Genomic DNA, 230,686 nt, shown 5'->3' on the forward strand with positions numbered 1-230,686 from the left:
ATCAATCGTCGAACAGGCGGCGCACATCGTCGTCGATGAAGACATGGCCGACCACATCGACCTCAACTTCGGGTGCCCGGTGCCGAAGGTCACACGCCGTGGCGGCGGTTCGGCGCTACCATGGAAGACCGACCTGTATCAGGAGATCATCAGGCGCGTCGTGCGGGTGTGCGAACCGGCCGGCATCCCGGTCACGGCGAAGTTCCGCGTCGGCATCGACGACGCGCATGTGACCTTCCATGAGGCGGGGCGCATCGCGCAGGAGGAAGGCTGTGCGGCCGTCACGCTCCATGCACGCACGACCGCCGAATACTATGGCGGTCACTCCGACTGGTCGAGGATCGGCGAGCTCGTCGGCGAACTCGATATCCCGGTCTTCGGCAACGGCGACATCTGGGGTGCCGATGATGCGGTGCGGATGGTCAACGAGACAGGGTGTGCGGGTGTCGCGATCGGCAGGGGCTGCCAAGGACGCCCATGGATCTTCGCCGACATCGGCGAGGCGTTTGCCGGAAGCGACGTGCGTGTCGATCCGACACTCGGTGAGGTCGGCGCGGTCATTATACGGCATGCGCAGCTGCTTACGCGGTTCTATGACGGTGACGAGCGCATGGCCGTGCACGACCTGCGCAAACACGTCGCGTGGTACCTCAAAGGATTCCCCGTCGGCGGCCATATGCGCCGCGCGTTCATGGAATGCGAATGCCTCGACGATGTCGCCCGACTCGTCGCGACGCTCGACCCGGACGCGAGGCTTCCCGGGCGCGTCATCGACAAGCCACGCGGCCGTGTTCGCTTTGCGAAAAAGGTCCATCTGCCTTACGGATGGCTCGATTCGCGGACGACGACGCGCGAGGAGCGCGAACGGCTCTTTGGCGACGATCCGATGGATGCCGGATATTGAGCGCGCAGCCGACGGGAAAAACGGGCATCAATGCCCGAATCAGCAAAGACGTGGCGCAATCCGCCCGCCGGTCCATGAACCGTTTCACATGGCGACGTGCAATGGCCGGAATATCGGGCGGTTTGCGATACAGTAGAGTTCAGCATCGTGAGTGACAGGAGAACATCGTGAGCGAGATTGCCCAGAATGACAATTTCAATGACAAAACGAACATCAAAGTCGTCGGCGTGGGCGGGGCCGGCGGCAATGCCGTCAACCGCATGATCGCGGAAGGTCTGCAGAACGTCGAGTTCGTCGCGATCAACACCGACGCGAAGGATCTGCTGCGTTCGGACGCGGACGTCAAGATCTCGCTTTCCGACGCGTCGAGCCGTGGCCTCGGCGCCGGAGCCGACCCGGAGAAGGGCGCGAAGGCCGCACAGGACCACCAGTCGGACATCGAAGAGGCCGTCAAGGGCGCGGACATGGTCTTCGTCACGGCGGGCGAAGGCGGCGGCACCGGCACCGGCGCGAGCCCACTCGTCGCACGCGCGGCGCGCCAGCAGGGCGCGCTCACGATCGCCGTCGTGACACGTCCGTTCTCGTTCGAAGGCCCGCAGCGCGCCGCGTCGGCCGCGCTTGGCATCGACAACCTGCGCAAGGAAGTGGACGCGCTCATCGTCATCCCGAACGACCGTCTGCTTGAGCTCGCCGACCGTTCGATCGGCATCGTCGACGCGTTCAAGACCGCCGACACGGCGCTCCTCGCGGGCGTGCAGGGCATCACCGACCTCATCACGATGAATTCGTACATCCACGTCGACTTCTCCGACGTCACCTCGATCCTGCGCGATTCGGGCACCGCGATGTTCGGCATCGGCTCGGCACGGGGCGAAGACCGCGCGACGCAGGCCGCGGAGATCGCGATCAGCTCGCCGCTGCTCGAGGAAAGCATCGACGGTGCGAACGGCGTGCTCATCAACATCGCCGCCTCGACCGACCTCAAACTGCAAGAGGCGTATGCCGCGACCGAGCTCGTGCGCCGTTCGGCGCATCCGGAGGCGCAGATCATCTGGGGCCTCGCGCTCGACGACGCCTACGGCGACGAGATCCGCGTGACCGTCATCGCCGCCGGCTTCGACGCGAAGCATGAGAACACCGGCAAGACCACGATCGCCCCCCCGGACATCAATGTCCCCGCGCAGCAGCCGCAGCCGCGCCGCGAGGACACGACCAAGAAGACCGAGCATACGACGAACGGCCTGCCGACGATCATGACGTCACCCGCACCGAACGCGACGCCGATCTTCCAGACGAACGTCGAGGTCGAGCAGCCGACGACGCCCGTCGTCCCGCAGACTCCGTCGGCGCCGATCTTCGATCCGAGCGTCGAACCGGCCCGCTATTCGCCGAATGATCCGGATGACATCGACATCCCGGATTTCCTGCGCTGATTGAACCATAGGACGAGAAAGGAACACGAATGCCCGGGTTTCTCAAGCAGACGATGTCGTACCTCGGCATGGCCGATGTCGCTGAAGACGACGACGCCGATTTCGAAGAGGAGGAGGACGAGTCCGCCTCGTCATTCGACTCCGACCGGTCGGTGACCCCGATGCCGGCGGCGACGACGCAGCCGGCCGCTGCGCGCAAACCCGCGGCGCCGTTCCAGGGCCGTGTCAGCCGGATCACGACGATTCACCCGCACTCATATGAGGACGCGCAGCTCGTCGGCCGCGCACTGCGCGACGGCGTGCCTGTCGTGCTCAACCTCACCGGCGTATCGGAAGCGGTCGCCTACCGCATCGTCGATTTCTCTTCGGGCGTAGTCTTCGGTGTGTCCGGTTCGATCGAACGCGTCACGCCCCGTGTGTTCCTGCTGAGCCCCGCGCGCGTCGACATCGTCGCCGAAGACGCGGAGTCAAACGCGACGCACGACCTGTTCGCCGAGTGAGCCGCCGGACGATGATGGATACCGCGACGAGCATGCCCACGGCAGGAAAGTAGGCCGTGGACATGCTTGCTTTGTTGTTGGCGATGTTCTTCCGCCTCGTCGATTGGCTCATCGACGCCTATCTGATCGTGCTGTTCGCCCGTATGATCCTCGACTGGGTCTTTGTGCTCGCGCGCGGCTGGCACCCACACGGATTCGTCGCGACACTTGTCTCAATCGTCTACGCGCTCACCGATCCGCCGTTGCGGTGGCTGCGGCGGTACATCAAGCCGATTCCGCTTGGGCCTGTCTCGTTCGATACCAGCTTCCTCGTCCTGTATTTCGCGCTCATCGTGCTGCAGGTGCTCATCTGAGCGGCGTCGAATGGCGCGTCGACGATGGGGAAATGCGCCGAAAAGCGATTGTTTGCACGCAATCCGTGCTAGCATCAACACATAAGTCCAACTAAGCCGGGTGGTAACCCAAAGCGAGGTGCAAGATATATGGCTCTTTTGACGCCTAAGGATATTAGGGAGCACACCTTCCAGACGGTGCGCTTCAAAGAAGGGTATGACGTTGACGAGGTCGACGACTTCCTCGACCAGGTCACCGAGACCGTCGAAGCTTTGGGCAAGCAGGCCGTCGCCGGCGGCCAGTCGACCCAGGCACTCGGCCCGGACGTTTCCGAACTCAACACGAAGATTTCCGATCTGACGAACCAGGTCCAGCAGCTGCAGGGCGAGAACCAGTCGCTGCGCGCGGCCGCCGCCCAAGGCGCGGGGGAGCAGGCGCAGGCACAGATCGCACAGGCCAACCAGGCCGTGCAGGCGGCGCAGGGCAAGCTCGCCGAAGCCGAGGACACGAACCGCACGCTCGCCTCGCAGAACGAACAGCTCAAGGCGCAGGTCGAACGCCTGAGCGCGCAGATCGACCAGCTCACGGCACAGGCGGCGCGGAACTCCGACCAGCCGGACCTCGCGGCCCAGCTCGCCGAAGTCACGAAGCAGCGTGACCAGTTCCGTGCGGACAGCGAGAACCTGCGTCATGAACTGTCGACGGCGCACCAGCAGACGGTTCGTGCACAGCAGCAGGAAGCCCAGATTCAGGACCTCACGAAGCAGCTCGAGGAATCGAAGCAGCGCGAAGAGCAGCTGCGCGACCAGGTCGCGAAGGTCGAGCCGAACACCGAGACCGGCAGCCTCCAGAAGATCAAGAGCGCCGCCGCCCAGGCCAACAGCGAGCCCGAACGCGCGACCGCGATGCTTACGCTCGCGATGCAGTTGCACGACCAGTACGTCGACAAGGGCAAGGCGACCGCGAAGGAGATCACCGAGCAGAGCCAGCGCAAGTACGAAGAGCTCATCGGCAAGGCCAACGACTATTCGAACCGCACACGCACCGAGGCCGACGATTACAACAAGCGCGTCCATGACGAGGCTGACGCCTACAGCAAGCGCACACGCGACGACGCCGACGCGTACAACAAGAGCATGCACGAGCAGGCGGAGGCGTTCGCGCAGAAGACGCGCACCGAGGCCGACGACTACAGCGAGAAGACGCGCACCGAGGCCGACGAGTACAGCGCGAAGACGCGCCAGGACGCCGATACCTACATGCAGAACAAGCACGCCGAAGCCGACCAGTACGTCACCGACAAGACCGCGGAAGCCAACAACTACGCGGAGACGAGGACGAACGAGGCGAACACCTACGCCGACGCGAAGGCGCACGAGGCCGACGAATACGCCCAGAAGAAGCAGGACGAAGGCAACTCCTACGCCCAGCAGAAGAAGAGCGAAGCCGACCAGTACGTCGTCGACCGCCATGCCGAGCTCGACGAATACGAGAGCGAAGTGCAGCAGCGCGCGAAGGACTACGACGAGAAGACGCGCGCCGCGGCCGATGATTACGCGACGCAGGTCCGCACGAACCTTGAGACGCAGTCGAAGGTCATCGAAGGCAACATCCAGGGCCTCAAGCAGTTCGAAACCGAATACCGCGCACGCCTGACCGAGTTCCTCGGACAGCTGCAGGCGCAGGTCTCGGACACGAACAACTACAACAGCATGGACAAGAACGACTGAGAGACCTTCAGTGACGCATCAGTCAACCAGCGAGCAAAGACGGCCGCGTATCCGCGTGGCCGTCTTTGCGTGTATCGTCATCATCGCGATCGTCATCGACCAATTGACGAAGGCGGTTGCGCAGGCGCGCCTCGCCGGCGGAGCATCGGTTCCCGTCATCCCGGGGCTGCTGCGGTTCACGCTCGTGCACAACCCAGGCGCCTCGCTCGGCATGGGATCGAACATGACATGGCTCATCGCGCTCATGTCGGCCGTCGCGTGCGCCGTGCTCCTCGTCCTCGCCCTGCGTACGCAGTCGATGGCGTGGACCGTGTTCCTCGCGCTCGCGTTCGCGGGCGCGTTCGGCAACCTCATCGACCGCGTCATCCATGCGGACGGGTTCCTCAACGGCAAAGTCGTCGATTTCCTCGATTACGGATGGTCGGTAGGCAACGTCGCGGACATCTTCCTGATGGTCGCCGGCATCGGCATCGTCGTCCTCATCCTATGCAACGTGCCGTTCCGCACAAGGACCATGGAGGATGCGGCGGCAACGACGGGGGAGGATGCACAGCGATGATCAAAGTGGTCCCTGCGCCCGATATGCTCATCGGACGGCGGTTCGACATCGCCGTCGCGAAGATGCTCGGCGTGTCACGCGCGAAAGCCGCCGTGTTCATCGAAACGAACCAGGCGCGCATCGTCGGCCGTGAGCACGAGCGCGACAAATCGGCGGTGCTGCAGGCGGGCGACGTCGTCGAATTCGAACTCGTCGACGAACAGCGCCCCGCGGAACCGATCGCACGGAACATGCCGATCGTCTACGAGGACGAGGACATCGTCGTCGTCGACAAACCGGTCGGTGTCGCCGCGCACGCGTCGGTCGGCTGGACGGGGCCGACCGTGCTCGGTTCGCTCCTCAAACGCGGCGTCGAGATCACGGCACTCGGCGCACCAGGGCGTCAAGGCATCGTTTCGCGCCTCGACGTCGGCACATCAGGGCTCATGCTCGTGTGCAAGACCGATCTCGCGTACAAGGAGATGCGCCGGCAGTTCTCCGAGCATGAGGTCATCAAGACCTACCATGCGCTCGCGCAAGGCAACCTCAAGGAGGACAAGGCGACGATCGAGGCACCGATCGGGCGCGCGAAGGTCTCCGACTTCCGCTTCTGCGTGACACCGGGCGGCAAGGAGGCGGTCACGCATTGGGACGTGCTCGAACGCTTCGGTGAGGCGACGCTCGCGAAGATCAACCTTGAGACGGGACGCACGCATCAGATCCGCGTGCACTTCTCGTCGATCGGGCATCCGCTCGTCGGCGACGCGATGTACGGGGCGAATCCGAAGCTGTCGGCCGAACTCGGGCTCGAACGGCAGTGGCTGCATGCGATGCAGCTCGAATTCCGGCATCCGCGCACGCATGTGCGCACCGTCGTCACATCGCAGTATCCGGCCGATCTCAAGCATGCGCTCGATGCGATGCGCGCACGCCACACGGACGGCGAGGATGGCGCCGACGGCATGTGAGCCCCGTCGCATCCGCGCGGCCGGCGGTGCATGCACCGGACGTGCGGAGTGTCGCTTGGCGGGGTTTGTGAAATGCGTGACAACCCCTTGAAGGGCGTCAGCGAAATCCGCTAGATTGATGGCATGGCTCAATCCGCGAACTTCGTTCATCTGCACAACCACACGCATTATTCGCTCCTCGACGGCGCATCGAAGATTCCCGGGCTTGTCGCGCGTGCGAAGGAACTCGGCATGCCGGCGGTCGGCATAACCGACCATGGCAATATGCACGGCGCGTACGAGATGTGGAGCACGGCCGTCGCGCAGGGCGTCAAGCCGATTCTCGGCATCGAGGCGTATGTGACGCCGGAGACGGCGCGTGGCGACAAGTCCCGTGTGCATTGGGGCACCGAGGACCAGCGGCGCGACGACGTGTCGGGCGGTGGCCTCATCACGCATCTGACGTTGTGGGCGGAAAACGACGAGGGTCTCGTCAATCTGACGAAGGCCTCGTCGGTCGCGAACCTCGAGGGCCGCGTGATGCGCTACCCGCGTATGGACAAGGACGTGCTCGCGACGTACAACAAGGGCGTCATCTGCGGTTCGGGGTGCCCTTCGGGCATCATCCAGACGCGTCTGCGCCTGGGCCAGTTCGACGAGGCGCTGCGCGCGGCCGGCGAGCTGCAGGACATCTACGGCAAGGACAACTTCTTCATCGAGCTGATGGACCACAACATCGAGATCGAGCGGAAGGTCACCGGGGACCTGCTCGAGATCGCGAAGCGCCTCGGTGCGCCGCTGCTCGCTACGAACGACTCGCATTATGTGCTTGAGGCGGACGCAGCGACGCAGGACGCGATGCTGTGCATCAATTCGGGTTCGAAGCTCGACGACCCGGACCGGTTCAAGTTCGATGGCAAGGGGTATTACCTGCGTACGGAGCAGGAGATGCGTGAGTTGTTCCGAGACCTGCCGGAGGCGTGCGACAACACGTTGGAGGTCGCGGAGCGGTGTAATGTGATGTTCGACGACCATGAGGACGGCGCGTTCATGCCGAAGTTCCCGTGTCCCGAGGGCTGGGACGAGACATCGCTGTTCCTGAAGAAGGTCGAGGAAGGCCTCGAGAAGCGCTATGAGGGCAGCGTGCCCGACCATGTGCTCGCGCAGGCCGATTACGAGTGCGGTGTGATCTGCCAGATGCAGTTCCCAGGCTACTTCCTCGTCGTCGCGGATTACATCCAGTGGGCGAAGGACCATGGGATCATGGTCGGCCCGGGCCGTGGCTCGGCGGCGGGTTCGATGGTCGCGTACGCGATGGGCATCACCGAGCTCGACCCGTTGGAGCATGGCCTGATCTTCGAACGGTTCCTCAACCCCGAGCGTGTGAGCCTGCCGGATATCGACGTGGATTTCGACCCGGACGGGCGCCTCAAGGTCATCGAGTACTGCGGTGAGAAGTACGGGCATGACAAGGTCGCGCAGTGCGTGATCTACGGCACGATCAAGACGAAGCAGGCGCTCAAGGATTCGGCGCGCATCATGGGCTACGAGTTCGCGATGGGCGAGAAGGTCACGAAGGCGCTGCCGCCGGCCGCGACGGGCGGCAAGGACATCTCGGTGCATGACATTTTCGACCCGAAGTCGAAGCGTTACGCCGAGGCGCGCGAATACCGCGAGCTCTATGAGTCCGATCCGGACGCGAAGGCGATCACCGACAAGGCGATGGGACTGGAGGGCCTCATCCGCCAGACCGGTGTGCACGCGTGCGCGACGATCATGGGTTCGGAGCCGATCACGGACACGTCGCCGCTTTTGGAGCGCACCGACGGGACGGTCACGACGACCTTCGAGTACCATACGTGCGAGACGCTGGGCCTCGTGAAGATGGACTTCCTCGGGCTTTCCAACTTGACGGTCATCAGTGACACGCTCAGGAACATCGCCGCCAACGGCAAGGAGGCGATCGACTACACGAAGATCCCGCTCGACGACAAGGAGACGTACGAGCTGCTCTCGCGTGGCGACACGCTTGGCGTGTTCCAGCTGGATTCGGACGGCATGCGCGCCCTGCTCAAGCAGCTCAAGCCGGACAACTTCAACGACATCTCGGCGTTGATCGCCCTGTACCGTCCGGGCCCGATGGATATGAACTCGCATACGAACTACGCGAAGCGCAAGAACGGGTTGCAGAAAATCGAGCCAATCCATCCCGAGCTCGCCGAGCCGCTCAAGGAGGTGCTCGACGAGACCTACGGCCTGATCGTCTATCAGGAGCAGGTGCAGTCGGCCGCGCGCATCCTCGCGGGCTATTCGCTCGGCAAGGCGGATGTGCTGCGCCGTGCGATGGGCAAGAAGAAGCCCGAGGTGCTCGCCAAGGAGAAGGTGCCGTTCTTCGCGGGAATGAAGGAGCACGGCTATTCCGAGGAGGCGGCGCAGGCGGTGTGGGACGTGCTCGTGCCGTTCTCGGGCTACGCGTTCAACAAGGCGCATTCGGCCGCGTACGGGCTGATCTCGTATTGGACCGCGTATCTCAAGACGCATTACCCGGTCGAGTTCATGGCCGCCCTGCTGCAGGGCGCGGTGAGCAACAAGGACAAGACCGCCCTGTACCTGGGCGAGGCGCGGCGCATGGGCATCAAGGTCCTGCTGCCGGACATCAACGAATCCGTCTACGCATACTCCGCCGTCGGCGACGTCGTGCGCTTCGGCCTCGGCGCGATCAGGAACGTCGGCGAAACGGCCGTCAAGGAGATCATCGAGGAACGCAACGGGCAGCGCGGCAAATACATCGATTTCATGGACTATATCCGCCGCGCGCCGCTCACCGCGCTCAACAAGCGTCTCGTCGAATCGCTCATCAAAGGCGGCGCGTTCGATTCGGTCAACCCCAACAGACGTGCGTTGTGCGCGGTCCACGAGGCGGCGATCGACTCGGTCGTCGACATCAAACGCCGGCAGGCGAACGGCCAGTTCGACCTCTTCGCCGACCTCGACGGCGGCGAGGACAGCGACCCGTCGCTTCTCGGCGACGCGGCGATCACGATCCCCGACATCGAGGAATGGGACAAGAAGACGAAGCTGCAGTATGAGCGCGACATGCTCGGCCTGTACGTCTCCGACCATCCGTTGAGCGGCATGCAGAGCGTCCTCGCGGCGTTGCGCGAGATGTCGATCGCGCATCTCATCGACCGCGCGCCGACGATGCCCGAACGCACACAGGTCACGATCGCGGGCCTCATCACGAACGTCGACCGACGCATGTCGAAGAAAGGCAATCCGTGGGCGATCGTGACGATCGAGGACATGGAAAGCTCGATCCAATGCATGCTCTTCGGCAAAGTGTACGAATCGGCCGCCGCCGACCTCGCCGTCGACACCGTCGTGCAGATGCGCGGCATGGTCGAGGTGCGCGACGAGACGGTGAGCCTGCGCGCGACCGAGATGCAGCTGCCTTCGCTCGAAGCGGAGGACGCGCGGCCCGTGCTCATCACGCTCCCCACAGGCGCGCTCCAACGCGACCGTCTCGAACAGCTTGGCACCGTGCTCGCGAACCATCCGGGCTACTGCGAGGTCAAACTCGCCGTGTTCAACGAACGCGGCGACGCGCAAGTCCTGACGATGGGCGACCGCTTCCGCGTCACGCGCGACACGAGCCTGTTCGCCGACATCAAGATCATCTTCGGACCTGCCGCGCTCATGTCCTCGTGAGCGCCGACGCCCCATACGTGTGTGGCCGCATCGTGAGATGCGGCCACACACGAATCACGCTCGTGACAGGCCGTTGTTACGATAGTGGCTTATGAGCGAAGAACACTACATGCGCACCATCGATCTGCGCGGAAAAGAACTCACCCGCGCCCAGATGCTCGAGGCGATGCCTCGCGCCGACATGGGCACCGACGAAGCGACCGGGCTCGTCCAGCCGATCCTCGACGACGTGAAGGCGCACGGGGCGAAGGCGCTCCGCGCATACGCCGAGAAATTCGACCACGTCGTGCCGAAGTCGCTACGTGTGCCCACCGACGTCATGGACGCGGCCGTCGCCGGACTCGACCCCGAAGTGCGCGCCGCGATCGAGGAATCGATCCGCCGTGCCCGCGCCGTCGCGAAGAACCAGGTGCCTGAGGACTTCCACACCGACCTCGCCGAAGGCGCACGCGTCTCGGAACGTTGGATCCCGGTGCAGCGCGTCGGCCTGTATGTGCCCGGCGGCAAGGCCGTCTATCCGAGCTCGGTCATCATGAACGCCGTGCCGGCGCAGGCCGCCGGCGTCGAATCGCTTGCGGTCGCGACGCCGCCGAACCGCAACGACCCGGACGGCTGGCCGAACAAGACGATCCTCGCGACATGCGCGATGCTCGGCGTCGACGAGGTCTACGCCGTCGGCGGCGCGCAGGCGATCGCGATGTTCGCGTACGGCGCGACCGACGTCGATGACCCGCAGTCGCCCGTCCTGTGCGAACCGGTCGACAAGATCACCGGCCCGGGCAACATCTTCGTCGCGACGGCGAAGCGCCTCGTCTCCGGCATCGTCGGCATCGACGCCGTCGCCGGTCCGACCGAGATCGCGATCATCGCCGACAAGGACGCGAACCCCGCATGGGTCGCCGCCGACCTCATCGGTCAGGCGGAACACGACGAGCTCGCCGGTTCCGTGCTCATCACCGACAGCGCTGACCTCGCCGACGCCGTGCAGGCCGAGCTCCTCAAGCGCGTACCGCGCACCGAGCACGCCGACCGCGTCAAGACATCGCTTTCAGGCCGCCAGTCCGGCATCATCCTGACCGATTCGCTCGCGCAGTCGATCGACGCCGCGAACGCCTACGCGGCCGAGCACCTCGAAGTGCAGACGGCCGACCCGGACGCCGTCATCGCGAAGATCCGCAACGCCGGCGCGATCTTCCGCGGCCCGTATTCGCCAGTCCCGCTCGGCGACTACATGTCCGGTTCGAACCATGTGCTGCCGACGTCCGGCACGGCGCGCTTCGCCGCGGGCCTTGGCGTACACACGTTCATGAAGCCGGTCGAAGTGATCGAATACGACGAGCAGGGCCTCAAGGAGCTCGCCGCGCGCGTCAATGCGTTCGCCGTCTCCGAGGACCTTCCGGCGCACGGCGAAAGCGTGCTGAGCCGCTTCGTCACCGACCCCTATGACAAGGCGACGCTTGAGGACCAGGAACAGGAGGCGGGCCTTCGATGAGCGAAGGGACGATTCCGGCAAGCCTGCCGCTGCGCAACGACCTCATCGGCGAGGAGCCCTACGGCGCCCCGCAGCTTGACGTCCCGGTATGCCTCAACGTCAACGAGAACCCGTATCCGCCGAGCCATGCCGTCATCCGCAGCATCGAAAAACGCGTGCGTGAGGCGGCGGCGACGCTCAACCGCTACCCCGACCGCGAACACATCGAGTTGCGTCAAGCCTTCGTCGACTACCTCGCGAAGGAATCGCACGCCGAACTGACGACTGACGAGGTGTGGGGCGCGAACGGCTCGAACGAAATCATGTTGCAGCTGTTCGAGGCCTTCGGAGGCCCCGGACGCAACGCGCTCGGATGCGACCCGACGTATTCGATGTACCCCGAATACGCACGTGATACGTTCACGACATGGAACACGGCGCCGCGCCACGCCGACTTCACGCTCGACGTCGACGAGACGATCCGCCAGATTGACGCGCTCGAACCGTCGCTCGTCATCCTGACGAGCCCGAACAACCCGACCGGTACACCGTTGCCGATGCCCGACCTCGAACGCATCCTCGACCACTGCCAGAACGCGACCGTCGCCGGCGCCGCCGACGGCGTGCATCCGGTCGTCGTCGTCGACGAGGCCTACATCGAATTCCGCGACCCGGGCACCCCATCCGCGACGACGCTTGTCGGCACCTACGCGAACCTCGCCGTGAGCCGCACGATGAGCAAGGCGTTCGCGTTCGCCGGCGCCCGCGTCGGCTACGTCGCCGCGAGCGCCGGCATCATCGACTGCCTGCGCATCGTGCGCATGCCGTACCATCTGTCCGCTGTGACGCAGGCGGCCGCGCTCGCCGGATTCGACCACACCGACGAACAGCTGTCGCAGGTCGACCATCTGCGCCGCACACGCGAGGAGACCGCCGCATGGCTCAAGGAGCAGACCTACGACGGCACGCCGCTTGAGGTAGCGCCGTCGCAGTCGAACTTCCTGATGTTCGGCGGTCATTTCGATGACCGGGGCGCGATCTTCGACGAAATGCTCACGCGTGGCGTCCTCATCCGCGTCGTCGGCCCCGAAGGATGGCTGCGCGTGTGTATGGGCACCGATGAGGAGATGAAGGCGTTCCGCGACGCGCTCACCGCGTCGATGCGCGCCGTCGAGCAACGCCGGACGGCGTAGCGGCGCGTCCCGCACACCGCGCGGCACAGGCAACATAGGCATAGGACGCAACAAGCAGTCAGGAGGAACACGAGATGGCACGCACCGCTTCGATCGTTCGGCAGACGAGCGAATCCACGGTCGAACTCAGCCTTGACCTCGACGGCACCGGCAAGACCGAGATCAACACGACCGTGCCGTTCTACAACCATATGATGACGGCGCTCGGCAAGCACTCGCTCATCGACCTGAAGATCAACGCGTACGGCGATACCGACATCGACGCACACCACACCGTCGAGGACACGGCGATCGTGTTCGGCGAGGCGCTCAAGCAGGCGCTCGGCGACAAACGCGGCATCCGCAGGTTCGCGGATGCGACGGTCCCGCTCGACGAGGCGCTCGCGAAGGCGGTCGTCGATGTCTCCGGGCGTCCGTACTGCGTGTGCACGGGGGAACCGGAAGGTTTCCAGTATGCGATGATCGGCGGCCATTTCACCGGTTCGCTCGTGCGTCACGTCATGGAATCGATTGCGTTCCACGCGGATATCTGCCTGCATTTGCAGCTCATCGCCGGACGTGACCCGCATCATATCGCCGAAGCCGAATTCAAGGCGTTTGCGCGCGCGTTGCGGTTCGCGGTCGAACCGGATCCGCGCGTCGACGGCATCCCGAGCACGAAAGGCGCGCTGTGATGGCGGGACACGACGATACGAACGGCGATTTCGGCATGAATGATGGATTCGATGACGCCGATGTGCATTTCGACGACGCCGACCTTGAAGCCGCGCTCGAAGGGTTCGAACAGGAATTCGCAGACACGCACCGCGACGATGTGCACGACGGTGGCGACGCGCATGACGCGCCGTCCGATGGCGGCGACGCACCGCTTGATTTCGAGGACGAGCTGCAAGGCATCCTCGGCAACAAGGCGAAATGCGCCGTCATATGCTCGCATCTCGCGAGCGCGGAGCTGTTCGCCGCGATATGCCGCCTCGCCGATGTGCCCGCGTTGTGCGTCGGGCACCCCTATGGCTGTGTCGCGATCCTGCGCGACCTCGAAGGCAATGCGCCCGAGACGGCCGCGCATGACCTGACGACGGTCATATCCGGCATGGGCGTGCTCCTCGTCGTCAACCGTGCGGACAAGATTGAGGCGGAGATCTACGAGAACGGCGTGGGTGTCGACAAGATCCCTCCGCCGTTCGCGTTCCCGACGCTCGCGCCGTTCGTCGAGGACTACATGATCGGGCTCGTCGACGTCCACGGCATCGAGTCGGAATCGGATGAGACGGTCGACACGGCGTCGATCGCGACGCACAAGGACGCCGAGGCGCGCATCCGCGCGTTCATGCGCAGCCATCCGATACCGCCCGAGGCGCTCGGGGATGACGACGACAATACATTGTGACAACCACTGACACGCGCACGCGGCATATGGATGCGGCGTGGGCGCCGGGCAGACGGGACAGGACATCGCTTGAAAGGCGGCAAGGACAACATGAAGACGGTCGTTGTGTTCGACTACGGCTTCGGCAACGTGCGCTCGATGGTGCGTGCGCTCGCCGATCAGGGACTCGACGTGACACTCACGTCGAACTACCGGCAGGCACTTGAGGCGGACGGGCTCGTCGTGCCCGGCGTCGGTGCATACGGCGCGTGCATGGAAGGCCTGCGCAAGGTCTCCGGCGACCGCGTCATCTACGACCGCCTGCGCGCGGAACGCCCTGTGCTTGGCGTGTGCGTTGGCGAACAGATCATGTTCGAGGAAGGCGAGGAGCACGGTGAGGAGGCCGAGGGCCTCGGCCTCATCGGCGGCACCGTCACGAAGCTCGACGCGGACGTTGTGCCGCATATGGGATGGGACACCGTCGAAGCGCCGGAAGGTTCGATCCTGTTCGCAGGCATCGAACATGAGCGGTTCTACTATGTCCATTCGTACGCGGCGATGGCCGTGCGCCCCGTCGACACAAGCGAATACAGCATCGATTTCGGCGACAGCGCGGAACGTGTCGCATGGTGCGACTACGGGCGCAGCCGTTTCGTCGCCGCCTACGAGCACGGCCCGCTTTTCGCGACGCAGTTCCATCCCGAGAAGTCCGCCGAAGCCGGCGCGCAGCTGCTGCGCAACTGGGCCGCCGTGCTGTGATCGCCCATAACGGGCCCATCATCCGTTTCCCAGCAAACACAAAGGAAAACAACCATGTCATTGACCCTTCTTCCCGCAGTCGACGTGCGTGACGGCAAAGCCGTGCGCCTGCGCCAAGGCGAATCCGGATCCGAGACCGACTACGGCTCGCCGCTCGAGGCGGCCCGCACCTGGGTCGAGGCCGGCGCGCAGTGGATCCACCTCGTCGATCTCGATGCCGCGTTCGGCACAGGCGACAACCGCGCGCAGCTGCGCGACATCGTCCATGAACTCGGCGACCGCGTGCACATCGAGATGTCCGGCGGCATACGCGACGACGATTCGCTGCGCGCCGCGCTCGACGCGGGTGCCGCACGGGTCAACATCGGCACCGCCGCACTCGAGGACCCCGAATGGACAGCGCGTGTCATCGGCGAATTCGGCGACCGCGTCGCCGTCGGCCTCGACGTGCGCGGCCATACGCTCGCCGCACGCGGCTGGGTCAAGGAAGGCGGCGACCTGTTCGAGACGATGAAGTTCCTCGACGACGCCGGCTGCTCGCGCTACGTCGTGACCGATGTGACGCGTGACGGCATGATGAGCGGACCGAACATCGAACTGCTGCGCGAAGTCGGCATGCGCACCGACGCGAAGGTCACCGCGTCGGGCGGCATCGCGAAACTCGACGACCTGCGCGCGATCGCGTCGCTCGCCGAATTCGGCGTCGATTCCGCGATCCTCGGCAAATCCCTCTACGCGGGCGCATTCACGCTCGGCGAGGCGCTCGTCGTCGCGAACGGCGAGTGACCCTGTGCGCCGCGCATCCATCGCGGCGCACATGCAGTTGTCCGCTCAATCCTTCGCGCAGGGCAGTTCGCCGTCCTTGATCATCTTCTTGAAGACGCGGTAGTCCTCCTCGTTCTGGTCGGCGTACGAATCGGCGAAGCTCGCCATCGCGACGTCGAACGCGTCGGTGCCGCCGAGGTAGTTCGCGATCGCGATGCTGTCGCCGCTGCGCGCATGCGCGTGCGCGAGACACCACGCGCACATCCTGCCGAGGTCGTCGAGTGAGACGTCGGTCAGATGGTCGATGTCGATCGACCCTTTCCCGTTCCACAACTGACGTACGTAATAGTCGCGCGGATTGCCATCGTTCGCGACGAACTTCGTCCATCCGAGCATGATGTCGGCGGTCGTCTGGATCAGTTTCTGGCCCTGCACGACGCGTTCGCCATGCGACGCGTATTTCGAACGTCCGACGAAGCGTTCGAGGACGGAATCGGTCGCCTCCTTCATCTGCAACATGAGCGGATCGTTGATGTCGCGCCCCGTGAGCACCGACACCCACGCGCGCGTGCCGACGGAGCCGACACCGACGACCTTGCGCGCCGTGTCCTGGTAGTGGTACTGGCTGAGCACATGACGGCGGTCCTCGTAGAGCGAATCATGGTACGACGTGAACAGCTGGTCGAGGCGCTGTTCAAGCGCGTGGATGTCCTTGTACCCCTCAAGGTCCTCGATCGGCACCAGTTCGGGCGGCATCGAACGGAAACGCAGATGGTCGCCGTCAAGATACGTCAGTTTCGCGGCCGCGCTACGTGAATCCTTCGATTTCGCCTTCATGACCGCCGCGCGCAACGTGCGGTTGCGTTTGCCGTGCGCCGACGATTCGAATTGGTCGAGCGTGTTCTCGACGTCGAGATGGTCGTACCACATATCCAGATAATCCATTTGAGAGAACTGGTTGATGTAGTCACGGTATGTCTTGACACAGTCGCGCACCGCCGTGTGCCGGTCCTTCGAATACACGCCGTTCGCGCGTCCGCATATCTCGACCGACGCGGCGAGGCGTTTGATGTCCCACTCCCACGGTCCCGTCGTCGTCTCGTCGAAATCGTTGATGTCGAACACGAGATGCATCGTCGGCGAATAGAAGATGCCGAAATTGCCGATGTGCGCGTCGCCGACGGCCTGCACGGGGATGCCGGTGACGGGCGTTTGCGCGAGGTCGTTCGCCATGATGAGCGCCGTGCCACGGTAGAACGTGAACGCCGAATCGCTCATCCGGTAATAGCGCAGCGGGATGAGGCTCTGCAGGCGTGTACGTGACTGCTCCTCGAGCAGTCCGATGACGTCGCGCCTGTCCTTGACGACCTTCCATACGGCGTGGGATTCCAGGGGCGCCTTCTTGCGTGCCTCGATGCCGGCGCGCGCACGCGAGCGCGGCGTCGGCGACTGCCGCCATGTGTGGATGTCGACGACAGGGTCGTCGGGGGTCGATACGACGATGTTTCCGTTCATGTGCACCATACCCGCCACGATAGCGCACATGCCGCCGCGACGCCGCCGTGTTCACGACGGGGCGGCCGTGTCCACGGACGGCCATTGTTAACATCTGCCGTAACATCGGCATGGAACGATGGGCCGCATGGATAAACAGCAAGAGTTCGCGCTTCGGACAGTCGAGGAGCGCGACGTACGTTTCATTCGTCTGTGGTTCACGGATGTGTTGGGAACGCTCAAGTCGGTCGCGATCGCGCCTGCGGAGTTGGAGGCGGCGTTCGAGGAGGGCATCGGCTTCGACGGTTCGGCGATCGAAGGCATGACGCGCGTCTCCGAGGACGACATGATTGTCAAGCCCGATCCGAGCACGTTCCAGATCCTGCCGTGGCGCGGCGGTCCGCAAGGCACCGCGCGCATGTTCTGCGACATCCTGTCGCCCGAAGGCGAGGCGTCGCTCGCCGATCCGCGCCACGTGCTCAAGCGCGCGCTGTCGAAGGCGAAGGAGAAGGGGTTCACGTTCTATGTGCACCCGGAGATCGAGTTCTACCTGTTCGAGAAGCAGGACGATTGGTCGCGAACGCCCGTCCCGATCGACGAGGGCGGCTATTTCGACCATGTGCCGCGCAGCCCGGGCATGGATTTCCGCCGCGCGACCGTCAACATGCTCGAGCAGATGGGCATTTCCGTCGAATACTCGCACCATGAGGCTGGTCCGGGGCAGAACGAGATCGATCTGCGCTACGCCGACGCGCTCACGATCGCCGACAACATCATGACGTTCCGTACGGTCGTCAAGGAGATCTCACTCGAACGCGGCATCCATGCGAGCTTCATGCCGAAGCCGCTCGCCGACGCGCCCGGTTCGGGCATGCATACGCATCTGAGCCTGTTCGAAGGCGACACGAACGCGTTCTACGAGGCGGGCCAGGAGTTCAACATGTCGATCACGGCACGCCAGTTCGCCGCCGGCATCCTGCACCATGCGGCGGAGATCTGCGCGGTGACCGACCAGTTCGTCAACTCGTACAAGCGCCTGTGGGGCGGCAACGAGGCGCCGAGCTACATCTGCTGGGGACACAACAACCGTTCCGCGCTGCTGCGCATCCCGCAGTACAAGCCGGGCAAGGGCAATTCGGCGCGCATCGAGTTCCGTGCGCTCGACCCGGGCGCGAACCCGTACCTCGCGTATTCGGTCCTCCTCGCGGCGGGTCTTGACGGCATCGAGAAGAAGATGCAGCTTGGCGAGCCGACGAGCGACGATGTCTGGGAGCTCACCGACGCCGAACGTCAGGCGATGGGCATCCAGCCGCTTCCCGAGTCGCTTGACGAGGCGCTGCGCATCATGGAGAAGTCCGATTTCGTCGCCGACGTGCTCGGCGAACATGTCTTCGAGTACTTCATCCGCAACAAGCGCAAGGAGTGGGAGGAGTACCGCAGTCAGGTCACGCCGTTCGAGCTGCGCAAGTACCTCGCGAAACTGTGACCGGCGCTGTGTGACGCCGTATGGATATCGTTGGCCCCGGCCGTGTCGACCACGGCCGGGGCCAACGATATCCATATACGACCAAACTGTAGGGGAGTTATGGGGGCGAACCGTCGCTCATAGGCGCGGGTCGCCGAACCATCCCGAATAGATGATCGAGAAGTTCCTGTTGCCGTACGTCGAACAGGCGTCGCCTTCGCCGGCGCCCGCTGCGAGCGCCGCGTCGTTCGGCTGGTACGGTGTGTAGATGTACAGCAGCGCCGTCGCCTTGTTCTCGATGTACACGTTCGCGCCGCCGCATGAGACGTCGGGGTTGAAGCGGATGAAGTTGAGCTGCTTCGCATGGAAGCCGTACTCGTCCTCATGGTGCACATAGTACTGGTAGCGTTCCGCCGACCCGAACACCTGGTTGAAGAAGCCGGCGTATGCGGGGTCGCAGTGGTCGTCGTCGGGGCAGCTCAGACCCATCGCCGACTTGAACTGGAAGTCCTTCGGATTCGTCGCGCTCACGAGCTGCTGTTCCTTCTGCAGCATCGTCAGCAGCACTTTCGGCGAGACGTCACACGCCGTCGCCGCGGCCGTGATGATCGCGGCCGCCGACTGTGGTTCCTTCGCTCCTGGGTATTCGCGGCAGTAGTCGTTCGCCGCGCGGCGCTCGACGTTGAACTTCCGTGTGCGCAGGCACGAGTCCTTCGTGCATTGGGCGCCCTGTTCGTCGAGGAACGCCTGCACCTGTGCCTCGTTCATCGCGGCGCCGTTGAAGAACTGCCCATCCGAGATGATGTCGCCGGGGTTGAAATCGTAGGTCTCCGTAAGCGAGACCTGTCGTGCCTTCGCATCGGCGAGTTCGACGCGCTCCGTCACGAAACGCACGACGGTGATGATGAGGGCGACGGCGACGATCGCCGCGAGCACGCCGACCGTCGCGATCCTCGTCCGTGTCGCGGCCGACCCGTGGTTCCATTGCGCGCGAAGACGCGCGAACCGGTGCGTCGCGCGTGAACGCTGCCGTCCGTTGACGATTCTCGACGCGAACGTGCCGTGGCCGCCGCGTGTGCGTTGCGTGGATGTCTTCGCCGCCGGTTTCGTCTGCTGCCGGGTCTGTTTCGTCTGTTTCGTCTGCTGTTTCGTCGATTTCGCCGACGGTTTCGACGCATTTTGGTGTGTGCGCGCCGCGGGCCGCGTTGATGTGCGTTGCGATGACGCGCGTTTCGACGATGTGCCCGCATGTGGCGACGATGTGCCCGCCGGTTTGCGCGCGCCGCGTTTCGGTGCGCCGTTCGATGCTGCCATGGTTGCTGCTCCTCCCTTGCGCCCGTCAGCGCAGCGCCTTCGCGATGCGCTGCACGCTCACCGGCTGGTTCGTGCCGAGCTCCTGCGCCCACAGTGAGATGCGGTATTCCTCAAGGAGCCAACGTGCGCGCGTCGCCTTCGCGACCGCCTCGTCACGCGCGGCGCCCGCCGGCATCGCCTCGGCCTTTGTACGCGCGTCGTCGACGAGCTGTTTCGCCTCGTCGGCCTGCCATGCCCAGCGCACGTCGCGGTTCTTGTCCGCCTTCGCCTTGTCGAGCCGGATGAGGTCTGCGCGCAGGTAGACGTTGATCCTCGGCAGCACGAGCGGCGGCGTCTCGCCGATGAACCCCGGATGCACGAGCGTCGCGATGTGTTCGCGCACCGATTGGAGCACCGAGAGCATCGGCAGGTCCGCGGGGCCGCTCACCGCCTTGTCGACCTTCGCGTACTGTTCGAGGACCGTGACGACGTCCTTCGCGACGGCGTAGACGGTGTCCTCATAGACCTGCTCGACGCCGGCGACGGCCTGTGCGAGCGCGTCGTCGTCGGCGAGCGCGCCGATGTCCGGCAGCAGTCGTTTGACGGCGGCGCGCTGGAGGTCCTCGACGAGCTGCTTCATGTTGTCATACGGCGCCGAGGCGAGGCGCAGCGCCTCGCCGCCAAGCCAACGCGACGAGATGCGCTCGGCCGGCAGGCGCAGACGGTCGAGCGCGCCGTCCCACAGCATCTGCTCACGTGAGCGCGTCGTCGCGCCGGCGTTGCGCAGCAGGTCCGCCTGCCTGACGACGGCGCCGGCGTCGGCGGCCTGCTGCGCCTCGCGTTTGACGACCTGACGCGCCGAGACCTGCGCCTCGCTCGCGAAACGGCGTTGCAGCTCGGCGAGCGATTTGCCGCTCGCGACGACCTTCGGCATGACGCGTTCGCGTCTGCGGCCGTGCCTCGAACGGGGCATCGGCTGTTCGATGACGAACGTCATGCGCAGATACGGCGGCAGTTTCGCGGCGAGGCCGTCGAGGACCTCCGGATGGATCTGCGCGCCGACGACATCGATCGCGGCCTTCGTGAACACATGGAGGATGTCCGGCCAGCCCTCACCGTCCGGTGCTGAGGCCGGCTCCTCACGCGTGCCCGAACCGGGCGCGTACGGATAATGCGCGTCGATCCAGTCCTCGATCCTCGCGGCCGTGTCCGGGGCGGGCACGAACTGCACACGCAGCGTCTTCGGAAGCGCTTTGATCAGTGCGACGATGAGCTCGTGGCGCAGTCCCGGCACATTCCAGCTGAACTCGTCGGGTGAGACGCGCGAAAGCGCCGTCATCGGGATATGCACGCTCACGCCGTCGGCATCGTCGTTCGTGTCGTAGATGTAGCTCAACCGCAATTCGATCGCGCGGCCGTCGGAACCGACCGTGACCCAATGGTCGGGGAAATCGCCCGGATCATAGGTGCCGGCGTCGAGCAGACGGTCGACGTTCGCCGGATCGAAATCGAGGAGCCCCGGGTGCGCGTCGTGCTCCTTCTTCCACCATGCGCCGAGTTCGGCGACGTTCGTCACATCCTGCGGGATGACGGCGTTGTAGAAGTCGAAAAGATCCTCGTCGTTGACGCTTTGCGCGATCTGGCGTGTGCGGTTCGCGTCGTCGAGCGCGTCGGCGACGACCTCGCGGTTGCGTTCGACGAAACCGTCGTATGGGAACCGCTGCTGGATCTCGCCTTCGACAAGCCCTTGGCGGATGAGGAAGTCACGCGCCTCAAGCGGATTGATGCGACCCCATTGCACATGGCGACCTTGAACGATCGGCAGCCCGTAGAGCAGGACCGTCGCGTCGGCGACGGCGCTGCCGCGCGACGCCGACCAATGCGGCTGCGCGTACGTCGTGCGCGTCAGGCCCTTCGCGAGCGGCTCCGCCCACGTGGGGTCGATCTGCGCGCAATAGCGCGACCACAGACGGCTCGTCTCGACGAGTTCGGTGCTCATGACCCACGGCGGCGTCGACTTCGCGACCGCCGACGCGGGGAAGAGCGCGAAATGCGTGCCACGCGCGCCCTGATAGTCGTTCTTCGCCATCTTCTGCGCGCGTTTGAGCGCACGTGCGCGTGCGGCGCCCTTGAGGTTCGCGTAATCGGACGCCTTCGGCTCGCGCACGACCTGCATGCCGATCATCGACAGCAACCCCGCGAGCATCGACGTGTGGATGCCCTGCGCATCCCACGAACAGCACAACGAGTGGGCGGCCTGCTGGTTGATCGGCAGCGCGCGCACCGCCTCGTCGGGACGCGAGACGGGGATCGGCCCACCGACCTTGAACTTGAGGCCCTCGCACAGTTCACGCAACTGCGCGACGAGGTCGCGCCACTGGCGCATGCGCAGATGGTGGAGGAATTCGGCCTTGCACAGGCGGCGCAGCGCGTTGCCGCCGCGTTCGCCGTCCGCGCCGAACGCGCGGTCCCAGATGTTGAGGGCCGTGAGGAAATCGCTCGTCGGATCGGCGTAGCGGTTGTGGATGCGGTCGGCCTCCTCGCGCGCCTCCTCGGGACGTTCGCGCGGGTCCTGCAAACTGAGGAACGCGACGATGACGATGAGCGCGGCGAGTGTGTTCGGCGTCGTCGAACGCGCCGCCTCGATGAGCATGCGGCCAAGCCGCACATCGATCGGGATACGTGCAAGCTGGCGACCGGTATGCGTCAGACGGATGTCGCCACGTGTGCGCGAAATCGCCTGCAGTTCGGTCAGCTCGTTGATGCCATCGGAGACCGCCTTGACGTCCGGAGGGTCGATGAAGCCGAAATCGGTGATGTCCTGCGCCGTGTGCGCGACACCGACGGACAGCATATGGAGCACGACCGCGCCGAGCGACGTGCGCAGGATCTCCGGTTCGGTGAACCGCGGGCGGCTTTCGTAGTCCTCGGCGGAATACAGGCGGATCGCGATGCCGTCGGCGATGCGGCCGCAGCGGCCCGAACGCTGGTCGGCGCTCGCCTGCGAGATCGGCTCGATCGGCAGACGCTGCACCTTCGCGCTCTTCGAATACCGCGAGATGCGCGCAAGGCCCGGGTCGACGACGTAGCGGATGCCGGGCACGGTGAGCGACGTCTCGGCGACGTTCGTCGCGATGACGATGCGCTGGTGCGCGTGCGATTCGAACACGCGGTGCTGGTCCTTCGCGCTCAGGCGCGCGAAGAGCGGCATGACCTCGATCGCGTCGGCGCGGCGCATGTCGGCGCAGCGGGGCCCGAACGCGTGGCGGATCGCCTGTTCATAGTCGCGGATGTCGCGTTCGCCGGCCGCGAAGACAAGGATGTCGCGGGGCCCCCGGTCATGCGCTGAGACGGTCACGAGCTCGACGCACGCGCGCGCGACGGCCGTCGGCACGTCGGCGTCCACGTCGCGCGCCCCGCCCTCCTCGTCGGCGCGCACATCGGCGAACCCGGGCACATGCGCCATGAGCGACGGTGCGCCGCCGAGGGGCTCGTAGCATATCGTGACCGGATACGTACGCCCCGAGACCTCGATGACGGGGACCGGCTTCTTCAACGCGTCCTCGAAATGCTTCTGGAATTTGACCGAATCAATCGTCGCGGACGTGATGATGAGCTTGAGGTCGGGGCGTTCGGGCAGGAGCGCCGTCAGATAGCCGAGCAGGAAATCGATGTTGAGCGTGCGCTCGTGCGCCTCGTCGATGACGATCGTGTCATAGCGCGTGAGCTTCGGGTCACGTTGGATCTGCGCGAGCAGAATGCCGTCGGTCACGACGCGCAGCCGCGTCTTCGGTGACGACTCGTCGGTGAAACGCACCTGGTAGCCGACCTCGTCGCCGAGGCGCACGCCGAGTTCGCTCGCGATGCGTTCGGCGACCGTGCGCGCCGCGAGGCGCCTCGGCTGCGTATGCACGATCTGGTGCCCGTGCGTGCCGCGGCCGAGTTCGAGGAGGATCTTCGGCAGCTGCGTCGTCTTTCCCGAACCGGTCTGGCCCGAGACGATGACGACCTGCGCATGGCGCACGGCTTCGGCGATCGCGTCGCGCGCGCCGCTGACCGGCAGTTCTTGGGGATAGTCGAATTTCATATGGTCGTGATCAACACTTTCCACTGGCGATCGGATGCAATCAAAACGAATCGGAGAGGGGAGGGACAATCAGCGCGCATGATGCACTTCGATGACGCGGTACCCTTTCGAACTCGCGTATTTCGACACGTCATACGTGTCACCGAGCGCCTCGTCGAGCCAACGGATGAGCGAATCGGAACCAAGGTTCCTCTGCACGACGAGATACGCGTATCCGTCGTGCGCGAGACGCGGCAGCCACGTCATCAGGAGCGTGTGCAGCTCCTGTTTGCCGATGCGGATCGGCGGATTCGACCAGATGAGCTCGAACTCAAGCCCTTCGGGCACGTCGTCTGCCGTGCCCACGTGGATGTTCGCGCAGCCGTTGCGTTCGGCGTTGTGTTCGGTCAGTTCGATCGCGCGTTCGTTGACGTCGATCGCGTAGACGTCCGCGTCGGGGGATTCGAACGCGAGCGCGAGGCTCAGCGCGCCCCATCCGCAACCGATGTCGAGGAAATCGCCGCGTGCGGGCGGCATAGGCGCGTGGCGCAGCAGCACGGCCGTGCCAAGGTCGACGCGGTGCGCGGAGAAGACACCGTTCGACGTCTCGACGTCCGCCTCATGCCCGCGCAACGTCACATGCATCTCGTGACGCACGTCCTTCGATGACGGCGACGCCGCGAAATACTGTTCGTTCGGTTGTGTGGATTCGTTGTGCGCCATCGTGCTCCGCCTCGCTGTACTGTATACTGATATGTCTGTTTATCCGATGATAATCAGGACTCGGTAAGTTTTCCAAGCAATGCATGCACTCCAGGCAAAGGTGAGGGTTATTTGACCACAATCAACACATTCGACGACGATACGCGCGATGGCATGTCCGATGATGATACGTTCGATGAAGACACGTTCGAAGGCGGCACGCGCCGCGGTGTGCTCGCGGACCGTTCCGATGTGCTGCTCGAAGACGGCGGCGCGGACGGCGCGGGCGATGAGATCTGGCGCGAACGCGCGTCGCGCAACGAACTCAAACACGTCGCGGGCCTCGGCGAACTCGAGGACGTCACCGAAGTCGAATACAGGAAGGTGCGCCTCGAACGCGTCGTGCTCGTAGGCGTATGGTCGTCGCGCACCGGCACGTTGCGCGACGCGGAGGAATCGATGCGCGAGCTCGCGGCGCTCGCGCAGACGGCGGGCGCCGAGGTGTGCGACGCCGTGCTCCAGCAGCGCTCGCGGCCCGATCCGGCGACGTACGTCGGCGCGGGCAAGGCGAAGGAGGTCGCGGACATCGTCGCGGTCAACGAAGCCGACACGATCATCGTCGACGACGACCTGCCGCCGAGCCAACGACGCGCGCTTGAGGATGCGACGAAAGTCAAGGTCGTCGACAGGACCGCCGTCATCCTCGACATCTTCGCGCAGCACGCGACGTCGCGCGAAGGCAAGGCGCAGGTCGAGCTCGCGCAGCTGCAGTACATGCTGCCGCGCCTGCGCGGCTGGGGCGCGGCGCTCTCGAGGCAGGCGGGCGGCCGTGCGGCGGGCGCCGACGGCGGCATCGGCTCGCGTGGGCCGGGTGAGACGAAGATCGAGCTCGACCGCCGCGTCATCCGCACGAGGATCGCGCATCTGCGCAGGCAGATCGCGCAGATGGCACCGTCGCGCGAGGTCAAGCGCGGCTCGCGGCGCAAATACGGACTGCCGACGATCGCCGTCGTCGGCTACACGAACGCGGGCAAATCGTCGCTCACGAACCGGCTCACCGGTTCCGCCGAACTCGTCGAGAACGCGTTGTTCGCGACGCTCGACACCGCCGTGCGCCGCGCGCGTGCGAAGGACGGCCGTCTCTACGCGTACGTCGACACGGTCGGTTTCGTGCGCAGGCTGCCGACGCAGCTCGTCGAGGCGTTCAAATCGACACTTGAGGAGATCGCCGACGCAGACCTCATCCTGCACGTCGTCGACGCGTCCCATCCCGACCCGTTCGGACAGATCGACGCCGTCAACGACGTGCTGCGCACAATCGACGGCGTCGACCGCCTCCCCGTCGTCACCGTGTTCAACAAAACCGACCTCATCGACGATGTGACACGTGAACGCCTCAGCCAACTCGCGCCCGACGCGTTCCTCGTGTCGTCGGCGAGCGGTGAGGGCGTCGATGCGCTGCGCGCGCACGTCGAGGGGATGCTGCCGAAGCCGAACGTGCACGTCGAGGCGCTCCTGCCGTACACATCCGGTTCGCTGCTGTCGAAGATCCGCGAATACGGCAACGTCGAATCGGTCGAATACCGCGACGACGGCGTCATGCTCGAAGCGGACGTCGACGAGCACCTCGCCGCGCAGGTCATCGAACAGTCGATCGCCGACGCGCACGATGCGCACGATGGCGGTGCTGACGATGCAGGGGAGCGGGACTTCGACCGCGCCGCGCGCGCGATGCTCAAACGAGACGAACGACACGCGTAATCGCCGCATATAGACGTATTGCGTACGTTTGCGCATATGCGCGCGTCCGCACACGTTCACCTGTGTGGTGCAGCGTTGGGAATCGGTCGCGCACCCGTTGTCTCACAACGGGTGCGCGACTTTCATGTGAAGTTGATGACATCGATATCACCTTTCGGCGAACAGATATCGGCACCGTAATCATTGCGCCGTTTTTTCGAAACGTGAACAAAGACGTGTCTGATACAGTGAACAACGAATGAATATGCATCCGCCACAAGCGGATCGTTTGGTGATTATTGAGAGGTTATCATGGTGGATTCACCCATTAAGCCCACAAAGCTCGCAATCGTAGGCGCCGGCGCAGTCGGCTCCACCCTCGCCTTCGCGGCCGCCGAACGCGGCGTCGCCCGCGAGATCGTCCTCGAGGACATCGCGAAGGAACGCGTCGAAGCGGAAGTGCTCGACATGCAGCATGGTTCGAGCTTCTTCCCGACCGTGTCGATCGACGGATCCGACGATCCGGAGATCTGCCGCGACGCGGACATGGTCGTCATCACCGCAGGCGCGCGCCAGAAGCCGGGACAGTCGCGTCTCGACCTTGCGGGCGCGACGATCAACATCATGAAGTCGATCATCCCGAACCTGATCAAGGTCGCCCCGAACGCGATCTACATGCTCATCACGAACCCGGTCGACGTCGTCACGCACGTGTCGATGAAGCTCTCCGGACTGCCATCGAACCAGATGTTCGGCTCGGGCACGAACCTCGATTCGGCGCGTCTGCGTTTCCTCATCGCGCAGCAGACCGGCGTCAACGTCAAGAACGTGCACGCCTACATCGCGGGCGAACACGGCGACTCCGAAGTGCCGCTGTGGGCGTCGGCGACGATCGGCGGCGTCCCGATGTGCGACTGGCAGCCGCTGCCGGGCCACGAACCGCTCGACGCGGCGATGCGCGAGCAGATCCACCAGGAGGTCAAGAACGCCGCGTACAAGATCATCAACGGCAAGGGCGCCACGAACTACGCGATCGCGATGTCCGGCGTCGACATCATCGAGGCCATCCTCAAGGATTCGAACCGCATCCTGCCGGTGTCCTCGCTGCTGAGCGACTTCCACGGCATTTCGGACGTGTGCATGTCGGTGCCGACGCTGCTCAACCGCAACGGCGTCAACTCGCGCATCAACACGCCGGTCTCCGACCATGAGCTCGCCGAGCTCAAGCGCTCCGCGGAGACGCTCAAGGAAACGGCCGCGCAGTTCGGCTTCTGATTCCTGGACCCGTTCCCGCACCGGTGTGGCCGGTGCATGAAGGCCGGGAGACGACCCGATCGGTTGCCTCCCGGCCTTCGCTGTATCGGCGGGCTGGTGGTGTGCATCCCGATTGGTTGGTCTGGTCTGCGGGTTGGGACGCAAAGGGGCTGGTTTGCGGGTGGTTTGGTAGGTGGTGCCTGCGGTTCGGGTTGGAGTGGCCGGGTTGGTTGGTCCGGTCTGCGGGTTGGGACGCAAAGGGACCGTTTTGCGTCCGGTTTGGTAGGTGGTGCCTGCGGATTGGGTCGGAGTGTCCGGGTTGGTTGGCCGGGTCTGCGGGTTGGGGCGCTAGGGGGTTGGTTTGCGGGTGGTTTGGTAGGTGGTGCCTGTGGTTCGGGTCGGAGTGTCCGGGTTGGTTGGTCCGGTCTGCGGATTGGGACGCAAAGAGGCTGGTTTGCGTCCCGTTTGGCAGGTTACGCCTGCGGATTGGGGCGCGATGGCGCGCGATGGTCTACTATGGGCACGGACGAACCGTCGGCAACAAGGAGCGGATATGGCGCATACACATGGGCATGGGGGACACGGCGGCATGGAGCACACCGGCCGGTTGATGACGACGCTCATCCTGACGGGGACGATCTTCGTTGCCGAGGTCGTCGGCGCCGTCGTGACCGGTTCGCTTGCGCTCCTCGTCGACGCGGGCCATATGATGACCGACGTCTCCGTGCTCGCCGCGTCGACGGCGACCGCGTTCCTGATGAAACGCAAACCGGACAACGCACGCACATGGGGTTGGGCGCGCCTCGAGGTCATCACGGCCGCGGGTGGTGGCATCCTGCTGCTGTTCGTCGGGCTCTATGCGCTCATCGAAGCGGGCATGCGTCTGTTCGGGGCCGAATCCGACACGATCCATGATGTGCGTCTGCTGCTGTTCTTCGGCATCCTCGGCCTTGCCGCGAACATCGGATCGATCCTCGTGCTGCGCGCGCAGGCGGGCGACAACATGAACATGCGCGCCGCGTTCCTCGAGGTGTGTAACGACGCGCTCGGTTCGGTCGCCGTCATCGTGTCCGCGGTCGTCATGATGACGACGGGATGGGATGGGTTCGATGCGATCGCCGGTGCGTTCATCGCGTTGTTGATGATTCCGCGTGCCTATGTGCTTGTGCGTGACGCGATGCGTGTCCTGCTTGAGGAGACGCCGGAGGGACTCGACCTTGACGAGGTGCGCAGGCATCTGCAGGGTGTACCGCATGTCATCGCCGTACATGACCTGCATGCGAGCGTCGTCGCGACCGGCATGCCGATCCTCACCGCGCACATCGTCGTCGATGGGCGGATGACGATGGAACAGGAGGGGCAAGTGCTCCACCAGTTGCAGGATTGCCTCCGTGAGCATTTCCCGGTCTCGATCCCGCATACGACGTTCCAACTTGAACCGCAAGGGTATACGAGCGACAGCTCGTCGCAGTTCCATGCATGACGACGATGGGGTCGCATCAGCGCTGATGCGACCCCATCGGCCTATGGGTTCGTATTGTCAGATCTTGCGCAGGACAGTGACGACCTTGCCCATGATCTGGGCGTGTGTGCCGTCGATTGGCGAATAGTTCGGGTTGTGGGGGATGAGCCATGTGTGGCCGTGTTCCCGGCGGAAGGTCTTGACGGTCGCCTCGTCTCCGAGGAGCGCGGCGACGATGTCGCCGTTCTCGGCGTCCTGCTGTTCGCGCACGACGACGAAGTCGCCGTCGCATATCGCGGCGTCGACCATCGAATCGCCGTGCACTTCGAGCATGAACAGATGGCCGGTGCCTGTGAGCCGCACCGGTAGACGCATGACATCCTCGACATGCTGTTCGGCGGTGATCGGCGCGCCGGCGGCGATCGCGCCGACGAGCGGGACGTCCTGCGAGGCCATGTACGCCTCGTCCGAACCCTGCGCATAGGTGTCGACGATGACAGGCAGGCTCTGCAAGCCGATGACCTCGATCGCGCGTCCCTTGTTCGCGTCGCGCCGGATATAGCCTTTCGTCTCAAGCACATGGAGTTGGTGCTGGACCGATGACGTGCTCTTGAGGCCTGCGGCCTGGCCGATCTCGCGCAGCGACGGCGCGAACCCCTGCTGCGAGGTCAGGGCGCGGATCGCGTCGAGCACGCGCTGTTGGCGCTCGGTGAGCGGCTCATCTGGGTCGTCCGTGACAGGCTCGTCCTGCCGGGATTCGGTGCTGTGCATGGCGTGTCCTTTCGTTGGTAGCCACGATACCGCGAAACGCCGATGAAATCAAACAGATGTTCGAATTGCGCTTGACGTTTTCGAACAAATGTGCGAACATCGATCATATCGTTAGAACAGATGTTCGAAAGGTGGTCTCGCATGGAGATTCGTGGCATGAGGGAAACGCTCGCCGGCGCCCGCGCGCATCGCGGTCATATGCTCATCGATGTGCCATGTGCGGACAGGTCGGACGGCGTGCATCTTCGTACGGGCGAACGTGCCGTCACCGTGCCGATGCGCGGTTGGTTCGTGCGGCATATGCGGGCGTTCGTCGTCACGGTGCTCGCATGCGCCGTCATCCTCGTCATGTGGGGTACGCAGGGCGCGTTTGCGCAATCGTCCGCGCAGGGGCATGCTGTCGAAAGCGATGCCGCGACCGAAGCGCTGCGGCGAGATGTGCTTCATTACACGGTGCGTTCGGGGGACACGTTGTGGTCGATCTCCCGATGGTGCGGCTATGCGAACGCACAGGACGGCGTCGACGCGCTCATGGCGATGAATGGCCTCGAGACGGCCGAACTCAAGCCGGGCCAGCACCTTGTCCTGCCGATGGGCATATGACGATGGCCGTCGCGGCGATGCCATACGACGGCCATCGGGTTAGCCGCTTGGGAATGTGGGGATTGCTCAGGAACTTGAGGAGGAGTTGTCAAAAGTCGGATTTTTGCGTATGGGCGGATTGCCGTAGTATGTCGGATAATCGAAAGGTACTCGGTAGCCTTCGGCATATAAGGACCAGCTGACGTTTGCGCCTATCTCCTTTATGCTGGAAACAAGATTGCCCGGCAAGTTAATCATTCCTGCATCGACTTTTTCGTCTTCAGTGGCGACTGAATTCCAGACAAGTGACGCGAATGTCGAACAATTATTATTGACTAATCCCCATGATGTATGTGTTGTGATGTTCTGATTCACTACGGCAAGATCTTGTTGTCTTAGAGGTCGTTGAATAGACACGGAATCTCCCCAATAGACACCGGTGCTCTGTGCGTACCCTTCTGCGTTGTACCAAAGTCCTTTCGGGTCTGTGTTTCCCCATGTGCCAACGGTGATGGATTTGCCGTCGTCTACGGTCAATCCTCCGATTTTTAAAGAAGAACCGTTGTAGTTGGTGATGGAGATCCAGGCATGACCGGCATTGTTTAATGATGAGAAGCCGCCGTCGCCCAACGCGTAAATCCGCATTACTGCAACGCTCATAGCTGCGCGTGAAGTTGAGAGCTCTTCAATTGTGCTTTTCTGGCTCTCTGGCAGCTCGATTATTGGTGCGGGGGATGGTTCGAAGCTACCTGGTGTGATAGTGATGTCACTTGGGAAGCTCGTGGGGGATTTCAGCGTATTCTCAGATATTGGGGCGCCTACGCTGGACGCGTTGGCAACTACGGGAGCGAACAAACTTGTGAGAATGGTCAGAATTACACTTATGCAAGCAGTTATTCTCTTATTCATATTCATTTCCATAGTCCTTTCATGAGTTGAAGCACAACGGCAACAATCAGGGCGAAGACCGGGTAGAGGACGAATCGAATCCATACCATGGCGAGCCCCGAACTCTGTTCGATGTGCGAACTGAAGAATCGATAGGACATGTAGGTTTCCATTATGCCGAAGCCGAGAATGCCTAGGATGGTAATGATTTGTGCAATGGTGAGTATTAATCCATAATCGGCGTATAGTTGCTCATGCGAAATGGGATTATACAATTTTCCCTCCTTTTTGCTTCCTTGCTTCTTGATTATATCTTGATTAAGATAATTTCTATGTCGCGTGTCGTGTGAGGGGATGTGTGGACGTGAAACATCCAGAATCTGGTGTGGCGTAATCCAATCATCTTCTCGACATGAATAGTATGGATTTCGCAATAGATGCGTAGATGTGGCACCGCAGCCCCGGTGAGATGTATCGTGTGTGAGACGATCCTGGCCAGTGCGTGAAGAAGGAAGGGTGACCCCCCTATAGCTTGTAACGCGTGCAGGAGTCGGGGGGCGTATGACGGCACGTGGTTCGAAAAAGGACGCGCTTGCCGCTATTGTTGCAGATATGTATTGTCCTTTCTGCCAGAACCCCGATACGAAGGTGATCGACACGCGCATAAGCGATGACGGCCACTCGATCCGACGCCGCCGCGAATGCCCGAAATGCGGGCGCCGCTTCAGCACCGTCGAGACGGCGATGCTGCTCGTGCGCAAGCGGTCGGGCAACGTCGAGCAATTCGACCGCAACAAGGTCGTCGCCGGCGTGCGCAAGGCGTGCCAAGGTCGCCCGATCAATGAGGACGACCTCAAACTGCTCGGGCAGAAGGTCGAGGAGAGCCTGCGCGCGAAAGGCATCGCCGAAGTGCCGTCCGAGGAGGTCGGCAAGGCGATCCTCAAACCGTTGCGTGACCTCGACGAGGTCGCGTACCTGCGGTTCGCGAGCGTCTACCAGAACTTCGAGGACCTCAACGACTTCCAGCACGCGATCGATGATCTGCGCGACACGGACTGACCTATGACGGCCCGCATATGACAAGGGCGGGGCGCATCCCGAACGGGAAGCGCCCCGCCCTTGTGTGAAACGGGGGGATGGCGTCAGTTCTCTATGACACGCATGCGGATCGTGCCCGGGATCGCGGCGAGCGCATCAAGCGTCTGCTCGTCGGGGATTGTCGCGACATCGGTCACGACGTAGCCGATCTCGCCTTCCGTGCCGAGTGCCTGTGCGGCGATGTTGATGTCCTGTTCGCCGAGCACGCGGTTGACGGCCGCGAGGATGCCCGGCAGGTTGTCGTGCAGATGCGCGATGCGCGCGACGCCCTTGCAAGGACCCGTCGTGATCTGCGGCAGGTTGACCGACAGCATCGTCGACGCCTTCGACCAATAGTCGTCGAAACGCTGGGAGACGAACTGTCCGATTGACTCCTGCGCTTCAAGCGTCGAACCACCGATGTGCGGTGTGAGGATCATGTTGTCCTCGTCGGCGAGCGGTGTCGAGAACGCGTCGCCGCTCTTCTTCGGCTCGACCTGGAACACGTCGATCGCCGCGCCCGACAGGTGCCCGCAATCGAGGTGGCGTTTGAGCGCGTCGAGGTCGACGACGAAACCACGTGAGCAGTTGATGAAGATCGCATCCTGCTTCATATGCGCGAAATCATCCTCGCCGAAGAAGCCGACGTTCGACTTCCTGCCGTCGACATGGATCGTGACGGCGTCGGAACGTTCGAGCAGCTCGTCGAGCGTGTCGCAGCGTTCGGCGTTGCCGAGCGCAAGCTTCTCCTCGATGTCATAGAACAGCACACGCATGCCGAGCGCCTCGGCGAGCACCGACAGCTGTGAGCCGATGTTGCCATAGCCGATGATGCCGAGCGTCTTGCCGCGCACCTCATGCGAACCGGCGGCGGACTTGTCCCACAGGCCGTGCTTCATATGGTGCGTGTGCGCGGGGATGCGACGCATGAGGCAGATGATGTCGCAGATGACCAGTTCGACGACGGAACGCGTGTTCGAATACGGCGCGTTGAAGACGGCGACGCCCGCGTGCGCCGCGGCCTGCAGGTCGACCTGGTTCGTGCCGATGCAGAAGCATCCGATCGCCGTGAGCGTCGGACGTGCGTCGAGCACGGCCTTCGTCACGGTCGTCTTCGAACGGATGCCGAGCATATCGACGCCGTCGAGCGCGTCGATGAGCTCACCCTCGGACAGGGCGCCCTTCATCGTCTCGACTTCGAAGCCATGGTCGCGTAACGTCTGCGCGGCGAGCGGATGGATGTTTTCCAGTAACAGTGCTTTCGGCATGGAATCCACCTTAGAGGTTGAGCAGTGTTTCATCTTCGTTTGTCCGTAGTATAAGCAGACGCTGCGTCGGGCGCGTGAGCGCGACGTACAGGTCGGCTGCCGCGCTCACGCGCGATGGCGCCTCTTCGGCGATCAGTCCGGGTTCGACGACGACGACGGCGTCGTATTCGAGTCCTTTGACCGCGCGCGTGCCGCATATGACGACCTGGTCGCCGAGCACGCCGCGCCGTGTGCCGCCGAACGCGTCCGCGAGCGCGTCGCGCACGGCGTCGGCGATCGCGTCGGGGACGATGACGGCGACGCGTCCCGTGCCGTCATCGACGACGAATTCGTCGGCGAGTGCGAGTGTGCGGTCGGCGACGGCGCGGTAGAGCGCCGCGCGGTCGCCGACGGAGACACGTTCGACCGATTCGGGCACCGAGCGGATCGCCTTGACGGTCGAGATGTACAGGCCTTCGCCTTGGGCGAAATCAGCGGCGAGGTCGGATACCTCACGCGGATTGCGGTAGTTGATCGTCAATTCGTTGAGGTCCCAGTTGTGCGCGCCGAACAGGGCGTTCATCGATGTCGCCCAGTCGTGTGTGCCACCGAGCGCCGACGTCTGCGCGACGTCGCCGACGATCGTGAACGAACGTGACGGGCAGCGGCGGATGAGCATGCGCCAATCCATCGGCGTGAGTTCCTGCGCTTCGTCGACGACGATGTGCCCATAGGTCCATTCACGGTCGGCCGCGGCGCGTGTCGCGACGAGTTCCACGTCGTCGCCGCTCATCTCCTCGGCGAGGCGCGCCGACGAGACGATGCCCGATCCGATGCCCGCCTGCGCGAGCGTGTCGCGCGCGTACTGCTCCTCCTCGGCGCGTCTCGCGTCGCGTGCCGCGCGCTTCGCCTGCTCGTGCGGGTCGGGGCCGAGCAGTTCGAGTGCCTCGTCGAGCAGCGGGATGTCGGAACGGGTGAGCGGCGCGCCCGGCTCGCGCGTGAGCATGCGCACCTGTTCGTCGGTGAGCCACGGCGCGAACCGCTTGAGCTGCGCGGGTTTTGAGAACATCTGGTCGATGAGCCACGCGCCGTTCATCGGTAGCCATGCGAGGTTGAGCGTGACGCGCAGACGGTCGTTCATGCGCAGTTGCGCGAGGATGTCCGACATTTCGGCGGCGTCGGGCGTGTAGTCGAGCTGCTCGACGATGCGTGTGCGCATCGCGTCGAGCATCGTCGTCACGAAGGTTTCGCGCGCCTTGTTGTGTGGCTGCCGTGTGCGGTGCGCGTCGGCGATCGCCTGTTCGATGTCCGCGGCGCGCATCGGTGCGGACATGCCGTTGACGGTGATGACGGGCAGTTTCGAGGGGACGCGTTCGCGTGCGGCGACGGCGTTCGCGATCGCGTGCGCCATGCGGCGCTGGCCTTTGAGCCGCGCGACGTGCGGATCGTCCTCACGATCGGCGATGACACCGGGGATGAGTTCGCCGATCGTACGGCTCACGACGCCGGTTTCGCCGAGCGAGGGGAGCACCTGGTCGATGTAATGCAGGAAATCCTCGCTTGGGCCGACGATGAGCACACCCGAGCGTTCGAGCCTGCGGCGGTGCGTGTAGAGCAGATAGGCGGCGCGGTGGAGCGCGACGGCCGTCTTGCCGGTGCCGGGGCCACCCTGCACGACGAGCGCGCCGCGCAGGTCGGCGCGGATGATGCGGTCCTGTTCGGCCTGGATCGTCGCGACGATGTCGGTCATCTTGCCGGTGCGCCGCGAGCCGAGCGACGCGAGGAGCGCACCTTCGCCGGTGAGCGTGCCGCGTTCGGAAGCGGCGTTGACATGCTCGGAATGCACGTCGAGCACTTCGTCCTCGATGCCGACGACGTCGCGGAAATGCAATGTGATGTGGCGGCGCATGACGATGTCGCCGTGGTGCGACGGCGTCGCCTCATAGAACGGGCGTGCGGCCTCCGCGCGCCAATCGGTCAGGATCGGTTCATGGTCGGCGTCCGACAAGCCGATGCGGCCGATATAGCGCCGGGTTCCGGCCGTGTCGTCGAGCCGGCCGAAGACGAGACGGTCCTCGACGGCGCGCAGCTGTGCGAGACGGTCCTCGTACATCGTCGCGAACGAATCGCGTTCGGTGCGTTGCGTCGGTGACCCATGCGACCCGGCCGCACGCACGTCGTCCAAGCGCTTGCGCACTTGCGCACGAAGGTCATCGAGGCGCCCATAGGCGCGGTCGACGGCGTGCTGTTCCTCGTCAAGCTGCGATGAATATTGTGACATGCTGTCTGCATCCCCTCGGTGGAAGTTTGGCCGTCCAAGTGTAGCAAACACGCCCAACAGGGCGGTGCCGCGATGCACGTCCACGCCGTCGCGCCCCCGCCGCGACGTGCGCGCACCGCGGGGAAATGTGCCGAAGGTGTGCACGATGTGGGATGTGTGTTCACGCTCACGGCGTGTTTACCCGCCGAGTGGGGGATTTAGGTGAGTAGTGGGGTAAAGTGGTTCCCTGAGCAAGTGGTCGCAGACAGGAATCAAGTGTGTGTGGAGGTGAGCGATGGCGGATCACACCGACGCACCATCCACGCACGCGGCGCCCGGGACGCCTTCGCAGTCCCTTCCGGACGATGCCTATGATGCGGCGCCTCTGCTACTGGGAACCTATACACCGAAGATCGATGCCAAAGGAAGGGTCGCGTTGCCTGCGAAAATGCGTACGCAATTGGGGGAGGGCATGGTGCTCGCGCGCGGTCAGGAACGCTGCGTCACGATCCTGCCGCGGCAGGAGTTCCGCCGCATCGCCGCGCGCATCCAGCACACGTCGATGGGCGATAAGGCGGCACGCCAATACCTGCGCATCTTCCTTTCGGGCGCCGTCGACACCGAGATCGACCGGCAAGGCCGTGTGAGCGTGCCGCAGATGCTGCGTGACTATGCCGGCCTCGGCGACGACATCGTCATCATCGGCGTCGGCACACGCGCCGAGATCTGGAACGCGGGGGCGTGGGCGGATTACCTCGCGCAGAACGAACAGGGATACGCGGACATCACCGATGACGTGTTCCCGGATATGGGGTTCTGATGACCGATTACGCACATATCCACGAACCAGTCCTGTTGCGCGACTGTGTCGACCTCGTCGCGCCGGCGCTCGCCGCGCCCGGCGCGCTCGCCGTCGACTGCACGCTCGGTCTTGCAGGGCATACGATCGCATTCCTCAAGGCATGCCCCGGCGCGCGCGTCATCGGCATCGACCGCGACGCCGAGGCGCTCGCGATGGCGACCGACCGTGTCGCGTCGGAAGGGCTGTCCGACCGTTTCACGCCCGTGCATGCGGCATTCGACGAGTTCTCCGATGTCCTCGCGTCCGAAGGTGTCGACGCCGTCGACGCCGTCTTCATGGACCTGGGGTTGTCGAGCCTGCAGATCGACGAACGCGAACGAGGGTTCTCCTACTCCCATGACGCGCCGCTTGACATGCGCATGGACGTGACGCAGCCGCTTACGGCGCGCGACGTGCTCGCTACCTACGACGAACGTGCGCTTGCGCGCATCTTCAAGGAATACGGCGAGGAGCGCTTCGCCCGCCAGATCGCGCGCGAGGTCGTCGCCGTGCGCGCGCATGCGCCGCTCACGACGAGCGCCGAGCTCAACGCGCTCGTCGACCGTGTCGTCCCACAGGCGCACCGCGCGAGCGGCAATCCCGCGAAGCGCGTCTTCCAGGCGTTGCGCATCGAAGTCAACGGCGAGCTCGAGAAACTCGCGCGCACGTTGCCGCAGGCCGCGAACCAGCTCAGAGTCGGCGGCCGCATCGTCGTCGAGTCGTACCATTCGCTCGAGGACCGCACCGTCAAGACGTTCATGAACCAGGGGCTGCGCGCGGACGTGCCCGCGGGGATGCCGGTCATCCCCGACGACATGCAGCCGTTCTTCAAGGCGGTCACGAAAGGGGCGGTCATGGCCGACGATGAGGAGAAGGCGCACAACCCGCGCGCGGCCTCGGTGCGGCTGCGGGGCGTCGAACTCATCCGCCCGGTGCCGCGGCGTTGGCGCACGCGCTTCGACGAACAGGCGCAGGGGGAGCGCACGGCATCGCGCGGCGCGCGGCGCAGGCAAGGGCATCGCGGAAAGGCAAGGCACTGATCATGGCATCGTCAATGCGTTCATCGCGTTCCTCGGCGGCCCCGGCAGGGCGGCAGGACCAGGAGGCAGGGAGCGGCCATGCCCACAAACGCCCACAATTGCATGTCGTCGAGAACCGCAGGACGTCGTCCTCGAAGGTCGGCCGCGGCATGGAACGGCTGCTGGACTGGACGCGTACGCGCCGCTCGCCGGTCGTCCACATCGTCATAGCCGTGCTCTTCCTCGGCGTGTGCCTGCTCGGCGCGCTCCTGCTGCGCACGCAGATGAGTTCGAACTCGTTCGAGGCCGCGACGATCGAGCAGCACATCACGATGCTCCAGCAGGACGTCGAGGAGGACCAGACGAAGCTCTCGCAGCTTGAGGCCACATTGCCCGAACGCGCGCAGAAGATGAAGATGGTCCCCGCCCAGAACTCGCTTTCGATAGACCTCAATGGCTACGCCCCGTCACAGGAAGGCAACCGCTGACCATGATGCATCCCATCCGTTCGTTCAAAGCGCTCACACAGCAGGCGCAACGCGCCGTCGCGCTCGGCGTCGTGCTCGCGATGATCGCATCGGTGTGCCTCGTGCGCCTTGGTGTGATCCAGCTCGTCGAAGGCGCCCACACCGCGCAGGCGGCGACGCAGAGCCGCACCGTCAAAGTCACGCTCGATGCGAAACGCGGCAGGATCCTCGACACGAACGGCGTCGTGCTCGCGCAGAGCGTCGAACGCTACACGATCATCGGCAACCCCGAAGCGGCGCAGGACTTCACGCCGCTCGATTGCACGCCACGGACGAAGGACTACTGCCAGCAGCTCGACGGCAAACCGCTCAAGACGACGGGCGTCGCCGCCGTCGCGCAGTTGCTTGCGCCGTTGCTCGGCATGAGCGCGGCCGAGATCGGCGGCAAACTCGCCGGGACCGGCCAGTATGCCGTCCTCAAGAAAGACGTGACCCCGGAGGTCAAACGCAAGATCAGCGCGTTGCATCTGGGAGGCATCGTCTACGGCGAGCTCAGCGACGAACGCGTCTATTCGAACGGCACGTTGATGGGTGTCTTCCTCGGCGGCGTCAATGACGAAGGCAAAGGCGTCGCAGGCGTCGAGCAGCTTGAGGACCGCACGCTCACCGGCACGGACGGCTATGAGATCTACCAGCAGGGCAATGGCGGCGAGCAGATACCCGGCACGATGACCGAATCGAAGAACGCCGTCAACGGTTCCGATGTCCAGCTGACGATCGACCGCGACGTGCAGTGGCGCGTCGAACAGATCCTCAAGCAGAGCCAGGACACCTACAAGGCCGGATGGGGCATCGCCGTCGTGCAGAACGTCAAGACGGGGCAGATCGTCGCGCTCGCCGACACGGACACCGTCGAAGCGGGAAGCGACGACGCGAAGCTCAACGTCGCGCGTGCGGTCAACCAGACCTTCGAACCCGGTTCGATCGGCAAGGTCTTCACGATGTCGGGCGTCATCCAGGAGGGTCTGCACACGATGGGCGACAAGTTCACGGTCCCGGGGACGATCACGATCGACGGGCAGAAATACAAGGACTCGTTCGACCACGGTGACGAGCATTGGACGATGGCGGGCATCCTCGAACAATCGTCGAACGTCGGCACGATCCTCGCCGCGGAGAACCTGAGCGACGACAAACGCTACGAATACCTCACGAAATTCGGCCTCGGCCAACCGACCGGCCTCGGCCTGCCGGGCGAATCGCAGGGCCTGCTCGCGCAGGCCGCGCAGTGGGACGGCCGTACGCGCAACACCATCCTGTTCGGCCAGGGCTATACGGTCAACGCGTTGCAGTTGACGAACGCCGTGTCCGTCATCGCGAACAACGGTGTGAGGAAACCGCAGACGATCATCAAATCGGTCACCGGCGCGGATGGCAAGGTCCATGAGACCGAAGTCGGCGAATCGACGCGCGTCATCGACGAATCGGTCTCGAAACAACTGCTCAACGCGATGGAATCGGTTTCGGAACACTATGCGTCGAAAGGGTTCGCCGGCGTGGACGGCTACCGTGTCGCGGCGAAGTCCGGCACCGCGGAAGTGGCGGGCGACGACGGCAAGCTGTCCTCGCTCATCAGCGACTATTCGGCGATCATCCCCGCCGACAACCCGCAGTTCGTCGTCACCGTCGTCCTCAAGGACCCCGAAGGCAATTACGGCGGTCTGACGGCGGGGCCGGTCTTCGCGGAGATCGGCAAGTTCCTGATGCAGAAATACGAAGTGCCGAATTCGCAGCCGCGCAAGGATGCGATTCCGGTCGAATGGTGAACGGCGACGAGGGAGGAGCCAACAATGAGCGCAATCAGTGAAACGGTATCGCAGCGCATGACGCTCGGCATGCTCGCGGACCGTTATGGATACGAGCTTGTACCGGATTTCGCGCGCGATGTGACGATCACGTCACTCGCGAACGATGTCGAATCGGTCACGCCGGGCGCGCTGTTCATGCCCGGCACCCGCATCGACAAAGGCCGGATCGCGCTTGCCGTGCGGCGTGGCGCGTATGCGGTCCTGCTGCCGACGTCGATGCGCAATGCGGTCGACGACCCGCAGGTGCCGGTCGTGTTCGCCGACCCGACACCCCGCCAGATCGGCGAACTCGCGTCCTCGATCGCGGGACGCCCCGCCGAATCGATCGCCGTGTTCGCCGTCGCCGGGAGCGATGTCGACGCCGTGCGCAAGGACGTCGATGTCCTCGCGCAGTTCCTGCATATGCTCGGCAATCCCGTCGGCACCGTGTGCGAAGGCGACTCGCAGTCACTTGAGCGGTTCCTCGACCTCTCCTATCCCGTTGACGCGTTCGCGATGCAGCGCGTGTTCTCGGTGTGTGTCGAGGACGGTGCAGCCGCGATCATCATCGCGCTCAACAACCGTTCCGTCGCTTCGGGTGCGCTCGAAGCGGTCGGCGTCGACGTGCTCGGCTATGACGATGCGGCCGGCGACGAGCACATCGACGAGATGCTCGCCCACGTGAGCGAACAATACGGTTGCGTACTCGACGCGAACACACATCTCGCCCAGCGGGGCGAGGAGACCGACGCGATGGCGGAACAGGCCGATTTCGGCGAAGGCGAGACGCGTCCGCTTTCGCTCGCGATCGCGATGGTGCTCGCCGCGGGCGTGCGCAAGGCGAACATCCGCAACGCGCTGCGTGTGTCGAGGGAGATGCGCTGAGCGCACGGTTCACGGACGACGATATGGGCTTTCGGACAAGGAGACAACGATGATGAGGATGATGCTGGCCGACGTGGCCAAGGCGGTCGAAGGCCGCATGATCAATGCGGACGACATGTCCGCGCAACGGTTCGTAACCGACGTCGTCACCGATTCGCGCGCCGCGCATGACGGATCGCTGTTCGTCGCGATCAAAGGCGAGCACACCGACGGGCACGACTATGTGCGTGGCATCGCCGCGCAGGGCGCCGTGGCCGCGATCGTCGACCATGAGATCGACGACGCGCCCATCGCGCAGATCATCGTGGGTGACACCGTCACCGCGCTCGGACTGCTCGCGAAAGCCAACCTCGAACGTCGTCGTACGGAACGCGAACCGTTCACGGTCGTCGGCATCACCGGGTCGGTCGGCAAGACGACGACGAAGGACCTGCTCAACGCGCTGCTGTCGACGCTCGGCAAGACGATCGCGCCCGTCGGATCGTTCAACAACGAGATCGGACTGCCGCTCACGGCGCTCGAAGTGGATGGCGGCACACGCTACCTCATCGCGGAGATGGGCGCGAACCATCTCGGTGAGATCGCGCATCTGACGACGATCGCGCCGCCGGACGTCGCCGTCGTGCTCAAAGTCGGCGTCGCGCATCTCGGCGAGTTCGGATCGGTCGAACACATCGCGCAGGCGAAAAGCGAAATCGTGCGCGGCCTGCTCAACGATGGCACGACCGTGCTCAACGCCGACGATCCGCGCGTCGCGAAGATGCGTGAGATCGCGCCCGGCAACGTCGTGTGGTTCGGCGTCGAGCATGCGCAGATGCATGACGGGGACGGCTACGTCGCCGCCGATGACATCACGCTCGACGATCTGGGACGCCCCGTCTTCGCACTCGTCGACGACGCGGGCGTCGAGCAGCGCGTCACGCTCGGCATCGCGGGCGCGCACAACGTCATGAACGCGCTCGCCGCGGCGAGCGTCGCACGTCTCGAAGGCATGCCGCTCGAACGGATCGCGGCAGTATTGTCGGACGTCACGGCCGTGAGCCCGCACCGCATGGCCGTGAGCGACGTCGAACGCGACGGCGAACGGTTCACGCTCATCGACGACTCGTTCAACGCGAACCCCGATTCGATGCGCGCGGGCATCGACGGACTCGTCGCATGGCGCGCACAGGAGGACGTGCAGCCGTTCCGTGTCGCCGTGCTCGGGGCGATGCTCGAGCTCGGCGACGGTGAGGCGCGCGCACACCGCGGCATCGGCGCCTACGCCGTCGAAGCGGGCGCCGACGCCGTCATCGCGGTCGGCGCGGACGGTGATGACCACCTCAACGCGCTCGCGGAGGACATCGCGGACGGCGCGCGCGGCGCGCTCGGCGCCGACGATGCACCCGCCGTCGTATATGTGACGAACACGGCCGACGCGGACACGGCGGTCGAGGACATCAACCGCGAACACAAGGACATGGTCGTGCTGCTCAAAGGATCGCACGCCTCCGGCCTGAGCGCGCTCGCGTCGCGCTGGACCGGCGACGCGCACTGAACGGACTAACCCACTGCAATCACGCAACCGAATGGAGAACCCCAGGTGATCGCACTCATCATTGGCATCTTGGTCTCATTGCTTGTGACGATGATCGGCACACCGCTGCTCATCCGCATCGTGCACAAGCTCAACTACGGGCAGTACATCCGCCAGGACGGCCCGCAGTCGCACCTCGTCAAACGAGGCACGCCGACGCTCGGCGGCGTCGTCATCGTGCTCGCCGTGCTCCTCGGATGGGGCGCAAGTGCACTGTACCGGTACTGCCTGCATGGCGCCGTGCCGTCATGGTCGGCCGTCCTCGCGCTCTTCGCGATGGCGTCGATGGGGCTGCTCGGCTTCATCGATGATTTCGCGAAGGTCCGCAAGAAACAGAACGAAGGCCTCACGGTCGGCGGCAAGTTCTTCGGGCAGATCGTCTTCGCGACGCTCTTCGCGGTCCTCGCGCTCGTCCTGCCGACGAAATCCGGGTTCCCGAGCGCACAGCCGGGCATGAGCTTCATCGAGAAACCATTCGTGAGCTTCGACTTTGCGGGGCGTGCGCTCGCGATCATCCTGTTCGTCGTCTGGGTCAACTTCCTCATGGCCGCATGGACGAACGCCGTCAACCTGTCGGATGGCCTCGACGGCCTGTGTGCGGGCTCGTCGATGGTCGCGTTCGTCGGCTACGCGATCATCGCGATCTGGGAAAGCTACCATCTCGCCGGTTCGCACCGTTCTGGCTTCACGTACGCGGTCTCCGACCCGCTCGATTTGGCGATCATCGCGTGCTGCGCGGCGATGGCATGCCTCGGCTTCCTGTGGTACAACTGCAATCCGGCGTCGATCTTCATGGGCGACACCGGTTCGCTCGCGCTCGGCGGCCTGTTCGCGGCGCTTTCGATCGAGACGCACACCGAGTTCCTTGCGATCATCATCGGCGGCCTGTTCGTCATCGAGGCGATGAGCGACGTCATCCAGGTCGGCTATTTCAAGGCGACAGGCAAACGCGTGTTCAAGATGGCGCCGATCCACCATCATTTCGAGCTCGAAGGATGGACCGAAGGCAAGGTCGTCGTGCGCTTCTGGATGATCGAGCTCATGTTCGTGATGACCGGCCTTGTCATCTTCTACGGCGATTGGGTCGCGCGTTCGGGACTGTGGCACATATGACATACGGCGCCGGGCACATGGCGGATGCCGGCACAAGCGGCAGGGATACAGCAATGATGGAAGGATGGAACGATATGGAACTCGACCTTGGGCATATGACGGTCGTTGTGGCGGGGCTCGGCGTCTCGGGACGCAGCCTCGTGGAGATCCTGCGTCCGCGCGCACATGAGGTCATCGCGGTCGACGAACGCAAACCGGACGCCGACCTCACCTCATTCGACGACATTCCGTGGGACCGCGTCGACCTCGTCTGCACATCGCCCGTGTTCAATCCGCGCACACCGTTCATCCTCGAGGCGGGCCGCCGTGGCATCCCGGTCATCAGCGAGGTCGAACTCGCATGGCTCATGCGCGTCGACAACACGAGGACGGGAAAGCCCGCGCCGTGGATCGGCATCACCGGCACGAACGGCAAGACGAGCACGACCGAGATGACGTCGGCGATGCTCACCGCATGCGGCCTCAACGCACCGGCCGTCGGCAACATCGGCAAGGCCGTCTCCCACGCCGCACTGAACGCGGACAACGACGTGCTGTGCGTCGAACTGAGCTCGTTCCAGCTGCATTTCACGTATTCGCTCGAGCTTGACGGCGCCGCGATCACGAACATCGCCGCCGACCACCTCGACTGGCATGGCGGCATCGAACAGTACGCCGAAGACAAATCGAAGGTTTTCGACGGCGCGCGCCGTGTCATCGCCTACAACGCGCAGGACGAACGCGTCACCGAACTCGCCCGCGAGGCGAAGACGGCCGAAGGCTGCGTCGATGTCGGCTTCACGCTCGCCGAACCCGTCGCGGGCCAGATCGGCGTCAAGGACGGATGGATCGTCGACATGGCGGGCGTGACCGGCATGCCGGTCGGCGTCGAACACCGGCTCGCGGCGCTCGCCGACTTCCCGTATCTCATGGAGCCTGACGGCACGCTCTACCCGCATCTCGTCGCCGACGCGCTCACCGCGATCGTCCTCGTGACGGCGCTCGACGTGGACCTTGACACGGCGCTCGCCGCGCTCAAACGGTTCAAGCCCGGCGGCCACCGCATCGAGGAGGTCGCCGCGCTCACGGACGAAGACGGTTCCGCGATACGGTTCATCGACGATTCGAAGGCGACGAACGCGCACGCCGCGCGCGCGTCCCTGTCAAGCTTCGCGCCGGGAAGCGTCGTATGGGTCGCCGGCGGCCTCGCGAAAGGCGGCCGTTTCGAACAGCTCGTCGCCGAGGAACGCGACCGGCTCAAGGCGGCCGTCGTCATCGGCGTCGACCAAGAGCCGATGCTCGACGCGTTGCGCACAAGCGCACCCGATCTTCCTGTGGCCGTCATCGACCCGTCCGATGCCGCGACCGTCATGGCTCGCGCCGTCGACGCGGCAGCCGCGTTCGCGTCCCCCGGCGACGTCGTGCTGCTCGCTCCGGCATGCGCATCGATGGACCAGTTCACGTCCTATGCCGACCGCGGCGACCGCTTCGCGGCCGAGGCGCAGCGTTGGGTGAATGCGCATGGCCGAGACTGAACGCAAGCCACGCAAGCCACGTACGGCGTCGTCAAACGGCGCCGTCGGGGCGCCGCGCCGGCAATACACGGTCCGCAGGCGCTCGCTCGCCGATACGGACGGTGCAGCCGTGCAACCGTCCGCATCGAAGGCACGGCCGGCGGCGCGTGACGCGCTCGATTTCTCGCAATACCGCGGATGGCGCATGTTCCTCAACCCACTATGGTGCTACCACGGCTTCTTCGCATGCGTGCTCGCGTTGACGCTCTTCGGCCTCGTCATGGTGTTCTCGAGCTCATCGGTCTCGATGGTCGCCGCCGGCGCCGCGCCGTGGACGCAGTTCATCAGCCAGATGGGGTTCGCGGTGCTCGGCTTCCTGCTGATGGCCGCCGCCGCGATGATGCCGTTGCGTGTCTACACGATGCACCACCTCATGTACATCATCTATGGGGTCAGCCTTGTGCTGCAGGGCATCACGCTCACGCCGCTTGGCATCGAGGTGTACGGCAACCGCGGCTGGATCCCGATCGGACCGGTCACGCTGCAGCCCGCGGAGATCCTCAAACTCATGCTGTGCATCGTGTTGCCGCTCTCGCTGCGCCGCGTGCATGCCAAGCACCTCGAATCGCGCACGGCGAAGCCGCGGTTGCGTGATTATATGCTGCCGCTCGGGATGCTCGCGTTGGCGGTCGGGCTCGTCATCCTCGGCAAGGACCTCGGCACATGCATGATCCTCGTGTTCATCGGCCTCATCGCGTTCTGGACGAGCGATTTCCCGAAACGGTGGCTCGGCGTCGCCGGCGTCATCGCGGTCGTGTTCGTCGCATTGTTCGTGCTCACGAGCTCGAACCGCATGAGCCGTATCCTCGCGACCTACCAGGGATGCGAGGACGGCGCGCAGACCGTGTGCTACCAGTCGATGCATGCGCGCTATGCAATCGCGTCGGGCGGTCTGCTCGGCGTCGGCATCGGCAACTCACGTGAGAAATGGAACTATCTGCCGGCCGCGCACAATGATTTCATCTATGCGATCATCTGCGAGGAGCTCGGCTTCGTCGGCGGCCTGCTCGTGCTGCTGCTGTTCGTCGTGCTCGGATGGTGCATGATCGTCGTCGCGATGAGGACACCGAACAAGTTCGCCTCGTCGGTCCTGCTGTGCCTGACGATATGGATCGTCGGGCAGGCGCTCATCAACATCGCCGTCGTGCTCGGCATCCTGCCGGTCATGGGACTGCCGATGCCGTTCGTCTCGGCGGGCGGCACATCGCTCATCATGTGTCTCACGGCGGCGGGGGTATGTCTGAGCGTCATGCGCAGCCAGCCGCAGATACGTGCGGAACGCACGAAGGCATGACCTCAACCGCGTCGACTACAGTGAAGGCATGATGAGTACAGGAACGCAGCACCGAATCATTCTCGCCGGCGGCGGCACCGCCGGCCACGTCAATCCGCTTCTCGCGGTCGCCGACGCGATCCGCGCACGGGATGAGGACGCCGACATCATCGCGCTCGGCACGGCCGTCGGCCTTGAGGCCGACCTTGTCCCGGCCGCCGGATACCGGCTCGAAACGATCGAGAAAGTGCCGTTCCCGCGCCGACCGAACGCGTACATGTTCACGTTCCCTGCGAAATGGCGCCGCGAGACGGCGAAGGTCCGGGAACTCATCGGCGCGCAGGGCTCGAATGTCGTCGTCGGCTTCGGCGGCTACGCGTCGGCTCCGGCATACGCGGCCGCGCACAAACTCGGCGTCCCGATCGTCATCCATGAGCAGAACGCGCGCGCCGGCATGGCGAACAAACTCGGTGCGCATTGGGCGCGCTTCATCGGCACCGCCTATGACGGCACAGGCCTTGAACCCGCGAAAGGCGGCACGATCGAGCGTGTCGGCCTGCCGCTGCGCCCCGCGATCGCGGCGCTCGCCGAACAGCTGCAGACCGACCGTGCAGGCGCGCGTGAACGCAACGCGCGTGAGCTCGGCCTCGACCCGTCACGTCCGATCATCGTCGTCACCGGTGGTTCGCTCGGCGCGGCGAGCCTCAACCGTGCAATCGCCGGCACCGCGGGCACACTCGTGCGCCATGCGCAGGTCGTGCATCTGACCGGCAAAGGCAAGATCGACGAAGTGCGCGACCGCGTCGTGCAATCGGCGGGCTCACAGGTCCTCACCGGTCTCGGCGACGACGCGCAGCCGGGACGTGACTACCATGTCGCGCAATACCTCGAACGCATCGACAAGGCCTTCGCATGCGCCGACCTTGTCATATGCCGTTCCGGAGCGGGCACCGTGAGCGAACTGACGGCGCTCGGGCTTCCGGCCGTCTACGTGCCGTTGCCGATCGGCAACGGCGAACAGCGCTTCAACGCACAACCCGTCATCGACGCCGGCGGCGGCCTGCTCGTCGATGACAAGGACTTCACGACGACATGGGTCGAGGAACACATCCCCGCAATCCTCTCGAACCCGGCGACACTGCGCACCTATGGCGAGCGCGCGTGGACATACGGCATCCGCGACGCCACCGACCGCATGGCGGCGCATATCCTCGACATCGCCGACGCGCAGGCGTGAGCGGGACACCACAAAAACGCATCGACAGACAGACACGGACATCGCAGACAACGAACAGGAGCGTTTTCCAGTGAACGAACAGACACCGCAAGCCATCGACCTCGACCCGGCAACCGCGCGTTTCGCGCCGACGGCGCGTGTGCAGGACCTCGGACGCACGCATTTCATCGGCATCGGCGGCGCGGGCATGAGCGTCCTCGCGGAGATGCTGCACGAGCAGGGCGTCGACGTCGACGGTTCGGACGCGCACGAAAGCGCGAAAACCGAACGCCTCGCCGCAATCGGCGTCCCGGTGCGCATCGGGCAGCGTGAAGACAACGTACGTGACGCGGACATCGTCGTCTATTCGAGCGCGATCAAAGCGGACAATCCGGAAATCGTTGCGGCGTCCGCGAACGGCGCGCGCATCGTGCACCGCAGCGACATCCTCGCGCTCCTGATGCACGGCAAACGCGCCGTGACCGTCGCCGGCGCACACGGCAAGACGACGACGAGCTCAATGCTCGCCCACATCCTGCTGCATGGAGGCGAAGGCGACCTCGCCGACCCAAGCTACGCGATCGGCGGATCGATCCAGGGCGTCGACGGCACGACACTCGACGGCGGCCACGCCGGAACAGGCGACGTCCTCGTCGCCGAAGCCGACGAATCCGACGGCAGCTTCGAAAAATACACGCCACACATCGCGATCGTGACGAACGCCGAAGCCGACCACCTCGACCACTACGGCGATGCAGACACCTACCACCGCGCGTTCGTCGACCATCTCGGCCACGCGCGCGGCGCGATCATCGTATGCGCCGACGACGCGAGCGCACTCGCAGTCCTGCGCCAACTCGACAGCCGCACCGCGGCGCGCGCGATCGCGTACGGCACGACGTCGCGCGACGACATCGGCGAACTCAACGGTGCACGCTACGTGCACATCGCGGCCGAACAGGAACGCGCGGGCAGCGGCAAGGAGACCTTCACACTCGAAATGCCCGTATCGGTCGCCGAAGGACGACTCAGAGCGGGCGACGACGGCGCAGCAGACAACGACGGTGCGGAAGACAACAGCGGCGCGCTCGTGCGTGTGCCCGTCGCGCTCGCGGTGCCGGGACTGCACAACGCGCGCAACGCGACCGCCGCGATCATCGCGGCGATGCTCCTCGGCATGGATCCGCACCGCGCGGCCGACGCCATCGCGACATTCCTCGGCGCGTCGCGCAGGTTCGAAATCCGCGCGCACGTCGGTGGTGTGACCGTCGTCGACGACTACGCGCACCATCCGACCGAGATCGCGGCACTCCTCGACGCCGCACGCCGACGCTACCCCCAATCGACGATCCATGTGCTCTTCCAGCCGCATCTGTTCTCCCGTACGAAGTTCTTCGCGGACGAGTTCGCGCACGCGCTCGCGAAAGCCGACGACGTCATCGTCACCGGTGTGTTCCCCGCGCGCGAACGGCAGCAGGACTTCCCGGACGTGTCCGCGTCGACGATCGCGGACGCGGCCGGCGACGGTGCGCACATCGACGTCGAGGAGCATATGGAGACGGCGGCGCAGATGATCGCGATGCGCGCGAAGCCCGGCGACGTCGTCTTCACCGTCGGCGCGGGCGACATCACGAAGATGGCGCCCGTCATCGCGCATGTGCTTGAGGCGCACGTCGGCAAGGACGACTGATGGCAGGGCGCACTGTCAGATCATCGTCATCGGGGGCGTCGTCCTCCGGTGACGGCACGCCGAAGCCGCGTTCCGCGCGCGGACGCGCCGCATCTTCGGATGCCGCGCGTACGACGGATGCGGGTGCGGGCACGAACGGACGTTCGTCGGTGGAAAGTGACGCACCGCGCGCGCGGCGGCGCAGCGTTTCCTCACGCGCGACCGCGGATGCTGCGGCATCAGCGAAGACGTCATCGAAGAAAAAGACAACGTCGACGAAGAAGACAACGTCGGCAAAGACGTCATCGACATCGGCATCGACGAAACGCACGTCGCGCAGCGTGCGCTCCGCGTCGTCGACCGCGGACACGTCCGCGTCGCACGGTCGCGTCGCGCGTTCGGCGTCGTCACACGCATCGTCGGCGACGGGGGAGCACCGTTTTCCGATCGACGCGAAGGATGCGCGCGTCGTGACGCCGCGCGTCGCCAGAAGCGACGGCGCGACGCACAGCGCGGCGAATGACACGTCGACAGACACGTCGGCGGTGAACGGTGCGGCGGCGCGCGCGGGTGACGGCGCACGTCGCGAGCCGCGACGTCCGTCTCTCCTCACCCGTGTGCGCGCGATGCTCCCCGGCCGCGCGAAGTCGACACAGACACCGACGGTGCGGCGTACGCGCATCGTCGAGGAACCGGTCGGCGCGAGCGCGCCCGGAGCATTCGTCGACGCGAACAACATGCGCAGCGAGGACATCGTCGCGAAGACGCTGCGGCAGACGGCGGGCGGCGTCGGCGTCGCGACGCGCCCGAAAATCGTCGATTTCACGAAACGGCAGAAGGAACGCAAACGCGCGAACATCCGGCAGGTCGCGACGCGTGTGGGCATCGTGGTCGCCTCGTTCGCGGTCGTCATCGCGCTCGTCTGGCTGCTGTTCTTCTCGCCTGTGCTGCGGCTCAATCCGGACAAGATCTCGGTCTCCGGCGCGAACCAATGGGTCAGCCGTGAGCAGATCATGACGATCGCACGTGGACAGGCCGGCAAATCGCTCCTGCTCGTCTCGGACGGCGACGTCGAACAGCAACTGTCGCAGATACCGGGTGTGTCCTCGGCGCAGGCGACGAAGAAGTTCCCGAACGGTTTCGATGTGCACGTCGAAGCGCAACGGCCGGCTGCGATGCTGCGTGTCAAAGGCGGCGACATCCTCACCGCGGTCGATGCGAAGGCGCGCGTGCTCAACGCGGTCGATGCGAAGGCGGCGTCCGGGATACCGGTCATCGATGTGCAGTCGGTCGATGGTGCGGTGGGCAGTCGTGCGATCAAGACGGCCGTCGTCATCCTCGACGCGTTCCCCGAAGCGTGGAGGAAGGACGTCACCGGCGTGAACGCGCCGACGCAGGATTCGATCACGACGACGTTCGCGAACGGCATAACCGTGGTATGGGGTGACGATGCGGACCTCAAGCTCAAAATGGCAATCGTCGACAAGATCATGAACGATCCGAACGTCATCGGCGACAAAAAACAGATCAACGTCTCCGCACCGAACCGACCGATCATCAAATAGCGCGCGTGGGCGGCTGTTGTTGGCGGCGGTGCCGCAATGTGTAGCCGTCTACGGCGTACATAGGGGCGCAGGTGGCGGCGGTGCCGCAATGTGCAGCCGTCTACAGTGCACGTATGGCTGTTGTTGGCGGCGGTGCAACGATGAGCGACCGTCTACAGAGACGCTGCAGCCATCGTCGCGATAGGCGATCGCGAAGACGTAACGAAGAAGCGCCACGTTCCTAGGAACGTGGCGCTTCTTGTACTGTGAGTGGAGCCGCGGGGAATTGAACCCCGGTCCGGTGACCGTACCCTCGTACTTCTACGTGCGTAGTCTGCTGACCATTCGGCAGTTTTTCGGCCCCCATCAATGTCGCAGACGACTGATGGCGAGCCTAGCCACAGTTAGAGTCCCTGCGTCACCCTGCGGTTCAATGACGCAGGCAAGTCTTCTAACGACGCCCGACATCTCCCCGAAGACACGGAAGAGCGGACGGAGCGGCGCTCGCTGGATTAGATCTGATTACGTTGAAAATCAGGCAGCGAGAGCGAACTCAGTGCGGTTAGATTTAGCACTTAATTTAATGTGCAGAGCACATCACGAGCGGACTCTACATTCTCGGCACGCTTCTCCGAAGCGAACAGATCACCGTCGAAACCAAATCGGCCCCTTTTGAATTATCAAACCCCGGTAACGACATACGCCGTGTAAGCCGGACTTCTCAATATAACACGAACAGTGACGATAGGCAACCGCGACGTCGAGTGCGCCGCGGTTGACGCACGTCATTTCGCGTTGATGCGTTCGCGGTTCGCGATCGCGAGCTCACCCAGATACCGGTAGATTGGTGCGATGTCGAATTTACGGGGGAATTCGAGCGTAATCTCGTCGAGTGTCTCCGTTCCGGTCTTGCGTTGGTAGACGTCCTTGAGATACGTGATGTTGAGTTCGCTGTCGTCGCCGATCGCGCCCGCCGTCTCCACTTCGACGTCGACGACCGCGTCGAGGTGGATCGTCTTGTAGCGCGCCTTCGCGCCGGTCGCGCCCTGTTTGTCGATGAAGATGATGCGGATGTTCGTGAAGATGACGGCGTCGCGGACGAGTTGGTACCCGTTCGTGATCTGCTCGCCGTTGAACAGGAACGGCCCGTATTCGCGCATGAGTTCGTCGTTGCTGACCTGTTGCAGATTGCCTGCGAATGCGTTCAGGATGCCCATCGTGTCCTCGTTTCTCGTTTTCCGCCATTGTAGTCGATGACGGGTCCTGTATGGGGCTGATATGGGGCATGATATCGAAAACGGTTCGTGTGCCGCAGCGGGGAGGCTGCGGCACACGAACCGTGGGGAAAGGGAGCAGGAATAGGCGTCCTTGAGCTCGTCGATCTGCGGCGGCGCTGTCGTCAGATCTGGTATCCGTTCGTCTCGTAGTATTGCGGCGAATAGCCGAACGCCGCGTAGAGCAGGCCCGGGAGCGTGACCGCGGCCGCGCGCTGCACCGCCTCATCCTTGATGTCGCCGTCGCCGCCGGCGACGTCCCAACGGTAGACGGACGGTTCGCTCGCGTAGCGTGTGCGCACATATGCCTTGAGCCACGGCTTCGAGACGAACATGACGAGGTAGGGGACCTCACGTTCGAGCAGCGCGTGCACGTCGCCGTCCTCGAGTTCGTCGCCCTTCTGCGTGAACACGATCGTGCCGCCGCCGTCGTACGCCTTGAGTGAGACGTTGAGTTTGACGAGGTCGTGCGCACGGGCGCCCGCGTAGGCGAGCGGCGTCAGGCAGTCGTTCTTCTTGAATTCCTCGAGCATATCCGTCAGATGCGTCATGAGCGGTCCTTTCGTCGGCGACGGCCGGCGTGTGCGTACGCCGTGCCCCGCGCTCCACGATACACCGTTTGCGCTGTGCCGTACCGCGTTCGCGCACGCCGTACGCGCACCTTCCGGCATCCAACGTTCGTATGAACGTATCTTTGGGTGTCTACCGCACCCAAAGATGCCGAAATAGGGTGCCAGAACGGTGCTGTGGGGCGATTTCGTGCCGATTCTGCACCCAAGGATGTCGAGATACGCGATTTCCGCGATATTGCGATATGATGGTTGTTCGCACTGGTGGGAATGTGGGAATGGCGGAGGAGATGTCATGAAGTTCTGTTCGCAGTGTGGCAAGCCGCTCGGCGCGGATGCGAAGGTTTGCGGATATTGCGGCACGCCCGTGCATGGGGTTCCTGTGGCGCGACCGTCGGCGCCTGTTGCGGCGCCGACGACGCAAACGCCGGTGGATGCCGTGTCCGCAACGTCGAAATCGACGAAAGTGTTGCGCGCGGCAATCGCCGCGGTGGTCGCAGTCATCCTCGTATTCGGGGGATTGCTCGTCTACAACACGTGGTTCGCTGGGGCCGAAGTACCGTCCGCCGGGGCGCAGGACAGACCCAAGGCGGATGACGTCGTGGCACGGCTCAAAGGGGAGGGCATCGATGCCACAAAACGGCAGCGGTACGCGAAGGAGCCCGCGGGACAGTATCTCGGTGTGGATGGCGTGCCGGCTGGCGGGCGTGTGAAGAAGGGGACGAGTGCGGTCGTTGTCGAATCGCTCGGGCCTGGCGTACCTGAAGGCACGGTCGGCAAGGAACGCGGCGATGCGGTCGAACAGGTTAAGGACATGGGCGTTCCCGTCACGACGTACGGGATGGTGTCGAACAACCCCGGCGCAATCGTCGCTTCGTATCCGGAGGATGGCCATGCGCTGACTGAGGATGGTGAGCGCATGAAGGGCGATGACCTCGTGATGCCGAAAGCCGCCGAAGGCCAAGCGGATGGCATTCTGCTCGCCGTCGGTGTGGAAGGCAGGGGCGTGCCCGCGGAAACGTACGGTATGAATGGGGACAAAGCGACCGATATGCTCGAAAAGGACGGCTTTGCGGTGACGACGCAGCTTGTGCCGGCGGACAAGGACATGATCGGCAAGGTCGTGCGCACCGATCCGGCGATCGGGCACGAATCGGACGAGACCGACGTGACCGTGTATGTGGGCGCTGATGCGAAGGACCTGCGTGAGGCGATGATGACGACCGCATATGACCAGGAGGGGTACCATGGCCGCGTCGTCGCCGATTTCACGCCGTTGCTTGGCACGTGGTGCCGTGATGACGGCTCATGTGTCACGCTTGCGCAGCAGAAGGACGACGTCAGCGGGGATGGTGCGGTGCGCAACATCACGGTGACGCGCGATGGCAAGACACAGCCGGACAGGGTGTCGAATTCCGGATTGAAATCGCATCCGGGCGATACGATGGCCGCTACCGACTGGGACCTTGACAATCCGTTTGGCGGCCTCGAGAACCTGCTGTCCGCAGGGGACACAGGCGTCATCGATATCTACGACGGCAATCCGCTGCCATATTGCGGAACGGAGCCGGTTGCGCTCATGGCTTCCCGCAAATGCGTGAACGGTACGCTTGTGGACAGTGGCTCATCCGATGGCGGATTCGAAGGGACGACGTTCCCGATGAACGAGTTCCTGCTCATCGCTCCCGTCGGGGCGGATATGGACGCCGTCAAGCGGTCGGGGTATTTCGCAAAGGACAATGAGCTGAAACGGACGAAGGGTGCGCAGCAAGGCAAGGCGGATGCCGGCGTCGACGAGAACCGTCCGTATCTGCTGCTGCGCGATCCGAATCTGTACGACAAGGACGATATCGAAGTGGGCTACGACATACGCGACCTCGAACAGAGTCCATTCATTCCCACTGAGCACGGCGGTCCCGATGTGAAGTTCGCACCTGCGCCGAGCGCGTCGTCCGCTTACTACTTCGTCAATGATGGATTCAATTGGGCGACGTTCGACAATGGTGTGCAGGTGTGCGACGCCGATGGTTGCACGGCGCATGACGATGCCGATAAGGCGCAACAGGCGGATGCGAAGAAGACGACGCCCGATGCGGCCAAGAGGAAGACTGATGCGACGAAGCGGCCGAGTCCGCAATCCTCGCCGACGCAGATGAAGAAGCGGACCGCCGAGGACATGACGGCCTCCGAGATCCGCGATACGCTGAACAGTGGCGATTTCTCGATCATCGCGGGCAGGTATTGCTCACATGACGACGGTTGCCTCATTGTGGATGATGAGGGCGACGTCCGCGCCGAGGGCGCGAGCAGAAAGCTCACCCGTGAAGGGTCGGGCACAACGCTGCATGTGAATGAGGAACAAATGTTTGCGGATCCCGCATTCGAACAGGAGTTAGTCCCGTTGGGCGCTCCGGATGACGACTACCGTTGCGTTGGTGTGGATGGGGACGTCGAGTTGACGGGCACGTCATGTTTGAACAGTAGTGGTTATTCTGCTGCCGACACGTTCTTCCCCGCGCAGATGCTGTATTACCCGAAGGGCATCGATCTGAACGGCGAAGGCGTGACAGGGCGCTATGCGACCATCTACGCTTCCTATACGTCGCCCGACACGAGCAGACCGTTCATCCAATGGTTGCAAAGGATCGAGAACCCACCTGTCGCCGACGAGATCGTCTACTATCTCGTCGACTGAGCGTTGTTCGGTATCTTTGGGTGTCTACCGCACCCAAGGATGCCGAAATAGGCCGCGGATTGGGTGATGCGGGGCGATTTCGTGCCGATTCTGCACCCAAGGATGCCGAGATACGCGATTTTCGCGTACGCTTGGGCGATATGGGACATGACACACCGGTCGAAGGGACGACACCCGAACCCGCCGGTGCCGCGCGATGGGCCACGTGGACGTTGCACAGATTGTCCGGTTCGCCGTTCCGTGCGAAATTCCGGCTGTCCGCGCTCGTCGTCGCGTGGATCTCGTGTGACCTGCACGCGCATCCCGTCGCCCAAGGTACGCTGCCAATCGACACACAGCCGCCGACGCGGGCCCGCGCGCAATCGAAGTCTGCGCCGAAGACGCCGGACGCGACGATGGAACCGTTGTTCTGACCTTCCGTCCGACCCGAACGGTCCATCCGCGCACGCGCTGCTACGATGGCCGTGTGCGCAACGTTTCCGATTCCCCTCCGTCCGCCGTCGTCCTTGACTATGCCGATGTCCTCGTCGATTGGCGCCCCGAACGCGTCGTCGGCTTGTTCTATCCGCCGGGTGTGACCGCGATGTTCTTCGACGCGGCCGATCCGCATGGATACGACCACTACCGCCGCCGCGCCGCCGAAGGCTGGGATGACGGGCGCATCCTCGACGCGTACACGGCCGAACACGGTCCCGCGGTCGGCTGGATCATGCATCTGCTGCTCGAGCACCGTGCGCTCGGCCTCTATGACATGCCCGATGGCATGCCGTCGCTGCTGCGTGAGCTCGCGCACTCCGGCATCGACATGCACGGGTTTGCGAATTGCTCACGTCGTGCCGTCGCGCTCATGCACGCGAAGTATCCGTGGCTGGACCTGCTCGGTGATGCGGTCGCGTATGCGCCGACGACCGGGGTAGAAGGGCCGCGCGCTCTCATCCCATCGGCCGACGCGCTCGCACGCCACGGTCTCGATCCCGCGACGACATTGTATGTGACACATGATGATGACGCCGCGCGGACGGCCACACGCCAAGGGCTGCGTGCCATCCGTTTCGACACCGCCGACGGATTGCGTACGGTGGCATCCGGCTGACCTTTTGCAGTGTCCGCCGCGAGTGCGCCCGCGCCGTTGCGCTGCACATGGTGACGATGTTATGAAGAATGGCGCATATCCCTGCCGCGCGTTGGGCGGATACCGTATCATCGGTAATCGGACTTCAGCGGAGGGAACGCGATATGGACACACCACCTTCATCGGAACCACGCACAATCGCACGCATGCTCGCGGTGCTTGGGGAGCAGCAGCTTGCGGACGCCGTCGACTCCCTCATCTGGAACGGCGAGCAGAATGCGGCGACACCGTTCGAACGGTATGCCGCGCGCGAACTTGAAGCGGCCGCCGCGTCGCAGCTTCGGTACATCGACGAGCTCGCGCAACTCAAGGTCTCCCGTTTCGAAGACGGCTCGGCGCTCGTCGTACCGTCGATCGAACTCGCACAACCCGAACGTGAGACGGTCTACGCGGTCGAAAGCGCGCTGTCGCGCATCGGCGTCTACGAGCATGTCGCGCATCGGATGGATGGTGGCGAAGGACTGGTCGGAACATTGTCCGACACCGACATCGCCGACGCGCACGCGCATCTGTTCCCCGCATGGTCGACGCTCGTCGAACGGATGCGGTCGCGGCCGGACCTTGGCGAATCCGATGATGATGGCGTATGGCATACGATGCTCGCGTTCTGCACGCTCGTCGAATCGTTGCACCTGCCGTTGCGTTTCGACGCGCGCTGTGATTTCGACCCATCGAGTGGCGTCTTCGGCATCGCGTTCGAAGCGCCGACGCCCGCACAATTGCCGCTGTACGACTTCATTGGCGGCACTGATGTGGACGGTGCGCCGTCGTGGGCCGCGAACACACCGCACACGCTCGCACAGCGCGCGTCCGCGATGACGCTCGCGCTCGCGGCGTTGCTCGCGCTCGCGGCGTTCACGTCCGGCCGTGCGGTGACGACGGTGCTCGTCCACGCCTACGACGACGAATTGACGATGATGGAACGTCCCGTCGCATCCGCGCGTTTCGCACGCGCATCGTTGACGGACGACGTGATGAGGGCGATTGGCGAGGCTGTCGGCGACCATATCGACACAGCCGATCCACAACAACTGCTGCGGCTGCTCGCACCGGTCGCGGATGTGCAGGCCGGACTCGGCGAGGCTGGGCGCCTCGTGCTCCGTGACGCGTTCGAAGTCCCCGAGGCCCTCATGCAACACCGCATCCCGGTGTGGAAGGACAACCGCACACTCCCCGAGAACCTGCAACGCAGGCTGCATGCGCTCAACGTACGTTCGCTTGACGTCGACCATGACGACGGCATCATCACCGCGCAACAGCTCGACCACACAGTCGAGGAGAACCCCGGGAACCCGTTCATCGCGGAAATGGAACTCGAGAACGCGATCACGCGCATCGAACAGACCAGACCGAAGGGGCGCAAGCCGCTCTATTGCGGCGAGGGGAGGTCGCGCGCGGCCGTCGGCATGCTCGTCGACGATCCGGACGTCATCTACTGGCGTGCGCCGCTTTCGCTGTTCCGTGCGCATATGGCGCTCGCGTACAGCTTCATGCAGGGCGAGCAGCCGCAAAGCGCGCTCGAACATGCGCGCCGGTGCGTTGAACTCGCGCCCCTGACCGCGGATGCATACACGACGCTTGCGCTCGTCACGAGCAACATCGACGTGACGCATCAGGAGAAGGCGCTTGAGATCCTGTGCGAGGGATTGCGGCACGCGACGACGCTGCACGACTACAGCAAGCTGTACCTGCACCTCGCGCTTTGGCATGATGCCGTCGGCAGGGCCGAAACCGCGCTCGCATGCGTGCAGCGTGCGCTCGCGGGAAGGTTGTATCCGGCCGAGACGGCGGAGGCGACGCAATTGTTCATCCGGCTGCCGATGATGCTCAAGATGTCCGGGCCGATGGACCAGGACGCCGCGCGGCGCACGCTTGAGGCGGCCGGCCTTGACATCGACTCGTACCTCGAGACGGCGATGTTCGTCGACCCGGTCGTCCGCGGGCTCGCCGATGCGGGCATGCCGTGCGCTGCTGCGATGTGCATGGAGGCGTACGACGATGTGATGGTCCTCATGCAGCGCAGCCTGCGTGACGGCATCGCGAAGCCGGCCGCGAACGGTTGATCCGCGTCTCGCACAGCCTACTGTGCGCCGCCGAGACGCTCCTCAAGGTAGTCGCGCAGCACGCGCGCATGGTTGACGTCGGGGTCGCGCGCGCCGTAGACGAGCGTGACCTTCGGATGCTCGCGGATGATCTGTTCGAGTTCCTCGACCGCCGGATTCGCGTCGAGTTCGCGCCGGTAGCTCGCCGCGAACTCGAGCATCGTGTCCGGATTGTGGTTCCACGCCTTACGCAGCTCGGTGCTTGGTGCGATGTTCTTTATCCACAGGTCGAGGTGTTCACGTGCCTTCGACATGCCACGTGGCCACAGCCTGTCCACGAGCACACGGAATCCGTCATCCTCCTGTGCGGGCGCATACGCGCGCTTGATCGTCAGTTCCGTCATAGGTGCCAGTGTAGGCGCTGCCGGCTGTGGATTGCGCCGTGTTCGCCGACGTGGAAGACGCTTGACGTCCCACCGTTTCCCGCTCGCGACGCCTACGCCGTTCCGCTACAATGGAAGGCAGTGTGCCCACTGACCCAAGTATCAAGAAAGGCGGCCGATGGCGGATGTGAGGACCGAGCTCGCACAGCTGCGGCCGGTATACGAGACGGGCGTGCTGCGTATGCTGCTGCACAAATACGCGGACGTCTACATCGCGATGCTGCGGTCGTGTTTCAATCCGTTGACCGCCGAAGTACCGCAGGAACGCCTGTTGGCGCATATGCGCGAAGCGGTCGGTGAGCTCGCCGCGATCGGTGCCTATACGCCGCGCGAAGGCGAGGACGGCATGATGGCCGCACGCCGCATCCTCAAGGAACTCAAATCCGAGGACGCCGGCGACTACGCGTGGATCGCCGATTCGATGGACAAGCGCGCGCACCGCGTCATGTGCCGCCTCACGCAGCGCGCGCACCGCGCGATCGAGGCGCTCGCGACGCTCCAGCAGCGCACCGTCTCGCTTTCGGGCGCGCAGGTCAATTCGATCATCATGGAGATCGAGCACGCGCGCAAACAGCTCACCGTGAACGTCGGGGAACGCATCGAACTGCTCGAACGTGAGATCGCGCAACGCGAACGGCAGATCGACGAGCTCAAGGCGCACGGCATCGAGGAACGCCCGACGAAGGAACAGGTCTCCGACATCATCAACGTCGTCTACAACACGTTGCGCGGCGTCCCCGTCGACCTGCGCGAACTCGTCATCGCCGAACGCGACAACGGCGACGCGTTGCGCAGACGCATCGACGACGGCACGATGAGCGGCGACGAGATGCTCGCGTTCTACCATGAGGCGTTCGACCGCACGTACAACGAAAGCGACGAAGGACGTCGTTTCAATGACGCGTTCCAGGTGATGTACGCGCCCGAGAGCCGCGCCGAACTCAACGAAGCGTTGCAGGACATCTCGGACAGCGAATGGCTGCACGGCGAGGCCGATGACCTGATGAGCGTCGTCAACCGCGAATTCGAGGACATCTACAGCGGCATCGACGACGTCCGTCGACAGATCCGTGTGACCGACGACAGCATCCGCTTGATCGTGCGCCAACAGACGGATATGCAGTTCCGTACGATGTCGCGCAGCCTCGCGCGCCTGTTCGCACGTCTGTCCGATGACGCGCGCGCGAAGTCGAAACGGCGGTTCGACGCGGGGCTCGCCGACGCGTCGCTGCCGGCATTGCGCACGCGCATGCGGCAGACGCCGGCGCGCGCCATCGCGCCGCGCCTCGCCGGCGCCACGGCCGTGTGCACCGAGGACCTGTCCGCGATCGTCGCCGCGGGAGGTCCGCGCATCCACCATATGGTCGAACTTGTCGCGGCGCATCCGGTGATGCACAACGGCGACGTCGACATCGTGCAAAGCTTCAACGCGCTGCCCGCCGACGAACGCAGGGAAAGCGAGATCGTCGGATTCCTCAGTTACCTTGGCGGCGCGCACGGTGATGACGGTGCGCACGATGGTGATGATGGACGCGGTGGTGATGGGGAATGCGTGTGGCGCTGCGTCGGCGCCGACGGGTGTGAACGGCGTTGGCGCACGCGCGCGCTGCTTGTGCCGAGCGCGGCGCTCGACGCGTTCCTCGCCGACGCGCGCGTGGAGGATGTGCGGATGCGGCGGGGATAGCCGGCCCGCGCACACAGATATGACGACGGACGATGGAAAGGACGAGACGATGGCGATGGATGCGGCGGACGCGCGCGACGCGGATGCGAACGACGGCGTCGTGAGCGCGGCGAGCGCACACGAGTGGGATGAAGGAATCGACGACGGTGCGGGCGTCGCCGACCTCGCGAACCCGGACGCGCTGTTCGACGGCGACACCGGCGACATGCCCGCACCCGCACGCGAGGCGGCGATCGCGCTCAAGCGCAACCGCGCGATATCGGGCGACCTGTACCAGCAGGCGGTCGACTACATCGACGACGTGCGCCGTTCGCTCAACAACGACATGCTCGTGCCGGTCATCGATGAATATTACGGCGTCATGTATGCCGAGCCGATGCGCGCCGACGACTACGACATCCGTTCGCTCAAGACGCGTGTGACACTCAGCGCCGAGGAGGCCGTCGCGCTCGCGATGCTGCGGCGCAAAGTCCTCGAATACGAGAACGTCGGCGTCGACGCGGACCAATGGGTCATCTCGCGCGAGGAAATCATCCAGACACTCAGCACCGGTGCGGGTCCGCTCGCGGGGCGCAACAGCGAGGAGGCCGTCGTGCAGCGCGCGGACCGTCTCATCACGGCGATGGGGACGTACGGGTTCCTCATGGACGGCGACGATGGCGGCGACATGTACGTCATCACGAAACTCGTGCCCGTCGTGCTCAATGCCGACCGCATCAACCGTTGGCTCGGCATCGACGATGACGACACCGTCGGCACCGATGGCACCGATGATGGCGGTACCGACGATGCCGCTGACGTGGATGACGTGGATGATATGGACGACGATACGGAGGTGCTGTTTTGAGTAGGGAACACGACCTGTACGCGCCGATCGAGCTGCTGCCAAGACATTGGATGCTCAAGTCGCGTCAACTCGTCAACTGGGGGTCGTACGACGGCTACCACGTCTTCGAGCCGTCGATGGCCGAGGACGGCACGGTCACGTTGCTCACCGGGCAGAGCGAATCTGGCAAGTCGACGCTCGTGGACGCGCAGGTCTCGCTGCTGTACCCGGCGAACGCGGCGTTCAACAAGGCGTCGAACGCGGGACGTTCCGACCGTTCCGACTATTCGTATCTGCTTGGCCTGCGCGGCATCCGCAACAACAACGGCCATGACGAGCCGGTCTATCTGCGAGGCCGCACCGCGCACGGAGACCCGTACGCCGTATGGTGCGCGATCGTCGACGCCTACGAGGACACGGCGAACAGCGGCTCATTGTGGATCGCGAAGTTCATGTGGCTGCCCGCGGACGGCACGGCGGAATCGGTCACGAAACTGTACGCCGTATCCGAAACGCCGATCGACCCGAGGCTCATGGACGCGCACCGTGAGGAGAAGTTCACGATCCCGATGCTCAAACGCACCTATGCGGGCATCACCGCCTACAATTCCGCGAAACAGTTCCATGAGGACGTCTGGAAACGCTTCGGGCTGACCGAGGCCGCATGCCGCCTGCTGCACCGGATGCAGGCGTCCGACGCGCCGTCGCAGCTCGACGACATCTTCCGCAAAGGTGTGCTCGACGAACCGCGCGCGATCGAATGCGGACATGACGCGGTCCACGACTACGACGAATACACGAAGAACTTCTCGAGCATGGAACGCAACCGGGCACGCGTGCGCGAACTCGAAGCGATCATCGAAGCCTATGACGGGTACGCCGACGCCGACGCCGACGTGCGCGGATTGCGCGCGATCGACGCGGACAACGACGACGGCGCGCTCACACGCGCGCGTTGGCTCGACGCACGTGTGACACAGGACGTCGCCGGCGTGCTGCCGACCTATGAGGAGTTCGCGACGCGCAGCGCGGCGGCCGCCGCCGACGCGCGCGCACACGCCGACCGTCTCGACGACGACGTCGAATCGCTCAACCGCCAGCTCGGCGGATCGGGCGGCGACGAGATCGAAGGGCTCGAACGTGACCTCGCACAGGCGAAACGCGACCTCGGACGCGTCTGCCAACGCGCCGAGCGGCTTGCGCCGTATTTCACGGCCGCGGGCGAACAACTGCCCGAGGGCCGTGACATGTGGGAGGCGCTCGCGCAACGGTACGAAGAGCTCGACGAGACGTACGACGATGCGCGCGACGCGCTCAAGGGCCGCCAATACGACGCGTTCACCGCCCACAAGGCCGCGCAGACGCATCTCGACAACCTCACGAAGGACTACGCACGCAAGGAACGGTCGCGTACACGCATCACGAAGGACATGGACGAGGCGCGTACGATGATCGCGCGCGCGGCGGGGCTTGACCCCGCCGAACTGCCGTATGTCGCCGAACTGATGGACGTCGCCGACGACGCCGAGGAATGGCGCACCGCGATGAACGTCGTCTACGGTTCGATCGCCCCCGTCCTGCTCGTCGACCGCCGCCATGAGGACGGCTTCGCCGCGAAGGTCTCGACGGTCCCACGTGACGCGATCTCGCGCAAACGCTGGCAGTTCGTCGACGTCGACGCGGATGTGGACGTCGACGTGCGCGACGGTTGGCTTTCCGGGGTCCTCACGTTCAACGACGAATCGCCGTTCGCGCCATGGGTGCGTGCGCGCGTCGCCGACGCACGCTCCGACGCGCGCCTCGTCGACGCGATCGACGACCTTGACGAAGACGAGCGCCAAGTGCAGCGCGACGGCCAGATCAAGGACGGGCGGCGCGGCAGCCACGGCACGAAAGGCGTCGCATCGGTCATCGGTTTCGTCACCGCGCGGTACCTCGACGAACTGCGTAAGGAAATCGACGCGGCGGCCGCGGCGGTCGCGTCGAGCGACGAACGCGTCCGCGAACTCGACGTCGAGATGCGCAGGCTCGAACACGCCCATGCGCTCGCCGAACGCCTGCGCGACAACACGTGGGAGGACGTCGACGCGAACGGCGTCGAGGAACGGATGACACGGCTGCGCGCGCGTATCGACGAACTCAAACAGGACCCGCGGATCGCCGAACTCAGCGCGGCGCTCGACGCGGCGAGGAAGGACCTCGCGGCCGCGCGCGCCGCCTCCTACCGCGCCGACGACGAACACCGGCAGGCGCAGGCGGCGCTCGAGACGTCGCGCGCATGGATCGCCGAACGCGAACGGCAGGATCGCGCGCATGCGCCGATCGTCGACGACACATGCGCGGCGCTCCTCGAACGCTGCTATCTCGCGTATTTCGGCGACGGCACGAAACACGTGGGCGAACGCGTCGGCAGATTGCTCGGCCTTGCGCAACAGGCGTCGGGATCCCCTGGTGGCCACACGCGCACGAACACGACGTCCGCGCAGCGCTTCGTCGAACTCAAGGCGTCGGTCACCGACGGCGTACGCGCGCGGATCGGCGAACTCACGACGCTGCGCGACGGCAGGAAACGCGCATGCGAATCGGGCATGCTCGCCTACCTCAACCAGTACGCGCCCGGCGACGACCGCATAAGCGCCGACGTCGAGAACGCGAAATATTTCATGCACAATCTCGAGGAGCTGCGTCCGAACGTCATCGGCGACGCGGCCGTGCACACCGAATACTTCAACTCGCTCGGCAAAATATACCAGGACCTCGCCGAACTGCAGCAGATGCTCAAAGTCGACACGCAACGCATCCGAGAACAGATCGACAAGATCAACCATCTGCTCGCGCGCTACCCCTTCGGCGCGAAACGCGGCACGCTCTCGATCGGCGTGCAGGTGCACAACCCGGACGCGGCGTTCATGTCCGCGCTGAGCCGGCAGGTCGAACGTATGAGCGCGTTCCGCGAAAGCGGCAGCCGTGACGTCGAACGCTGCAAGACGCTCTTCGCGCAATGCGCGCCGTTCATCGCGCAGCTCAAGGAAAGCTTCGACGACTACGCGGCCAACGGACACGGCAACGCGAACCTCGACCCGCGGCGGCGCTCACGGTTCTACGGGTCGGTCGCGCATGCGGACGGGCTGACCGAACACATCAACTCGACAGGTGGCGGATCGGGCGGCTATCTGCAGGAGCTCACATCGTTCGCCTACGGCGCGGCGCTCATGTACCTGCTCGCGAACGACAACGCGACCGTGCCGTCCTATGCGACCGTGTTCCTCGACGAAGCGCTCATCAAAGCGGACGGCCAATACACGCGGCGCGCATTGAGCGTGCTGCCGGGACTTGGGTTCCAAGTGGTCGTGTCCGCACCGGAATCGAAGACGACGGAAATCATGGGATCGGCGTCGGCGATCGTCGTCGCGCGGAAGGACCCGGACGACGGACGCACGACGCTGCGCGCCGGATACGTCGAAGCGGGCGGGAATGCGATCATATCGCGTGACGGACGTATCTGATGCCGGTTGTGAAACGGACGGTGCGCGATAGCCGCCGGTCTTCTAGGATGGAGGACATGGCAAACGAGAACGGTTATACGCCGATGGACGGTTCCAATGGCGATGCGCAGGTCCCATACGGCGGCGCGGCGAACGGTGCGAATGGTGTGGATGCGCCGCGCACCGCGGATGTGCACAACGCGGACGGCGGCGCTGCGGGCGACCGTCCGGAATACGGTGCGTACGCGCACGAGTACAACGACCGGCTCGCGTACGGCGCGTACGCCGATCCACGGATGAGTGACGACGAACGCTATCCGTTCGGCAAACCGGAGGAGCCTCGGCAGACGCCTGCGCCGGGCGCGCAGTATCCGGCGGTGCAGGGCAATCCGAACGCGCAGCCCAATCCGTATGCGCAGTACAACCCCTATGCCGACCCGACGAACCGGCAGCGGTACCAGAACTATGAGCAACGGTACGGCACGCCGGAAGGCAACGGCTATGACGGCATGTGCATCGCCGGATTCGTGATGTCGCTGATCATCCCGTTGTTCGGACTCATCTTCTCGATCGTCGGCCTTGTCAACGTGCGTAGGACGGGCAAACGCGGCAAAGGGCTTGCGATCGCCGGCATCATCATCAGCGCGTTGTCGATGCTGCTGTCGTATTACATGCTCGCGACCGGCATGATGCAGCACATCCTGCCGATGCTCGCGTGAACACCTGCTTCCGCAGTGCGGTACGTTGGTGTGCGTCGTAGCGTACCGGAGTGCGATAGGGGTGTTCAGATGCCGAGTTCGTCGGTGTCGAACAGGATCGTGACGGGACCGTCGTTCGTCAACGCGACGTCCATATGCGCGCCGAAGCGCCCTTCACGCACGTCGAGGCCCTGCGCGCGCAATGCGTCGTTGAACGCGGACCACACCTTGTTCGCGTGTTCGGGCGCGCCCGCGGCGACGAAGCTCGGGCGGTTGCCTTTGCGCACGTTGCCATAGAGCGTGAACTGCGATATCGAGAGGACCGCGCCGCCGACGTCGCTGATCGAACGGTTCATTCTGCCGTCGTCGTCCTCGAAGACGCGCAGATTGGCGATCTTATGCGTGAGCCAACCGATCTGACGTGTCCCGTCCGTATCGGACACGCCGACGAGGAGGACATAGCCGACGCCGATGCGCGCCTCGCCGAACGTCGGATCGATCGATCCCGTCGTATCGTCGATGACGGTGACGGACGCGGAGCTGACTTTCTGTAGGACAATGCGCATGTCTGCACTGTAGCGCGCGCATCGCACAATACAATCCACGATCGCGCGATTGTGTGATATCGCGGCATATACGGACGTGTCCGCGTTGTGCACAGCGCGGTGTGCACAACGCGGACACGTCCTACCGAACATCGTTTGTCCGATCGTTCCCCATCGGACACGACAATGGTCACTCGCCGAGGATGTCCTTGAGATAGTCGGGCATCGTCTCGGGATACGTCGGCCATGCGCCCTCCTGGGTGCAGACGAACGCGGCCGTGTTGACGGCGGTGCGGTGCGCGAGGCCGAGCGAATCGCCCGAGAGGATGCGGCCGGTGAAGGTTCCCGAGAAGGAGTCGCCCGCGCCGACGGTGTCGACGACGGTCACGCGCGGGGTGTTGAGCGTCGAGACCTCGCCGTCGTTCGACATGATCGTCGAGAACGTCGCACCGCCGGTGAGGATGAGGTAGCGCAGGTCGTACTGTTCGATGAACCACTTGCACGCCTCTTCGTCGCTCGTGTCCTCGATGCCGAACATGCCGCGCAGCAGCAGCAGTTCCTCGTCGTTGATCTTGAACACGTTCGCGTATCCGAGCATCTCCTCGATGAGTTCCTTCGAATACATGTCGCCGCGCAGATTGATGTCGAAGAACTTGAGCGCGCCGTCCTTCGTGTGCTTGAGCAGTTCGATGATCGTGCCATGCGATTCGGGGGAGCGCAGCGCGAGCGTGCCGAAGCACACGGCGTCGGCCTGTTCGACGATGTCGATGAGCTGACGCGTGTACGAGATGTGGTCCCACGCGACGTTCTCGACGATCGTGTATTCGGGGATGCCGTTCTTGAGCGCGACCTCGACGGTGCCGGTCGGCCATGCGTTGCGCTGGAGGACGGCGTGGATGCCGGACTTCTCGGCCGCGATCGCGAGCTCGTCGCCGAGGTCGTCCTCGCCGACGGCGCTTATCGAATACGCTTCGGCGCCGTTCATCATCGCGTGGTACGCGAAGTTGACGGGTGCGCCGCCCGCGCGCTTGCCGGTCGGGAGCATGTCCCACAGCAGTTCACCGAGGGAGACGACGATTGGCTTGGCCATGATGACCTTCTTTCTTCTTCTTGTTTTGGTTTGGTTGGTCGGTTGGTTTTGGTTTTGGGTGGTCTGTGTCCGTCCGGTCACGTGGACGCGGAGGGTGTCTGTCGTCGGATCAGGTCGACGAAGCGCGACGGTTGTTCGAGGAACGCGGTGATCGCCACGGCCGCGGCGCCTGTGACGGCCGCGTCGGTCGGCATATCGGAGAGGGTTATATGCGTCGTGCGCGCGAGGTCGTCGAGTACGCGTTCGTCGACGACGCGTTGTGCGGCGTCGAGGAGCGTTTCGCCGCCGTGAGCGACGATGTCGCCGATGATGATGCGTGGGGGATTGAACGCGTTGATGATTGTGACGAGTCCGTATCCGACGACCGTGCCGATGTCGCGCACAAGTGCGAGCGCGCGTTCGTCGCCGCGTTCGGCGAGCGCGAAGAGCGCTTCGCACGCTTCGATGTGCGACAGTTCGTCCGATCCTTCGACGATCGCGTCGCCTTCGGCGAGCGCCTCGTCGAGCGTTTCGTGGATCGCGACGGCCGAGCAGTAGCGTTCGAGGCAGCCGTGGTTGCCGCAGTCGCATGCTTTGCCGTTGACGTCGATGCTCACGTGGCCGATCTCGGTCGCCGTGCCGCGTGCGCCGTCGATCGTGCGTCCGTGTTCGATGACGCCGAGGCCGACGCCTTCACCGATGAGGTAGTACGCGAGGTCGCGTTGCTGTGCGCTATTTTGTGCGCCCTGTGCACTGTGTGCGTCCGTTTGCTGCGTGTCTGCGCCGAACAGCTGCTGGGCGAGCGCGCCCGCGCGCGCGTCCTGTTCGATGACGACGGGGACGTCGAACGCGTCGGCGAAGGTGTCGGGGAAGTTGACGTCGCGCCATTCCTGCATCGACGAGACGACGGCCGTGCGTCCGCGGTCCTTGAGATACGGTCCGGGGACGGCCATGCCGATCGCGATGACGTCGCCGAAGCGCGCGATGATGTCGTTGATGAGGCGCTTGAGCGCGGCGACCGCGTCGGCGATCGACGGATGGTCCGCCGTCGTGTCGACCCAGATCTGCGCCGCGTTGCCGCCGAGGTCGAACAGGCCGACCTGGATGAGGCTGCGCGCGAATTTGACGCCGATGACGTGGAACCGTTCCGTGTCGAGCGCCAGTCCGATCGAGCGGCGGTTGCGCGCGCCTTCGATTTCGCCGGTTTCGCTGATGAGGTCGTCTTCGATGAGTTTCGCGGTGATCTTCGTGATCGCGGCCGGTGTCAGGTCGAGTGCCTTCGCGATCTGCGCGCGTGACGCGACGCCGTTGTTGTAGAGGAAGCGCATGACACGGGCGCGGTTGTATTCCGACTGGCTCGGTTGTTCGGTCCGCATCGTACCTCCCTGTGTCCGTCGTCGCATCCGTTTGCTCAACGGCTGCCGTAGTCGCTGAGCGAACTCTTTGATTAACTACGTTAAATATTAACGACGTTAACTTAAGCGCGCAAGTCGACACGCCGAACCACAATCGCACATCGGTCGCCCCCTCCATCGCACTGTGGTACGCCTAGAACCCCCGTCGCCGTACCGTCCTGCGGAATATGTCGCACAACGGTACGCTTACACCCCTCTCACCGTACCGTTGTGCGACATACACCGCGCTCCGGTACGCTCACACCTCCGTCAGCGTACCGCACTGCGGAATGGGTATCGTTTATTCGGACAGATGTTCGGTCGAGTTCGACAGCATCCATTCGGGCTTGTCACCATCGGTGCCAGGCTTGTCAAGGCCGAGCGACGCGCGCACGTGCTCCTCCGGGTTGAGCAGCAGTTCGACGACTTCGCTCGCGACGGACTTGCGCGAGACTTCGGTGCCGCGGAACAGTTCGCCCTTCTCGGTGATCTCGAAGTCGACCTCGTCCTTGTCGGTGAGCCATGCCGGACGGATGATCGTGTACCTGAGGTCGCTCGCCTCGATGACGTCGGCGGCCTTGCGGTAGTCCGTCAGATAGTCGCCGAGGACCTTCGCGTTCCATGCGCCGAACTCGCCGGGGACTTCGCCGTAGATGCCGAGCGACGAGATCCACACGAGACGTGTGATGCCTGCCCTGTCCATCATGTCGACGACGGCCTTCGCCATCGGGATGATGTCCGCGGTGTGGCCACGTCCGCTCGCGAGGTTTGCGTACACTTCGTCGGCGCCGTCGATCGCGGCGAATACGTCGTCCGGGTTCTTCGCGTCACCTTTCACCACAGTCACGTGTGGGTTGTTCTTGATGTCCGCGCCGAGTTCGTCCTCGGTGTGGATGAAGAGTGTCAGATCGATGTCGTCGTGGGCGAGCAGCATGTGTTCGGCGATGCGCGCGATGCGTCCGTTGGCTCCTAGAATCGCGATCTTCATAAGATGAATCACCTCTGTTTCGGTCACGCATACGATGCGTGCGGCGGTGTCTCCGCCGATTCCACCGCCCATCCTAAGCGTGTGCGATATGCGGCGGGCGAACTAGCTGTCGGCGGAACAACGTCGTACGAACCATACTGTCGTGCGTCATCCGCCGCACTGCGGTACGCTCAGGTGTCCGTGAGCGTACCACAGTGCGGAGAGGTGGCTGTTGTCAGTAATGTTCGATGACGCCGTCGAACGCGAACTGCGCGTATGCGCTGCCGGCTTCGCGGTTGCGCAGGTAGCGCTGCACATACGCGATACGCTCACGCGAGCTGTCCGCGAGCGGCTCGGGGAGCGCATCGAGCGAGAACCATCCGACGTCCTTGCTCTCGTCATCGCCGATGATTGGTTCGCTGTTGCCGTCGGGAGCGACTTCACACAGGAACAGGTGGTCGAGATACCACGTCTGGTCACCGTTGATGTTTGTCTTGACTTCGTGTCCGGATTTGACGTTCACGAGGTCGGTGACGATGACGTCGACACCCGTTTCCTCCTTCGCTTCGCGCGCGACCGTGTCCGCGGGCTCCTCGCCGGGTTCGTTGATGCCGGTGACGAGCGTCCATTTGCCGTTGTCGGAGCGCTGCTCAAGCAGGATCAGGCCGTCGTCGCGGCGCACATAGCCGGTCACGCCGATGAGCCACAACGGCATATGGCCGATGCGCTCACGCAGTTCGAGGATGAATCGCGGCGTGCTCATCGCGCGGTCCTCTCGCCTTCGACCGCCATCTGCGCCATCCACGCCTCGACGTCGTCGATCTGCTTCGGGATGCCGGCGGAGATCCATTCGGGGCCGTCCTCGGTCATCAGCACGTCGTCTTCGATGCGGATGCCGATGCCGCGGTACTCCGGCGGGATCATCAGGTCGTCCTCGCGGAAGTAGAGGCCCGGTTCGATCGTGAACACCATGCCCGGCGTGATCTTCGCGCCTTGGTACGACTCGTAGCGCGCCTGCGCGCAATCGTGCACGTCGAGGCCGAGATGGTGCGCGACGCCGCATGCGAGCCAACGGCGGTGCTGCTGGCCTTCAGGGGAGAGGCTCTCCTCGACGTCGACCGGAAGGATGCCCCAGTCGTGCAGGCGTTCGGCGATCACACGCATGCACGCATGATGGATGTCGGAATACGTCGCGCCCGGCTTCGCCGCTTCGAAGCCTGCCTGCTGCGAGTCGAGGACCGCCTGGTAGAGCTTCTTCTGGAAATCGGTGAACTTCCCGTTCGTCGGGAACGTGCGCGTGATGTCTGCCGTGTAGAGCGAGTCGACTTCGACGCCCGCGTCGATGAGCAGCAGTTCGCCGTCGTTCACGGTGCCGGTGTTGCGGATCCAGTGCAGGATCGGCGCGTGCGCACCGGACGCGATGATCGTGTCATAGCCGACCTCGTTGCCTTCCTCGCGTGAGATCGCGTTGAACGCGCCTTCGAGGATGCGTTCGGAACGCGGTTTGCCGATCGCGCCCGGCAGCGCGCGCAGGATGTTGTCGAAGCCGTGCTTCGTCGCGTCGACGGCGCGGCGGATTTCGCGCACCTCGTACTCGTCCTTCTCCATGCGCGCCTCGGACGCGAATTCGTGCAGCTTGTCGTCGCGCACACCGCTGTCCGCGTCGTCCGGCATGCCGTGCTCCTCGCGCAGTTCGTCCACGACCGCCGTGACCTCGGGGTCGGTTCCGCGGATGACGCGCAGCTGCACGGCGCCGTTCTCAGCGCCGACGTCCTTGCCGAGCATATCGGACAGTTGCGCGATGTCGTGCGTTTCGATGCCCGTCATCGCCTCGAGTTCGTTGAGTCCCGCACGTGGGCCAACCCAGTATTCGCCGTAGTGCGGGTCCTTGAAGAAGTCCTGCGTGTAGTGGTCGGCGCGGGGAGCCACGAACAGCATCGGCGTATGCGTGCCGTCATCGTTCGGGTCGAGGACGAGCACCGCGCCCGCCTCGAAATCCTGGCCGAGACCGGTGTAATACGAGAACGCCGAATCGGGACGGAACGCATAATCGCAGTCGTTGTTGCGCACTTTCGGCTGCCCCGCGGGAATCACGAGACGTTCACCGGGGAACGCCTCGCTGAGCGCCTGCAGACGCGCCGGGATATACACGGCCGATTCGAGACGTTCGATCTTGGGCTCGTTGTCATCCCAACCGCTGCTCATGAATTCGACGAACGCGTCGGAGCGCGGACGCAGCGAACGGTTGTTGACACGGTCGCCCATCGGCTGGTCGTCGCCGGGTGCCGCCGCCTCTTCGCGCGCCTCGTATGCCTTGTCCTGTGCGGTGATCACTTCGCTCATGCCTGCCCTTTCGTTGTCTCTTGGGGAACGCGGTACCTGTCGCCCAACATCGTAGTCACCAGAGCGAACGTGTTCGCGGAAAGTGTGGAAGTGAACAAATCCCCGGTTCTGAGCATCCTTCCATGCACTTGCTCGCGCCTATATCATGCTCGCGATGATAAAATAAGGGCAGTATGTGCGGAAGGAGGCGGAATGGAACATCTCACACCACGTAAGATTGCGGCCATTGCGGTTCCCATCGCACACGAATATGGCATCAAGGAACTGTATTTGTTCGGTTCGATGGCGCAGGGCACGCAAACAGAACAATCCGATGTCGATTTCATCTACGATTTTCCATGTGCTCCAGAAGAGTATCGAACGGTCATTGATTTTCGGAAAAAACTGAGTGAATCATTGGGTAGACCTGTGGATCTGATTCGCAAGGAATATCTCGACGAACCCAAGAAAGACAGGGATTCGGAGCGCATCCGCCGAGCGTTCATGCATAATCTGCAACAGCATCCCGTCTATAGGATTCTATGAGGAGAAGGGGTGTCTCATGATTCTGGGCGAAAAAGATGCCATGCACTTGGCTGCCATGCTGCGATATTTGAACCTTGCATCCTCATTCATAGGAGAGATGACTTTCGGTGAATTCTCTGATGAGTCGCATGTGCAAACTCAGTTCGCAGTGGCGATGGCCATTGCCCAAGTTGGAGAACACGTGAAAGGACTCTCTCGGGAATTCAGGTCAGATGAGAGTTCTGTTGATTGGCGTGCGATAGCAGGTACCCGAGATTGGCTGGTACATAAATACGACGAGGTGGACCTTCGTGTTCTGTACGGTTCGGTTATGAACGACACTCCCGCGTTGGTTGAGTTGCTCGAGTCCCTTCTCGAAGATGATTCTGTGGATTTTGGACCTGTTGCCATGCTGGATGACATCACGACTCCTTTGCCTCCAGAGGAAGACTAGTCGTTGCCAACGAAGAGAAAGCGTGGGACACCTTTGCGCGTCTCCGGTGCGCGAAAGCTAGGATTGAAATATGGATATCTATGACAACTGCCCGGAATTGTGCGACGACGCCTACCGTATCCGCCTGATCGAACCCGGTGACGCCGAAGACCTGCTCACCGTATATGGCGACAGGCTCGCGCTGCCGTTCTTCAACTCCGACAACTGCCACGGCGCGAATTTCTACTGCCGCACGTTGCACGACGTCGAGGAAAGCATCAAGTACTGGCTCGTCGAATACCACGAGAACCGTGGTTTTGTGCGCTTCGCCGTCGAATCATTGGAAACGGAGAAGACAATCGGCACATTGGAGATGTTCCGCCGCGAAGCCGACGATTACTACGATGATTGCGGCATCCTCCGCATCGATCTCGCGGTCGCGTACGAACGCGAGGATGTCATCCACGGCATCCTCGATCTTGTGTCCGTTCCATTCATGACATTGTTCGGTTGCGCAAAAATCGCGACGAAAGCGCCGATCTACGCGGTCGAACGACGCGCAGCGCTCGCGGGTGCGGGATACGTCGCGAAAAGGCAGCCGCTCATCGGGCACGACGGTACGCACTACTACGACTATTGGCAGATGCCGCGCGCCTGAGGAACGTGTATCGCGACAATGTGAACGGTACCGTGTGTCGACATTGCGGCATGCGTATACGAGAGAGATAATGGGGATAAATAATTGAAGAGATAATAATTATCAATATCAATCATGAGAAGGTGATTGTGATGGGGAGATATCGTATCATCAGCGCCGCCGCGCTATCGATCGCGATGATCGGCGCATGTGGTGCATGTGGGGGCACACATGACGCGGCGAACCCTCCGGCAACGTCCTCGCCGACGTCGAGCAGTGCGGAAACAACAACCCCGAATGCGGATGATGGATACCATGTCCTGCCCGACTATCAGGTCAAGCGGCTGCAGGACGAGCTGCGGAACTTCCCTGTGGGTGGGACGATGATTGAATCCGCGGGGCCTGCGCCCAGTTATCTGGACGTGAACGGCGCACATGTGATGCAGACGATGCAGAACGAGACGAAGCTCGATTTCCGCGCGGACAAGTCGTACACGCTCATCGCGATGTGCACGGGGGAGGGTGGCGCGAACGTCGAATGGCGGTTTGGTGTGCAATTGAGCAGGCGGCATCTCGATTGCCGACCGTACAGTGACACGCGGTACATGAACGCGGGCATCGCGGACATGGGCGTGACCGGCATCGGAGCCGACACGAGTGTCGTCACGATCACACCGGAAAACGGTACCAAGGCGGAGATCGCATACCGCATCGACGAGTCGGATGCGCCCGCGCCGATTGTGGCCGACGGCATCACGGTGCGTGATCAGTGAGGGTAGTTGATTGATGGAATCGCATAGCGCACATTCGTGGAAGCGGTTGACAAGGGCAATCGTCGCAGTGGTCGTAGTAGCAGCGGTTGCGGTGGGCGTGTGGTGGCTGTGGCCGAAACCACTTGACACGTCGCATACGAAGGTCGAGATTTCCGCGTCCTCGAAATTCACGGATGCGCAACTGGACGATCTGGTGCAGGCGTCATACAGAGTGAACGCGGGTATGAAGAACTGTAGCGTCGACAAGGTGACGTATGACGAACGGCAGAGCGAGGATATTGTCGATATGGAGATCGACTCCTATGACGAAGGCCACGGTTCCGCACTCGGAAGAGCGGTGAGGGAACGCGGGCGCGGTGGCGCGGCTGTACTGTTCGTCGACATGACCTGCCAAGAGCATGTGGACGACGAGGACCACGTGGAGTCCTACATGCTGCTGCCGCAAGATGATGGCACGAAGGTGTGGGAGCTGCAGGACCGCGGCAACGGGTGAATGGCGTATCCAATGGTTGAGCGGTGAACGTCTCACATCCGTGGTTGATCGATAATGCAATAGTATTACTATTGATATATAGATGCAATACTATTGTGAAGGAAGAGTCATGGTCACTTCGACATATCGCGTGGATGCGGATCTTAAGGCACAGGCTGCCGCACTATATGAATCGATGGGGATGAGTCTGAACACTGCCATCAATGTGTTCCTGCGTCAATCTGTCAAGGAACAGCGAATGCCGTTTACTCCAAGTGCCGCACCTGCATTGCCGGCGGCGGATGCGAGGTCATCGAACGGTGTAGTGTACAGGGGCACGGATGACCGCGGTTATCCCATCATCGAAATCCCTGATTCCATGGTGCTTATACCAAAGACGGATGAGGATGGAACGCCTATCCTTCCTCAAATCTGGAAGCAGTGAGATGGCTGCCGTTCGGATTCTTCAGGCCATCCAACAAGTGCCTCCAGAACTTTTGAGGTTGCTTATGCTCGATATGAACCGTTCGTGCATTGCAAGCAAATGCAGCTGATGATGCGCCCAAAGTGGACGGGGAGGTGGGCGCATAGAATGGACAGCTGAATCGAATCGGCAGCGCACACAGTGGGCACACAGCGGGAAGGTCAGCGCGAATGGCAGACAAGAGCAGCATCCACGACGTCGAACGGGACATCATGGGTCGTCCGAGCGAACGGAACACGACGAACCTCGATCTCAAACGCATGAAGATGATCCTCGATCTGCTCGGCGATCCGCAGGATTCGTTCCGCATCATCCACATCACCGGCACGAACGGCAAAGGCTCGACGGCGCGCATGGCCGAAGCGATCTGCCGCGCGTGCGGCATGCGTACGGGACTGTACACATCACCGCATCTCGAACACGTCAACGAACGCATCGCGATCGACGGACAACGTCTGTCCGACGACGATTTCGTCGAACTGTGGGAACAGATGAAGGACTTCGTCGCGCTCGTCGACGCGAAAATGGACGCGGAAGGCGCGCCGCGCATGAGCTTCTTCGAAGTGCTCACGGCGATGGCGATATGGAAGTTCGCGGACGCCCCCGTCGACGTCGCGATCGTCGAGGTCGGCATGGGCGGACGTTGGGATGCGACGAACGTGCTCGACGCGGACGCGGCCGTCATCGGACCAATCGACATGGACCATATGGCGTGGCTCGGCGACACGGTCGAACAGATCGCACAGGAGAAGGTCGGCATCATCAAACCCGGCTGCACGGCGGTCATCGGGCGGCAGCCGCACGAGGACGAGGTCATGTCGATCATCGAGGAAGCGGCCGCCGAGAACCATGCGACGCTCGTACGCGACGGCTACGAGGCGGAAGTCGTCTCCCGTATGCCCGCGGTCGGCGGACAGATGGTCACGTTGCACACGCCGAACGGGACATATGCGGATGTGCCGATCGACAAATTCGGCGAACATCAGGCGCACAACGCGCTCGCGGCGCTATGCGCGGCCGAGGTCGTCGTCCCGGTCACCGGTGCGCTCGACGGCGACCTCGTTGGCGAGGCGTTGAGTTCGGTCAAGATCCCGGGACGCATCGAACAGGTGAGGAACTCGCCGACGATCATCATCGACGGCGGCCACAACGTCAACGCGGCCGAGGCGTTGCGCGCGGCAATCGAGGAGAACTACGACTTCACGCAGCTCGTCGCCGTCGTCGCGATGATGGAGGACAAGCAGGTCGAGGAATATCTCGGCGTGCTCGAACCGATCGTGAACGAGGTTATCGTCACCGAGAACTCGTGGAAGGACCGCGTGATGCCTGCACAGGAGCTTGAGAAGATCGCGGACGACGTGTTCGGCGCGGAGCGCGTCACGTGCATCCCGTCGCTGCCGGACGCGATCCAGGAAGCAGTCAACCGCGTCGACGCCGACGACGAACTCGGTGTCGGCTACGGGCACGGTGTGCTCATCTGCGGCAGCTTCGTCACGGCGGGCGACGCGCGCATGCTGCTCAAGGAATCGATTCACCCCGACCTCACGCTGACGAAATCCGAACGCGTGCACCAGCCGGTCGTGACGCCCGAGGCGCGCGCGGACGCCGAGATGGACGAAGCGGAACGCGAATACGAATCGGATCAGGACACCGATTTCGATGTCTTCGATGTGTGCGGCATCGTCGGCGCGGACGATACGGATGATGCGGAAGACGCGGACGGAGGTGCCGCGGAACACTGATACGGCTGATGTGGGCGGCTGTACGAGGTGGCGGTGCCGCGACGTGCGGCCGTCTGTGGCGTACGTTTGGTTGTTGTTGGCGGCGGTGCCGCGACGTGCGGCCTTTTGCAGCGTACGTGGAGACGTCAGTGGCGGCGGTGCCGCAACGTACAGCCACGTGGGAAGTTCGTATATGACGACATGGGCGGCCCGGCTTGTGCGGACCGCCCATGTCGTATCGCTGATGACTACTTCGTCGGGTTCTGTGGTTGCGTCATCGACTGCTGCGGCGCCGTCGACTGCTGTGTCGTCGCCGCAGATGCCTTCTTCGCAGCACCATCCTTCGGTTTCTCTCCGCCGTCCTTCGGCTTCGCGGCTGCGCCCTTCGAGGCTTTTGCCGCTTCGTGCGCCTTGCGGTCGAGTTCCTTCTTCTTCGCCGCCTTCTCGGCGTTGCCCTGCGGCTTCGGCCGCAACGCGCGCCTGATCTTCTGCATGAGCCGCAGCGCGTTGTAGAACGTCTTCTTGATCGGGATATCGTATCCGGCGGCGATCATCGTCGTCTCTTCGGTGAACTTCGTCTTGAATTCGTTGAGCGACGTGAGCGACGGTGCGAAATCGTTGCCAATGCCCATGAGGTCGAGCTTCTCGTATCCCATCTGCCCGAGCGTGCACGCGACCGTGTACAGCAGTTTGTCGGGCACATGTTCGCGCCTGACGGACGTGAGCATCGACGCGTAGTAGTACACGCCGGTTTTCCCTTGCAAGGTGACGATCGACCATGCGACGACCTTGCCGTCGATGCGTGCGCCGAACACACGGCAATGCTCGGGGCCAAGCGCCTTGATCATATCCACGTAGTCGCTCATCGGCGCGGGGGAGAAGCCGTCGCGTTTCGCTGTTTCGACCATGACCGCGTAGTATTCCGAGAAGTCCTTCGTTGCGATGTCCGTCTCATCCGCGCACGACGCCGGCGATTCACGCAACGCCTTGCGCACGTCGCGTCTGCCGCGCCGCTTCATGCGTGCGAGGATCGCGTCGTCGCCGCCCGTCACGTCAAGGATGACCGTTTCGTTGTACGGCACCGTCGAAAGGACCGGATACGTCCCCTTGTCCGACCAGGTGTCGATGCGCAGGAACGCGATATGCTTGTCGTGCGTCTTGACGAAGTCGACGAGTTCGGCGATGACGGCCTGTTCGAGCCGCTCATCCGGCTTGCTTTTCCATACTGGGCCGTGCACGGAGCGCAGATAGTGGTAGCCGTGCGTCTCCATGTCGATGAGCGAGACGACCGCCACAAGTGCGTTGTCCTGCCTGATGATGAGGCAACCCCAGGGGGTGCGTCCCGCGACGCCCGTCTGGAAGTCCGCCCATACCGACGTCTGTTCGATCGGCAGTTCGATGCCGTTGGCGGCTGCTTCGCGTTCCATCGTCTGCGGACTGACGCGTTCGATCGTGATCATGATGTCCTTTCGTTCCTTGGCATCCCTATTCTATGTATGCGGTGCGCGTTCAGCTGAACATCCGTGTGAGGATGTACGAGTCGCCTTCGTAGGGTACGTGCCTGTTGCGTACCTTCATCCATTGTTCGTCGCCTTTGCCGATGACGAGCAGCACGTCGAAACCGTCATGGTCGCGCGCTTCGGCGACGATGTCTTCGACCGCGGCGGCGCGGTCGATGATGATCGACGCGTCGACGTCCGGATTCGTCACATAGCCGAGCATCTCCTCGGCGACCGCCATCGGATCTTCCTTGTCCGTGTCCTCGGCCGTCAGCACGATGCGCTGCACACGGTCCTGCGCGGCTTCGACGATCTCATGGCGGCGGTCGATCGCCTTGTCTCCCGTCGAGCCGGTGAGGAGTGTGATCCGTGGATGACGGTCGCCGAACCTGCGTTCGATGAAGTCGAGCAATGCGCTCACCGACGCATAATTGTGCGCATAGTCGACGATCGCGACCGTGTCCGAACGCGGATCCTCCATCTCCTCCATACGTCCCGAGATACGCACATCGGCGAGCGATTGCAGCGCGCGCGGATCTTCGATGTCGATGCCGACAGTGTGCGCGAGCGCGAGCGCCGCGCACGCGTTCGCATAGTTGAAGTCGCCTTCGAGTGCGAGATGGAGTTCCCCGAGCGGCTGCCCCGCGGTGAACGCGAACGTCGTATGTGCGTCGTCGACCGGACGTGCGTTGACGTCGGCGTTCATGTCCTCGATCGAACATGTCGTGACGGGGACGTTCATGACGGTTGCGTCCTCGGCGATGAGGTCCGTGTAATCCCCGGGAATGTTGAGCACAAGTGCGCGCGTGTTGCGTACGATCTGCCGTTTGCAATACAGATAGTCCTCGAATGTGGGGTGTTCGATCGGACTGATGTGGTCGGGGGAGATGTTGAGGAACGCGGCCGCGTCGAACGTCAGGCCGTGGACGCGGTCGACCTTGTACGCCTGCGACGATACCTCCATGACGAGGTAACGCATGCCATTGGCGACCGCTTCGCGCATCATACGTGCCGCGTCGAGCGATTCGGGCGTCGTCAGGTCGGATGCGACGTAGTGCTTGCCATCGACGCAGTTGTCGACCGATGAGAACAACGCGCACGTGCCGCCGCACATCGTGTTGATGACCGCGTGCGTGAAGTACGCCGTCGTCGTCTTGCCTTTCGTGCCGGTGACGCCGATGAGCGTGAGCTCACGTTCGGGATAGTCGTAGAACGCCTGTGCGAGGAGGCTGAGCGCCTTCGTCGCGCTGCTGACGATGAGGCCGGGCGCGCGCGTGGCGCTGCTGTAGTCGTGTTCGGCGACGTATGCGGCGATGCCCGCGTCGTCGGCGCCATCAAGGTATGCGGCTTTGAAGTTGCCTTTGCAGCACATGAGCGTGCGCGGACGGATTTGCTTCGTGTCGTAGGTGATGTGGGCGAACGGGACGTCGGCGCCGGGAAGCACGCCCGCGAAATCGGTCCAACGATCCGGGGTGATGATCTCACGCAGCAGACCGTGTTCACTCAGCAGGTCGGCGGCGGATTGCAATGTCAACGTCATGGCTTGTCTATGCTCCTTGGGGGTACCGTTGTTCCGTCCAAGCATTCTACCGCGCGGCTTGCATCGTGTACGCGCATGGACGCGTAACGCCGCGGGCTTGAGCGGGGGAGTTGCGTACAATGGGGAGCGTGACCGAACAAGAGACGAAAGCCGAGACGATGGAGGCCAAGCGCGCGCGCTTCGAGAAACTCGCGATGCCCGCCGTCAACGCGCTCTATCGTCAGGCGATGAAATTCACGAACAATCCGGAGGACGCCCAGGACCTCGTCCAGGACACGTTCGAACGCGGCTTCAAGGCCTTCGACTCGTTCAAACCGGGCTCGAACTTCGAAGCGTGGATGACGACGATCGAACGCAACGCCTTCTTCAACCAGTATGCGAAAGCGAAGCGTCGTCCGCAGCGCGCGAACGACGCGACGGGCGAATACGACGACTGGGACATCTACGCGGCGTCCGAACACGCGTCGCAAGGGCTGCGATCGGCCGAACAGGAGTATCTCGAGGCGTTTGCGCCGGAGGAGATCATGGCCGCGCTCAACAAGCTGCCCGAGGAACGCAGGCAGGTGTTCATCGATGCCGCGATCGACGGCAAATCGTACCAGCAGGTCGCCGATGAGCAGGGCATCAAGATCGGCACCGTCATGAGCCGCCTCAACCGTGCGCGCACCCAGCTGCGCAAGGAACTCGCCGAATACGCGGCGGCGCGCGGCTACAGCACACAGCCCACGAAGGCGTCCGGCAGACGCGGACGCAAACCGAAGACCGACGTCGTCGCTGTCGTGAGCGGAAATAAATCGACGTCGAAACCCATTGAATCTGATGGCGACCACGAACTCGTGGACAATACGGCGAAGGGCGGTGCGCGATGAACGCGGACGAGCGGCCCGAACAGGAACAATTGGGAAACGACGAGATGAACGAACCGAACAACGAGGCGGCGGAAGGCGCCGAAGACGCGCACAGCGCGGACTGCTTCGATCCGGATACATGCTGCGACCACTACGAACAGATGATGATCCGCGCGATGCGCGCGGTGCTGCGGCCGGACGAGGCCCCCGAATGCCTCTATGAGAAACTCAGGATGACGCTCGACGCGTGCTGCGGCGGCAAGCACCATGTGACGCATACCGTCATCACCCATACGGTCATCCACCACAACGCGGACGGGCGGTGACGTCGGCGCGGACGATGGCCGTGCAGTCGTCCGGAACAAACGAAGAACCCTTGGAACCATGAGGATTCCAAGGGTTCTTGTCGTATACCGGGCCTTGGTCAGGCCGTGGCCGGCGAATCAGGCGTTTGGCCTTTTGCCGTGGTTCGCTGCCTTTTTACGACGAGCCTTACGCTTACGTCCGCGCATTCCCATGATGGACTCCTTTGGATAGAAACAATCAATGCTAGCCTTGATTAGCCTACAGGATTATCGCATGCCGCCGAGACGTGGCGCTGATGGACGAATCGGTGCGGCGGCATGCATGCACCGGACGCTCAGTCGAGCACGCCGATGAACATATGCGTTTCGCTCGTGCTCCCGGGTTCGAGGCGGATGAGGTCGACGCCGGTCGCGAACGCGTTCGCGTACGCTGTCTGCGGTTCGACCGCGACACCCGCCGGATGCTGGTCCGGTGGGAAGCCGGTGCCGGTGCAGACCTGGAACGACGTGATCGTGCCGTCGCCGCCGACGCGCACACGCATGCCGTCGGGACGCGTCAGCACCGCAGCCGTATTGCCTGATGCATCATGGTGGACGTCGGTGAGCGCGTCGTCGTACGGCTGTTCGGTGAGCGCGCGCGGCGTGCGGAAATCGAACTTCGTCCCGTCGACGGGTTCGGTCCCGGTCGGGATCAGGTTGTCGTTGACGCACACGTGCGTGTCCGCGGCGATCTCGAGCGTGCACCGCGCGTTGTCGGCGTCGATCTCGTCACCATATCCGCTGAAACCGTTCGCGATCCACGGATGCATCGCGAGCGCCCACGGCGCGGCGGTCGCACCGAGGTTGTGCGCGCGCACGCGCACGTGCAGACCGTCGTCGTCGAGCGTATAGGTCGCGGTCACGTATATATCGAACGGGTAGTAGGAGACGGGCGGCATGCGCCACGCCAACGTCACGTCGCGCTCGGTGAGGCGTACGAGTGTCCAATATTGGTCCCTTGCGAAACCGTGGATCGCGTTGTCGCGCGCGGGTTCGTTGATCGGCAGTTGGTAGGTCGTGCCGTCGAACGTGTAGGTGCCGTGCGCGATGCGGTTCGGGAACGGGATGAGCAGCTGTCCGTGGCAGCAGCTGACAATGTCGTCCGCGCCGAGCGGAACGGTCACGTCCACACCGTCGCATGTGAGGATGCGCAGCGTCGCGCCGACCTCGGTGATGACGGCGCGGTAGCGCCCGTGGGAGATCGTGTATTGGTCGCCGGTGCGCGGCGGCAGCGGCGTCGTTGCCGCCGTTGTCGATGGTGTCGAAGTTCGTGTTGGTTGTGTCGATGTCGGTGTCGATGTCGATGTCGTCGTCGAAGACATGTGGCTGCTCCATTGGTCGCCTGAAGCGTGTGCGGACGTCGTGCGGCGCGTGCGCTTCGGAAAGTGCGGATGATTGCTCAACCATCATAATACGAACACACGCGGATGTGAGCGCGCACATGGCGGCGGTGCCGCGATGTGCAGCCATCTGCCGCGTACGCACGGACGGTGTTGGTGGCGGTGCCGCGATGTGCAGCCGTCTACCGCGTACACACGGACGTTGTTGGCGGCGGTGCCGCAGAAGACAGCTATCTGCAGCAGACACATGGACGTCAGTGGCGGCGGTGCCGCAGTGTGCGGCCGTCTATAGTGTGCACGAACAGTGGTGTTTGGTATCGTAGGGAGTCGATTGGATACAGGAGGGACGACGACGATGGCACGACGCATCATTCTGGCGAATCCGCGCGGGTTCTGCGCGGGAGTGGACCGCGCGATCCAGACGGTCGATACGATTCTCAAGACCGCGCGTCCGCACAGCGCGGCGGCGCAGGCGCACGCAAACACAAATGCGGATGCGGACGGGGCGCCGCACGCGCTGCCGCCGGTGTATGTGCGTCGGCAGATCGTGCACAACCGCCACGTCGTCGAGCAGCTCGCCGCGCGTGGCGCCGTGTTCGTCGAGGAACTCGATGAGATTCCCGATGAAGCGGCCGCCGCGGGTGTCCCGGTCGTGTTTTCGGCGCACGGCGTATCCCCGGACGTGCAGCGTGAAGCGGACCGCCGTGGATTGACGATCATCGACGCGACGTGCCCGCTCGTCGGCAAAGTGCACCGCGAAGTGCTGCGTTTTGTGCGCGAGGGGTACGAGATCGTCTATATCGGGCACAACGGCCACGATGAGGCGGTCGGTGTCGTCGGCGAGGCGCCCGATCATGTCCATCTCATCGAACACGCCGCCGATGTCGACGGTCTCGATTTCGCACCGGGCACGAAACTCGTATTGCTCACGCAGACGACGCTGAGCGTCGACGAGACTGCCGATGTCATCGACGCGTTGCAGAAGCGTTTCCCTTGGATCGAGCTGCCGCCGAGTTCGGACATCTGCTATGCGACGTCGAATAGGCAGGAAGCCGTCAAACTCGTCGCGCAACAGGCGGATGCGATGGTCATCGTCGGCTCCGCGAACTCATCGAATTCGGTGCGGCTGATGGAGGTCGCGGACGAGGCGCTCGGCGCGCGCGGCACGGCGCACCGCGTCGACGACGCCGCCGAAATGGATCCCTCATGGTTCGATGGTGTCGATACGATCGGTGTCTCGTCGGGTGCGTCCGTTCCCGACGAACTCGTCACGGGCGTCGTCGAACGTCTGCGGACGCTTGGATTCGACGAAGTGGACACCGTCGAGACGATCCAGGAGAACATGCACTTCGTATTGCCGAAGGCGTTGCGCTCAGTATGATTTGTTCGTCGTGCCGATCGGTGCGACGACCGCGTCGAGGACCCGCACGAGGTCATGTGGGTTGACACCGAGGCTCAGGCCGCGTTTACCGCCTGAGACGAGGATGACATCGAAATCCATCGCCGACGAGTCGAGCACGGTCCTATGCCGCGTCTTCTGACCGAGTGGGGAGATGCCGCCGACGACGTAGCCGCTTTCGCGCATCGCGACCTTCGGATCGGCCATGTCCGCCTTCTTCACGCCGACGGTGTGCGCGAGCTCCTTGAGACTCATATGGCCGTTGACTGGCACGACGCCGATGACGCGTTCGTCACCGGCGTCCGCCATCAGCGTCTTGAACACCTGCCGTTCGTCGTAGCCGAGCTTGCGCGCCGCTTCGAGGCCGTACCCCTCCGTGTCATCGTTGCTGTGTTCGTATTCGTGGATCGTGAACGTGACGCCCGCGTCCTCAAGCTGTTTGATTGCCGGCGTCGCGGCCGCCTTCTGCTTCTTGTTGCCCATATGCTCAGTGTAGGACCGACGAACGGCAACAAAAACAGGGCTTCCGCATGAGCGAAAGCCCTGATGGGTTAGTGATGGCGCGCGCTAGGCGCGGTTGCTCACTCGGAGATCTCGGCGAAGTACTCGAGCGTGCGCACCATGTTCGACGTGAAGCCGTACTCGTTGTCGTAGAAGGCAACGGTGCGGGCCATCGTCACGCCGTCGACGGTGTTGACGTCGGTCTGCGTCGGATCGAAGACGCCACCGTGGGTGTCGCCGACGATGTCGCCGGAGACGATCTCGTCATCGTTGTAGCCGTAGTACGCGCAATCCTCGAACGCGTCCTTGAACGCGGCGTTGATCTCGTCGACGGTCGCGTCCTTGTCGAGGACGGTGAAGAGCTCGGTGATCGATCCGTCCGGGACCTGCACGCGCTGGGCGTGGCCCTGCAGCTTGCCGTTGACTTCCGGGACGACCTTGCCGATCGCCTTCGCGGCGCCCGTCGAATGCGGGATCGTGTTGACCGCGGCGGCGCGCAGCGCACGGCCGCTCTTGTTGCCGCGCGGGCCGTCGAGGATCATCTGGGTGCCGGTGTAGGCGTGGATCGTCGTCATGAAGCCGGCCTTGATGCCCCACTTGTCGTTGAGGAGCTTGACCATCGCGGCCATCGAGTTGGTCGTGCAGGAGCCGGCGGAGACGATGTTGTCGTCCTTCTTGAGGATGTCGTGGTTGACGCCGAAGACGACGGTCGGGGTCGTCTCGTCCTTCGCCGGGGCGGAGATGAGGACCTTCTTCGCGCCGGCGTCCAGATGGGCTTGGGACTTCTCGGCGGAGGTGTAGAAGCCGGTGCACTCGAGCACGAACTCGACGCCGTCGTTCGCGACCCACTTGAGGTCGCGCGCGTCGCGCTCGGCGTAGACCGGGTATTCCTTGCCATCGACGACGATGGCGGTGTCGGTGGCCTTGACGTCGACCGGGGTGCCGTCGACGTGCTTGAAGACGCCGTGGGTGCTGTCGTACTTGAGCAGGTAGGCGAGGGCGGCCGGCGAGGTCAGATCGTTGATCGCGGTGACCTCGATGTCGGCGGCTTCGCCACCCTTCTCCTGCAGCTCGAAGATGCGGCGGAACGCGAGGCGACCGATACGGCCGAAGCCGTTGATACCAATCTTAACTGTCATGTAGTTTCTCCCTTGGGGACAGCTTCGGGGCGTTCGCACGCCCCTCGGCTTGGTTAACCAACGTCTCCACTCTAGTTGCTTTGCTTGACTTCAGCCACGTTCGCGCGCGCCGAAATCGTTGAAAAATACGTGAGAACGTATGCACCATCGACCGTCCGCACGAAGCGCCGCGCGTTCAGCGCACGACGAGCGCATCGGTGACCTTCGCCGAGACCGCACCGAGGTCGCCGCGCACGTCGGCGCCGACGAGCGCCGGCAGCGGCGCGCGGTCGTCGAACACGACGATGAGGATGCCGTCGCGCACCGCGACGCGCGCGTCGAGCCGGTCGACGAATTCGTTGCTCAGGCCGTTGACTTCGAGATTCGTCAACACCGCGTCGTCAAGGCCGTACTTGAGCCCCGTCTCCGATACGCCCGACGAGGAATCGGTATGGGAGAAGACGGACACATATTGGGTGTCGTGCACGTCGTGCGCCGGGAACTCGAGCGCGGCGCCACACACGGCCGTGACGACGCGGCCGTCGCCGTGCAGATACGCGATGCCGCCGTGCGCGGCGACGAGCGCCGTCTGCTGGATGTTCGATATCGTATGGTCGACGCGGCCGCCGAGCGCACCGTAGACATGGAATTCGCGCGCGCCGCGCCGCCAACCGATCTTCAATGCGCTCAGCAGGTCGGGGTCGTCCTTCTCGCTCGGCAATGCGACCGTGCGCGCGTCGACGTCGGCGCGCGGCACCGACGTCGAATCGAAATCGCCGACGACGACGTCGACATGGCATCCCCGTGCGCGCGCATGGTCGTAGCCGCCGTCCGCGGCGACGACGAACGCGTCGGACGGCGGCGGATATGGCGAATCGTAGTAGTCGCCCGCGGCGAAGACGACGCAACGTAAGGTATCGGCGGATTGCATGGTTGCTCCTCGGTTCGTTCGTGTCCGCTCCGATGATAGCGTGCTGTGCGGCAAGCGCGCCGATGCGGCCGTACATGGTCGCCGATGGGGAGGGCGCCGCGGTCCGCGGCGCCCTCCCCGCACAACGCAAGCCTCCGTGTGTCGCGAAAGTCCGGGGGTGTGGTAGTATCGTTCAGGCTTGAGAAATCAAGAAAGTGGGAAACCCACCTGGAAGTTCGTCATGACTTCGGGTCATAGGCATCGCCTTCGCGCACATATGCGGCGCAGGCACCGCCCAGCCGCGCACATGGTGCTGCGGCGGAACCGGCACGTCCATGAAACGGACGGTCGACGATGCCGATGAACGAAGCATGATGGCGGCACAGTGGATGACCACGGCACGAAACCATAGGAATGGAGTCATCATTAGCGACGAACCACGCATTAACGACGAGATTCGCGTCTCACAGGTGCGCCTTATCGGACCGAACGGCGAGCAGGTGGGAGTCATCGCGACTTCCGTCGCACTGAACCTGGCGAAGGAAGCGAACCTCGATCTCGTCGAGGTGGCGCCGAACGCGAAGCCCCCGGTTGCCAAGCTGATCGACTACGGCAAGTTCAAGTACAACGAGAAGATCAAGCAGCGCGAAGCGCGCCGCAACCAGAGCACCGCGGAAATCAAGGAAATCCGTTTCCGCCTGAAGATCGACGAACACGACTTCGAGGTCAAGAAAGGCCACGTCGAGCGCTTCCTCAACGGAGGTGACAAAGTCAAGGTCACGATCATGCTGCGCGGACGCGAACAGTCCCGTCCGATCGGCGGTGTGGAACTGCTCCAGCGGCTCGCCGACGAGGTCGCGGAATCGGGGACCATTGAATCCGCACCGAAGCAGGAGGGACGCAACATCATCATGACGTTGGCTCCCAAGGGCAAGAAAGTGCACACGCAGTCCGAACAGCGCCGCCGCGGTGCCGAATCGCGCGCGGAACGCCAGGCGCGGCAGGCGGCACGTCTTGCAGCCAAGCAGGAAGCCAAAGCCCAGGAGGCGAAGGAAGCACAAGCCGTCGTCGCCGAAGCAACCGAGACTTCAGCAACGAAGTAACAACAAGGAGGGCAGCAATGCCGAAGATGAAGACAAAGACCGCGGCCGCCAAGCGCGTTCGTGTGACCGGTTCCGGTAAGCTCATGCACGCTGGCTGCGGCATGCGCCACAACCTCGAGCACAAGTCCGCTCACAAGCGCCGCGACCTCAAGCGCGACTCCGCTCTGCCGACGTCGCAGGCCAAGAAGATGAAGGGCCTGCTGGGCTGAGACCGGCAAGTCGATACCGTTTGAAGATTTTTTAGAAAGCTGAGGAACAACAATGGCACGTGTCAAGCGCGCAGTGAACGCCCACAAGAAGCGTCGTACAGTACTCGATAGGGCCTCGGGATACCGTGGCCAGCGTTCGCGCCTGTACCGCAAGGCGAAGGAACAGCTGCTGCACTCCTTCAACTACAACTACCGTGACCGCAAGGCGCGCAAGGGCGACTTCCGCAAGCTGTGGATCCAGCGCATCAACATCGCGGTCCGCAACGAAGGCATCACCTACAACCGTTTCATCCAGGGCCTGCGCCTCGCCGGCATCGAACTCGACCGCCGTGCGCTCGCCGAGCTCGCTGTCTCCGATCCGGACACGTTCCAGGCGATTGTCGAGCAGGCGAAGGCCGCGCTGCCTGAGGACGTCAACGCTCCGGTCGCTGCCTGAGCGAACCGCAGCGCGCGCCGTCCGCGTATCGTATGAGCCGAACCCAGCCTCCGTGCGGGTTCGGCTCTTTCTGTGCGGTGTATGTGGCGGCGGGGCGCCGCAGTGTGCGGCCGTCTGCGGCGTGTGAGTGGCCGTTGTCGGCGGCGGTGCCGTACCGTGCGGCCGTCTGCGGTGTACATAGAGACATAGTCGGCGGCAGCGCCGCACTGTGTGTCCGTTTGCATAGTTGGAGTCGAAGAAGTCAGGGGCGATGGGGATGGCGAATGAACTGCAGATGGTCAAATCGAGGTTCCTCGCGTACATCGACGTCGAACGCGGTCTCGCGAAGGCGACCATCGAAGCGTACGAACGCGACCTCGACCGCTATATCCTGTGGCTCGCCGACCGCGGGATCGATGGACCCCGGCAGATCACGACACTGCACGTCGAAGCGTTCCTGCAATCGCTCGCAATCGACGGACAGAGCGGCACAAGTCGCGCTCGGCATCTCGCGAGCGTCCATATGTTCCACCGCTTCATGTTTGGCGAACATATCGTCGACGATGACGTGTCGCAATCGGTCAAGGCACCGAAATCCGGTTCGCGGTTGCCGGATGTGCTCGACGTCGATGAGGTCGCCGCGCTGCTCAAGGCGGCCGCGACCGACGACACCGACGACGCGGCCGGACTGCGCGACAGCGCGCTCCTCGAGTTCATGTACGCGACGGGCTGCCGCGTGAGCGAAGCGGTCGCGACGAACCTCGACGATTTCGACTTCGACGAACAAGTCGTCCGCCTGACGGGAAAAGGCAGCAAGCAGCGCCTCGTGCCGTTCGGCGACTACGCGCGCGACGCACTCCTCACGTACCTCAAATATGGGCGCACCGTGCTGCAGGAGAAGGCGAAACGTTCATCTGAGCTGCGCGCCGTGTTCCTCAACCTACGTGGACGCCGCCTGTCGCGCCAGTCGGTGTGGGAGATCATCCGCCGCGCCGGCGAGCGCGCGCACATTACACGGCCGCTGCATCCGCACACGTTGCGGCATTCGTTCGCGACGCACCTGCTGCAGGGCGGCGCCGACGTGCGCACGGTGCAGGAGCTGCTCGGGCACGCGTCGGTCAAGACGACGCAGATCTACACCCATGTCAGCCCCGACGTGCTCATCGAAACGTACATCACCGCTCACCCACGCGCCAAATAGCCGTTTTCGGTGGTGGTGAAGCGGTACACTAGAACTTTAGTGAAGACAGGACGTTCCCGGCCCGGCCGGAACGTCGGGAAATGCATGACCTGATAAAGTGAGCGGTATGCCTACGGATTTGCTTGGACGAGAATACGAGACCTTCCCGGTGCCCGAGCCGTTGCGGCAGCACGGTCCGGCGCGCGTCATCGCGATGTGCAACCAGAAGGGCGGCGTAGGCAAGACGACGAGCTCGATCAACATCGCGGGCGCGCTCGCGCAGTACGACAGGCGTGTGCTCATCGTCGATTTCGATCCGCAGGGTGCGGCGACGGTCGGCCTCGGCATCAATGCGAACGTTCTCGACAATACGATCTACACGGCGTTGTTCAATCCGAAGATCGACGTCCACGACATCATCCAACCGACGAAATTCGCGGGACTCGATATCATCCCCGCGAACATCGACCTGTCCGCCGCGGAAGTGCAACTCGTGACCGAAGTGGGCCGCGAGCAGATTCTCGCGAGCGTGTTGCGCCCGATTATCAAGGAATACGACGCGATCATCATCGACTGCCAACCGTCGCTCGGTCTGCTCACCGTGAACGCGCTCACGGCCGCCGACGGCGTCATCATCCCGGTCGCCGCGGAATTCTTCGCGTTGCGCGGCGTCGCACTGCTGATGCAATCGATTGAAAAAGTACAGGCGCGCATCAACCCCGGACTCGAAGTGTTCGGCGTACTCGTGACGATGTACACGCACACGCTGCATTGCGACGAAGTCGTGCAGCGCATCTATGAAGCCTTCGGCGACAAGGTGTTCCATTCCGTCATCTCACGGTCGATCAAACTGCCCGACGCGAACGTAGCGGCGGCGCCGATCACCTATTACGCCCACAACCACAAAACCGCGCGTGAATACCGCGAGGTCGCGCGCGAACTCATCGCGAAGGGCGTCGTCGCGTAAATTGTGTACGCGGCAGGCGATGGCGGCGGTGCCGCACTGTGCGGCTATGTGCGGCAGATATATAGAAGTAGTTGGTGGCGGTGCCGCACTGTGCAGCCGTCTGTGGCGTACATATGGCTGTCAGTGGCGGCAGTGCCGCAGTGAGCGACCGTCTGCGACAGATATATAGCAGGGAGTCTGCGGCGTATAACGGCATATGCCAAAAGGGACGTACGTGTGCGTCCGTGGGGGATGACCACTATCCGAGCATCACTTATAGTCATCGTGACTATAAGTGATACGCTGACGTTGTTCTCGATGATGCCTGATGCGCGACCGCATCGGTGCGCAGGGATGCGGAAAGGAGCGGCGATGGGCGTTGGCAATGTCAGCGAACGGCGGAACGAAGCGCCCCAAGTGGGTGTGACGTCGGTCATTCTCGCGCTCGGTCCCGCGGACGATGGTGAGCGCAGACGTCTGTGGATGCCGCTTGTGCGCCGCATACGCGAACCGTATCTCGGTGCATGGGCGCTTCCGGGAGGTCCGCTCAAAGCCGGCCGTTCATTGGAACGTTCGGCATATGAGACGCTCGCGTCGACGACCGATCTCCATCCGAAATACCTCGAGCAGTTGTACACGTTCGGCGACCCCGAGCGGTCGCGTGGGGGAGTGCCGATGGTGTCGATCTGCTACTGGGCGCTCGTCGGGCAGGTCGATGTCGCGTCGCTCGAGACGAAACACAATGTCGCCTGGTTCGCCGACGACGCATTGCCCGAGCTTGCGTTCGACCACCGGCGCATCGTCGACTACGCGACCTGGAGGCTGCGGCATCGCCTTGACATGCCGCAGGTCGTCCGTGAACTCGTCGGCGACGAGTTTACGCTGCGCGAATTGCATGCCGTGAGCGAAGCGATCGAAGGCCATTCGATCGACCTCGCGAATTTCCGCAGGCGTACGCTCGCGTCGGGCATGATCGAAGAGACGGGTGCGCGCAGGCGCGTCGGCAGACAACGCCCCGCCGCGCTCTACCGGTTCCGCTCTGACGCGGATGGCATCGCCGGTGACGCGGGCAGTGTCGCGGACGCAGCGCTGCCGCAAGGCTTCGGTGTGAGCGAACTGTCGCGATTCGCGAACGTCGACGCGCACATGGATGCAGACGACGCGCATATGAGCGCGCTTTCCGCGCTCACGACCGACACACGCGTGTGAACGAACATCGGTACATGTCCGCGATATGCATCGTGCGTATGTCACGACATCGCCGACATTGACATCGTCACATCGTCGCATCGTCGATGCGGCGGTGCGGCGGTGCGGCGGTGGCATGACGTGGCGCGTACCGGAGGACGGGTGCATACGCCCCCAAAGTTCCTTGGAATTCGACACATCACCAGTCCACCAGTCCATATGTTCATCTTTTCCATATTGCAGACCACAGCAGCATATCGGAGGTAACCATGACCGCTGCAGAAAGCACATTGGGCGTATCCGCGCGAGGCGCGGGCGCATCGAAGGCACCTGAGCCGCTCGCGGACGCGGACGCCACGACGCTCACGCGCAACGAGCGCCTCGACCGTCTGCCGTTCAACCGCGCGCACCGCAAACTGCTCGTCGCGTCGGGCATCGGCTGGGCGTTCGATGCGATGGACGTCGGCCTCGTGTCGTTCGTCGTCGCCGCGATCGCCGCGGACCCCCACTTCAACCTCGGCGCCGTGCAGAAGTCGTGGGTTCTGTCGATCGGCTTCATCGGCATGGCGGTCGGCGCCGCGCTCGGCGGTTGGTTCGCCGACCGTTGGGGACGCAAGACCGTGTTCACGGCGACGATGGTCGTCTTCGGTGTCGCGAACGGTGCGATGGCGTTCTCGTGGACGCTCGCGATGCTCCTCGCCGCACGTTTCGTCATCGGTCTCGGCCTTGGCGCGGAACTGCCCGTCGCCTCGACGCTCGTCTCCGAATTCTCGCCGACGAAGCAGCGCGGACGTATGACGGTGCTCCTCGAATCATTCTGGGCCGTCGGTTGGATCGTCGCGGCCGCGATCGGCTATTTCGTCATTCCGAACACCGGTGATTGGGGGTGGCGTTGGGCGCTCCTCATCGGCGCGCTGCCGCTGCTGTACGCGATCGTCGCGCGTCGTCAGCTGCCCGAATCGGTGCGGTTCCTCGAAGCGCAGGGGCGCGATGAGGAGGCCGAACGCTCGGTGCGCTATTTCGAGGCCGCGAGCGGCGTCAAGCCCGTCGCGAGCGCGAAGGCCGTCAAACTGCCGAAGATCCGCACACGTGAACTGTTCGGCCGCAAGTACATCGGTGTGACGGTCGCGATCTGGGCGACGTGGTTCTTCGTCAACTTCTCGTATTATGGCGCATTCACCTGGATGCCGAGCCTGCTCGCCGACCAGTTCGGTTCGCTCACGAAGTCCTTCGGCTATACGCTTGCGATTTCGCTCGCGCAGCTGCCGGGGTACTTCCTTGCCGCGTGGCTCGTCGAGCGTTGGGGGCGCCGCCGTACGCTGAGTGTGTTCCTCGCCGTGTCCGCCGTTGCCGCGTTCCTGTTCTCGCAGTCCGTGAACGTGCCACAGGTGCTTGGCTTCGGCATGCTGCTGTCCGCTTCGAACCTCGGCGCATGGGGCGTCCTCTACGCGGTCACGCCGGAGATCTATCCGACGCGTCTGCGTGGCGCCGCGTCCGGTGCCGCCGCCGCGTGCGGCCGTGTCGCCGCGATCATCGCGCCGCTGCTTGTGCCGTGGTTCCTGACGATGTCGGGCGGCAACAAGTCGGTCGCGTTCATCGTGTTCGCGGTCGCGTTCGTGCTCGCGTGCATCGCCGCGCTCTTCCTTCCCGAGAAGACAGGTGCGACGCTCGACGACTGACGTCCGCTTCTCTCCTTTTTCTTCGCCCGGCGTCGCGCGTTCCCGCAATCTGTGGCAACGCGCGACGCCGGGCGTCCTTTTTGCGTCGTGCGTTCCTGCAGATTGTGGTGTCGCGCGACGCTGGGAGTGTGATTCCGTCGTGCGTTCCCGCAATCTGTGTTATCGTGCGACGCTGAGGTCGCGTTGGCGTCCGGGGTTCCCGCAGGTCGTGGTGTCGCGCGACGCTGGGAGTGTGATTCCGACGTGCGTTCCCGCAGTCTATGTCATCGCGCGACGCCCGTGCCGTGTCAGCATGTGCGCGTACGATTGCGATGGTTTGTGTGCGAATGGTGAACGCCGGTTCCGCGTCCATCAGGGTCACACAGGAAATCAATGGTCTTTGAGGAGAAAACATTCATGGCGGTTCGCGGCGATATTCGTAATGTGGCAATTGTGGCTCACGTCGACCACGGCAAGACCACGCTCGTCAACGCAATGCTTCAGCAGTCCCACGTCTTCAACGAGCGCGAGGAAGTCCCCGATCGTGTGATGGATTCGAACGACCTCGAGCGCGAGAAGGGCATCACGATCCTCGCGAAGAACACGGCTGTCCAGTACACCGGTCCGCTCGCCGAGAAATACGGCCATCCCGAAGGCATCACGATCAACGTCATCGATACGCCAGGCCACGCCGATTTCGGTGGTGAGGTCGAACGCGGCATCTCGATGGTCGACGGTGTCGTCCTGCTCGTCGACGCGTCCGAGGGGCCGCTTCCGCAGACGCGTTTCGTGCTGCGCAAGGCGCTTGAGGCGAAACTGCCGGTCATCCTGTGTGTGAACAAGGTCGACCGTCCCGACGCACGCATCTCGGAGGTCGTCGGCGAGGCGTCCGACCTGCTGCTCGGCCTCGCGCAGGACGTCATCGAGGAAGGCGTCGACCTCGACCTCGATGCGCTCCTCGACCTTCCCGTCATCTACTGCGCCGCGAAGGCCGGCTACGCGTCGACCGACGAACCGGCGAACGGTGCGCTTCCGGACAATGACAACCTCGAACCGCTCTTCGAGTCGATCATCACGAACATCCCCGCCCCCGAATACGATCCCGACGCGCCGCTTCAGGCGCATGTCGCGAACATCGATTCATCCGACTTCCTCGGCCGTCTCGGCCTCGTGCGCATCTACAACGGCAATCTGGAGAAGGGCAAGACCTACGGCCTGTCGCGCGTCGACGGATCGATCGAGAACTTCCGCGTCTCCGAGCTTCTGCGCACGCAGGGCCTTGAGCGCACGCCCGTCGAATCCGCCGGCCCCGGTGACATCGTCGCCGTCGCGGGCGTCAACGACATCATGATCGGTGAGACGATCGTCGACCCGAACGATCCACGTCCGCTCCCGCTCATCCACGTCGACGACCCGGCGATCTCGATGACGTTCGGCACGAACGATTCCCCGCTCGCCGGCACGGAGGGCAAGGACCACAAGCTCACCGCGCGCATGATCAAGGACCGTCTCGACCGTGAGCTCATCGGCAACGTCTCGATCAAGGTCCTGCCGACCGAACGTCCGGACGCGTGGGAGGTGCAGGGCCGTGGCGAGCTCGCGCTCGCCGTCCTCGCCGAGCAGATGCGCCGCGAAGGCTACGAGCTGACCGTCGGCCGTCCGCAGGTCGTCACGAAGACGATCGACGGTGTCCTGAGCGAACCGATGGAATCGACGACGATCGACGTGCCCGAGGAGTACATGGGCACCGTCACGCAGCTCATGGCCGACCGCAAGGGCCGCATGGAATCGATGTCGAACCACGGTTCCGGCTGGATTCGCCTGCAGTTCACCGTGCCGTCGCGTGGCCTCATCGGCTTCCGCACCGCACTGCTGAGCGCGACGCGCGGCACCGGCATCGCCTCGTCGCTTTCCGCCGGGTATGCGCCGTGGGCCGGCCAGATCGTCACGCGCCAGAACGGCTCGATGGTCTCCGACCGTCAGGGTGTCGCGACGCCGTACGCGATGCAGCGTCTGCAGGCGCGTGGCAACTTCTTCGTCGAACCGCAGTCGCCCGTGTATGAAGGCCAGGTCGTCGGCGTCAACAACAAGCCCGACGAGCTCGACGTCAACATCACGCTCGCGAAGCATATGACGAACATGCGTTCGGCGACCGCGGACGTCCTTGAGACGCTCACGCCGCCGATCAAGATGAGCCTTGAGGAGTCGCTTGATTTCGCGAACGAGGACGAGTGTGTCGAGGTGACGCCGGAGTCGATCCGCATCCGCAAGATCATCCTCAACCGTGAGGATTGGTACAAGTGGCGCGCGAAGCAGCGCCGCGCGAACAACAACGCGCAGAACGCGAAGTGACACCATTCGTCACGGTATGAGACACGGGCGTCGGCGCAATCGTGCGCCGACGCCCGTGTCTCATACCGTGACCGATGGTGTACCGCACGATGACGGCCGTCTTCGCGCGGTACGCCTACACTGTGGGGGTATGAGCACGACCGATCCGCGACCCGAAGCCGACCCCGTGATGCAATCAGTGCCATCGCCATCTGTGCCATCACGAGCAGTGGCGATGCGGCGCTCGCCGTGGAGCCACCGACAGAACGCCGTCGTCCGCACGCTCGTCACGATTGCGAGCGCGGCCGCCGCGGGCGCGTGTGGCACGCTCGCACACCGCATGGGCGCGTCGATGAACATTCCATATGGTCTTGTGCTCGCGTTCCTCATCATCGGCATGTCCGCATGGTGCGCCCGCGCGCGCGGCGGCGTCATCGGACTCGCGTTCCATCTGATCGTCTCGTATCTGACGATATGGACGCTCGCGATGCCGGGCCCTGGTGGCGACCTCATGTTGCCGATCGGGTTCCGTTCGGCGACGATTCCCTGGTGGTCGCAGCACGTGGGATATATATGGCTCTACGGGTCGCTCATCGTCCAACTGTTGTTGCTTGTATGCCCGAAACGGTGGTTCCGCACGATGTCCGCACCAGTGGACGACACCGCGGACGGTAGTGTGGCGCAGGGGGAGGGGCGATGAGCGCGAGACGGTTGCATTATCTGGGCCCCGAGGGCACGTTCACACATGAGGCGGCGATTGCGGCGGCCGCGATGTTTCCGTGTCATGACGACATCGACCTCATGCCGTGCGGCGACGCCGCGTCGATCGTGCGCGCGGTCGCGCATGGCGACGGTTGGGGTGTCATCGCATGGGAGAACAACGTCGAAGGTTACGTCGTGCCGAATCTCGATATGCTCATCGACGCCGAGGATGTCGCCGGGTTCGTGCGCGTCGGCGTCGATGTGACGTTTTCCGCGTTTGTCACCGAAGAGACCTATGTGACGGCGCTCGCACAGCGAGGTGCGGGCGAATCCGAATTCGATGCCGTATGCCGCGTGTGCACGACGGTGTCGGCGCATCCGCACGGCCTTGCGCAGTGCCGGAGGTTCATCCGCGCCCACCAGCTGCGGGAGATGCCGGCCGCGTCGAACGGGGCCGCGTGCCGCGACCTCGCGTACGGGTGCGTCGCGCTCGGACCCGACATCTGCGGACGGTTGTACGGATTGCACCGCATCACCGCACACGTCGAGGACTTCCAAGGCGCGCGCACCGAGTTCCTCGTCATCGCACGTCGTGACGACGTGCGCACCGAGCTTGCGTCCGCGCGCGCGCAGGGCGCCGAGGCCTTCGAGTCGATTCTCACGTTCATTCCGCTCGCGACTGGTCCCGGCGTCCTCGCCGACGCGCTCGACGCGATCCGCGATGCGGGCCTCAACATGACGAGTTTCATCTCACGGCCGATCAAAGGCCATGACGGCACCTACAGCTTCATCGCGACGCTCGACGCGGCGCCATGGGAGCCGCGGTTCCGCGCGCTCCTCACCGAGGTCTTCGAACATGGCGACTGGCTTAAGACGCTCGCCGTCTATCCACGCCGCGAACGGCCACATCCGCCCGTCGACGAATGGATGCTTCCGCAAGGTGGGGTACGATGCAATATGGAGACCAACGAGACATTGTCCGCTTCCCGGAGCGATGATGCGACGATGCGAAAGGAACTGCTGTGGTAGAAGAGGTATCCCGCTCCCTGGGGGAGGCACCGGACACGATCGAGGAGACGGCGACAATGCCGGCGATCGGCCCGGAAGGCATTGAATGCCCGCGCCATATCGCAATCGTCGGCCTCGGCCTCATCGGCGGTTCACTCGCATTGCGCCTGCGTGCAGCGGGCGTGCGGGTAAGCGCATGGAACCATCGTCCGCACCCGTATGCGGCCGCGCGCGCCGCGGGCATCGATTGCAAGGACAGCCTCGAGGAGCTCGTCTCGGATAACCCCGACGTCATCGTGCTGTGCAATCCGCTTGTCGCGATGCCGAAACTGCTCAAGACCTTGAAACCGATCATCGACCCGTCGCGTACGACGCTCACCGATGTCGGCAGCGTCAAGGGGCTTGTCCGCGAACAGGTGCACGCCGCGGGTATCACCGACTGCTATGTCGGCGCGCATCCGATGACCGGCAACGAGCATTCCGGATGGTCGGCCGCCGACCCCGACATATTCGACAACGCGCTGTGGGCGCTCACCTACGACCACCACACCGAATACGCGCGCATCGTGCAGGTCGCCGGTATGATCACACGCGGCCTGCGCAACACGCTGATCGTCATCGACGACGAGACGCATGACCGCGCCGCGTCGCTCATCTCACACATGCCGCACGTCGTGTCGACGGCGCTCATCAACGAACTGACCGACAACCCGTACCGCAACATCGCGGCGGCGTTGTCAGCCGGCTCATGGCGTGACATGACGCGCGTCGCGCTCACTGACCCGGACCGTACGGCGGCGATGGTCGTCGAGAACGCCGCGAACGTCGAGGAACTGCTGCGCAACATGGCGAAGCGTCTCGAATCGTTCGCCGACGCGTTGCATGACGATGATTCCGCGGCGATTCACCGTTTCTTCACGGAAGGGCAGCCGTACCGCGACTACAAGGCGAAACAGCGTACGGCGTTCGACACGGGTGAGACGCAGACGGTGTTCACGACGCTCAAGATCAGCGCCGACGACTGGCGCCGCGACCTGCTTGATTCGGCAATGCGTGGCGAGCATATCGTGAGGTTCACGTCGGGCCACCATGCGCTCGCCGAACGCCAGTTCACGATCTGACGGGCCGTTCCGGCACCGGTTTGAGGATCGCGATGTCGGCGGCGCGGATATCCACGTCCTGCGCGGGGCGTGACCCGTTTGCTGCGGCGTCGCGCGTCATTGCGAGCGTCGTGCCGTCCCATGCGCGCACGTGGCCGACGACGTCGCGGTATTGCATGCGTCCCGTGCGTTCGTCGACGCCCGCATAGAGGCGCACGACGACGCGTGCGCCCGCGGGAATCGTCTGGGGGAGTTTCATCGCATCTCCTTCGTCGATGTGCGCGTCCAGCGGACGCGTATGTGGATATCGCTATGTGATTGTACTGCGTGCGGCATGATGGATGAATGTCCGCTCGATGCAGGAGGGATGGGTCATGAGAATCGTCATCGCGCCGGATTCGTTCAAAGGATGCATGACTGCGGCCGAAGCGGCCGCGGCGATCGAGGAGGGCATGCGCAGGGCGTTGCCGGACGCCGACTATGTGGCCGTGCCGATGGCCGATGGTGGCGAAGGCACCGTGCAGGCGCTCGTCGACGCGACAGGGGGACGTCTCGCCCCGGCCGTCGTGACTGGTCCGCTCGGCACGCCGGTCGCCGCCGTCTACGGCATGCTTGGCGATCGCGATGGCGGGAGGACGGCCGTCATCGAAATGGCGTCCGCTGCTGGTCTCGGCCTCGTCGATGTGGCATCGCGCGACGCGCGTGTCACGACGACATTCGGCGTCGGTGAGCTCATCCGCGACGCGCTTGACCACGGTGCGACGTCGTTCATCATAGGGCTCGGCGGTTCGGCGACGAACGACGGTGGCGCCGGCATGATGCAGGCGCTCGGCGTGCATCTGCGTGATGCCCATGGCAATGAGCTTGGTTATGGTGGGGCCGCGCTCGCACAGCTCGCGTCGATCGACGTGTCCGGGCTCGACCCACGGGTCAAGGCGGCGACGTTCATACTCGCGTCCGATGTGACGAATCCGCTGACGGGACCATGCGGCGCGTCCTCCGTGTTCGGCCCGCAGAAAGGCGCCGATGCAATGGCCGTCGCCGAACTCGACACCGCATTGCGCCGTTGGGCCGCCGTCATCCGCGACACGCTTGGCCGCGATGTAGAACATGTGCCCGGTGCGGGCGCGGCCGGCGGACTTGGGGCCGGGTTCCTCGCATGCACCGATGCGCGGATGCGTCCCGGCGTCTCAATCGTCGCCGAAGCGACGGGACTCTCCGCACGTGCATATGGCGCGGATCTATGCGTCACGGGTGAGGGCTGCATCGATGGCCAGACACGGTACGGCAAAACACCCGTTGGCGTCGCGCGCATCGTCAAGGACGCGGCACCGGGCTGCACCGTCGTCGCGCTCGCCGGCTGCGTCGGGCATGGGGCCGATACGCTCCAGGACCATGGCATCGATGCCGTGTTCGGCATCATGTCCGGTCCGGTAAGCCTCACACAGGCGATTGGCGAAGGGCGCGCGAATCTCGTGCGCACCGCCGAGAACGTCGCGCGCCTCGTTGCGGCGATACGCATACCGCATCGTCATGCGCCACGACCCTCGATATCTGCATGAGCCATGTGCATAGGGGTGGCAACGGGAAGGCCCCGTGTGGCCGTTCGATCGAACGGCCACACGGGGCCTTCGTGCGTTGGGACGCTGTGGTGTGGTATGGCCTCACTCGCTCGCGACGGCGTCAAGCACCGGCTGCTTGAGCGCACGGCGCGCCGGCGAGATGCTCGCGACGAGGCCGACGAGGACCGCGACGACGAGGAACAGCACGAGCTGGTCCCATGGGATCGTCAACGTCGTCATGCCCTGTGATTCATAGGCGGCGCGGATGACGACACCGGCCGCGACACCGACGACGATGCCGACGATCGTGCCGAACACCGAGAGGATGACCGCCTCGATCGCGAGCATGCCGCGCACCTGGCCGTTCGATGTGCCGATCGCGCGCAGCAGGCCGATCTCCTTCGTACGTTCCGACACATTGAGCGCCAACGTGTTGACGATGCCGAAGATCGCGATGATGATCGACAATGCGAGCAGCGCGTAGATGATCGCGAGCATCGAGTTGATCATCGAGCTCATCGACGACTTGAACTCGTCGCGCGTGAGGACCGAGACCGTGTAGAACGGCTTCACGGTCTCCTTGAGGTCCTTGCCGAGATGTTCGACGTCCGCGCCGGGCTCCGCCTGCACGTACATCTGCGTGACCATCATCATGTCCTTGCTTGTGAGCTTCTCCGCCGTCGGCAGCGAGATCATGACACCGTCGGCGTAGAGGGAGTCATCGATGATCGCGCCGATCCTGACCTGCTCCTTCTTCGTCTCGGTCTTCATCTTGACGAACTGCTTCGGATCGACGTCCTGCGCCTGCTTGACGACGTCTTCGGCCTCCTTCGCCTTGGCTTGTGCACCGGAGACGTCACCAGAGGCCGCAAGTTGCTGTGCCTCCTGCTGCAGCGCGGTCGCCTGCTGCTCGACTTGCTTCTGGTAGGCTTCGGACGCCTGCTTCGTGGCCTCTTCGTCGACCGACGTGTTTTCCGATTCGAGGTCGATCACATCGCCGATCTTCCAATGCTCGTCGTCGGCGATCGTGCGTCCGACCGCCGCTTCGCCATCTTCGACTGCCTTCGCGGCGTCGCCGTCCTGTTGAGCAATCGGTGCGATTTTGGTGAACAGATCGATATTGCCCGTGTTCGGCATGATGTCCTCCGTGGCGTTGGCCACTTTCACTGTTGGCAACATGTAGATCGGCGACGATGCACCGACGCCGTCGGTATCTTCGATTGCGTCGACGGCCTTCGTCGAGATCGGCTGTGACATGCTTGCCGTCATCGCGACATAGTCGGCGTTCACGTTGTTGTCGACGAGGTTGCTCACCGATGTCTTCATCGACGTCGCGACGACGCCGAGGCAGCTGACGATTGCAACGCCGATGAACAATGCGGCGGCCGTGTTCGCGGTGCGGCGCTTCGCACGGCCGATGTTGCGCGTCGCGAGCTTGCCGGTGACCGGGAACATCTTCGATGGAACCCAGCCAAGCACCTTCGCGGCGGGCGCGACGAACGCCGGTGCACAGACGATCGCGCCGATGACGACGAATCCGGCGCCAAGGCCGAGCGTCCAGCCGGACCCGAGGTCGTTGAGCCACTGCCAGTCGACCGTCTTCGCAGCGTCGAGATAGCACAGCACCCAGAAGGCCGCGCCGATGACGACCATCGCGATGCCGAGCCAGCCGCGCGCCTTGACCGGCTTCTCCGGGTTGACCGTCTCGTTCATCGCCTGGATCGGGGGAGCGGTCGCTGCGGTCTTCGCCGGCAATGTCGCACCGATGATCGTCACGACGACACCGACGATGACACCGATGATGACGTCGGTCGCCGATGGCGCAGGCGAGCCGGACAGCGGCATGCCGCCGCTTGTCATGCCCTTCGCGATCGCTTCGAGCAGACCCCAGCCGAGCAGCACGCCGATGCCGGAGCCGACCAGGCCGAGGATGACGGCCTGGATGAGCACGCTCGCGAACACCTGCAGCGGCGAGGCGCCGACCGAGCGCAGCAACGCATAGCCGCGCATCGATTCGCGCACAATCATCGTGAACGTGTTCGCGATGATGAACGCGCCGACGAACAACGCAATCGCCGCGAAGATCAGAATCAACGGCTGGATGAAGCCGAGCTGGTCCTGGATGCTCTTCGTCGATTCGTCGCGCACCGAAGCGCCGGTCACGGCGTGCGCGTCCGCGCTCTTCGGCAGCATCTCGTTGATGCGGTCGGCGAGCTGTTGCTGCGCCGCTTCGTCGAGTGGTGTCGTCTTGTCGCCGTACACGCCGATGTACTGGACGCTCGAGGTGTCCTCACCCTCCTCCTGCAGCTGATGTTCGACGAAGCTCGGACGGGCGAGGATCAGAATCGCGCCGAGCTGTGTGGACGGTGATGTGAAGACGCCCGAGACCGTCATCTCATGCACCTCGCCGTCGATGACGATCTTCGCCGTGTCGCCGGTCCTGAGACCGGCCTTGTCGGCCGTGTCCTCGAGCAGTGCGACCGCGTCGTCCGTCCGCGGGTAGCCCCCGGAGACGAAATGGGTGGAACGCCACGGATCGTGCTCGTCGAATCCGATGACGAGCGTCGGGGCGCCGACCGTCGTCATCGCGTCGCCGTTGCGGTCGAGCAGCACGGCGTTGCCCAGCTGATGCGTCGCGTCGGCGCTTGCGACGCCGTCGACCTTCTCGATATCGGGGATGACGTCAGTGCTGATCTCGTTGTAGGTGTGGCTGTTGACGCCGCCTTCTCCGTCCTCTTTCTGCTCGGTCGCGCCGCGCACATAGACGTCGGCGTCCGAGTTGGAGCCCATCATCTGCGCGACCTGGTCGTTGAGCATCTCACGGAAGCAGAACGAGCCGACGACGAACGCGACGCCGAGCGCGATCGCGATGATCGACATGACGAAGCGGCGGAAATGGGCCTTGGTATCTCGTAAACCTATGCGGAACATCAGTGGCTCAGGCCTCCTTGCCGGCGGTGGGTTCGACCTCGACCGGGCCGTTGTCCGGATCGTCGTGCTCGGCGAAGACGGCAAGGATGTCGTCATAGGTCGGGTGGTCCATGTCCTGCGTGATCGAGCCGTCCGACAGCACGAGCACACGGTCGGCGAAGCTCGCCGCGCGCGGGTCGTGCGTCACCATGACGATCGACTGTCCATACTCCTGCACGCACTGGCGCAGGAAGCCGAGCACCTCGCGGCTCGAACGCGAATCGAGGTTGCCGGTCGGCTCGTCGGCGAAGATGACGCTCGGGCGCTCCATCATCGCGCGGGCGCATGCGACGCGCTGCTGCTGGCCGCCCGACAGCTGGCTCGGACGGTGGTCGAGCCGGTTCTCCAGGCCGACGACGCCGACGACCTTCCTGAACCAGTCACGGTCGATCGGGCGGTGCGCGATCTGCAGCGGCAGCAGGATGTTCTCTTCGGCCGTCAATGTCGGCACGAGGTTGAACGACTGGAAGATGAAGCCGATCTCCTTGCGGCGCAATTGCGTGAGCTGCTTCTGGTTCATCGACGAGACCTCGAGGTCCTCGACGAACACCTTGCCGCTCGTCGGTACGTCGAGGCCCGCCATGCAGTGCATCAGCGTCGATTTGCCGGAACCGGACGGCCCCATGATCGCGGTGAGTTCGCCGCGGCGGAAGTCGACGCTCACATGGTTGAGCGCCGTCACCTGGCTGTCGGTGTCTCCATAGGTCTTGTACAGATCGACCGCCTTCGCGACGACCGGATCGTTGCTCGGCGCGGGTGCGCCTGTGGTTTTCCTGCTCATATGAACCTTTCCCAGTGGTCTGGTGGTAGTGATGATTCGATGCACGACGAGACTCAGACGCCTGCCGTGTGCCTTTCCGTTACCCATTGTCCGCGAAACCGTCTCGACGCAACGGTGACTGCCGTCACCTTCGCACGATGTTCCCGAATGGGACCGTGACTGCCGTCACTGTCGCATCATGTCCGGAACTTCGACGGGCGGACCGCCCATGACCGCATCGTACCGTATCGGGACGCACGGTATGCCACAATGTCCACATTCGTGCGGCCGTACCGGGACCGCCCATCAAGGACGATTCCAGCTATACCCGAGGGCATACATCCGCCGCGGCAACGTCGCGTTGCACATGGTCCAAGACGCCGCAACCGCCGGTTGCATCCGCGTCATTGCAACGATTGCGGAAACCTTCCCGATCCTCGTCCGCGACGACGTCCGTCTCACGATGTGGGAAGTGGAGACATGCGCAACCGGTTGCGCGGTGTCGATGAAACAGTGCCGATGAAGGTGCACACGGTGGATATGGATGGATATGTGCGGATGGATATGGATGGATATAGTGGAAGGCGGCAACGGCATCGTCGACAGAACAGGGGAGCGCATGGACGCACGGTATACGGTCGAACGGTTCGTCGACTATCTGCGCGCGGCGAAGGGATTGAGCGAACACACCGTCGCCGCCTACCGCTCCGATGTGCTCCAATGCCTCGACGCGCTCGCGGCGTCGGGGAAGACGGAACTCGACAACGTGACCTTGGGCGACCTGCGGATGTGGATGGCGGGGGAGTCGCGCCACGTCGCGAAAAGCAGCCTCGCACGCAAGACGATCGCGGTACGCCGCTTCTTCGCATGGGCGCTCGACCACAATGTGCTCACGCATGACCCGGCGGCCGCGCTCAAAACACCGAAACTGCCGAAGACCCTGCCCGCCGTGCTCAACGAGACACAGGCCGGGGCGCTTATGGACGAAGCCGACACCGAAGCCGCGCAACAGGGCGACGACCCGCATGCGCGCGCAATTGCATTGCGTGACTGCGCGATGCTCGAAGTGCTGTATGCGACGGGCATCCGCGTCGCCGAGCTCGTCTCGATGGACCTCAACAGCGTGCGCTACGGCAACCGCACGATCACCGTCACCGGCAAAGGTGACAAACAGCGCGTCGTGCCGTTCGGCGCGCCCGCGCAGCGTGCGCTCGAACAATGGACCGAACAGGGTAGGCCTCTGCTCGTGACGCCGCGTTCCGGGCAGGCGCTGTTCCTCGGCGCGCGCGGCGCCAGGATCGACCAGCGCATCGTACGCGGTGTCGTGCACCGCGAGGCGGCGCGCGCCGGCGTTCCGGACATCTCGCCGCACGCGTTGCGCCACAGCGCGGCGACGCATATGCTCGACGGCGGCGCCGACCTGCGCGAAGTGCAGGAGATGCTCGGGCACTCGTCGCTCCAGACGACACAGCGCTACACGCATGTCTCGATCGAGCAGCTCAAAGCGCGCTACGCGCAGGCGTTCCCACGCGCGTGAGCGTGGCCCCGATGGGCGCTATACCGGTGTGCCGTCGGTCGATTGTTTCTCAAATCGAGAACACCGGTTGCAAGGGTGTGGCACAATAAGGTGTTAATCGGCGATGGGGCTGGAACCCGCAAGTGGTTTCGGCCCCGTCGTGTATCGGCGGGCATGACCCGCCGGCCGATCAAGGAAAAGGAGTAACCACATGAAGAAGAAGGCTATCGCCGTCGTCGCAGGTGCCTGCGCGCTCGGCATGCTTCTCAGCGGCTGCGGCGGATCCGGTGACGCATCCAGCAACGCCAGCGGCAACATCATCACCGCCTACAACTCGGAGCCGCAGAACGCGCTCATCCCGGGCGACACGAACGAGACCGGCGGCGGCAAGGTCGGCCAGCTGCTCTTCGCGAACCTCGTGCGCTACGACTCGAAGGGCGACACGAAGATGGAAGTCGCCGATTCGATCGAGCCGAACAAGGACGCGACGCAGTACACGATCAAGCTCAAGGACGGTTGGAAGTTCACCGACGGCACGCCGGTGACCGCCGAATCGTTCACGAAGTCGTGGAGCTACACGGCGAACGCGAAGAACGCGCAGAAGTGCGCGTCGTTCTTCAGCTCGATCAAGGGCTATGACGACCTGCAGAAGGACGGCCTCAAGGGCGACGAACAGCTCTCGGGCCTCAAGGTCGTCGACGACAAGACCTTCACCGTCGACCTGAACGCCCCGGATTCGGTCTTCCCGATCAAGATCGGCTACCTCGCGTTCGCGCCGCTTCCGGAATCCTTCTACAAGGACCCGAAGGCCTTCGGCGAGAAGCCGGTCGGCAACGGCATGTACAAGCTCGACAAGTGGGACCACAACTCGCAGATCGTGCTGACGAAGAACGCCGACTACAAGGGTGAGGAGCAGCCGAAGAACGACGGCGTCACCTTCAAGATCTACACGTCCCCGGATTCCGCGTACGCCGATGTGCAGGCGGGCAACCTCGACGTCATGGACACCGTCCCGGCCGCGAACACGAAGACCTTCGAGAAGGATTCGTCCGTCGAGGCCTACAACAAGGCCGGCTCCGTCATCCAGACCTTCACGATCCCCGCGGGCATGAAGCACTGGGAGACGAGCACGAAGGAAGGCCAGCTGCGCCGCCAGGCGCTTTCGATGGCGATCGACCGCGAGCAGATCGTCAGCAAGGTCCTCAACGGCGTCGGCACGCCGGCGACCGATTTCACGGCACCGGTCATCCCGGGCTATTCGAAGGACCTCAAGAACGCGAAGTACCTCAAGGCCAACCCGGACGAAGCCAAGAAGCTGTGGGCCGAGGCCGAGGCGATCTCGAAGTGGGACGGCACGCTCACGTTCTCGTTCAACGCCGATGGCGGCGCGCAGCCGATCTACGAGGCGATCGTCAACCAGGTGAAGAACAATCTCGGCATCAAGGCCGCGACGAACCCGATGCCGACGTTCCAGGAGTTCCGCAACGCGATCTCCGACCGCAAGATCGAAGGCGCGTTCCGCACCGGTTGGCAGCCTGACTACCCGTCGGCCGAGAACTACCTGTACCAGCTGTACGATTCGGACGCGGCCGACGGCCACGGCTCGAACGACGGCGACTACAAGAACACCGAAGTCGACGAGCTGCTCGCGAAGGCGGCCTCGGCGACGAACGACGACGAGCAGATCGACCTCTACCACCAGACCGAGGAGATCCTGCTCGAGCAGCTCCCGGCGGTCCCGCTGTACTACTCGAACGCCGACGGCGTCGCCGCGAAGGGCGTCAAGGGCTTCGAGATGGATTGGCAGAACCAGCCGATCTACGAGAACATGACGAAGTGATTCGTCGGTTCAGCCATCCATGGGCGCGTTAATCGAACGCGCCACATGATATGGATATGACGAAGGCTCCGCATGACCCGGACGGGTCATGCGGAGCCTTCGTCATATCCTCTGTATCCTTACGAATCGTCGGTCGCGTCCTCAGTCGCGCGGCTCCTCGTCGGATGGTTCGGGCACGTCCTCGAGGAACTCGATGCGGACGGTCACCGTCGGTTGGTCATGCATAGATCCCCATTTCCAGTCAATATATGAATAATCGTATAGTTTACCAAAGTGAATGCATAATCCTGACATAAGTTCACAGTATGGGACGCCGCACCACACAACGAATCGGCGGCAATGCGCGAATATCGTCGATGTTCGCTCAGAACGTGGGCAATCCCACTATATATCGGTCAAAAGGATGCAGAATCAGGGGTGGAAGTCAAGTCATGCGGTAGACTTGCTGGATACCGCGACCGCGACCGTGGCATGATCAGCCATGCCCTGAACGCGGTCAGTAAGACAACAAGGAGCAACCAATGGGCAAATATCTTCTGCGCCGCATCCTGCAGATGATCCCCGTGGTTCTCGGTACGACACTGTTGGTGTATGCGCTCGTCTTCGCGTTGCCGGGTGACCCGGTCAAGGCGATGTTCGGAGACAAGCCCGTCAATGAAGCCGTCGCTGCCCAGATCCGCGCCGAATACAATCTGGACAAGCCGTTCATCGTGCAGTACTTCCTGTTCCTGAAGAACGCGCTGAGCCTCAACTTCGGTGAGACCTTCGCCGGTCAGCCCGTCATCTCGGAAATCGGACGCGCGTTCCCGGTCACGATCAAGCTCGCGCTCATGGCGTTCTGCTTCGAAGCGATCTTCGGATGCGTGTTCGGCGTCATCTCCGGCCTCAAGAAGGGCAAATGGTACGATTCGGTCATCCTGATCGTCTCGCTCCTGCTCATCTCGGTGCCGACGTTCGTGACCGGCTTCCTCGGCCAGTACCTCCTCGGCGTCAAATGGCGCATCCTGCCGGTCACGGCCGGATCGAACCCCGGATTCCTCGACCTGCTGATGCCGGCAATGGTGCTTGGCTCGGTGTCGATGGCCTACATCATCCGGCTCGCGCGCTCCGAGGTCTCGTCGAACATCGCCCAGGACTATGTGCGCACGGCGCGCGCGAAGGGCATGACGAACACGTCGGTCACGTTCCGCCACATCCTGCGCAACTCGATGATCCCGGTCGTCACGTACCTCGGGCAGGACCTCGGCGCACTGATGGGCGGCGCGATGATCACCGAACAGATCTTCAACATCCACGGCGTCGGCTTCCTCACCTACCAGAGCATCCTCAAGGGTGAGGCGAACATGGTCGTCTCCGTCGTCACGCTGCTCACGCTCGTGTTCGTCGTGTGCAACCTGTTGGTCGATATGCTGTACGCGGCGCTTGATCCGCGCATCCGTTACGCGTGAGGGAGGCAGGAGCAATGACAGACATCACGAAACCGTTGCCGGGACAGGAGCGCTATGTCGCGCCGCTCGACGAGACGCCGCTGCAGACCGTCGACACGGTCGACGAATCGGCACCCGCGTCGAGCATGTGGGCGGACGCGTGGCGCACGCTGCGCAAGAACCCGCTCTTCATCATCTCGGGCATCCTCATCCTCTTCATCATCTTCGTCGCGCTCTTCCCGGGCGTCTTCACGAAGAACGACCCGAACTACTGCAACCTCGACAATTCGCTTGAGCCGGCTGCGGCGGGCCATCCGTTCGGATTCGACCTGCAGGGCTGCGACGTCTACGCGCGCGTCGTCTACGGCACGCGCACGTCGCTCAGCGTCGGCATCCTGACGACGCTCATCGTCGTCGCGGTCGGCACCCTCGTCGGCGCGATCGCAGGCTTCTTCGGCGGATGGGTCGATGCGGTCCTCAGCCGCATCGTCGACATCTTCATGGCGATCCCGATGCTGCTCGGCGCGATCGTCGTGCTGCAGATGTTCCGCACGATCACTTCGATCTGGAAGGTCGTGCTTGTGCTCGCGCTCTTCGGCTGGGTCTCGACGGCGCGCATCGCGCGCGGCGCCGTGCTCTCGTCGAAGAACCTCGAATTCAACACGGCGTCGACGGCACTCGGCTCGACGCCGACGCGCAACCTGTTCCGCCACATCCTGCCGAACTCGGTCTCGCCGATCATCGTCATCGCTACGACCTCGCTCGGCTCGTACATCGTCTCCGAGGCGACGCTGAGCTTCCTCGGCATCGGCCTGCCGACGACGACGGTCAGCTGGGGCGGCGACATCTCGAAGGCGCAGTCGATCCTGCGCACCGACCCGATGGTGCTGTTCTACCCGTCCGTCGCGCTTGCGATCACCGTGCTCGCGTTCATCATGATGGGCGACGCCGTCAAGGACGCGCTCGACCCGAAGAGCCGCACGGCCTGACAATTGCGGAGGAATGAAACACATGACACAGGAAACGACACAGGAAACGAAGATCGAGGACAAACTCGAGGACCTGCAGCACCAGGAGGGTCCGCTGCTTGAAGTCAAGGACCTGCAGGTCGATTTCACGACCGACGAAGGCCACGCCGTGCATGCCGTCCGCGATTCGTCGTTCAGCGTCTATCCGGGGCAGTGGGTCGCGATCGTCGGCGAGTCCGGCTCCGGCAAGTCGACGTCCGCGATGGCGTGCCTCGGCCTGCTGCCGGGCACCGGCAAGGTCGTCGGCGGCTCGATCAAGCTCAACGGCACCGAGATCTCGCACTACACGCAGAAGCAGTTCGTCTCCGTGCGCGGCTCGAAGATGGGCCTCGTCCCTCAGGACCCGATGAGCAACCTCAACCCGGTGTGGCGCATCGGCACGCAGGTCAAGGAGTCGCTCGTCGCGAACAACATGGACGTCTCGCATGAGAAGCGCTCCGACCTCGCGAAGGCGCTCGCGAACGCCGACATCGAGATCAAAAGCGAAGGCGACGAGACGTTCCTCGGTTCGAAGGAACTGCCCGAGCTCATCGAAGCGGCCGAACAGGCGCTCGTCACAATCGGCGTGACCGGTGACGACCTCGACAAGCACATGGCGTATTTCCGCGGCGAATGGGTCCCCGGATCCGAAACCCGTTGGCGTGTCGCCGACGACCTCATCAAGGCTGGCGTCAAGGACGATGACGCATGGTACATCGCGAAGAAGTACGTCACCGGTTCGACGATGGAGGACCGCATCGCGGGCCTGCTCGACGAGGCGGGCCTGCCGGACGCGGCGACGCGTGCACGCCAGTACCCGCACGAGTTCTCTGGTGGCATGCGCCAGCGCGCGCTCATCGCGATCGGCCTCGCGTGCCGTCCCGAACTGCTCATCGCCGACGAACCGACGTCCGCGCTCGACGTGACCGTCCAGAAGAAGATCCTCGACCATCTGCAGGACCTCACGAACTCGCTCGGCACGGCCGTGCTCTTCATCACGCACGACCTCGGCCTCGCCGCCGAACGCGCGCAGCACATCGTCGTCATGTACAAAGGGCAGGTCGTCGAATCCGGCCCGTCACTCGAAGTGCTCCAGCATCCGCAGCATCCGTACACGAAGCGTCTCGTCGCCGCGGCACCGTCGCTCGCGTCGCAGCGCATCGTCTCGGTCGAGGAACGCGGCGCGGACGCGACGGCGCTCATGGAACACAAAGTCAATGAGGATTCCCTCGAACATGCCGACACCGTCATCGACGTCGAACATCTGACGAAGGAATTCAAACTCCCACGCCGCAAGGAACTGTTCAAGGCGGTCGACGACGTCAGTTTCCAGGTCAAGCGCGGCACGACGCTCGCGATCGTCGGCGAATCCGGCTCCGGAAAATCGACGGTCGCGAACATGGTGCTCAAGCTCCTCGAACCGACATCGGGCACCGTCACCTACAACGGGCAGGACATCAGCGCGTTCAAAGGCAAGACGCTCCTCGACTTCCGCAGGCACGTGCAGCCGGTGTTCCAGAACCCCTACGGTTCGCTCGATCCGATGTATTCGATCTACCGTTCGATCGAGGAACCGCTGCGCATCCACGGCATCGGCGACAAGAAGAGCCGCGCGGCGCGCGTCCGTGAGCTGCTCGACATGGTCGAACTGCCCGAGACCGTCATGCAGCGGTATCCGAACGAACTGTCCGGCGGCCAGCGCCAGCGCATCGCGATCGCGCGCGCGATGGCGCTCAATCCGGACGTCATCGTCTGCGACGAGGCCGTCTCGGCACTCGACGTGCTCGTGCAGGACCAGGTGCTCCATCTGCTCAACGACCTACAGGCGAAGAACGGGCTGAGCTATCTGTTCATCACCCACGATCTCGCGGTCGTGCGGCAGATCGCGGACGACGTCGTCGTCATGCAGCACGGCAGGCTCGTCGAACACGGCACGACGGACGAGGTCTTCCTGCATCCGCAGCAGCAGTACACGAAGGACCTCCTCGACGCGATCCCGGGCGGCAAGCTCGAACTCGGCCTCGACCTGTAACCGGGGCCGGCCGCCGGTCGTATGATGCGCGGCGGTACGCCCCACCCCGATGGGGGGCGTACCGCCGCGCGTGCATGTCCGCGGCCTGGTACGCGCAGAGGTCCGTGAGCGTACCGTTGTGCGGAAAAAGTTGCGCGACGGTACTTGGATCAGGATTCCACGGGATTGCGGACTTCGTCATCCACATCATCCACAGCTGCATCGTCCATATCGTTCGTATCTGTGTCGTCGACGCCATCGTCGTCCTCATCGCCATCGTTTGTGGCGTCCGCATCATCGTCGCCGTCCTCGACGTGGGCGCCGTCCTCCTGCGCGAACGTGTACGCGGCCATATGGTACGCCTTGCCGATCCTGTGGATCGTGTCGAGCAGATCGAAGGCCTGCGCGAAGATGATGAGCGAGAAGATTTCGTGCGAGACCTCCGCGGTGAGCAGGTCGCCGCCAGGCAGATGGCCGAGCAGGACGAACGCGAAGAACATCGTCGGGTAGATGAGCTGGCGTTGGTAGCCGTAGAAGAACGCGCGTCTGCCGAGATGGAAGACACATATCGGCACGAGGTTGATGGCCGAGAAGATGATCTGGATGAGCACGAGGACGCCGAAGCCCTCGTTGAAATTGTCGAAGAAGACCTTCCCGAAGATCGACAGGAACACGATGATGTACACGTTCGCGCCGATGAGGTACGCGAATTGCAGACGCCGCGAATTCGTGAAGAACCCGGCGACGAACACGATGAACACCGAGACCTCGACGAAGACGTCGGCATAGAATTCGCGGTCGTCGAACAACGATACGCCCGCGCCGACGAGTGCGACGACGACGAGCGCGATGCAGACGAGGAACAACCGCGGGATGCGTGGAGTCGATGTGTCATGGGGAGTCCGTGCGCGCGTCTGTTGTACGTTCGTCTGTCGTGTGTTCTTCTGTGGTTCGGTTGTCCGTTGCATGCCCATGGTGCTCGATTCGTTCGTGTCGTGACGCTTCCCACGGTAGTGCGGCGCGCGCGTGGGGCGCCGACTTCGCCGATGCCGAAACATGGGCGCGCATCGCGCGCGTCGTGAACCGGCGTGGCGTTCGGGCGGGCGCACAGGTAGGCTCGTGACCTATGACGATGACGATCACGACTTCGAACCTCAACGGCATCCGCGCCGCGAAACGCAAAGGCATGGAAAAATGGCTCCTCAGGCACACGCCCGACGTATGGTGCATGCAGGAGACGCGCGCGCCGCAGGAGGTCCTCGATGAGATCTTCGAGGAGATCGGCGCGGACTACGCACAGGCGGGGAAGGTCGAACGTGCCGGGGACATCCATACGATCGACGACGTGTGCAGGATCAAAGGACGCGCGGGCGTCGGCCTCGTGAGCGTGCTGCCGTTCGAGGGCACGCGCATCGGCCTTCCCGGACTCGACGAGGATGTCGACACCGGACGTTGGATCGAGACGGACGTGAGGACCGAACAGGGGTACACGGTGACCGTCGTATGCGTGTACGTGCACGCGGGCGCCGACGGTGACGACATCAAGGAAGTGCAGAAATACCGCTTCCTCGACGCGATGACGGCACGCATGGAGGAACTGCGCGAGGAGGCGGCGCGCGGCGGCAAACAGGCGGTCATCTGCGGCGACTTCAACATCGCGCATACGCCGATCGATCTGAAGAACCCGAAATCGAACCTGACGACGCATGGGTTCCTGCCCGCCGAACGCGCGTACATCGACCGGTGGGTCGGCGAGATGGAATACGTCGACGTCATGCGCGACCTCGCGGGCGACATCCAAGGGCCATATACATGGTGGAGCCAGCGCGGCCGCGCGTTCGACAACGACGCCGGCTGGCGCCTCGACTACCAGTTCGCGACGCCTGAACTCGCCGCCGCGGCGCGCGGCTTCACCGTCGACCGCGCCGAGGAATGGTACAAGCGTTGGTCCGACCATGCGCCGTTGAGCATCACGTACGGCGTGTGAGCCGCGCGGCGGGCCGAATGTGCGGCATGTGTGGCGAACGCGGTACACCACGCCCATGTCCGGGCGGCGCGTGCTAGGCTTGTGGCGGTAAGCGATTGGCGTGCGCGCCCGTGGCGGCGGCGTCACGGGCGCGCACGTGAGCGAAGGAAACGAGGAACCCATGGGACTGTTCGGATTCGGCAGGAAGAAGAAAGAACGCGAGGCGCGTCTCGCCGAAGCGGTCGCTTCGCAGACACAGGATGTCGCGAAGGAGGCCACCGAGGACATCGACGTGACGAAGGCCGAAGACACCGGACGGGACGAACGCATCGCGCGCGAGGAGCATGACGCCGAGGAGGCGGCCGTGCGCACGGACGAGGGGGAGGGCATCGCCGAGGCCGCCGACGCCGAGGACGCGGATGGCGATGACGAGGCGCTCGCCGTTCCGACCGAGGCGGTCATGGACTACGAAGGGCGCGGCGACATGTACGGCCCGTGGGACATCAACGAGGACAACGGCCCCGATTACGACGAGTACCTGTCGCTCGGCTCGTTCTACATCCCGTTCGTGCAGGGCATCCAGCTGCGCATCAAGGCGAGCAAGGCCGACAACACGCTCCTCGGCGCGACGGTGACGATCGGGCGCTCAAGCCTTGAGCTCGAAGCCTTCGCCGCGCCGAAGACGATGGGGCTGTGGGACGATGTGCGTGAGGACCTCGTCGAGGCGAACCCGGCCGCCAAGGTTGTGCCGGGCATCTTCGGCGCCGAGATCAGGCTGCCGATCACCTTGCCGAACGGCAAGACGCACGTCACGCGCATCGTCGGCGTCGACGGCCCGCGTTGGATGCTGCGCGGCATCTTCTCCGGACCTGCCGCGGACAACCCGGACAGCCCTGAGGCGAAGGTCCTCGACCGCTTCTTCTCGTACATCGTCGTCGACCGCGGCGAGGAGCCGCTTGCGCCGCGCGACCTCATCCCGATGGCGCAGCCGCTCACGCCGGGCGAGCGCCGCGCGATGGCCCAATCGGCCGAGGACGGTGACGGCGACGGCAATGGCCCATCAACAATCGATGGCAAGCCGACAGGCCCGATGAACTCCGACCACGAGGTCGAGCAGAAGACGACGCTCTCGCGCGGCCCGATGTTCTCCGAACTGCGCTGAGCGCCCGGACGCGGAAAGCGGAAGACCAGACGATGAACGAACCCAGGAAACGCACCGGCCTCGGCGCGCTCGCCTCAAGCGACGGCGGCGATTTCTCCGTCATCCAGGCGATAGGGGGCCCCCGCGGCGTCGTCGAATCGATGCTGCCGGGCGTCGTGTTCGTCGTGATGTTCATCATCACGAGCGACCTCAAACTGACGGTCATCGTCTCGGCTGCGCTCGCGGCGCTCCAGGTCGTCGTGCGCCTATGCCAGCGGCAGTCCGCCATGGGCGCGCTCTCGGGCCTCGTCGCCGTCGCGATATGCCTCGTATGGGCGTGGAGGAGCGGCGAGGCGCGCAACTACTACATGTACGGGTTCATCACGAACGCCGTCTACATCGTCGTCCTGCTTGTCTCGCTGCTCATCAAGGTGCCGGGGCTCGGGTTCATGATCGAGTTCATCCGCTCATTGCCGACCGAACGGTTCCGCGCATGGCTCGACGGCTGGCGTTCCGATAAGGCCCTCATGCGCGCGTACAACACGATCACATGGCTGTGGATTGGCGTGTTCGCGTTGCGCCTCGCCGTGCAGGTGCCGCTCTATCTGACGAACCGTGTCGGATGGCTCGGCACGGCGCGCCTGTTGATGGGCATTCCGTTCTGGGCGCTCGCGATATGGGTGTCCTATCTCATCGTCGCCGACCCGATGCACCGCCATAGGCAGCTGGAACTCCAACGCGCCGAGGAGATGGGCGAGCATGGGGTCCAAGGCGGCGCCGGCGGCGAACGACACTGATTGACAAGTGACGGGAATGGGGCGGATATGGGCAATGGCATCATCCTCAAAGTGGCTGTGGGCGTATGTTGCGCGTTCGCGGTGTTCGCATTGGCCTCGTGCGCGCCGCGGCACGCGGCCGTCGGCGACACGGGCGCCGCGCAGGACGCTCCAGCCCATGTCGATTCGCCGGGGGAAGCGAGGACCGTCGCGCTCATCGGCGACACGCACGGCGCCGAAGAGCTCGTCGAATCCGCATTGGACGCGGACGGCTATGCCGTCATCCTGATGGCCCGCGGCGATGCGGACGATGCGCCGGCCGCGCGCATTCAGGCGGTGCGTGACGCCGTCGCGCGCAATGTGGGCGTCATCATCGTCAGCGGAATCGATGCCTCGAAGGACGAAGGACAGTGGCGCGTCGCGTTGCGGCTCGCACGTGACGCGGGCATTCCGGTCGTATTGCTCAACCCGGTCGAGGTGCCGGACGATGAGGAACTGTACGCCGCCGTGTTCACGGTCAACGACCGCATGATGGACGCGCAACCGGTCGGCGAGGCGCTCGGCAAGGTCCTTGACGACGAACCGCATGACAAGGACATCCTCGTCACGACGCTCCACTGAGCGCGGACGATGCGATCATCCACGGACAACGCACAGCGAAGGAAACGGGTATGGAAGCCATAGTGGACATCGAACGGTATGCGGACCAGGGACGGTGCGTCGCGCACATCGACGGGCGCGTCGTCTTCGTCCGGTTCGCGTTGCCGGGGGAGCGCGTCAGGATTGCGCTTGACGAACCGACGGACAGGAACGACCGCTTCTGGACGGGCGAGGTCATCGAGGTCCTCGAAGCGAGCCCCGACCGTGTCGAGCCGAGCTGGCCGCTTGCTGGTCCGCTCGCGATGGGTGGCGGCGTCGGCGGCGCCGACCTCATCCATGTCTCGCTCGAAGGCCAGGAACGCTGGAAGGAAGCGGCCATCAAGGACGTCATGGCGCGGCTTGGACATGTCGACCTCGACGATATCCCCGTCTACGCGATGCCCGGGGACGAGGAAGCGCAGGGCCTCCATTGGCGCACGCGCATCGAGATGATCACCGACGACGAGGGCAGGCCGTCGATGCACCGCCGCGGCAGCCACGACCGGGTACCGATCGACACGATGCCGCTCGCGACACGCGCCGTGCTCGAAGCGGCCGCGATGCACGACGTATGGGAAGGCGGCGCGCTCCCGGCAAACGCGCAGGTGCGCATCGCCGTGCCCGAACCGCGCGTCGACGCCGCGGACATCGCGGATACGGACGCGCTGCGTCGCGCGATCGGCAGGAACCACGCGGTCATCGTCGACGGCAAGGTGCGCCACGGCAGCCGCAACCTCACCGAACGTATCGAAGTCGACGGCCGCGCGTTCACCTACACGGTCGACGCCGGCGGCTTCTGGCAGATGCACCGCGAAGCGCCACAAGTGCTCCCGCAATACGTCATCGACGAGATCCGCGGGGCGCTTGGCGGCCGCACGCCGCGCAACGGCCGCAACCTCGTCATATGGGACCTGTATTCGGGCTCCGGACTCTTCACATTGCCGCTCGCGACGCTCATCGACGACCATGCGAAACTCGTGAGCGTCGAAGGCGCGAAGACGGCCGTCGCGAACGCCCGCAGGAACCTCAAGGCGGCGGGCATCCACACGGTGCAGGCGTTGTGCGGCGACGTCCTGAGGACCCTCAAACACGACATCGATCCACAGCGCGCGCATCCCGACATCGTCGTCCTCGACCCGCCGCGCGCGGGCGCGAAGGCGAACGTATGCGACCTCATCGCGGACTCCGGCGCCCCGATCGTCGTCTACATCGCATGCGACCCCGCGTCGCTCGCACGTGACACGGCGACGCTCACGAAGCGCGGGTATGCGCTCCATTCAATCGCCGCGTTCGACATCTACCCGATGACACATCATGTGGAGACGGTCGCCGTCTTCACGAAATGAGCGAACATGGGCCGGGTGCACACGGTCGGGTAGACTGTCGCGCATGAGCGAAACGACGAATGCGGCGGCGTCCGCACAACCGAAGATGCCGGACGTGGACGAACGGGGACTCACCGACGCGCAAGTGGAGGACCGTGCCGAACGGGGGCAGACGAACGCCGTCGCATCGTCGACGTCGCGTTCGCTCGCAGACATCGTACGAGCGAACGTGTTCACGTTGTTCAACGGCATCATCCTCACGGCGATGGTCATGGTCCTCATCGCCGGATCGTGGAAGGACGCGGTCTTCGGATTCGTCATCATCATCAACACCGGCATCGGCATCGTCACCGAGCTGCGCGCGAAGCACACGCTCGACAAACTGTCGATCCTCGTCGCATCCGACTACCTCGTGCGGCGCGATGGCAAGGATGTCGACGTCCCGCACAACGACATCGTCCTCGGTGACTACATGTGGCTGCGTTCGGGCGAACAAGTGCCCGCGGACGCGACGATCGTGCAAACGTGGGGGCTTGAGCTCGATGAGTCGATGATCACCGGCGAATCGCGCACGGTGCGCAAAAAGGAAGGGGACACCGTCTATTCGGGGTCGACGGCCGTCTCGGGCATCGCGCTCGTGCACGTGACCGCCGTCGGCGCGCACAGCTACGCCGCGACGCTCACCGCGCAGGCGAAGGTGTACAAGAAGAACGTCTCCGACCTCAACAAAGGCATCAACACGATCCTCAAGTTCATGACGTTCCTCGTCGTGCCACTGTGCATCCTGCTCATCCTCACGCAGATGAAGACCGTCGGCGGCTGGTCGGCCGCGATCGCGACGGGCGCATGGAGGCGCGCCGTCGTCTCGTCGGTCGCGGGCGTCGTCGGCATGGTCCCGGAAGGGCTCGTGCTGCTCACATCGCTCAACTTCGCACTTGCGGCGATCAGGCTCGCACGCAAGAACACGCTCGTCCAGGACCTCGATTCCGTCGAGACGCTCGCGCGCGTCGACTGCCTCAACCTCGACAAGACCGGCACGATCACCGACGGCGGCATTGTCTACGACGACTTCATCGCGCTTCCCGGCTGCGCCGACAAGCATGAGGCGATGCAGGCGCTCTACGACCTCGCGAACGAGGAAAGCCCGAACGGCACCGGCCGCGCCGTGCTCGCGGGGCTCGGCGAACAGGGCTTCACCGGCAGCGCGCAACTCGAACGCGTGCCGTTCTCAAGCGCGCGCAAATGGAGCGCCGTCGCGTTCCACGACGCACCGCACGAAGGGCGGGGCGGCGTGTGGTACATGGGCGCGCCGGAAGTGCTGCTCTCCGGCTTCGCGCACAAGTACCCGGACGTGCTCGACCAAGTCAACGACTATGCGAACAACGGCATGCGCGTGCTGCTCATCGCGCATATGGCAGGCGACGTGCCGGCGGATTTCGCGACCAATCCGCGGCTTGAGGCCACGGCGCGTCCGGCCGCGATCGTGCTGTGCTCCGAGCATATCCGTGACGACGCGGAACCGACACTCGCATGGTTCCGCGAGCAGGGCGTGCGCTGCCGCGTCATCTCGGGCGACAATCCGGTCACGGTCGGCGCGATCGCCGGCAAGGTCAAACTCACCGGCGACCGCAAACCGGTCGCGATGGACGCGCGCGCACTGCCTCAGGACGTCGACGAACTCGCGCGCGTGCTCGAGAACGTCGACGTGCTCGGCCGCGTGCTGCCCGAACAGAAGAAACAAATCGTGCAGGCGCTGCACACGCAGAAGCACGTCGTCGCGATGACCGGCGACGGCGTCAACGACGCGCTCGCGATCAAGGAAGCGGACCTCGGCATCGCGATGGGCAACGCGGCGCCCGCGACGAAAGCGGTCGCCGAAGTCGTCCTCGTCGATTCGAAGTTCTCGCATCTGCCGGACGTCGTCGCACGCGGACGGCAGGTCATGGCGAACATGGAACGCGTCGCGAGTCTGTTCCTGACGAAGACCGTCTATTCGGCGCTCATCTCGTTCGGCGTCGTGCTCAGCATGATCCCGTTCCCGTACCTGCCGAGGCACATCAGCTACATCGGCGCGCTCACGATCGGCGCCCCCGCGTTCCTGCTCGCGCTCGCGCCGAACACGCGCCGGTACATCCCCGGGTTCCTGCGCCGCGTCTTCGCGTTCTCGGTGCCGTGCGGCGTCGCGACGGCGCTTTCGGTGCTGCTGTCCGCCTGGTTCGTGCCGAAGCTCATGGGCTGGGACGGCGTCGCGACGGCGCATGACCAGCTGCTGTGGCGTTCGATGTGCGCGACGGTGCTGTTCGTCATGGGCATCTATGTGCTCGCGCGCGTCGCGACACCGCTCAATTCGTGGCGCGGCTGGCTCGTCGCGGCGTTCGCGGCCGCGGGCGTCATCGGCATGTGCATCCCGTTCATCGCGCGCTTCTTCGCGTTCGAACTCCCCGGCGGCAAGGGTCTGCTCACCCTCGGCGCGCAGATCGTCATCGCGACGCTGCTCTTCGCGCTGAGTGTGTGGCTGTTCCCCAAGTTCCTGCCCAAGACGATGCGTTCGGTCATCTCACAATACAAGCGCATCTCGAAGCGCTGAAACATCCACACGGTATCGTGTGAGCCAATCATCAATTCGACAACCATCGGAGGAGACCTTATGTCCATGCGCGACGACCAGCTGGACGTCCTCAGCGTCGGGGAGCAGTCGTACGACTACTACCGCATCGCCGACCTTGAAGGCATCGACTACCTTCCCTACTCGCTCAAGGTGCTCGTCGAGAACCTCGTGCGCAACGAGGACGGCGCCAACATCACCGACGGGCACGTCAAGGCGTTGCTCGATTGGGATCCCGCGGCCGATCCGAGCCACGAGATCCAGTTCACGCCGTCACGCGTCGTCATGCAGGACTTCACCGGTGTGCCGTGTGTCGTCGACCTTGCGACGATGCGCGACGCCGTCAAGGAGCTTGGCGGCGACCCCGAGGTGATCAACCCCCAGGTCCAGTCGGACATGATCATCGACCACTCCGTGCAGATCGACGCGTATGGCGTCGACGACGCCGTGCAGATCAACATGGACATCGAATACGAGCGCAACGGCGAACGCTACCAGTTCCTGCGCTGGGGGCAGCAGGCGTTCGAGAACTTCCGCGTCGTGCCGCCGGGGACCGGCATCATCCACCAGGTCAACATCGAATACCTCGCCCAGGTCGTCATGCGCAAGGCTGCCGCGGACGGCAGGACGCTCGCGTACCTCGACTCGTGCGTCGGCACCGATTCGCACACGACGACCGTCAACGGCCTCGGCGTGCTCGGCTGGGGCGTCGGCGGCATCGAAGCCGAGGCGGCGATGCTCGGCCAGCCGATCTCGATGCTCGTGCCACGCGTCGTCGGCTTCAAGCTCAAAGGGTCGATCCCCGAAGGCGTCACGGCGACCGACGTCGTGCTCACAATCACCGACATGCTGCGCCGGCACGGCGTCGTCGGCAAGTTCGTCGAATTCTACGGCGAGGGCATCGCGTCCGTCCCGCTCGCGAACCGCGCGACGATCGGCAACATGAGCCCGGAGTTCGGTTCGACGTGCGGCATATTCCCGATCGACGACGTCACGCTCGACTACCTGCGCCTGACGGGCCGCCCCGAGGAGCAGGTCGCGCTTGTCGAGGCGTATGCGAAAGCGAACAAGCTGTGGCATGACGTCAACGACCCGGCATACGTCGAGCCGCAGTACTCCGAATACCTCGAACTCGACCTGTCGACGGTCGTCCCGTCGATCGCCGGCCCGAAGCGCCCGCAGGACCGCATCGAACTGACGCATGCGAAGACGACGTTCGAGGAGACGCTGCCCGGCTATGTGACCGAGAAGACGAACGGCAATCCCGTGCACGTCTCGACTGATTTCCGCGGCGACTTCGACATCCAGAACGGCGACGTCGCGATTGCGTCGATCACATCGTGCACGAACACGTCGAACCCGTCCGTCATGATCGCGGCCGGCCTCATCGCGCGCAATGCCGTCGCCAAGGGCCTCAAGCCCAAACCGTGGGTCAAGACCTCGCTCGCGCCGGGCTCGCAGGTCGTCGCCGACTACCTGAAGCAGGCGGGGCTGCAGGACGATCTCGACCGGCTCGGCTACCAGCTCGTCGGCTTCGGCTGCGCGACGTGCATCGGCAATTCCGGCCCGCTGCTGCCGGAGATCTCCGAGGCGATCAACGCGAACGACCTCACGGTGACCGCGGTGCTGTCCGGCAACCGCAATTTCGAAGGCCGCATCAGCCCGGACGTCAAGATGAACTACCTCGCGTCGCCGCCGCTTGTCATCGCCTACGCGCTCGCTGGCACGATGGACTTCGACTTCGAGACGGAGCCGCTTGGCGCCGATCCGGAGGGCAAGCCGGTGTTCCTCAAGGACATCTGGCCGACGAACGAAGAGGTCGAGCAGGTCGTGAACGGCAATGTGAGCCGTGAGATGTTCCTCAACGACTATGCATCCGTGTTCGAAGGCGATACGCGCTGGAAGGGCCTCGATGTCCCCGAAGGCGAGCTGTTCGCCTGGGACCCGGAGTCGACGTACGTGCGCAAGCAGACCTTCTTCGATGGCATGACGGCCACGCCGGCGCCGGTCGAGGACATCCGCGACGCCCGTGTGCTCGCGTTCCTCGGCGACTCGGTCACGACCGACCACATCTCGCCGGCCGGCGCCTTCAAGGCGACGAGCCCCGCGGGCGAGTACCTCATCGAGCATGGCGTCGAGCCGAAGAACTTCAACTCGTACGGTTCGCGCCGTGGCAACCATGAGGTCATGGTGCGCGGCACGTTCGGCAACATCCGCCTGCGCAACATGCTGCTCGCGTCGGTCGGCGAAGAGGTCAAGCCGGGCGGCTACACCTATGACTTCCTCGCGATGAAGCCGACGACGATCTATGAGGCGTCGCGCGACTACATCGCGAACGGCACGCCGCTCGTCGTCATCGGAGGCAAGGAGTACGGCACCGGTTCGTCGCGCGATTGGGCGGCGAAGGGTACCGCGATGCTCGGCGTCAAGGCCGTCATCGTCGAAAGCTTCGAACGCATCCACCGTTCGAACCTCATTGGCATGGGCGTGCTGCCGCTGCAGTTCCCCGAGGGCGAATCCGCCGGATCGCTCGGCCTCGACGGCACCGAGACCTATTCGATCACCGGCATCGACACGCTCAATGATGGCGAGACACCGAAGACCGCGCACGTCGAGGCGACGCACAAGGACGGTTCGAAGACCGAATTCGAAGCGGTCGTGCGCATCGACACGCCGGGTGAGGCCGATTATTACCGCAACGGCGGCATCCTGCAGTATGTGCTGCGCAACCTGATGAGCGAGTGACGCACCGCGCACCAGAGCGCCAACGCAAGAGGGAGGGCCCGTCCACAGTTGTGTGGACGGGCCCTCCCTCTTGGTATGTCTTGTGAGTTGGTATGTCTTGTGAGATTTGAGCTTACTTGCCCTGCTCCTTGGCGGCCTTCGCCGCCTGCTTGCGCTGCTCGTCGGCGACGATCGCACGCACGCGTTCCTCCTGGAGCGCCTCGCGCTGCGCTTGAAGTTTGTCGTCCTTCGTGACGGGCGCCTTCGTCTTGCCCATCTCCTCGTACGCGTCGATGATCGCGGCGCGCACGGCGGCGCGAATCACGTAGTACAGCACCCAGATGCTCAGTGCGGCGATGATGATCGTGAACAGGATCGTATAGATGGTTCCGGCCATGGCGATGCTCCTTAGTCGCTCTTTCCTCATATGATGCCATCGTTGGCAAACACTGACGCCATTATAGGCAGCCGCCCCATGCGCCGCCGTACGCTCGCCGCTCAGCGCAACGACGTAGAATCCTGTCCTATGGACGACACGACGAATGACACCGCGAACACGACTTCCGATACGCGCGAATACGAGCGTATGCGTTCCGGCGCGTTGTACATCGCCGACGACGCATACCTCCACGAACTCGGCGCACGCCGTCGCCGCCTCCAACAAGCGATCAACACGAGCGCCTGGGACGCGTTCGACGAACGCGAACGGCTGTTCCGTGAACTGTTCGCTACGTACGGCGCAGGCTCGCACATCGAACCGCCGTTCCGCTGCGACTACGGGTGCAACATCACAATCGGCCGCGATTTCTACGCGAACACCGACTGCATCATCCTCGACGTCGCGCCGGTCACGATCGGCGACAGCGTGTTCTTCGGCCCGCGCGTCGGCCTGTATACGCCGTACCACCCGATCGATGCGCGGACGCGCAACGCGCAGCTCGAAGGCGGCCTGCCGATCCGCATCGGCAACGACGTGTGGTTCGGCGCGAACGTGACCGTCTGCCCGGGCGTGACGATCGGCGACGACGTCGTCATCGGCGCCGGGGCGGTCGTCACGAAGGACATCCCCGCGCACAGCGTGGCCGTGGGTAACCCGGCCCGCGTCATCCGCGCCATCGACGACGCCGAACGTGATCGGTGGCGTGCGAAAGCCGCGGAATACCGTGCTTGGAAAAGCATGTGACGCGAGTTCGGCACGCACGGGGCATGCTTTGCGTCGCGTGCTATAGAATGTGCACGTGGGCACAAACAACACAGCACTGATCATCGTTGATGTACAACCGACGTTCATGGAGGGCGGCGAACTCGCCGTGGTGGGCGGCAATGCGGTCGCCGAACGCATCCGTGGTTTTGTCGAGCGGAACCGCGGCCGGTACGCGCTCATCGCGACGACGCAGGACTGGCATATCGAACCCGGCAGCCACTGGTCGGACAATCCCGATTTCGTGGACACATGGCCGGTGCACGGCGCAGCCGGCACGCCGAACGCGCTCCTGCACCCGGCGATTGAGTCGCTCCATGTGCCGCACCACATCAAGAAGGGGCAGTACAGTGCCGCATACTCCGGGTTTGAAGGAGTCGAAGACAACGGCAGCGCCATCCCCACGCGCGACGATATGGCCGAGGCGCTCGCCGCGGGCCGCACACTTGATGCGCTGCTCGCCGCCGAGGGCGTGTCGCGCGTGGACATCGTGGGCATCGCGCTGTCGCATTGTGTGCGTGACACCGCGCTCGATGCGGCGGCGCGCGGCTACGAGGTGCGCGTGTACGAAGACCTGAGCGTGCCGGTGAGCGAGGAGTTGGGCAAGGCGGCCGTCGAACAGATGCGGCAGGCTGGGATCACGATCATCGAGGGGGACGAGTATGTCGATTAGTGCGAGCGAAAAGCCGCTGTCCAGGGTATTCACTTCCGACTACCGTTTTGCGATCCCGGCATTCCAACGCTCGTACAGTTGGCATGACGCGCAGATGAAGCAGCTCCTCGAAGACGTCATGGACGCATGCGCCGTGCACGACGGGCCGTATTTCCTGGGTTCGCTCATCCTCGTGCACGACGAGCACGGTTTGCACCAGGTGATCGACGGGCAGCAGCGGCTTGTGTCGCTGTCGATCATCTTCGCGGTGCTGCTCACGCTCGAAGAGGATCCGCAGCTGGGCGCGAGCCTCGCCGGCCTGCTCACCGAAGCAGGTGACAAACTGCGCGGCATCGAGACCGAGCCGCGCCTGAGGCTACGTGAGCAGGATGAGGAGTTCTTCCGCGAATACGTGCAGCACGGCGACCTCGAGGCGTTGTTCGACCTGCGCGACACGGACATCGCGACGCAGGCGCAACGCAACATCCAGATGAACACGAAATGCGCGTACGACATGCTCGCGTCGATGGCCGACGACGAGCGACGGCAGTTCGCGGCGTATCTGGTCAACGACGTCATGTTCGTCATCGTCGCGACGGACGACATTTCGGGCGCCTACCGCATATTCGACGTCATGAATATGCGCGGCATGCCGCTCACACCGTCCGACGTGTTCAAAGCGAAGGTCGTCTCGGGCATTTCGAGCGCCGCGCGCACGGTCTATGCGCGGTACTGGGACGACATCATGGAGCCGATGGGCGATGACAACGCGCGCATCGAACGGTTCTTCGCCGACCTCGACCTCATCTTCACGCGTACGCCCCTATGCGAGTCGCTCATCGCCGATTTCACGGACCATGTGCTCGACGGGTACATCCGCAAAGGGCAGTGCATCGAATTCATCGATGACGTGCTGCGCCCATACGCGATCTGCGACGAGATCCTGCACCGGCCGAGCGAAAGCCTGCTGCCGCGCAAAGTCACCGACCTGCTTTCCGGATTCGACGACTACCCGTACGACGATTGGAAGCCGGTCGCGTTGTGGGCGCTCGTGCATTCGCTCAACAACCTCAACGATCCGGACACCGTCGTGTTCTCACGCAGCGGCCATGCAGGCGCCCACGTGACGGTGCACGACGGCGACCGTCTCGTGCAGGTCCTCGAGATGCTCGACCGCGTGACCGGCATCGATTGCCTCAACGGCAAGTCGGAGCTCGACCGGCGCACGCGCGCCGCGACAATCGTGCGCGACCTGAAGAAGGGACTGCCGCTACAGCGCATCGCCGGGTTCAGTGTCGGCGCCGACGAGCAGCGGATGGCAATGTTGCATTTGCGCGGCGAGCTTGCGATTGACGCCAACATGAGGCGGTTGCTGCTCATCCGCGCGAACGAACAACTCGCCGGTGGGCGCATCACGCGTCCGCGCAGTCTCAACGCCGTGCCGATCATCCCCGAACGGGTGCCGCCGGGCTCGCAGTTCGCCACGTGGCCGGCGGGCGCATGCGACTACTGGGCGCAACGGATCGGCAACTTCGTGCTTACGCAGAAGGCGCCGCGGAATTTCAACGGCGTGGACGACTTCGGCGCACGGCGCGACCTGATGGTGCGCGACGCCAGTTCGCGGCGGTTCCCGTTGACACGCGCGCTGCGCGATCTGGAGATGATCACCCCGCAATATCTGGAGTTGCGGCAGCGGCAGATCATCGACCTCATCGCGCAGGCCTGGCGCATCGATCGCGGTGATGTGGTGATCGCCGAACAGCAGGCCGCGGCCGCGGCGCACACGTCGGGCATCGCGCACCGGTCCAAGCGCACGTCGAAGCGCGTGGCGGTGGCCGAAGTGGTGCGCGCGGGGCTGCTCAAGCCGGGGGACCGGTTCGTGTGGAACCGGCCGCGCAAGCATGAGGCGTGGATTATCACCGTCACTGAAACCGGGTTCCAGGGAGAGGACGGCACCGAATACGCGACGCCGACGGCCGCGGCACGGCAGATCGGCGGGTCGACGGCGAGCCTCAACGTCTGGAAGCGGGAATCCGATGGGCGTGCGTTGAGCGACATCTGGAAGGCGTACCGCGCGATGATGTAGCGCCTGCCAATCCAAGGAGGGCGGCCACCGTGCACGGTGGCCGCCCTCCTTGGATTGGCAGGATTGCGGACAGCGCCTTACGCCTCGGCGAGTTGGGTCGTGCCCGGGGCCGCCAGCTCGGGGCGCGAACGGCGTAGCTTCGAGAACGCGAGCCCAAGGCAGATGAACGCCACGCCGAAGAGCAGCACAATCGCGTTGTTGGCGAGCCACAGCCCCGCATCGATATGGCCATCCATGCCGTTGACCGCGTCGATCGACTGGCAGAACCACCAGCCGGGCAGCAGTTTGCCGATGATGATCATCACATGCGGCATCATGTCGATCGGGAAGGCCATGCCTGAGGTGAACATGACGAGCAGGCCGAACACGTTCGCGATTGCGTTGACGGCGACGGAGTTCGCCGACAGCATGCTGATCATGAAGCCGCTCGCCACGCCGACGAGCGCGTAGAGCACGAGCGAGGCGCCGGAGTAGAGGAGCGTCGGCATGGGTATGCCGTTGATCGGCAGTCCGGCGAGCGCGGGCAGCGCCATGGATATGCCCCAATACAGCAGGCTGACGATTGCGCCGAAGAGTGCGCATGCGGCGAATTCCTGCATGACCATGGCACCGGTGTGCTGTGGCGAGGCATACAGCCTGCGGCGCACATTCACCGCGGAGAACGCGTTCATCGCGAGCGCCGTGCACACGAGCATCGCCGCGAGCAGCGGATAGACACCCATTTTGACGGTCATCACATAGGCGGTGCGCGCCGACTCCTGCTTGTCGCTCGCGGCGCCTGGATCGTCGGCCACGCTGATCTGTGGGTAGGCGCTCGCGTCGTCGGCGAGCGTGTCGATGACAGCGTCAGCCGCCGTGTTGAGCGCCGTGGGCGTCACAACCGCCCCTGTCTGCGTCTGCTGCGAGAGTGCTTCGATGCGCGTCAGGCGCAGGAAGTCGTCCACCTGGAGTTTCGCGAGCGAGCCGTAGGCGCCGGTGAAGCTGACGACCACGTCGAGTTTCGGCTCGTCGCCGTTGGTCGCGAGCGCATCGGCGAGGCGCTGCGTGTAGCCATCGGGGACGATCACGATCAGGTCCGCGTAGTTCGAGGCGGCGGCCGTCTGCAGGTCCTCGCCCGTCGTGCCGACGTCGACGAGATTGCAGTCTTTCGCGAGGAACTCGCGCATCGCACCGACCAGTTCGCCGCCGTGCGGGTCGCGGTTGACGACGGCCACGTCCGCTTTGGCGGATTCGTAGTGGACCGAGCTGTCGGATGCGGAGAGGTCGGTGATCAGTGTCCAACTCAGGCCGAACATCATCAGGCACAACCACACCACATAGATGAGGATCATGAGTTTCTGGGCCAGCAGGACCTTCAGCGTCGTCTTAAAGGTGTGCATAGCGTTGCCTCCTGAGGAACACGGTCGCCAATGCGAGGGCGAGTACGGCCATCGTCAGCAGGATGCCGACGGTGCGGAAGAATGGGGCATATGAGTCGTAGTAGAGGATGTCGTAGAACAGGTTCGTCACCTGCTGCGTGGGGTTGATCGTCGCGACAATCGGCGCGTTGCGCTGGATCCAGTCGCTCAGCGCCATCGCGCCGGAGCCGTACAGACCGCTCAGGAGCGAGAGTGCGCATGAGAGGGCGGTCGTCAGGCCGATTTTCGTGCCGGCGGACAGCCTTGGCAATGAGCCGAGCAGTGTGCCGAGTGCGTTCGCCGCAAACGAGGCGACGACGATCGCGAGCATGGTGGCCGCCCAACGGCCGCCGAACGATATGCGGCACACGAAGTGGATGTACAGCAGCGCCACGAGCAGCGAGCAGAACGTGCACAGCCAGCTGGCGAGAAACCCGCCCATGAGCTGGCGGAACCTCGAGAGCGGCGCGAGCGAACGGCGCATGCCGAGCGCGGAGAGGTTCGCCTGCGTCGAGCACACGGTCGTCACGGCGAACGTCATCGCCATCAGGGCGGTCATCGCGAGGAGCGCATAGTAGTACCGTGCGGATTCGTCCGGTTTGAAGTTCGTCAGACGCACCTGACGCGTGAAGTCCGGCGTCTCCTGCATGGCAGCCGCGAATCCGGCGTCGCGCAGCACGGCGGGGTCGGTGTCCGCGATCTGCGCCACGGTGAGCGCCTGCCGGTTGAACATGCCGATCGCGCCGTCGAGGATGCTCAACGAGATTGGCAGTCCGGGGGTGCTCATCGTGTCGTTCACGCTCGAGACGGTCGCGCGGCTGATCGTCATATGCAGCAGGCCGTCGCCGTCCACCGTCAGGAACCCACGCACATCGGTGTCGGTGTTGATCAGGTCGGTCGCCTCGGTGGCGCTGTCCACCGCCGTCACATCGAGTAGGTCGCGCAGGTCGGTGCCGCCCGAATCCACGTTCATCGCGGCGGGTGCCGTGCCGCATGCCTGCAGGGCGACCGGCGTGCGCTGCATCGCGGCGACTAGTTGCTGCGCGCCTTCGGACTTGCAGTAGTCGCCATTCGCCACCACGGCGAACCGCATCGTCGTGATCTCATAGGTCGCGCCGAGGTTGCCGAACATGCCCAGGAACATCGTCGAGAGCAGGATCGGAAAGCAGAACAGCCAGAACAGTGACGATTTTTCGCGCAGATTGATGCGCAATGTGGTCAGGAACGTGCTCCACATCGTGGTCTCTCCTTTCGTATGCGCATGCGGTCAGTCGCGCAGGTCGGTGCCAGTCAGGGCAAGGAACACGTCGTTGAGCGTCGGCGTATGCGAGCTCACGTGGCCGACAGGCACATCCGCCTGCCGCAACGCCTGCAGCACGTCGATCAGATTGTGCGCGCCCTGTGCGCACGAGATCGTGAGCGTGTCCTGCTCGAACGCCACGTCGTGCACCGCGGGCAGGGCGCGCAGGGCGGCGATGGTGCGTTCGCGCGCGTTCGCGTCCGCCGCGAGCGTCGGCGCTTCGATGCTGATGCGCTCACCCACGTCGATCATGCGCTTGAGTTCGTCGGCGGTGCCGAGGGCGATCTGCCGGCCGTGGTCGATGATCTGGATGCGGTCGCAGATCTGCTCGACCTCTTCCATGTAGTGGCTCGTGTACACGATGGTGGAGCCCTGCGCGTTGAGCTGCTCGATGCCTTCGAGGATCGCGTTGCGGCTCTGCGGGTCGACGGCCACGGTCGGCTCGTCGAAGAAGATGAGCTCCGGCTTGTGCACGATGCCGCACGCGATGTTCAGTCGGCGCAGCAGGCCGCCGGAGAGTTTGCGCGGGCGGTATGTGCGGTAGTCGTTGAGCCCCACGAACGCGATCGCCTCGTCGACGAGCCCCTTGCGGCGCGCGCGGCCCGCCACGTACAGCGAGCAGAAGTACGAGATGTTCTCCTCGACCGTCAGCTCGTTGAACACGGCTATGTCCTGCGGGATGATGCCGATGCGGCGTTTGAGGTCATAGCTCGTCGGGCCCATCGGCTTGCCGAAGATGCGGATCTCGCCCGAATCATAGGTGAGCAAGCCGAGGATGCAGTTGATCGCGGTCGTCTTGCCCGAGCCGTTCGGTCCGAGCAGGCCGTAGATCTCACCTCGGCGCACCTCCATGCTCAGGTAGTCGAGGGCCAGGTTGTCTCCATAATGCTTGACCAGTTCGGTCACCCGGATGGCCGGGGTGGGCTGCGCAATGCGTTGTGCGGCGCTCGCCGGGGTCGGTGCTGTAGTGTTCATGCCAACCATTGTTCCAAGCGGGCGTGCGCCGACACCGTGCCTGCCATCACCAATTTCGTGAAACAGTGGTGACAAATGTCACGATACGCATTGCGGCAGGCACGGTGTGCCCGATAATGGAACCGGTACCACGCACACGGCACGGAAAGGAGCGCAGCATGGCGGACATCGCAGTCCATGTGCTCATGGCCGTCATCTGCACGCTGCTCGCCCTGCTGGCCGGCTCCGACATCACCGTGGCCACCGTGGTGGGCCTGCTCGTGGCGGTCTGCCTGGCGGCGCTCGCCGCGCTCGTCGAGACGAAGGCATGGCTCGCCTTGAGCATGGCATTCTGCGTGGCGGCGGTCGCCATTCCCACATGGGCCATGTTCCTGCCGCTCGTGGCGTGCGATCTGGCCTATCAACTCGTGTTCTGCGCCACGCCACGCACACGCCATGCCAAATATGCACTCACGGCGGCACCATGTACGGCGGCTTGCGTGGTGACGGGCATGGCGCTGATGCGCATCGGCGGCGTGTGGCCGCACGACGCGCGTGCGCTCGCCTGCATGCTGTTGGTGCCGCTCACCGTGCTGACCGCCGTGGCGGGTTGGCTGCGTGCCGATGGCCTGCGCTCGCAGATGCGCTACCGTGCGCTCGCCGATGCACGGCGTGAACGGCTGCGCCTGTCGCATGCGCGCATCGCCGATGTCGAGGCGCAGCGCACCGCCGACATGCGGCAGGCCCGGCTCAACGAACGCACGCGCATCGCCCGTGAGATCCACGACAACGTGGGCCACGTCCTCACACGCGCGATCATGATGACGCAGGCCGACCACGTGGTGGCCATAACGGTGGGCGACGCCGAGCACGCCGCGCAGTTCGGCCAGATCGGCGCCACGCTCGACGAGGCGATGACGCTGATCCGCGCGTCGGTGCACGACCTGAAAGACGAGGGCACCGATTTCCACAGCATGGTCGAAGACGCCGCAATGGTCGACGAGGGTGTTCCGCTGACGGTGCATCTGGCCGACGGCATCGGGTACGCCCCGGCCGCGGTCGCGCGCTGTTTCGCTGCGGTCATCCGCGAGGCGCTCACCAATGCGGTGCGGCATGGCACGGCGAACGAGGCCACGGTGAAGCTCATCGACCTGCCGGGCCTGTGGCAGCTCATCGTGCAGGACAACGGCGGCAAGCCCGCGCGCACGGCAGGTGCTTGGCAGGCGGGCATCGGACTTGCCGACATCGAGGAGCGCGCGCGTGCGCTCGGCGGCAACGCGACGTGCGGGCCATACGGCACCGGATGGCGTGTGTTCGTCTCGGTGCCGAAACCTGCGGACGGTCGGGACGGGCGCGCGGACGGCAGCGGGAGGAAGGTGGCGTGATGATCGCGTATGCATATGACGAAGGAAACCAAACATGGAGCACGCGGATGACGGGAGGAACACAATGATTTCGGTTGCGATAGTCGATGACGATCCAATCGTCTGCTCGTCAATCGGGACGATCCTGACGGCGACGCACACGGCGGCGGTGCTGTGGACGGCGCACGACGGCGCGACGGCCATCCGTGAATACGGGCGGCACGTGCCCGACGTGTTGCTCATCGACGTGCAGATGCCGGACATGGACGGCCTCGACGCGTCCGCGCGGATCCTTGACGCGCATCCGGACGCGAGGATCCTCATCCTGACGACGTTCGCCGATGCCGACTACATCCGGCGCGCCGTGCAGCTGCATACGAAGGGGTACCTCATCAAACAGGACGTCTCGTCGGTCATCCCGGCCGTGCAGGCCGTCATGGCGGGGCAGGTCGTGCTCGGTGCGGAAGTGCTCGGGCAGCTCGCCATGCCCGCGAGCGCGGCGGATGACGGTACCACGGATGGTGTGCCGCTCGCCGAGGACGAACGCTTCGCGCGGCTCACCGAACGTGAACGCGACGTCGCCATGCTCGTCGCGGAAGGCTGCGACAACCGGCAGATCGCGGCGCAGCTGCATCTGAGCGAAGGCACGGTGCGCAACCGGATAAGCGACATCCTCGCGAAGACGAACATCCCCAACCGCACGAAACTCGCCGTCGAATGGCTCAGCTGCCACTGACGGCGTTGGTGGCAGCGGCAGGTCTGCTGCAGTCGGCTGTGTATGTCGGCACCGCCGCACGGTGCAGCCATGTGTGCGCAGCAAATAGTTGTGCGCTGCGTCGCCGCCGCACTCCACGTCCATCTGTGTGCTGCATACGGCTGTCGGTTGCGGCACCGCCGCACGGTGCGTCCGCGCGTTATCTGACGAAGTCGTCTACAGCAACAATGGAGACACTGTCCATATCGGTGTTGCAAATGTTGTCATACTGAAAAATTTGCAGAAACTACGATTTCTGTTTTCAATACTGCATAGGTTATCATTTCGATATGGATACCACGAACGATACGCGGACACAGGCGGACGCCGTGCACACGATGAGCGTCAACGGCACGTCGTATGACGTCGTCCGTCTGCTCGGCAAAGGCAAAGGCGGCTATTCGTACCTCGTGCGGGATGCGGACGGCGCCCATTATGTGCTCAAGCAGATCCACCACGAACCCTGTGCCTACTACCAATTCGGCGACAAGCTCGCATCCGAGCTCAACGATTACCGTACGCTCAAGTCGATCGGCGTCAATGTGCCCGAGATGGTCGACGTGGACGAGGACGCCGAACGCATCCTCAAGCAGTACATCGAAGGTCCCACGATCTACGACCTCGTCGCCGCCGGCGCCGTGCGGCCATGGCATGTCGAGTGGATGCGCGCGACGTGCCGCATGCTGTACGCGGCGCATACGAACATCGACTATTTCCCGACGAATTTCGTCGTGCACGATGACGACATCTTCTATATCGACTACGAGTGCAACGCGTACATGGAGGAGTGGGATTTCGAGCACTGGGGCATCAAGTATTGGAACCGCACGCCGGAGTACCTCGCGTACGTCGCCGAACACACGAACGACGATGGCGGCGACGGCGATACCACACACCATGGGACCGATGACATCAAGGAGACAACATGAACGTCCGAGGGGAGAAGAAAGAGACGATGGAACCGTTCGAGGCATTGTGGCGCGCGTTCGCACAGCTGCCCGAAGTGACGGCGGTCGCGCTCGGCGGATCGCGCGCGGGCGGCGCATACGACGAGACGAGCGACTACGACCTGTACATCTACTGCGACGCGCTGCCGAGCGAAACGAAACGCGCCGCGATCATCGGCGAACACTGCCGGTACGCCGAGATAGGCAACGCGTTCTGGGAACTTGAGGATGACTGCACGCTCAACGACGGCGTCGACATCGACATCCTCTACCGCAGCCTCAACGATTTCGCGCGCGGCATCGCGGCCGTCGTCGACGAGGGAGAGGCGTCGGACGGCTACACGACGTGCATGTGGCACAACCTGCTCGGCTGCCGCATCCTCTTCGACCGCGACGGGCGCCTCGAAGCGCTGCGCGCACGGTACGACGTCGGATATCCGGATGCGCTGCGCGCGAACATCATCGATACGAACATGCGGCTGCTGAGCGGACAGCTGCCGTCATACGACCATCAGATCGCGAAGGCGGCCGCACGTGGCGACCTTGTGAGCGTCAACCACCGCGCGGCCGCGTACCTCGCATCGTATTTCGACGCGTTGTTCGCGCTCAATCGGCTCACGCATCCGGGGGAGAAGCGCATGGCACGCTACGCGCGCGACCATGCCACGCTGCTGCCCGCGCATTTCGACGAGGACCTCGACGCGCTGTTCGCGTCGATGTTCACCGACGTCGACGCGACGGGACGCACGCTCGCACGGATGACCGGCGAACTCAAGCGCCTCGTCGATATGACGGCGTGCGGTGCGCCGCGGTGATCGTTGCCGACGGTCGCATCGTGCGTCGGCGCCGCACAGTGCGTCCATTGGCGACCTGTGCGTGGCAGTCGGTGGCGGCGCTGCCACCTAGTACGTCCATCCGTACGCCGCGGACGGCTGTGCGGTGCGCCGCCGCCGCGGTGTACAACCGTTGGTGTCGGGGACGCAGCCGCCGCCGCTCCATTCGTCGTCGCGGCGGCGTGCCGCTATGCCGTACTGACGCGTCATGCCGCCGTGTAGCGCGTATGCTTGCGGCATAAACGCGCGGAATACCACGGCTTTGCCGGCTGTTGTGGAGATAGTGCGAATCTTCGGCCGCCGCATGGCGTGTTCCCAGCGTATTTCCAGACGGGAGACGGTGGCGACGGTAGAATGGAGCCAATCGAAGGCAAGGCAACCTACAAGGAGAACGAATGACATACGGTCAGCAGCCGGGCGGCCGCCGCCCGAACGGCCAGGAGCCATACGGCATGGCGCCGCAGTATGGCATGTATGGCGCCCCGCAGAACGGCGCGGGGACGATGTACAACGGCGCGGGCGGCGCGTACAATGTGCAGCCGACCTATGTGACCGAACGCGCGGAGCATGTCTCGATGACGCGCGCGTACGGCGAGATGACGATCGCGCTCGTCCTCACCGGCCTCGTGGCGATCGTCACGCAGATGACACACCTCTATGAGCGCTTTATCGAGGCGACGGGCATGCTCGGCGTGTGGCTGCCGATGATCGTCGAGGTCGGCATCGCGATCTACCTCGGCATGCGTGTCATGAACATGAAATCGTCGACGGCACGTGTGTGGTTCTACGTGTACGCGGCGCTCATGGGCTTCTCGTTGAGCGTCATCTTCAGCGCGTACAGCATCACGACGATCGGCTACGCGTTCCTCATCAGCGCCGTGTTCTACCTCGCGCTCACGATGTTCGGCCTGACGACGAAGGCGAACATGCTCAAAGCGGGCCCGGTCCTCGTCATCGGCCTCATCGTGCTCATCGTCACGCAGGTCGTGCTCATGTTCGTCGCCCCGTCGAACACGATGCTCAAGGTCGTCGCCGCGATAGGCATCGTGTTGTTCGCCGGCATGACGATCTACGACGCGCAGTTCACGAAGCGCGTCTTCGCGCAGTACGCGTCGCAGGGCCCCGAGATGATCAAGCGTGTCTCGATCCTGTGCGCGCTCAACCTCTACCTCGATTTCGTCAACATGTTCCTCTACATCCTGCAGCTGTTGGGATTGAGCAGGGACTGACGCCAACCGGCGCACACGTATGCACATACGCATATGGGCGGTGCGTCACGCGTCTCCTCACGGAGCGCGTGACGCACCGCCCATATGCGTATGGATGACGCCGCACGCATGCGCGGGTGCACGTGGCGCCGTCAGCTGATGCGCTGCGGGTGCAGCGACGTCTCCGGCGCCTGCGTGCCTTGCGGTGCGCCGTTGATGTCCCGGTGGATCGACTGCATCTGTGTTTCGACGTTCTGCAGCGAACGCGCGCAATCGAGGAGAGTCTGCGAATGCTCGTTCAGTTTCGCGTCGGGAAGGTCGGTCTTGTACCGCAGCGCATGTTCGAGGCTCGCCCAATAATCCATCGCGATCGTGCGGAACTGTACCTCGACGGGCGTGTAATGCGCGCCCGATGACAGGAACACGGGCACCGCGTAGATGACATGGAGCGAACGGTACCCGTTCTGCTTGGGGTTGAGGATGTAGTCCTTGACGCGAAGCACCTGGATGTCCGATTGTGCGGACAGGTAGTTCGCGACCGAATACACATCGTCGCGGTAGTTGCAGATGACGCGGATGCCGGCGACGTCGAATAGGTTGTCGCGCATCGACTGCACGGTGAGCGGCAGGTTCTTGCGCCGCATTTTCTCGATGATCGAATCGATCGATTTGAGCCGGCGTTCCATATGGTGGATCGGGTCGTGTGAGAAATGCACTTGGAATTCGGAATCGAGGATCTCGAGTTTCGTGCTGATCTCGTACATCGCGCCCTCGTACACCTGCAACTGGTCGATGAACTCGGTCACGGTGTCCACTTCCGACGCCGCGAACGACGCGGTGCCGTCGGGGGAGCCGATCTCGCCGAGTTCGTCGACGATCGCGCTCAGCCGTGCGCGGAGTTCGTTCGTGTTCACACGGTTCTGTCGGTCAAGTATCACAGTCGGCCATTGTAGCGAACGTCCCTGCCGGAACGCTGAAAGACACGTGGGCGCCGCGGCGCGCCACTGTGCCCGCCCTCCGTTAGCATGTGCGGTATGAACGAAGAGATGATGACCGAAGAGGAACGCGCGCTCGCGCCCGCGGACACGCAGGGCGCTCGCGGCAAAGGCGTGTTCAGCGTGCACACGCTTGGCTGCCAGATGAACGTGCACGATTCCGAACGCATCGCAGGCGTGCTTGAATCGGCGGGCTATGTGCGCGCGAGCGAGGAGCAGGAACAGGCGCACGACCTCGACCTCATCGTCATGAACACATGTGCGGTGCGCGAGAACGCCGCCGAACGCATGTACGGGACGATCGGACTGTGGGCGAAGATGAAACGGGAACGTCCCGGCATGCAGATCGCGATCGGTGGTTGCATGGCGCAGCTCGACCGCGACAGGATCGCGGCGCGCACACCGTGGGTCGACGCCGTGTTCGGCACACGGAACATCGAGGACCTGCCCTCGCTCCTCGATCGGGCGAAGGTGACGGGCAAGGCGCAGACGAAGGTCGCCGAACGGCTTGAGACGTTCCCGAGCGACCTGCCTGTGCACCGTGCGTCGAAGACGTCGGCGTGGGTCGCGATATCGGTCGGCTGCAACAATACGTGCACGTTCTGCATCGTGCCGACGACGCGAGGCAGGGAACGCGACAGGCGCCCCGGCGACGTGCTCGACGAGATCCGCGCCGTCGTCGCCGACGGCGCGAAGGAAGTCACGTTGCTCGGGCAGAACGTGAACTCGTATGGATATGGCATCGGCGATCGTTACGCGTTCTCGAAACTGCTGCGCGCATGCGGCGGCATCGAGGGCCTCGAACGTGTGCGGTTCACGTCGCCGCATCCGGCGGCGTTCACCGACGATGTCATCGCCGCGATGGCCGAGACGCCGAACATCATGCACCAGCTGCATTTTCCGCTCCAATCGGGCTCCGACCGCATTCTGCGCGCGATGCGGCGTTCGTACCGTTCGGACAGGTTCCTTGCGATCCTCGGCAAGATCCGCGAGGCGATGCCCGACGCGCAGATCTCGACCGACATCATCGTCGGCTTCCCCGGGGAGACCGAGGAGGACTTCCAGCAGACGCTGCGTGTCGTCGAACAGGCGCGGTTCTCGTCGGCGTTCACGTTCATCTATTCGCCGCGTCCGGGCACGCCGGCGGCCGCGATGGAACAGGTGCCCTATGAGGTCTCTCGTGAGCGCATCGAACGCCTCCTCGTGGTGCAGGAACGCATCACGGCTGAGAACCTCAAGGGGTTCGAGGGGCGTGACGTCGAGGTCATGGTGACCGGGCACGCCGGCAAGAAGGACGGCGAAACGCATCGTGTGACCGGCCGCGAACGCACGGGTGTGCTCGTGCATGTCGGCGTGCCGGACGGCGAGCCGATGCCCGGGGTCGGTGACTTCGTGACGGCGACCGTGACCCACGCGGGTGTGCACAACCTCATCGCCGATCCGGACGTCGCGGCCGGACAGACGTACCGCGTGCGGCATTGACCGGCAGTGAACACCATCACAACATATTTAATATCTCAATATCAAATCTCAATATCAAGGAATCGGTGGATGGACAGCGCACAGGACGGGGAACGGGTGACGGGCGCGGACACGATCGTGGACGGGCCGCTCGTCGCGCCACGCCTCGTGTCAATCGTCGGACCGACGGCGTCGGGCAAGACCGGGCTCGGCATCGCGATCGCGCAGCGGCTCGCCGCGCGCGGCGAACGCGCCGAGATCGTCAACGCGGACGCGTACCAGATGTACAAGGGCATGGACATCGGCACGGCGAAGGCGGACGCGCGCGAGCGCGCCGCCGTGCCGCACCTTCTGCTCGATGTCATCGAACCGGACGAGACGATGTCGGTCGCGCGGTTCCAGCACATGGCGCGTGCATGCATCGCCGACCTGCAGGCGCGGGGCATCCGCCCGATCCTCGTGGGCGGATCGGGATTGTACGCGCGCGCGGCGATCGACGACATCACATTCCCGGGAACCGACCCCGACGTGCGCGCGGAACTCGAACGGCGCGCCGAACGCGAAGGGCCAGGCGTGCTGTTCGAGGAGCTCAAACGCCTTGACCCCGAGGCGGCGACGCGTATGGACCCCCACAACCCACGGCGTACGATACGCGCGCTCGAAGTGATCGCGGTCACCGGCAAACCATATTCGGCGTCGCTGCCGCGGTACCGTTACGTCATCCCGTCGGTCCAACTCGGCCTCGACATGCCGCGCGAGGACCTCGACAGGCGCATCGACATGCGCACGGACGCGATGTTCGACGCAGGATTCGTAGACGAGGTCAGGCGTGTGCGTACGCATCTCGGCGTCACCGCGGCGCGTGCGCTCGGCTACCAGCAGGTCATCGATTACCTTGACGGGCTCGCCGACCTCGACGAGACGCGGTTCCTCGTCGCGCAGAAGACGAAGCGCCTCGCACGCAAGCAGATGGGGTGGTTCGGCCGCGACCCGCGCATCCATTGGCTCCAGGCGCTCAATCCTGAGCTCGTCGACGTCGCGATGCGGATCATCGATGTGGCCGACGAGGGCGGCTATGATGCGATCGACATGCATGCGGACGACTACGTGCAGCACCATCTCGGCGACCTCGCGTGACCGACGCGGCCCCGCGGTAGAATCAAGGACTGTTATGGCACGATCGACATCCTCGAATGCAAGCAAACAACCGCGCAAGGCGAGCTCGGGAGGCCCGTCCGGCGGTACGTCCGCGAAGCGCGCGCAGCCGGCGACGGCGGACGAGCCCGGTTGGAAGAAGGCGCTCCTCGCGATACCACGTGCGTTCGGCGCGGCCGTACGCAAGGTGAGCGTCGGCGACTACGACCCGGCGTACCGGCGCGACGGGTTGTGCTTCGTGCTCATCGTGTTCGCCGTGTTCTTCATCGGATCCGAATGGTTCCGTGTGGATGGTCCGCTCGGCCGTGGCCTGCATGCGTTCGCGTCCGGGCTGTTCGGCGTCATGAGCGTCGTCGTGCCGGTCCTGCTTGTGCTCGTGTCGATCCGCCTCATCCGCAATTCGGGGAAGGGCTCGGGTAACACGAGCGTCCTCGTCGGTTGGGCGATGCTGCTGTGGTCGGTGTGCTCGATCATCGATGTCGTCATCGCCGCCGACACGAAGGAGTTCTCCTGGGCGAACCTGCAACGTGCGGGCGGCCTGTTTGGCTTCCTTGTCGGCTCTCCGCTCGCATGGGGGCTTTCGCAGTCTTTCGCGATCATCGTGTTCGTTGTCTCCGCATTGTTCTCGATTCTGCTCATCACCCGCACACATGTCACCGACGTGCCGGACAAGGTGCGCGCGCTGCTCGGCAAACCGGAGCATGCGAACGACATGGACGGTGAGGTGCGCGACGATGCGCAGTTCCCGAACGAAGTGCGCGTCGGCGATGACACGATGCGCTTCGCCGAAGGCGTGCCGTCACATGACGGTGAGGATGAAGGCGATGACCATGACGGGCCGAAACGCAAGGGCGGCTTCCTGCGCCGTCTGTTCCGCCGCCACCGCAACGAGGGTGTGGACCGCTCGCTCGACGAATACGCGGGCGACGAGGCGTTCGTCAACGCCGTGAGCCGGCACGGCGACACCGCCGAGACGCGAGTCGTCGGCGGCCCGCGCACCGTGAGCAGCGGCGGCGCCTACAACGACGACGCGACGCGGAGCATCGACTCGAACACATGGGCGGCGCAGCAGCCCGAGCCGAGGACGACGCCGCTGCCGTCGGGGTCGATGCCGGCCGTCGCGGCCGCCGACCCGTGGGGCGCGCTTGATGACGGCGCCCCGACGCTTCTCGTTTCCCCTGAGACGGGGGAGGTGCTCGACACCCATACGGACACCCACATGGATGCACGGCGACCCGAAGCGGCCACGGCGCCGCATGCGCACGAAGCGGGCGCCGGGGCCGCGCCGGCACCACCATCCACGGCCGGCGGCGACGCGGCCGCGGGCGCCGAGCTCGTCCCGTACCGGTTGCCCGACCCGAACCTGCTCATGAAAGGCAAGCCGCACGCGGCGCACACGCAGGCGAACGACAACGTCATCCGTGCGCTCAACAATACGTTCGAGCAGTTCAAGGTCGACGCGAAGGTCGTCGGCTTCCTGCGTGGCCCCTCCGTCACCCAGTACGAGGTCGAGGTCGCGCCCGGCGTCAAGGTCGAGAAGGTGACGAACCTCGACAAGAACATCGCCTACGCCGTCGCGAGCTCGGATGTGCGCATCCTCTCGCCGATCCCGGGCAAGAGCGCGATCGGCATCGAGATCCCGAACGTCGACCGCGAGATCGTGCATCTCGGCGACGTGCTGCGCTCCGACAAGGCCGTCAACGACCCCAATCCGATGCTCGCAGGCGTCGGCAAGGACGTCGAGGGCCATTTCGTGACCGCGGACCTGACGAAGATGCCACATCTGCTTGTCGCGGGCGCGACCGGATCGGGCAAATCGAGCTTCATCAATTCGATGCTCACGTCGATCATCATGCGCGCGACGCCCGAGCAGGTGCGCATGATCATGGTCGACCCCAAGCGCGTCGAACTGTCCGCGTATGCGGGCATCCCCCATCTGCTCACGCCGATCATCACCGATCCGAAGAAGGCCGCGCAGGCGCTCGAATGGGTCGTCAAGGAGATGGACGCGCGCTACAGCGACCTCGAGTTCTTCGGATTCCGCCATGTCAAGGACTTCAACGAGGCGGTGCGCGCCGGCAAGGTGCATGCGCCCGCCGGTTCGAACAGGAAGGTCGCGCCGTATCCGTACCTGCTCGTCGTCGTCGACGAGATGGCGGATCTGATGATGGTCGCGAAGAACGACGTCGAAAGCTCGATCCAGCGCATCACCCAGCTCGCGCGCGCCGCGGGTGTGCATCTTGTGCTCGCGACGCAGCGTCCGTCGGTCGACGTCGTCACCGGCCTCATCAAGGCGAACATCCCGTCGAGGCTCGCGTTCGCGACATCGTCGGCGACCGATTCGCGCGTCATCCTCGACGCGACGGGAGCCGAGACGCTCATCGGGCAGGGTGACGCACTGTTCATGCCGATGGGCATGGCCAAGCCGATCCGTGTGCAGGGCGCGTGGGTCAACGAGTCGGAGATCCGCAAGGCCGTCGACTTCGTGCGCCAGCAGCGCAAGCCGCACTACCGTCAGGACATCGAGCAGATGGCCGCCGAAGCGGAGAAATCGAAACTCGACCCGACCGAGGACATCGGCGGCGACATGGACGAATTGCTCCAGGCCGCGGAGCTCGTCGTCAGTTCGCAATTCGGCTCGACGTCGATGCTGCAGCGCAAGCTGCGCGTCGGCTTCGCGAAGGCGGGGCGCCTCATGGACCTGCTCGAGTCGCGTGGCGTCGTCGGGCCATCGGAAGGCTCGAAGGCGCGCGAGGTGCTCGTGCAGCCGAACGACCTGCCGCAGGTACTCGCGTTCATCCGGGGTGAGACGACGTCGCTCACGGGCGGTGCGGACGCGCAGCCGGCGGCGGCCCCCGAATCCTGACTGTCAGAGGGCGTGGAGTAATCTGAGCGTCATGGAAAAGCGAAGCAGCAATCGTTCGTCATTGTGGGACGGGTGGAACACGCCGCCGAATCTCGTCACGTTCTCCCGCATCATCCTCGTTGTCGTGTTCCTCGGCCTGTACATCGGCGCCGGGCAATGGGGGTCGCGCAACATCGGCATGCGTTGGGCGGCCGCGGTCATCTTCATCATCGCTGCGTCGACTGATAAGATCGACGGGTGGATGGCACGCAAATACCATCAGGTGACCGAGCTCGGCAAGCTCATGGACCCGATCGCCGACAAACTGCTCACGCTCGGTACGCTCATCGTCGCCGCATGCCTCAACGAATTCGGCATCACGTGGCTCGGTTGGGTCGTCACGGCGCTTTTCCTCATCCGTGAGATCGGCATCACCGTCATGCGGTTCTCCGTCATCGACCACGACGGCCATGTCATCGCCGCGTCGCAGCTCGGCAAATACAAAACGCTCACGCAGTGCCTCGGCCTTGGGTTGCTGCTTCTGCCGGTGTGGTCGTTCGTGCCGGCCGGCGCACATCCGTTGTGGCTCACGGTCTATTTCGTCATCACCTATACGCTCATCTACTTCTCACTCATTCTGTGTCTGTATTCCGGATGGCAATATGTGAGCGCCGTGCTCAACGCATCGAAATCCAAGAAGGGTGCCGCATCGCGCCAACAGGATGGTGATGCCATGGCCCCGCACGGCGGACGGTGAAAAAGCACACGCCGTGCCATACATGCGCGACGCCGCCTTCCTTCCCACGACGCCGGCACCCGCCCCATCCATATGGTGTTGCGGATGCCGGCGTCGCCATATGCAGCCGCAATCCACATGACACGCGAAGCCCCACGAAAAGAGTGAACCATGGCACAGTCCGATATCGAATCCGCCAATCCCCGCGACCTGCATGACGCAGACGATCTGCGCCGCTATTGCGACGCGAAGGCGTCGTCGATCCTGCCATGGTGCGCGGCGCGCGGCATGAAGATCGCATGCGCTGAATCGCTTACCGGGGGGCTCCTCGCGGATGCCTTCGTCAGGATCCCGGGGGCGTCGCGTGTGTTCCTCGGCTCGGCCGTGACCTATGACATCCGGGCGAAGGCGAAGGTGCTCGGCGTGGACGCGGAATTATTACGGTCTCATGGCGCCGTGGACCCCGAAGTCGCCAGACAGATGGCGACGCTCACGGCTCAACTCTTCAGCCAACCGGAATATCGCTCAGGGGTAATCGGGCTGTCGACGACGGGCGTCGCGGGACCCGGGCCCGATGGCGACAAACCGGCCGGCCTAGTCTATATCGGCGTGTCGCTTCCTCAAAATACATATTTCCCCACACAATCTTCACATTATGCACTACAGTTGGATTTGCAAGGTTCCAGAGACATTATTAGACAGCAAACAGTGGGCTGTGTTCTGGAAAACCTGAGCCAACTCACAGGTTCTTCACAGGAATAATTCCTGATACTGGAATCGACGAACACTGTCGAAAAGGAAAGGAGTGTGATTGCCATGGATATGGATATGATGACTTTCACCGAAGGACAGACCGAGGTCAAGAAGGTCGAGGCGTCCACTCCGTCTCGCACCGGAACGGCACGCATGCGGGAGCTGACGCCGGCACAGCGCCGCGCCGTCATGTTCGCGCAGCAGCAGGTGCTTCGTGCACGTGCGGCCAAGAGGGCCAAGGATGAGCGCCAGGCGGCGCTCGTACGCATGTGGCAGGAGGAAGACGCCGAAACCGCGAAGCCACGTGCCGTCATCCGCAAGCGTGAGACGATGGGAGAGGTCAAGGAGGTGTCCTTGCGCGAGGCCATCGGCCATGTGCTGCGCGACCTGCGCACGCATGACCACAAGACCCTGCGCGAGGTCAGCGAGAAGGCCGGTGTTTCCCTTGGATACCTATCCGAGGTGGAGCGCGGCCAGAAGGAGGCGAGCTCCGAGCTGCTCGCGTCCATTTCCGAGTCGCTCGGCCTGAGCACATCCCAGATGCTGCGCATGGTCGCCGACTACCTTGACTCCGTGGATGCCTGAACCGACATATACGACGCGATGCCCATGGGATGGGCCGCAAGCGTCCGACCACGAATGGGGGCGCCCGTTGAGGGCGTCCCCATTCTCATTGTTGGGGCCGTATGCGCGAAGTGCCGTGCTGCGGCTTGGCATGGAGCATGCGGCTTCGGCGAGATGCGAAGGTGTAGAGTGACACGGTATGCGTGAACGTGAATTCTGGGAACTGCTCGAGGAAGTGTTCGGGCGCAGCTACGGCCGTGCGCTCGCCCACGATCAGCAACTGACGAAACTCGGCGGCCGCACCGTCGTCGAGGCGCTCGGCGACGGTGCGGAGCCTCGCGTCGTATGGAACGTGCTGTGCGACCAGATGGAGGTGCCGGACACGCGGCGGTGGGGGAAGGACCATGTCGCTCCGCCACTTCCGGTCGACTTCCATTGACCGTATGACCGTATGCGCCGGAGTGAGCCGCCGACACGCCGTCGTCATTCGAACAAATGTTCGCATCATCGGGTATGATGGTCATTCAGTACGGCGGGCGCGGGATGTGCGCGCTCGGCGAAATGTGGATAACGGTACCGTCCGTACACATGGGCTGGCCCGGCTTGGCGCCGGGCCGCGATGCCGGATACCGTGGAGGTCAGCCATGCGGCACACGCCGCAGGCTGACGAAGGCACCGTAGGAAACGTCAAGACACAAGGAGGGCTGCGATGGCAGCGGCGAAGGCCAAGGAACCCGAACAGGACATGAGCTTCGGACCGAATGTGGACCCGAGGCGTCAGGAAGCGCTCAAGAACGCGCTCAAACAGGTCGAGAAGAGCTTCGGCAAAGGGTCGGCGATGCGTTTGGGGGACAAGCCCGAACAGGATGTCGAGGTCATCCCGACCGGCTCGCTCGCGCTCGATATGGCGCTCGGCATCGGCGGATTGCCGCGTGGACGCATCGTCGAGATCTATGGACCGGAATCGTCCGGCAAGACGACGCTCGCGCTCCATGTCGTCGCGAACGCGCAGAAGAACGGTGGCGTGGCGGCGTTCATCGACGCCGAGCATGCGCTCGACCCGGTCTATGCGCGCAATCTGGGCGTCGACACCGATTCGCTCATCGTCTCGCAGCCCGACAACGGCGAACAGGCGCTTGAGATCGCCGATATGCTCATCCGCTCCGGCGCGCTCGACGTCATCGTCATCGACTCCGTCGCGGCGCTCGTGCCGAAAGCGGAGATCGAAGGCGATATGGGCGACAGCCATGTCGGCCTGCAGGCGAGGCTTATGAGTCAGGCGCTGCGCAAGATGACGGGCGCGCTCGCGCAGGCGAACACGACGGCGATCTTCATCAACCAGCTGCGTGAGAAGATCGGTGTTTTCTTCGGCAGCCCCGAGACGACGACGGGCGGCAAGGCGCTCAAGTTCTATTCATCGGTGCGCATGGACATCCGCCGCATCCAGACACTCAAGAATGGCGATGACGCGGTCGGCAACCGCACGAAGGTCAAGGTCGTCAAGAACAAGATGGCGCCGCCGTTCAAATCGGCGGAGTTCGACGTCCTCTATGGCGAGGGTATCTCGCGCGAAGGCTCCGTGCTCGACATGGCGCTCCAGACGGACATCGTCAAGAAATCCGGTTCGTGGTTCACCTATGAGGGCGACCAGCTCGGGCAGGGGCGTGAGAACGTGCGCAGGTTCCTCAAAGACAACCCGCAGATCGTCGATGAGATCGAGAACAAGGTCAAGGTCGCCTATGGTCTCATCGACGCGCCTGAGGACACGTTCGCACAAGGGGAGGAGGTCGAGTCGACGATCGAATCCGAGGACATCGCCGCGACCGAGACCCCGAATGGGAAGAACGGCCAATGATCTCCGCCGAGGATTTCCTCGCCGCGCATCCGGCGTCCCCCGTACGCGATGACGGGGCGCCGGATGCCGTGGATGCCGACGGTACGACACGGGGCCCGCGTCAATCCGTCGGCGCGTTCGGCGCATCCCGTGATGGCGACGTCGTGCGCTTCGCGCGTGGCGCACGGCGTGCCGGGAAGCGCCGGAACGGCCTGGGGCCGGGCAAGCGTGCCTCTGGAGGCTTCGCCTATACGCCTGCGGAGGACCCCCGCGACGGGGAGGCGTGCAAGGAGGCGGCGCTGCGGCTGCTCGACGCGGCGCCGCGCTCCTCGGGCGGCCTACGCGGCAAACTCGCCGAACGCGGGTATGCCGACGACGTCATCGGAGCCGTCATCGACCGTCTCGTCGAATTGCGGCTCCTTGACGACGAGGAATACGCCAGGTCGGTCGTGCGCGCGTGCGTGAACCGCATGATGGGCAAGCGTGGCGCGATCCTCGAGATGACGCGCAAAGGCGTCGACGACGCACTTGCGCGGCGCATCGCGGACGAAGCGGCGGTCGAAGGAGTCTTCGACGATGCCGCATGGGAACTCGGGCGCCATGTCGCGAGCCGGACACGTGGCAAGGATCCGCAGACGGCGAAACGACGGTTCTGGAGCGCAGGAGGACGCAAAGGTCATGATCCGGCGGTGTTGCGCGATGTCAGCGATGTGTTGTTCCAACGGCATGGCACCGAGGGGGAAGAAGGAAAGTGAGACCCCTTATACCCCGGGTTCTGTCGTGCCCAATGGGCACGGATGGCCATCCATCTCGACCTGACGTCGCCGTCAGGCTCCAGCAGCCTACCCGAAGGCATTGGACGAGCAGCCCTCAAACGCCTTCTGCTTGGCCTTGCTCCCGATGAGGCTTGCCATGCGGCCGGCTGTTGCCAGCGGCCCGGTGGTCTCTTACACCGCCGTTTCACCCTTACCTGTCCGAAGACGGGCGGTCTGTTTTCTGCTGCGCTATCTCTCAGGTCACCCTGGGCGGACGTTATCCGCCATCGTGCTCTGCGGAGCCCGGAAGTTCCTCAACCAACGAATGTGGTCGCGGCCATCAAGAGGTCTCAACCGTAGTATTCTAACACCGTGTCCGACAATCGGCCGCATCGTGTGGGCGTCGCATGGAAAAAAGAATTAAACCAGCAGCGTTACCGCATTTTCCCGCATGTCGTCGGTTACAATGAGTGATATCCGGACGGCGGCATCGCCGTCTCGGTCCGTATATAGCGGCGAACAGCCGCTTGAGTCTAGGGAGGTCCACATGGATATCGTGATTACCGGCCGTCACATTCAGATCAAGCAGAAGTTCCGTGACGTCGTCGAAAGCAAGATGAATCGTGTGACCGCAATCGCCCCTGATGCGCAGCGCGTCCAGGTCGTGCTGTCGCATGAGGGTAATCCGCGTATGCACGACACCGCGATGCGTGTCGAGCTCACCGTCATCGCCGGAGCGACCGTCATCCGCGCCGAGGCTTCGAGCCTCGACGAGATCAGCGCGCTCGACCTGGCGCTCGACAAGCTCACGCTGCGTCTGCGTCGTGCACGTGATCGCCGCAAGGATCACCGCAAGAACTACACGCCGCTCCCGGTCGATGCGGGTGAGTTCGTCCCGCCGTCCGAGGAGGAAGAGGATATCATGGGCGACGCCGCGGACGCCAACAGCCCGGCCGCCGCCGTCGCGTCCGACCTCGGCCCGGGCGAGGCGATCGAGGTGCATGTCGGCGATACGCCGATCGTCATCCGCCGCAAGCTGCACGTCGCCGAACCGATGAGCATCGATGAGGCACTCTATGAGATGGAGCTCATCGGCCACGACTTCTTCCTGTTCGTCAACAAGGACACGATGCGCCCGTCGGTCGTCTACCACCGCCATGGCTGGAGCTACGGCGTCTTCGAGATCGACACCCCGGAGAACATCAAGAAGGCCGAGGAAGCGAAGAAGGCCTGAGCGCCCAGTTTCGCGATAGGGGACGGCGGTTGTCCGACCGCCATATGGCCGAGGGGCCGGTTAGCCGATGGAGGCGGCCGGCCCCTCGGCTTTGCCGTGCCCAGTCGTGGCGCGGAGTATCTTGCGGTGTAGGTTTGTGGATGTCTTGTAGCGGAATATGAGAAAATTACGTAATTAGGTCGAAAAACGAGGAACAAAATCGCGTCGACCGCTATTGTTGAAGATGTTATCGCACGGAACCATCTCACCAAGGGAGTGACATTGGTAGACATTGTAGGCAAAGCGCTTCGCATGGGCGAAGGCCGCCAAATCAAGCGTCTCGAGAACGTGGCCAAGGAAGTCAACGCACTCGAGGACCAGATCTCGGCGCTGAGCGACGAGGAGCTCAAAGGTCAGACCGCGAAGTTCAAGGAGAAGCTCGCGAACGGTGCGACGCTCGACGACATCATGGCGGAAGCGTTCGCCACGGTGCGCGAGGTCTCGAAGCGCACGCTCGGCCAGCGCCATTTCGACGTCCAGCTCATGGGCGGCGCGGCGCTGCATTGGGGCAACATCGCCGAAATGAAGACCGGTGAAGGCAAGACGCTCGTCGCGACGCTGCCGAGCTACCTCAACGCGCTCGAAGGCAAGGGCGTGCACGTCATCACCGTCAACGACTACCTCGCGAGCTACCAGAGCGAGCTCATGGGCCGCATCTACCGTTTCCTCGGCATGAGCGTCGGCTGCATCGTCACCGGACAGAAGCCGCCGGAGCGCCGCAAGCAGTACAACGCGGACATCACCTACGGCACGAACAACGAGTTCGGCTTCGATTACCTGCGTGACAACATGGCGTGGGAGAAGAACGAGCTCGTGCAGCGCGGCCACCATTACGCGATCGTCGACGAGGTCGACTCGATCCTCATTGATGAGGCGCGTACGCCGCTCATCATCTCGGGCCCCGCCGAAGGCGACGTGACGCGTTGGTACCGCCAATTCGCGAAGCTCGTGCTCAAACTCGTGCGCGACGAGGACTATGAGGTCGACGAGAAGAAGAAGACCGTCGGCATCCTCGACCCCGGCATCACGAAGATCGAGGACTACCTCGGCATCGACAACCTCTATGAGCCGAGCAACACCGCGCTCATCGGCTACCTCAACAACGCGATCAAGGCGAAGGAACTGTTCCTGCGCGACCGCGACTACGTCGTCACCGGCGGTGAGGTCCTCATCGTCGACGAGCACACCGGCCGCATCCTGCCGGGCCGCCGGTACAACGAAGGCCTGCACCAGGCGATCGAGGCGAAGGAGAATGTCGAGGTCAAGGCCGAGAACCAGACCTTCGCGACGATCACGCTGCAGAACTACTTCCGCATGTACGACAAGCTCGCGGGCATGACCGGTACCGCCGAGACCGAGGCGGCCGAGTTCATGGGCACCTACAAGCTCGGTGTGCTGCCGATCCCGACGAACCGCCCGATGATCCGCCAGGACAAGGACGATCTGATCTTCCGCACGAAGAAGGAGAAGCTCGCCGCGATTGTCAAGGACGTCTCGGAACGCCATAAGAAGGGACAGCCGGTCCTGCTCGGCACCGCGTCCGTCGAGGCGTCGGAAGTCGTCTCCTCGCTGCTCGATGTCGTCGAGATCCCGCACAAGGTGCTCAACGCGAAGCAGCATGAGAAGGAAGCGGCCGTCGTCGCCGTCGCGGGCCGCAAGGGCGCCGTGACCGTCGCGACGAACATGGCCGGACGAGGCACCGACATCATGCTCGGCGGCAACGTCGAGTTCCTCGCCGACGCGAAGCTCAAGGAGGAAGGCTATTCGCCGGAAGACACGCCGGAGGAGTACGAGAAGCTGTGGCCGGAGACGCTCAAGCAGATCAAGGAGCAGGTCAAGGACGAGCATGAGGAAGTCGTCGAACTCGGCGGCCTGTACGTGCTCGGCACCGAACGCCACGAATCGCGCCGTATCGACAACCAGCTGCGCGGCCGTTCCGGCCGTCAGGGCGATCCGGGTGAATCGCGCTTCTATCTGAGCCTCGAGGACGACCTTATGCGCCTGTTCAACACGCAGCTCGTTGCCCGTGTCATGGCGAAGGGCATGCCCGAAGGCGAGCCAATCGAATCGAAGGCCGTCTCGAAGGGCGTGCGCAACGCGCAGAAGGCCGTCGAATCGCGCAACTTCGAGATCCGCAAGAACGTCCTCAAGTACGACGATGTGATGAACAAGCAGCGTACCGTCATCTACTCCGAGCGCCAGGCGGTGCTCAAGGGCGAGGACATCCACGAGGACATCGAACGCTTCATCAAGGACACCGTCACGAGCTATGTGACCGGCGCGAAGCGTGGCTCCGACAAGCCGAAGGACTGGGATTGGGACGGCATGTTCAAGGCCATGCGCGAGCTCTTCCCGACGAAGGTGACCGAGGACGAGGCCAAGGAAGCGGCCGAAGGCCTCAAGGGCGAGAAGGCCGTCGACGCCGTCGTCGACCTCTTCGTCAACGACGCGCAGGACCAGTACGCGAAGTTCGAGGACAAGCTCGGCGCCGAAGGCCTGCGCACCCTCGAACGCCGTGTCGTGCTCGCCGTGCTCGACCGCAAGTGGCGCGAGCATCTCTATGAGATGGATTACCTCAAGGACGGCATCGGTCTGCGTGGCATGGGTCAGCGTGACCCGCTCGTCGAATACCAGCGCGAAGGCTACCAGATGTACAACTCGATGATCGAGGCGATCAAGGAGGAGTCCATCCAGCTGCTGTTCCATGTCGACGTCGATTCGGTCGCGCAGACGCAGGACCATGAGGACATGGCGCAGGACGTCGTCGACGACCAGGTCGTCGACGAGGCCGAGAACGCGATGGGCGAGGACGTCGACGTCGACGAGCGTGACGCCGATGCGGTGCGCATCGTCGAGCCCGAGGAACCGTCGAAGTACGACGACACCGCCGATGAGACCGCGGTCGCGCTCGGCGACGAGGTCAAGGAGGAGGTCGAGGAGATCGACGATGCCGACGACGAGACGCACGGCATCGTCGGACCTGCGCCGATCTCGCACGCCGAGGGTAAGGTCCCGGCGAACAAGCGCCCGAAGAACGAGGAGCTCAAGACGCCGTGGGCCGACGGACGCACATTCCCGGGCACGCCGAGGAACGCGCAGTGCCCGTGCGGTTCGGGGCGCAAGTACAAGGTCTGCCACGGACAGAACGAGCGGTGACGGCAACCGCCATCGACTGGTCGGGACATGACAACGGCGGGGGCGCCGCGACGACAACGGTCGCGGCGCCCCCGCCGTTGTCATCACCGTGGCCGCACGCTGATGCCGTGGCCTTCATCGCTCCAGCGGATGACATGAAGCGCGCTGAAGTCGTCACGGTCGCTGATGAAATACAATGGATGGCCGCTGCACCGCCGAGCGCGGCGGTGAGTTCGGCGGCGGACATCGGGAAACGGACGGTCACCCCATCGAAGACGGCGGCGTCATCGGACAACAGGATCGTGCGCGGCATGGCCCCTCCATCGGTCGTGTCGGCAATGCGTCGCCCCGATTGTGTGTGTGGGCAATCCCCGAAGGCGGGTGCCCATGATGCGGGAATCGAAACAGGTTCGTTGCACGCCCTTCCTAGACTGGTCGGTGCATTGCACGATACCGATGAGGAGAGGTCATGGCCGACATCACATGGAAAACGATCCTGACGAAGCTCGTGAAGGGCGAGCATCTGACCGCGGAGGAATCCGAATGGTTCGTCGACGACCTCATGCAGGGCAACGCCGAACCGGCCGCCGTCGGCGCCGTGCTCGCGACGCAGCAGCAGCTGGGATTGACGGCCGGCGAGGTCGCCGGCGCCGCGAAGGCGATGGTCTCGCATGCCGTGCCGCTGCGCGTCGCGCGTGAATGCACCGACATCGTCGGCACGGGCGGCGACGGCGCGCACACCGTCAACCTGTCGACGATGGGTGCCGTGATCGCCGCCGCCGCGGGCGTCATGATCGCGAAGCACGGCAACCGTGCCGCAAGCTCGAAATGCGGCGCCGCGGACTGCCTTGAGGCGCTTGGGCTGCCGCTCGACCTCACGCCGGAGGCGGTCGCCGAGATCGGCGACGAAGTGGGTATCACGTTCGCGTTCGCGCGCACGTTCCATCCGGCGATGCGCTTCGTCGGCCCCGTGCGCGCCGCACTCGGCGTGCCGTGCGTGTTCAATGTCCTCGGTCCGCTCACGAACCCGGCGAATCCGAAGCATGTCGCGATCGGCTGTGCGAACCGCGCGATGAGTCCGGTCATGGCCGCCGTCTACGCGGCGAACGGACAGAGCGGCATGGTCTACACGTCGAAGGAGGGGCTTGACGAGATGGCGCCGACCGGACCCATCTCGATCTGGGAGTTCAAGGACGGCGACGTCGTCGAGACGACGTTCGACCCGATTGAGGAACTTGGCCTTGCGAAGGTCACGCTCGACGACCTGCGTGGCGGCGAACCCGACTACAACGCGCAGGCCGCGCGCGACCTGTTCGCCGGCAAGGATGTGCCGTTCCGCACGACGGCGCTCCTCAACGCCGCGTCGGCGATCGTCGCGGACGGCTCGCTTATCGATGCCGACGCGCCATTCGCCGAACGGTTCCGTGAGGCGTACGCAATCGCCGAACGTACCGTCGATGAAGGCAAGGCGCAGGCGCTTCTTGACGAATGGATCGCCGTCGCGAAGAGCAACGCCTGAACACGATGCCGGGGCGGCGGGAACCTTCCGCCGCCCCGGCATCGTCAGACACGTGCGCCGTTGTCCGAATCGTCGTCGTGGATGACATCGCGTCCCTCATGCTGCGCGATGAGTCCGCCGGCGCCGATGAGGACACACAACGCGCCGAGCAGGCCGATGACGCCGACGATGCGCGGGAAGCACGCTGCGACGATGATGGCCGCGACACCGAGCGTGAGGATCGCGGCGCATATGAGCTTCGATGTGCGGATGCCGCGTAAGGACGGGTTCGGCGCGTGGAAGCCGCTGCCGTCACGGTCGAGCACATCGTCGGTGTCGAGCCAGCTGCTCCTGTAGTCGCGCGGCCCCCGCCCGGCGTTTGTGAACGCCTCGGCGGACAGGTCGTCGACGGTGAGCACCGTCTTCTTCTCCTCACGTTTGGCATGGCGGTCGAACTTCTTCGCCGTGCGCGAGCGCGCGACATCCCCGAGATCGTCCGCATGGTCGTCGAGGAACCGCTGCCAATCATCCGCATGCGGTTCACCCTGTGCGCCCGCATGGCGCGCGTCGCCGTCGTTGCTGCTATTGTTGAGGTCGGTCATGGTCACTACTGTAGCAAGCGGAATGTGAAGCGCGTAAGGAGACTTCGGATGCTGTACCGGTTTTTCGTCAAGACACTCGGGCCGATCGCACGGCACCGCTTCCATCCGACGGCCGAGGGCCTCGAGCACATCCCGCATGAAGGCGGCGCGATCATCGCCGCGAACCACCTTGCCGTCATCGACGACGCATTGCTGCCGCTCACATGCCCGCGCATGATCCATTTCATGGGCAAGGCCGAATACTTCGAAGGCAAAGGCATCAAAGGCCGGTTCAAGAAATGGTGGTTCACATCAGTGGGTGTGTTCCCGGTCGACCGTTCAGGAGGTTCGAAGTCGCTCGGAGCGCTTGAACATGCGCGTGAGATCATCGAGGACGGCGAGCTGTTCGGCATCCACATCGAAGGCACGCGCAGCCCGGACGGACGCCTCTACAAGGGCCATACCGGTGCCGCGCGCCTCGCGTTCGAGACCGGTTGCCCGATCGTGCCGGCCGCGATCATAGGTTCGCGCGAATTGCAGAAGCCGGGACAGGTCGTCCCGGGCAAAGGAGTGAGCAAGGTCATCTACGGCGAGCCGATCAACGTCGCGAAGACGCCTGCCGACAAGGTCACACATGAGATGCTGCGCGCGCTCACCGACGAGGTCACACGCCGCATCGAAGAGATGAGCGGACAGGAATATGTGCCCGAATACGCGCAGGTCGTCAAGAAGCAGATGCAGCAAGAGCAGGCGGCGATTGAGGCGGTGCAGGGCATCGACCACGAGTAGCGGTCTGTGGCGGCTGCCAGGAGACCGGTATGGAATGAGCCGGGGGCGCCCATGATCGGCCGCCCCCGGCTCCTTCCATATGCGCTGATGTCGCTTCGCCGTATTCAGAGTACCTGGATCGTGACCGTTGTCGGATCGCCATCCTTCGTGCGCTTCGGCACGTCGGAGCCTGCCTTCGGATCCTGGCTATACACGCGATTCAAGCGGATTGGATTCTGAGGGAAGATCTTCTCAACTTTGACCTTAAGACCAAGTGCCTCAATTGCCTTCTGCGCGTCTTCGGGTGATTTATCAACGACGTCCGGCATCTTCACGGTCTCAGGACCCTTTGAGAGCGTCACGGTGACCGCGTCGCCCCAATGCAGCGTCGAGCCTGCGTCCTGGGATGTGTACAGGACATGGCCCGCGGCGACGCTGTCGCTGAACTCCTCGTTGAACGTGACTTCGAGCTTGTCGTCTTCGAGCGTCTTCTTCGCGTAGTCCTCCGTCTGTCCGATCAGGTCGGGCATCTGCACCGGCATTGGGCCCTTCGACAGCACGACGTCGACGGTCTCGTTGTGCGCGATTGTCGCGCCCGGATCCGGCGTGATGCTGATGACCATGCCCTGCGGCACGTCGAGCGACCATTCGTCGGTGTCATCGGAGTGCTCGATGTGTTCGATGCCCGCCTGTTTGAGCGCGGCGAGCGGATCGTCCGACGACTTGATGTCCTCGGGGATCGTCACGTGGCGCACGCCGAGCGAGACGACGACTTTGACCCGCTGTTCGCCGCGTTTGCTCACATGCGCGTCGACATACGCCGGGTCGGTCGAGATGACGTCGCCTTCCGCGACATCATCGCTGTACGCCTTGCTCACCGCATATTTGATGTTCGAGACGTTGAGTGCACTTTCATATGATTTCCATGGGACGCCGGTGATCTTACACGGCGCGTTCTGCTCGCATGTGAGCCCTTCCGGCTTCGGCATCGTGTTGTAGCTGCCGGGCCCAGCGTAGTACCACCATGCGGCGGTGCCGCCACCTGCGGCGAGTATGGCGACGAACGCGATGATGCCGATGATGAGGCCGGTATGGCGCCGCTTCTTCGGTTGCATCGCCGTCGGCGCATCGTCGCCGGCGAACGGCATGCCGTCCGTGGGGTGCCCACCGTATGTCATCGGACGCGCAAGCATGTTCGTCGGCTCGTCATTGCCGCGCGGGGCCGATCCGGATTGTGAGCGCGGCACCGTCCCCGAGGTCGTCATGTCCGGCTGCGGCTGCCGGCCGGATATGGACGACGAGGAGGGGCCGTCCGGCGATGCGGGTGTGTTGCCTTGGACGCGCGCGATGTCCGCGGCCGCGTGCGTCGGCGGCACGGATGGCTGTCCGCCGTCGTCCTGTGCGGCGTGTGCGCCGGTGGGTTGTGCATTATTGGCGGGTTGGGTGTCGGGGTGTTGCGTGGCCGCGGCGTTCGCGGCGACGGCCGCCATCGGCATCGCCGTCGTCGCCGTGGGCTGTGCCGACGGGTCGTACCGGTAGCGCAGCGATTCGGGCGGCAACGTGCGCATGAGCTCCTGCAGCCGGTCGAGCGCGACCGACGCGTCCGCCGGGCGGTCGGCGATGTCCCGGTTTGTCAGGCTCGTGATGAAGCGCGCGACGCGCGGGTCGATGCCGGTGCATACGGTCGCGACCGACGGCACGTTCTCATTGACGTGTTTGAAGACCATCGTCACCGGGTTGTCCGTCTGGAACGGCACACGTCCCGTGAGCATCTCCCATGCCATGATGCCGACCGAATAGCAGTCGCCTTGTGGCAGCGCCTCATTGTCGCTGATCATCTCGGGGGCCAGGTACGCCGCCGTGCCGAGGAGCATGCCCGTCGACGAGAGCGTCGCCTGCGAGATCGCCTTCGCGAGGCCGAAATCGGTGATCTGCACGCGTCCACGGTTGTTAATGAGGATGTTCTCCGGTTTGATGTCGCGGTGCACGACCTGCGCGGCATGCGCCGCGGCGAGGCCGCTGAGCGTCTCGGACACGACGCGCAGCGTCTCGCGCACGCTGAATGTGCGCTTGTGCTGCATTTCGGCGCGCAGGTTGACGCCTTTGACGTATTCCATGACGAGGTAGTCGAGGCCGTCATGCTCGCCCGTGTCGTAGACCTGCACGATGTAGGGGCTCGCGATTGACGCGGCCGCGTTCGCCTCGCGGTGGAACCTCGCGATGAACTGGTCGCGGTAGGGGCCCTGCGCGAGCTGCTGGTGCATGATCTTGATCGCGACGTCGCGGCCGAGCCTGACATCGACCGCCTGGTAAACGGTCGCCATGCCGCCGTCCGCGATTTTGCGCACGATGCGGTACCGACCATCGACGAGCCTGTCCTGTGGCATATCCTGCGCTTCACTCATGCTTGATCCGTCGTGTTCCTTACCCGAAATGATGATGTGCGGCCAGACGCGGCCGGCGACGAGGTCATTTTACATGGTGGTGTGCTGCTCATGCGCGCGCCGCTTGAGGGATGAAACGCGCGCATATCGCGCGCAGGCGCGCTTCCGCGTCCGCATCGAGGCCCATCGCGCCGATCGCGTCCGTCGTGCGGTCCCACATCTCGCTGATACGCGCATACGAACGGTCGATCGCGCCCGTCGAACGGAAGAGCGCCGTCACGCGCGCGATGTCCGAGGCCCCGCGTTTGCGCTTCGCATAGATGCGCGCGAGTTCGCGTTCCTCCTTCGGCGACGCCGCGCGCAACGCATCCGAGAGCAGCACGGTGCGTTTGCCTTCGCGAATGTCGCCGCCGACCGGTTTGCCGGTCGTCTTCGATGTGCCGATGACGTCGATGAGGTCGTCGGCGAGCTGGAACGCGACGCCGAGCGGCCAGCCGATCGCGACGGCATGATGCGCGGCGGTGTCCGTGTCCATGCCGGACGCGAGGAACGCAAGTTCGAGCGGCGCGATCGTCGTATAGCTCGCGGTCTTCCACCGGAACACCTCGTAGGACGCTTTGCCGAGCCTGTCCGGATTGTTCAGCGGCATGCGTTCGATCGCGAGGTCGAGGACCTGGCCGATCTCCACTTCATGGTGCATCGTGATGAACGTGCGCCGCAGGTTGCGTGACTGGGGGATGTCGAGCCTCTGGCTTGCGTCGTCCATGATCGCCGTGCATGCCGTCGCGAGCAGGTCGCCGAGCATGACGCCGAGACCCCGGCCGATCGTCTCGCTGTGCGTCGCGCGCTCGAGCGCGCGGTGGGCCGAGGGTTTGCCGCGCCGTAGGTCGGCATCGTCGATGATGTCGTCATGGACGAGCGCCGCCGTCTGGAACACCTCGATCGCGCACGCGATGTCGAGCATCGCGTCGCGTTGCGCCTCGTCCGCGTCCGGCGAGAGCAGTGCATAGGCCTCAAGGGCGAGCAATGCGCGCAGACGTTTGCCTCCTTCGCTTGAGACGACGGCCTGTTCGATCGTCGTGTCGAGCGTGTGGTCGAGCTCCGGTGGAATGTCGACCTGCCGGGCGATCCCCGCATATTCGCGCACAAGCGCGCCGATTCGCGATTCGATCTGCTGCAGAGGTGTCGAGGGACTCATAGCTGCCATTCATCCACAGTGTTGCGACAATCACGATGTTCGAATGACGTCGGCCGCGATTCGTTCGGCGGCCCATACCAGGCGTTCCACCGTGCGCGAATTGTGGATAACGGTACCGTCCGTACACATACCCCAGTCCGGCTGGACGTGGACGGAACGGACGCGCGACAGTGGAAGGACATCCGGACAGACGGACCGGATGTGAGCAATGTCCAGAAACAATGAACGGAAAGCGAGGAATGGATGATGGAGGACATGACCGGGCACGGGGACGCCGTGCAGACGCGGACGGAACATTCCGGGGCGCCGATGTTCATCCCCGTCGACGGATTCGACGACGCCGAGGACAGGGTCATCGACGAGCGAGACGTCGTGCGGTGCGACGAGATACATGAGCGGTACATGCGCGCATGCCGTGAGGAGGGGCCCGCCCAGGCGACGCACGACGCCTTCGCGAGCGTATGCGCCGCTTGGCTCGCATGGCTTGACGACGACGATTTCGACCCCTTCGATTGCGACGCGGAGGGGTTGTGCGCGCTCGCCGTGCTGATGACCGATTCGCTGTCGTCGCGTGACGCGTTCATCATGACGCTCGTCGGGGCGCCGGGACGATCCACACCCGATGATTACGAGGGGTTCGCCGTGCATCCGCACGAGCGCGGCAACGCCTCGGCGATGGAACATGAGCTCAACGCGGCGTTCAAGGCGGACGCGAGACCCGACGTCGAGCGCATCATGCGGGGCATCGAGATATGCGAACGCGCCGCGCAGATCGTGCCCGACCGGTATGCGGCGCATCCGCTCGCCGTCGCCGCCTACGGGATGTGGTGGGTAGGCGACGCCCGCGCGGTCGAGACGGCCGTGCGGTCGATCACGTTCGACGGGGGGATGCGCCTCGCCGGCATCGTCCTCACGGCGCTCATGCACGGCGTCGTGCCGCAGTGGATCGCGGTGCGCTCATGACGGCGGCCCGTGGCATGCATCCGCGGCCGATGGCGTGGAATAATCGTCCCCGCGACATGGTTAACTCACTTAGTGCGCGACTTGCCTTTGCCAGTACTATGCCCTTGCACTCCAAGGGCGTACGGGACAGGTCGCATGACCATGAGCGAGCAGGAGGAACAGTTTGGCCACGAAGCGAACGGCGAACACTACGGACAAGTCGGAAGACAACGGCACCTCCAGCGTCGATGACGCCACCACGAAAGGCACCGCGAAGCGTACGCGCAAAAGCACGACCGCCCAATCGGGCGGCCGCAAGCGCACGACGAAGCAGACCGCGTCCGAACAGACCGAGGCCACGAAACAGCCGCGCAGGCACGCGGCGAAGAAGAAGGCCGCGAAGGACACGGAGCCACAGCAGACACACGCCGAGGATGATGAGGACGTCATGCTCGACGAGGACGACGAACAGATCGACGAGGACACGTTGAACCTCGACGACGACGACCTTGACGACGTCGACAACGACGATGTCGACGAGGACGACGATGAGGAATCGGAATCGGAACCCGAAGAGGACGACGAGGACGAAGAGGAGTCGAAGCCCGAGGCGCCCAAGGAGAAGGGCGCGTTCGTCGTGCGCGACGACGACGACGACGAGACGCTCGCGCCGACGGGCACGAACCCGAAGCGCCGCGTCGTCACGACGGGCGCGACCGCCGACCCGGTCAAGGACTACCTCAAGCAGATCGGACGCGTCTCGCTCCTCAACGCGGAACAGGAGGTCGACCTCTCCGAACGCATCGAGGCGGGCCTGTACGCGCAGCACCTGCTCGACACCGAAGGCGACAAACTCGACTTCAAACGTCGTCGTGAGCTCAAATGGGCCGCGGCGGACGGCAAGAAGGCGAAGGACCACCTGCTCGAAGCGAACCTGAGGCTCGTCGTCTCGCTCGCGAAGCGGTACACGGGCCGCGGCATGCTCTTCCTCGACCTCATCCAGGAAGGCAACCTCGGCCTCATCCGCGCCGTCGAGAAGTTCGACTGGAAGAAAGGCTTCAAGTTCTCGACATACGCGACATGGTGGATCCGCCAGGCGATCACGCGCGCGATGGCCGACCAGGCGCGCACGATCCGTGTGCCCGTGCACATGGTCGAGGTCATCAACAAGCTTTCGCGCGTCCAGCGCCAGATGCTGCAGGACCTCGGCCGCGAACCGACGCCGGACGAGCTTGCACGTGAGCTCGACATGCCGGTCGAGAAGGTCCAGGAGGTGCAGAAGTACGGACGCGAGCCGATTTCGCTGCACACGCCGCTTGGCGAGGACGGCGATTCGGAGTTCGGGGACCTCATCGAGGACACCGACGCGATCGCGCCGTCCGACGCCGTCGCGTTCTCGCTCCTCCAGGAGCAGTTCCGCCAGGTGCTCGAGACGCTCTCGCCACGCGAGGCAGGCGTCATCAAGATGCGCTACGGGCTCGAGGACGGCCAGCCGAAGACGCTCGACGACATCGGCCGCGTCTACGGCGTGACACGTGAACGCATCCGCCAGATCGAATCGAAGACGATGTCGAAGCTGCGCCACCCCTCGCGTTCGCAGACGCTGCGCGACTTCCTCGACCAGTGACGGCGCGGTCGAGCACGGACAACGACGCCGCCCGGGAACGGGCGGCAGCGGCAGAGAGCGTGAGCCCCGCGGCTCCGCTCTCTTTTGCATGACAGCACGGTGAACGGCCTGCACGGCCGGACGGATTTCCAGGAAGACGGCATACAGATGGCGAAGAAAGACTACGGCGCCGACTCGTTGACGGTCCTCGAAGGACTCGACGCGGTGCGCAAACGCCCGGGCATGTACATCGGCACGACCGACACCCAAGGTCTCATGCACTGCCTGTGGGAGATCATCGACAACGCCGTCGACGAGGCGCTCGCCGGCGCGTGCACGCATATCACCGTCACGTTGCACAAGGACGGCTCGGTCGAAGTCGCCGACAACGGGCGCGGCATCCCGGTCGACGTCGAACCGAAGACGAAACTCACCGGCGTCGAGGTCGTCCTGACGAAACTGCATGCGGGCGCGAAGTTCGGCAACGCATCATACAACGCGGCGGGCGGCCTGCACGGCGTCGGCTCGTCGGTCGTCAACGCGTTGAGTTCACGGCTCGACGTCGAGGTCGACCGCAACGGCAACACCTACCATATGGCGTTCCATCAAGGGCATCCGGGCGTCTACACCGACGCCGACCCCGCGCATCCGTCACCGGACGCACCGTTCAAGAAGACGCGTAAGAACCGGCCGACCGAACTCGACATCATCGGCCACGTCAAGCCGAAGACGACCGGCACACGCATCCGCTACTGGGCGGATCCCGAGATCTTCAACGACACGGCGCGCTTCGACTACGACAAGCTCATCGACCGTGTACGGCAGACGAGCTTCCTTGTGCCGGGCCTCAAGATCACCGTCGTCGACGAGCACATCGAGGAAACGGGCGACGCATCGGCCGACGAACTGCGCGAAACGGACGTGGCCACCGCGCAAAGCGCACAGGTCGAAACCGACGACGATGCGGCGGCGGCATCCGAGGACGCGGCCGCGGACGCAATCGTGCGCACACAGGCCGAGAACGCGCAGCAGGAGGCAGCGTCGGGCGTGCAGACGACGCTTGAGGCGCAGATCGCGCCGCAGCGGCAGCACGCGACGCCCGGCCACCGCAGGGTCGAGGAGTTCTGCCATACGGGAGGCGTCGTCGACTTCGTCGACTTCCTGTCGAACGGCGAACCCGTCTCGAACATCTGGAGGATCGAGGGGCAGGGCACGTACCATGAGGAGACGCAGGCCGTCGACGACCATGGCGACCTGCATGCGCAGGACATCACGCGCACATGCGACGTCGACATCGCGATGCGGTGGGTCAACGGATACGACACGACGGTCCGCAGCTTCGTCAACGTCGTCGCGACGCCCGGTGGCGGCATGCACGTCGACGGCTTCCTCAACGCCATCACGAGGCAGGTGCGCAAGGCCGTCGAGGACAACGCGCGCAAGCTCAAGGTCAATCTCAAGGACGCGAAGATGAAGGTCGAACGAGACGACATCCTCGCGGGCCTCGTCGCTGTCGTCACCGTGCGTATCGCCGAACCGCAGTTCCAGGGGCAGACGAAGGACGTGCTCGGCACCGCGCCCGTCAAACCGGTCGTCACGCGCATAACCGACAAACAGTTCGCCGAGATGATCACCGGTGCGAAACGTGGGTACAAGGAGCAGTCGGCACGCGTGCTCGAGAAGATCGTCGGAGAGATGCACGCGCGCATCCAGGCGCGCAAGACGAAGGAGGTCGCGCGCCGCAAGACCGCGCTCGAATCGGCGTCGATGCCGCCGAAGCTTTCGGATTGCCAGCCGGGCAACGACGACATCGCCGAACTGTTCATCGTCGAGGGCGATTCGGCGCTCGGCACCGCGAAGGCGGCGCGCAACTCGGCGTTCCAGGCATTGCTGCCGATCCGTGGCAAGATCCTCAACGTGCAGAAGGCGTCGCTTGCGCAAATGCTGTCGAACAAGGAATGCGCGGCGATCATCCAAGTGGTCGGCGCGGGGTCGGGCGCGTCGTTCGACCTTGAGCAGGCACGGTACAACAAGGTCATCATGATGACCGACGCCGACGTCGACGGCGCGCACATCCGCACGTTGCTGCTCACGTTGTTCTATAGGTACATGCGTCCGCTCATCGAGGCAGGGCACGTGTACGCCGCCGTGCCGCCGCTGCACAGGATCGCGCTCACGGGCGCGCGCAAAGGCGAATACATCTACACCTATTCCGACGATGAGCTCGCCGGCAGGCTCGCCCAGCTCGACCGTGACCACATCGGATACGCCGACGACATCCAACGCTACAAGGGCCTTGGCGAGATGGACGCGAACCAGCTCGCCGACACGACGATGGACCCGCGCACGAGGCTGCTGCGCCGCATCCGCATGGAGGACGCCGAGCGTGCGAGCGGCGTCTTCAGTCTGCTCATGGGGGACGAGGTGCCGCCGCGCCGCCAGTTCATCGTCGACAACGCCGACGATTTCGACCGTTCGAAGATCGACACATGACCGGGGGAAGGCGTCAGCGGTTGCGGTCCGCGATCGCGCGCCTGTAGACGTCCTCGACCTCGTCGGCGACCGTCCGCACATCATAGCGTCCGAGGAGCGCACGTTCGCGCATATGCAGCGCGTGCGCCCATGCCTTGTCCGTGAGCGCACGGTGGATGCGTTCGGCGAGTGCGCGCGCATGGTCGGTGCCGACGTCGAAGAGCGCGTCCCCATCGCCGAGGAGCGTCGAACGGTAGCCGGGATTGTCGCCGGCGAGCGTCACACCGGACCCGGATGCGATCGCCTCAAGCAGCACGATGCCGAAGGATTCGCCGCCCGTCGCGGGGAACACAGCGATGTCGGCGGCCGCAAGCAGCGCCGGCTTGTCCTCCTCCTCGACGAAGCCGAGGAACTCGACCGGTGTGCGCAGCGTCTCGGCACGCCGGCGGCATGCGTCAAGGAGCGGCCCCTTGCCGGCGAATGCGACATGGAACCCTTCGGGGAACAGGCCGTGCGCCTCGCCGTATGCGATCGCGTCAAGCAGCAGTTCGGCGCCTTTGCGCGGCACGAAGCGGCCGAGGAACACCACGAGGGGGCCGTCGCGCCGTGTACGGGCGCAGACGGGGCCCGGCTCATCCGCGAACCGTGCGACATCGACCGGGTTCGGGATGACGACGCCGCGCACGTGCGCGGTCGATGCGGCATACTGCGCGGCGACCTGAGAGACGGCGATGACCTCATCGACGCGCCTGTGCGTCGGCGCGTTGACAAGGCCGAGCGCGCGTCCCCCGATGCGTGACAGCATGTCCGCGGACGCGATATGGTACGTCGCGACGATGCCTGTGGACGGCGCGGCGAGCGAGAGCACCTGCCCGGCCATGAATGGGCTGTACGGGGCCTGCACATGCAGGATGTCGAAATCATGGTCGGCGAGTGTCTCGCGGATGCGCGCACGGTTCGCCGGAAGCGGGATGCGCATTCGGTTGCCGTTGAAGCGCACCATGACGTTCCTGGAGAGCGGATGCGTGTTCGGCACCGGGGAATCATGCGTCTCACCGACGAGGTAATGCACGTCATGGCCACGGCGGCTCAGCTCACGGCCGAGCGTGACGATATGCTGCTGCACGCCGTCAAGCACGTCAAGCGTGTCATCGAAGACGAATCCAATGGTCAAAGGCATAGCCGCCAGTCTATCGCCGCAAAACGACGGGACCACGGTCCGGGTCCGGCGTGTCACCGCCGGTATTTTCTTGCGTAGGGAATAAAATTGCGCCGTACGTCGCCGCCGACGACGCCAAAACCCTCACGACGTGATGCCAAGGAGACGCCATGGCCAATCTGCTCCTCGCGATCATCTATCTCGCGTTCATCTCGCTTGGACTGCCCGATGGGCTGCTCGGCGCCGCATGGCCGACGATGAGCGGCGAACTCGGCGCGCCGCTGTCATGGGCCGGCGGCATCTCGATGGTCATCAGCGCAGGCACGATCGTCTCCGCGCTACTGAGCGACCGGCTCACGTTGCGGTTCGGCGCGGGGCGTGTGACCGCCGTGTCGGTCGGGTTGACGGCGCTCGCGTTGTTCGGCTTCGCCTACGCGCCGAACTACTGGATGCTCATCGTCATGGCCGTGCCGTATGGGCTCGGCGCCGGTGGCGTCGACGCGGCGCTCAACAACTATGTCGCCGTCCATTACGCGAGCCGCCATATGAGCTGGCTGCATTGCATGTGGGGGCTCGGTGCCCTCTTCGGGCCGTATATGATGGGTTTCGCGCTTGCGCACCAATACGGATGGCAATGGGGATACCGTTCGGTCGGCGCGCTGCAGATCGTGCTGACGGCCATCCTTGTGCTGAGCCTGCCATTGTGGAGGAGGCGCACGGACGCGCCCCGGAACGCATCACAGGCGCCCGGCGAGGCCGACGATCCCGCGCAGACGGTCGCCGCGGCGGGGGAGCAACAGCGCAAACCGCTTGGCCTCGCCGGCGTGCTGCGTATCCGCGGCGCCGCGCAGATTCTCATCATGTTCTTCTGCTACTGCTCGATCGAGCAGACGACGATCCTGTGGGCGAGCAGCTACATGGCCGGCGTCGACCATGTGGACCTGCAGGCGGCCGCGAACTACGCGAGCCTCGTCTTCATCGGTATCACCGTCGGACGCTTCGTCAGCGGCTTCGCGACGATGCGGCTCAGCGACGCGCAGATGATCCGGCTCGGCGCCGCGATCATCGTCGCCGGCGTCGTGCTGCTGGCGCTGCCGGTGCCGGGCGTGTGGAACTCGGTCGCCGGTTTCGTCGTCATCGGCCTTGGCTGCGCGCCGGTCTACCCGTGCATCATCCATTCGACGCCGGCGTATTTCGGCGCCGACCGGTCGCAGGCGATCGTCGGCGTGCAGATGGCGAGCGCCTACGTCGGCACGATGCTGATGCCGCCGCTGTTCGGCCTGCTCGCGCAGCATACGACGCTCAGGCTGCTGCCGTGGTACCTGCTCGTGTTCACCGCGGGGCTGATCGCCATGCACGAATGGCTGCGCGCCAAGACCCGCACCAAAGCGGACTTCACCGCACATTGAACCGGGTTGCGCGCCGTTCGCACTGGGCGTGCGTGGGTGGGCAAACCCGCGCCGCCGCTTACGATGGGCACCATGGCACACGAACAGACACACGCGGGCGTGCTGCGCGCTGGCACGCCCGCCGCAACGCCACAGGTCATCCTCGGTTTTCTGGCCATCGGCCTGCCCGAGGCGCTGCTCGGCGCCTCATGGCCGGCCATGGGCGCGGGGGTGGGCGCGCCACTCGTGGCCGTGGTCGGCATCGCCGCGGTCATCGCCGCAGGTTGCGCCGCGGCGGCGATATACGCGGAGCCGGTGGTGCGCCGGGTCGGTTCCGGGCGCACGGTCGACATGGGCGTGGCCCTCACCGTGCTTGCGCTGTCGGGGTTCTCATTCGCGCCGCATTATTGGGCGCTGCTTGTATTCGCGCTGCCGTATGGCATTGGATCGGGCATGCTTGTGGTGGCGTTGAACGCGTATGTGGCCGTGCGTTCGGCGAACGCGCACATCACCTGGCTGCATGCGACGAGCGCGTTCGGCGCGCTCGTGGGTCACACGGTGCTCGGCTGGATCATCGCGAACGGTGCCGACTGGCGCTGGGCGTACCGCACGATCGGCCTTGTGCAACTTGCGCTCGCCATGGTGCTTGCGGCAGGCACACGGCGATGGCATGACCGCCTGAGTCCGGCCCAGATCGCCCGTTTGGGTGAAACGCCGTACGCACAGGGGGACTGGCGGCACGACATGCGCCGGCCACATGCGGTGCATGCGCTCATGGCGATGCCTGCGGCGGTGGCTGTGCTCGTCTTGTTGTTCGCCGCCACATCGGTGGAGCAGACGACGATGCTGTGGGCCAGCAGTTACATGGTGCACGCCGGCGGCATGTCCATCCATACGGCGGGCGTCTACGCCAATCTGTTCTTTGTGGGTCTCGTCGCCGGCTCTGTTGTGGCGGGCGTTGTGGCGCTCAGGGTGCGCGATGTATGGATGGTCGCTGGTGGCATCGCCGTGCTGATCGGCGGGGTTGCGCTGATGGTGGTGCCGGTTGCGGGCCTGTGGCGCGCGCTGACCGCGCCGGTGCTGCTGGGGGTGGGCTGTGCGCCAATCGCGCCGGCCGTCGTGCATGCCATTCCGCGCTTGTTTGGCGCGGCGAGCACACCGGCGATGATCGGGGTGCAGACCGCCGCGGTCTCGATGGCCACGTTGGTCAGCCCCGTGCTGTTCGCCTGGGTGGAACGCGCGGCGGGGTCGATGCATGCGCTGCCGTGGTATCTGCTGGTGTTCACGGTGATTGCGCTCGCGGCATATGCGTGCGTTCTGCGCGTGGTGCGCTTGCATGCACTCGGCGAGTGACGGATAATCGAACATATGTGCGAATGTTTGGAGAGTTTCTCCGCCCCCACCCGGGCATGGTTCGAGCGCAGCTTCGGTGGACCCACAGAGGCGCAGCGTCTGGCGTGGCCGGCGATCCATCATGGCGAGAACGTGCTCGTCATCGCGCCCACGGGTTCAGGCAAAACGCTTTCGGCGTTCCTTGCGGCGATCGACGGCATCATCGACCGCAACGCGCGTGCGGACAGCGCCGAGGAAGGTCGCAAACGGCGGCGCAACGGGGTGCGTGTGCTTTACATCTCCCCGCTCAAGGCATTGGGCGTGGATGTCGCGAAGAACCTCGAAACGCCGCTCAACGGCATTCGTGAGGAATATGCGCGCATGGGACTGTCCGTGCCTGAGGTCTCGGTCGCCATGCGCAGCGGTGATTCGACGCCGCAGGAACGGCGTGCGATCGTCAGCAGGCCGCCGGACATCCTGGTGACGACGCCGGAATCGCTGTACCTGATGCTCACATCGAAGGCGCGCACCGTGCTCGACACCGTGCAGACGGTGATCCTCGACGAAGTGCATGCCGTGGCCGGCACCAAGCGGGGGGCCCACCTCGCGTTGAGTCTGGAACGGCTCGACGACCGGCTGGAGACTCCACCACAGCGCATCGGACTTTCCGCCACCGTGAACCCTGTGGATGAAGCCGCGGCGTTCCTCGGCGGCAGCAGGCCCGTCACCATCGCCCAAGCGAGCGGCAGGGCGGCACTCGACCTCAAGGTCGTGGAGCCCGCAAGCCGCATGGGTGACGGCGGCGACAGGACGGACACCACAAAATCCCATGCACCGCAGTCTTCCAACTCAATCACCGGCGTCACGCCGGCAATGCGGCGGCTGGCGGAACGCAAGGCCCGTGAAGACGGTCGGGCGCCAACCGCAGCGCCGTCGTCTGCCGCCCATCGAGATGGGATCACGGATCGAGCTGGCAGCGAGGCGCCGGTGCCGGTCGCCGCAAACGCCGGCCCCACCGCGTCGGTCTGGCCACTGATCCAACGCAGTGTGCTCGACGAAGTGCTCGCACACCGCACGACGCTCGTCTTCGTGAACTCGCGTGGACTCGCCGAACGGTTCACGGCCCAGCTCAACGACCTCTACTGGGAGCGGCAGGGCAAAAGCCCCGACCTGTCGAACGAACCGGCGCATTACGGGTCGCTCATCGGATCGACGACGAAACTCGTCGGTCCCGTGGCACCGCAGGACGCCATCGCGATGGCGCATCACGGCTCCGTGTCGAAAGACCGGCGCAAGCAGATCGAAGAGCAGCTCAAAGCGGGCAAGCTCAAATGCGTTGTGGCCACGAGCAGCCTCGAATTGGGCATCGATATGGGGTCGGTCGATCTGGTCATCCAATTGGCGCCACCGCTGTCGGTGTCGTCCGGCCTGCAACGTGTGGGACGAGCCGACCACCGCGTGGGCGGTGTGTCGCATGCACTCATCTACCCGGTGACGCGCGAACAGATCATCGGCGCCGCCGCGAGCGTCGAAAGCATGCTCGCCGGCGCCATCGAGCCGCTGCGTGTGCCCAACAGCCCACTCGACGTGCTCGCACAGCAGACGGTGGCCGCCGCGAGCCTCGAGCCGATCAGCGCCGATGCATGGTTCCGCACCGTGCGCCGCGCCGCCCCGTACCGCACGCTGCAGCGCGACATGTTCGACGCCGTGGTGGGCATGGTCACCGGCGCCTATAACGGTGAGGAGTTCTCCGCGTTCCGGCCCCCACTCGTGTTCGAGGAGGAATCCGGCATGCTCGCCGCCCGCCAAGGGGCGCAGCGCCTCGCGGTGACCAGTGGCGGCACGATCCCCGACCGCGGTCTCTACACGGTGGTGCTTCCCGAAGGGGAGGCCGGTACGGGCCCGCGGCGCGTCGGCGAACTCGACGAGGAGATGGTGTATGAATCGCGCGTCGGTGACATCATCACCTTGGGCACCACATCCTGGCAGATTCAGGAGATCACCAACGACCGCGTGATCGTACTGCCGGCCCCCGGGCGCAGCGCGCGCCTGCCGTTCTGGCATGGCGACGGCGACGGCCGCGATTACCGTTTCGGTCTGGCGCAAGGCCAATGGGTGCACGACGTGGCGCAGGGGCTTGTGGGCGCCGGCCAGACGCACCCCGATGCCCCGCACGCCCACGGCCCGCGCTTCACGAATGCCGTGCAGGCCCGCCTTGTCCAAGATGGCCTCGACGCGAACGCCATCGACAACCTGGCACGGCTGCTGTCCGAGCAGCGCGCCGCCACCGGCGTGGTGCCCGACGCCACGCATGTGGTGATCGAACGCTGCCGCGACGAGGAAGGCGACTGGCGCATCGTCGTGCACACGCCATTCGGCAGGCGCGTGCACGAGCCATGGGCGCTCGCGATCAACGCCCGGCTGTTGCAGCGCTATGCCGTTGACGGCCAGATCTATGCGGCTGACGACGGCATCCTCATCCGTCTGCCCGACGGCGACGGCCGCATCGACATCGCGTCGCTCATCGCGTTCGACCCGGACGACATCCAACGCATCGTCGAGGCGCAGGTCTCGGGCAGCGTGCTGTTCGCCGCGCGGTTCCGCGAATGCGCGGCGCGCGCGTTGTTCATGCCGCGCACCGACCCGGGCAAGCGGGTCCCACTATGGCAGCAGCGCCTGAGGGCTGCCCAGTTGCTCACGGCGGCGCGGACGCACAAGAACTTCCCCCTGCTGCTGGAGACCGCGCGTGAATGCCTGCAGGACGTCTACGACGTGCCCGCCCTTCGTGAGGTGCTGACACGCATGCAGGCGGGGCTGATCGACGTGCACAGCGCGGAGACGTCGACGCCGTCGCCGATGGCCGAACAACTGCTGTTCGGCTTCATCGGCTCGGTCATGTACCAATACGACGTGCCGCAGGCGGAGCGCGACGCGCGGCTGCTGTCGATGGATCCGGAGGTGCTCGAACGGCTGCTCGGCTCCGACGATCTCGCCTCAGTGCTCGACGACGCCGTCATCGACGAGGTCGCCGCCACGCTCGCGAAGCGGACGTTCTGGAACGCGCTCGCCGACGGCGACGTGCGCGGCCGCGTGCATCGCTATCTGTCGACGCACGGGCCGTTCACGGCCGACATGATGATCGCCGACCTGCGGTTGCCGGCCGAGGCCTGCGTCGACGAGCTCAACGCGCTGCGGGCCGCCGGCGAGGCGCTCACCGGACGCTTCGATGACCGTCTGCCCGCCGACGTGCCGCAATGGGTGGCGCGCGACGTGCTCAAACGCATCCGCTCACGCTCGCTCGCCAAGGCGCGCAAGGCCGTCAAGCCGGTCGCCGCCGCCGACTTCCAGCGTTTCGTGCTCGAACGGCAGGGCGTCAGCTCGGCCGGCGGCCAGCGTTTCGATGGCGTCGACGGCGTCATGAGGGTCATCGAGCAGCTCGAGGGTGTCGCATTGCCGATCGACGTGTGGGAGCGGGCCGTGTTCCCGGCGCGCGTGCGCGACTATGCGCCGTCGATGCTCGACGAGCTCGTCGCCGCCGGCGAGGTCCTCTGGGTTAGCGCGGCAGGCGCATCGTCCTCGTCCGCCTCATCCTCGGCGGACGGACTCGGGGCGGTCATGCTGTTCCCCTTCGATTCGGCGCAGCTCGGGGGACGATGCGCATCCGACGCCGCGCAGGGCGACCGCTCGGCGCCGGCGGACGGCGACATGGGAACGCTTGGCGTCGGCGACGCGATCGTCGCCGCGCTCGGGGACGGCGGCGCCTACGGGCCGCTGCCGCTCGAGGAACGCGCCCGCGCATGCTGGGAGCACGCGTCGGCGGCCCGCGGCCTCGAACCGTCCGTCGACGAGACGACCGGCGAGGTCGTCGCCGCGGCATGGAGCCATCAGGGCTTCGAGGACGCATTGTGGGCGCTCGCCCGGCGCGGACGCGTCACGAACTCGTCGTTCCCGGTGGCGCGCGCGGCGGCGACGCGGGGCGCGGCGCACGCGCCCGCACGCCCCGTGCGCCGGCGCCGCATGCGCGCGCACATGGCACGGCCGGCCATGAACGGCGGCCTGTGGTCGCTTGTGCGCGCGGCCGGCGAACCGTGCACGCCGGAGGAACGCGTCATCGACCTGATCGACGTGCTGCTCGATCGCTACGGCGTGATCACGCAGCCGGTCGTCGACCATGAGGGCGTCCCCGGCGGCTTCTCGGGCCTGTACCCGGTGCTGCGGCGCATGGAGGAGCAGGGCGCGCTAATGCGCGGCATGTTCGTCGACGGCTTCGGGGCGGCGCAGTTCGCGCGGCGCGAGACCGTCGACATGATGCGCGACCTGATCGGGCGGTCGCCGGCCACGGTCGCTCTCGACGCGGTCGATCCGGCCGTCCTCTACGGCATGGCGATCCGCTGGCCCGAGCCGATGCGGATGGCCGGGACGCAGGACGCGGACGGTGCCGACGACGCGGACGATGCGGCGCGTACGGGCGGCGTCAAGCCGACGCGTCGCGCCGGGTCGCTCGTCGTGCTGCGCGGCGGCGACGCGCTGCTGTACGCGACGCCACGCTCGGGACGCCTCGTCATGTTCGACGAACCGATGAGCCTCGCCGAACGCGCATGCACGGCGCTCGCCGATATGCTGCGGCGCCTGCCGGGAGGGTCGGTCACGTTCCGCGACTGCAACGGCGTGCCGCTCACGGCGCGCCTGCCGGTCACACCGGCGTTGCGCGCCGCCGGATTCGCGCCGTCCCCGCAGGGCATGAAGCTCTACCGGTGAGCGCGCGGCGTACGGATAGGACGCGATATCGACGCTATGAGCAAAAGACGGCCACGTCCCGCCGCATGACGGGCATAGAATGACTGACGTCGTGCCGCCGTTCGTCCCGATATACGGCGGACGGCGCCCCCGCGCGCCGCCGTGGCGTTCGTGGATTCGCGACAACGGACACTCGCACACGGAGAGGCAAGGGAGGGCGTCTTTCGCATGGACATGCTCATCGCGCTGCTGCCGGCGCTGTTCCTCGGATCGAACAGCATCATCACCGCGAAGATCGACGGCAAGCCGAGTCAGGGGACATTGGGCACGACGATCGGCGCCGTCATATTCGCCGTGCTCGTCTCGGTGTTCTACACGGTGCCGAACGCCGGACTGGCCTTCGCGTTCAACCCCAGGATCTGGCTCGTAGGCCTGTGCTCGGGCGTCTTCTGGACGATCGGCTCCTTCGGCCAGTTCTCCGCGCTCAAGCCGTTGGGCGTCTCGATGGCGATGCCGATCTCCACGGCCGGCCAGATCGTCGGCAACGCGCTGCTCGCCGCGATCGTGCTCGGTCAGTGGCGCACGCTCAACGTCTGGGTCATCGGCGTCATCGCGATCGTCCTCGTCACATCCGGCGCCCTGTTGTGCTCGGCGAAGGACACCGCCGCCGACGCGCGCAGGATCAGCGCGAAGGACATGCGTTTCGGTATGGGCGCGCTGCTGTGCTCGACGATCGGCTTCATGCTGTACTTCATCTTCCCGAATCTGCTGCACCATACCGGATTCATCTCCGACGCCATCTACGATGCGCCGAGTGGCAACGGACTCTATTACATGGCCGCCGTCATCCTGCCGCAGTCGATCGGGCAGATCCTCGCGGCACTCGCGATCGTCAACTTCGTCGAACGCGACCGCACGCTCATCGTGCACCGCAAGACGGCGCTCAACATCATCACCGGCCTGCTGTGGGCGGTCGGCAACATGCTCATCTTCGTGTCCGCGGCGAACCCGCACGTCGGGCAGGCGATCGCGACGACGTTCTCGCAGCTCGGCGTCATCGTCTCCACCTACGGCGGCATCGTCGTGCTGCACGAACACAAGACGAAACGCCAGATGGTCGGGATCCTGTTCGGCACGCTGCTCATCGTCGCCGGCGCCGTGCTGATGGGGCTGTACACGACGACCTGAGGACGCCCGTTCGCCGACGCGCGCCGCGGGGGAGGCCGCGGGCGACCATGGAGCGCGCATCCGGCACCCGGGATGTTCGTGCAGGCCTCCGTTTGCGAACGTCCCAGGTGCGTCCCCGGACCGATGAGTTCGCGGGGGCGCCCGTTCGCGAACATGACGCGCGCGGTGTGCACCCGGGACGTTCGCGACGACGATCGTTTGCGAACGTCCCGGGTGTCCTATGCGACGTAACCGATCGCGGAGGACAGTTCGCTGCCGGAACCGTCACGGCGCATGTCCGGGGCCGGCAGCGCGACGATATGCCCCGACTCGGTGTACGCGACGAGCGGCCAAGCGCCCACATACGCGCGGATCAGCGTGTTCTGCCCCTTGAGGAAACGTTGCGAGCGCACACCGCCCGTGCCGCGGCCCTTCGTCGGGTAGAGCTCGAGCGGTGAGACCTTCGCCGATCCGGTGTCAGTGCCGAGCAGCGACGCGCCGTCGCCGGCCACCGTGAGCACGACCGCGCCGTGCGCGGGCGACGTCGAGCCGTCCTCCCGCTCCTCGGCGTCCGTCCACTCCAGTTCGTCCTCGTGCACGACGGCGAAGGCGAGCGCCTCGCAGCCGTCGGCGAGACGGATGCCCGCCATGCCCGCCGCGGTGCGCCCCTGCGGGCGCACATGCTTCGCGTCGAATATGAGCAATGACGAATCGGTCGAGACGAACACGAGCCGGCTGCCGTCGGGCGCCTCGCGCGCCGCGAGCAGCTCGTCGCCGTCCTTGAGATCGATGATGCCCCACGAATCCATCGTCGTCGGCGACTCCCTGTTCCATCGTTTGACGACACCGTTCCGTGTGCCGAGCGCGAGTGGCGCGGCTTGCGCATCCTTGTCCTTCGGCAATGCGACGACGGCGATGACACGTTCGCCGTCGACCGGTTCGGTGTGCTGCGTCGCCGCGACGAGTTCGCGCGCGTCGATGCCGGCGGACAGGTCGAGCGGAGCGTCCGCGGCGACATGGGGCAGCTCGACGGCGTGCGCGAGCACGAAGCGTCCCGCCGACGTGACGATGCCGTAGTCGGCGCGCGTGCTCGTTTCGATCATCGACGTGATGCAGCCGTCGCCGCCGGCCGTCGTCTCCGGCGTGCGAGCCGCCCAGACCCCGGCCGCCGACGGATCGAGGCGCGCGATCCGTCCGGCCGCGCTCAGCGCGACGACGCACGGCTCGTCCTCGATCTGCAGCGCGCTCGCCGCATCGGCGCTCGCGGCGCCCTTGCGCGCGGCCGCCACGTCCGCCGCGGCCTCGGAGACCTGTTCGACGTGGCGCGCCGCGTTGAGCGCGAACTCGTTGAGCGTGCCGTCGGCGCCGCGCGCCGTGACCGGCGTGAGCCTGCCGTCGGCGTCCGCGTCGAGCAGCACGGTGCGCCGCGGCGTGCCGTAGGCGGCGACGGTCTCGTCCATTTCGCGTTCGACGACCCCGTCGAGCGCCTCGTCGGATGCGAGGATCGCCTCAAGCGCGTCGATCGCGGCGCGCAGCTCGTCGCGTTCCGATTCGAGTTCGATGCGGCTCATCTTCGTGAGCCTGCGCAGCCGCAGGTCGAGGATGTACTGCGCCTGCACATCGTCGAGGTCGAAGACGGCGATGAGTTTCGTCTTCGCCGCATCCGCATCGTCGGATGAGCGGATGACCTGGATGACCTCGTCGATGTCGACGAGCGCGAGCAGGAGGCCTTCGACGAGGTGCAGCCGTTCGAGCGCCTTGCGGCGGCGGTATTCGCTGCGCCGGCGGATGACGCCACGCCGGTGGCCGATCCACACGTCGAGCATCTCACGCAAGCCCATCGTATGCGGACGCCCGTCGACGAGCGCGACGTTGTTGATCGTGAAGTTCTCCTGGAGCGGCGTGTGCTTGAACAGTTGGGACAGCACGGCGTCGGGGTCGAATCCGGTCTTGAGTTCGATGACGATGCGTGTGCCGTTGTGCCGGTCCGTCAGGTCGATCGCGTTCGAGATGCCCTCGAGCTTGTGGTTCTTGACGCCTTCCGAGATGCGTTCGAGCACGCGTTCGGGGCCGACCATGTACGGCAGTTCGGTGACGACGATCGCTTTCTTGCGTGCGGTGACGTTCTCTACATGCGTCGCCGAACGCGTCGTCAGCGATCCGCGGCCGCCCGCATACGCTTCGCGGATGCCTTCGCGGCCGATGATGATGCCGCCTCCCGGCCAGTCGGGGCCCGGCAGGTACGCCATCAGGTCGTCGAGCGTCGCGTCCGGGTGTCGCATGACATGCTTCGCGGCGGCGACGACCTCGCCAAGGTTGTGCGTCGCCATATTCGTCGCCATGCCGACGGCGATGCCCGAGGCGCCGTTGACGAGCAGGTTCGGGATCGCCGCGGGCAGCACTTCGGGTTCCTTGAGCTTGTTGTCGTAGTTCGGCGCGAAATCGACCGTGTCCTCGCCGATGTCCGCGTTCATGCCGAGCGCGGCCGGAGCGAGGCGCGCCTCGGTGTAGCGGGAGGCGGCGGGGCCGTCGTCGAGCGAGCCGAAGTTGCCGTGGCCGTCCACGAGCGGCAGGCGCATCGCGAACGGCTGCGCGAGGCGCACCATTGCCTCGTAGATCGCGGAGTCGCCGTGCGGATGCAGTTTGCCCATGACTTCGCCGACGACGCGCGCCGATTTCATGTACGGACGCGTCGGCAGCAGGTTCATCTCGCCCATCTGGTAGATGATGCGCCGTTGCACCGGCTTGAGTCCGTCACGTGCGTCGGGCAATGCGCGCGCGTAGATGACCGAATAGGCGTATTCGAGGAACGATGTGCTCATCTCCTCGCCGAGCGGCGTCTCGACGATGTGTTCCTTGACCGTGCGCGGATCATAGGACGCTGCAGGCGACTTGCGACGCGAAACCATCATTGACTCCCTACATATGACTCAAGAACCGTACCATTCTAGCAAGTGGGTGGATGCACCGGCGGCATCGCCGGCTGCCGCTACACTGGCAACGAGGGGCGTGTGCCGTGTCGTGGGTGGGACATGTCCGAGGAGAGCACAAGAAGGAACACCGACGATGACAGGTACCGTCATGCCGCCGCAAGGGCCCGGGGCCCCCAGGCGAGACCAGCAGACCAATCCGGCGCGATGGGCGAATCCGCCCCAGCCGTCGGCACCCCAGCGGGCGAATGCCTCGATGATGCCGCCGGCCCCGCGAACCGGCGCGTCCGTGCCGGCCGGGCAGGCACCGCAGCCAGTGCCACAGCCTTCCACCATGCGCATGCCACAGCGGCAGGCGGCTGCGCCCGCCACATCGCCGCAGATGCCGGCCCCCTTGCAACAGCGCCCCGCATCGGACCAGACGCGCACGTTCTTCGGCGGTGTCCATTTCGGTCCCGAGACGGTCGTCGTCATCGAGGACGGCGACGCGAGCGTCTACCCGCTCGCCGGGCATGAGGTCTGGGCGCTCGGCCGCGCGATGAGCCAGGAACCGGGCGTGCCAACGCTGCGCGTGCGCTCAAGCATCGTCAGCTCGCACCACGGGCGCTTCGTGCTCGACTCAGGACGCTGGTTCTACCAATCGCAGCACACGACGAACCCGACCTACATCAACGGCATGCAGCTGCAGCCCGACACACGTTACGCGCTCAACGACGGCGACCTCATCCGCATCGACGGCGCACTCGACAACCCCGACGCACAGGGCGTCATCATCGTCTTCACCGTCGACCAGAACCTCGGATTGTGGAAATCGTACCGTCTGCCGCGTCAGGAAGGACGCACGACATACATCGGACGCGCCGACGCGCCCGATACGATCGTGCAGAACGTCCCCTACGTCTCGCGTAGGCATGCGCGCATCGACTATATCCGCGGCCACTATGTGATACGCGACATCAGAAGCCGCATCGGCACCTATATCGACGGACAGCCGTTGCGCGGCGCGCACACGTTGCGCGAGAAGGACGTCATCGCGATCGGCGACTGCCGGTTCTATTTCACGAAAGGCACGATCGTCTACGACAAGCGCGTCGGCGCGGGCGCGATAGCGGCCGCGAAGCCGACGCCCGCACCGTCGATCGCGGTGCCGGCCGCGGTGCCCGCGCACGCGGTGCCGCTCGCACCGCGCGTCACGACGACGCTCGGCAAAGCGGGCGCCGCACCAGTCGCGGGCATCTCGGTGCCCGTGCAGGCAGCGGCGGCGCAACCAATCATGCTCGATGTGCAGATCGACGACAAAACGGTCGGCGGACGGCACCCGAAGACGCTGCTCAAGGACATCCATTTCCAGATCCCACAGCACAGCCTCGTCGCGATCATCGGCACGTCCGGCGCAGGCAAGACGCTGCTGCTCAACTGCCTGTCCGGCAAGGACACGCTCTACAACGGGCATACGCTCTACAAGAACCAGGAGGACCTGCGCGCGCATTACAAGAACCTCGGACCGATGATCGGCTATGTGCAGCAAAGCAACGTGTTCCTCCAGGAACTCACCGTGTTCGAGGAGATCTATTCGTCTGCGAAACTGCGCATGGCCGAGGATTCGTCACGTGCGGAAATCAAGGAGCAGGTCGACTCGGTACTCCACAAGCTCGATATCTATGCGCTCAAGGATTCGCCGATCAAGAAACTTTCGGGCGGCCAGAAACGACGTGTGAGCGTCGCGCGGGAACTCGTCGGATACAAGCCCGTCCTGTGCCTCGACGAGCCCGACGCAGGTCTGAGCTACATCGACAAGGACAAACTCTTCACGAAACTGAGGGACATCGTCCACCCGCCATTCCCACAGGACGGCCGTGCCGGTGGTGACGGTTCGGAACGTGTGCTGTCGATCATCATGGTCATCCATGAAATCGACATGCTTGAGATGTTCGACGAAGTCATCGTCGTCGCCTCTCCGAAGGCGAAGGACCCCGGGATGCGCAACCCGGGGCGCCTCGCGTTCGCCGGTTCGCCGCACGACGCGCTCGCGCATTTCGGGGACGCGAAGGACTTCCGCGAGATGTTCAAGAACCTCAACGGACAGATAAGCGACCCCGACCATATCACGTTCGAACCATACGAAGTGCCGGGGCTCGCGCCGCAGCGCGCGGTCGGCAAATGACCGAGGACAGGGAAGAGGGGAGAAGACGATGAAGATGGTGCTCAGGCAGTTCGCGAACTGTTTGGACGTCGCGTGCAAACTGCTGTTCCGCGGAGGCAAAAGCCTCATCATCATGATGATGTTCCCGATCGCGGGTGTCGCGATCGTCATCGCCGTTGCAGGAGACAACGTCTACCATCTGCAGACGGCGACGAAATCGGTCGCGTTCCTGCTCATGTGCACATGCATATGGGGAGGTCTGTTCAACTCGGTGCAGGTCGTCGTCAAACAACGCACCGTCCTGCAGGCGGACCTCGCGGCGGGCCTCTACCCGTTCGCGTTCATGCTCGCGAACGCGATCGTGCAGTTTCTGTTGTGCGCGTTCCAAAGCGCCGTCCTATGCCTGTGTTTCCCCGGCATCGCGCTCGTCTACGATGCGCGGCCGCCATCCTCGGGCGCGCTCATCGGCGGCGCCGGCGGCGTGTACTGGGAGTACTACATCACATTCCTGCTGCTGTTCTACGCATCCGACGCGCTTGGCATGGTCATCTCCACGCTGATGAAAAGCGCCGAGACGGCGACATCGGTCACACCGTACATCCTCATCGTCGAACTCGTGTTCTGCGGCATGCTCTTCGAACTCAAAGGCATCCTCAACAAGATCTCGTACGGCATGATCAGCCGTTGGGGCATGGAGGCGCTCGGCACGACGAGCGACCTCAACTGCCTGCCGCTCAAGGACCCGAAGGACGAGGACGCGAACTCGTCATCCGGTGGCGCGACGGGGGCGGGTGCGGACGCGTCACCGTCACCTTCCGCAGCCGAGGGTGCCGACGGTACAGAAGGTGCAGAAGGTACTGATGGAATCGATCGTGCCGATGTTCCTTCCACTGATGCCTCCATCGATCCGTCCGCCGACCCGTCCGCATTGGGTGACGCGAACGCCGACGCCGCCGCAGGTGCCGCTGATCCTTCCGCGCTCGCGGCCGCGAAACCCGAACTGCCCGACGACCTGTCCTATTGCCCGTCCGGCATGAAGGACGAGATGCTCGACGGCGGCGGCTTCAAATACAGCGACGATTACCTCTACAACGACTGGCATATCGCGAAGGCGTGGATCATCCTCGGCTGCACGGCGGTCGCGCTCTTCATCGTCGCCGACATACTCGTCCACCGCTTCAAGAACACGAACAACCTCGGCAGGGAGTGATCGCCGACACATCCCCGCGTCCATCAACCGCGGTTGAATGGAGGCCATGAGCTTGGATGTTCCGGATATCGCGACCCTGTTGCAATTCGTGCCGACCACGCAGTACGGGGACACGATCGACAACGCGCGCGCATGCGACGTGCCCGCGCCATTCACGCCGGCCGACACGGCGCCGCGCGGAGGGGCGCTCCACCTGTCGTCGGTGCTGCCCGCGTTGTCCGCGGCGATCGGCGCCCCTGTGACGACGGACGTCCACCGTGACCCATCGGCGCTCGCGACCGCGCTCGGCATACCGTCGGCGCGCGCGGCGATCGTCGTGCTCATCGACGGATTGGGGTTCTGGAACCTCAAGATGAGCCTCGGACACGCGCCATACATGCGCGCACTGTTGCGCGACGGGACGAACGACCGTCCGATCTCGACATGCTCACCGAGCACGACGACGGCCGCGATGGCGACGTTCGGCACCGGCACATGCCCAGGGCTGACGTCAATGACGGGCTACACGCAGCGCAACCCGCTGACCGACGAGATCTGCCAGCTCATCCAGTTCCGCGGCGCGCCGCATCCCGAGGACCTCCAACGCGTCCCGACGGTCTTCGAAACGCTCGCTGCACAAGGCCTGCGCGTCACGAGCGTCGGCCTGACGCGCTTCATGGCGTCGCCGCTCACGCGCGCCGCGCTGCGTGGCGCGCAGTACATCGGCAAGGACAATCCGCTCGCACGCGTGCGCGCCGCAGCCGAAAGCGCGAAGGAACCAGGGCTCACGTACCTGTACATGCGCGACGTCGACAAGACCGGCCACGCCGAAGGATGGCGCTCCGAAGCGTGGACGACGACGCTCGAGAGGATCGACGGCCAGCTGGAGACGTTGCGCAGGCTCGCGCCGCACGGCACCGCGATCGTCATCGTCGCCGACCACGGCATGGTCGCTGCCGATCCCACACGACAGATCGACGTTGCGAAGGAAGCGCAGCTCATGCAGGACGTCACGATGATCGGCGGCGAGCCACGCTCGGTCATGGTGTACGCCGACGAAGGCTCCGACGTCGACGCGCTCGCGGCACGCTGGCGCACAAGGCTCGACGGCCTCGCATGGGTGCGCACGAAGGACGAGGCAATCGACGCGGGCCTCTATGGGCCGGTCAGTGACGACACACGTGACGTGCTCGGCGACCTCATCGTCGAGGCGGCGGACACGGTGACCCTCGTCGATTCGCGTACGCAGACCGAGGGGGCGATGGCGATGCCGGGCGTGCACGGTTCACAGACGATGCTCGAAATGGACATCCCATGCCTCATCGATCTCGTGTGAGGCGTCAGGAATCGGGGAGGCGGCGGTTCGGCTACGCCTTTGGCTTGCCGCAGTGCCGTCCGGTTCGGCTACGCCTTTGGCTTGCCGAACATGATCTCGTCCCAGCTGGGCACCGGGGGACGGTGGCGGCTCGATTTGCGTGTGTCCTTGTCGGCATGCGCATGTGTCGGTTCGTGCTCTTGAGCGGTCGTGTCCGCGGCGGGTGCGGCCGCCGGCGCGGGGGTGGTGGCGTTCCCGGAGGCTTGCGACTGTGCCGTGCCCGACGGAGCGGGATTTGGCGCAGGCGTCGAGCCGCCCTCCGGTTGTGCGGGCTGCTGGGGTAGCGGCACATCGATCGGTGCCGGCTGCGATTTCCGTTGCGGCTTCGGCTGCTGCGCTGTCGGCGTACCGCCACGCTGCCCCCATGCGGCGACGGTCTGCTCGATGCGGGCGGAGCGTGCGGAATCGCCGGGCAACGTGATCGACGTCGGGATCGCATCGTCAAGGACATCGTCCTGTTCGCCCGCGGCGACCGCGGCGCTCGGGGACGTCTCGCCGATGAGTTTACGCGCCGCGTTGTTGATGCATACGACCGAATTGTCATGCATGTTCCACGACCATTCCGCATGGATCGGGTGCCCCGCGGATGTGAACGACGCGATGATGCGCCACGGTTCGAGGCCACGGCGCGTCGCCTTCCAGCTCACGTCGTCACGCCTGACGCGCGCAGCGGCGAACGTGCGTTCGATGACGTCGCCGAGCGAGCGCATCCTCGACTCCTTCGGCGCGGGCACACGCAGGAACTGCTCGATCGCATAGCTTTTCTCCGATTCGACGGCCGACGAGAAGCGGCGCACGAGGATCGGGCTCAGGTCGTACCGTTCGGCGACCTGGTCGGGGTCCATGCCGGCGCGGATGAGCGCTTGGATCTGTGAGATCGGCAATGTGCGCTGCTGTTGCGGCGCCTCCTCGACGTGCTGCTCCGACCGCAGCTGCTTGGCTTCGAGCATCGCGCGTTCGAGTGTCTCGTCGATGTTCACGGCGAACGGTGTGCCATCGACGGTGAACACGAGCGATCCGGTCTTCGTGACATGGTCGAACCGTGCAACCGGGTAGGAGTCACCTGCCATGAGCAAACACCTCTTTCATCCAGAATGTGAGCAGTTTCCATTGTGCCCCACGTGTCGGATTTTACGTAACGGTTTCATCGTGTATCCTATGCGGGGAAAACCATGTATTGTATGGTGCGTCGCAATGGATAAGCCGCCATCAATCGATGAAAGGAATCGCTATGGCACAGGATTATGATTCCCCGCGCAACAAGGACGAGGACGAGGAGTCGCTGCAGGCGCTCGGCAAGAGCTCGCAGAACTCCGCGACCGACATGGACGACGACGAGAACGCGATCGCCGAGGACTACGAGCTCCCCGGCGCCGACCTGAGCAACGAGGACGCGTCGGTGACCGTCATCCCGATGCAGGGCGACGAATTCATCTGCTCGGAATGCTTCCTTGTCAAGCACCGCAGCCAGCTCGCGTACACGACGCCTGACGGCCAGCCGGTGTGCAAGGAGTGTGCGGCCTGATGAGTTTCGACCCCGCCTACAACGAGCCGGAATCCACCGAGGTGCTCGTATGCCCGGTCGATCCGGACGCGCCGGTCGCCCTGCGGTATGCGCATGCGGGGGATGCGGGCGCCGACCTCATGACGACCGAGCATATCGAGCTCAAACCGTTCGAACGTGCACTCGTGCACACCGGTGTACGCATCGCGTTGCCCGCCGGCTACGTCGCGCTCGTGCATCCGCGTTCCGGACTCGCCGCGAAACGCGGCGTGACGGTGCTCAACGCGCCCGGTACGGTCGATGCCGGCTACCGTGGCGAGGTCATGGTGCCGCTCATCAACCTCGACGCGCATGAGACGGCCGTCTTCGAACCCGGCGACCGAATCGCCCAGCTCGTCATCCAACGGTACGTCGAGGCGGTGTTCGTGCCCGCCACGTCGCTTCCCGGCTCGGACAGGGCCGAACGGGGGTTCGGGTCGACGGGCGTATGACGACGCGCCGTCGCACGGTGCGCCGTGCGTAGAATGAAATGACGCCATGCGACCGGCATGGCGCGCCCATGGGAGAGGAGAGTGGATGATGGTGGATACGGACGACGAGATGCAGCCCGCCAACATGCTCGGCTGCGAGATCAGCGAGAACCCGTTGGATCCCCTTGCCCCGATCCTCTCGATCTGCAGGCAGCACCATCCCGACGAGGACATGGAGATCCTCTCACGCGCCTACGAGCGCGCCGTCATCCAGCATTCCACGCAGCGCCGCAAATCGGGCGAGCCGTACATCATCCATCCGCTCGCCGTCGCGCAGATCCTCGCCGACCTCGGCATGGGTCCGCTCGTCGTCGCGGCGGGCCTGTTGCATGACACGGTCGAGGACACCGATTACACGCTCGACGAGTGCCGCGCGGAGTTCGGCGACACCGTCGCCGGTCTCGTCGACGGTGTCACGAAGCTCACGAAGATGGACTACGGCGACTCCGCGCAGGCGGAGACGATCCGCAAGATGGTCGTCGCGATGAGCCGTGACGTGCGTGTGCTCGTCGTCAAACTCGCCGACCGTGTGCACAACGCGCGCACGTGGCGATACGTCAAGCCGTCGAGCGCGCAGAAAAAGGCGCGCGAGACGCTCGACGTCTATGCGCCGCTCGCGAACCGCCTCGGCATGAACGCGATCAAGACGGAACTCGAGGAGCTGAGTTTCAAGGTCCTCTATCCGAAGATCTACAACGAGATCGTCATGCTCGTCGCGCACCGCGCGGGACAGCGCGAAGTCTACCTCAAGCAGATCATCGCCGAGATCAACGAGGATCTGGGCGACCTCGACATCCACGCGATGGTCACGGGACGGCCGAAGGACTATTTCTCGATCTACCAGAAAATGATCGTGCGCGGGCATGATTTCTCCGACATCTACGACCTCGTCGGCGTGCGCATCATCGTCGACACGATCCAGGACTGCTATGCCGTGCTCGGCGCCGTGCACGCGCGATGGAACCCGGTCCCCGGACGGTTCAAGGACTACATCGCGATGCCGAAGCTCAACATGTACCAGAGCCTGCACACGACCGTCGTCGGCCCCGGCGGCAAACCCGTCGAGATCCAGATCCGCACGTGGGACATGCACCGTCGCGCCGAATTCGGCATCGCCGCGCATTGGAAGTACAAGGCGAACGGCCAGGCGGGGCGCGCGCTGAGCACCCCCGATAAGAAGGACCGTGAGCGCGGCCGGCAGGAGCTTGAGGAAGGCGACAACCTCAAATGGATCCAGCAGCTCGCCGATTGGACGAGCGAGACGCCGGATTCGGATGAGTTCCTTGGTTCGCTCAAGGAGGACCTTGGTGCGGCCGAAGTGTATGTGTTCACGCCGAAAGGCAAGATCGTCTCGCTTCCCGCGGACGCCACGCCCGTCGATTTCGCGTACGCCGTGCATACCGAGGTCGGCCACCGCACGATGGGCGCACGTGTCAACGGCAGGCTTGTGCCGCTCGACACGACGCTTGAGAACGGCGACACGGTCGAGGTGCTCACGAGCAAGTCGGACACGGCCGGGCCGTCGCGTGATTGGCTGAGTTTCGTCAAGAGCCCGAAGGCGCGCAACAAGATCCGCCAATGGTTCAGCAAGGAACGGCGCACCGAGGCGATCGAGGAGGGGCGCGACGAGCTGACGCGCGCGATCCGCAAACGCAATCTGCCCGTCAACACGTTGCTCACGCCCGAGGCGATGGTCGGCGTCGCCGACGACCTCAACCTGCCGAACGTCGAGGCCGTCTACGCGGCGATCGGCGAAGGCCAGGTCTCGACGCAGAACGTCATCTCCCATCTGGTCAAGGACGCCGGCAGCGACGAGGTGGCCGAGGAGGCGGAGGAGGAGGTCCTCCCGCTGCGCGTGCCGAAGCACCGCCACGGCGGCTCCGGGCCGGGCATCGCAGTCAAGGGCGTCACCGACATCTGGGTCAAGCTCGCCAAGTGCTGCATGCCGGTGCCCGGCGACAGCATCGTCGGGTTCATCACGCGCAACGAGGGCGTCTCGGTGCACCGGGTCGACTGCCTCAACATGATCAACCTCAAGCGCCGCGAGCCCGAACGCGTCGTCGACGTGTCGTGGACGAACGACAAGGGCCTGTTCATGGTGCGCATCCAGGTGGAGGCGCTCGACCGGCCGCATCTGCTGTCCGACGTGACGCGCGTGCTGTCCGACCACGGCGTCAACATCCTCTCCGGCTCGATCGCGACCGGCTCGGACCGTGTGGCCACAAGCCAGTTCAGCTTCGAGATGGCCGACCCGCAGCATCTGAACACGCTGCTGTCCGCGGTGCGCAAGATCGACGGCGTCTTCGACGTCTACCGCCTGACGGGGGCGAAGGATTCCGCGCAGCCGCGCATGCGGCGCATCCATGCGGGCCACGAACAGCAATCACACTGATCCGGATGGTGGTCAGGTCCCGCTTTTTCCTGATACGGCGCAGGGGGCGTCGCCATCGTACGATGGCGACGCCCCCTGCGCCGTATCAGGAAAAAGCGCCTGTCAGGCCGCTCTTGGTTGGGACTTCGTTCAGCCCTTGATTTCGATCGATTCGATCATGACCGGTTCGAGCGGGCAGTCGCGCGCGTCGGTCGCGACCGCGTCGATCTTGTCGACGACGGCCTTCGACGCCTCGTCGGCGACTTCGCCGAAGATCGTGTGGTGGCCGTCGAGCCACGGCGTCGGCACGGTCGTGATGAAGAACTGCGAGCCGTTCGTGCCGTGGGGCTTGCCATCGGCGCCGGGTGCGAGGCCCGCGTTCGCCATCGCGAGCAGGTAGGGGCGGTCGAACTTGAGCGTCGGGACGATCTCGTCATCGAAATCGTATCCGGGGCCGCCCGTGCCGGTGCCGAGCGGGCAGCCGCCCTGGATCATGAAATCCTTGATGACACGGTGGAACGTCAGTCCGTCGTAGAAGCGCTCATTCGACTGTTCGCCCGTGAACGGGTCGCGCCATGTGCGCTTGCCGCTCGCAAGCCCAAGGAAGTTGTCGACGGTCTTCGGCGTCTTGTCGTCGAAGAGGTTGATTGTGATATCACCTTCGGAGGTGTGCATGATAATAGTGGTCATACCTTGACACGGTAGCATACGGGCGTGCTCGCCGCGTGCGCCGATGCCCGCGTGGCGAACGCGGCGGCGCGGCCCACGCGTCACCGGCTCACAGCACGCCGAAACGCCGCAGCGCGTGCGCGACGCCGTCGTCGTCGACGTCTTGCGTGACATAGTCGGCGGCGGCCTTCGCCTCGTCGGTGCCGTTGCCCATCGCGACGCCGACATGCGCGTACCGCAGCATGTCCACGTCGTTGCCGCCGTCGCCGAACGCCATCGACTCTTCGCGTGTGAGCCCCGCGTCGGCGAGGAGCGCCTCCATGCCGCGGTCCTTGCCGCCGGAGGCGGGGATGAGGTCGACGAACGCGGGATGCCAACGCACGCCGCGCACGGCCGGGCATGCGCCGACGATCTCACGTTCCCCGTCGACGTCCACATAGGGGCTGATCTGGTAGATGGGGTGGTCGTCGATGCGCGTGTGCGGGTCGACGAAGCGCACGCGCGGCGCCGTCTTGCCGAGCGACTTCCACATCGCGCGCATCTGTGCGGAATCATGGTTGGAATACGTCGTATCGCGCTCGGCGAACACAGCGGACACGTCGGGGTGCGCGTCGAGCCATGCGACGATGCGGCGCACATCACCCCAATCGATCGGCACATCGGATACGACGGTGCCGTCCGGCCTCCAGCACAACTGCCCGTTGACGCCGGCGACGCCATCGAACGACACAGGGATCGAGTCGAGGACGACCTTCATCTGCTCAGGCGAACGCCCTGTGCAGATGAAGGTCCTTATACCCTTGCCGCGCAGCGCGGCAAGCGCGTCGAGCGTCGAACGCGGCACGGCATGCGTCGCGAAGCTCGTCAGGGTGCCGTCGATGTCGAAGAACACGGCGCGTATGCGATGGCCATCCGGGAGGAGCGGTGAAGTCGTCATGGTGGCAATCCTACCGTGGGTTCATCTCACGAAACGGACACGACGGCGGCGGCCTCGGCGGCGCACGGCGGAACACGACGGTGGGGAAGGCCCGTCATCATGGCCCGCGAACACCGTCTATAAACGGAAACGATAACGAAAGGTGCGATCGAGGTCCTGAACGGTCGTATCCTTGAACACGTCGCACAACCGGACGTCCACAGCGGGCAGCGGGACGCCACGGCGTGCAGGACCACCACGATAGGGAAACGACAGACCAGTCACCACAAACAACGGAGAGCAGATGAGCCAGAACAACACGAACGAACCGGGCAAGGCACCGGAGCTCAACACCGACGAACCGGTGCGCGTCAACCATACGGCGCGCAACATCATCATCGCGGTCCTCGTCGTCCTGCTCGTCGCGGCGGGCGCCTTCTTCGGCTTCCACCAGGCGAACAAAGGCAACGGCGGTGCGGCGGCAAGCGCCGAGACGAAGGGCACGAAGGACAACCCGGTCAAGATCGGCGTCGTCGGCGCGACCGATCCCCAGTGGGTCGAATTCAAGAAGCAGGCCGAAGCGAAGGACCTGTACGTCGACATCGTCGACTTCCAGGACTACACGAGCGAGAACCCGGCGCTCGATGCGGGCGACCTCGACATGAACGAGTTCCAGCATCTGCTCTACCTCGCGAACTACAACGTGCAGAACAACAAGAACCTGCAGCCGCTCGGCGGCGTCGCGATCTACCCCCTCGGCGTCTACTCGGCGTTCGGCAAGGACGGCAAGCCGAAGTACACCGACATCAAGGACCTGCCGGCGGGCTCGACCGTCGCGATCCCGAATGACGAGACGAACCAGGCGCGCGCGATCGGCGTGCTCAAGGCGGCCGGCGTCGTCACGCTCAAGGGCGACTGGACGGCGTTCACGATCCCGCAGGACATCGATGAATCGAAGTCGAAGATCAAGGTCGTGCCGATGAAGGCCGAACAGATCGCGAACACGCTCAAGGCGGGCGGCGACGACCTGTCCGCGGGCGTCATCAACAACGACTACGTCGCCGACGCGGGCCTCGACCCGACCGACGCGATCTACCAGGACGACGCCGAATCCGAGGAGGCGCGCCCATACATCAACATCTTCGCCGTGCGCGCCGACGATGTGAACAACGACGTCTACAAGAAGGTCGTCGACATCTACCAGACGAAGCCCGTGCTCGACGCGCTCCAGGAGGAATCGGCCGGCACCGCCGTGTTCGCGGACAAGTTCACACAGGCCGAGCTCGCGACGTACCTCAACGACATCGAGGACGACATCCGCGCGCACAGCAAGTGAGCGCCCGTCACCGGTCACATATCCGTGCCGCCCATGCCGCTACAATGGCGGCGGGCGGCACGTCGCGTACACACGGCGCGCACCGCGGGACCCGCGGCACCGCGCGCCCACGCACAACGCAGGCAACGACAGAGGAGACAAGGCGGCACAATGACGCAAGGCAACGAACCCATCATCGTCTTCGACCATGTGGTCAAGGAGTTCACGGTACGCGGCGCGAAGAAGACGATGCGCGCCGTCGACGACGTCTCGCTTTCAATCGACGAAGGCGACATCTTCGGCATCATCGGCTATTCGGGAGCCGGCAAATCGACGCTCGTGCGCATGATCAACGCGCTCGAACAGCCGACGAGCGGCACCGTGACCGTCATGGGCAACGACGTGTCGCATATGGGCGAAGGCCGGCTGCGCCCCGTGCGGCAGAAGATCGGCATGATCTTCCAACAGTTCAACCTGTTCTCGCAGAAGACGGTCGCGCAGAACATCGCATACCCGCTCAAACTCGACCATTGGCGCAAGGACTACCAGGACAGGCGCGTCAAGGAGCTGCTCGAATTCGTCGGCCTCGCCGAACACGCGGACAAATACCCGTCGCAGCTGTCCGGTGGCCAGAAGCAGCGCGTCGGCATCGCGCGCGCATTGGCGACGAATCCGAAGATCCTGCTCGCCGACGAGGCGACGAGCGCACTCGACCCGGAGACGACGACCGAGGTGCTCCAGCTGCTCGAACGCGTCAACAAACAGCTCGGCATCACAATCGTGCTCATCACGCACCAGATGAACGTCGTGCAGCAGATCGCGAACCGCGTCGCCGTCATGAGCTCGGGCAAAGTCGTCGAACAGGGGAGTGTCTATGACGTCTTCGCCGCGCCGAAACAGCCGGTCACGAAACGCTTCATCGCGACGGCGATGGACGGTCTGCCCGATCCGGCGCGCATCGCCGTCATGCGCGAACAGTGGCCGGGACGGCTTGTGACCGTCGTCATCCGCCAACGTGACATCGTCGACGCGAACGGCGATGTACTCGTGCCCGCCTCCGGACAGGACATCTCCGACCTCATCGCCGCGCACGGCATCCACAGCGGCCTGCTCTACGGCGGCATCGACACCGTGCAGGACATCGCGATCGGTGCCGTGACGTACGAGTTCACCGGCGATCCGGCGAAGATCGACGCGTTCCTCGACGACCTTGCGCGCGGCAGCGACATCGTCGACTTCGGCACGAAGGACGCGCCGATCGACTACGACACGGCCGTCGCGCGCGCGCACATCGCGGACGCGCCCGCGCCACAGGGCGCACAAGGCACGCCCACGCTCGCCGACGACCTCGAGATGGTCGAAGACGTCGACGACGTCGTCGAGATGAACCCCGACACCGCACGAAAGGAACGTGACTGATGCACACGACCGCATTCGACCATACCGTGACCCTCGCAAGCCGCAGCGACTGGAGCGTGCTCAAGCCGCTGCTCGCGCAATCGGTCGTCCAGACGCTGCAGATGGTGCTCATCACGATCGTCATCGGCGGCGTCCTCGGACTCGTCCTCGGCGTCATCCTCTACGGCACGCGCCCCGGCAACCTCTTCGAGAACCGCGTCGTCTACCGCGTGCTCGACATCCTCGTCAACATTGTGCGGCCGATTCCGTTCATCATCTTCCTCGCCGCGATGCAGCCGCTCACCGTCAAGGTCGTCGGCACGTCGATCGGCACGACGGCCGCGATCTTCCCGATGTGCATCATGTGCACGTTCGCGACGTCGCGCCTCGTCGAACAGAACCTTGTGCCCGTCGACCACGGCGTCATCGAGGCGGCGCGCTCGATGGGCGCGTCGAAGTTCACGATCATCCGCACCGTGCTCATCCCAGAGGCGCTCGCGCCACTCATCCTCGCGTACGCGTTCCTGTTCATCGGCGTGCTCGACATGTCCGCGATGGCCGGATACATCGGCGGCGGCGGCCTCGGCAACTTCGCGATCGCCTACGGATACCAGAAGTTCGACCAGACCGTCACATGGACGGCCGTCATCATCATGATCGTGCTCGTGCAGGTCGTGCAGGCGCTCGCGAACGCGATCGCGAAGCGGCTGCTGCGGCGCTGACCGCGCACACGGCACGACATGCGAACGGGGAACCCCGAAAATCCGAGGAACCCCGGGCAACGCAGGAAGCACACAAGGAAGAAGAAGAGAAGAGGAGCGACACAATGGCCGTGACGATCGACCTGACCGACGAACTGCGTGACATCCGCCACCATCTGCACATGCATCCCGAACGTTCGTTCGAGGAACACGACACGAGCGCGTTCCTCACATCGACGCTCGAACGGCACGGCGTCGACGTGCTCGCGAACCCGATGCCGACGGGCGCCGTCGCGCACATCGAAGGCGCGCATCCCGGACCCGTCGTCGGCTTGCGCGCCGACATCGACGCGCTTCCCGTGCATGAGGAAACCGGATTGCCGTTCGCCTCGCGCGCCGACGGCGTCATGCACGCGTGCGGCCACGACCTGCATATGACAAGCCTGCTCGGCGCCGTGTTCTGGCTCAACGCGCACCGCGACCTCATCCACGGCACGTTGCGCATCATCTTCCAACCGGCCGAGGAACTCGGTCGCGGCGCGCGCGCCGTCATCGACGCCGGGCTCGCCGACGGCCTCGACGCGATCATCGGCACACACAACAACCCGAACTATGCGCCCGGCACTCTCGCCGCCGGACCACAGCCGATGATGGCCGGATGCGTGCGCTTCCATGTGACGTTGCACGCCGAAGGCACGCATGGCGGCTACCCGCACAAAGGCACCGGGCCATTCGAGGCGATGAGCTCGATGATCCTCGCGTTGCAGACGATCGTGAGCCGCAACACGTCCCCGTTCCATCCGCTCGTCCTCTCGGTGACCGAAGTGCACGGCGGCGACGTGTGGAACGTCATCCCCGCCGAAGCCGGGTTCCAAGGCACGGCGCGGTACTTCCACCGTGAGGACGGCGACCTCGCGGCCCGAAGGTTCCGCCAGATCGTCATGTCGACGGCCGCCGCGTACGGCATAACGGCCGACATCGAATGGGACGATTTCCAGGCGCCGCTCGTATGCGACGCCGACCTCACCGCGCCCGTCGTCGAGCAGATTCCCTCCTACGCCGACCTTGCGCCGATCATGCCGTCGATGGCGGGGGAGGACTTCGCCGAATACGCGGAGGTGACGCGGCTCGTCTTCGCGTTCGTCGGCTCGAACGGCACGCCCGGCTGCGCGGACTGGCACAGCCCGCACTTCGTCGGCTTCGATGGGACGGTCGCGGCTGGCGCGGCGTTCTACGCGAACGCCGCGCTCACGACATTGCACACGCTCGCGGCCGAATGACGACGTGCACGGCGCTACACTTGGAGGGCATGAGCACACTACGTTTTGCACTCGCGCAGATCGACACCTGCGTCGGCGACCTTGACGGCAACGCCGAAAAAGTCCTCACCTACACGCGCCGCGCGCATGAAGGAGGGGCAGGCATCGTCGCCTTCCCCGAGATGACGCTCACCGGATACCCGATCGAGGACCTCGCGTTGCGCGCGACGTTCCGCAAGGCGGCATGGGACACGGCCAATGAGCTCGCCGCGACACTCGCGGACGAAGGGCTCGGCGATATGTACGTCGTCGCCGGCACGATCGGCACCGACCATGCGAACGGCAAACCACGCAACCGCCTCGTCGTGCTCCACGACGGCGTCGTCTGGGCTGGATACGACAAGCATTTCCTGCCGAACTACGGCGTATTCGACGAATTCCGCATCTTCTCGTCCGGGGATCGCCCCGTCGTGCTCGACATCGACGGCGTACGCGTCGGCGTCGCGATATGCGAGGACATCTGGCAGGACGGCGGCCCGGTCGCGGCCCTTGCGGACCTCGGCATCGATGTGCTCCTGACGATCAACGGCTCGCCGTACGAGGAAGGCAAGACGCATACGCGGTTCGAACTCGGCGCACGACGCGCGCGTGAAACCGGAGCGCCGATGATCTACATCAACCAGGTCGGCGGACAGGACGACCTCGTCTTCGACGGCGGCACATTCGTCATCGACACAGACGGCACACTCCTCGAGCGCTCCCCGATGTTCGTTGAGGACCTCTCATGGTTCGACCTCGACACCGAAGCCAAACACCAGCGCACGACGACGGTCGCCGACGACCTCGACCCGGATGCGGAAGTGTACATGGCGTGCGTCCTCGGCCTCAAGGACTACATGACGAAGAACGGCTTCACCTCGGTCACGCTCGGCCTGTCCGGAGGCATCGACTCCGCGCTCGTCGCCGCGATGGCCGCCGACGCCGCCGGAGGGGACGCCGTGTACGGCATCTCGATGCCGAGCATGTATTCATCGGACGGGTCGAAGGACGACGCCGCCGACCTCGCGGCGAACCTCGGCGCACACTACGACGTACAGCCGATCGAACCCCTCTTCGACGCGTTCCAGCATCAGCTGCACCTCGAAGGCGTCTCCGCAGAGAACCTGCAGGCGCGTATCCGCGGCGTCATCGTCATGGCCTACTCGAACTCGAAGGGCGCGCTCGCGCTCGCGACAGGCAACAAATCCGAGCTTGCATGCGGGTATTCGACGATCTACGGCGACGCCGTCGGCGGTTACGCGCCGATCAAAGACGTGTTCAAAACGAAAGTGTGGGCGCTCGCACGGTGGCGCAACCGCGCGGCCGCGGGCGGCATCGGCATCGGGGGACTGCGCGTCGTCGGCAACGAGGAAGGCGCGGCGGGCGTCATGCCCGAAGGGGGCGTGATCATCCCCGTCAACTCGATCGAGAAGGCGCCGAGCGCCGAACTGCGCCCCGGACAGAAGGACTCCGATTCGCTCCCCGCATACGCGTTGCTCGACAAGGTCCTCGAAGCCTACATCGAACACGCGCACGGACGCGCCGACCTGCTCGCCGACGGCTTCGACGAGCAGACCGTCGACACCGTCATGCGCCTCGTCGACCGCGCCGAATGGAAACGCCGCCAGTACCCGCTCGGACCGAAGGTGAGCGCGCTCGCATTCGGCCGCGACCGCCGTCTGCCGGTCACCGACGCGTTCCGCGAATAGCAGGATGCACACGTCGCCGCCGCGTACAGTGGAACACGGCGGATACAGCAAGCCATCATCAATGAACGACAGACAAGGAGCGTCACGATGAGCGAACCGCAGCAGTGGTATTACAATACGGCGACCGGGCAGGTCGAACTCGGCCCGCAGTCGCCGATGGAACACCGCATCGGGCCGTACCCGACGCGTCAGGCGGCGATGGACGCGTTGAAGACGGCCGCCGAACGCAACAAGAAGTGGGACGACGAGGACCGCGCGTGGAGCGATTGGGGATCGTCGAAATGACGTGCCGATGACGGCCACCGGGAACGGTGGTTCGTCCGATGGTGTCGACGGGGGTGCGGACGCCGATATGGCGTCCGCACCCCCGCGCCGTCTGCGGTCCGCGGAACATGGGGAACGTGGGGGAAGTGTGGGGGAGTCGTGGAGGGGAAGGATTCCGTCGTCGTCCCCTCGTGTGCGGAGGATGATGTGCGCGCTCACAGGACACATATGTGACGCGCATCACAATGGAAACGGGGGAATGTGAGCAAGGTCACGCGGTCCCGTGTGGGTTCGCTGATGACGAACGGTTATCATGGAACAGGCAACGACACGAAGAGGCGTCGCAACACAGAACCCCAAAAGGAGTGAACATGGCAGCAGTCGAGACAACCGTGGTCTCACCCGAAGAGATCAAGGAGAAGGCCTGGGAAGGCTTCGTCCCTGGAAACTGGCAGAAGGACATCGACGTCCGCGACTTCATCCAGAAGAACTACACGCCGTACGAGGGCGACGAATCGTTCCTCGCCGACGCGACCGACAAGACGAAGCACCTGTGGCAGTACCTCGACGACAACTATCTGTCCGTCGAACGCAAGCAGCGCGTCTACGACGTCGACACCCACACGCCCGCCGACATCGACGCGTTCCCGGCCGGGTACATCGACTCCCCGGAAGTCGATGACGTCATCGTCGGCCTGCAGACCGACGAACCGTGCAAGCGCGCGATGATGCCGAACGGCGGATGGCGCATGGTCGAACAGGCGATCAAGGAAGCGGGCAAGGAGCCCGACCCGGCGATCAAGGCGATCTTCACGAAGTACCGCAAGACGCACAACGATGGTGTCTTCGGTGTCTACACGAAGAATATCAAGGTCGCGCGCCACAACAAGATCCTCACCGGCCTTCCGGACGCGTACGGCCGTGGCCGCATCATCGGCGACTACCGCCGCGTCGCGCTCTACGGCGTCGACACGCTCATCAAGTTCAAGCAGCGCGACAAGGACGCGATCCCGTACCGCAACGACTTCTCCGAGACCGAGATCGAGCACTGGATCCGCTACCGTGAGGAGCACGACGAGCAGATCAAGGCGCTCAAGAAGCTCATCAACCTCGGCAAGGAATACGGCCTCGACCTCGCGCGTCCGGCGATGAACGCGAAGGAGGCCGTCCAGTGGACGTACATGGGCTATCTCGCCTCCGTCAAGAGCCAGGACGGCGCCGCGATGAGCTTCGGCCGCGTCTCGACGTTCTTCGACTGCTATTTCGAGCGTGACCTCAAGAACGGCACGATCACCGAGCAGGACGCGCAGGAGATCATCGACAACCTCGTCATGAAGCTGCGCATCGTGCGCTTCCTGCGTACGAAGGACTACGACGCGATCTTCTCCGGCGACCCGTACTGGGCGACGTGGTCGGACGGCGGCTTTGGCGACGATGGCCGCACGATGGTCACGAAGACCTCGTTCCGTCTGCTCAATACGCTCACGCTTGAGCATCTTGGACCGGGACCGGAACCGAACATCACGATCTTCTGGGATCCGAAGCTGCCGGAAGGCTACAAGGACTTCTGCGCGAAGATCTCGATCGACACGTCGGCGATTCAGTACGAGTCCGACAAGGAGATCCGTTCGCACTGGGGCGACGACGCTGCGATCGCTTGCTGCGTGTCCCCGATGCGCGTCGGCAAGCAGATGCAGTTCTTCGCCGCACGTGTCAACTCCGCGAAGGCGCTGCTGTACGCGATCAACGGCGGCCGCGACGAGATGACCGGTATGCAGGTCATCGACAAGGGCATCATCGAGCCGATCACGCCCGAAGCCGATGGCTCCCTCGACTACGAGAAGGTCAAGGCGAACTACGAGAAGGCCCTCGAATGGCTTTCCGAGACCTACGTCGAGGCGCTCAACATCATCCACTACATGCACGATAAGTACGCGTATGAGTCGATCGAGATGGCGCTGCACGACCGTGAGGTCTACCGTACGCTCGGCTGCGGCATGTCCGGCCTGTCGATCGCGGCCGACTCGCTGTCCGCATGCAAGTACGCGAAGGTCTACCCGATCTACAACAAGGACGCGAAGGACATGCCGGGCCATGAGTTCGAGTACGTCGAAGGCGCGGACGACGACCTCATCGTCGGCTACCGCACGGAAGGCGAATTCCCGCTCTACGGCAACGACGACGACCGCGCCGACGACATCGCGAAGTGGGTCGTCTCGACGGTCATGGGCCAGGTCAAGCGCCTGCCGGTCTACCGTGGCGCCGTCCCGACGCAGTCGATCCTGACGATCACGTCGAACGTCGAATACGGCAAGAACACCGGTTCGTTCCCGTCCGGCCACGTCAAGGGCACGCCGTACGCGCCGGGTGCAAACCCGGAGAACGGCATGGATTCGCACGGCATGCTGCCGTCGATGTTCTCGGTCGGCAAGATCGACTACAACGACGCGCTCGACGGCATCTCGCTGACGAACACGATTACGCCCGACGGCCTCGGACGTGACGAGGACGAGCGCATCAACAACCTCGTCGGCATCCTTGACGCCGGCAACGGCCACGGCCTGTACCATGCGAACATCAACGTGCTGCGCAAGGAACAGCTCGAGGACGCCGTCGAGCATCCGGAGAAGTACCCGCACCTGACCGTGCGTGTCTCCGGCTACGCCGTCAACTTCGTCAAGCTGACGAAGGAACAGCAGCTCGACGTCATCTCCCGCACCTTCCATCAGGGGGCCGTGGAGGACTGAGCGTGACCGGCGGTCACGCCGCTAGGCCCTGAACATCAGGGACTATGCTGGAAAGGGCGGGGCTTGTCCCCGCCCTTTCGTCATCTTCGTGTGGCAAGGACATGATTGGAGAGTCCGATGGACGAACAAACGGCATTCCGCTCAACGACGAGGCACATGCTCAAGGAATCGAAGGAATACACGAGCCAGACGCTCATGGGAGGGCTTTCGGGATTCGAGTCTCCTGTCGGGCTCGACAGGCGTGACCGCATCCGCGCCCTGAAGACGGGCGACATCGGCTTTGTGCACTCATGGGACATCAACACGTCGGTCGATGGGCCGGGCACACGCATGACCGTGTTCATGAGCGGCTGCCCGTTGCGCTGCCAGTACTGCCAGAACCCCGACACATGGAAGATGCGCGACGGCAAGCCCGTCTACCTCGATGCGATGGTCAAGAAGGTCGAACGCTACGCCGACCTGTTCAAGGCGACGGGCGGCGGCATCACGTTCTCCGGAGGCGAATCGATGATGCAACCGGCGTTCGTCTCGCGCGTGTTCCGTGAAGCGAAGCGCATGGGGGTGCACACGTGCCTCGACACGTCCGGCTTCCTCAACCGCAACTACACCGACGAGATGATCGAGGACATCGACCTGTGCCTCCTCGACGTCAAATCGGGAGACCCGGACACATACGAACGCGTCACGGGTGGCATCCTGCAGCCGACGATCGACTTCGGCAGGCGCCTCGCCGCGCACGGCAAGAAGATCTGGGTGCGGTTCGTGCTCGTGCCCGGCCTGACCGACGACGAGGAGAACGTCGACAAGGTCGCGAGGATATGCCAGTCCTTCGGCGACGCCGTCGAGCACATCGACGTGCTGCCGTTCCACCAGCTCGGACGCCCCAAATGGCATGAGCTGCGCATCCCGTATCCGCTCGAGGACCAGAAAGGGCCTTCGAAGGCGTGCAAGGACCGTGTGCGCGAGCAGTTCGAATCGTATGGGTTCCGCGTGTACTGAGCACCGCCGGGCAGGCGCAAGCGGACGAAGGCTGTCCGCATTCCGCTGCATCATGCGTTATGTGACATCGCATGAAACGAAGGAGCGCGCACGTGGACGCTGATCCGGTCCTGCAGACACAACCGCGGGAAGGTGTGCCGGACGTCATCGACACCGTCGCCGGCTATATGCGGTACTGCGAACGCCTCGCCGCCGCCGTCGGGCCGCTCGCCGCCGACGCCGAGCGCGCCTCGGGGTACCGCTACGGCCACGGCGACCGGCTCATCCAGTTCAAACGCGAAGGGGCGGGCATCGGCCTGCTCGACCCGGTCGCGCTCAATGCGCTCGACGTGGATTGGGATATGTTCAACGAAGCGGTCGCCGACGCCACATGGATCCTGCATGACGCGAAACAGGACCTTCCCGGCTTCGCCGACCTCGGTTTGCGGCCGATGCGCCTGTTCGACACCGAGATAGCGGCGCGCATGCTCGGGCTGCACCGCTATGGACTCGCCCATGTGACCGAGCATTACCTAGGCATCACACTTGCGAAGGAGCATTCGGCCGCCGACTGGTCGTACCGTCCGCTTTCCCGCGACCTGCGCTGCTATGCGGCGCTTGACGTCGAACTGCTCATCGACCTCGACGACGTCATGACACGCGACCTCATACGGCAAGGCAAGCTCGCATGGGCCGAAGAGGAGTTCGCCCACACGCTGCGCGAGAACCTGCGCCCACGGCGGCCGCATCCGGTGCCGTGGATGCGCATCTCGCACATCACCGACCTGCGCAACGAACCCCGCGCGCTCGGCATCGCGAAAGCGCTGTGGGAGCGGCGCGACGAGCTCGCGCGGCAGTACGACATCGCGCCGACGTTGCTGCTCCCGGATGCGGCGATCATCGAGGCGGCGCAGAGGAAACCGCACAACGCGGCGCAATTCCGCTCGATCCGTTCGCTCAACGAACGTGTACGCATCCAGCTCGGCAACGAACAGGACAAGATGTTCGAACGGTATGCGCCGATCCAACGGCGTGTCAAACCGCGCGTATGGAAGGAGACGATCCAGCAGGCGCTCGAGATGCCGGAATCGGCGCTGCCGGCGCCGCCGCAGGGACCGACAGTCGAGGAACGCGCGAACGCCCCGAAATCGATGAAACTGTGGAAACAGCACCATCCCGAGCGCTTCCGTCGCCTTCAGGCGTGCAGGGCCGCCGTCAACCAGATCGCCGAGGACGTGCGCATCCCGCCTGATATGGTCGTCAAACCGCAGATCCTGCGCAACCTGTGCTGGACCGACGATCCTCGGTCGCGCGACGTGGCGCGTTTCCTGCGCGACGAGGGCGCGAGACGGTGGCAGATCGACCTGTTGAACGCGTCGCTGACTCGCGTTATCATGTAAAAGTTGCCTTCGGGCGGACCATATGTACAACCATTTCAGGAGCTAAGCGTGAAAATCAGCGTCAGGAATCTTGAGCCTACCAAGGCCAAGCTCACCATCACCGTCGATCAGGATGAGTTCGATCCGTACCTCGACGAGGCTCGCAAGGAAATCGCCGAGCAGATCACCGTCCCGGGCTTCCGCAAGGGCCATGTCCCCGGCAAGCTCGTCGACAAGCGCGTCGGCTTCGGCGCCGTCGCCGGCGAAGCCGTGAACAAGGCGCTCCCGGACCTCTACTCCAAGGCCCTTCAGGAGAAGGACATCCGTCCGATGGCCCAGCCGGACATCGAAGTCGTCGAACTGCCGGAGAACGCCGATGACGATACGAAGCTCAAGTTCACGGCGACCGTCGAGCGCCGCCCCGACTTCGAGCTGCCCGAGCTCGGCGGCATGACGATCGCCGTCGAGAAGGACGAGGTCTCCGATGACGACGTCAACGAACGCCTCGAGATGCTGCGCCAGCGCTTCGCGACGCTCGTCGGCGTCGACCGCCCGGCACAGAAGGGCGACTACGCGAACATCGACCTGACCGCGCAGATCGACGGTGAGACCGTCGACTCGCAGGAGGGCGTGAGCTACGAGATCGGTTCGGGCACGATGCTCGACGGCCTCGACGAAGCCCTCGAAGGCCTTTCGGCGGGCGAGGAGACGACCTTCGAGTCGAAGCTTGAAGGCGGCGAGCACGAAGGCGAGACCGCGATCGTCAAGGTCAAGGTCAACTCCGTCAAGGCCGAGGAACTCCCCGAGCTCGATGACGACTTCGCGCAGGAGGCCTCCGAATTCGACACGCTCGACGAGCTCAAGGACGAGATCCGCAAGAACGTCGAAGCGGACGCCGAAGGCCGTCAGGCGACGAAGGCGCGCGACGCGTTCATCGAGACGATCGAGGCCGGACTCGACATCCCGGCGCCGAAGGGCGTCAAGGCGCACATGATCGAGCAGCAGCTGCAGAGCATGGGCACCGACAAGGACAAGGCGACCGACGAGCAGAAGAAGCAGGCCGAGGAAGAGGTCGACAAGCTGCTCAAGGACCAGATGGTCCTTGACGCGCTCGCCGAGAAGCTCGACGTCGAGGTCTCGCAGTCCGACGTCTTCAACTTCCTCGCCTCGATCGCCCAGCAGTACGGCATGGATCCGAACCAGTTCATCCAGGCCATCATGCGCAACGGCCAGATCGGTTCGGCCGTCGAGGAAGTCGCCCGTTCGAAGGGCCTGCTCGCCGGCATGCGCGCCGTGACGTTCACCGTCGACGGCGAACCGCTCGACCTGTCCGCGTTCCTCGGCTCCGATGACGCGGCCGCCGAGGTCGACGAGGACGAATCCGTCGCCGCGGCCGCAGCGGCGGCAGCCGTCGCCGATTCGCTCAACACGGGTGACGAGGCCGAAGCCTGATTCCACCTGTGTCATGGCGCGGCGCGCCATCGTATGACCATCCTGATGCCCCGCATCCGCGTACAGCGCGGATGCGGGGCATCGGCTTGTGGCGTAACGTCGATCTCGGGAGGACAGGCATCATGGAGGACATGGACATGAACGTCACCGCAGGGCATTTCGACAACGATGAGGCCATGGCGGCCGACTTGCGCGCCGACGACGCCGATCCCGGGCGCAGGCCCATCGTGTCGCGTGCCGTCGCAATCGTCGTATCCGTCGTTGTGCTCGGCGCCTTGACCGGCGTATGCGCTGGCCTGCTCACGCTGCTGCTGTATGCGATTGAACACGCCGCGCTCGGCTTCGTCGAATCGCCCGAACTGCCCGGTCCGTTCCTGACCCATCCGTTGCGACGCGCGGCCTCGCTCATCGGCGGCGCCACCATCGCCGCCGTGCTTTGGTGGCTGTTGCGCACACGTACGACGCGCGTGCCATCCGTCCGTCAGGCCGTGTCGGGCGCGCTCATGCCGGTGTGGCAGACGGTATGCCACGTGCTGCTGCAGATCGTCATCGTCGGCTGCGGGTTGTCGGTCGGCCGTGAGGTCGCACCGCGCGAGCTCGGCTCGATGCTTGCGCAGCGCGTATGCCGGTGGACCGGGCTGCACGCGCGCGACCTGATGAACGTCATCGCGATAAGCGCCGGCGCAGGCCTCGCCGGTGTCTACAACGCGCCGCTCGCGGGCGCGTTCTTCGCGATCGAGATCCTGCTCAAGGATGTGACGGCCGCAACCGTCGCGCTCTCGTTGCTGTGCTCAAGCCTCGCCGCATGGGTCGCGACACTCGTCAAGGGGACGCATACGTTCTATGTCATCGGCCATGTCGACGCCCATTTCACACCGGACCTGTTCGCGTTCGCGCTCGTCGTCGGCGTGCTTGCCGGTCTGTGCGGCGCACTGTTCCGAGCCGGGGCGCAATGGGCGGAACGGCGCAAGGCGCAAGGCGCCGCGATCCTGTGGCAGCTTCCCGCCGCGGGCGCCGTCACGGCGCTCGTCGCGGTATGGGTCCCACAGGTCATGGGCAACGGCCGTGCGACGGCGCAGATGGGGTTCTCCGGGCGCGCGGAGCTCGTCTACATCCCGCTCCTGCTCATCTCGTTCCTCGCGAAGGCCGTCGTCACGTTGATGACGATCCGCGCGGGCGCTTCAGGCGGCGTGCTCACGCCAGGCATCGCGCTCGGCTCGTCGCTTGGCTGCATGCTCGGCATCGTCTGGCTGCTCATGTTCGGCACGAACTCGATCGGCGTCTACGCGCTCCTCGGCGCATGTGCATTGCTTGCCGCGTCACAGAACGCACCGCTCATGGCGATGACACTCGTCATGGAACTCACGGAAGCGCCAAGCAACCTGTACGTCCCGGCCGCGTGCGCGTGCGCGGTATCGGTCGGTACAGGACTGCTCGTCGCACGCGTGCGTGCGCGCAGGCGTGCGGCCGCACGGGAATAGAACGGGAATAGAAACGGTCCGCCGTCGTTTGAACGAAGTACTGTGACTGTTCAAGGACACACCAATGAAGGAGACAACGTGAGTACCCTACTTACGCCGACGATGGACGACGGCGCGATGCCGGCGGGCCCCGCCGATCCGATCTTCAACCGGCTGCTCAAGGACCGCATCATCTGGATGGGCGAAGAGGTCAAGGACGATATGGCGAACCGCATCTGCGCGCAGATGCTCATGCTCGCCGCCGAGGATCCGAAGAGCGACATCTGGCTCTACATCAATTCCCCGGGCGGTTCGATCACGGCCGGCATGGCGATCTACGACACGATGCAGCTCATCGAACCGGACGTCGCGACGGTCGGCATCGGCATGTGCGCGTCGATGGGACAGTTCCTGCTGAGCTCCGGCACGAAGGGCAAGCGGTTCCTCACGTCGCACGCGCGTGTGCTCATGCACCAACCGTCGGGTGGCATCGGCGGCACGACGACCGACGTGCGCATAAGCGCCGAGCTCATCATGAACATGAAGAAGACGCTCGCGGAACTCACGGCGGAACAGACGGGACACACCGTCGAGGAGATCTACCGCGACAACGAATACGACCACTGGTTCACCGCGCAGGAGGCGCTCGAATACGGCTTCGTCGACAAGCTCGTCTCGACGCACGACACGATGAACACGGACAAGGAGTGAGCATGGCATCCGAGGAAGCGAAATTCGTCGCACGCGCCGAACGACTCGCCGGGCCGCGTGGCGTGGCCGGCTTCGTCGCCCCGAGCGCACGCTACATCGTGCCCGAGTTCGAGGAGAAGACGCCGTATGGTTACAAGCGGCAGAATCCATACACGAGGCTCTTCGACGACCGCATCATCTTCATGGGCGTCCAGGTGGACGACACGACGGCCGACGACATCATGGCGCAGCTGCTCGTGCTCGAAAGCATGGACCCGAACCGCGACGTCATGATGTACATCAATTCACCTGGCGGCTCGATGACGGCGATGACGGCGATCTACGACACGATGAACTACATCCAGCCGGACGTGCAGACCGTATGTCTTGGCCAGGCTGCGTCCGCGGCGGCGATCCTGCTTGCGGCGGGCACGAAGGGCAAACGCCTCATCCTGCCGAACGCGCGTGTGCTCATCCACCAGCCGGCGATCGACCAGGGCTTCGGCAAGGCGACCGAGATCGAGATCCAGGCCAAGGAGATGCTGCGCATGCGCCAGTGGCTCGAGGACACGCTCGCGAAGCACACCGGGCAGCCGATCGAACGCATCCGCAAGGACATCGAGGTCGACACGTTCCTCACGGCCGCCGAGGCCAAGGAATACGGCATCGTCGACGAAGTGCTCGAACCGCGTGGCGCGAAGCGCCCGGACGCGGTCTGACATGATGGGCGGCCGTGGCGATGGGAATCCCACGGCGCCTGATATGACCCATAAGGCGGTGGCGCGCCCCTTCCGAATCACCGGATGGGGCGCGCCACCGCCATTGTGCGGCGCGGGCAATCGTTTGGCGCCGCTATGATGGTCACGGCGGCGCGGGAGCGCCGTGACGGCGCACGGATCAGCGGACGGTGGTGGACATGGGACGGGTCATCAGCTATAACGACGGCACACAACGGTGTGCGTTCTGCGGCAAAAGCGAGCTCGAGGTGAACCGGCTCGTCGCGGGCGCGGGTGTCGCGATATGCGACGAATGCGTCGCGCTGTGCGTCGAGATCATCGCCGACGAACAGGCGAAGGACGCGAAGCTCGAAGTCATGAAACTGCCGAAGCCGGCGCAGATCAACGCCGTGCTCGACGAATACGTCATCGGGCAGACGTCGGCGAAACGCACGTTGAGCGTCGCCGTCTACAACCATTTCAAACGCATCCAGATCGAGAAGGCGAGACGCGCGCGGCGCACGCCGGACGGCGACATGCAGTTGAGCGAGGGCGCGCGGCGCATCATCGACCCCGATGACGACGTGGACGTCGCGAAATCGAACATCCTCATGCTTGGCCCGACGGGTGTCGGCAAGACCTACCTCGCGCAGACGCTCGCGAAGGCGATGCAGGTCCCGTTTGTCATCGTCGACGCGACGACGCTCACCGAGGCCGGCTATGTCGGCGACGACGTCGAGACGGTGCTCCAACGCCTCATCCAGGCGGCCGACGGCGATGTCGAACGTGCGCGCCATGGCATCATCTACATCGACGAGATCGACAAGATCGCGCGCAAAAGCGGCGAGAACACGTCGATGACGCGTGATGTCTCCGGTGAGGGCGTGCAGCAGGCGCTCCTCAAGATCATCGAGGGGACGGTCGCGAATGTGCCCGTCGACGGCACGCGCAAGCACCGTGAGGCGCAGACGGTGCAGATCGACACGCGCGACATCCTGTTCATATGCGGCGGCGCGTTCGTCGGCCTCGACGACATCGTCGCGGCGCGCCTCGGACGCCACACGAGCGGCTTCGGTGCGCCATGGCGTGACACGGGGGACGAGCGCGCCGAACTGCTCTCGCGCGTGTGCGCCGACGACCTTGAGGATTTCGGGCTGCTGCCCGAGTTCATCGGTCGTCTGCCCGTCGTCACCGTGCTCGACGAACTCGACGCCGACGACCTCAAGGACATTCTGACGAAACCGGCGAACGCGCTCACGAAGCAATACAGCAGGCTCTTCGCCGTCGACGGCGTGACGCTCACGTTCACCGACGACGCGATCGCGCGCATCGCGGACATATCGCTCACACGTGGCACAGGCGCGCGTGGATTGCGCTCGATCATCGAACGTACGCTCGAGGACACGATGTACGAGGTGCCGGGCGATGACGGCGTGAGCGAGGTCATCGTCGACGCCGACGCCGTCGATGGCCTGCGCCCCCCGCGCATCATCGGCGCCGAACGGCGTCCGTCGTTGCGGATCGAACGGCACGGCGCATAACGCATGACGGAAGTGCCCGAATACGAGACATCATATGCGACACGCCGATGATTTGTAGAAACGGTGAAAGCGATGTATCTTATTCGAGTTGCCGAAAACAAGCAATATGCGCGAGTAGCCCAGCGGATTAGAGCAGCTGACTACGGATCAGCAGGTCGCAGGTTCGAATCCTGTCTCGCGCACTTGGCCGTTGCAGTGGAGACGTGCAAACGTCGGTCACTTCGGATGCAACGGTGCTGCGCGAGTAGCCCAGCGGATTAGAGCAGCTGACTACGGATCAGCAGGTCGCAGGTTCGAATCCTGTCTCGCGCACAGCAAGCCCTTGGCCGCGCATGCGACCAAGGGCTTCTCCAATTTCCACGATTCCGTCCGCAGCCGTAACACAGCCGCGTTAGGCTGGGCGTACCACGGCGCCGCGCGTACCACCACCACACCCACCGGTGCGTACGGCGGCATCCTTTTTTCCAGAGACGATGGAGGAGTACGACCCATGTTCGATTTCGAGACACGCCCCGAACGACGGCACACGACATCGATCAAATGGAGACTCATCGAGGACGAGCTCGGCGAGGGACACGACGACGTCATCGCGATGTCGGTCGCCGATATGGAATTCGTTCCGGCACCGCAGATCGTCGACGCGATCGTCGACGCGGCGCGCAATGACGTATTCGGATACGACTATGCGACCGACGACTACTACGACGCCGTCATCGGTTGGATGCGCCGACGGCACGGCCTTGACATCGACCGACAGTGGATCCGCCTGTCCGATGGCGTCATGCCCGCAATCAATACGGCGTTGCGCGCGTTCACGCATCCGGGGGACACGATCGTCATCCAACGGCCCGTCTACTATCCGTTCACCGACGCGGCGCGCAACAACGGACTGACGATTTCGAACAACGCACTCGTCTACGACGATGCGGCGCACACGTACACCATCGATTTCGACGACCTCGCGAACAGGCTCGCGGATCCGCGTTGCACGGCTATGCTGCTGTGCAACCCGCACAACCCCGTCGGACGCGTATGGACGGCCGACGAACTGCGGCGCATCGGCGACCTGTGCATCCGGCATGACGTGCTGCTGCTCGTCGACGAGATCCATGCCGACTTCACACGTCCCGGACATCCGATGACGATGTTCGGGATGCTTGGCGAGCCGTATGCGAGCCATGCGATCGAGTTCACGGCACCGACGAAGACGTTCAACCTCGCCGGTCTGCTGTGTTCGAACGCGTTCATCCGCGACGCGCGCATGCGCGAACGCTACGATACCGCCGCCGCGAACATCGGCGGCCTCACCGTGAGCCATTTCGGACTCGTCGCGTGCATCGCCGCATACAACGATGCCGAAGCGTGGTTCGATGCGCTCCTCGATGTGCTCGAACGCAACCGCGCCGTGCTCGACCGTTTCGCCCTGACGCATCCATGGATGACCGTCGTCGAACCCGAGGGCACCTATCTCGCATGGGTCGACATGCGGGGGATCGGATTGCCCGATGCCGACGCCCTATGCGCGTTCATGCGCGAGCGCGCCCGCGTCTATTGCGATGAAGGCGCGCTCTTCGGACCCGAGGGCGCCGGATTCGAACGCATCAACCTCGCATGCCCGACGCCACTGCTCGAAGAGGTGCTCGCACGCATCGACGCGGCGGTCGCGACACTCGGCGAGTGAATGACGGGTGCGCGCCGGCGCGGAACGTCAGGAACCTGTGAACAAGCACCGCCGCGGGATGCGACATGCACCCGTTGCGGCATAATGGAAACGTTTGTGCAACATGCATGGGCACACCCGTCCGGCTGGGTGCCCATGCACACCGCGGCCATGGCCGCATCGATGGGAGGCATGATGGGTGAGCATTCGACGGGGCCGTGGGCGGCGATCAGAAGGGTTGCGGCATCGGACCGCATATCCGGCCTCATCATGCTTGGATTCGCGCTCATGGGACTCGTGCTCGCGAACGTGCCCGCGACGGCCGCATGGTTCGAGCATCTGTCGCATGCCGAGCTCGGCATCCCCGGCACGAACATCTCGATGGGCATCGGGCACTGGGCGCAGGACGGCCTGCTCACAATATTCTTCCTTGTCGTCGGCCTTGAACTCAAGCAGGAGCTCACGACCGGTTCATTGTCCAACATCCGCGCGGCGGCCGTGCCGATGCTGTGCGCGGTCGGCGGCATGATCGTCCCGCCGGTCCTGTTCATCGCCGTCATCGCGTTGTTCTCCCGCTATGGCGCGGGCGACCCGGGGAGTCTGCTCATCGCGAACGGTGCATCGTTCCCGTTCTCCGAGGCGTCGCATGGCTGGGCGATTCCGACGGCGACCGACATCGCGTTCTCACTCGCTGTGCTCGCGCTGTTCGCGAAGGCGCTGCCCGGTTCGATCCGTGCGTTCCTGATGACGCTCGCGACCGTCGACGATCTGCTCGCGATCATCCTCATCGCCGTGTTCTTCTCCTCGCTCAACGCGTGGTACTGGTTCGTCGGGATCGCGGTGTGCGCGCTTGCATGGTATTTCCTCGTGCGCATGAGGAAGGTGCGTTGGTTCGGCGTCGCGGTCATCGGAGTGCTGTCATGGGTCATGATGTACGAGGCGGGCGTGCATCCGACGCTCGCGGGCGTCCTCGTCGGCCTGCTCACACCGGCGCGTGCGATGTATGGGGAGCGTGACGCGCGCGCCGAACGGTACGCCGACAAGCTCCAGCCGTTCTCGGCGCTTCTCGCGTTGCCGATTTTCGCGTTCTTCGCGACGGGCGTGCATTTCGACGCGATCACGCCGATGCTGCTTGTCTCGCCGGTCGTCATCGGCATCATCGTCGCGCTTGTCATCGGCAAACCGCTCGGCATCATGGCCGTCGCCTGGTGCTCGACGCATCTCGGTTCGCTCAGGATGCCGAAGGGGCTGCGTGTACGGGATATGTTCCCGGCAGCCGTCGCATGCGGCATCGGCTTCACCGTCTCGTTCCTCATCGCGTCGCTCGCCTATAGGAACGCGGAACTGTCCGCCGAAGGCCGCTTCGGCGTCCTGCTCGCCTCGCTCATCGCGGCCGCGGTATCCGGTGTGCTGCTGAGCCGGCAGTCGAAACGCTTCGAACGTGCCGCCGCGGACGCGGGAACCGCCGGACGGGATGCGCAACAGGACGCGGGCCGTGTCGAGACCACGCTCGCCGATGGTACTGTTGTGCTCAGCCAGAGCATAGGAGGCGGCAAACGAAAGGAGCCCACCGATGGCGTCGCAGCGGACACCGGAACATCAGCACGACGGACACGGACACGAGGAGGCGAACGGCCTCGGCGATGACGTGACCTGGAATGGTCAGGAGGATGCCGGATCGCCACTCGGAGCGACCTACCGCCAAGGTGCGGTCCTGCTGCGCGGCCAGATGATCCCTGATGAGAGCACAACCGAACGGCTCCTCAAACCGGACGCGTCGGTCGATTGGCTGCACCGCGACCCATGGCGCGTCCTGCGCATCCAGGCCGAGTTCGTTGACGGGTTCGGTTCCCTCGCCGATCTGGGACCCGCCGTGAGCATCTTCGGATCGGCGCGCATCCAGCCGGACGACCCCACGTATAAGGCGGCGTTCCGGATGGGATCGCTCATCGCTCAGCGTGACATCGCCGTCATCACGGGCGGCGGCCCCGGCATCATGGAAGCGGCGAACAAGGGCGCCGCGATCGCCGGCGGCAAATCGGTAGGGCTCGGGATCGAGCTGCCCCACGAGCAGGGCATCAACGAATGGGTCAACCTTGGCATGACGTTCCGGTATTTCTTCGTGCGCAAGACGATGTTCATGAAATACTCGCAGGGCGTCATCGTCTGCCCGGGAGGTTTCGGCACGCTCGACGAGACCTTCGAGGCGCTCACGCTCGTGCAGACGCACAAGGTCGCGCGCATCCCGATCGCGCTGTATGACACATCGTATTGGCAGGGGCTCTTCGATTGGATCAACGGCACCGTCAAGGACCGTGGCCTCATATCCGGGCTCGACCCGTCGCTTGTGACGATGACCGATGACGTCAAGGAGGCGGTCGCCGTCGCGACGTCGCAGATCGGCTGATGCCGCCTCACGACACTTACAGCAGCGTCGCGATGAGCAGGCCGTCGCCGGCCGGCGTCATCGCGCTCATGAACCGTTCGTCATCCTCGACCTGTTCGAGCAGCGTACGCATGAGCACGGCCTTCTCGCCGCGGTCGGCCGGATTCGTCAGGCCGCCTTTCGCATGCGGCGCATGCATCGCGAGCGCGTCGGTGAACACGACGGCGCCGCCTTTCCTGAGCAGCCGTGGCGCCTGGGCGAGGACCGGCATGTAGTTCGACGCGTCGCCGCATACGACGATGAGGTCGTAGTCGTTGCCGTTGAGCCGTTCGAGGAACACGGCGGGGGATGCGTTCACGGCGCGCAGCGTCGTGCGCGTCGTGTCGTCGATGTCCGAGAAGAACGCGCGGATCGCCGCGCTGCCGACCGCGGACGGGTCGACGGCGGTGAGTTTGCCGGTCCCGGCGAGGCCGTCGATGAGTTGTGCGGTCTCGACGAGTGCGCCGGTGCCGACGATGATGACCGACGTCGCTTTCGTCATATGTGCGAATGCGCGCAGCAGGAACCCCTCCGACGCGGCGCATGGCGTCAGGTCGGCGCGGCGTGCGATGTCGCGTGCGTCGCGGACGCGTTGCGGTTCGCGCGCCGCCTCATGGTCCTCGATGCAGACCCACGCCTTTGCATGGTTGTCGTATGTGCGTTTGTCCATCATGTCCGTTGCCTACGCCTCACGTTCCTTGACCTGTGCGATGAGCTGCCATATCTCCTCGCCGACGTCGATGCCGACGGGGCATTCGCGGGAGCATGCGCGCACCGATTGGCATGCTTGGATGCCGTCCGCCGTATCGATCGCCTCAAGGCGCTCATAGGTGGCCTCATCGCGCGAATCGTTGACGAACCTTGCTTGGTTGATGAGCGCCGCCGGTCCGACGAACGCCTCGCCGCCCGCATACACGGGGCACGCGCCTTCGCACGCGCCGCATGTGATGCATGTCGTCAGGACCTCGTATTTCGCGAGCTGCTCGGGTGTCTGCAGGAAGGGGAGCACGTCCACGCCGCCGTCTTCGGTCGTCGCGAGGGTGCCGTCGGCGATGAGGTAGGGCTTGAGTCGTTTGATCTGTTCGAGCATCGTGTCGATGTCGGCGATGAGGTCGCGTTCGACGGGGAACCCCGGCAATGGGGCGAGCTCGATGATCCCGAGGCCGCCCGGCTGCGTCCCGTCCTCGCCGGTCTGCATACGCGGGGCATCGCCGTCGCCGGTGCGTCGGAACCCTTCATCGTCGACGGATGGCGGCTGCTGGGCCCAGTCGGTGATCTTCGCCTTGCACAGCAGTGTCGGGGTGCCGTTGACGGCGGCGGCGTCGGATCCGCACATGCCGTGTCCGCACGAATAGCGGAACATGAGTGTCGGATCGATTGTGCGTTTGACCGTCAGCAGACAGTCGAGGATCGTCTCGTCACCGCGCACGTCGAGCGTGTAGTCCTGCGTCCATTGCCTGCCGCGCGGTCTGCGGACCGGGCGTGACGCGGCGTCGCCGAACGGCGACGACTTGCGCGCGAACGGGCTGCCACCGCGCGCACGGTCGCGTTCGCGCGCGGGTTTGGGGGAGAAGCGGTGCACGCGCAGCGTGACCGTCGTCCCGGATGTCGCTAGTTGAGCCATGGATTGCCTTTCATGCCTGTTCCACTATAGCCGTCATGCGATGTTCAGTATGCGCGGGCACCGGGTTCGATGTCGACGATGTGCACCGGCTCATGCAGGACGGGCGCTCCTGCGGCCGTCATCGAGTGCATGAGCCATGCCTCATCGTCACGGTCGGGGAAATCGGTGCGCATGAGCGATCCGCGCGATTCGTGACGCGCGTCGGTCGCGGCGAGCACGGCCTCGGCGAGACGAACCAGATGACGCGCCTCCCAGACCGCTGTGATCTCCTGGTTGAACGTGCGCGCGTCGCTGTGCAGGCGAAGGTGACGCGCACGCTCGGCGATCGGTCCGCTGATGACGACCTGCGCGCGTTCGATCGAGCCTGCGTCGCACAGCACTGCGATCCCACGCTCCATCGCCTCGGACAGGTCAGTGATGACACGGTACGCGTTGTCGTCGTCCGTCGCGTCGCCATCGCCGCGTTGGATATCCGTGGCTTGTTCGATGAGCGTGTCGATGTCGCCGTCGCGCGCCGTCTTCGCGGCATCGAGCGCTTCGTCGAGCACCGGGTCGGACGGCGTGCCGGCGTCGACCGGGTCCGCGGCGACGCGGGATGCGACGGCCTGTCCGGCACGTGTGCCGAAGAGGCACGCGTCGAGGAGCGAATTGCCGCCGAGACGGTTCGCGCCGTGCACGCTCACACACGCGCATTCACCGGCCGCATACAATCCTTCGACGGTTTTGCGACGCTCGCCATCCCAGACATAGACCTCACCATCGGTCGTCGTCGGGATGCCGCCCATCGTGTAGTGGGCGGTCGGTTTGACAGGCACCATGTCCTTCGACGGGTCGAGGCCCGCGTACCGTTCGATCGTCTCGACGACCTGGGGGAGCGCCTCACGCATCCTGACGGGGGCGATCGCGGTCATGTCGAGCCAGACGCAGTCCTTGGGACCCTGCGGGTCGCGCGGATCGGCGATGCCGCGCCCCGCGTCGGTCTCACTGCGGATCGCACGGCTGACGACATCGCGTGCGGCGAGGTCCGCATGTCCCGGCGCATAGGCGGCCATGAACGCCTCACCGTCGGCGTTGCGCAGCACGCCCCCTTCGGCGCGCGACGCCTCGGACAGCAGGATGCCGGTGTGGGCGAGGCCTGTGGGATGGAACTGGACGAATTCGATGTCCTCGAGCTGCAGGCCGGCGTCGAGTGCGAGCGCCATGCCGTCGCCCGTCAGGTCGTATGAATTGGATGTCGTATGGAACAGGCGTCCGGCACCGCCCGTCGCGATGACTGTGTTGCGCGCCGCGACCGCATGCGTGGCGCCGCTGTGCGTGTCGAACGCGATGACGCCGGCGCAGCGTCCGAGCGTCCCGTCGAGGACGAGGTCGGTCACATACCATTCCTCGGCGAACTCGACGCCTTCGTGCACGCACTGCTGCCACAGCGTATGCAGGATCTGGTGGCCGATGCGGTCGGCCGAATAGGCGGCCCGTTTGACGGGCTTGTCGCCGTACTCGCTTGTATGACCGCCGAAGCGGCGCTGCGCGATGAGTCCGTCCGCGGTGCGCGAGAACGCGACGCCGTCGCGTTCGAGGCCGATGACGGTCTTCGGCGCGTCTTCGGCGAGCAGTTTCGCCGCGTCCTGGTCGACGAGCCAGTCGCCGCCCTTGACTGTGTCGTAGTAATGCCAGCGCCAGTCGTCCGGCTCCATGTCGCCAAGGCTTGCGGCGATGCCACCTTCGGCCGAGCCGGTGTGCGAACGCAGCGGTTGGAGCTTCGAGATGACGAGGACCTTCGGCTCGACGCCTGATGCGCGCATGTCGCGCATGGCTTCGCTCCGGTAGAATCCCAGCGCGGCGGACAGCCCTGCCGCCCCGGCGCCCACGATCACGGCGTCGTATTGTTCTTCGATGTGCTTCGGGGTCATATCCGGTATTGTGTCACAAGGCGTTGTCGCAACCGCCGCGCGCCGGCCACATGGTCATTCGGACGCCGTGCCATCGGCCCCTTGGCCGTCGGGCGCTTCGGACGGCGGTACGGCGCCCCCGGGCGCATGCCGTGCATGGCAGCATTCGCCCACGTCATGCGCGTCGGGCAACAGCATCGCCTGCTGGTTGCGGATCAGTTCATTGCAACCGGCGTTCGATGGCGACGTGACATCGCCCGGCACCGCATAGAGCCGGCGGTTGAGTTCGTTCGCCCAACGCGCTGTGTTGAGCGCGCCTGAACGCAGCCGCGCCTGTGTGACGACGACCGAGCCGGCCATCGCGGCGATGAGCCGGTTACGCAGCAGGAACCGGTGGGCGAGCGGCGCTGTGTCCGGGCACAGTTCGCTGATGAGCGCGCCATGGTTGGTTTCGATCGCCTCGAAGAGCCTCCCATTGCATGACGGTCCCATACGGTCGAGCCCTCCCGCGAAGACAGCGACCGTGCGGCCGCACACATCGGCGGACAATGAGGCGAGCGTATGCACGGCGCTCCAATGCGCCGCCGCGTCGACGCCCATCGCGCCGCCCGATATAACGGTATGGCCGCCAAGGCATGCCTGGGCGGCGAGCGTGGCCGTCACCTCGCGCCCATAGGCGTTCATGCCGCGTGACCCGACGACCGCAAGCGGTTCGGAACACGCGGCCAACGCCCGCGCATCGCCGCGTACCCACAGGCACACCGGCGGCGCGTAATCGGAACGTACATCGAGGTCGTCAAGCCCATGCGGCCATACGTCATCGGTTGGCGTGACGACACGCAATGCGCCGTCCTTCGTGAACCATGCGCGCAGCATGTCCGCGTCCCACGTCGGCAGCGCCGCAAGCCTCGCATGCCAACGTTCGACCGATTGCGAGAACCGGGCGCGCGAGCGTGGCCGCAACGTGCAGCCCCAGCGGGCGATGCCAAGGGCCAGGTCGCGTTCGAGCATGCGCATGCCCTCGTCGCGTTCGGTATGTGTCGCGCGGTCCATCGACAGGACGAGGCCGGTGAGCACCTCATGGGCGTCGGTGGCGCCCTTGAGCAACGCGGCCATCATGATGTCGGCGTCGTCGATGCAATGGGTGAGCAGGCATCTGGCGAGCATGTCATCGCACACGCCAAGCAGTGTATGGGCCTCATCGGTCATGTCAGCTCCTTCGTACGCAATGCGATCGCGCGCACCATGTCCTCATCGTCGGGCCGTCCATGCCCTGCGAGGTCGGCGAGCGTCCATGCGAGGCGCATCGAACGGTCAGCGCCTCGTAGACTCAGCCGTTGCGAGCCGAGCGCCTCGTTGACGACCGCGAGCGCGGCCGCGGGCGTATGCTCGCGCAGCCAGGAACCCGACGCCTGCGCGTTGCAGCCCCATCCGAGTCCGGCGAAACGTGCGCGGGCTATCCGGCGCGCCTCAAGGACACGGCCGCGGATCATGTCGCTCGTCTCGCCGCATGCCGCGGACGCCGCGCCGATATGCGAGATCGGGTTGACCGGGATCTGGATGTCGATGCGGTCGAGGATCGGGCCGGAAAGCCGCGCAAAGTACCGGATACGGTCGCGCTCGCGGCACGAGCACCGTTCGCCCGTGCCGTACCCGTAGCCGCACGGGCATGGGTTCGCCGCCATGACGAGCTGGAACGAGGCCGGATAGACGGTTGTGCCTCTCGACCGTGAGACGGCGACGATGCCTGATTCGAGGGGTTCGCGCAGCGTCTGCAGCGCCCGGGGCGCGAATTCGGGCGCCTCGTCCATGAACAGGACGCCGCGGTGGGCCCTTGTGACGGCCCCCGGTTTGCCGATGCCGCTGCCGCCGCCGACGAGCGACGGCACCGTGGCCGTGTGGTGCGGCGCCTCGAATGGCGGCACGTCGGTTATGCCGTATGCGCCGAGCGTGCCGCACAACGAACGGATCGACGCGACCTCGAACTGGTCCTGTTCGTTCAATGGCGCCATGATGCCGGGCAGGCGTGAGGCGAGCATCGTCTTGCCGGTGCCGGGAGGCCCGACCATGAGCACATGGTGCCCTCCCGCGGCGGCCACTTCAAGCGCCTGTTTCGCCTCCTGCTGGTCGACGACCTCCGCCATGTCCCCGACCGTGGTCGGTTGCGCGAGGTCGTCGGCCGTATGCGCCATGCCCGGCAGCGTGTCGCGGATCGCATAGGTCGCATGCGCGCCGAACATCTCCATGAGCTCGCCGACATGGGCGACGGTGCGCACGTCGAGCCCATCGACGAGTCCGGCCTCGTCGCGGTTCGCGAGCGGCACGATGACGCGGTGCAGCCCGCTGTCGCGCGCGTGCAGCAGGATCGGCAGCAGCCCGTTGACTCCATGCACGCTGCCATCGAGGTTGACCTCGCCGAGCACGACCGTGTCGAGCAGGCAATCGTGTGGGATCACGCCACTTGCGCTCAGGACCGCCGCGGCGATCGCCAGATCGTGCGACGAGCCGCGTTTGGGCAATGAAGCGGGGGACATGTTGACCGTCACGCGCGTCTGCGGCCATGCGAACCCACTCGCGGTGCACCCTGACTTGACGCGTTCCCGCGCTTCGCTCAACGACGCATCGGGCAATCCGATGATCGAGAAATACGGCAGGCCCGGCGAAATGAACGCCTGCAGCTGGATCGTGAACGCCTTGAGTCCGATGAGCCCCACGGAAAGGGCGTTGCCTATCGCCATCAGAACGCCTCCGGGATATGTCGGACATCGACGTCGCCGCCGCTGACGGCCACAGTGATGACATCGAAGCGGATGCCGATGTGCGGCACCGTCTTGCCGCATGCATTGAGCCATTGCACGGCCGCGCGGCGCAGATTGGCCTGTTTGCCCGGATGCACGGCCTCCTCGGGGGCTCCGAAGCGTTTCGTCCGCCGCGTTTTGACCTCGACGAACAGGATCGTGCGGTGCGGCGTGAGCGCGATGATGTCCAATTCGCCGTACCTCGTGCGCCAGTTCGCCGCGATGACGCGCATATGGCGGCTTTCGAGCCATGCCTGCGCGGTCATCTCCCCGATGGCGCCGAGCTCGCGGCCCGTCACCCCCGGCGCGGTGATCCGGTCCATGCAGGCGCGCAGCCTCGCATACCGCTCGTCATCCTCATCGCCGAACTCGTCGCCGATGAGGCCATCGCCGACCTCGAAGACGCATTCGTCGACAAGGCCATCGTCATCGACGGCGCTGAGCGTATCGGTGCCTTGCACGGCGTCCCTCCCGGTTTCCTTGCATGTGACGCACGTGCGAGGCAATGCGCCGAACGCCGGTGCGCCCCACATGTCCCCGTCGTCGGCGAAGGCCCATGCCTCATCCTCATCCATGTCATCCTCCTGTTCCCGCGCTTGCGCGCCTTGTCATCCGACCGTTGGGCTCCATCGAAGCAGGGGCATGGCGCCATGTGGATGACACACCGGCAGGGTGTGTCGGATGTGGATGGGCGCATGTTTTTCCACAACAGGCCGCCGCGATGTGGATGGGTGGGGCGGGCTGGCGGAACGACGGGCGTCGGCCGATGGGGCGGGGCGGCGGAGATACGAAGGGGGCCGTGCGCGACCGTATCGGTCGCGCACGGCCCCCTTGGGTTCGCCGGAAGCGAACCATGTGCCGCGCCGGATCAATCGACGAGGTTCGTCAATTCGCCAAGACTCAGCTCGAAGCTCACGCCGCGTTCCTCGTAATGCGGCTGGAAGCGCGTCTGCGCCATCGCATTGTGCACGAACTCGCCGGCGAGGCGCGCCGAAGCGGCGAGGTCGAGGCCGGCCATGACGCCGCCAATCATCGCGGACGCGAACGCGTCGCCTGTGCCGTGGCACATGAACGGCAGCTTCTCATGCACGCATTCGGTCATCGCGTCGGGCCCGGCCTCACGGTTCGCGACGAAGTTGCGGATGCGTCCGTCATTGTGGTCGATGCCTTTGAGCACGACGTTCTTCGCGCCCAGGTCGAACAGCGCGCCAATCGTCGCGCGCACCTGCGCGTCGGTGATGTCCTGGCCCGGATAGTCGGTGCCCGTCAGGATCGACGCTTCGGTGAGGTTCGGCATAAGCAGGTCGGCGCCGTCGACGAGCGCGCCCATCGCCTCGCACAGTTCGGCCGTATACGTCGGGTACATCTCGCCCGCGTCGCCCATGACCGGGTCGACGAAGCGCAGCGCGTTCGGGTATTCACGGTAGAGCCGTTCGATGATGGCGACCTGGTCGGGCGAGCCGAGGAACCCGGAATACACGCCGTCGAGGTCGACGCCTTCCTTGCCCCATGCGTCGAGATATGCGCCGAGCATGTCGGTCGTGTCCTCCATCGTGAAGACCTTGTAGCGCGTATGCGCCGAGAACAGCGCGGTCGGCACGGGGCACACATCGCAGCCGGCCGCCGACAGGATCGGGATCGCCGCGGTGAGCGAGCATTTGCCATAACCGCACATGTCATGCACGGCGGCGATGCGGGGGATGTATTCACGGTTGCGGTTGTAGAGGGTGGTCTCGGTCATGGCGTCCTTCCTGATACTGGTACGTTGTGCGGCATCCGCCTTCGTACGCCAACTGTAGGCCGACATGGCGCGTTTCGCATGCCGTTACACCCCAAGCGGCGCACGTCCGGCGTGTCGCGGCGGGGCTGCGGCGCCGTCGCGTCGGGCGGGACGCATTGCCGTCATGCGCCGCGATAGACGGATATAGATAACGGCGATAACGCCGCGCTTGCATGCGCCCGCACACGCCTTCTACAGTCGGACGTGGGCGGTGCGTCCGGCGCGCCGCACATGGTCCCGCCACACCACGACACAAGCCGACCACTTCGACACAACCCGACCGCTTCAGACGAGACAAGGATGGCCACGATGACGAACACGACACCCAATTACCACTTCGAGACGCTCCAGCTGCACGTCGGCCAGGAGCAGCCCGATCCGGCGAGCGACGCGCGCGCCGTGCCGATCTACCAGACGACGAGCTACGTCTTCCATGACTTCGACCATGCGGCGGCGCGCTTCGGGCTCGCCGACCCAGGCAACATCTACGGACGTCTGACGAACTCGACGCAAGGCGTCTTCGAGGACCGCATCGCCGCGCTCGAAGGCGGCACGGCGGGGCTCGCGGTCGCGTCGGGCGCGGCGGCCGTCGACTACGCGGTGCGCAACATCACACAGTCGGGCGACCACATCGTCGCCGCGAAGAACATCTACGGCGGCACCTACAACCTGCTGCGCCACACACTCGAACGCGACGGCATCCGCACGACGTTCGTCCCGCTCGACGCGGCCGCGTTCGAGGACGCGATCGAGGAGCACACGAAACTCGTCTATTTCGAGACCTTCGGCAACCCGAACGCGGACCTTCCCGATTTCGAGGCGATCGCCGAAGTCGCGCACCGCCACCATCTGCCGGTCATCGTCGACAACACGTTCGCGACACCGTACCTGTTCCGTCCACTCGAACACGGCGCCGACATCGTCGTCGAATCGGCGACGAAGTTCATCGGCGGCCACGGCACGACACTCGGTGGAGTCATCGTCGAAGGCGGCGCATTCGATTGGGCGGCCGTCCCGGGCAAGTTCCCGACGCTCACCGAAGCCGACCCCTCATACCATGGGCTCAACTTCTACGAAGCGCTCGGGCCGGCCGCGTTCGTCACACGCATCCGCGCGATCCTGCTGCGCGACACGGGCGCGACGCTGTCGCCATTCGCCGCGTTCCTGCTGCTCCAGGGCACCGAGACGCTCTCGCTGCGCGTCGAACGCCACGTCGAGAACGCGCTCAAGGTCATCGACTACCTCAAGATGGTGCCCGAGGTCGAATCGATCTCCCATCCGTCAATCGAAGGACGGCCCGACCATGAACTGTACGTCAAATACTTCCCGAACGGCGGTGGATCGATCTTCACGTTCGACATCAAGGGAGGCCGCGACGCCGCGCGCGTGTTCATCGACAACCTCCACCTGTTCTCGCTCCTCGCGAACGTCGCCGACGCGAAGAGCCTCGTCATCCACCCCGCGTCGACGACGCATTCGCAGGAATCCGAGGCCGAACTCGAGGACCAGGGCATCCACGAAGGCACGATCCGCCTGTCGATCGGCACCGAATACATCGACGACATCATCGACGATCTCAAGGGAGGCTTCGAAGCGGTGCGCGCAAGCGGCTTCGCACAGTGACCCCGGACGGGGCGCGGACGACGGCGCATGATATGGCAGGCGTGGCGGCGGCAGCCACGCCTGTTATGCTGTGACTAGTCGTTTGTCTGCTGTAACGGATACGTTCACGTGTTGTGGACCGGCCTCACCGAACGAACGGTCGGGGGCGTGCGTGTCCGTTCCTTCTGATCCCGATGGAGTATGGTGTGGCCGACATTATCACCGTGATGAATCTTGGATGGGCGTACGCGCCGGCGTCCGAAGGGGACGACGCGCGCACCGCGCTGCACGACGTGAGCTGCTATGTGCAGAAGGGCAGCACCGTCGGCGTCATCGGCCCGAGCGGGTCGGGCAAATCGACGTTCGCGAAAGCGCTCGCCGGCATCATCCCGCATTGCACCGCGGGCACGTTGACCGGCTTTGCACGCATCGCCGGCATGAACGTCAAAAGCACGTCGGTCTCCAACCTGTCGTTGCGCGTGGGATACGTCGGACAGGACCCCGCGGCGCAGATCGTCTCGGAGACGGTCGGAGAGGAAGTCGCGCTCCCACTCGAGAACCGCGGTGTCGCACCCGACGAGATCAGCGCACGCGTCGGCGACGTGCTCGCGATGCTGCATATCGAGGCGTTGCGCGACCGGCTCATATCGACGCTGTCCCAAGGCGAACTCGAACGTGTCGCGATCGCGGCGGCCGTCGCCGCACAGCCTGATGTGCTCATCCTCGACGAACCGATGGGCGCGCTCGACGAACAAGGATGCGACGACCTGTTCGCGGCCATCGAACGGATGCGCAAGGACGACGGCATGACGACGCTCGTCATCGAACAGCACACGCATGCGCTCGCGCGCCACGCGAACACCGTCTTCCTCATGGTCGGCGGCGAGATCATCCGCCGCACGAGCGCGGACATCTTCGCACGCGAAGCGGCGTTGCTCGAATCGGTCGGTGTCGACGTCCCACATGGCGACCCACCGATGCTCACGATCGCCGACGATGAGACGGGCGCGGCCGAGGAACCGGCGGTCGTGTTCGACCACGTCTCACACCGCTACGCGCACACCGCGCCACAGGATCCGCCGGCGCTTGACGACGTCGCGTTCGCCGTCGAACGCGGATCGTTCGTCAGTGTCACCGGTGCGAACGGATCGGGCAAATCGACACTCCTGAAGATGCTCGACGCGCAAGTGCGCACGCGCACCGGACGCGTCACCGTCGCAGGCGTCGACGTCGCATCCCGTCGCACACAGCAGATGGCGCGTCTCGTCGCCTACGTCGGACAGGACCCGTCGCGCATGCTCCTCGGCGGCACCGTACGTGAGGAGATCGCACGTGGCGCACGCGCCGGCGGTATACGCGAACACGAGGTGAACGCACGCGCCAATGAGATGATCCGGTTGTTCGACCTGTACGACGTCGAGGATACGCCGGTGTCGCGCATCGGGGCGGGACAGCGGCGCGCGACCGCGCTCGCCGCCGCGCTCGCGGCACGTGCGCCCGTGCTTGCGCTCGACGAACCGCTCGCCGGATTCGACGTGCGGCTGCGCACACGGCTGCTCGACGCACTCGCGCGCATGTGCGCCGAAGGCACGACCGTCATCATCGCGAGCAATGACATCGCGGCGGTCAACGGATACTGCACCTATGCGGCACGGCTCGACGGTGGTCGCCTTGTCGACTACGGCAGGGTCGCGGTGCGCGTCCGGGACGAGAGGGATGGCCGGGGACACCGGTCTGCACGGCAAGGAGTTGCACGATGATGAACGGACGGTTCTGCACGCCGGGCGGCGGCTGGCTGCACCGGCTCGACACGCGCGTGAAGGTCTTCGTCTCGGTCGCGCTCATCGTATTGTGCGCGTGGTGGAGCAACTGGGTCTTCCTCGCGGCCGTGCTCATCATCGAGCACATCCTGTTCGCCACCGACCGCACACCGGCGAAATCGGTTGCGTCCGTATGGGGCGTGTTCGCGCCGGTATGCGTGCTCGTCGCGGTCATCATGCTGTTGTGCCTCGGCGGCGATGGCGATACGGTGCTGTGGCAGGCCGGCCCGTGGCGTGTGAGTGCGCGCTCGCTCGCGTCGTGCGGCATCGTCGTGCTCAAGATCATCGACATCGTCTTCGCGGTCATGCTCACGGTCCTGACGACGAGCAGACGCGATTGGATCCGCGCGTTGTCGGCATGGCATGTGCCGTATCCATCCGCGTCACGCTTCGTCGACCGGCTCAACTGGCTGCCGCGTTGGCGGCAGGCGCTGCGCGAGGCGCGGCTGCGCCAGGAGATCCGAGGCATGCGCGCGACGCCCGTCTCCCGGATGTGGACATGGTCGATCGCGCATGACCTCATGCGCCGGCACTCCGACAACATCGTCGTCGCCGAACGCCTGCGCGGCGTGTACCTCGACCGAGGGTCGGCAAAACGCACCTTGATGCAACCCGCGCATATGCGACCCGTCGATTGGGTCGTGTGCATCGTGGCCGTGCTGCTCACTGCGGGCATCGTCGCGATGATCGTGCTTGGCTGGTAAGACGTTCCGTTCGATTGGCGCGCGGGGCGGGCATCATCCTCAAGGATGATGCCCGCCCCGCGCGTTTTCCGTCCCACGCACGATGTCGCCGCGCCCCGCGCGCCGGTACCGTGGATGTCATCATCCCAACGGCATCGACGCGGCGCGGCCGCGTCCACAGGAAAGGACCATCGATGACAAGCGCAACGGCAACATCGGCACAGACGGCTGGCGCGCAGCCGTTCCACACGGCGCAGCCGCATACGGCGATCGAGGCGATCGACCTCGTCAAGGACTATGGCGAAGGCAGCAGCGTCGTCCATGCGCTGCGCGGCGTCAACGTCGCGTTCGAACAGGGCAGGTTCACGGCGATCATGGGGCCGTCGGGCTCAGGCAAGTCGACGCTCATGCACACGATGTCCGGACTCGATGGCGCGACAAGTGGACGCGTCATGTTCGAAGGGCACGATCTGACGAAACTCGACGACAAGCATCTGACGATGCTGCGCCGCACACGCATCGGCTTCGTCTTCCAGAGCTTCAACCTGCTGCCGATGTTCACGGCGGAGCAGAACATCCTCATGCCGCTCACGCTCGCCGGCGCGAAGCCGGACCGCCAGTGGTTCGACCTGCTCGTGCGCACACTCGGCATCCAGGACCGCCTCGCGCACCGGCCCAACGAGCTTTCGGGCGGCCAGCAGCAGCGCGTCGCGATCGCGCGCGCACTGATCACGAAGCCGGCGCTCGTCTTCGCGGACGAGCCTACAGGCGCGCTTGATTCGGTCTCGAGCGCCGAAGTGCTGAGCTTCCTCAAAAGCTCCGTCAAGGAACTCGGCCAGACGATCATCATGGTCACCCATGATCCGGTCGCCGCGTCCTACGCGGACCGTGCGATCGTCTTCGCCGACGGCAACATCGTCGCGGACGTCGACGATCCGACGGCGGCGCAGATGAGCGAACTGCTCATGCAGGAGCGTGAACAGGCGACACGGGGCGGCGGGACGGTGCCGCTGCCGGTCCACAAGGCGCTGCGCACGCAGCAGCCCGTGCGTTGAGACGCCACCGGGACGCCCATCGGAACACAAGGGAGGATATGACGATGCTATCGGTGACGATGCAGATGATGAAAAAGAACATGAGGATGCTCATCCCCGCAGGGATAGCGATCCTCATCGGCACGGCGTTCATCACGGCGACATTGCTGTTCACGAACGCGCTCAACATTTCGCTCGTCGATCGGACGACGGGCCAATACGGCCAATCCAACTACGCGGTCAGCCTCGACGACGCGACGTTGCGCAGCGATGGGGAGGTGCCGTCGCTCGCCGGCGCCGAGGCCAAGCGGATCGGGGAGATCGATGGTGTCGAAAGCGCCCGCCTCGACGTCAACACGAACATCATGCTGACCGGAGGCGACACGCATGCGAGCGGCTATGGCATCCTCGGCGCCGAAGACGGCAGGACATTGCCGGTCGAGGCGTCGCAGGGACGGTTGCCGTCGTCGATGACCGACGACGAGATCGCGATCCCGGCCAAGACGGCCGACCAGCTCAACGCGCATGTCGGGGACACGGTCACCGTGCGCAGCACCTACGCCGACAGTCCCGTGGACGTCACCGCAAGGATCGTCGGACTGACGACCGATCCACATAACGTGTACGGATACTATGGCGGCGGCTCGGTGCTCTCCCCGGCGCTCATGACCAAGCTGTTGTCCGATCCGTCCTATGACGATTTGCACGGCTATGGCGCGTTCCTGTACGTCGACCCGGCCGATGCGTCCACGGTCGCGGGGAAGGTCAAGGCGCAGCTGCCCGAACACTACCAACTCATGACGCGCGAACAGCTCAACGAGCGCGCGATCAGACAGCTCAGCGATAGCGGCGGCGACGTCACGAAGCAGTTCCTGCTCGCGTTCGGCGTGCTCGCGATGGTCGTCGCGGCGCTTGTCATCGCGAACACATTCCAGGTGCTCGTCGCGCAACGCCGCAAGACACTCGCGTTGCTGCGCACGATCGGCGCGACGAAACGCCAGCTGTACGTCTCGGTCCTTGAAGAGGCCGGCATGCTCGGCTTCGTCGCCTCGGCACTCGGCGTAGGCGCCGGCATCGGCCTCATGGCGGTCGCCGCGCAGACGACGCGCCACCTCGACAACGGTCTCGGCACGCTCACGCTTGATGTCACATGGCAGTCGGTCGTCTATCCGATCGTCTTCGGCATCGTCGTGACCGTGCTCGCCTCGGTCGGCTCGGCGCGTGCCGCGACGAACGTTACGCCGCTTGAGGCGATGCGTCCGATCGAGCTGAGCGAGAACAGGAGGTCACGCAAGGGCAGGGCGGTCTTCGGCCTGCTGCTGCTCGCCGGTGGCATCGCCGCGATGGTCGCATCGATCCCGATGGCCGCGCAATCCTCCGATTCGGCAAGCCAGATGGCGCTCCTGCTCGCCGTGCTCGGTTGTGGGCTCGTGTTCATCGGCCTCGCGTTGACGGCGATCTTCTGGATGCCGAAGCTCATGAAGGCCGCGGGCTCGTTCGTCGCGCTCTTCGGGCCGTCTGCGAAACTCGCAAATGCGAACATCCAGAAGAACCCGCGCCGCATCTCGGCGACCGGCACGGCACTGCTCATCGGCGTCACGCTCATCTCGACGCTCGCGACGGGCGCCGCCGCTGCGAAGGCGACGATGAACGAAGCGCTCGACACGCGCTATTCGGTCGACATCGTCGTGACCGGTGACGACCTCGCGCAGTCCGATACACGCAAGGCCGCAGCCGAGCAGGGCATCGCGGCGTCGCTTGAGGCGCCCACGGCGATGGCCGTGTTCACCGACGGCAACGGCAACAAGGTGAGCACGCAGGTCATCGGCATCCCGGACGTCGCCTCGCTGCAGCGTGTGTTCAACATGAAGCTCGACAACCCGGTCCCGACACTTGGCGACGGCGACGTGATCCTGCCCGACGCGAACATCCAGACCGGCAAGTCCTTCGGCATCAAGGACGGCAGCGTCGAGATGACCGGCTACACGGTCCCCGAAGGGAGCTCCGGCGACGGCGAGCCGGACGGCGACGTCATCTATGGCGAGCCGGTGACGCTGCACGCCGAGCAATACGACTTCCACCGCGTCTCGCAAGGCGCCGAGGCCGTCGCGTTCGTCAACCGCGCCCTCTTCGAGAACGGCACGTTCACACAGACCGGCGACATCGCGATGTTCAAGGTCAAGATCGAACAGGGCCAATCACTGTCCAACGTCGTCGAGGCCATCCAGAAGGACTACGCGGGGTCGCCCACGGCGGTCTTCACCGGACCGGTCGCCGAACGCAGCCAATGGGAATCGATGGTCAACATGATGCTCATGCTGCTCGTCGCACTGCTCGCCGTCGCCGTCGTCATCGCCGTGATCGGCGTCGCGAACACGCTGAGCCTGTCGGTCATCGAACGCACACGCGAATCGGCGACGCTGCGCGCGATCGGCATGACGAAAGGCCAGCTCAAGCGTTCGCTCGCGATTGAGGCGATGCTCATCTCGGTCGTCACAAGCATCGTCGGCATGGTCGTCGGCACGTTGTTCGGATGGCTCGGCATCTACATCGTGATGAGTTCGATCGCCAAGGTCGCGTTCGTCGTCGATTGGGGCACATACGGCATCATCCTCGCGGTCGCCGTCCTGTGCGCGCTCCTCGCGAGTGTGTTCCCAGCGCGCCGCGCCGTGAAGACACCTCCCGTCGAGGCGCTCGCCGAGGCATAAGGGTTTGGCCGGCGCGGCCGCACCCTTCCTCTCCTCTTCGTCGAGGCCGCGCCGGCCGATGCCACCGCCCTGTGCGGTGACGGTTGATCCCCGCCGTCCCTGTGGGCGGCGGGGATCAACCGTATCTGCGCGCCGAAGGGCGCGAAAGGTCACACGAGATGGTTCTCGTAGGCGAACACGACGGCCTGCACACGGTCGCGAGCATTGATCTTCTGCAGGATGTGCGCGACATGTGTCTTGACGGTCGGCAGCGAGATGAACAGCTTATCGGCGATCTCCTGGTTGGACAGGCCGTGCGCGATCTCGACGAGGACCTCGCGTTCGCGTTCCGTGAGCGTCGCGAGTTCCGGGTCCACATAGTCGTCCGCCGCGCGCGCGGCGTCGGTGTCCGCGTGGGGGATGCCACCTTCCATCATCTTCTCGATGAGCCGTTTCGTGGCCGTCGGCGCGATGATCGCGTTGCCCTGGCAGACGGTGCGGATCGAGTTGAGGAGCGTCTCCGGTTCGGTGTCCTTGAGCAGGAAGCCGGAAGCTCCCGCGTTGATCGCCGACATCACGTATTCGTCAAGGTCGAACGTCGTCAGGATGATGACGCGTGTATGGCGTTCGCCTTCCTCGTTCGCATGCGCGTATGCGGTGATGCGCGCCGTCGCCGTCAGACCGTCCATGCCCGGCATGCGCACGTCCATCAGGACAATGTCCGGGTGCAGTTCCTCGACGAGTTCAACGGCCTTTCCACCATCGGAGGCCTGTCCGACGACCTGCATGTCGGGTTGTGAATTGATGACCATCGTGAATCCGACGCGGATGAGTTCCTGGTCGTCGGCGATCACGATGCGGATTCTGCCATTGTCTGCCATGCCGTCCAGTCTAGCCGGACGGGTGCGCCGCGCTTAGTGCCGCGCGCGGTCGGCCCCGCCCGTCCGCCTGAGCTGCTCGTTGAGCGGCCGCGCGGGTGTGAGGTTCGGTGTCCGGTCATGGTCGCCCTCATCGCTGAACCCGGTTTCGCGCAGCACGCTGAGCAGTTCGCGCATATGGGCGAGCGCCGTGCGTCCTTGTGCGCCGATCTGCGCGAACGCGTCGGTGATGAACTCGGGCGATGGTGTCCTGCCATGTGCGAGGTCGTCGTCGATCGTCGACAGTTCCGTCGTGGTCTGCTCGATGACCGCGTTGAGTGTATCGCTCACTTCCGAACGGATGTTCGCGCTGATGCGGTCGCGTTCATGGTTCGCCGCGATGATGCGCTGTTTGTCGCGTTCGGCTTCGAGTGCCTCGGCGCGCGCCTGCAACACCTGTGGATTCGTCCCGCCGAGTTTCGTCCACGCGCCGAGTGCGTACGCCATGACGCAGAAGAACAACGCGAACGCGCCGTATTGGATGAACGCGGCATCGGGGGAGCCGTAGAACCCCGCGTCGATTAGCTGCTCCGGCGTATGCGAGAGCCATGCGAACAGGCTCCGGTATCCTGCGACATTCATCGCGCACCGCGCCGCGAACACCACGCATCCGAGCGTGAAGAGCGGCACGACCCATTTCCAGCTGCCGGCTTTGCCGTAGAGCGCGACCGCGTAGATCGCGAACAGCACATAGAGGTCGGCCGTATAGAAGCTGGGGAGTGCGAGCAGCTGCAGCAGGCAGATGGCCGCGACGGCCGCGGCGACGGCGCGTGGAAAACGCCTGCGCAGCATGAGCGGTGTGACGATGCACCATGTCACGAACACACCGAGCGCATGCATCCGTGGGGAATTGTCCGGCGTGCCCAGGAACATGACCGGTTCCGCCAACGAGGTGACGCATCCCAGGAGTGTGAACATGACGACGTCCATGAGCACATAGTGGCGTTGCGTCCAACGCGACATTCTCGAGATCCAGTTGCGTGGGCTGTCGTCCTCGACCTGTTCGAACGGTTTTGAGCGCAGTTTGTCGCCGAGTTTGACGAAGAACGGCCATACGATGCGCTCGTCGGGGGCATGCCGCTGCGGTGGTGTTGTGCCGTCGCCCGCTGTGATGTCGCCGTCGGTGACATCGTCTGCGGTGCCATCCGCATTGTGCAGGGCGCCGTCGCTGCCGGACGTCGCATCCGCCGCGCGCACGGTGGTGTCCCCGGTGCCGACGCGCATCGCCTCCGATGCGGGAGCGGATGTCTCGGATCCGCCGGTCTGCTCGGGGACGCCTTGTCCGAGCGGGACGCTCGCATGCACGTTGAAGCCGCCGGAGAGCCGCGGTCCGGAAGCGGCGGTGCCACCGACCGCTCCGATGCGTTCACGCATGCCAAGCAGGCCATAGCCGGGCTTGTGCCCGTCCAATGACGATGCCGCTCCACGGCCGTCGTCATCGATGTCGATCGTCAACGTGTGCACGTCCCAACGGACCGTCACCGTCACGCCGACATGCGTCCCCGCATACTTGCGGATGTTCGTGAGCGCCTCCTGCACGACGTGGTACATCGCGACGCTCGCCTGCTCGCTGAGCGCGGACGGGCGCTCCTGTCCGATCGTGCGCACCGTGAGTGTCATATCGGGGGAGACGGCGCGCGCCTGGTCGATGAGCGCATCGATGTCCGTGATGTCCGCGTGCGGCGAGCCGCCGAAGACACCGAGCAGCCGTTTCATATCGTGCAACGCGCGTTCGGATTCGCGGCGGATCGTCTCCATCGTCCCGCGCGCGAGCTCCGCGTCGTCGCGCGCGGCGTAGCGGCCGCCGTCCGATTGGATGATGATGATTGACAACGTGTGCGCGACGATGTCGTGCATGTCCCTCGCGATGCGTGCGCGTTCCGCGGACGCCGCGATCTGCCGTTCCTCCTGCTCGCGTGCGACGATCGCGTTGTTGCGTTCGTTGAGCAGTATGACCGTCTGTTGGCGTGCACGCTGCCAGAACGCGACGATGACGGCCATCGCGAGCGGCAGCGAGATCGACACGAGCACGATGACGAACGCCTCACCGAACATGCGTCCGCATACGGCCCGATGGGCAGGGGAGAGGACCGGGCACACGAAATACGCGTCGAGATCATCCGCGCTGCGTGATGGGCGCAACGGCCCGAAGACCTGCACCCACGCGTTGACGAGCGACGTGACCACATCGAGGACACCCGCGGTGATGAGGTACCGGCGCACATCGGCGCGTTCGCCATGGACGATCGCCGCGCACAGCATCGGCACGGCCATGAAATCGGCGATGACGAGAGAAGGGCCGAACACCAGCTGGATGACGACGGTCACGATGAACCAATGTGCGGACGTGCGCGGGCGCACACGGTGCAATAGATACGGCGCGGTCAGCAGCACGCTCCAGACGGCCGAGCACAGCGGCGCCCACCCCGACGACGACGGATAGTCGAGGAACAACCCTGCGCCATTGTTCCATATGAACCCCGCGGACATCGAGAACCACAACAGCATCAACAACGCCGTCTCAAGACAGTCGACGAGGAGCGCACGGTGCGCGCGGAACCACGGCACCGCGCGCGTGCGCAGCGAATCGAAGGACATGCGGCCCAGCGTAGCGTGCGCGCACACCGAAGGCAATCATCCGAACGGACGAGACCGGTCCATGTCCGCACTGCGGGCTGAGATGAGGACATGCACGCCACCGCATCGGCATGCCCGGGGCGGGACGCGCAAGCCAACGATACAGCCAAGGAAGGGAGCGCGTATGGGACTGCTCGCCGAATACTATCTGCCGGGAATGCACGTGGCGGAACATGCGATCGACGTGCCGCTCGACTGGAAAGGGCACGAACCCGGCCGTGGGTTCGACGGCCCCCATATCACGCTGTTCTACCGGGTGCTCACCGCGCCCGACCACATCCACGACGATATGCCGCTCCTGCTGTTCCTGCAGGGCGGCCCCGGAGGCGCCGGTCCACGCCCGCTCGATCCGGCATCCGACGGATGGATCGGCGAGGCGATCAGGCATTTCCGCGTCGTGCTGCCCGACCAGCGCGGCACGGGACGTTCCTCGCACATCGACTCGAACGTCATCGGGACGATGGATGGCGCCACGGGCGCCGCATACCTCAAACGGTTCCTCGCCGACTCGATCATCCGCGACTTCGAGCATCTGCGCCGCACCGAATTCGCCGGAAGCCTGTGGACGACGCTCGGGCAAAGCTACGGCGGGTTCCTCACGCTCACGTACCTGTCGTTCTTCCCGGCGGCGCTCGCGGCCGCGTTCACGACGGGCGGCATCCCGCACGTGCCCGCCGACGCGACCGATGTGTATGTGCATACGTTCCCGCGCATGAAACGCAAGACCGAACAGTTCACGGACCGGTACCCGCTCGACCGCGCACGCCTTGACACACTCGCCGACAAGCTCGCCGACGAACACGTCACGCTGCCCAACGGCGACCCGTTCACCGTCGAACGGCTGCAGACGCTCGGCTCGTCGTTCGGCATGAAGCCGAGCTTCGAACGCGTCCACTGGCTCCTCGACGAGGCGTTCGCCGCAGGCGACGGCAGCGCGTCGATGGCTTCGCCGCTCACCGACGATTTCCTCGCCGGCGTCATGGCCGCGACCTCGTCGAACCCGTTGTACTGGCCACTCCAGGAATTCATCTACGCGAACGGCGAACTCGACAAACCAATCGACTGGGCGGCGCAGCGTGTACGCGACACGTTGCCGGAGTTCTCGACCGATGCGCGGCCGCTCCTGCTCACCGGCGAAGCCGTCTTCCCATGGATGTTCGAGCAGGAACGCGCGCTCAGGCCGTTCCGTGCGGCCGTCGAGGCGCTCATGCAGGAGACGGTGTTCGGCACGATCTACGACGCGCGCCAGCTCGAACGCAACACGGTGCCGCTCCAGGCGGCCGTCTACTTCGACGACATGTACGTCGACTCGTCGTTGAGCCTCGACACGTTGTCGCGCGTCGGCAATGCGCATTACTGGGTGACGAACGAGTTCGAACACGACGGCGTGCACGGCGCGAAGGTCTTCCGCCATCTGTTCGCCGAGGCGCTTGACCGCGGCGACCTGCGCAAGCTGTTCTGAGGCCATCCGCCCGTTCGGCCGGCGGCATATGGCGCATGTCGCGCATCCGCAACACATATGCGCTACGGTGGCACACGGCGCAACACATCGCGCGGGGCGCGCCCCGCGCAGGCAGACAATGACGGAAAGGAACGACATGGCACAGACATGCACGATCGGATTCATCGGATTCGGCAACATGGGACAGGCGATCGCCCGCGGGCTCGTCGAGGCGGGGACGGTCGACGGCTCGCAGATCGTGGCCTGCGCGGCCCACTATGACAAACTCCTCGAAACGACGGGCGCGATCGGGGCGCAGGCCCTCAAGGACGCGAAGGAGGTCGTCGACGCCGCGGACGTCGTCGTCGTCGCGATCAAACCGCACCAGATCGAGACGGTCATCAGGCCGGTCGTCGAGGACCTCGCACGCTCCGACAAGTTCGTCGTGTCGATCGCCGCCGGATGGACGCTCGCGCGTTTCACGACGATGATGGGCGAGATGAGCGAACTCATCCATCTGCAGTGCACGATTCCGAACACGCCGATGGCAGTCGGCAAGGGCGTGCTCGTGACCGAGACCGACAACACGCTCACCGACGCGCAGCGCGCCGTCTTCGAAGAGGTCTTCGGTTCGATCGCGCTCATCGAACGCGTCGACGGTGACCATATGGACATCGCGATGTGCCTCTCCGGATGCGCGCCCGCATTCACCGACATGTACATCGAGGCGCTCGGCGACGCCGGCGTCAAATACGGGCTGCAGCGCGCGACCGCGTACCGGCTCGCAGCGAAGATGGTCGAAGGCGTCGGCGCGCTGTACATGGCGACAGGCACGCATCCCGGGGCGATGAAGGACGCCGTATGTTCGCCTGGCGGCACGACGATCAAGGGCGTCGCCTCACTTGAGGAGAGCGCGTTCCGCGGCGCCGTCATCCGCGCCGTCGACGCGATCGAACAAGGCTGAACCTCCTCGGCGCGCACGTGGACGGCTGGCGGCGTTGACGAGCGGCAACGCTACAGTGGGCGGTATGTCTCTTACCATCGGAATCGTCGGACTGCCGAACGTCGGCAAGTCCACCATGTTCAATGCCCTCACCCGCAACAACGTGCTCGCCGAGAACTACCCATTCGCCACAATCGAGCCGAACACCGGCATCGTGCCGCTTCCCGACGACCGTCTGCCGGTGCTCGCCAAACTCGTGCACACCGAGAAGATCGTGCCGGCGACGGTCACGTTCGTCGACATCGCGGGCATCGTCAAAGGCGCGTCGGAAGGCGAAGGCCTTGGCAACAAGTTCCTCGCGAACATCCGCGAGGCGGATGCGATATGCGAGGTCGTGCGCGCGTTCGAAGACGACGACATCGTGCACGTCAACGGACACGTCGATCCGGCGGACGACATCGATACGATCAACACCGAACTCATCCTCGCCGATCTGCAGACGATCGACAACGCGCTGCCGAAACTCGAAAAGGATCTGCGTGGCAGGAAAATCGAACCGTCGTATATGGACGCCGTGAAGCAGGCGAAGGCGATCCTCGAATCCGGACGCACGATCGACGCGGCGGCACAGGCAGGTGAAATCGACAAGAACGATGTCCGCGACCTCCATCTGCTCACCGCGAAGCCGTTCATCTACGTGTTCAACGTCGATGACACCGAATTGACGAACGACGCGTTCAAGAAGAAACTCACCGACCTCGTCGCCCCAGCGCCCGCGATCTTCCTCAACGCGCAGTTCGAGGCAGAACTGACCGAACTCGACGAGACGGACGCCCGCGAGATGCTTGAGGATGCGGGTCTGTCCGAATCCGGCCTCGACCAACTCGCGCGCGTCGGATTCGACATCCTCGGCCTGCAGACCTTCCTGACGGCGGGCGAGAAGGAAGTGCGCGCCTGGCAGATCCACAAGGGGTGGACCGCGCCGCAGGCCGCCGGCGTCATCCACACCGATTTCGAAAAGGGCTTCATCAAGGCCGAGGTCGTCTCCTATGACGACTTCGTCGCCGCGGACGGCTCGATCGCGAAAATCAAGGAGGAAGGCAAGCTGCGCCTCGAAGGCAAGGACTACGTGATGCAGGACGGCGACATCGTCGAGTTCAAGTTCAATGTCTGAGCGACTGTAGCGTCACGATACGAAAACGGCGGAATCCCAACGGTTCACGGGTTGTGAGCCATACGGAATCCGCCGTTTTCGCGTCTTGGGTGAAATGGCGGAACGAGCCAC

At 64.6% G+C, this 230,686-nt stretch carries 182 protein-coding genes, 2 tRNA genes, 2 other RNA genes and 3 pseudogenes; 137 read left to right on the top strand and 52 right to left on the bottom strand.

The features are described 5' to 3' along the window. The 14 genes from B1526_RS07390 to priA all read left to right on the top strand — a co-directional run. Positions 1 to 904: tRNA dihydrouridine synthase (locus tag B1526_RS07390; protein WP_095615427.1), on the top strand; the 904-nt coding region annotated here is incomplete at its 5' end. 167 nt (positions 905 to 1,071) lie between these two features. Then, on the top strand, positions 1,072 to 2,337 hold the full coding sequence (ftsZ, locus tag B1526_RS07395; RefSeq protein ID WP_095615428.1) for a cell division protein FtsZ: 1,266 nt from the start codon (positions 1,072 to 1,074) through the stop codon (positions 2,335 to 2,337). Between the two features lie 29 nt (positions 2,338 to 2,366). After that, positions 2,367 to 2,837 (top strand): cell division protein SepF, encoded by a 471-nt coding sequence (locus B1526_RS07400; RefSeq protein WP_095615429.1) that lies wholly within the window; start codon positions 2,367 to 2,369, stop codon positions 2,835 to 2,837. 62 nt (positions 2,838 to 2,899) lie between these two features. Beyond that, the gene (locus B1526_RS07405) at positions 2,900 to 3,190 is read left to right on the top strand and encodes a YggT family protein (protein ID WP_095615574.1); all 291 of its coding nucleotides are present in this window, start codon (positions 2,900 to 2,902) and stop codon (positions 3,188 to 3,190) included. A 129-nt stretch (positions 3,191 to 3,319) separates the two neighbouring features. Continuing rightward, a complete protein-coding gene (locus B1526_RS07410) occupies positions 3,320 to 4,900 on the top strand; it encodes a DivIVA domain-containing protein (RefSeq protein ID WP_095615430.1) in 1,581 nt (526 codons plus the stop codon). A 10-nt stretch (positions 4,901 to 4,910) separates the two neighbouring features. Then, complete coding sequence (locus B1526_RS07415; RefSeq protein ID WP_095615431.1) at positions 4,911 to 5,459, top strand: signal peptidase II; 549 nt, start codon at positions 4,911 to 4,913, stop codon at positions 5,457 to 5,459. After that, complete coding sequence (locus tag B1526_RS07420; protein ID WP_095615432.1) at positions 5,456 to 6,406, top strand: RluA family pseudouridine synthase; 951 nt, start codon at positions 5,456 to 5,458, stop codon at positions 6,404 to 6,406. The genes B1526_RS07415 and B1526_RS07420 overlap by 4 nt, the downstream gene beginning before the upstream one ends. A 123-nt stretch (positions 6,407 to 6,529) precedes the next feature. Further along, the gene (gene dnaE, locus B1526_RS07425; RefSeq protein ID WP_095615433.1) at positions 6,530 to 10,093 is read left to right on the top strand and encodes a DNA polymerase III subunit alpha; all 3,564 of its coding nucleotides are present in this window, start codon (positions 6,530 to 6,532) and stop codon (positions 10,091 to 10,093) included. Between the two features lie 109 nt (positions 10,094 to 10,202). Next, positions 10,203 to 11,585, top strand: coding sequence for a histidinol dehydrogenase (hisD, locus tag B1526_RS07430; protein WP_095615575.1), 1,383 nt, complete (start codon positions 10,203 to 10,205; stop codon positions 11,583 to 11,585). Further along, positions 11,582 to 12,757 carry a histidinol-phosphate transaminase gene (locus B1526_RS07435; RefSeq protein ID WP_095615434.1) on the top strand — a complete coding sequence of 392 codons (1,176 nt, stop codon included), beginning with the start codon at positions 11,582 to 11,584 and terminating at the stop codon, positions 12,755 to 12,757. Before hisD ends, B1526_RS07435 begins: the two co-directional genes overlap by 4 nt. Before the next feature lie 74 nt (positions 12,758 to 12,831). Further along, positions 12,832 to 13,431 carry an imidazoleglycerol-phosphate dehydratase HisB gene (gene hisB / locus B1526_RS07440; protein ID WP_095615435.1) on the top strand — a complete coding sequence of 200 codons (600 nt, stop codon included), beginning with the start codon at positions 12,832 to 12,834 and terminating at the stop codon, positions 13,429 to 13,431. Further along, the gene (locus B1526_RS07445) at positions 13,431 to 14,147 is read left to right on the top strand and encodes a hypothetical protein (protein WP_095615436.1); all 717 of its coding nucleotides are present in this window, start codon (positions 13,431 to 13,433) and stop codon (positions 14,145 to 14,147) included. The genes hisB and B1526_RS07445 overlap by 1 nt, the downstream gene beginning before the upstream one ends. Positions 14,148 to 14,237: 90 nt before the next feature. After that, complete coding sequence (hisH, locus tag B1526_RS07450) at positions 14,238 to 14,885, top strand: imidazole glycerol phosphate synthase subunit HisH (RefSeq protein ID WP_095615576.1); 648 nt, start codon at positions 14,238 to 14,240, stop codon at positions 14,883 to 14,885. Positions 14,886 to 14,939: 54 nt separating this feature from the next. Then, positions 14,940 to 15,671, top strand: a complete 732-nt coding sequence (gene priA, locus B1526_RS07455; protein WP_095615437.1) for a bifunctional 1-(5-phosphoribosyl)-5-((5-phosphoribosylamino)methylideneamino)imidazole-4-carboxamide isomerase/phosphoribosylanthranilate isomerase PriA — start codon at positions 14,940 to 14,942, stop codon at positions 15,669 to 15,671. Between the two features lie 45 nt (positions 15,672 to 15,716). Here priA and B1526_RS07460 read toward each other — a convergent pair whose 3' ends face one another. Further along, on the bottom strand, positions 15,717 to 17,165 hold the full coding sequence (locus B1526_RS07460; protein ID WP_095615578.1) for a DUF2252 domain-containing protein: 1,449 nt from the start codon (positions 17,163 to 17,165) through the stop codon (positions 15,717 to 15,719). A gap of 127 nt (positions 17,166 to 17,292) precedes the next feature. Between B1526_RS07460 and glnA the strand changes: the two genes are divergently transcribed. After that, positions 17,293 to 18,630 (top strand): type I glutamate--ammonia ligase, encoded by a 1,338-nt coding sequence (gene glnA, locus B1526_RS07465; protein WP_095615577.1) that lies wholly within the window; start codon positions 17,293 to 17,295, stop codon positions 18,628 to 18,630. A 117-nt stretch (positions 18,631 to 18,747) separates the two neighbouring features. Here glnA and B1526_RS07470 read toward each other — a convergent pair whose 3' ends face one another. From B1526_RS07470 to B1526_RS07480, 3 genes are all read right to left on the bottom strand, one after another. Further along, positions 18,748 to 19,653 (bottom strand): hemagglutinin, encoded by a 906-nt coding sequence (locus B1526_RS07470; RefSeq protein WP_407641014.1) that lies wholly within the window; start codon positions 19,651 to 19,653, stop codon positions 18,748 to 18,750. A 295-nt stretch (positions 19,654 to 19,948) separates the two neighbouring features. Continuing rightward, complete coding sequence (gene hrpA / locus B1526_RS07475; RefSeq protein ID WP_095615438.1) at positions 19,949 to 23,989, bottom strand: ATP-dependent RNA helicase HrpA; 4,041 nt, start codon at positions 23,987 to 23,989, stop codon at positions 19,949 to 19,951. Between the two features lie 69 nt (positions 23,990 to 24,058). Next, the gene (locus B1526_RS07480; protein ID WP_095615439.1) at positions 24,059 to 24,691 is read right to left on the bottom strand and encodes a class I SAM-dependent methyltransferase; all 633 of its coding nucleotides are present in this window, start codon (positions 24,689 to 24,691) and stop codon (positions 24,059 to 24,061) included. Between the two features lie 153 nt (positions 24,692 to 24,844). Between B1526_RS07480 and hflX the strand changes: the two genes are divergently transcribed. From hflX to B1526_RS07495, 3 genes are all read left to right on the top strand, one after another. After that, complete coding sequence (gene hflX, locus B1526_RS07485) at positions 24,845 to 26,431, top strand: GTPase HflX (protein ID WP_095615580.1); 1,587 nt, start codon at positions 24,845 to 24,847, stop codon at positions 26,429 to 26,431. A gap of 291 nt (positions 26,432 to 26,722) precedes the next feature. Further along, positions 26,723 to 27,685 carry an L-lactate dehydrogenase gene (locus tag B1526_RS07490; protein ID WP_095615440.1) on the top strand — a complete coding sequence of 321 codons (963 nt, stop codon included), beginning with the start codon at positions 26,723 to 26,725 and terminating at the stop codon, positions 27,683 to 27,685. Positions 27,686 to 28,217: 532 nt separating this feature from the next. Beyond that, entirely contained in the window at positions 28,218 to 29,147 is a 930-nt protein-coding gene (locus tag B1526_RS07495; protein ID WP_095615441.1) for a cation diffusion facilitator family transporter, read from the top strand. Between the two features lie 57 nt (positions 29,148 to 29,204). Here B1526_RS07495 and lexA read toward each other — a convergent pair whose 3' ends face one another. Next, positions 29,205 to 29,897, bottom strand: a complete 693-nt coding sequence (gene lexA, locus B1526_RS07500; protein WP_095615442.1) for a transcriptional repressor LexA — start codon at positions 29,895 to 29,897, stop codon at positions 29,205 to 29,207. Positions 29,898 to 30,038: 141 nt separating this feature from the next. Here lexA and B1526_RS07505 point away from each other — a divergent pair, with 141 nt between their 5' ends. Beyond that, positions 30,039 to 30,500, top strand: a complete 462-nt coding sequence (locus B1526_RS07505; protein WP_157908718.1) for a LysM peptidoglycan-binding domain-containing protein — start codon at positions 30,039 to 30,041, stop codon at positions 30,498 to 30,500. A 66-nt stretch (positions 30,501 to 30,566) separates the two neighbouring features. Here the strand turns inward: B1526_RS07505 and B1526_RS09000 are convergent, their stop codons facing one another. After that, positions 30,567 to 31,394 carry a hypothetical protein gene (locus B1526_RS09000; RefSeq protein WP_133088513.1) on the bottom strand — a complete coding sequence of 276 codons (828 nt, stop codon included), beginning with the start codon at positions 31,392 to 31,394 and terminating at the stop codon, positions 30,567 to 30,569. Between the two features lie 585 nt (positions 31,395 to 31,979). On the opposite strand from B1526_RS09000, the gene nrdR reads away from it, so the two are divergent. Continuing rightward, a complete protein-coding gene (gene nrdR, locus B1526_RS07515; protein WP_095615445.1) occupies positions 31,980 to 32,426 on the top strand; it encodes a transcriptional regulator NrdR in 447 nt (148 codons plus the stop codon). An 83-nt stretch (positions 32,427 to 32,509) separates the two neighbouring features. On the opposite strand, the gene serA is transcribed toward nrdR, so the two are convergent. Together serA and B1526_RS07525 are read right to left on the bottom strand one after the other, a co-directional pair. Beyond that, on the bottom strand, positions 32,510 to 33,712 hold the full coding sequence (gene serA, locus B1526_RS07520; RefSeq protein ID WP_095615581.1) for a phosphoglycerate dehydrogenase: 1,203 nt from the start codon (positions 33,710 to 33,712) through the stop codon (positions 32,510 to 32,512). Positions 33,713 to 33,722: 10 nt separating this feature from the next. Continuing rightward, positions 33,723 to 35,972 (bottom strand): HelD family protein, encoded by a 2,250-nt coding sequence (locus B1526_RS07525; protein ID WP_095615446.1) that lies wholly within the window; start codon positions 35,970 to 35,972, stop codon positions 33,723 to 33,725. A 274-nt stretch (positions 35,973 to 36,246) separates the two neighbouring features. Here B1526_RS07525 and mraZ point away from each other — a divergent pair, with 274 nt between their 5' ends. From mraZ to B1526_RS09340, 12 genes are all read left to right on the top strand, one after another. Beyond that, positions 36,247 to 36,771, top strand: coding sequence for a division/cell wall cluster transcriptional repressor MraZ (gene mraZ / locus B1526_RS07530; protein WP_095615447.1), 525 nt, complete (start codon positions 36,247 to 36,249; stop codon positions 36,769 to 36,771). Beyond that, on the top strand, positions 36,771 to 37,832 hold the full coding sequence (gene rsmH / locus B1526_RS07535) for a 16S rRNA (cytosine(1402)-N(4))-methyltransferase RsmH (RefSeq protein ID WP_095615448.1): 1,062 nt from the start codon (positions 36,771 to 36,773) through the stop codon (positions 37,830 to 37,832). The genes mraZ and rsmH overlap by 1 nt, the downstream gene beginning before the upstream one ends. A 2-nt stretch (positions 37,833 to 37,834) precedes the next feature. Next, positions 37,835 to 38,299: a hypothetical protein gene (locus tag B1526_RS07540; RefSeq protein ID WP_095615449.1), complete on the top strand. Its 465-nt coding sequence runs from the start codon at positions 37,835 to 37,837 to the stop codon at positions 38,297 to 38,299. A gap of 5 nt (positions 38,300 to 38,304) precedes the next feature. Beyond that, positions 38,305 to 40,104 (top strand): peptidoglycan D,D-transpeptidase FtsI family protein, encoded by a 1,800-nt coding sequence (locus B1526_RS07545; protein ID WP_095615582.1) that lies wholly within the window; start codon positions 38,305 to 38,307, stop codon positions 40,102 to 40,104. 24 nt (positions 40,105 to 40,128) lie between these two features. Then, positions 40,129 to 41,010: a UDP-N-acetylmuramyl peptide synthase gene (locus B1526_RS07550; protein ID WP_095615450.1), complete on the top strand. Its 882-nt coding sequence runs from the start codon at positions 40,129 to 40,131 to the stop codon at positions 41,008 to 41,010. A 49-nt stretch (positions 41,011 to 41,059) separates the two neighbouring features. Continuing rightward, entirely contained in the window at positions 41,060 to 42,547 is a 1,488-nt protein-coding gene (locus B1526_RS07555; protein ID WP_095615451.1) for a UDP-N-acetylmuramoyl-tripeptide--D-alanyl-D-alanine ligase, read from the top strand. Positions 42,548 to 42,592: 45 nt separating this feature from the next. After that, positions 42,593 to 43,699 carry a phospho-N-acetylmuramoyl-pentapeptide-transferase gene (gene mraY / locus B1526_RS07560; protein ID WP_095615452.1) on the top strand — a complete coding sequence of 369 codons (1,107 nt, stop codon included), beginning with the start codon at positions 42,593 to 42,595 and terminating at the stop codon, positions 43,697 to 43,699. A 74-nt stretch (positions 43,700 to 43,773) separates the two neighbouring features. Further along, positions 43,774 to 45,213, top strand: a complete 1,440-nt coding sequence (murD, locus tag B1526_RS07565; protein WP_095615453.1) for a UDP-N-acetylmuramoyl-L-alanine--D-glutamate ligase — start codon at positions 43,774 to 43,776, stop codon at positions 45,211 to 45,213. Beyond that, positions 45,194 to 46,546, top strand: coding sequence for an FtsW/RodA/SpoVE family cell cycle protein (locus B1526_RS07570; protein WP_095615454.1), 1,353 nt, complete (start codon positions 45,194 to 45,196; stop codon positions 46,544 to 46,546). Before murD ends, B1526_RS07570 begins: the two co-directional genes overlap by 20 nt. Positions 46,547 to 46,577: 31 nt before the next feature. Then, entirely contained in the window at positions 46,578 to 47,762 is a 1,185-nt protein-coding gene (locus tag B1526_RS07575; RefSeq protein ID WP_095615583.1) for a UDP-N-acetylglucosamine--N-acetylmuramyl-(pentapeptide) pyrophosphoryl-undecaprenol N-acetylglucosamine transferase, read from the top strand. A 70-nt stretch (positions 47,763 to 47,832) separates the two neighbouring features. Beyond that, entirely contained in the window at positions 47,833 to 49,431 is a 1,599-nt protein-coding gene (murC, locus tag B1526_RS07580; protein ID WP_235607106.1) for a UDP-N-acetylmuramate--L-alanine ligase, read from the top strand. Next, entirely contained in the window at positions 49,431 to 50,975 is a 1,545-nt protein-coding gene (locus tag B1526_RS09340) for a cell division protein FtsQ/DivIB (protein ID WP_235607107.1), read from the top strand. Before murC ends, B1526_RS09340 begins: the two co-directional genes overlap by 1 nt. A 247-nt stretch (positions 50,976 to 51,222) precedes the next feature. Here the strand turns inward: B1526_RS09340 and ssrA are convergent. The 3 genes from ssrA to B1526_RS07600 form a co-directional block, all read right to left on the bottom strand. Beyond that, positions 51,223 to 51,624, bottom strand: a transfer-messenger RNA (tmRNA) gene (gene ssrA / locus B1526_RS07590). Positions 51,625 to 51,739: 115 nt separating this feature from the next. Then, positions 51,740 to 52,171 carry a PH domain-containing protein gene (locus tag B1526_RS07595; protein ID WP_095615456.1) on the bottom strand — a complete coding sequence of 144 codons (432 nt, stop codon included), beginning with the start codon at positions 52,169 to 52,171 and terminating at the stop codon, positions 51,740 to 51,742. A gap of 182 nt (positions 52,172 to 52,353) precedes the next feature. Then, positions 52,354 to 52,779 (bottom strand): hypothetical protein, encoded by a 426-nt coding sequence (locus tag B1526_RS07600; RefSeq protein WP_133088515.1) that lies wholly within the window; start codon positions 52,777 to 52,779, stop codon positions 52,354 to 52,356. Between the two features lie 313 nt (positions 52,780 to 53,092). Here B1526_RS07600 and B1526_RS07605 point away from each other — a divergent pair, with 313 nt between their 5' ends. The 4 genes from B1526_RS07605 (at position 53,093) to B1526_RS07620 (ending at position 58,687) form a co-directional block, all read left to right on the top strand. Continuing rightward, positions 53,093 to 55,492: a zinc-ribbon domain-containing protein gene (locus B1526_RS07605; protein ID WP_095615458.1), complete on the top strand. Its 2,400-nt coding sequence runs from the start codon at positions 53,093 to 53,095 to the stop codon at positions 55,490 to 55,492. A 140-nt stretch (positions 55,493 to 55,632) separates the two neighbouring features. Beyond that, positions 55,633 to 55,905, top strand: a complete 273-nt coding sequence (locus B1526_RS07610; RefSeq protein WP_133088519.1) for a hypothetical protein — start codon at positions 55,633 to 55,635, stop codon at positions 55,903 to 55,905. Positions 55,906 to 55,958: 53 nt separating this feature from the next. After that, a complete protein-coding gene (locus tag B1526_RS07615; RefSeq protein ID WP_095615460.1) occupies positions 55,959 to 56,585 on the top strand; it encodes an HAD family hydrolase in 627 nt (208 codons plus the stop codon). Between the two features lie 143 nt (positions 56,586 to 56,728). Continuing rightward, positions 56,729 to 58,687 (top strand): hypothetical protein, encoded by a 1,959-nt coding sequence (locus tag B1526_RS07620; protein ID WP_095615461.1) that lies wholly within the window; start codon positions 56,729 to 56,731, stop codon positions 58,685 to 58,687. 17 nt (positions 58,688 to 58,704) lie between these two features. Here B1526_RS07620 and B1526_RS07625 read toward each other — a convergent pair whose 3' ends face one another. After that, complete coding sequence (locus tag B1526_RS07625) at positions 58,705 to 59,070, bottom strand: DUF488 domain-containing protein (protein ID WP_095615462.1); 366 nt, start codon at positions 59,068 to 59,070, stop codon at positions 58,705 to 58,707. A gap of 157 nt (positions 59,071 to 59,227) precedes the next feature. Between B1526_RS07625 and B1526_RS07630 the strand changes: the two genes are divergently transcribed. Genes B1526_RS07630 through B1526_RS07645 form a run of 4 tightly spaced genes read left to right on the top strand, consistent with a single transcriptional unit; the run spans position 59,228 to position 65,823 of the window. Further along, positions 59,228 to 60,793, top strand: coding sequence for a DUF3375 family protein (locus tag B1526_RS07630; RefSeq protein ID WP_095615463.1), 1,566 nt, complete (start codon positions 59,228 to 59,230; stop codon positions 60,791 to 60,793). A gap of 49 nt (positions 60,794 to 60,842) precedes the next feature. Beyond that, on the top strand, positions 60,843 to 61,640 hold the full coding sequence (locus B1526_RS07635) for a DUF4194 domain-containing protein (protein ID WP_095615585.1): 798 nt from the start codon (positions 60,843 to 60,845) through the stop codon (positions 61,638 to 61,640). Next, positions 61,637 to 65,125 carry an ATP-binding protein gene (locus B1526_RS07640; protein ID WP_095615464.1) on the top strand — a complete coding sequence of 1,163 codons (3,489 nt, stop codon included), beginning with the start codon at positions 61,637 to 61,639 and terminating at the stop codon, positions 65,123 to 65,125. Before B1526_RS07635 ends, B1526_RS07640 begins: the two co-directional genes overlap by 4 nt. A 56-nt stretch (positions 65,126 to 65,181) precedes the next feature. Next, on the top strand, positions 65,182 to 65,823 hold the full coding sequence (locus B1526_RS07645; protein ID WP_235607108.1) for a DUF4190 domain-containing protein: 642 nt from the start codon (positions 65,182 to 65,184) through the stop codon (positions 65,821 to 65,823). A gap of 65 nt (positions 65,824 to 65,888) precedes the next feature. On the opposite strand, the gene dtd is transcribed toward B1526_RS07645, so the two are convergent. From dtd to B1526_RS07675, 6 genes are all read right to left on the bottom strand, one after another. Beyond that, a complete protein-coding gene (dtd, locus tag B1526_RS07650) occupies positions 65,889 to 66,368 on the bottom strand; it encodes a D-aminoacyl-tRNA deacylase (protein ID WP_095615465.1) in 480 nt (159 codons plus the stop codon). A gap of 169 nt (positions 66,369 to 66,537) precedes the next feature. Next, positions 66,538 to 67,437 (bottom strand): carbohydrate kinase family protein, encoded by a 900-nt coding sequence (locus B1526_RS07655; RefSeq protein WP_095615466.1) that lies wholly within the window; start codon positions 67,435 to 67,437, stop codon positions 66,538 to 66,540. 77 nt (positions 67,438 to 67,514) lie between these two features. After that, positions 67,515 to 68,792, bottom strand: coding sequence for an ROK family transcriptional regulator (locus B1526_RS07660; RefSeq protein ID WP_095615467.1), 1,278 nt, complete (start codon positions 68,790 to 68,792; stop codon positions 67,515 to 67,517). Positions 68,793 to 69,111: 319 nt separating this feature from the next. Next, entirely contained in the window at positions 69,112 to 69,798 is a 687-nt protein-coding gene (locus B1526_RS07665) for an NAD(P)H-binding protein (protein ID WP_095615587.1), read from the bottom strand. Positions 69,799 to 70,012: 214 nt separating this feature from the next. Next, on the bottom strand, positions 70,013 to 70,540 hold the full coding sequence (locus B1526_RS07670) for an NUDIX hydrolase (RefSeq protein ID WP_095615468.1): 528 nt from the start codon (positions 70,538 to 70,540) through the stop codon (positions 70,013 to 70,015). Further along, positions 70,537 to 72,120 (bottom strand): aminopeptidase P family protein, encoded by a 1,584-nt coding sequence (locus tag B1526_RS07675; protein WP_095615469.1) that lies wholly within the window; start codon positions 72,118 to 72,120, stop codon positions 70,537 to 70,539. Before B1526_RS07675 ends, B1526_RS07670 begins: the two co-directional genes overlap by 4 nt. Before the next feature lie 192 nt (positions 72,121 to 72,312). On the opposite strand from B1526_RS07675, the gene B1526_RS07680 reads away from it, so the two are divergent. The 7 genes from B1526_RS07680 (at position 72,313) to B1526_RS07710 (ending at position 77,165) form a co-directional block, all read left to right on the top strand. Beyond that, the gene (locus B1526_RS07680) at positions 72,313 to 72,645 is read left to right on the top strand and encodes a nucleotidyltransferase family protein (RefSeq protein WP_095615470.1); all 333 of its coding nucleotides are present in this window, start codon (positions 72,313 to 72,315) and stop codon (positions 72,643 to 72,645) included. 16 nt (positions 72,646 to 72,661) lie between these two features. Beyond that, positions 72,662 to 73,078, top strand: coding sequence for a HepT-like ribonuclease domain-containing protein (locus B1526_RS07685; RefSeq protein WP_095615471.1), 417 nt, complete (start codon positions 72,662 to 72,664; stop codon positions 73,076 to 73,078). A 70-nt stretch (positions 73,079 to 73,148) separates the two neighbouring features. Next, positions 73,149 to 73,715, top strand: a complete 567-nt coding sequence (locus B1526_RS07690) for a GNAT family N-acetyltransferase (RefSeq protein WP_095615472.1) — start codon at positions 73,149 to 73,151, stop codon at positions 73,713 to 73,715. A 131-nt stretch (positions 73,716 to 73,846) separates the two neighbouring features. Beyond that, positions 73,847 to 74,467, top strand: coding sequence for a hypothetical protein (locus B1526_RS07695; RefSeq protein WP_095615473.1), 621 nt, complete (start codon positions 73,847 to 73,849; stop codon positions 74,465 to 74,467). Positions 74,468 to 74,534: 67 nt separating this feature from the next. Next, positions 74,535 to 74,960: a hypothetical protein gene (locus B1526_RS07700; protein ID WP_133088521.1), complete on the top strand. Its 426-nt coding sequence runs from the start codon at positions 74,535 to 74,537 to the stop codon at positions 74,958 to 74,960. A gap of 109 nt (positions 74,961 to 75,069) precedes the next feature. Next, positions 75,070 to 75,384, top strand: coding sequence for a type II toxin-antitoxin system RelB/DinJ family antitoxin (locus B1526_RS07705; RefSeq protein ID WP_095615475.1), 315 nt, complete (start codon positions 75,070 to 75,072; stop codon positions 75,382 to 75,384). Between the two features lie 209 nt (positions 75,385 to 75,593). Further along, positions 75,594 to 77,165 (top strand): bifunctional folylpolyglutamate synthase/dihydrofolate synthase, encoded by a 1,572-nt coding sequence (locus tag B1526_RS07710; RefSeq protein WP_095615476.1) that lies wholly within the window; start codon positions 75,594 to 75,596, stop codon positions 77,163 to 77,165. A gap of 446 nt (positions 77,166 to 77,611) precedes the next feature. On the opposite strand, the pseudogene B1526_RS07715 reads toward B1526_RS07710, so the two are convergent. Both B1526_RS07715 and B1526_RS07720 read right to left on the bottom strand, forming a co-directional pair. Then, positions 77,612 to 78,604, bottom strand: a pseudogene (locus tag B1526_RS07715) (lipid II:glycine glycyltransferase FemX); the annotation flags it as partial. A gap of 49 nt (positions 78,605 to 78,653) precedes the next feature. Continuing rightward, complete coding sequence (locus B1526_RS07720; protein WP_095615478.1) at positions 78,654 to 80,183, bottom strand: UDP-N-acetylmuramoyl-L-alanyl-D-glutamate--2,6-diaminopimelate ligase; 1,530 nt, start codon at positions 80,181 to 80,183, stop codon at positions 78,654 to 78,656. Positions 80,184 to 80,341: 158 nt separating this feature from the next. Between B1526_RS07720 and B1526_RS07725 the strand changes: the two genes are divergently transcribed. Beyond that, the gene (locus B1526_RS07725) at positions 80,342 to 81,052 is read left to right on the top strand and encodes a sigma-70 family RNA polymerase sigma factor (RefSeq protein ID WP_164470458.1); all 711 of its coding nucleotides are present in this window, start codon (positions 80,342 to 80,344) and stop codon (positions 81,050 to 81,052) included. A 44-nt stretch (positions 81,053 to 81,096) separates the two neighbouring features. Next, on the top strand, positions 81,097 to 81,357 hold the full coding sequence (locus B1526_RS09220) for a hypothetical protein (RefSeq protein WP_327078363.1): 261 nt from the start codon (positions 81,097 to 81,099) through the stop codon (positions 81,355 to 81,357). Positions 81,358 to 81,474: 117 nt separating this feature from the next. Here the strand turns inward: B1526_RS09220 and B1526_RS09435 are convergent, their stop codons facing one another. Both B1526_RS09435 and B1526_RS07735 read right to left on the bottom strand, forming a co-directional pair. Then, positions 81,475 to 81,549 (bottom strand): 50S ribosomal protein bL37, encoded by a 75-nt coding sequence (locus tag B1526_RS09435; protein WP_369803150.1) that lies wholly within the window; start codon positions 81,547 to 81,549, stop codon positions 81,475 to 81,477. 122 nt (positions 81,550 to 81,671) lie between these two features. Beyond that, positions 81,672 to 82,697, bottom strand: a complete 1,026-nt coding sequence (locus B1526_RS07735) for an aldose 1-epimerase family protein (RefSeq protein ID WP_095615481.1) — start codon at positions 82,695 to 82,697, stop codon at positions 81,672 to 81,674. A 373-nt stretch (positions 82,698 to 83,070) separates the two neighbouring features. Between B1526_RS07735 and B1526_RS07740 the strand changes: the two genes are divergently transcribed. Beyond that, entirely contained in the window at positions 83,071 to 84,096 is a 1,026-nt protein-coding gene (locus B1526_RS07740; RefSeq protein ID WP_095615482.1) for a 4-hydroxy-3-methylbut-2-enyl diphosphate reductase, read from the top strand. On the opposite strand, the gene ybaK is transcribed toward B1526_RS07740, so the two are convergent. From ybaK to B1526_RS07755, 3 genes are all read right to left on the bottom strand, one after another. Then, positions 84,088 to 84,597 (bottom strand): Cys-tRNA(Pro) deacylase, encoded by a 510-nt coding sequence (ybaK, locus tag B1526_RS07745; protein ID WP_095615483.1) that lies wholly within the window; start codon positions 84,595 to 84,597, stop codon positions 84,088 to 84,090. The genes B1526_RS07740 and ybaK overlap by 9 nt on opposite strands. A gap of 98 nt (positions 84,598 to 84,695) precedes the next feature. Beyond that, positions 84,696 to 85,754, bottom strand: a complete 1,059-nt coding sequence (gene gap / locus B1526_RS07750; RefSeq protein ID WP_095615484.1) for a type I glyceraldehyde-3-phosphate dehydrogenase — start codon at positions 85,752 to 85,754, stop codon at positions 84,696 to 84,698. Positions 85,755 to 85,929: 175 nt separating this feature from the next. Next, entirely contained in the window at positions 85,930 to 86,664 is a 735-nt protein-coding gene (locus B1526_RS07755) for a thiamine diphosphokinase (RefSeq protein WP_095615485.1), read from the bottom strand. Positions 86,665 to 87,032: 368 nt separating this feature from the next. Here B1526_RS07755 and infC point away from each other — a divergent pair, with 368 nt between their 5' ends. The 11 genes from infC (at position 87,033) to B1526_RS07810 (ending at position 98,504) form a co-directional block, all read left to right on the top strand. Beyond that, positions 87,033 to 87,746 (top strand): translation initiation factor IF-3, encoded by a 714-nt coding sequence (gene infC, locus B1526_RS07760; RefSeq protein WP_095615588.1) that lies wholly within the window; start codon positions 87,033 to 87,035, stop codon positions 87,744 to 87,746. Positions 87,747 to 87,763: 17 nt separating this feature from the next. Next, a complete protein-coding gene (gene rpmI / locus B1526_RS07765) occupies positions 87,764 to 87,955 on the top strand; it encodes a 50S ribosomal protein L35 (RefSeq protein WP_024540589.1) in 192 nt (63 codons plus the stop codon). Positions 87,956 to 88,007: 52 nt separating this feature from the next. After that, positions 88,008 to 88,391, top strand: a complete 384-nt coding sequence (gene rplT, locus B1526_RS07770) for a 50S ribosomal protein L20 (RefSeq protein ID WP_095615486.1) — start codon at positions 88,008 to 88,010, stop codon at positions 88,389 to 88,391. A 256-nt stretch (positions 88,392 to 88,647) separates the two neighbouring features. After that, positions 88,648 to 89,571, top strand: coding sequence for a site-specific tyrosine recombinase XerD (gene xerD, locus B1526_RS07775; RefSeq protein ID WP_095615487.1), 924 nt, complete (start codon positions 88,648 to 88,650; stop codon positions 89,569 to 89,571). Between the two features lie 106 nt (positions 89,572 to 89,677). Beyond that, positions 89,678 to 90,517, top strand: a complete 840-nt coding sequence (locus B1526_RS07780) for a ParA family protein (protein WP_095615488.1) — start codon at positions 89,678 to 89,680, stop codon at positions 90,515 to 90,517. Between the two features lie 351 nt (positions 90,518 to 90,868). Then, the gene (locus B1526_RS07785; RefSeq protein WP_095615489.1) at positions 90,869 to 91,705 is read left to right on the top strand and encodes an NUDIX hydrolase; all 837 of its coding nucleotides are present in this window, start codon (positions 90,869 to 90,871) and stop codon (positions 91,703 to 91,705) included. 248 nt (positions 91,706 to 91,953) lie between these two features. After that, positions 91,954 to 93,363 carry an MFS transporter gene (locus tag B1526_RS07790; protein WP_095615490.1) on the top strand — a complete coding sequence of 470 codons (1,410 nt, stop codon included), beginning with the start codon at positions 91,954 to 91,956 and terminating at the stop codon, positions 93,361 to 93,363. Between the two features lie 396 nt (positions 93,364 to 93,759). Then, positions 93,760 to 95,694 carry a translational GTPase TypA gene (gene typA / locus B1526_RS07795; protein WP_095615589.1) on the top strand — a complete coding sequence of 645 codons (1,935 nt, stop codon included), beginning with the start codon at positions 93,760 to 93,762 and terminating at the stop codon, positions 95,692 to 95,694. 214 nt (positions 95,695 to 95,908) lie between these two features. Then, positions 95,909 to 96,373, top strand: coding sequence for an alcohol dehydrogenase (locus B1526_RS07800; protein WP_407641015.1), 465 nt, complete (start codon positions 95,909 to 95,911; stop codon positions 96,371 to 96,373). Further along, positions 96,370 to 97,404 (top strand): prephenate dehydratase, encoded by a 1,035-nt coding sequence (locus B1526_RS07805; RefSeq protein ID WP_095615491.1) that lies wholly within the window; start codon positions 96,370 to 96,372, stop codon positions 97,402 to 97,404. The genes B1526_RS07800 and B1526_RS07805 overlap by 4 nt, the downstream gene beginning before the upstream one ends. Before the next feature lie 56 nt (positions 97,405 to 97,460). Continuing rightward, positions 97,461 to 98,504, top strand: coding sequence for a prephenate dehydrogenase (locus B1526_RS07810; RefSeq protein WP_095615590.1), 1,044 nt, complete (start codon positions 97,461 to 97,463; stop codon positions 98,502 to 98,504). Here B1526_RS07810 and B1526_RS07815 read toward each other — a convergent pair. After that, positions 98,494 to 98,742: a DUF6725 family protein gene (locus tag B1526_RS07815; RefSeq protein ID WP_095615492.1), complete on the bottom strand. Its 249-nt coding sequence runs from the start codon at positions 98,740 to 98,742 to the stop codon at positions 98,494 to 98,496. The genes B1526_RS07810 and B1526_RS07815 overlap by 11 nt on opposite strands. 115 nt (positions 98,743 to 98,857) lie before the next feature. Between B1526_RS07815 and B1526_RS07820 the strand changes: the two genes are divergently transcribed. After that, a complete protein-coding gene (locus B1526_RS07820) occupies positions 98,858 to 100,045 on the top strand; it encodes a glycerate kinase family protein (protein WP_095615591.1) in 1,188 nt (395 codons plus the stop codon). A 102-nt stretch (positions 100,046 to 100,147) separates the two neighbouring features. Here B1526_RS07820 and B1526_RS07825 read toward each other — a convergent pair whose 3' ends face one another. Both B1526_RS07825 and B1526_RS07830 read right to left on the bottom strand, forming a co-directional pair. Beyond that, the gene (locus B1526_RS07825) at positions 100,148 to 102,976 is read right to left on the bottom strand and encodes an ABC transporter permease (protein ID WP_095615493.1); all 2,829 of its coding nucleotides are present in this window, start codon (positions 102,974 to 102,976) and stop codon (positions 100,148 to 100,150) included. 7 nt (positions 102,977 to 102,983) lie between these two features. Beyond that, positions 102,984 to 103,796: an ABC transporter ATP-binding protein gene (locus tag B1526_RS07830; RefSeq protein WP_095615494.1), complete on the bottom strand. Its 813-nt coding sequence runs from the start codon at positions 103,794 to 103,796 to the stop codon at positions 102,984 to 102,986. Positions 103,797 to 104,394: 598 nt separating this feature from the next. Here B1526_RS07830 and B1526_RS07835 point away from each other — a divergent pair. From B1526_RS07835 to B1526_RS07855, 5 genes are all read left to right on the top strand, one after another. Beyond that, positions 104,395 to 105,312, top strand: a complete 918-nt coding sequence (locus B1526_RS07835) for a tyrosine recombinase XerC (RefSeq protein ID WP_095615592.1) — start codon at positions 104,395 to 104,397, stop codon at positions 105,310 to 105,312. Between the two features lie 190 nt (positions 105,313 to 105,502). Then, positions 105,503 to 107,131 carry a peptide ABC transporter substrate-binding protein gene (locus tag B1526_RS07840; protein WP_095615495.1) on the top strand — a complete coding sequence of 543 codons (1,629 nt, stop codon included), beginning with the start codon at positions 105,503 to 105,505 and terminating at the stop codon, positions 107,129 to 107,131. A 521-nt stretch (positions 107,132 to 107,652) separates the two neighbouring features. Further along, complete coding sequence (locus B1526_RS07845) at positions 107,653 to 108,579, top strand: ABC transporter permease (RefSeq protein ID WP_095615496.1); 927 nt, start codon at positions 107,653 to 107,655, stop codon at positions 108,577 to 108,579. Positions 108,580 to 108,593: 14 nt separating this feature from the next. Continuing rightward, the gene (locus B1526_RS07850; RefSeq protein WP_095615497.1) at positions 108,594 to 109,547 is read left to right on the top strand and encodes an ABC transporter permease; all 954 of its coding nucleotides are present in this window, start codon (positions 108,594 to 108,596) and stop codon (positions 109,545 to 109,547) included. A 22-nt stretch (positions 109,548 to 109,569) separates the two neighbouring features. Continuing rightward, a complete protein-coding gene (locus B1526_RS07855) occupies positions 109,570 to 111,597 on the top strand; it encodes a dipeptide ABC transporter ATP-binding protein (protein WP_095615498.1) in 2,028 nt (675 codons plus the stop codon). 149 nt (positions 111,598 to 111,746) lie between these two features. Here B1526_RS07855 and B1526_RS07860 read toward each other — a convergent pair whose 3' ends face one another. Next, on the bottom strand, positions 111,747 to 112,544 hold the full coding sequence (locus tag B1526_RS07860; protein WP_201260145.1) for a hypothetical protein: 798 nt from the start codon (positions 112,542 to 112,544) through the stop codon (positions 111,747 to 111,749). Positions 112,545 to 112,702: 158 nt separating this feature from the next. Here B1526_RS07860 and B1526_RS07865 point away from each other — a divergent pair, with 158 nt between their 5' ends. The 7 genes from B1526_RS07865 to acnA all read left to right on the top strand — a co-directional run bounded on the left by B1526_RS07865 (position 112,703) and on the right by acnA (position 122,773). Continuing rightward, a complete protein-coding gene (locus tag B1526_RS07865; protein ID WP_095615499.1) occupies positions 112,703 to 113,563 on the top strand; it encodes an exodeoxyribonuclease III in 861 nt (286 codons plus the stop codon). A 160-nt stretch (positions 113,564 to 113,723) separates the two neighbouring features. Next, positions 113,724 to 114,704, top strand: a complete 981-nt coding sequence (locus B1526_RS07870; RefSeq protein ID WP_095615500.1) for a DUF3710 domain-containing protein — start codon at positions 113,724 to 113,726, stop codon at positions 114,702 to 114,704. A 32-nt stretch (positions 114,705 to 114,736) separates the two neighbouring features. Next, complete coding sequence (locus B1526_RS07875; protein WP_095615501.1) at positions 114,737 to 115,480, top strand: DUF3159 domain-containing protein; 744 nt, start codon at positions 114,737 to 114,739, stop codon at positions 115,478 to 115,480. 27 nt (positions 115,481 to 115,507) lie between these two features. Next, on the top strand, positions 115,508 to 116,080 hold the full coding sequence (locus B1526_RS07880; RefSeq protein WP_095615502.1) for a type 1 periplasmic-binding domain-containing protein: 573 nt from the start codon (positions 115,508 to 115,510) through the stop codon (positions 116,078 to 116,080). A 50-nt stretch (positions 116,081 to 116,130) separates the two neighbouring features. Continuing rightward, a complete protein-coding gene (locus tag B1526_RS07885; protein ID WP_095615503.1) occupies positions 116,131 to 117,444 on the top strand; it encodes a class I SAM-dependent RNA methyltransferase in 1,314 nt (437 codons plus the stop codon). A gap of 43 nt (positions 117,445 to 117,487) precedes the next feature. Further along, positions 117,488 to 120,010 carry an HAD-IC family P-type ATPase gene (locus B1526_RS07890; RefSeq protein WP_095615504.1) on the top strand — a complete coding sequence of 841 codons (2,523 nt, stop codon included), beginning with the start codon at positions 117,488 to 117,490 and terminating at the stop codon, positions 120,008 to 120,010. Between the two features lie 60 nt (positions 120,011 to 120,070). After that, positions 120,071 to 122,773 (top strand): aconitate hydratase AcnA, encoded by a 2,703-nt coding sequence (gene acnA, locus B1526_RS07895; RefSeq protein WP_095615505.1) that lies wholly within the window; start codon positions 120,071 to 120,073, stop codon positions 122,771 to 122,773. Between the two features lie 112 nt (positions 122,774 to 122,885). Here acnA and B1526_RS07900 read toward each other — a convergent pair whose 3' ends face one another. Then, the gene (locus B1526_RS07900) at positions 122,886 to 123,149 is read right to left on the bottom strand and encodes a hypothetical protein (RefSeq protein ID WP_095615506.1); all 264 of its coding nucleotides are present in this window, start codon (positions 123,147 to 123,149) and stop codon (positions 122,886 to 122,888) included. 129 nt (positions 123,150 to 123,278) lie between these two features. Between B1526_RS07900 and B1526_RS07905 the strand changes: the two genes are divergently transcribed. The 3 genes from B1526_RS07905 to B1526_RS07915 all read left to right on the top strand — a co-directional run bounded on the left by B1526_RS07905 (position 123,279) and on the right by B1526_RS07915 (position 126,691). Continuing rightward, the gene (locus B1526_RS07905) at positions 123,279 to 123,935 is read left to right on the top strand and encodes a sugar O-acetyltransferase (protein ID WP_095615507.1); all 657 of its coding nucleotides are present in this window, start codon (positions 123,279 to 123,281) and stop codon (positions 123,933 to 123,935) included. A 106-nt stretch (positions 123,936 to 124,041) separates the two neighbouring features. Then, positions 124,042 to 124,626, top strand: a complete 585-nt coding sequence (locus B1526_RS07910; protein WP_095615593.1) for an isochorismatase family protein — start codon at positions 124,042 to 124,044, stop codon at positions 124,624 to 124,626. Then, positions 124,616 to 126,691, top strand: a complete 2,076-nt coding sequence (locus B1526_RS07915; protein ID WP_095615508.1) for a GmrSD restriction endonuclease domain-containing protein — start codon at positions 124,616 to 124,618, stop codon at positions 126,689 to 126,691. The genes B1526_RS07910 and B1526_RS07915 overlap by 11 nt, the downstream gene beginning before the upstream one ends. A gap of 77 nt (positions 126,692 to 126,768) precedes the next feature. On the opposite strand, the gene B1526_RS07920 is transcribed toward B1526_RS07915, so the two are convergent. The 3 genes from B1526_RS07920 to B1526_RS07930 are packed head-to-tail and all read right to left on the bottom strand — an operon-like array spanning position 126,769 to position 130,363. After that, on the bottom strand, positions 126,769 to 128,070 hold the full coding sequence (locus B1526_RS07920; protein WP_235607109.1) for an ABC transporter permease: 1,302 nt from the start codon (positions 128,068 to 128,070) through the stop codon (positions 126,769 to 126,771). After that, on the bottom strand, positions 128,057 to 129,325 hold the full coding sequence (locus tag B1526_RS07925; RefSeq protein ID WP_095615509.1) for an ABC transporter permease: 1,269 nt from the start codon (positions 129,323 to 129,325) through the stop codon (positions 128,057 to 128,059). The genes B1526_RS07920 and B1526_RS07925 overlap by 14 nt, the downstream gene beginning before the upstream one ends. Positions 129,326 to 129,355: 30 nt before the next feature. Continuing rightward, entirely contained in the window at positions 129,356 to 130,363 is a 1,008-nt protein-coding gene (locus B1526_RS07930; RefSeq protein ID WP_095615595.1) for an ABC transporter ATP-binding protein, read from the bottom strand. A gap of 158 nt (positions 130,364 to 130,521) precedes the next feature. Here B1526_RS07930 and B1526_RS07935 point away from each other — a divergent pair, with 158 nt between their 5' ends. From B1526_RS07935 to B1526_RS07955, 5 genes are all read left to right on the top strand, one after another. Next, positions 130,522 to 131,727: a sensor histidine kinase gene (locus tag B1526_RS07935; protein ID WP_095615510.1), complete on the top strand. Its 1,206-nt coding sequence runs from the start codon at positions 130,522 to 130,524 to the stop codon at positions 131,725 to 131,727. Between the two features lie 67 nt (positions 131,728 to 131,794). Next, entirely contained in the window at positions 131,795 to 132,442 is a 648-nt protein-coding gene (locus B1526_RS07940) for a response regulator transcription factor (protein ID WP_095615596.1), read from the top strand. Positions 132,443 to 132,750: 308 nt separating this feature from the next. Continuing rightward, positions 132,751 to 133,389: a BUD32 family EKC/KEOPS complex subunit gene (locus B1526_RS07945; protein ID WP_201260146.1), complete on the top strand. Its 639-nt coding sequence runs from the start codon at positions 132,751 to 132,753 to the stop codon at positions 133,387 to 133,389. Continuing rightward, positions 133,386 to 134,222, top strand: coding sequence for a nucleotidyltransferase domain-containing protein (locus tag B1526_RS07950; RefSeq protein ID WP_201260147.1), 837 nt, complete (start codon positions 133,386 to 133,388; stop codon positions 134,220 to 134,222). Before B1526_RS07945 ends, B1526_RS07950 begins: the two co-directional genes overlap by 4 nt. A gap of 413 nt (positions 134,223 to 134,635) precedes the next feature. Continuing rightward, a complete protein-coding gene (locus B1526_RS07955; RefSeq protein WP_095615511.1) occupies positions 134,636 to 135,469 on the top strand; it encodes a Bax inhibitor-1/YccA family protein in 834 nt (277 codons plus the stop codon). Positions 135,470 to 135,600: 131 nt separating this feature from the next. Here B1526_RS07955 and B1526_RS07960 read toward each other — a convergent pair whose 3' ends face one another. After that, entirely contained in the window at positions 135,601 to 136,305 is a 705-nt protein-coding gene (locus B1526_RS07960) for a GTP pyrophosphokinase (protein WP_407641016.1), read from the bottom strand. Positions 136,306 to 136,482: 177 nt separating this feature from the next. Between B1526_RS07960 and miaB the strand changes: the two genes are divergently transcribed. From miaB to B1526_RS08005, 10 genes and pseudogenes are all read left to right on the top strand, one after another. Further along, positions 136,483 to 137,925: a tRNA (N6-isopentenyl adenosine(37)-C2)-methylthiotransferase MiaB gene (gene miaB, locus B1526_RS07965; protein WP_162287959.1), complete on the top strand. Its 1,443-nt coding sequence runs from the start codon at positions 136,483 to 136,485 to the stop codon at positions 137,923 to 137,925. Between the two features lie 69 nt (positions 137,926 to 137,994). Next, positions 137,995 to 139,041, top strand: coding sequence for a tRNA (adenosine(37)-N6)-dimethylallyltransferase MiaA (miaA, locus tag B1526_RS07970; protein ID WP_095615514.1), 1,047 nt, complete (start codon positions 137,995 to 137,997; stop codon positions 139,039 to 139,041). 172 nt (positions 139,042 to 139,213) lie between these two features. Next, positions 139,214 to 139,730, top strand: a pseudogene (locus B1526_RS09440) (DNA translocase FtsK 4TM domain-containing protein); the annotation flags it as partial. Between the two features lie 68 nt (positions 139,731 to 139,798). Continuing rightward, positions 139,799 to 141,925, top strand: a pseudogene (locus tag B1526_RS07975) (DNA translocase FtsK); the annotation flags it as partial. Between the two features lie 31 nt (positions 141,926 to 141,956). Beyond that, positions 141,957 to 142,661: a CDP-diacylglycerol--glycerol-3-phosphate 3-phosphatidyltransferase gene (gene pgsA / locus B1526_RS07980; protein ID WP_162287960.1), complete on the top strand. Its 705-nt coding sequence runs from the start codon at positions 141,957 to 141,959 to the stop codon at positions 142,659 to 142,661. A gap of 150 nt (positions 142,662 to 142,811) precedes the next feature. Then, positions 142,812 to 143,402, top strand: a complete 591-nt coding sequence (locus B1526_RS07985; protein WP_095615517.1) for a CinA family protein — start codon at positions 142,812 to 142,814, stop codon at positions 143,400 to 143,402. Between the two features lie 60 nt (positions 143,403 to 143,462). Further along, a complete protein-coding gene (locus tag B1526_RS07990) occupies positions 143,463 to 143,978 on the top strand; it encodes a helix-turn-helix domain-containing protein (protein WP_095615598.1) in 516 nt (171 codons plus the stop codon). Positions 143,979 to 144,156: 178 nt separating this feature from the next. Beyond that, positions 144,157 to 144,396 (top strand): DUF3046 domain-containing protein, encoded by a 240-nt coding sequence (locus B1526_RS07995; protein ID WP_095615518.1) that lies wholly within the window; start codon positions 144,157 to 144,159, stop codon positions 144,394 to 144,396. 270 nt (positions 144,397 to 144,666) lie between these two features. Then, positions 144,667 to 145,812 (top strand): recombinase RecA, encoded by a 1,146-nt coding sequence (gene recA, locus B1526_RS08000; protein ID WP_095615519.1) that lies wholly within the window; start codon positions 144,667 to 144,669, stop codon positions 145,810 to 145,812. Continuing rightward, positions 145,809 to 146,546 (top strand): regulatory protein RecX, encoded by a 738-nt coding sequence (locus B1526_RS08005; RefSeq protein WP_095615520.1) that lies wholly within the window; start codon positions 145,809 to 145,811, stop codon positions 146,544 to 146,546. The genes recA and B1526_RS08005 overlap by 4 nt, the downstream gene beginning before the upstream one ends. Here the strand turns inward: B1526_RS08005 and rnpB are convergent. Further along, an RNA gene (rnpB, locus tag B1526_RS08010) (RNase P RNA component class A) lies at positions 146,540 to 146,899 on the bottom strand. The two genes, B1526_RS08005 and rnpB, sit on opposite strands and share 7 nt — an antisense overlap. Positions 146,900 to 147,093: 194 nt before the next feature. Here rnpB and hpf point away from each other — a divergent pair. The 4 genes from hpf (at position 147,094) to trpD (ending at position 152,473) form a co-directional block, all read left to right on the top strand. Then, the gene (gene hpf, locus B1526_RS08015; RefSeq protein WP_095615521.1) at positions 147,094 to 147,780 is read left to right on the top strand and encodes a ribosome hibernation-promoting factor, HPF/YfiA family; all 687 of its coding nucleotides are present in this window, start codon (positions 147,094 to 147,096) and stop codon (positions 147,778 to 147,780) included. A gap of 261 nt (positions 147,781 to 148,041) precedes the next feature. After that, a complete protein-coding gene (gene secA / locus B1526_RS08020) occupies positions 148,042 to 150,975 on the top strand; it encodes a preprotein translocase subunit SecA (protein WP_095615522.1) in 2,934 nt (977 codons plus the stop codon). Further along, positions 150,972 to 151,454 (top strand): hypothetical protein, encoded by a 483-nt coding sequence (locus B1526_RS09345; RefSeq protein ID WP_133088523.1) that lies wholly within the window; start codon positions 150,972 to 150,974, stop codon positions 151,452 to 151,454. The genes secA and B1526_RS09345 overlap by 4 nt, the downstream gene beginning before the upstream one ends. Further along, entirely contained in the window at positions 151,424 to 152,473 is a 1,050-nt protein-coding gene (gene trpD, locus B1526_RS08025) for an anthranilate phosphoribosyltransferase (protein WP_095615523.1), read from the top strand. Before B1526_RS09345 ends, trpD begins: the two co-directional genes overlap by 31 nt. A gap of 44 nt (positions 152,474 to 152,517) precedes the next feature. On the opposite strand, the gene B1526_RS08030 is transcribed toward trpD, so the two are convergent. Further along, positions 152,518 to 153,054 (bottom strand): hypothetical protein, encoded by a 537-nt coding sequence (locus B1526_RS08030; protein WP_095615524.1) that lies wholly within the window; start codon positions 153,052 to 153,054, stop codon positions 152,518 to 152,520. A gap of 48 nt (positions 153,055 to 153,102) precedes the next feature. Between B1526_RS08030 and B1526_RS08035 the strand changes: the two genes are divergently transcribed. After that, entirely contained in the window at positions 153,103 to 153,822 is a 720-nt protein-coding gene (locus tag B1526_RS08035; protein WP_095615525.1) for a lysophospholipid acyltransferase family protein, read from the top strand. Between the two features lie 104 nt (positions 153,823 to 153,926). On the opposite strand, the gene B1526_RS08040 is transcribed toward B1526_RS08035, so the two are convergent. Further along, positions 153,927 to 156,206, bottom strand: coding sequence for a Stk1 family PASTA domain-containing Ser/Thr kinase (locus B1526_RS08040; protein ID WP_095615526.1), 2,280 nt, complete (start codon positions 156,204 to 156,206; stop codon positions 153,927 to 153,929). An 88-nt stretch (positions 156,207 to 156,294) separates the two neighbouring features. Beyond that, complete coding sequence (locus B1526_RS08045; RefSeq protein WP_095615527.1) at positions 156,295 to 157,383, bottom strand: polyprenyl synthetase family protein; 1,089 nt, start codon at positions 157,381 to 157,383, stop codon at positions 156,295 to 156,297. 243 nt (positions 157,384 to 157,626) lie between these two features. Here B1526_RS08045 and B1526_RS08050 point away from each other — a divergent pair, with 243 nt between their 5' ends. From B1526_RS08050 to B1526_RS08060, 3 genes are all read left to right on the top strand, one after another. Continuing rightward, complete coding sequence (locus tag B1526_RS08050; protein ID WP_133088525.1) at positions 157,627 to 158,346, top strand: DUF4192 family protein; 720 nt, start codon at positions 157,627 to 157,629, stop codon at positions 158,344 to 158,346. Between the two features lie 163 nt (positions 158,347 to 158,509). Continuing rightward, complete coding sequence (locus B1526_RS08055; RefSeq protein WP_095615529.1) at positions 158,510 to 159,952, top strand: RNA polymerase sigma factor; 1,443 nt, start codon at positions 158,510 to 158,512, stop codon at positions 159,950 to 159,952. 147 nt (positions 159,953 to 160,099) lie between these two features. After that, positions 160,100 to 162,424 (top strand): DNA gyrase/topoisomerase IV subunit B, encoded by a 2,325-nt coding sequence (locus B1526_RS08060; protein WP_095615599.1) that lies wholly within the window; start codon positions 160,100 to 160,102, stop codon positions 162,422 to 162,424. A 13-nt stretch (positions 162,425 to 162,437) separates the two neighbouring features. Here B1526_RS08060 and B1526_RS08065 read toward each other — a convergent pair whose 3' ends face one another. Beyond that, positions 162,438 to 163,583 carry a glycosyltransferase family 4 protein gene (locus B1526_RS08065; RefSeq protein ID WP_095615530.1) on the bottom strand — a complete coding sequence of 382 codons (1,146 nt, stop codon included), beginning with the start codon at positions 163,581 to 163,583 and terminating at the stop codon, positions 162,438 to 162,440. Positions 163,584 to 163,732: 149 nt separating this feature from the next. Here B1526_RS08065 and B1526_RS08070 point away from each other — a divergent pair, with 149 nt between their 5' ends. The 4 genes from B1526_RS08070 (at position 163,733) to B1526_RS08085 (ending at position 172,207) form a co-directional block, all read left to right on the top strand. Then, positions 163,733 to 164,971, top strand: a complete 1,239-nt coding sequence (locus B1526_RS08070) for an MFS transporter (RefSeq protein WP_095615531.1) — start codon at positions 163,733 to 163,735, stop codon at positions 164,969 to 164,971. Positions 164,972 to 165,043: 72 nt separating this feature from the next. Next, positions 165,044 to 166,303, top strand: coding sequence for an MFS transporter (locus tag B1526_RS08075; protein WP_095615532.1), 1,260 nt, complete (start codon positions 165,044 to 165,046; stop codon positions 166,301 to 166,303). A gap of 15 nt (positions 166,304 to 166,318) precedes the next feature. Continuing rightward, entirely contained in the window at positions 166,319 to 171,040 is a 4,722-nt protein-coding gene (locus B1526_RS08080) for a DEAD/DEAH box helicase (RefSeq protein ID WP_095615533.1), read from the top strand. A gap of 207 nt (positions 171,041 to 171,247) precedes the next feature. Further along, complete coding sequence (locus B1526_RS08085; protein ID WP_095615534.1) at positions 171,248 to 172,207, top strand: GRP family sugar transporter; 960 nt, start codon at positions 171,248 to 171,250, stop codon at positions 172,205 to 172,207. Between the two features lie 218 nt (positions 172,208 to 172,425). On the opposite strand, the gene B1526_RS08090 is transcribed toward B1526_RS08085, so the two are convergent. Further along, entirely contained in the window at positions 172,426 to 175,095 is a 2,670-nt protein-coding gene (locus tag B1526_RS08090; protein WP_095615535.1) for a DNA gyrase/topoisomerase IV subunit A, read from the bottom strand. A gap of 361 nt (positions 175,096 to 175,456) precedes the next feature. On the opposite strand from B1526_RS08090, the gene B1526_RS08095 reads away from it, so the two are divergent. From B1526_RS08095 to B1526_RS08105, 3 genes are read left to right on the top strand one after another with little or no spacing between them, the layout of a single operon-like run. After that, a complete protein-coding gene (locus tag B1526_RS08095; protein ID WP_162287961.1) occupies positions 175,457 to 177,280 on the top strand; it encodes an ATP-binding cassette domain-containing protein in 1,824 nt (607 codons plus the stop codon). A gap of 28 nt (positions 177,281 to 177,308) precedes the next feature. Continuing rightward, positions 177,309 to 178,469: an ABC transporter permease gene (locus B1526_RS08100; protein WP_095615537.1), complete on the top strand. Its 1,161-nt coding sequence runs from the start codon at positions 177,309 to 177,311 to the stop codon at positions 178,467 to 178,469. 46 nt (positions 178,470 to 178,515) lie between these two features. Beyond that, on the top strand, positions 178,516 to 179,784 hold the full coding sequence (locus B1526_RS08105) for an alkaline phosphatase family protein (RefSeq protein WP_095615538.1): 1,269 nt from the start codon (positions 178,516 to 178,518) through the stop codon (positions 179,782 to 179,784). A gap of 68 nt (positions 179,785 to 179,852) precedes the next feature. On the opposite strand, the gene sepH is transcribed toward B1526_RS08105, so the two are convergent. After that, positions 179,853 to 180,893 carry a septation protein SepH gene (gene sepH / locus B1526_RS08110; protein ID WP_095615600.1) on the bottom strand — a complete coding sequence of 347 codons (1,041 nt, stop codon included), beginning with the start codon at positions 180,891 to 180,893 and terminating at the stop codon, positions 179,853 to 179,855. 161 nt (positions 180,894 to 181,054) lie between these two features. Here sepH and B1526_RS08115 point away from each other — a divergent pair, with 161 nt between their 5' ends. The 3 genes from B1526_RS08115 (at position 181,055) to B1526_RS08125 (ending at position 184,249) form a co-directional block, all read left to right on the top strand. Further along, positions 181,055 to 181,348: a DUF4193 domain-containing protein gene (locus tag B1526_RS08115; RefSeq protein WP_026645078.1), complete on the top strand. Its 294-nt coding sequence runs from the start codon at positions 181,055 to 181,057 to the stop codon at positions 181,346 to 181,348. After that, positions 181,348 to 181,818, top strand: a complete 471-nt coding sequence (gene dut, locus B1526_RS08120; RefSeq protein ID WP_095615539.1) for a dUTP diphosphatase — start codon at positions 181,348 to 181,350, stop codon at positions 181,816 to 181,818. Before B1526_RS08115 ends, dut begins: the two co-directional genes overlap by 1 nt. 88 nt (positions 181,819 to 181,906) lie before the next feature. Continuing rightward, entirely contained in the window at positions 181,907 to 184,249 is a 2,343-nt protein-coding gene (locus B1526_RS08125; RefSeq protein ID WP_095615601.1) for a RelA/SpoT family protein, read from the top strand. 129 nt (positions 184,250 to 184,378) lie between these two features. On the opposite strand, the gene B1526_RS08130 is transcribed toward B1526_RS08125, so the two are convergent. Further along, positions 184,379 to 184,918, bottom strand: coding sequence for a peptidylprolyl isomerase (locus B1526_RS08130; RefSeq protein ID WP_095615540.1), 540 nt, complete (start codon positions 184,916 to 184,918; stop codon positions 184,379 to 184,381). A gap of 88 nt (positions 184,919 to 185,006) precedes the next feature. Further along, positions 185,007 to 185,834, bottom strand: a complete 828-nt coding sequence (locus tag B1526_RS08135) for a Cof-type HAD-IIB family hydrolase (protein WP_095615541.1) — start codon at positions 185,832 to 185,834, stop codon at positions 185,007 to 185,009. 283 nt (positions 185,835 to 186,117) lie between these two features. Between B1526_RS08135 and B1526_RS08140 the strand changes: the two genes are divergently transcribed. The 19 genes from B1526_RS08140 to B1526_RS08230 all read left to right on the top strand — a co-directional run bounded on the left by B1526_RS08140 (position 186,118) and on the right by B1526_RS08230 (position 207,528). Then, on the top strand, positions 186,118 to 187,149 hold the full coding sequence (locus B1526_RS08140; protein ID WP_095615542.1) for a MetQ/NlpA family ABC transporter substrate-binding protein: 1,032 nt from the start codon (positions 186,118 to 186,120) through the stop codon (positions 187,147 to 187,149). 150 nt (positions 187,150 to 187,299) lie between these two features. Continuing rightward, on the top strand, positions 187,300 to 188,547 hold the full coding sequence (locus B1526_RS08145; RefSeq protein ID WP_095615543.1) for a methionine ABC transporter ATP-binding protein: 1,248 nt from the start codon (positions 187,300 to 187,302) through the stop codon (positions 188,545 to 188,547). Next, complete coding sequence (locus B1526_RS08150) at positions 188,547 to 189,248, top strand: methionine ABC transporter permease (protein WP_095615544.1); 702 nt, start codon at positions 188,547 to 188,549, stop codon at positions 189,246 to 189,248. The genes B1526_RS08145 and B1526_RS08150 overlap by 1 nt, the downstream gene beginning before the upstream one ends. Positions 189,249 to 189,352: 104 nt before the next feature. Next, entirely contained in the window at positions 189,353 to 190,507 is a 1,155-nt protein-coding gene (locus tag B1526_RS08155; protein ID WP_095615545.1) for a M20 metallopeptidase family protein, read from the top strand. A gap of 29 nt (positions 190,508 to 190,536) precedes the next feature. Then, a complete protein-coding gene (locus B1526_RS08160) occupies positions 190,537 to 192,234 on the top strand; it encodes an NAD+ synthase (RefSeq protein ID WP_095615546.1) in 1,698 nt (565 codons plus the stop codon). An 87-nt stretch (positions 192,235 to 192,321) separates the two neighbouring features. Further along, positions 192,322 to 192,519 (top strand): hypothetical protein, encoded by a 198-nt coding sequence (locus B1526_RS08165; RefSeq protein ID WP_095615547.1) that lies wholly within the window; start codon positions 192,322 to 192,324, stop codon positions 192,517 to 192,519. A gap of 350 nt (positions 192,520 to 192,869) precedes the next feature. Beyond that, positions 192,870 to 195,245 carry a formate C-acetyltransferase gene (pflB, locus tag B1526_RS08170; protein ID WP_095615548.1) on the top strand — a complete coding sequence of 792 codons (2,376 nt, stop codon included), beginning with the start codon at positions 192,870 to 192,872 and terminating at the stop codon, positions 195,243 to 195,245. 117 nt (positions 195,246 to 195,362) lie between these two features. Beyond that, positions 195,363 to 196,244, top strand: coding sequence for a pyruvate formate-lyase-activating protein (gene pflA, locus B1526_RS08175; protein WP_095615549.1), 882 nt, complete (start codon positions 195,363 to 195,365; stop codon positions 196,242 to 196,244). Positions 196,245 to 196,315: 71 nt separating this feature from the next. After that, positions 196,316 to 197,623: an HRDC domain-containing protein gene (locus B1526_RS08180; protein ID WP_095615550.1), complete on the top strand. Its 1,308-nt coding sequence runs from the start codon at positions 196,316 to 196,318 to the stop codon at positions 197,621 to 197,623. Positions 197,624 to 197,671: 48 nt separating this feature from the next. Beyond that, entirely contained in the window at positions 197,672 to 199,054 is a 1,383-nt protein-coding gene (gene tig / locus B1526_RS08185) for a trigger factor (RefSeq protein WP_095615551.1), read from the top strand. A 122-nt stretch (positions 199,055 to 199,176) separates the two neighbouring features. Then, positions 199,177 to 200,535, top strand: coding sequence for a chloride channel protein (locus B1526_RS08190; protein WP_235607111.1), 1,359 nt, complete (start codon positions 199,177 to 199,179; stop codon positions 200,533 to 200,535). A 102-nt stretch (positions 200,536 to 200,637) separates the two neighbouring features. Further along, complete coding sequence (locus tag B1526_RS08195) at positions 200,638 to 201,225, top strand: ATP-dependent Clp protease proteolytic subunit (protein ID WP_095613891.1); 588 nt, start codon at positions 200,638 to 200,640, stop codon at positions 201,223 to 201,225. A 2-nt stretch (positions 201,226 to 201,227) separates the two neighbouring features. Further along, positions 201,228 to 201,923: an ATP-dependent Clp protease proteolytic subunit gene (locus B1526_RS08200; RefSeq protein ID WP_095615552.1), complete on the top strand. Its 696-nt coding sequence runs from the start codon at positions 201,228 to 201,230 to the stop codon at positions 201,921 to 201,923. Between the two features lie 197 nt (positions 201,924 to 202,120). Further along, on the top strand, positions 202,121 to 203,461 hold the full coding sequence (clpX, locus tag B1526_RS08205; protein WP_095615553.1) for an ATP-dependent Clp protease ATP-binding subunit ClpX: 1,341 nt from the start codon (positions 202,121 to 202,123) through the stop codon (positions 203,459 to 203,461). A 108-nt stretch (positions 203,462 to 203,569) separates the two neighbouring features. Beyond that, a tRNA-Arg gene (locus B1526_RS08210) sits at positions 203,570 to 203,643 on the top strand. A 56-nt stretch (positions 203,644 to 203,699) separates the two neighbouring features. After that, positions 203,700 to 203,773, top strand: a tRNA-Arg gene (locus B1526_RS08215). Between the two features lie 178 nt (positions 203,774 to 203,951). Beyond that, positions 203,952 to 205,142, top strand: a complete 1,191-nt coding sequence (locus B1526_RS08220) for a MalY/PatB family protein (RefSeq protein ID WP_095615554.1) — start codon at positions 203,952 to 203,954, stop codon at positions 205,140 to 205,142. Between the two features lie 171 nt (positions 205,143 to 205,313). Next, the gene (gene nhaA, locus B1526_RS08225) at positions 205,314 to 206,768 is read left to right on the top strand and encodes a Na+/H+ antiporter NhaA (RefSeq protein WP_407641017.1); all 1,455 of its coding nucleotides are present in this window, start codon (positions 205,314 to 205,316) and stop codon (positions 206,766 to 206,768) included. Then, the gene (locus B1526_RS08230; protein ID WP_095615555.1) at positions 206,695 to 207,528 is read left to right on the top strand and encodes an LOG family protein; all 834 of its coding nucleotides are present in this window, start codon (positions 206,695 to 206,697) and stop codon (positions 207,526 to 207,528) included. The genes nhaA and B1526_RS08230 overlap by 74 nt, the downstream gene beginning before the upstream one ends. A 16-nt stretch (positions 207,529 to 207,544) precedes the next feature. Here the strand turns inward: B1526_RS08230 and B1526_RS08235 are convergent, their stop codons facing one another. The 7 genes from B1526_RS08235 to B1526_RS08265 all read right to left on the bottom strand — a co-directional run bounded on the left by B1526_RS08235 (position 207,545) and on the right by B1526_RS08265 (position 215,598). Then, positions 207,545 to 208,216 carry an O-methyltransferase gene (locus tag B1526_RS08235; RefSeq protein WP_095615556.1) on the bottom strand — a complete coding sequence of 224 codons (672 nt, stop codon included), beginning with the start codon at positions 208,214 to 208,216 and terminating at the stop codon, positions 207,545 to 207,547. A gap of 12 nt (positions 208,217 to 208,228) precedes the next feature. Beyond that, positions 208,229 to 209,170: a succinate dehydrogenase/fumarate reductase iron-sulfur subunit gene (locus B1526_RS08240; RefSeq protein ID WP_095615557.1), complete on the bottom strand. Its 942-nt coding sequence runs from the start codon at positions 209,168 to 209,170 to the stop codon at positions 208,229 to 208,231. 44 nt (positions 209,171 to 209,214) lie between these two features. Continuing rightward, a complete protein-coding gene (locus B1526_RS08245) occupies positions 209,215 to 211,080 on the bottom strand; it encodes an FAD-binding protein (protein ID WP_095615558.1) in 1,866 nt (621 codons plus the stop codon). Between the two features lie 54 nt (positions 211,081 to 211,134). Next, a complete protein-coding gene (locus B1526_RS08250) occupies positions 211,135 to 212,268 on the bottom strand; it encodes a DNA-processing protein DprA (protein WP_095615559.1) in 1,134 nt (377 codons plus the stop codon). Next, complete coding sequence (locus tag B1526_RS08255; protein WP_095615560.1) at positions 212,265 to 213,797, bottom strand: YifB family Mg chelatase-like AAA ATPase; 1,533 nt, start codon at positions 213,795 to 213,797, stop codon at positions 212,265 to 212,267. Before B1526_RS08255 ends, B1526_RS08250 begins: the two co-directional genes overlap by 4 nt. Further along, positions 213,797 to 214,432: a YraN family protein gene (locus B1526_RS09350; protein ID WP_235607112.1), complete on the bottom strand. Its 636-nt coding sequence runs from the start codon at positions 214,430 to 214,432 to the stop codon at positions 213,797 to 213,799. Before B1526_RS09350 ends, B1526_RS08255 begins: the two co-directional genes overlap by 1 nt. 293 nt (positions 214,433 to 214,725) lie before the next feature. Beyond that, positions 214,726 to 215,598: a pyridoxamine kinase gene (locus tag B1526_RS08265; protein WP_095615561.1), complete on the bottom strand. Its 873-nt coding sequence runs from the start codon at positions 215,596 to 215,598 to the stop codon at positions 214,726 to 214,728. Positions 215,599 to 215,946: 348 nt separating this feature from the next. Between B1526_RS08265 and B1526_RS08270 the strand changes: the two genes are divergently transcribed. From B1526_RS08270 to B1526_RS08290, 5 genes are all read left to right on the top strand, one after another. Next, positions 215,947 to 217,260: an O-acetylhomoserine aminocarboxypropyltransferase/cysteine synthase family protein gene (locus B1526_RS08270; protein WP_095615562.1), complete on the top strand. Its 1,314-nt coding sequence runs from the start codon at positions 215,947 to 215,949 to the stop codon at positions 217,258 to 217,260. A 185-nt stretch (positions 217,261 to 217,445) separates the two neighbouring features. Then, positions 217,446 to 218,999: an ABC transporter ATP-binding protein gene (locus B1526_RS08275; RefSeq protein ID WP_235607113.1), complete on the top strand. Its 1,554-nt coding sequence runs from the start codon at positions 217,446 to 217,448 to the stop codon at positions 218,997 to 218,999. Further along, complete coding sequence (locus tag B1526_RS08280) at positions 218,996 to 219,763, top strand: energy-coupling factor transporter transmembrane component T family protein (protein WP_095615564.1); 768 nt, start codon at positions 218,996 to 218,998, stop codon at positions 219,761 to 219,763. Before B1526_RS08275 ends, B1526_RS08280 begins: the two co-directional genes overlap by 4 nt. A gap of 173 nt (positions 219,764 to 219,936) precedes the next feature. Beyond that, the gene (locus tag B1526_RS08285; protein ID WP_095615565.1) at positions 219,937 to 220,797 is read left to right on the top strand and encodes an ABC transporter ATP-binding protein; all 861 of its coding nucleotides are present in this window, start codon (positions 219,937 to 219,939) and stop codon (positions 220,795 to 220,797) included. A 44-nt stretch (positions 220,798 to 220,841) separates the two neighbouring features. Then, positions 220,842 to 223,484 (top strand): ABC transporter permease, encoded by a 2,643-nt coding sequence (locus tag B1526_RS08290; RefSeq protein ID WP_095615605.1) that lies wholly within the window; start codon positions 220,842 to 220,844, stop codon positions 223,482 to 223,484. A gap of 149 nt (positions 223,485 to 223,633) precedes the next feature. Here the strand turns inward: B1526_RS08290 and B1526_RS08295 are convergent, their stop codons facing one another. Continuing rightward, positions 223,634 to 224,344 carry a response regulator gene (locus tag B1526_RS08295; RefSeq protein WP_095615566.1) on the bottom strand — a complete coding sequence of 237 codons (711 nt, stop codon included), beginning with the start codon at positions 224,342 to 224,344 and terminating at the stop codon, positions 223,634 to 223,636. A gap of 33 nt (positions 224,345 to 224,377) precedes the next feature. Beyond that, positions 224,378 to 226,978 (bottom strand): sensor histidine kinase, encoded by a 2,601-nt coding sequence (locus tag B1526_RS08300; protein WP_133088528.1) that lies wholly within the window; start codon positions 226,976 to 226,978, stop codon positions 224,378 to 224,380. A 163-nt stretch (positions 226,979 to 227,141) separates the two neighbouring features. On the opposite strand from B1526_RS08300, the gene B1526_RS08305 reads away from it, so the two are divergent. The 3 genes from B1526_RS08305 (at position 227,142) to ychF (ending at position 230,575) form a co-directional block, all read left to right on the top strand. Continuing rightward, positions 227,142 to 228,479 (top strand): alpha/beta fold hydrolase, encoded by a 1,338-nt coding sequence (locus B1526_RS08305; protein WP_095615568.1) that lies wholly within the window; start codon positions 227,142 to 227,144, stop codon positions 228,477 to 228,479. 136 nt (positions 228,480 to 228,615) lie between these two features. After that, the gene (proC, locus tag B1526_RS08310; RefSeq protein ID WP_095615569.1) at positions 228,616 to 229,422 is read left to right on the top strand and encodes a pyrroline-5-carboxylate reductase; all 807 of its coding nucleotides are present in this window, start codon (positions 228,616 to 228,618) and stop codon (positions 229,420 to 229,422) included. Positions 229,423 to 229,486: 64 nt separating this feature from the next. Beyond that, positions 229,487 to 230,575: a redox-regulated ATPase YchF gene (gene ychF / locus B1526_RS08315; protein WP_095615570.1), complete on the top strand. Its 1,089-nt coding sequence runs from the start codon at positions 229,487 to 229,489 to the stop codon at positions 230,573 to 230,575. The last annotated feature ends 111 nt before the right edge of the window (positions 230,576 to 230,686 follow it).

Source organism: Bifidobacterium criceti, from assembly GCF_002286935.1.
In the GTDB taxonomy this organism is placed as follows: Bacteria; Actinomycetota; Actinomycetes; order Actinomycetales; family Bifidobacteriaceae; genus Bifidobacterium; species Bifidobacterium criceti.

Excerpts from the sequence above, each read along its gene's own strand:
- nrdR (WP_095615445.1), top strand. The coding sequence starts at position 31,980 with ATGTATTGTCCTTTCTGCCAGAACCCCGATACGAAGGTGATCGACACG.
- trpD (WP_095615523.1), top strand. The coding sequence starts at position 151,424 with ATGGCCGACATCACATGGAAAACGATCCTGACGAAGCTCGTGAAGGGC.
- B1526_RS07810 (WP_095615590.1), top strand. The coding sequence starts at position 97,461 with ATGCCGGCGATCGGCCCGGAAGGCATTGAATGCCCGCGCCATATCGCA.
- B1526_RS09340 (WP_235607107.1), top strand. The coding sequence starts at position 49,431 with ATGGCAGGGCGCACTGTCAGATCATCGTCATCGGGGGCGTCGTCCTCC.
- B1526_RS07725 (WP_164470458.1), top strand. The coding sequence starts at position 80,342 with ATGGAGGCCAAGCGCGCGCGCTTCGAGAAACTCGCGATGCCCGCCGTC.
- B1526_RS07435 (WP_095615434.1), top strand. The coding sequence starts at position 11,582 with ATGAGCGAAGGGACGATTCCGGCAAGCCTGCCGCTGCGCAACGACCTC.
- B1526_RS08285 (WP_095615565.1), top strand. The coding sequence starts at position 219,937 with ATGACAAGCGCAACGGCAACATCGGCACAGACGGCTGGCGCGCAGCCG.
- B1526_RS08300 (WP_133088528.1), bottom strand. The coding sequence starts at position 226,978 with ATGTCCTTCGATTCGCTGCGCACGCGCGCGGTGCCGTGGTTCCGCGCG.
- B1526_RS08070 (WP_095615531.1), top strand. The coding sequence starts at position 163,733 with ATGGCCAATCTGCTCCTCGCGATCATCTATCTCGCGTTCATCTCGCTT.
- B1526_RS07985 (WP_095615517.1), top strand. The coding sequence starts at position 142,812 with ATGGCACAGTCCGATATCGAATCCGCCAATCCCCGCGACCTGCATGAC.
- B1526_RS08255 (WP_095615560.1), bottom strand. The coding sequence starts at position 213,797 with ATGGCGATAGGCAACGCCCTTTCCGTGGGGCTCATCGGACTCAAGGCG.
- B1526_RS08060 (WP_095615599.1), top strand. The coding sequence starts at position 160,100 with ATGGCGAAGAAAGACTACGGCGCCGACTCGTTGACGGTCCTCGAAGGA.
- B1526_RS08195 (WP_095613891.1), top strand. The coding sequence starts at position 200,638 with ATGGACGACGGCGCGATGCCGGCGGGCCCCGCCGATCCGATCTTCAAC.
- B1526_RS08115 (WP_026645078.1), top strand. The coding sequence starts at position 181,055 with ATGGCACAGGATTATGATTCCCCGCGCAACAAGGACGAGGACGAGGAG.
- B1526_RS07635 (WP_095615585.1), top strand. The coding sequence starts at position 60,843 with ATGGCGATGGATGCGGCGGACGCGCGCGACGCGGATGCGAACGACGGC.
- ychF (WP_095615570.1), top strand. The coding sequence starts at position 229,487 with ATGTCTCTTACCATCGGAATCGTCGGACTGCCGAACGTCGGCAAGTCC.
- hflX (WP_095615580.1), top strand. The coding sequence starts at position 24,845 with ATGTCCGATGATGATACGTTCGATGAAGACACGTTCGAAGGCGGCACG.
- B1526_RS07460 (WP_095615578.1), bottom strand. The coding sequence starts at position 17,165 with ATGAACGGAAACATCGTCGTATCGACCCCCGACGACCCTGTCGTCGAC.
- acnA (WP_095615505.1), top strand. The coding sequence starts at position 120,071 with ATGTCCATGCGCGACGACCAGCTGGACGTCCTCAGCGTCGGGGAGCAG.
- B1526_RS08270 (WP_095615562.1), top strand. The coding sequence starts at position 215,947 with ATGACGAACACGACACCCAATTACCACTTCGAGACGCTCCAGCTGCAC.
- B1526_RS08065 (WP_095615530.1), bottom strand. The coding sequence starts at position 163,583 with ATGCCTTTGACCATTGGATTCGTCTTCGATGACACGCTTGACGTGCTT.
- B1526_RS08125 (WP_095615601.1), top strand. The coding sequence starts at position 181,907 with ATGGTGGATACGGACGACGAGATGCAGCCCGCCAACATGCTCGGCTGC.
- B1526_RS07865 (WP_095615499.1), top strand. The coding sequence starts at position 112,703 with ATGACGATGACGATCACGACTTCGAACCTCAACGGCATCCGCGCCGCG.
- B1526_RS07665 (WP_095615587.1), bottom strand. The coding sequence starts at position 69,798 with ATGAAGATCGCGATTCTAGGAGCCAACGGACGCATCGCGCGCATCGCC.
- B1526_RS08030 (WP_095615524.1), bottom strand. The coding sequence starts at position 153,054 with ATGACCGACCTCAACAATAGCAGCAACGACGGCGACGCGCGCCATGCG.
- B1526_RS07405 (WP_095615574.1), top strand. The coding sequence starts at position 2,900 with ATGCTTGCTTTGTTGTTGGCGATGTTCTTCCGCCTCGTCGATTGGCTC.
- hpf (WP_095615521.1), top strand. The coding sequence starts at position 147,094 with ATGGATATCGTGATTACCGGCCGTCACATTCAGATCAAGCAGAAGTTC.
- B1526_RS08190 (WP_235607111.1), top strand. The coding sequence starts at position 199,177 with ATGGAGGACATGGACATGAACGTCACCGCAGGGCATTTCGACAACGAT.
- B1526_RS07610 (WP_133088519.1), top strand. The coding sequence starts at position 55,633 with ATGGGACATGACACACCGGTCGAAGGGACGACACCCGAACCCGCCGGT.
- B1526_RS07445 (WP_095615436.1), top strand. The coding sequence starts at position 13,431 with ATGGCGGGACACGACGATACGAACGGCGATTTCGGCATGAATGATGGA.
- B1526_RS08290 (WP_095615605.1), top strand. The coding sequence starts at position 220,842 with ATGCTATCGGTGACGATGCAGATGATGAAAAAGAACATGAGGATGCTC.
- B1526_RS07400 (WP_095615429.1), top strand. The coding sequence starts at position 2,367 with ATGCCCGGGTTTCTCAAGCAGACGATGTCGTACCTCGGCATGGCCGAT.
- recA (WP_095615519.1), top strand. The coding sequence starts at position 144,667 with ATGGCAGCGGCGAAGGCCAAGGAACCCGAACAGGACATGAGCTTCGGA.
- B1526_RS08145 (WP_095615543.1), top strand. The coding sequence starts at position 187,300 with ATGACGCAAGGCAACGAACCCATCATCGTCTTCGACCATGTGGTCAAG.
- pgsA (WP_162287960.1), top strand. The coding sequence starts at position 141,957 with ATGGAAAAGCGAAGCAGCAATCGTTCGTCATTGTGGGACGGGTGGAAC.
- B1526_RS07805 (WP_095615491.1), top strand. The coding sequence starts at position 96,370 with ATGAGCGCGAGACGGTTGCATTATCTGGGCCCCGAGGGCACGTTCACA.
- B1526_RS07605 (WP_095615458.1), top strand. The coding sequence starts at position 53,093 with ATGAAGTTCTGTTCGCAGTGTGGCAAGCCGCTCGGCGCGGATGCGAAG.
- B1526_RS08235 (WP_095615556.1), bottom strand. The coding sequence starts at position 208,216 with ATGGACAAACGCACATACGACAACCATGCAAAGGCGTGGGTCTGCATC.
- B1526_RS07800 (WP_407641015.1), top strand. The coding sequence starts at position 95,909 with ATGCGGCGCTCGCCGTGGAGCCACCGACAGAACGCCGTCGTCCGCACG.
- B1526_RS07595 (WP_095615456.1), bottom strand. The coding sequence starts at position 52,171 with ATGGGCATCCTGAACGCATTCGCAGGCAATCTGCAACAGGTCAGCAAC.
- B1526_RS07720 (WP_095615478.1), bottom strand. The coding sequence starts at position 80,183 with ATGACGTTGACATTGCAATCCGCCGCCGACCTGCTGAGTGAACACGGT.
- B1526_RS08050 (WP_133088525.1), top strand. The coding sequence starts at position 157,627 with ATGATGGAGGACATGACCGGGCACGGGGACGCCGTGCAGACGCGGACG.
- B1526_RS07845 (WP_095615496.1), top strand. The coding sequence starts at position 107,653 with ATGGGCAAATATCTTCTGCGCCGCATCCTGCAGATGATCCCCGTGGTT.
- B1526_RS07790 (WP_095615490.1), top strand. The coding sequence starts at position 91,954 with ATGACCGCTGCAGAAAGCACATTGGGCGTATCCGCGCGAGGCGCGGGC.
- B1526_RS07870 (WP_095615500.1), top strand. The coding sequence starts at position 113,724 with ATGGGACTGTTCGGATTCGGCAGGAAGAAGAAAGAACGCGAGGCGCGT.
- B1526_RS07735 (WP_095615481.1), bottom strand. The coding sequence starts at position 82,697 with ATGTCTTCGACGACGACATCGACATCGACACCGACATCGACACAACCA.
- B1526_RS08075 (WP_095615532.1), top strand. The coding sequence starts at position 165,044 with ATGGCACACGAACAGACACACGCGGGCGTGCTGCGCGCTGGCACGCCC.
- B1526_RS07620 (WP_095615461.1), top strand. The coding sequence starts at position 56,729 with ATGGACACACCACCTTCATCGGAACCACGCACAATCGCACGCATGCTC.
- B1526_RS08130 (WP_095615540.1), bottom strand. The coding sequence starts at position 184,918 with ATGACCACTATTATCATGCACACCTCCGAAGGTGATATCACAATCAAC.
- B1526_RS08245 (WP_095615558.1), bottom strand. The coding sequence starts at position 211,080 with ATGACCCCGAAGCACATCGAAGAACAATACGACGCCGTGATCGTGGGC.
- B1526_RS07490 (WP_095615440.1), top strand. The coding sequence starts at position 26,723 with ATGGTGGATTCACCCATTAAGCCCACAAAGCTCGCAATCGTAGGCGCC.
- hisD (WP_095615575.1), top strand. The coding sequence starts at position 10,203 with ATGCGCACCATCGATCTGCGCGGAAAAGAACTCACCCGCGCCCAGATG.
- B1526_RS08105 (WP_095615538.1), top strand. The coding sequence starts at position 178,516 with ATGAGCTTGGATGTTCCGGATATCGCGACCCTGTTGCAATTCGTGCCG.
- B1526_RS07945 (WP_201260146.1), top strand. The coding sequence starts at position 132,751 with ATGGATACCACGAACGATACGCGGACACAGGCGGACGCCGTGCACACG.
- B1526_RS07505 (WP_157908718.1), top strand. The coding sequence starts at position 30,039 with ATGGAGATTCGTGGCATGAGGGAAACGCTCGCCGGCGCCCGCGCGCAT.
- pflB (WP_095615548.1), top strand. The coding sequence starts at position 192,870 with ATGGCAGCAGTCGAGACAACCGTGGTCTCACCCGAAGAGATCAAGGAG.
- B1526_RS07695 (WP_095615473.1), top strand. The coding sequence starts at position 73,847 with ATGGGGAGATATCGTATCATCAGCGCCGCCGCGCTATCGATCGCGATG.
- B1526_RS07875 (WP_095615501.1), top strand. The coding sequence starts at position 114,737 with ATGAACGAACCCAGGAAACGCACCGGCCTCGGCGCGCTCGCCTCAAGC.
- B1526_RS07880 (WP_095615502.1), top strand. The coding sequence starts at position 115,508 with ATGGGCAATGGCATCATCCTCAAAGTGGCTGTGGGCGTATGTTGCGCG.
- B1526_RS08230 (WP_095615555.1), top strand. The coding sequence starts at position 206,695 with ATGGCGTCGCAGCGGACACCGGAACATCAGCACGACGGACACGGACAC.
- B1526_RS07625 (WP_095615462.1), bottom strand. The coding sequence starts at position 59,070 with ATGACGGAACTGACGATCAAGCGCGCGTATGCGCCCGCACAGGAGGAT.
- B1526_RS07630 (WP_095615463.1), top strand. The coding sequence starts at position 59,228 with ATGGCGGATGTGAGGACCGAGCTCGCACAGCTGCGGCCGGTATACGAG.
- B1526_RS07785 (WP_095615489.1), top strand. The coding sequence starts at position 90,869 with ATGGGCGTTGGCAATGTCAGCGAACGGCGGAACGAAGCGCCCCAAGTG.
- dut (WP_095615539.1), top strand. The coding sequence starts at position 181,348 with ATGAGTTTCGACCCCGCCTACAACGAGCCGGAATCCACCGAGGTGCTC.
- B1526_RS07990 (WP_095615598.1), top strand. The coding sequence starts at position 143,463 with ATGGATATGATGACTTTCACCGAAGGACAGACCGAGGTCAAGAAGGTC.
- dtd (WP_095615465.1), bottom strand. The coding sequence starts at position 66,368 with ATGCGCATTGTCCTACAGAAAGTCAGCTCCGCGTCCGTCACCGTCATC.
- B1526_RS07655 (WP_095615466.1), bottom strand. The coding sequence starts at position 67,437 with ATGGCCAAGCCAATCGTCGTCTCCCTCGGTGAACTGCTGTGGGACATG.
- B1526_RS07855 (WP_095615498.1), top strand. The coding sequence starts at position 109,570 with ATGACACAGGAAACGACACAGGAAACGAAGATCGAGGACAAACTCGAG.
- B1526_RS07710 (WP_095615476.1), top strand. The coding sequence starts at position 75,594 with ATGGCAGACAAGAGCAGCATCCACGACGTCGAACGGGACATCATGGGT.
- B1526_RS08280 (WP_095615564.1), top strand. The coding sequence starts at position 218,996 with ATGATGAACGGACGGTTCTGCACGCCGGGCGGCGGCTGGCTGCACCGG.
- B1526_RS07570 (WP_095615454.1), top strand. The coding sequence starts at position 45,194 with ATGCGCATGGCCGAGACTGAACGCAAGCCACGCAAGCCACGTACGGCG.
- B1526_RS08305 (WP_095615568.1), top strand. The coding sequence starts at position 227,142 with ATGGGACTGCTCGCCGAATACTATCTGCCGGGAATGCACGTGGCGGAA.
- miaB (WP_162287959.1), top strand. The coding sequence starts at position 136,483 with ATGAACGAAGAGATGATGACCGAAGAGGAACGCGCGCTCGCGCCCGCG.
- B1526_RS08140 (WP_095615542.1), top strand. The coding sequence starts at position 186,118 with ATGAGCCAGAACAACACGAACGAACCGGGCAAGGCACCGGAGCTCAAC.
- B1526_RS08035 (WP_095615525.1), top strand. The coding sequence starts at position 153,103 with ATGCTGTACCGGTTTTTCGTCAAGACACTCGGGCCGATCGCACGGCAC.
- B1526_RS07835 (WP_095615592.1), top strand. The coding sequence starts at position 104,395 with ATGGACGCACGGTATACGGTCGAACGGTTCGTCGACTATCTGCGCGCG.
- rsmH (WP_095615448.1), top strand. The coding sequence starts at position 36,771 with ATGACCGATTACGCACATATCCACGAACCAGTCCTGTTGCGCGACTGT.
- B1526_RS08005 (WP_095615520.1), top strand. The coding sequence starts at position 145,809 with ATGATCTCCGCCGAGGATTTCCTCGCCGCGCATCCGGCGTCCCCCGTA.
- B1526_RS07955 (WP_095615511.1), top strand. The coding sequence starts at position 134,636 with ATGACATACGGTCAGCAGCCGGGCGGCCGCCGCCCGAACGGCCAGGAG.
- B1526_RS07840 (WP_095615495.1), top strand. The coding sequence starts at position 105,503 with ATGAAGAAGAAGGCTATCGCCGTCGTCGCAGGTGCCTGCGCGCTCGGC.
- B1526_RS07555 (WP_095615451.1), top strand. The coding sequence starts at position 41,060 with ATGATGAGGATGATGCTGGCCGACGTGGCCAAGGCGGTCGAAGGCCGC.
- B1526_RS07830 (WP_095615494.1), bottom strand. The coding sequence starts at position 103,796 with ATGAGCAGGAAAACCACAGGCGCACCCGCGCCGAGCAACGATCCGGTC.
- hisH (WP_095615576.1), top strand. The coding sequence starts at position 14,238 with ATGAAGACGGTCGTTGTGTTCGACTACGGCTTCGGCAACGTGCGCTCG.
- nhaA (WP_407641017.1), top strand. The coding sequence starts at position 205,314 with ATGATGGGTGAGCATTCGACGGGGCCGTGGGCGGCGATCAGAAGGGTT.
- B1526_RS07680 (WP_095615470.1), top strand. The coding sequence starts at position 72,313 with ATGGAACATCTCACACCACGTAAGATTGCGGCCATTGCGGTTCCCATC.
- B1526_RS07950 (WP_201260147.1), top strand. The coding sequence starts at position 133,386 with ATGAACGTCCGAGGGGAGAAGAAAGAGACGATGGAACCGTTCGAGGCA.
- B1526_RS08165 (WP_095615547.1), top strand. The coding sequence starts at position 192,322 with ATGAGCGAACCGCAGCAGTGGTATTACAATACGGCGACCGGGCAGGTC.
- B1526_RS07755 (WP_095615485.1), bottom strand. The coding sequence starts at position 86,664 with ATGCAATCCGCCGATACCTTACGTTGCGTCGTCTTCGCCGCGGGCGAC.
- B1526_RS07935 (WP_095615510.1), top strand. The coding sequence starts at position 130,522 with ATGGCGGACATCGCAGTCCATGTGCTCATGGCCGTCATCTGCACGCTG.
- B1526_RS07685 (WP_095615471.1), top strand. The coding sequence starts at position 72,662 with ATGATTCTGGGCGAAAAAGATGCCATGCACTTGGCTGCCATGCTGCGA.
- B1526_RS07850 (WP_095615497.1), top strand. The coding sequence starts at position 108,594 with ATGACAGACATCACGAAACCGTTGCCGGGACAGGAGCGCTATGTCGCG.
- B1526_RS08155 (WP_095615545.1), top strand. The coding sequence starts at position 189,353 with ATGGCCGTGACGATCGACCTGACCGACGAACTGCGTGACATCCGCCAC.
- mraZ (WP_095615447.1), top strand. The coding sequence starts at position 36,247 with ATGGCGGATCACACCGACGCACCATCCACGCACGCGGCGCCCGGGACG.
- ybaK (WP_095615483.1), bottom strand. The coding sequence starts at position 84,597 with ATGGGCAACAAGAAGCAGAAGGCGGCCGCGACGCCGGCAATCAAACAG.
- B1526_RS07545 (WP_095615582.1), top strand. The coding sequence starts at position 38,305 with ATGCATCCCATCCGTTCGTTCAAAGCGCTCACACAGCAGGCGCAACGC.
- hrpA (WP_095615438.1), bottom strand. The coding sequence starts at position 23,989 with ATGAAATTCGACTATCCCCAAGAACTGCCGGTCAGCGGCGCGCGCGAC.
- B1526_RS08220 (WP_095615554.1), top strand. The coding sequence starts at position 203,952 with ATGTTCGATTTCGAGACACGCCCCGAACGACGGCACACGACATCGATC.
- B1526_RS07820 (WP_095615591.1), top strand. The coding sequence starts at position 98,858 with ATGAGAATCGTCATCGCGCCGGATTCGTTCAAAGGATGCATGACTGCG.
- B1526_RS09220 (WP_327078363.1), top strand. The coding sequence starts at position 81,097 with ATGAACGAACCGAACAACGAGGCGGCGGAAGGCGCCGAAGACGCGCAC.
- B1526_RS07690 (WP_095615472.1), top strand. The coding sequence starts at position 73,149 with ATGGATATCTATGACAACTGCCCGGAATTGTGCGACGACGCCTACCGT.
- B1526_RS07780 (WP_095615488.1), top strand. The coding sequence starts at position 89,678 with ATGCCTACGGATTTGCTTGGACGAGAATACGAGACCTTCCCGGTGCCC.
- B1526_RS07925 (WP_095615509.1), bottom strand. The coding sequence starts at position 129,325 with ATGTGGAGCACGTTCCTGACCACATTGCGCATCAATCTGCGCGAAAAA.
- B1526_RS08180 (WP_095615550.1), top strand. The coding sequence starts at position 196,316 with ATGAAACGAAGGAGCGCGCACGTGGACGCTGATCCGGTCCTGCAGACA.
- rpmI (WP_024540589.1), top strand. The coding sequence starts at position 87,764 with ATGCCGAAGATGAAGACAAAGACCGCGGCCGCCAAGCGCGTTCGTGTG.
- B1526_RS07550 (WP_095615450.1), top strand. The coding sequence starts at position 40,129 with ATGAGCGCAATCAGTGAAACGGTATCGCAGCGCATGACGCTCGGCATG.
- B1526_RS07740 (WP_095615482.1), top strand. The coding sequence starts at position 83,071 with ATGGCACGACGCATCATTCTGGCGAATCCGCGCGGGTTCTGCGCGGGA.
- gap (WP_095615484.1), bottom strand. The coding sequence starts at position 85,754 with ATGACAGTTAAGATTGGTATCAACGGCTTCGGCCGTATCGGTCGCCTC.
- pflA (WP_095615549.1), top strand. The coding sequence starts at position 195,363 with ATGGACGAACAAACGGCATTCCGCTCAACGACGAGGCACATGCTCAAG.
- B1526_RS08150 (WP_095615544.1), top strand. The coding sequence starts at position 188,547 with ATGCACACGACCGCATTCGACCATACCGTGACCCTCGCAAGCCGCAGC.
- miaA (WP_095615514.1), top strand. The coding sequence starts at position 137,995 with ATGGACAGCGCACAGGACGGGGAACGGGTGACGGGCGCGGACACGATC.
- sepH (WP_095615600.1), bottom strand. The coding sequence starts at position 180,893 with ATGGCAGGTGACTCCTACCCGGTTGCACGGTTCGACCATGTCACGAAG.
- B1526_RS07420 (WP_095615432.1), top strand. The coding sequence starts at position 5,456 with ATGATCAAAGTGGTCCCTGCGCCCGATATGCTCATCGGACGGCGGTTC.
- B1526_RS07575 (WP_095615583.1), top strand. The coding sequence starts at position 46,578 with ATGAGTACAGGAACGCAGCACCGAATCATTCTCGCCGGCGGCGGCACC.
- B1526_RS07910 (WP_095615593.1), top strand. The coding sequence starts at position 124,042 with ATGGAGGGCGGCGAACTCGCCGTGGTGGGCGGCAATGCGGTCGCCGAA.
- B1526_RS07900 (WP_095615506.1), bottom strand. The coding sequence starts at position 123,149 with ATGGCCGGAACCATCTATACGATCCTGTTCACGATCATCATCGCCGCA.
- B1526_RS08080 (WP_095615533.1), top strand. The coding sequence starts at position 166,319 with ATGTGCGAATGTTTGGAGAGTTTCTCCGCCCCCACCCGGGCATGGTTC.
- B1526_RS08265 (WP_095615561.1), bottom strand. The coding sequence starts at position 215,598 with ATGACCGAGACCACCCTCTACAACCGCAACCGTGAATACATCCCCCGC.
- B1526_RS07410 (WP_095615430.1), top strand. The coding sequence starts at position 3,320 with ATGGCTCTTTTGACGCCTAAGGATATTAGGGAGCACACCTTCCAGACG.
- B1526_RS07495 (WP_095615441.1), top strand. The coding sequence starts at position 28,218 with ATGGCGCATACACATGGGCATGGGGGACACGGCGGCATGGAGCACACC.
- B1526_RS08090 (WP_095615535.1), bottom strand. The coding sequence starts at position 175,095 with ATGGTTTCGCGTCGCAAGTCGCCTGCAGCGTCCTATGATCCGCGCACG.
- infC (WP_095615588.1), top strand. The coding sequence starts at position 87,033 with ATGACCACGGCACGAAACCATAGGAATGGAGTCATCATTAGCGACGAA.
- typA (WP_095615589.1), top strand. The coding sequence starts at position 93,760 with ATGGCGGTTCGCGGCGATATTCGTAATGTGGCAATTGTGGCTCACGTC.
- B1526_RS07480 (WP_095615439.1), bottom strand. The coding sequence starts at position 24,691 with ATGGCGCACAACGAATCCACACAACCGAACGAACAGTATTTCGCGGCG.
- lexA (WP_095615442.1), bottom strand. The coding sequence starts at position 29,897 with ATGCACAGCACCGAATCCCGGCAGGACGAGCCTGTCACGGACGACCCA.
- B1526_RS07540 (WP_095615449.1), top strand. The coding sequence starts at position 37,835 with ATGGCATCGTCAATGCGTTCATCGCGTTCCTCGGCGGCCCCGGCAGGG.
- murD (WP_095615453.1), top strand. The coding sequence starts at position 43,774 with ATGGAACTCGACCTTGGGCATATGACGGTCGTTGTGGCGGGGCTCGGC.
- B1526_RS07930 (WP_095615595.1), bottom strand. The coding sequence starts at position 130,363 with ATGAACACTACAGCACCGACCCCGGCGAGCGCCGCACAACGCATTGCG.
- B1526_RS07825 (WP_095615493.1), bottom strand. The coding sequence starts at position 102,976 with ATGTTCCGCATAGGTTTACGAGATACCAAGGCCCATTTCCGCCGCTTC.
- B1526_RS07815 (WP_095615492.1), bottom strand. The coding sequence starts at position 98,742 with ATGAAACTCCCCCAGACGATTCCCGCGGGCGCACGCGTCGTCGTGCGC.
- B1526_RS08040 (WP_095615526.1), bottom strand. The coding sequence starts at position 156,206 with ATGAGTGAAGCGCAGGATATGCCACAGGACAGGCTCGTCGATGGTCGG.
- B1526_RS09350 (WP_235607112.1), bottom strand. The coding sequence starts at position 214,432 with ATGGATGAGGATGAGGCATGGGCCTTCGCCGACGACGGGGACATGTGG.
- B1526_RS08095 (WP_162287961.1), top strand. The coding sequence starts at position 175,457 with ATGCCACAGCGGCAGGCGGCTGCGCCCGCCACATCGCCGCAGATGCCG.
- B1526_RS08240 (WP_095615557.1), bottom strand. The coding sequence starts at position 209,170 with ATGGCTCAACTAGCGACATCCGGGACGACGGTCACGCTGCGCGTGCAC.
- B1526_RS07885 (WP_095615503.1), top strand. The coding sequence starts at position 116,131 with ATGGAAGCCATAGTGGACATCGAACGGTATGCGGACCAGGGACGGTGC.
- B1526_RS07660 (WP_095615467.1), bottom strand. The coding sequence starts at position 68,792 with ATGCGGACCGAACAACCGAGCCAGTCGGAATACAACCGCGCCCGTGTC.
- B1526_RS07645 (WP_235607108.1), top strand. The coding sequence starts at position 65,182 with ATGGCAAACGAGAACGGTTATACGCCGATGGACGGTTCCAATGGCGAT.
- B1526_RS07525 (WP_095615446.1), bottom strand. The coding sequence starts at position 35,972 with ATGTCACAATATTCATCGCAGCTTGACGAGGAACAGCACGCCGTCGAC.
- B1526_RS09000 (WP_133088513.1), bottom strand. The coding sequence starts at position 31,394 with ATGAATATGAATAAGAGAATAACTGCTTGCATAAGTGTAATTCTGACC.
- clpX (WP_095615553.1), top strand. The coding sequence starts at position 202,121 with ATGGGACGGGTCATCAGCTATAACGACGGCACACAACGGTGTGCGTTC.
- B1526_RS08045 (WP_095615527.1), bottom strand. The coding sequence starts at position 157,383 with ATGAGTCCCTCGACACCTCTGCAGCAGATCGAATCGCGAATCGGCGCG.
- B1526_RS07670 (WP_095615468.1), bottom strand. The coding sequence starts at position 70,540 with ATGAGCACGCCGCGATTCATCCTCGAACTGCGTGAGCGCATCGGCCAT.
- B1526_RS07600 (WP_133088515.1), bottom strand. The coding sequence starts at position 52,779 with ATGACGCATCTGACGGATATGCTCGAGGAATTCAAGAAGAACGACTGC.
- B1526_RS07920 (WP_235607109.1), bottom strand. The coding sequence starts at position 128,070 with ATGCACACCTTTAAGACGACGCTGAAGGTCCTGCTGGCCCAGAAACTC.
- B1526_RS07905 (WP_095615507.1), top strand. The coding sequence starts at position 123,279 with ATGGACGACACGACGAATGACACCGCGAACACGACTTCCGATACGCGC.
- B1526_RS08100 (WP_095615537.1), top strand. The coding sequence starts at position 177,309 with ATGAAGATGGTGCTCAGGCAGTTCGCGAACTGTTTGGACGTCGCGTGC.
- B1526_RS07860 (WP_201260145.1), bottom strand. The coding sequence starts at position 112,544 with ATGCAACGGACAACCGAACCACAGAAGAACACACGACAGACGAACGTA.
- B1526_RS08160 (WP_095615546.1), top strand. The coding sequence starts at position 190,537 with ATGAGCACACTACGTTTTGCACTCGCGCAGATCGACACCTGCGTCGGC.
- B1526_RS07890 (WP_095615504.1), top strand. The coding sequence starts at position 117,488 with ATGAGCGAAACGACGAATGCGGCGGCGTCCGCACAACCGAAGATGCCG.
- B1526_RS08135 (WP_095615541.1), bottom strand. The coding sequence starts at position 185,834 with ATGACGACTTCACCGCTCCTCCCGGATGGCCATCGCATACGCGCCGTG.
- B1526_RS08085 (WP_095615534.1), top strand. The coding sequence starts at position 171,248 with ATGGACATGCTCATCGCGCTGCTGCCGGCGCTGTTCCTCGGATCGAAC.
- B1526_RS08250 (WP_095615559.1), bottom strand. The coding sequence starts at position 212,268 with ATGACCGATGAGGCCCATACACTGCTTGGCGTGTGCGATGACATGCTC.
- glnA (WP_095615577.1), top strand. The coding sequence starts at position 17,293 with ATGGATAAACAGCAAGAGTTCGCGCTTCGGACAGTCGAGGAGCGCGAC.
- dnaE (WP_095615433.1), top strand. The coding sequence starts at position 6,530 with ATGGCTCAATCCGCGAACTTCGTTCATCTGCACAACCACACGCATTAT.
- rplT (WP_095615486.1), top strand. The coding sequence starts at position 88,008 with ATGGCACGTGTCAAGCGCGCAGTGAACGCCCACAAGAAGCGTCGTACA.
- B1526_RS07995 (WP_095615518.1), top strand. The coding sequence starts at position 144,157 with ATGCGTGAACGTGAATTCTGGGAACTGCTCGAGGAAGTGTTCGGGCGC.
- priA (WP_095615437.1), top strand. The coding sequence starts at position 14,940 with ATGTCATTGACCCTTCTTCCCGCAGTCGACGTGCGTGACGGCAAAGCC.
- B1526_RS08295 (WP_095615566.1), bottom strand. The coding sequence starts at position 224,344 with ATGGCAGACAATGGCAGAATCCGCATCGTGATCGCCGACGACCAGGAA.
- B1526_RS08200 (WP_095615552.1), top strand. The coding sequence starts at position 201,228 with ATGGCATCCGAGGAAGCGAAATTCGTCGCACGCGCCGAACGACTCGCC.
- xerD (WP_095615487.1), top strand. The coding sequence starts at position 88,648 with ATGGCGAATGAACTGCAGATGGTCAAATCGAGGTTCCTCGCGTACATC.
- serA (WP_095615581.1), bottom strand. The coding sequence starts at position 33,712 with ATGCCGAAAGCACTGTTACTGGAAAACATCCATCCGCTCGCCGCGCAG.
- proC (WP_095615569.1), top strand. The coding sequence starts at position 228,616 with ATGGCACAGACATGCACGATCGGATTCATCGGATTCGGCAACATGGGA.
- B1526_RS07705 (WP_095615475.1), top strand. The coding sequence starts at position 75,070 with ATGGTCACTTCGACATATCGCGTGGATGCGGATCTTAAGGCACAGGCT.
- hisB (WP_095615435.1), top strand. The coding sequence starts at position 12,832 with ATGGCACGCACCGCTTCGATCGTTCGGCAGACGAGCGAATCCACGGTC.
- B1526_RS07915 (WP_095615508.1), top strand. The coding sequence starts at position 124,616 with ATGTCGATTAGTGCGAGCGAAAAGCCGCTGTCCAGGGTATTCACTTCC.
- B1526_RS07675 (WP_095615469.1), bottom strand. The coding sequence starts at position 72,120 with ATGAGCGAAGTGATCACCGCACAGGACAAGGCATACGAGGCGCGCGAA.